The sequence below is a fragment of the Pantoea graminicola genome (genome assembly GCF_048452665.1).
Taxonomy (GTDB): domain Bacteria; phylum Pseudomonadota; class Gammaproteobacteria; order Enterobacterales; family Enterobacteriaceae; genus Pantoea.
Genome location: NZ_JBLWSJ010000003.1, coordinates 397991 through 623536, shown reverse-complemented (window position 1 = coordinate 623536; position 225546 = coordinate 397991). Strand labels below are relative to the sequence as shown.

General features: G+C 57.7%; 208 protein-coding genes, 3 tRNA genes, 1 other RNA gene, 1 pseudogene and 1 other annotated feature (1 of these 214 running past the window's edge). Of the genes and pseudogenes, 120 read left to right on the top strand and 93 right to left on the bottom strand.

Annotated features, from left to right (window positions below; all coding sequences use genetic code 11):
* Positions 1-163: 163 nt before the first annotated feature.
* Positions 164-976 carry a DeoR/GlpR family DNA-binding transcription regulator gene (locus ACNY69_RS10600; RefSeq protein WP_293769773.1) on the bottom strand — a complete coding sequence of 271 codons (813 nt, stop codon included), beginning with the start codon at positions 974-976 and terminating at the stop codon, positions 164-166.
* Positions 977-1328: 352 nt separating this feature from the next.
* Between ACNY69_RS10600 and ACNY69_RS10595 the strand changes: the two genes are divergently transcribed.
* The 7 genes from ACNY69_RS10595 (at position 1329) to ACNY69_RS10565 (ending at position 8965) form a co-directional block, all read left to right on the top strand.
* Positions 1329-2126, top strand: a complete 798-nt coding sequence (locus ACNY69_RS10595) for a GolD/DthD family dehydrogenase (RefSeq protein ID WP_418798241.1) — start codon at positions 1329-1331, stop codon at positions 2124-2126.
* A 55-nt stretch (positions 2127-2181) separates the two neighbouring features.
* Positions 2182-3117 carry a D-ribose ABC transporter substrate-binding protein gene (locus ACNY69_RS10590; RefSeq protein WP_111140234.1) on the top strand — a complete coding sequence of 312 codons (936 nt, stop codon included), beginning with the start codon at positions 2182-2184 and terminating at the stop codon, positions 3115-3117.
* A 45-nt stretch (positions 3118-3162) separates the two neighbouring features.
* Entirely contained in the window at positions 3163-3774 is a 612-nt protein-coding gene (locus ACNY69_RS10585) for a DUF2291 family protein (protein ID WP_111140233.1), read from the top strand.
* Between the two features lie 10 nt (positions 3775-3784).
* A complete protein-coding gene (locus ACNY69_RS10580) occupies positions 3785-5317 on the top strand; it encodes a sugar ABC transporter ATP-binding protein (RefSeq protein WP_111140232.1) in 1533 nt (510 codons plus the stop codon).
* Between the two features lie 163 nt (positions 5318-5480).
* Positions 5481-6548 (top strand): ABC transporter permease, encoded by a 1068-nt coding sequence (locus ACNY69_RS10575; protein ID WP_293769780.1) that lies wholly within the window; start codon positions 5481-5483, stop codon positions 6546-6548.
* 11 nt (positions 6549-6559) lie between these two features.
* Positions 6560-7357, top strand: coding sequence for an SDR family oxidoreductase (locus ACNY69_RS10570; protein ID WP_111140230.1), 798 nt, complete (start codon positions 6560-6562; stop codon positions 7355-7357).
* A gap of 174 nt (positions 7358-7531) precedes the next feature.
* A complete protein-coding gene (locus tag ACNY69_RS10565; RefSeq protein ID WP_418798258.1) occupies positions 7532-8965 on the top strand; it encodes a YchO/YchP family invasin in 1434 nt (477 codons plus the stop codon).
* Between the two features lie 136 nt (positions 8966-9101).
* On the opposite strand, the gene ACNY69_RS10560 is transcribed toward ACNY69_RS10565, so the two are convergent.
* Both ACNY69_RS10560 and ACNY69_RS10555 read right to left on the bottom strand, forming a co-directional pair.
* Positions 9102-9302: a hypothetical protein gene (locus tag ACNY69_RS10560; RefSeq protein WP_199560010.1), complete on the bottom strand. Its 201-nt coding sequence runs from the start codon at positions 9300-9302 to the stop codon at positions 9102-9104.
* An 87-nt stretch (positions 9303-9389) separates the two neighbouring features.
* Positions 9390-9872, bottom strand: coding sequence for a MarR family winged helix-turn-helix transcriptional regulator (locus tag ACNY69_RS10555; protein ID WP_111140228.1), 483 nt, complete (start codon positions 9870-9872; stop codon positions 9390-9392).
* Between the two features lie 658 nt (positions 9873-10530).
* Here ACNY69_RS10555 and ACNY69_RS10550 point away from each other — a divergent pair.
* On the top strand, positions 10531-12102 hold the full coding sequence (locus ACNY69_RS10550; protein ID WP_367395432.1) for a putative bifunctional diguanylate cyclase/phosphodiesterase: 1572 nt from the start codon (positions 10531-10533) through the stop codon (positions 12100-12102).
* 48 nt (positions 12103-12150) lie between these two features.
* On the opposite strand, the gene ACNY69_RS10545 is transcribed toward ACNY69_RS10550, so the two are convergent.
* Positions 12151-13224, bottom strand: a complete 1074-nt coding sequence (locus ACNY69_RS10545; RefSeq protein ID WP_111142053.1) for a porin — start codon at positions 13222-13224, stop codon at positions 12151-12153.
* 929 nt (positions 13225-14153) lie between these two features.
* On the opposite strand from ACNY69_RS10545, the gene ACNY69_RS10540 reads away from it, so the two are divergent.
* The 6 genes from ACNY69_RS10540 (at position 14154) to spy (ending at position 21040) form a co-directional block, all read left to right on the top strand.
* Entirely contained in the window at positions 14154-15374 is a 1221-nt protein-coding gene (locus ACNY69_RS10540) for an aspartate aminotransferase family protein (RefSeq protein ID WP_111142054.1), read from the top strand.
* Positions 15371-16402 carry an arginine N-succinyltransferase gene (astA, locus tag ACNY69_RS10535; protein WP_418798236.1) on the top strand — a complete coding sequence of 344 codons (1032 nt, stop codon included), beginning with the start codon at positions 15371-15373 and terminating at the stop codon, positions 16400-16402. The genes ACNY69_RS10540 and astA overlap by 4 nt, the downstream gene beginning before the upstream one ends.
* On the top strand, positions 16399-17877 hold the full coding sequence (gene astD / locus ACNY69_RS10530) for a succinylglutamate-semialdehyde dehydrogenase (protein WP_418798234.1): 1479 nt from the start codon (positions 16399-16401) through the stop codon (positions 17875-17877). Before astA ends, astD begins: the two co-directional genes overlap by 4 nt.
* Positions 17864-19192 carry an N-succinylarginine dihydrolase gene (gene astB, locus ACNY69_RS10525; protein WP_418798232.1) on the top strand — a complete coding sequence of 443 codons (1329 nt, stop codon included), beginning with the start codon at positions 17864-17866 and terminating at the stop codon, positions 19190-19192. Before astD ends, astB begins: the two co-directional genes overlap by 14 nt.
* Positions 19193-19242: 50 nt before the next feature.
* Positions 19243-20238, top strand: a complete 996-nt coding sequence (gene astE, locus ACNY69_RS10520; protein ID WP_293769799.1) for a succinylglutamate desuccinylase — start codon at positions 19243-19245, stop codon at positions 20236-20238.
* 307 nt (positions 20239-20545) lie between these two features.
* The gene (gene spy, locus ACNY69_RS10515; protein WP_293769801.1) at positions 20546-21040 is read left to right on the top strand and encodes an ATP-independent periplasmic protein-refolding chaperone Spy; all 495 of its coding nucleotides are present in this window, start codon (positions 20546-20548) and stop codon (positions 21038-21040) included.
* A 73-nt stretch (positions 21041-21113) separates the two neighbouring features.
* Here spy and cho read toward each other — a convergent pair whose 3' ends face one another.
* The 4 genes from cho to ACNY69_RS10495 all read right to left on the bottom strand — a co-directional run bounded on the left by cho (position 21114) and on the right by ACNY69_RS10495 (position 25135).
* Entirely contained in the window at positions 21114-21974 is an 861-nt protein-coding gene (cho, locus tag ACNY69_RS10510; RefSeq protein ID WP_111139106.1) for an excinuclease Cho, read from the bottom strand.
* Between the two features lie 67 nt (positions 21975-22041).
* Positions 22042-22929, bottom strand: coding sequence for an aromatic amino acid DMT transporter YddG (gene yddG / locus ACNY69_RS10505; RefSeq protein WP_418798230.1), 888 nt, complete (start codon positions 22927-22929; stop codon positions 22042-22044).
* Positions 22930-22989: 60 nt separating this feature from the next.
* On the bottom strand, positions 22990-23814 hold the full coding sequence (nadE, locus tag ACNY69_RS10500; protein ID WP_111139104.1) for an ammonia-dependent NAD(+) synthetase: 825 nt from the start codon (positions 23812-23814) through the stop codon (positions 22990-22992).
* A 118-nt stretch (positions 23815-23932) separates the two neighbouring features.
* Positions 23933-25135, bottom strand: a complete 1203-nt coding sequence (locus tag ACNY69_RS10495; protein ID WP_111139103.1) for a multidrug effflux MFS transporter — start codon at positions 25133-25135, stop codon at positions 23933-23935.
* Between the two features lie 282 nt (positions 25136-25417).
* Between ACNY69_RS10495 and osmE the strand changes: the two genes are divergently transcribed.
* Positions 25418-25753, top strand: a complete 336-nt coding sequence (gene osmE, locus ACNY69_RS10490; RefSeq protein ID WP_111139102.1) for an osmotically-inducible lipoprotein OsmE — start codon at positions 25418-25420, stop codon at positions 25751-25753.
* A 61-nt stretch (positions 25754-25814) separates the two neighbouring features.
* Here osmE and ACNY69_RS10485 read toward each other — a convergent pair whose 3' ends face one another.
* The 6 genes from ACNY69_RS10485 to hxpB all read right to left on the bottom strand — a co-directional run bounded on the left by ACNY69_RS10485 (position 25815) and on the right by hxpB (position 31136).
* The gene (locus ACNY69_RS10485) at positions 25815-26222 is read right to left on the bottom strand and encodes a DUF6515 family protein (protein WP_367395438.1); all 408 of its coding nucleotides are present in this window, start codon (positions 26220-26222) and stop codon (positions 25815-25817) included.
* Between the two features lie 182 nt (positions 26223-26404).
* Complete coding sequence (locus ACNY69_RS10480; protein ID WP_111139100.1) at positions 26405-27796, bottom strand: L-cystine transporter; 1392 nt, start codon at positions 27794-27796, stop codon at positions 26405-26407.
* Between the two features lie 151 nt (positions 27797-27947).
* Positions 27948-28538 (bottom strand): metal-dependent hydrolase, encoded by a 591-nt coding sequence (locus tag ACNY69_RS10475; protein WP_111139099.1) that lies wholly within the window; start codon positions 28536-28538, stop codon positions 27948-27950.
* 140 nt (positions 28539-28678) lie between these two features.
* Positions 28679-29440 carry a 2-dehydro-3-deoxy-D-gluconate 5-dehydrogenase KduD gene (kduD, locus tag ACNY69_RS10470; protein ID WP_111139098.1) on the bottom strand — a complete coding sequence of 254 codons (762 nt, stop codon included), beginning with the start codon at positions 29438-29440 and terminating at the stop codon, positions 28679-28681.
* 17 nt (positions 29441-29457) lie between these two features.
* Positions 29458-30294: a 5-dehydro-4-deoxy-D-glucuronate isomerase gene (gene kduI, locus ACNY69_RS10465; RefSeq protein WP_111139097.1), complete on the bottom strand. Its 837-nt coding sequence runs from the start codon at positions 30292-30294 to the stop codon at positions 29458-29460.
* 173 nt (positions 30295-30467) lie between these two features.
* Entirely contained in the window at positions 30468-31136 is a 669-nt protein-coding gene (hxpB, locus tag ACNY69_RS10460; RefSeq protein ID WP_111139096.1) for a hexitol phosphatase HxpB, read from the bottom strand.
* A 144-nt stretch (positions 31137-31280) separates the two neighbouring features.
* Here hxpB and ACNY69_RS10455 point away from each other — a divergent pair, with 144 nt between their 5' ends.
* Positions 31281-31817, top strand: coding sequence for a YniB family protein (locus ACNY69_RS10455; protein WP_418798224.1), 537 nt, complete (start codon positions 31281-31283; stop codon positions 31815-31817).
* 12 nt (positions 31818-31829) lie between these two features.
* Here ACNY69_RS10455 and ACNY69_RS10450 read toward each other — a convergent pair whose 3' ends face one another.
* Complete coding sequence (locus ACNY69_RS10450; protein ID WP_418798222.1) at positions 31830-32723, bottom strand: fructosamine kinase family protein; 894 nt, start codon at positions 32721-32723, stop codon at positions 31830-31832.
* Between the two features lie 103 nt (positions 32724-32826).
* Positions 32827-33120 (bottom strand): type V toxin-antitoxin system endoribonuclease antitoxin GhoS, encoded by a 294-nt coding sequence (gene ghoS / locus ACNY69_RS10445; RefSeq protein ID WP_367395440.1) that lies wholly within the window; start codon positions 33118-33120, stop codon positions 32827-32829.
* Positions 33121-33471: 351 nt separating this feature from the next.
* Between ghoS and ACNY69_RS10440 the strand changes: the two genes are divergently transcribed.
* The 15 genes from ACNY69_RS10440 (at position 33472) to ACNY69_RS10370 (ending at position 47248) form a co-directional block, all read left to right on the top strand.
* Entirely contained in the window at positions 33472-34233 is a 762-nt protein-coding gene (locus tag ACNY69_RS10440) for a DUF481 domain-containing protein (protein WP_111139093.1), read from the top strand.
* A 242-nt stretch (positions 34234-34475) separates the two neighbouring features.
* A complete protein-coding gene (gene thrS, locus ACNY69_RS10435; RefSeq protein WP_111139092.1) occupies positions 34476-36404 on the top strand; it encodes a threonine--tRNA ligase in 1929 nt (642 codons plus the stop codon).
* Positions 36405-36407: 3 nt separating this feature from the next.
* Positions 36408-36959, top strand: coding sequence for a translation initiation factor IF-3 (gene infC, locus ACNY69_RS10430; protein ID WP_111139091.1), 552 nt, complete (start codon positions 36408-36410; stop codon positions 36957-36959).
* 99 nt (positions 36960-37058) lie between these two features.
* The gene (gene rpmI, locus ACNY69_RS10425) at positions 37059-37256 is read left to right on the top strand and encodes a 50S ribosomal protein L35 (RefSeq protein ID WP_004157374.1); all 198 of its coding nucleotides are present in this window, start codon (positions 37059-37061) and stop codon (positions 37254-37256) included.
* 44 nt (positions 37257-37300) lie between these two features.
* Positions 37301-37657: a 50S ribosomal protein L20 gene (rplT, locus tag ACNY69_RS10420; protein ID WP_006118956.1), complete on the top strand. Its 357-nt coding sequence runs from the start codon at positions 37301-37303 to the stop codon at positions 37655-37657.
* A gap of 118 nt (positions 37658-37775) precedes the next feature.
* Positions 37776-37901, top strand: a sequence feature (Phe leader region).
* Positions 37781-37825 (top strand): pheST operon leader peptide PheM, encoded by a 45-nt coding sequence (gene pheM / locus ACNY69_RS10415; RefSeq protein WP_106120997.1) that lies wholly within the window; start codon positions 37781-37783, stop codon positions 37823-37825. It overlaps the preceding feature by 45 nt.
* A 71-nt stretch (positions 37902-37972) precedes the next feature.
* A complete protein-coding gene (gene pheS, locus ACNY69_RS10410) occupies positions 37973-38956 on the top strand; it encodes a phenylalanine--tRNA ligase subunit alpha (protein WP_111139090.1) in 984 nt (327 codons plus the stop codon).
* Positions 38957-38970: 14 nt separating this feature from the next.
* On the top strand, positions 38971-41358 hold the full coding sequence (pheT, locus tag ACNY69_RS10405) for a phenylalanine--tRNA ligase subunit beta (RefSeq protein ID WP_293769828.1): 2388 nt from the start codon (positions 38971-38973) through the stop codon (positions 41356-41358).
* A 4-nt stretch (positions 41359-41362) separates the two neighbouring features.
* Positions 41363-41665: an integration host factor subunit alpha gene (gene ihfA, locus ACNY69_RS10400; RefSeq protein ID WP_003853259.1), complete on the top strand. Its 303-nt coding sequence runs from the start codon at positions 41363-41365 to the stop codon at positions 41663-41665.
* Between the two features lie 158 nt (positions 41666-41823).
* Entirely contained in the window at positions 41824-42807 is a 984-nt protein-coding gene (btuC, locus tag ACNY69_RS10395) for a vitamin B12 ABC transporter permease BtuC (protein ID WP_111139112.1), read from the top strand.
* A gap of 46 nt (positions 42808-42853) precedes the next feature.
* Entirely contained in the window at positions 42854-43399 is a 546-nt protein-coding gene (locus ACNY69_RS10390) for a glutathione peroxidase (protein WP_111139088.1), read from the top strand.
* Positions 43400-44149, top strand: a complete 750-nt coding sequence (btuD, locus tag ACNY69_RS10385) for a vitamin B12 ABC transporter ATP-binding protein BtuD (RefSeq protein ID WP_111139087.1) — start codon at positions 43400-43402, stop codon at positions 44147-44149.
* Positions 44150-44217: 68 nt separating this feature from the next.
* A complete protein-coding gene (locus tag ACNY69_RS10380; RefSeq protein ID WP_111139086.1) occupies positions 44218-44676 on the top strand; it encodes an NlpC/P60 family protein in 459 nt (152 codons plus the stop codon).
* Between the two features lie 294 nt (positions 44677-44970).
* Positions 44971-45717, top strand: a complete 747-nt coding sequence (locus tag ACNY69_RS10375; RefSeq protein WP_111139085.1) for an EAL domain-containing protein — start codon at positions 44971-44973, stop codon at positions 45715-45717.
* Between the two features lie 79 nt (positions 45718-45796).
* Positions 45797-47248 carry a protein adenylyltransferase SelO gene (locus tag ACNY69_RS10370; RefSeq protein WP_418798255.1) on the top strand — a complete coding sequence of 484 codons (1452 nt, stop codon included), beginning with the start codon at positions 45797-45799 and terminating at the stop codon, positions 47246-47248.
* A 7-nt stretch (positions 47249-47255) separates the two neighbouring features.
* Here the strand turns inward: ACNY69_RS10370 and ACNY69_RS10365 are convergent, their stop codons facing one another.
* Together ACNY69_RS10365 and ppsR are read right to left on the bottom strand one after the other, a co-directional pair.
* Positions 47256-48302, bottom strand: coding sequence for a 3-deoxy-7-phosphoheptulonate synthase (locus tag ACNY69_RS10365; protein ID WP_111139083.1), 1047 nt, complete (start codon positions 48300-48302; stop codon positions 47256-47258).
* A 153-nt stretch (positions 48303-48455) separates the two neighbouring features.
* Positions 48456-49283 (bottom strand): posphoenolpyruvate synthetase regulatory kinase/phosphorylase PpsR, encoded by an 828-nt coding sequence (ppsR, locus tag ACNY69_RS10360; RefSeq protein WP_111139082.1) that lies wholly within the window; start codon positions 49281-49283, stop codon positions 48456-48458.
* A gap of 424 nt (positions 49284-49707) precedes the next feature.
* On the opposite strand from ppsR, the gene ppsA reads away from it, so the two are divergent.
* Complete coding sequence (gene ppsA / locus ACNY69_RS10355) at positions 49708-52089, top strand: phosphoenolpyruvate synthase (protein WP_293769838.1); 2382 nt, start codon at positions 49708-49710, stop codon at positions 52087-52089.
* Between the two features lie 68 nt (positions 52090-52157).
* On the opposite strand, the gene rprA is transcribed toward ppsA, so the two are convergent.
* An RNA gene (rprA, locus tag ACNY69_RS10350) (antisense sRNA RprA) lies at positions 52158-52266 on the bottom strand.
* Positions 52267-52557: 291 nt separating this feature from the next.
* On the bottom strand, positions 52558-53676 hold the full coding sequence (gene ydiK / locus ACNY69_RS10345; RefSeq protein ID WP_369974398.1) for an AI-2E family transporter YdiK: 1119 nt from the start codon (positions 53674-53676) through the stop codon (positions 52558-52560).
* Positions 53677-53880: 204 nt separating this feature from the next.
* Here ydiK and ydiJ point away from each other — a divergent pair, with 204 nt between their 5' ends.
* Entirely contained in the window at positions 53881-56934 is a 3054-nt protein-coding gene (ydiJ, locus tag ACNY69_RS10340) for a D-2-hydroxyglutarate dehydrogenase YdiJ (protein WP_418798212.1), read from the top strand.
* A 33-nt stretch (positions 56935-56967) separates the two neighbouring features.
* On the opposite strand, the gene ACNY69_RS10335 is transcribed toward ydiJ, so the two are convergent.
* Entirely contained in the window at positions 56968-57408 is a 441-nt protein-coding gene (locus ACNY69_RS10335; protein WP_293769842.1) for a hypothetical protein, read from the bottom strand.
* Positions 57409-57760: 352 nt separating this feature from the next.
* On the opposite strand from ACNY69_RS10335, the gene sufA reads away from it, so the two are divergent.
* Genes sufA through ACNY69_RS10300 form a run of 7 tightly spaced genes read left to right on the top strand, consistent with a single transcriptional unit; the run spans position 57761 to position 64423 of the window.
* Positions 57761-58135: a Fe-S cluster assembly scaffold SufA gene (gene sufA / locus ACNY69_RS10330; protein ID WP_111139079.1), complete on the top strand. Its 375-nt coding sequence runs from the start codon at positions 57761-57763 to the stop codon at positions 58133-58135.
* Positions 58136-58142: 7 nt separating this feature from the next.
* Positions 58143-59636 (top strand): Fe-S cluster assembly protein SufB, encoded by a 1494-nt coding sequence (gene sufB, locus ACNY69_RS10325; protein WP_111139078.1) that lies wholly within the window; start codon positions 58143-58145, stop codon positions 59634-59636.
* A 42-nt stretch (positions 59637-59678) separates the two neighbouring features.
* Positions 59679-60425, top strand: coding sequence for a Fe-S cluster assembly ATPase SufC (gene sufC / locus ACNY69_RS10320; RefSeq protein ID WP_111139077.1), 747 nt, complete (start codon positions 59679-59681; stop codon positions 60423-60425).
* Complete coding sequence (gene sufD, locus ACNY69_RS10315; RefSeq protein ID WP_111139076.1) at positions 60400-61680, top strand: Fe-S cluster assembly protein SufD; 1281 nt, start codon at positions 60400-60402, stop codon at positions 61678-61680. The genes sufC and sufD overlap by 26 nt, the downstream gene beginning before the upstream one ends.
* On the top strand, positions 61680-62903 hold the full coding sequence (gene sufS, locus ACNY69_RS10310; RefSeq protein WP_111139109.1) for a cysteine desulfurase SufS: 1224 nt from the start codon (positions 61680-61682) through the stop codon (positions 62901-62903). Before sufD ends, sufS begins: the two co-directional genes overlap by 1 nt.
* A gap of 21 nt (positions 62904-62924) precedes the next feature.
* Complete coding sequence (gene sufE / locus ACNY69_RS10305; protein ID WP_111139075.1) at positions 62925-63341, top strand: cysteine desulfuration protein SufE; 417 nt, start codon at positions 62925-62927, stop codon at positions 63339-63341.
* A 56-nt stretch (positions 63342-63397) separates the two neighbouring features.
* On the top strand, positions 63398-64423 hold the full coding sequence (locus ACNY69_RS10300) for a L,D-transpeptidase family protein (protein WP_367395445.1): 1026 nt from the start codon (positions 63398-63400) through the stop codon (positions 64421-64423).
* Between the two features lie 80 nt (positions 64424-64503).
* Here the strand turns inward: ACNY69_RS10300 and ACNY69_RS10295 are convergent, their stop codons facing one another.
* From ACNY69_RS10295 to ACNY69_RS10270, 6 genes are all read right to left on the bottom strand, one after another.
* Positions 64504-64740 (bottom strand): major outer membrane lipoprotein, encoded by a 237-nt coding sequence (locus ACNY69_RS10295; protein ID WP_003853216.1) that lies wholly within the window; start codon positions 64738-64740, stop codon positions 64504-64506.
* Between the two features lie 303 nt (positions 64741-65043).
* Positions 65044-66456 (bottom strand): pyruvate kinase PykF, encoded by a 1413-nt coding sequence (pykF, locus tag ACNY69_RS10290; RefSeq protein ID WP_111139073.1) that lies wholly within the window; start codon positions 66454-66456, stop codon positions 65044-65046.
* A gap of 344 nt (positions 66457-66800) precedes the next feature.
* Positions 66801-66877 (bottom strand) — tRNA-Val (locus ACNY69_RS10285).
* A gap of 11 nt (positions 66878-66888) precedes the next feature.
* A tRNA-Val gene (locus tag ACNY69_RS10280) sits at positions 66889-66965 on the bottom strand.
* Between the two features lie 3 nt (positions 66966-66968).
* Positions 66969-67045, bottom strand: a tRNA-Val gene (locus tag ACNY69_RS10275).
* Between the two features lie 154 nt (positions 67046-67199).
* On the bottom strand, positions 67200-68573 hold the full coding sequence (locus tag ACNY69_RS10270; RefSeq protein ID WP_367395446.1) for an MATE family efflux transporter: 1374 nt from the start codon (positions 68571-68573) through the stop codon (positions 67200-67202).
* A gap of 205 nt (positions 68574-68778) precedes the next feature.
* Between ACNY69_RS10270 and ACNY69_RS10265 the strand changes: the two genes are divergently transcribed.
* Positions 68779-69438 carry a riboflavin synthase subunit alpha gene (locus ACNY69_RS10265; protein ID WP_111139071.1) on the top strand — a complete coding sequence of 220 codons (660 nt, stop codon included), beginning with the start codon at positions 68779-68781 and terminating at the stop codon, positions 69436-69438.
* Positions 69439-69604: 166 nt separating this feature from the next.
* Here ACNY69_RS10265 and cfa read toward each other — a convergent pair whose 3' ends face one another.
* A complete protein-coding gene (cfa, locus tag ACNY69_RS10260; protein WP_111139070.1) occupies positions 69605-70753 on the bottom strand; it encodes a cyclopropane fatty acyl phospholipid synthase in 1149 nt (382 codons plus the stop codon).
* Positions 70754-71062: 309 nt separating this feature from the next.
* Entirely contained in the window at positions 71063-72265 is a 1203-nt protein-coding gene (gene punC / locus ACNY69_RS10255) for a purine nucleoside transporter PunC (RefSeq protein WP_111139069.1), read from the bottom strand.
* Positions 72266-72372: 107 nt separating this feature from the next.
* Here punC and punR point away from each other — a divergent pair, with 107 nt between their 5' ends.
* A complete protein-coding gene (punR, locus tag ACNY69_RS10250; protein WP_111139068.1) occupies positions 72373-73278 on the top strand; it encodes a DNA-binding transcriptional activator PunR in 906 nt (301 codons plus the stop codon).
* Here punR and purR read toward each other — a convergent pair.
* Entirely contained in the window at positions 73275-74300 is a 1026-nt protein-coding gene (gene purR, locus ACNY69_RS10245; RefSeq protein WP_128086201.1) for an HTH-type transcriptional repressor PurR, read from the bottom strand. The genes punR and purR overlap by 4 nt on opposite strands.
* Positions 74301-74582: 282 nt before the next feature.
* On the opposite strand from purR, the gene cydH reads away from it, so the two are divergent.
* Positions 74583-74672: a cytochrome bd-I oxidase subunit CydH gene (cydH, locus tag ACNY69_RS10240; RefSeq protein ID WP_095707274.1), complete on the top strand. Its 90-nt coding sequence runs from the start codon at positions 74583-74585 to the stop codon at positions 74670-74672.
* A 48-nt stretch (positions 74673-74720) separates the two neighbouring features.
* Here the strand turns inward: cydH and ACNY69_RS10235 are convergent, their stop codons facing one another.
* On the bottom strand, positions 74721-75518 hold the full coding sequence (locus tag ACNY69_RS10235; protein ID WP_111139108.1) for a C40 family peptidase: 798 nt from the start codon (positions 75516-75518) through the stop codon (positions 74721-74723).
* Between the two features lie 365 nt (positions 75519-75883).
* Between ACNY69_RS10235 and ACNY69_RS10230 the strand changes: the two genes are divergently transcribed.
* The gene (locus ACNY69_RS10230) at positions 75884-76219 is read left to right on the top strand and encodes a Grx4 family monothiol glutaredoxin (protein ID WP_179291196.1); all 336 of its coding nucleotides are present in this window, start codon (positions 75884-75886) and stop codon (positions 76217-76219) included.
* A gap of 42 nt (positions 76220-76261) precedes the next feature.
* Here ACNY69_RS10230 and rnt read toward each other — a convergent pair whose 3' ends face one another.
* The 4 genes from rnt to ACNY69_RS10210 form a co-directional block, all read right to left on the bottom strand.
* Positions 76262-76930 carry a ribonuclease T gene (gene rnt, locus ACNY69_RS10225; protein ID WP_111139066.1) on the bottom strand — a complete coding sequence of 223 codons (669 nt, stop codon included), beginning with the start codon at positions 76928-76930 and terminating at the stop codon, positions 76262-76264.
* A gap of 120 nt (positions 76931-77050) precedes the next feature.
* On the bottom strand, positions 77051-77458 hold the full coding sequence (gloA, locus tag ACNY69_RS10220) for a lactoylglutathione lyase (RefSeq protein WP_111139065.1): 408 nt from the start codon (positions 77456-77458) through the stop codon (positions 77051-77053).
* A 116-nt stretch (positions 77459-77574) separates the two neighbouring features.
* Positions 77575-78672 (bottom strand): alkene reductase, encoded by a 1098-nt coding sequence (gene nemA, locus ACNY69_RS10215; protein ID WP_111139064.1) that lies wholly within the window; start codon positions 78670-78672, stop codon positions 77575-77577.
* A 50-nt stretch (positions 78673-78722) separates the two neighbouring features.
* Positions 78723-79319 carry a TetR/AcrR family transcriptional regulator gene (locus ACNY69_RS10210; protein WP_111139063.1) on the bottom strand — a complete coding sequence of 199 codons (597 nt, stop codon included), beginning with the start codon at positions 79317-79319 and terminating at the stop codon, positions 78723-78725.
* A 172-nt stretch (positions 79320-79491) separates the two neighbouring features.
* Here ACNY69_RS10210 and ACNY69_RS10205 point away from each other — a divergent pair, with 172 nt between their 5' ends.
* The 4 genes from ACNY69_RS10205 to ACNY69_RS10190 all read left to right on the top strand — a co-directional run bounded on the left by ACNY69_RS10205 (position 79492) and on the right by ACNY69_RS10190 (position 81905).
* Positions 79492-79731: a DUF1289 domain-containing protein gene (locus ACNY69_RS10205; RefSeq protein WP_111139062.1), complete on the top strand. Its 240-nt coding sequence runs from the start codon at positions 79492-79494 to the stop codon at positions 79729-79731.
* Between the two features lie 75 nt (positions 79732-79806).
* The gene (locus ACNY69_RS10200) at positions 79807-80703 is read left to right on the top strand and encodes an aldo/keto reductase (protein WP_293769863.1); all 897 of its coding nucleotides are present in this window, start codon (positions 79807-79809) and stop codon (positions 80701-80703) included.
* A gap of 84 nt (positions 80704-80787) precedes the next feature.
* A complete protein-coding gene (gene sodC, locus ACNY69_RS10195; protein ID WP_111139060.1) occupies positions 80788-81306 on the top strand; it encodes a superoxide dismutase family protein in 519 nt (172 codons plus the stop codon).
* A 131-nt stretch (positions 81307-81437) separates the two neighbouring features.
* Complete coding sequence (locus ACNY69_RS10190) at positions 81438-81905, top strand: hypothetical protein (protein ID WP_111139059.1); 468 nt, start codon at positions 81438-81440, stop codon at positions 81903-81905.
* On the opposite strand, the gene ACNY69_RS10185 is transcribed toward ACNY69_RS10190, so the two are convergent.
* Genes ACNY69_RS10185 through ACNY69_RS10175 form a run of 3 tightly spaced genes read right to left on the bottom strand, consistent with a single transcriptional unit; the run spans position 81906 to position 85002 of the window.
* A complete protein-coding gene (locus ACNY69_RS10185) occupies positions 81906-83906 on the bottom strand; it encodes an FUSC family protein (protein WP_418798202.1) in 2001 nt (666 codons plus the stop codon).
* A complete protein-coding gene (locus ACNY69_RS10180) occupies positions 83903-84760 on the bottom strand; it encodes an efflux RND transporter periplasmic adaptor subunit (RefSeq protein WP_111139057.1) in 858 nt (285 codons plus the stop codon). The genes ACNY69_RS10185 and ACNY69_RS10180 overlap by 4 nt, the downstream gene beginning before the upstream one ends.
* A gap of 5 nt (positions 84761-84765) precedes the next feature.
* Positions 84766-85002 (bottom strand): DUF1656 domain-containing protein, encoded by a 237-nt coding sequence (locus ACNY69_RS10175; RefSeq protein ID WP_111139056.1) that lies wholly within the window; start codon positions 85000-85002, stop codon positions 84766-84768.
* A 150-nt stretch (positions 85003-85152) separates the two neighbouring features.
* Between ACNY69_RS10175 and slyA the strand changes: the two genes are divergently transcribed.
* Entirely contained in the window at positions 85153-85590 is a 438-nt protein-coding gene (gene slyA, locus ACNY69_RS10170) for a transcriptional regulator SlyA (RefSeq protein WP_111139055.1), read from the top strand.
* Between the two features lie 40 nt (positions 85591-85630).
* On the opposite strand, the gene slyB is transcribed toward slyA, so the two are convergent.
* Positions 85631-86098 carry an outer membrane lipoprotein SlyB gene (gene slyB, locus ACNY69_RS10165; RefSeq protein ID WP_111139054.1) on the bottom strand — a complete coding sequence of 156 codons (468 nt, stop codon included), beginning with the start codon at positions 86096-86098 and terminating at the stop codon, positions 85631-85633.
* A gap of 282 nt (positions 86099-86380) precedes the next feature.
* Between slyB and anmK the strand changes: the two genes are divergently transcribed.
* Positions 86381-87502: an anhydro-N-acetylmuramic acid kinase gene (gene anmK, locus ACNY69_RS10160; RefSeq protein ID WP_111139053.1), complete on the top strand. Its 1122-nt coding sequence runs from the start codon at positions 86381-86383 to the stop codon at positions 87500-87502.
* Between the two features lie 41 nt (positions 87503-87543).
* Here anmK and ACNY69_RS10155 read toward each other — a convergent pair whose 3' ends face one another.
* From ACNY69_RS10155 to ACNY69_RS10145, 3 genes are all read right to left on the bottom strand, one after another.
* Positions 87544-87777: a DUF4060 family protein gene (locus tag ACNY69_RS10155; RefSeq protein ID WP_111139052.1), complete on the bottom strand. Its 234-nt coding sequence runs from the start codon at positions 87775-87777 to the stop codon at positions 87544-87546.
* A gap of 227 nt (positions 87778-88004) precedes the next feature.
* Positions 88005-89216, bottom strand: coding sequence for a diguanylate phosphodiesterase (locus ACNY69_RS10150; RefSeq protein WP_111139051.1), 1212 nt, complete (start codon positions 89214-89216; stop codon positions 88005-88007).
* Between the two features lie 87 nt (positions 89217-89303).
* The gene (locus ACNY69_RS10145; protein ID WP_367395449.1) at positions 89304-89840 is read right to left on the bottom strand and encodes a GNAT family N-acetyltransferase; all 537 of its coding nucleotides are present in this window, start codon (positions 89838-89840) and stop codon (positions 89304-89306) included.
* Positions 89841-91472: 1632 nt separating this feature from the next.
* On the opposite strand from ACNY69_RS10145, the gene ACNY69_RS10140 reads away from it, so the two are divergent.
* A complete protein-coding gene (locus ACNY69_RS10140) occupies positions 91473-91748 on the top strand; it encodes a hypothetical protein (RefSeq protein ID WP_111139048.1) in 276 nt (91 codons plus the stop codon).
* 100 nt (positions 91749-91848) lie between these two features.
* Here the strand turns inward: ACNY69_RS10140 and budC are convergent, their stop codons facing one another.
* The 4 genes from budC to treZ form a co-directional block, all read right to left on the bottom strand.
* Positions 91849-92613, bottom strand: coding sequence for a meso-2,3-butanediol dehydrogenase (gene budC, locus ACNY69_RS10135; RefSeq protein ID WP_418798198.1), 765 nt, complete (start codon positions 92611-92613; stop codon positions 91849-91851).
* Positions 92614-92740: 127 nt separating this feature from the next.
* On the bottom strand, positions 92741-94816 hold the full coding sequence (glgX, locus tag ACNY69_RS10130) for a glycogen debranching protein GlgX (protein ID WP_293769878.1): 2076 nt from the start codon (positions 94814-94816) through the stop codon (positions 92741-92743).
* Positions 94817-94873: 57 nt separating this feature from the next.
* The gene (treY, locus tag ACNY69_RS10125) at positions 94874-97399 is read right to left on the bottom strand and encodes a malto-oligosyltrehalose synthase (RefSeq protein ID WP_418798195.1); all 2526 of its coding nucleotides are present in this window, start codon (positions 97397-97399) and stop codon (positions 94874-94876) included.
* On the bottom strand, positions 97396-99180 hold the full coding sequence (gene treZ, locus ACNY69_RS10120; RefSeq protein WP_418798193.1) for a malto-oligosyltrehalose trehalohydrolase: 1785 nt from the start codon (positions 99178-99180) through the stop codon (positions 97396-97398). Before treZ ends, treY begins: the two co-directional genes overlap by 4 nt.
* A 427-nt stretch (positions 99181-99607) precedes the next feature.
* Here treZ and ACNY69_RS10115 point away from each other — a divergent pair, with 427 nt between their 5' ends.
* Positions 99608-99901 (top strand): hypothetical protein, encoded by a 294-nt coding sequence (locus ACNY69_RS10115; RefSeq protein ID WP_111139043.1) that lies wholly within the window; start codon positions 99608-99610, stop codon positions 99899-99901.
* A gap of 53 nt (positions 99902-99954) precedes the next feature.
* Here the strand turns inward: ACNY69_RS10115 and ACNY69_RS10110 are convergent, their stop codons facing one another.
* Positions 99955-101211, bottom strand: a complete 1257-nt coding sequence (locus ACNY69_RS10110; protein WP_418798191.1) for a mechanosensitive ion channel family protein — start codon at positions 101209-101211, stop codon at positions 99955-99957.
* Positions 101212-101412: 201 nt separating this feature from the next.
* On the opposite strand from ACNY69_RS10110, the gene ACNY69_RS10105 reads away from it, so the two are divergent.
* The gene (locus tag ACNY69_RS10105; RefSeq protein WP_418798189.1) at positions 101413-103071 is read left to right on the top strand and encodes a methyl-accepting chemotaxis protein; all 1659 of its coding nucleotides are present in this window, start codon (positions 101413-101415) and stop codon (positions 103069-103071) included.
* 69 nt (positions 103072-103140) lie between these two features.
* Here the strand turns inward: ACNY69_RS10105 and katE are convergent, their stop codons facing one another.
* Entirely contained in the window at positions 103141-105405 is a 2265-nt protein-coding gene (gene katE, locus ACNY69_RS10100) for a catalase HPII (RefSeq protein WP_293769885.1), read from the bottom strand.
* A 389-nt stretch (positions 105406-105794) separates the two neighbouring features.
* On the opposite strand from katE, the gene zinT reads away from it, so the two are divergent.
* Together zinT and ACNY69_RS10090 are read left to right on the top strand one after the other, a co-directional pair.
* Positions 105795-106445 carry a metal-binding protein ZinT gene (gene zinT, locus ACNY69_RS10095; RefSeq protein ID WP_418798185.1) on the top strand — a complete coding sequence of 217 codons (651 nt, stop codon included), beginning with the start codon at positions 105795-105797 and terminating at the stop codon, positions 106443-106445.
* 320 nt (positions 106446-106765) lie between these two features.
* On the top strand, positions 106766-107773 hold the full coding sequence (locus ACNY69_RS10090) for an apurinic/apyrimidinic endonuclease family protein (RefSeq protein ID WP_293769888.1): 1008 nt from the start codon (positions 106766-106768) through the stop codon (positions 107771-107773).
* On the opposite strand, the gene ACNY69_RS10085 is transcribed toward ACNY69_RS10090, so the two are convergent.
* The 3 genes from ACNY69_RS10085 to ACNY69_RS10075 all read right to left on the bottom strand — a co-directional run bounded on the left by ACNY69_RS10085 (position 107766) and on the right by ACNY69_RS10075 (position 110087).
* Positions 107766-108629 (bottom strand): glucose 1-dehydrogenase, encoded by an 864-nt coding sequence (locus tag ACNY69_RS10085; RefSeq protein ID WP_111142011.1) that lies wholly within the window; start codon positions 108627-108629, stop codon positions 107766-107768. The two genes, ACNY69_RS10090 and ACNY69_RS10085, sit on opposite strands and share 8 nt — an antisense overlap.
* 63 nt (positions 108630-108692) lie before the next feature.
* On the bottom strand, positions 108693-109541 hold the full coding sequence (locus tag ACNY69_RS10080; protein ID WP_111142010.1) for a manganese catalase family protein: 849 nt from the start codon (positions 109539-109541) through the stop codon (positions 108693-108695).
* A 288-nt stretch (positions 109542-109829) separates the two neighbouring features.
* The gene (locus tag ACNY69_RS10075; RefSeq protein ID WP_111142009.1) at positions 109830-110087 is read right to left on the bottom strand and encodes a biofilm development regulator YmgB/AriR family protein; all 258 of its coding nucleotides are present in this window, start codon (positions 110085-110087) and stop codon (positions 109830-109832) included.
* A 540-nt stretch (positions 110088-110627) separates the two neighbouring features.
* Here ACNY69_RS10075 and ACNY69_RS10070 point away from each other — a divergent pair.
* Complete coding sequence (locus ACNY69_RS10070) at positions 110628-110852, top strand: hypothetical protein (protein ID WP_293769894.1); 225 nt, start codon at positions 110628-110630, stop codon at positions 110850-110852.
* A 94-nt stretch (positions 110853-110946) separates the two neighbouring features.
* Here ACNY69_RS10070 and ACNY69_RS10065 read toward each other — a convergent pair whose 3' ends face one another.
* On the bottom strand, positions 110947-111198 hold the full coding sequence (locus ACNY69_RS10065) for a hypothetical protein (protein WP_111142007.1): 252 nt from the start codon (positions 111196-111198) through the stop codon (positions 110947-110949).
* Positions 111199-111537: 339 nt separating this feature from the next.
* Here ACNY69_RS10065 and umuD point away from each other — a divergent pair, with 339 nt between their 5' ends.
* Positions 111538-111957 (top strand): translesion error-prone DNA polymerase V autoproteolytic subunit, encoded by a 420-nt coding sequence (gene umuD, locus ACNY69_RS10060; protein ID WP_293769898.1) that lies wholly within the window; start codon positions 111538-111540, stop codon positions 111955-111957.
* A gap of 2 nt (positions 111958-111959) precedes the next feature.
* Positions 111960-113228 (top strand): translesion error-prone DNA polymerase V subunit UmuC, encoded by a 1269-nt coding sequence (gene umuC, locus ACNY69_RS10055; protein WP_111141159.1) that lies wholly within the window; start codon positions 111960-111962, stop codon positions 113226-113228.
* A 39-nt stretch (positions 113229-113267) separates the two neighbouring features.
* Here the strand turns inward: umuC and ACNY69_RS10050 are convergent, their stop codons facing one another.
* Complete coding sequence (locus ACNY69_RS10050) at positions 113268-114152, bottom strand: LysR family transcriptional regulator (protein ID WP_111141158.1); 885 nt, start codon at positions 114150-114152, stop codon at positions 113268-113270.
* Between the two features lie 281 nt (positions 114153-114433).
* Here ACNY69_RS10050 and ACNY69_RS10045 point away from each other — a divergent pair, with 281 nt between their 5' ends.
* The 7 genes from ACNY69_RS10045 (at position 114434) to ACNY69_RS10015 (ending at position 121080) form a co-directional block, all read left to right on the top strand.
* The gene (locus ACNY69_RS10045) at positions 114434-116278 is read left to right on the top strand and encodes a thiamine pyrophosphate-binding protein (RefSeq protein WP_418798180.1); all 1845 of its coding nucleotides are present in this window, start codon (positions 114434-114436) and stop codon (positions 116276-116278) included.
* Positions 116279-116296: 18 nt separating this feature from the next.
* A complete protein-coding gene (locus ACNY69_RS10040) occupies positions 116297-116734 on the top strand; it encodes a cupin domain-containing protein (RefSeq protein ID WP_111141156.1) in 438 nt (145 codons plus the stop codon).
* A 19-nt stretch (positions 116735-116753) separates the two neighbouring features.
* On the top strand, positions 116754-117638 hold the full coding sequence (locus ACNY69_RS10035) for a DMT family transporter (RefSeq protein WP_111141155.1): 885 nt from the start codon (positions 116754-116756) through the stop codon (positions 117636-117638).
* Positions 117616-118137, top strand: a complete 522-nt coding sequence (locus ACNY69_RS10030; protein WP_111141154.1) for a DUF2938 family protein — start codon at positions 117616-117618, stop codon at positions 118135-118137. Before ACNY69_RS10035 ends, ACNY69_RS10030 begins: the two co-directional genes overlap by 23 nt.
* A 153-nt stretch (positions 118138-118290) precedes the next feature.
* Positions 118291-119541, top strand: a complete 1251-nt coding sequence (locus tag ACNY69_RS10025) for an MFS transporter (RefSeq protein ID WP_111141153.1) — start codon at positions 118291-118293, stop codon at positions 119539-119541.
* A gap of 451 nt (positions 119542-119992) precedes the next feature.
* A complete protein-coding gene (locus ACNY69_RS10020; RefSeq protein WP_111141151.1) occupies positions 119993-120268 on the top strand; it encodes a hypothetical protein in 276 nt (91 codons plus the stop codon).
* A 197-nt stretch (positions 120269-120465) separates the two neighbouring features.
* The gene (locus ACNY69_RS10015; RefSeq protein ID WP_111141150.1) at positions 120466-121080 is read left to right on the top strand and encodes a TetR/AcrR family transcriptional regulator; all 615 of its coding nucleotides are present in this window, start codon (positions 120466-120468) and stop codon (positions 121078-121080) included.
* A gap of 233 nt (positions 121081-121313) precedes the next feature.
* Here the strand turns inward: ACNY69_RS10015 and ycgZ are convergent, their stop codons facing one another.
* From ycgZ to ACNY69_RS09990, 5 genes are all read right to left on the bottom strand, one after another.
* On the bottom strand, positions 121314-121553 hold the full coding sequence (ycgZ, locus tag ACNY69_RS10010; RefSeq protein WP_418798174.1) for a regulatory protein YcgZ: 240 nt from the start codon (positions 121551-121553) through the stop codon (positions 121314-121316).
* A 221-nt stretch (positions 121554-121774) separates the two neighbouring features.
* Positions 121775-122047 carry a hypothetical protein gene (locus ACNY69_RS10005; RefSeq protein WP_111141148.1) on the bottom strand — a complete coding sequence of 91 codons (273 nt, stop codon included), beginning with the start codon at positions 122045-122047 and terminating at the stop codon, positions 121775-121777.
* A gap of 403 nt (positions 122048-122450) precedes the next feature.
* Positions 122451-122681 (bottom strand): YgdI/YgdR family lipoprotein, encoded by a 231-nt coding sequence (locus tag ACNY69_RS10000; RefSeq protein ID WP_003848985.1) that lies wholly within the window; start codon positions 122679-122681, stop codon positions 122451-122453.
* A gap of 15 nt (positions 122682-122696) precedes the next feature.
* Positions 122697-122930, bottom strand: a complete 234-nt coding sequence (locus tag ACNY69_RS09995; protein ID WP_111141161.1) for a YgdI/YgdR family lipoprotein — start codon at positions 122928-122930, stop codon at positions 122697-122699.
* Between the two features lie 353 nt (positions 122931-123283).
* Positions 123284-123487 carry a hypothetical protein gene (locus ACNY69_RS09990; RefSeq protein ID WP_111141147.1) on the bottom strand — a complete coding sequence of 68 codons (204 nt, stop codon included), beginning with the start codon at positions 123485-123487 and terminating at the stop codon, positions 123284-123286.
* 190 nt (positions 123488-123677) lie between these two features.
* Between ACNY69_RS09990 and ACNY69_RS09985 the strand changes: the two genes are divergently transcribed.
* The 4 genes from ACNY69_RS09985 to pdxY all read left to right on the top strand — a co-directional run bounded on the left by ACNY69_RS09985 (position 123678) and on the right by pdxY (position 127004).
* Positions 123678-123992, top strand: a complete 315-nt coding sequence (locus ACNY69_RS09985) for an MliC family protein (protein ID WP_111141146.1) — start codon at positions 123678-123680, stop codon at positions 123990-123992.
* Positions 123993-124017: 25 nt separating this feature from the next.
* The gene (gene pdxH, locus ACNY69_RS09980) at positions 124018-124674 is read left to right on the top strand and encodes a pyridoxamine 5'-phosphate oxidase (RefSeq protein WP_111141145.1); all 657 of its coding nucleotides are present in this window, start codon (positions 124018-124020) and stop codon (positions 124672-124674) included.
* A gap of 139 nt (positions 124675-124813) precedes the next feature.
* The gene (tyrS, locus tag ACNY69_RS09975; RefSeq protein ID WP_111141144.1) at positions 124814-126088 is read left to right on the top strand and encodes a tyrosine--tRNA ligase; all 1275 of its coding nucleotides are present in this window, start codon (positions 124814-124816) and stop codon (positions 126086-126088) included.
* A gap of 55 nt (positions 126089-126143) precedes the next feature.
* A complete protein-coding gene (gene pdxY / locus ACNY69_RS09970; RefSeq protein ID WP_111141143.1) occupies positions 126144-127004 on the top strand; it encodes a pyridoxal kinase PdxY in 861 nt (286 codons plus the stop codon).
* A gap of 32 nt (positions 127005-127036) precedes the next feature.
* Here pdxY and gstA read toward each other — a convergent pair whose 3' ends face one another.
* Complete coding sequence (gene gstA / locus ACNY69_RS09965) at positions 127037-127642, bottom strand: glutathione transferase GstA (RefSeq protein WP_111141141.1); 606 nt, start codon at positions 127640-127642, stop codon at positions 127037-127039.
* 158 nt (positions 127643-127800) lie between these two features.
* Positions 127801-129282: a dipeptide/tripeptide permease DtpA gene (dtpA, locus tag ACNY69_RS09960; RefSeq protein ID WP_111141139.1), complete on the bottom strand. Its 1482-nt coding sequence runs from the start codon at positions 129280-129282 to the stop codon at positions 127801-127803.
* A gap of 675 nt (positions 129283-129957) precedes the next feature.
* On the opposite strand from dtpA, the gene ACNY69_RS09955 reads away from it, so the two are divergent.
* On the top strand, positions 129958-130650 hold the full coding sequence (locus ACNY69_RS09955; RefSeq protein ID WP_111141137.1) for a CTP synthase C-terminal region-related (seleno)protein: 693 nt from the start codon (positions 129958-129960) through the stop codon (positions 130648-130650).
* Between the two features lie 80 nt (positions 130651-130730).
* On the opposite strand, the gene ACNY69_RS09950 is transcribed toward ACNY69_RS09955, so the two are convergent.
* The 10 genes from ACNY69_RS09950 to ydgT all read right to left on the bottom strand — a co-directional run bounded on the left by ACNY69_RS09950 (position 130731) and on the right by ydgT (position 139110).
* Entirely contained in the window at positions 130731-131447 is a 717-nt protein-coding gene (locus tag ACNY69_RS09950; protein WP_111141135.1) for an HPP family protein, read from the bottom strand.
* A 188-nt stretch (positions 131448-131635) separates the two neighbouring features.
* The gene (gene nth, locus ACNY69_RS09945) at positions 131636-132268 is read right to left on the bottom strand and encodes an endonuclease III (RefSeq protein ID WP_111141133.1); all 633 of its coding nucleotides are present in this window, start codon (positions 132266-132268) and stop codon (positions 131636-131638) included.
* A complete protein-coding gene (locus ACNY69_RS09940; RefSeq protein WP_111141131.1) occupies positions 132265-132969 on the bottom strand; it encodes an electron transport complex subunit E in 705 nt (234 codons plus the stop codon). Before ACNY69_RS09940 ends, nth begins: the two co-directional genes overlap by 4 nt.
* On the bottom strand, positions 132962-133594 hold the full coding sequence (gene rsxG / locus ACNY69_RS09935; protein WP_111141129.1) for an electron transport complex subunit RsxG: 633 nt from the start codon (positions 133592-133594) through the stop codon (positions 132962-132964). Before rsxG ends, ACNY69_RS09940 begins: the two co-directional genes overlap by 8 nt.
* A gap of 3 nt (positions 133595-133597) precedes the next feature.
* Positions 133598-134656: an electron transport complex subunit RsxD gene (gene rsxD / locus ACNY69_RS09930; protein ID WP_111141127.1), complete on the bottom strand. Its 1059-nt coding sequence runs from the start codon at positions 134654-134656 to the stop codon at positions 133598-133600.
* Positions 134657-137065 (bottom strand): electron transport complex subunit RsxC, encoded by a 2409-nt coding sequence (gene rsxC, locus ACNY69_RS09925; protein ID WP_418798168.1) that lies wholly within the window; start codon positions 137063-137065, stop codon positions 134657-134659.
* Positions 137058-137636 (bottom strand): electron transport complex subunit RsxB, encoded by a 579-nt coding sequence (gene rsxB, locus ACNY69_RS09920; protein WP_111140494.1) that lies wholly within the window; start codon positions 137634-137636, stop codon positions 137058-137060. Before rsxB ends, rsxC begins: the two co-directional genes overlap by 8 nt.
* Positions 137636-138217, bottom strand: coding sequence for an electron transport complex subunit RsxA (rsxA, locus tag ACNY69_RS09915; protein ID WP_111140493.1), 582 nt, complete (start codon positions 138215-138217; stop codon positions 137636-137638). Before rsxA ends, rsxB begins: the two co-directional genes overlap by 1 nt.
* Before the next feature lie 123 nt (positions 138218-138340).
* On the bottom strand, positions 138341-138784 hold the full coding sequence (locus ACNY69_RS09910; RefSeq protein WP_111140492.1) for a DUF2569 domain-containing protein: 444 nt from the start codon (positions 138782-138784) through the stop codon (positions 138341-138343).
* A 110-nt stretch (positions 138785-138894) separates the two neighbouring features.
* The gene (gene ydgT, locus ACNY69_RS09905; RefSeq protein ID WP_111140496.1) at positions 138895-139110 is read right to left on the bottom strand and encodes a transcription modulator YdgT; all 216 of its coding nucleotides are present in this window, start codon (positions 139108-139110) and stop codon (positions 138895-138897) included.
* A 686-nt stretch (positions 139111-139796) separates the two neighbouring features.
* Between ydgT and ytfQ the strand changes: the two genes are divergently transcribed.
* The 4 genes from ytfQ (at position 139797) to yjfF (ending at position 144341) form a co-directional block, all read left to right on the top strand.
* Entirely contained in the window at positions 139797-140753 is a 957-nt protein-coding gene (gene ytfQ / locus ACNY69_RS09900) for a galactofuranose ABC transporter, galactofuranose-binding protein YtfQ (RefSeq protein WP_111140491.1), read from the top strand.
* Between the two features lie 75 nt (positions 140754-140828).
* Positions 140829-142349, top strand: a complete 1521-nt coding sequence (locus ACNY69_RS09895; protein WP_111140490.1) for a sugar ABC transporter ATP-binding protein — start codon at positions 140829-140831, stop codon at positions 142347-142349.
* On the top strand, positions 142342-143358 hold the full coding sequence (ytfT, locus tag ACNY69_RS09890) for a galactofuranose ABC transporter, ATP-binding protein YtfT (RefSeq protein ID WP_111140489.1): 1017 nt from the start codon (positions 142342-142344) through the stop codon (positions 143356-143358). The genes ACNY69_RS09895 and ytfT overlap by 8 nt, the downstream gene beginning before the upstream one ends.
* On the top strand, positions 143355-144341 hold the full coding sequence (gene yjfF / locus ACNY69_RS09885; RefSeq protein WP_418798163.1) for a galactofuranose ABC transporter, permease protein YjfF: 987 nt from the start codon (positions 143355-143357) through the stop codon (positions 144339-144341). Before ytfT ends, yjfF begins: the two co-directional genes overlap by 4 nt.
* Before the next feature lie 661 nt (positions 144342-145002).
* Here yjfF and araA read toward each other — a convergent pair.
* Both araA and ACNY69_RS09875 read right to left on the bottom strand, forming a co-directional pair.
* Positions 145003-146502 carry an L-arabinose isomerase gene (gene araA, locus ACNY69_RS09880; protein WP_111140487.1) on the bottom strand — a complete coding sequence of 500 codons (1500 nt, stop codon included), beginning with the start codon at positions 146500-146502 and terminating at the stop codon, positions 145003-145005.
* 141 nt (positions 146503-146643) lie between these two features.
* Positions 146644-148347, bottom strand: coding sequence for a ribulokinase (locus tag ACNY69_RS09875; RefSeq protein WP_111140486.1), 1704 nt, complete (start codon positions 148345-148347; stop codon positions 146644-146646).
* A gap of 365 nt (positions 148348-148712) precedes the next feature.
* On the opposite strand from ACNY69_RS09875, the gene ACNY69_RS09870 reads away from it, so the two are divergent.
* The 5 genes from ACNY69_RS09870 (at position 148713) to ACNY69_RS09850 (ending at position 154569) form a co-directional block, all read left to right on the top strand.
* Complete coding sequence (locus tag ACNY69_RS09870; RefSeq protein ID WP_111140485.1) at positions 148713-149696, top strand: arabinose ABC transporter substrate-binding protein; 984 nt, start codon at positions 148713-148715, stop codon at positions 149694-149696.
* A gap of 99 nt (positions 149697-149795) precedes the next feature.
* Positions 149796-151316: an L-arabinose ABC transporter ATP-binding protein AraG gene (gene araG, locus ACNY69_RS09865; protein ID WP_293769940.1), complete on the top strand. Its 1521-nt coding sequence runs from the start codon at positions 149796-149798 to the stop codon at positions 151314-151316.
* A gap of 12 nt (positions 151317-151328) precedes the next feature.
* Entirely contained in the window at positions 151329-152312 is a 984-nt protein-coding gene (araH, locus tag ACNY69_RS09860) for an L-arabinose ABC transporter permease AraH (RefSeq protein ID WP_111140483.1), read from the top strand.
* Between the two features lie 76 nt (positions 152313-152388).
* Positions 152389-153306 (top strand): arabinose operon transcriptional regulator AraC, encoded by a 918-nt coding sequence (araC, locus tag ACNY69_RS09855; protein ID WP_111140482.1) that lies wholly within the window; start codon positions 152389-152391, stop codon positions 153304-153306.
* A gap of 216 nt (positions 153307-153522) precedes the next feature.
* On the top strand, positions 153523-154569 hold the full coding sequence (locus tag ACNY69_RS09850; RefSeq protein WP_111140481.1) for an oxidoreductase: 1047 nt from the start codon (positions 153523-153525) through the stop codon (positions 154567-154569).
* A 65-nt stretch (positions 154570-154634) separates the two neighbouring features.
* On the opposite strand, the gene add is transcribed toward ACNY69_RS09850, so the two are convergent.
* The 3 genes from add to manA form a co-directional block, all read right to left on the bottom strand.
* Entirely contained in the window at positions 154635-155630 is a 996-nt protein-coding gene (gene add, locus ACNY69_RS09845; RefSeq protein ID WP_111140480.1) for an adenosine deaminase, read from the bottom strand.
* Between the two features lie 190 nt (positions 155631-155820).
* Positions 155821-157320, bottom strand: coding sequence for a YdgA family protein (locus ACNY69_RS09840; RefSeq protein WP_367395470.1), 1500 nt, complete (start codon positions 157318-157320; stop codon positions 155821-155823).
* A gap of 132 nt (positions 157321-157452) precedes the next feature.
* Positions 157453-158628, bottom strand: coding sequence for a mannose-6-phosphate isomerase (gene manA / locus ACNY69_RS09835; RefSeq protein WP_418798158.1), 1176 nt, complete (start codon positions 158626-158628; stop codon positions 157453-157455).
* 191 nt (positions 158629-158819) lie between these two features.
* Between manA and fumC the strand changes: the two genes are divergently transcribed.
* Entirely contained in the window at positions 158820-160217 is a 1398-nt protein-coding gene (fumC, locus tag ACNY69_RS09830; protein WP_111140477.1) for a class II fumarate hydratase, read from the top strand.
* A 35-nt stretch (positions 160218-160252) separates the two neighbouring features.
* Here the strand turns inward: fumC and tus are convergent, their stop codons facing one another.
* Positions 160253-161182: a DNA replication terminus site-binding protein gene (gene tus / locus ACNY69_RS09825; RefSeq protein ID WP_418798156.1), complete on the bottom strand. Its 930-nt coding sequence runs from the start codon at positions 161180-161182 to the stop codon at positions 160253-160255.
* A gap of 198 nt (positions 161183-161380) precedes the next feature.
* On the opposite strand from tus, the gene ACNY69_RS09820 reads away from it, so the two are divergent.
* The 4 genes from ACNY69_RS09820 to ACNY69_RS09805 all read left to right on the top strand — a co-directional run bounded on the left by ACNY69_RS09820 (position 161381) and on the right by ACNY69_RS09805 (position 164048).
* Complete coding sequence (locus ACNY69_RS09820) at positions 161381-162565, top strand: MFS transporter (protein WP_293769950.1); 1185 nt, start codon at positions 161381-161383, stop codon at positions 162563-162565.
* A gap of 207 nt (positions 162566-162772) precedes the next feature.
* Complete coding sequence (locus ACNY69_RS09815) at positions 162773-163267, top strand: RrF2 family transcriptional regulator (RefSeq protein ID WP_418798154.1); 495 nt, start codon at positions 162773-162775, stop codon at positions 163265-163267.
* 150 nt (positions 163268-163417) lie between these two features.
* Complete coding sequence (locus ACNY69_RS09810) at positions 163418-163600, top strand: type II toxin-antitoxin system HicA family toxin (RefSeq protein WP_111140473.1); 183 nt, start codon at positions 163418-163420, stop codon at positions 163598-163600.
* 22 nt (positions 163601-163622) lie between these two features.
* Positions 163623-164048 (top strand): type II toxin-antitoxin system HicB family antitoxin, encoded by a 426-nt coding sequence (locus ACNY69_RS09805; RefSeq protein ID WP_111140472.1) that lies wholly within the window; start codon positions 163623-163625, stop codon positions 164046-164048.
* 88 nt (positions 164049-164136) lie between these two features.
* Here ACNY69_RS09805 and oqxB read toward each other — a convergent pair whose 3' ends face one another.
* Together oqxB and ACNY69_RS09795 are read right to left on the bottom strand one after the other, a co-directional pair.
* Positions 164137-167289, bottom strand: coding sequence for a multidrug efflux RND transporter permease subunit OqxB (oqxB, locus tag ACNY69_RS09800; RefSeq protein ID WP_418798151.1), 3153 nt, complete (start codon positions 167287-167289; stop codon positions 164137-164139).
* A gap of 12 nt (positions 167290-167301) precedes the next feature.
* Positions 167302-168456, bottom strand: coding sequence for an efflux RND transporter periplasmic adaptor subunit (locus ACNY69_RS09795; protein ID WP_293769957.1), 1155 nt, complete (start codon positions 168454-168456; stop codon positions 167302-167304).
* Between the two features lie 305 nt (positions 168457-168761).
* On the opposite strand from ACNY69_RS09795, the gene ACNY69_RS09790 reads away from it, so the two are divergent.
* The 3 genes from ACNY69_RS09790 (at position 168762) to ACNY69_RS09780 (ending at position 169890) form a co-directional block, all read left to right on the top strand.
* Positions 168762-169103 (top strand): helix-turn-helix domain-containing protein, encoded by a 342-nt coding sequence (locus ACNY69_RS09790; protein WP_009090299.1) that lies wholly within the window; start codon positions 168762-168764, stop codon positions 169101-169103.
* 86 nt (positions 169104-169189) lie between these two features.
* Positions 169190-169624 carry a ribonuclease domain-containing protein gene (locus ACNY69_RS09785; RefSeq protein WP_111142028.1) on the top strand — a complete coding sequence of 145 codons (435 nt, stop codon included), beginning with the start codon at positions 169190-169192 and terminating at the stop codon, positions 169622-169624.
* Positions 169625-169626: 2 nt separating this feature from the next.
* Positions 169627-169890: a barstar family protein gene (locus ACNY69_RS09780; protein WP_418798148.1), complete on the top strand. Its 264-nt coding sequence runs from the start codon at positions 169627-169629 to the stop codon at positions 169888-169890.
* Here the strand turns inward: ACNY69_RS09780 and ACNY69_RS09775 are convergent.
* The 4 genes from ACNY69_RS09775 to ACNY69_RS09760 form a co-directional block, all read right to left on the bottom strand.
* A complete protein-coding gene (locus ACNY69_RS09775) occupies positions 169887-172253 on the bottom strand; it encodes a virulence factor SrfC family protein (protein WP_418798145.1) in 2367 nt (788 codons plus the stop codon). The two genes, ACNY69_RS09780 and ACNY69_RS09775, sit on opposite strands and share 4 nt — an antisense overlap.
* Positions 172250-175213 carry a virulence factor SrfB gene (locus ACNY69_RS09770; protein ID WP_418798143.1) on the bottom strand — a complete coding sequence of 988 codons (2964 nt, stop codon included), beginning with the start codon at positions 175211-175213 and terminating at the stop codon, positions 172250-172252. The genes ACNY69_RS09775 and ACNY69_RS09770 overlap by 4 nt, the downstream gene beginning before the upstream one ends.
* Positions 175214-175215: 2 nt before the next feature.
* On the bottom strand, positions 175216-176583 hold the full coding sequence (locus tag ACNY69_RS09765) for an SrfA family protein (protein ID WP_111142024.1): 1368 nt from the start codon (positions 176581-176583) through the stop codon (positions 175216-175218).
* Positions 176584-176754: 171 nt separating this feature from the next.
* Entirely contained in the window at positions 176755-177924 is a 1170-nt protein-coding gene (locus ACNY69_RS09760; protein WP_418798140.1) for a benzoate/H(+) symporter BenE family transporter, read from the bottom strand.
* A 115-nt stretch (positions 177925-178039) separates the two neighbouring features.
* Between ACNY69_RS09760 and ACNY69_RS09755 the strand changes: the two genes are divergently transcribed.
* The 3 genes from ACNY69_RS09755 to ACNY69_RS09745 all read left to right on the top strand — a co-directional run bounded on the left by ACNY69_RS09755 (position 178040) and on the right by ACNY69_RS09745 (position 179662).
* Positions 178040-178597: a helix-turn-helix domain-containing protein gene (locus ACNY69_RS09755; protein ID WP_111142150.1), complete on the top strand. Its 558-nt coding sequence runs from the start codon at positions 178040-178042 to the stop codon at positions 178595-178597.
* A gap of 66 nt (positions 178598-178663) precedes the next feature.
* Positions 178664-179089, top strand: coding sequence for a MarR family winged helix-turn-helix transcriptional regulator (locus tag ACNY69_RS09750; RefSeq protein WP_293769970.1), 426 nt, complete (start codon positions 178664-178666; stop codon positions 179087-179089).
* A 15-nt stretch (positions 179090-179104) separates the two neighbouring features.
* The gene (locus tag ACNY69_RS09745) at positions 179105-179662 is read left to right on the top strand and encodes an isochorismatase family protein (protein WP_418798138.1); all 558 of its coding nucleotides are present in this window, start codon (positions 179105-179107) and stop codon (positions 179660-179662) included.
* A gap of 82 nt (positions 179663-179744) precedes the next feature.
* Here the strand turns inward: ACNY69_RS09745 and ACNY69_RS09740 are convergent, their stop codons facing one another.
* Positions 179745-182675 carry an autotransporter outer membrane beta-barrel domain-containing protein gene (locus ACNY69_RS09740; RefSeq protein ID WP_418798135.1) on the bottom strand — a complete coding sequence of 977 codons (2931 nt, stop codon included), beginning with the start codon at positions 182673-182675 and terminating at the stop codon, positions 179745-179747.
* A 390-nt stretch (positions 182676-183065) separates the two neighbouring features.
* Positions 183066-185186, bottom strand: a complete 2121-nt coding sequence (gene pqqU, locus ACNY69_RS09735; protein ID WP_418798133.1) for a TonB-dependent receptor PqqU — start codon at positions 185184-185186, stop codon at positions 183066-183068.
* Between the two features lie 69 nt (positions 185187-185255).
* Here pqqU and ACNY69_RS09730 point away from each other — a divergent pair, with 69 nt between their 5' ends.
* Positions 185256-186242 carry an NAD(P)-dependent oxidoreductase gene (locus tag ACNY69_RS09730; protein ID WP_418798131.1) on the top strand — a complete coding sequence of 329 codons (987 nt, stop codon included), beginning with the start codon at positions 185256-185258 and terminating at the stop codon, positions 186240-186242.
* Positions 186243-186892: 650 nt separating this feature from the next.
* Here the strand turns inward: ACNY69_RS09730 and ACNY69_RS09725 are convergent.
* Positions 186893-187903: pseudogene (locus ACNY69_RS09725) on the bottom strand (hypothetical protein).
* A 379-nt stretch (positions 187904-188282) separates the two neighbouring features.
* On the opposite strand from ACNY69_RS09725, the gene ACNY69_RS09720 reads away from it, so the two are divergent.
* The 17 genes from ACNY69_RS09720 to psrA all read left to right on the top strand — a co-directional run bounded on the left by ACNY69_RS09720 (position 188283) and on the right by psrA (position 202400).
* Positions 188283-189299 carry a dipeptidase gene (locus ACNY69_RS09720; protein ID WP_111140379.1) on the top strand — a complete coding sequence of 339 codons (1017 nt, stop codon included), beginning with the start codon at positions 188283-188285 and terminating at the stop codon, positions 189297-189299.
* Between the two features lie 143 nt (positions 189300-189442).
* A complete protein-coding gene (gene pqqA / locus ACNY69_RS09715) occupies positions 189443-189514 on the top strand; it encodes a pyrroloquinoline quinone precursor peptide PqqA (RefSeq protein ID WP_010245082.1) in 72 nt (23 codons plus the stop codon).
* Positions 189515-189568: 54 nt separating this feature from the next.
* Positions 189569-190486, top strand: coding sequence for a pyrroloquinoline quinone biosynthesis protein PqqB (gene pqqB, locus ACNY69_RS09710; protein WP_111140336.1), 918 nt, complete (start codon positions 189569-189571; stop codon positions 190484-190486).
* A gap of 3 nt (positions 190487-190489) precedes the next feature.
* Positions 190490-191245, top strand: coding sequence for a pyrroloquinoline-quinone synthase PqqC (gene pqqC, locus ACNY69_RS09705; protein WP_111140337.1), 756 nt, complete (start codon positions 190490-190492; stop codon positions 191243-191245).
* Positions 191246-191248: 3 nt separating this feature from the next.
* The gene (gene pqqD, locus ACNY69_RS09700) at positions 191249-191527 is read left to right on the top strand and encodes a pyrroloquinoline quinone biosynthesis peptide chaperone PqqD (protein WP_111140338.1); all 279 of its coding nucleotides are present in this window, start codon (positions 191249-191251) and stop codon (positions 191525-191527) included.
* Positions 191490-192656 carry a pyrroloquinoline quinone biosynthesis protein PqqE gene (gene pqqE, locus ACNY69_RS09695; protein ID WP_293769985.1) on the top strand — a complete coding sequence of 389 codons (1167 nt, stop codon included), beginning with the start codon at positions 191490-191492 and terminating at the stop codon, positions 192654-192656. Before pqqD ends, pqqE begins: the two co-directional genes overlap by 38 nt.
* A complete protein-coding gene (gene pqqF, locus ACNY69_RS09690; RefSeq protein WP_418798127.1) occupies positions 192656-194929 on the top strand; it encodes a pyrroloquinoline quinone biosynthesis protein PqqF in 2274 nt (757 codons plus the stop codon). The genes pqqE and pqqF overlap by 1 nt, the downstream gene beginning before the upstream one ends.
* 114 nt (positions 194930-195043) lie before the next feature.
* Entirely contained in the window at positions 195044-195628 is a 585-nt protein-coding gene (locus ACNY69_RS09685; protein WP_418798125.1) for a YceI family protein, read from the top strand.
* 420 nt (positions 195629-196048) lie between these two features.
* On the top strand, positions 196049-197029 hold the full coding sequence (locus tag ACNY69_RS09680) for a 6-phosphofructokinase (protein ID WP_418798123.1): 981 nt from the start codon (positions 196049-196051) through the stop codon (positions 197027-197029).
* An 11-nt stretch (positions 197030-197040) separates the two neighbouring features.
* On the top strand, positions 197041-197355 hold the full coding sequence (locus ACNY69_RS09675) for a PTS sugar transporter subunit IIB (protein ID WP_111140343.1): 315 nt from the start codon (positions 197041-197043) through the stop codon (positions 197353-197355).
* A complete protein-coding gene (locus tag ACNY69_RS09670; protein WP_140917227.1) occupies positions 197348-198715 on the top strand; it encodes a PTS sugar transporter subunit IIC in 1368 nt (455 codons plus the stop codon). Before ACNY69_RS09675 ends, ACNY69_RS09670 begins: the two co-directional genes overlap by 8 nt.
* Complete coding sequence (locus tag ACNY69_RS09665; RefSeq protein WP_111140345.1) at positions 198702-199544, top strand: class II fructose-bisphosphate aldolase; 843 nt, start codon at positions 198702-198704, stop codon at positions 199542-199544. Before ACNY69_RS09670 ends, ACNY69_RS09665 begins: the two co-directional genes overlap by 14 nt.
* 81 nt (positions 199545-199625) lie before the next feature.
* Positions 199626-199895, top strand: a complete 270-nt coding sequence (locus tag ACNY69_RS09660) for a hypothetical protein (RefSeq protein WP_111140346.1) — start codon at positions 199626-199628, stop codon at positions 199893-199895.
* Positions 199896-199904: 9 nt separating this feature from the next.
* Positions 199905-200342: a PTS sugar transporter subunit IIA gene (locus ACNY69_RS09655; protein WP_111140347.1), complete on the top strand. Its 438-nt coding sequence runs from the start codon at positions 199905-199907 to the stop codon at positions 200340-200342.
* Positions 200339-200962 (top strand): P-loop nucleotide/nucleoside kinase family protein, encoded by a 624-nt coding sequence (locus ACNY69_RS09650; protein WP_111140348.1) that lies wholly within the window; start codon positions 200339-200341, stop codon positions 200960-200962. The genes ACNY69_RS09655 and ACNY69_RS09650 overlap by 4 nt, the downstream gene beginning before the upstream one ends.
* The gene (locus ACNY69_RS09645; RefSeq protein WP_111140349.1) at positions 200931-201371 is read left to right on the top strand and encodes a thiol-disulfide oxidoreductase DCC family protein; all 441 of its coding nucleotides are present in this window, start codon (positions 200931-200933) and stop codon (positions 201369-201371) included. The genes ACNY69_RS09650 and ACNY69_RS09645 overlap by 32 nt, the downstream gene beginning before the upstream one ends.
* 129 nt (positions 201372-201500) lie before the next feature.
* The gene (gene psrA / locus ACNY69_RS09640; protein WP_418798118.1) at positions 201501-202400 is read left to right on the top strand and encodes an L-proline-binding transcription factor PsrA; all 900 of its coding nucleotides are present in this window, start codon (positions 201501-201503) and stop codon (positions 202398-202400) included.
* Here psrA and ACNY69_RS09635 read toward each other — a convergent pair.
* The 4 genes from ACNY69_RS09635 to ACNY69_RS09620 all read right to left on the bottom strand — a co-directional run bounded on the left by ACNY69_RS09635 (position 202375) and on the right by ACNY69_RS09620 (position 205785).
* On the bottom strand, positions 202375-203184 hold the full coding sequence (locus ACNY69_RS09635; RefSeq protein ID WP_111140351.1) for a substrate-binding domain-containing protein: 810 nt from the start codon (positions 203182-203184) through the stop codon (positions 202375-202377). The two genes, psrA and ACNY69_RS09635, sit on opposite strands and share 26 nt — an antisense overlap.
* Positions 203185-203193: 9 nt before the next feature.
* The gene (gene tcuC, locus ACNY69_RS09630; protein WP_111140352.1) at positions 203194-204501 is read right to left on the bottom strand and encodes an MFS transporter; all 1308 of its coding nucleotides are present in this window, start codon (positions 204499-204501) and stop codon (positions 203194-203196) included.
* A gap of 452 nt (positions 204502-204953) precedes the next feature.
* A complete protein-coding gene (locus ACNY69_RS09625) occupies positions 204954-205193 on the bottom strand; it encodes a hypothetical protein (protein WP_111140353.1) in 240 nt (79 codons plus the stop codon).
* 262 nt (positions 205194-205455) lie between these two features.
* Positions 205456-205785: a cupin domain-containing protein gene (locus ACNY69_RS09620; protein WP_293770001.1), complete on the bottom strand. Its 330-nt coding sequence runs from the start codon at positions 205783-205785 to the stop codon at positions 205456-205458.
* Between the two features lie 139 nt (positions 205786-205924).
* Here ACNY69_RS09620 and ACNY69_RS09615 point away from each other — a divergent pair, with 139 nt between their 5' ends.
* From ACNY69_RS09615 to ACNY69_RS09595, 5 genes are all read left to right on the top strand, one after another.
* The gene (locus ACNY69_RS09615) at positions 205925-206563 is read left to right on the top strand and encodes an RpiB/LacA/LacB family sugar-phosphate isomerase (protein ID WP_111140355.1); all 639 of its coding nucleotides are present in this window, start codon (positions 205925-205927) and stop codon (positions 206561-206563) included.
* A gap of 208 nt (positions 206564-206771) precedes the next feature.
* Positions 206772-207887 carry an ABC transporter substrate-binding protein gene (locus tag ACNY69_RS09610; RefSeq protein ID WP_111140356.1) on the top strand — a complete coding sequence of 372 codons (1116 nt, stop codon included), beginning with the start codon at positions 206772-206774 and terminating at the stop codon, positions 207885-207887.
* Between the two features lie 164 nt (positions 207888-208051).
* Positions 208052-208459, top strand: coding sequence for a DUF2231 domain-containing protein (locus ACNY69_RS09605; protein ID WP_111140357.1), 408 nt, complete (start codon positions 208052-208054; stop codon positions 208457-208459).
* A gap of 12 nt (positions 208460-208471) precedes the next feature.
* A complete protein-coding gene (locus ACNY69_RS09600; RefSeq protein ID WP_111140358.1) occupies positions 208472-209773 on the top strand; it encodes a PQQ-dependent sugar dehydrogenase in 1302 nt (433 codons plus the stop codon).
* Positions 209774-210397: 624 nt separating this feature from the next.
* A complete protein-coding gene (locus ACNY69_RS09595; protein ID WP_111140359.1) occupies positions 210398-211030 on the top strand; it encodes a DapH/DapD/GlmU-related protein in 633 nt (210 codons plus the stop codon).
* Positions 211031-211044: 14 nt separating this feature from the next.
* On the opposite strand, the gene ACNY69_RS09590 is transcribed toward ACNY69_RS09595, so the two are convergent.
* Entirely contained in the window at positions 211045-211926 is an 882-nt protein-coding gene (locus tag ACNY69_RS09590) for an EamA family transporter (RefSeq protein WP_111140360.1), read from the bottom strand.
* Positions 211923-213128: an MFS transporter gene (locus tag ACNY69_RS09585; protein ID WP_418798113.1), complete on the bottom strand. Its 1206-nt coding sequence runs from the start codon at positions 213126-213128 to the stop codon at positions 211923-211925. The genes ACNY69_RS09590 and ACNY69_RS09585 overlap by 4 nt, the downstream gene beginning before the upstream one ends.
* Before the next feature lie 125 nt (positions 213129-213253).
* Here ACNY69_RS09585 and ACNY69_RS09580 point away from each other — a divergent pair, with 125 nt between their 5' ends.
* Together ACNY69_RS09580 and ACNY69_RS09575 are read left to right on the top strand one after the other, a co-directional pair.
* Positions 213254-213709, top strand: coding sequence for a winged helix-turn-helix transcriptional regulator (locus ACNY69_RS09580; protein ID WP_111140362.1), 456 nt, complete (start codon positions 213254-213256; stop codon positions 213707-213709).
* A gap of 224 nt (positions 213710-213933) precedes the next feature.
* Positions 213934-215361, top strand: coding sequence for a purine-cytosine permease family protein (locus ACNY69_RS09575; protein WP_418798111.1), 1428 nt, complete (start codon positions 213934-213936; stop codon positions 215359-215361).
* Between the two features lie 59 nt (positions 215362-215420).
* Here ACNY69_RS09575 and ACNY69_RS09570 read toward each other — a convergent pair whose 3' ends face one another.
* Both ACNY69_RS09570 and ACNY69_RS09565 read right to left on the bottom strand, forming a co-directional pair.
* Positions 215421-216743 (bottom strand): MFS transporter, encoded by a 1323-nt coding sequence (locus ACNY69_RS09570; protein WP_418798109.1) that lies wholly within the window; start codon positions 216741-216743, stop codon positions 215421-215423.
* Positions 216744-216933: 190 nt separating this feature from the next.
* A complete protein-coding gene (locus tag ACNY69_RS09565; RefSeq protein WP_418798107.1) occupies positions 216934-217947 on the bottom strand; it encodes a GT-D fold domain-containing glycosyltransferase in 1014 nt (337 codons plus the stop codon).
* Between the two features lie 669 nt (positions 217948-218616).
* Between ACNY69_RS09565 and ACNY69_RS09560 the strand changes: the two genes are divergently transcribed.
* The 5 genes from ACNY69_RS09560 to ACNY69_RS09540 all read left to right on the top strand — a co-directional run.
* A complete protein-coding gene (locus tag ACNY69_RS09560; RefSeq protein ID WP_418798105.1) occupies positions 218617-220971 on the top strand; it encodes a membrane-bound PQQ-dependent dehydrogenase, glucose/quinate/shikimate family in 2355 nt (784 codons plus the stop codon).
* A gap of 296 nt (positions 220972-221267) precedes the next feature.
* Positions 221268-222248, top strand: a complete 981-nt coding sequence (locus tag ACNY69_RS09555) for a TIM barrel protein (protein ID WP_111140367.1) — start codon at positions 221268-221270, stop codon at positions 222246-222248.
* A gap of 56 nt (positions 222249-222304) precedes the next feature.
* Positions 222305-223345 (top strand): sugar ABC transporter substrate-binding protein, encoded by a 1041-nt coding sequence (locus tag ACNY69_RS09550; RefSeq protein ID WP_111140368.1) that lies wholly within the window; start codon positions 222305-222307, stop codon positions 223343-223345.
* A 16-nt stretch (positions 223346-223361) separates the two neighbouring features.
* Positions 223362-224864: a sugar ABC transporter ATP-binding protein gene (locus ACNY69_RS09545; RefSeq protein WP_111140369.1), complete on the top strand. Its 1503-nt coding sequence runs from the start codon at positions 223362-223364 to the stop codon at positions 224862-224864.
* Between the two features lie 32 nt (positions 224865-224896).
* Positions 224897-225546: the 5' portion of an ABC transporter permease gene (locus ACNY69_RS09540; protein ID WP_418798100.1), read on the top strand. The gene runs 322 nt beyond the window's last position; 650 of the gene's 972 nt are visible here — the first part of the coding sequence; it begins with the start codon at positions 224897-224899; the stop codon falls past the right edge of the window.

Below are 225546 nucleotides of genomic sequence, written 5' to 3'. Positions count from 1 at the left end.
TCGCAAAGGAGTCCCGCTTCCCTGCGGATCGGGCTCGCCATCCCTGGCTCGCACGCTGTGCTTTTCAGGCGGGCCTTTCCTGCCCGCGTGGCGGCGGTGCGGAGTTTTGCCGGTTGCGGCTTTGGGGGTGTACAGTTTTCGCTTCCGCCCCGATCGCCGGTTACTACATTGCCCGCTTCAGCGGCAGAGGTGCCACCAGCACCTTCACGCCCAGTGCTTCAAACGCTTTTACCTGTGCGGCACTGATGCCGCTGTCGGTGATCAGGTAGTGGATGTTGCTCCAGTCACACGGCATCGCAAACATGGAAACCTTGTCGATTTTGCTGGAGTCCGCGACCACATAAACCGTACTGGCGGAGTTGATCATCGCCAGTTTAACCTTGATGTCGGTTTCACTCGGAAAGCTCAGCCCCAGGCGCGGTGAGATGCAGGCCGTGGCCAGAAAGAGTTTTTCGGCCAGCACATTTTCGAAGAAGCTGGCGGCTTTTTCACCGGAGGTGGAAAGCGTCGGGAATTTAAAGGTGCCGCCGGTCAGCAGGATATTGATCCCCGGCTCGCCGCCCAGTTTCAGGGCGATATTGACCGCCGTCGTGACCACAGAGAGGCGGCGGATATGGCTGATGGCATCCGTGATCGCCGTGGTGGTGGTGCCGGAATCAAAAATCACCGTATCACCATTTTCGATATGCTGCGCCGCCAGCCGGCCAATCGCCTCTTTCTCTTCCAGATGCGTCTGCCGCTCCAGCAGCATCGCGCCGGTGTTCTGCTTACCCGTCATCAGCGTTGCACCACCGTGGTAGCGCTGCACAAAGCCCTGTTTTTGCAGCATACGCAGGTCGCTGCGTAACGTCGCTTCGGTCAGCCCGAAGGTTTCCGTCAGCGCTTTGACCGTCACCGTGCCATCTTCACGGATCATCTCCAGGATTTTCTCGCGGCGTTGCTGCATATCAGCGAACTGCTCACTTTTGCTTTTCAATCGAAATGCTCCCTTTTCCAATCATCTGTCGGGTCGGGCAAATAACCTCTACGGAGCTGAGTTTAACGCGCCGTTTTTGCGAATGCGAGATGGCCGGAGAGGGCTTTCATTTTCGAACGAAAATAAAAAACAGTCAGGCTATTGAATCTCTCACGCTTTTCTGATTGCAGGCGGCAGACTTTATTTGCTTACTGGAAGCCAGATCACGTCTTTTCAACCAGATAAGCCGGGCAGGAAAGCAGATGGTCGAAATTTGATCTGCCCCACACAACGTTTCTTTTCGATAGCATATATTTTTGTTCGAAAATGATTGAGTCACTGGCGGCAGCAAAAATCTGAGGGAGAGAGTGGGATGAGTGGTGAATATGACGTAAACCTGCGCTACGGCGTGGATACCGCAATGAATCTGGCCGACAAAGTCGCGGTCGTGACCGGCGGGCTGGGCGGCATCGCCATGGCGACGAATGGGATGCTGCTGGAGAAGGGCGCGCGTCTCGCACTGCTCTATCCGCCGTTTGAGGCGGAGAAGGTTGCCAGCCTGCAGGCGGATTTTGACGCCGGGCAGGTGCAGTTTATCTGCTGTGACGTTACGGACCCCGCTTCGGTGGACGAGGCGTTCGAGGCGGTGGTTTCTCACTATGGACGCATCGACATACTGGTGAACTGTGCGGGCTACGTGATGCTGCAGCCGGTTATTGAGACCGATTTTGCCGAGTGGCAGAAGCAGATTGCCGTCAATCTTACCGGCCCGTTTCTCTGTTCGCAGGCGGCGGCGCGGCTGATGATCCGGGCGGGCGCGGGCGGCAAAATCATTAATATCGCCTCGCAGGCGGCCTCTATCGCGATTGATAACCACGTCGCTTACACCTCTGCCAAGGCGGGCCTGCTGGGCATGACCAAAGTGATGGCCAAAGAGTTTGCGCCGCACCGGATCAACGTGAATACCCTGTCGCCTACCGTCGTGCTGACACCGATGGGCGAGAAAGCCTGGCGCGGCGAGAAGGGGGAGCAGATGAAAAAACTGATCCCGCTGGGTCGCTTTGCCTACACCGATGAGATCGCCGCCGCCGTACTGTTTTTCGCCAGCAACGGCAGCGACATGATCACCGGCGCGGATTTAATGATCGATGGTGGCTTTACCATCTGGTAAGGCCGACTCAACACCCGGGAACCCATACCCTGCCATAACGATAAGAGAGAACATCATGAAAAACCGTACCCTGCTGTGTAGTGCCGTGACTGCCTGTCTGCTGTCTCAGGCGGCGTTTGCCGCTGAAAAGGGCACCATTATGATTCTGGTTAACTCCCTCGATAACCCTTATTACGCCTCTGAAGCCAAAGGCGCCAACCTCAAAGCGCAGGAGCTGGGCTACAAAACTACGGTGCTGTCGCACGGCGAAGATGTAAAAAAACAGAGTGAACTGATCGACGCGGCCATCGGTAAGAAAGTGCAGGGTATCGTGCTGGACAACGCCGACTCCACCGCCAGCGTCGCGGCGATTAAAAAGGCGAAAGATGCCGGTATTCCGGTGGTGCTGATCAACCGTGAAATCCCGGTAGATGATGTGGCGCTGGCGCAGATCACCCACAACAACTTCCAGGCAGGCTCTGATGTGGCTAACGTCTTTGTGGAGAAGATGGGTGAAAAGGGTAAGTACGCCGAACTCGCCTGTAACCTGGCAGACAATAACTGTGTAACCCGCTCGAAGTCATTCCACCAGGTGCTGGATCAGTACCCGGACATGCAGAGCGTGGCGCGTCAGGATGCCAAAGGCACCCTGATCGACGGCAAGCGCATCATGGACAGCATCCTGCAGGCGCACCCGGACGTCAAAGGGGTGATCTGCGGCAATGGCCCGGTTGCGCTGGGCGCGATTGCGGCGCTGAAAGCCGCTGGCCGGAATGACGTTATCGTAGTGGGCATCGATGGCAGCAATGATGAGCGCGATGCGGTTAAAGCGGGCACGCTGAAAGCTACGGTTATGCTGCAGGCGCAGGCCATCGCCGCCGAAGGGGTGACCGATCTCGATAATTTCATCCAGAAGGGCGTGAAGCCGGAAAAACAGCGGGTGATGTTCCGCGGCATTCTGATTACCCCGGAAAACGCCAAAGGCGTACAGGACTTCAACTATAAGTCGTAATTAACCGCTGTCGCGCCTGCGCATGCGGGCGCCAGGGAGAAGAAGATGTCCCGAAGAGTCTGGCTGTCGCTGGTGGTCATGCTGTTAAGCGGCTGCAAAATTGTGTCGCAGCAGGAGCTGGCTGACCTGAAAAACCCCCCCAATCCGAAAATGGCTGACATCGACCAGCTCTGGCAACAGAAGCTGGTGCCGCAGATTCAGGCGGAGGCCCGGCCATTGGCGACGCTGATGACGTCGCTGAAGTCTGCCAAAGATTTTGACACCGCCTGTCAGCAGTATGGCTATCGCAGTCAGGCGGAGAATCCCTGTGTGTTCAGCGTCTCGGTGCAGGGTGACGTGACGGCCCTCAACACCACGTCACGCAGCGGAAAGATGACCGTGAAGGATGAATCAGGTGACAGTGTCACTATTCAGACCGGCCCGATCATTCGCGGTACGGCGTTGCGGGATGCTTATCGGGGCGCAAGCTATCAGGATTTCAACGATCAGGTGCTGTTTGGCGACTATGGCAAGGCCATTAATCAGCATGCCTCCGGCCTGATGCAGCAGTTCGCGCCCAAAGTGGGCGACAAGGTAAAGGTCACGGGTGTGTTCAGCAGCTGGGACATTCCGCAGCAGCTGCCGGATATCACGCCGGCCGCGATTACCCGGCAATAAGGAGCGGCAGATGCAGAGTTCTCAACCGCAGCACGCTGATGATGTGATTATCGAAACGCGCAATGTGTCGCGTCTCTATCCCGGCGTCACGGCGCTCGATCAGGTCAATTACCGGGTCTACCGCAACAAAGTGAATGTCCTGATCGGGGAGAACGGCGCGGGTAAATCCACCATGATGAAGATGCTGGCCGGGGTGGAGACGCCCTCGTCCGGCGAGATCCTACTGGATGGCAGGGTGGTGTCGCTGAACTCCACCCATCAGGCGGAAAAGCACGGGATCAGCATTATTTTTCAGGAGCTGAACCTGTTTCCCAACATGAACGTGATGGACAACATTTTTATCGCCAACGAATTCTTTCAGCGCGGCGTGATCAATGAAAAGTATCAGTACGCGCTGGCGAAGTCGCTGCTGGAGCGGCTGCAGCTGGATGTCGATCCCTATGCACAGCTGGGCGAGCTGGGTATTGGTCATCAGCAGCTGGTAGAGATCGCCCGGGCGCTGTCGAAGGATACCCGGGTGCTGATCATGGATGAGCCTACCAGCGCCCTGAGTCAGTCAGAAGTCAAAGTGCTGTTCAGCGTCATCGATCAGCTGAAACGGCGCGGCGTCACCATCATCTACATCTCTCACCGGCTGGAAGAGCTGATGGAGATTGGCGATCACATCACCATTTTTCGCGACGGCCGCTTTATCAGCGAGCGCGAAGTGCGCGACGCCAGCGTGCCGTGGATCATCGCCCGGATGGTGGGCGACAAGAAAAAGCAGTTCGACTATCAGCCTGCACCCCAGGGCGAAACGGTGCTGGAGGTCGAGGGCCTGACCGCGCTGCACCAGAACGGGGGCTACAAACTCAACGATGTCACCTTCACGCTGCGCAAGGGGGAGGTGATTGGCATCTATGGCCTGCTGGGGGCCGGACGCACCGAGCTGTTCAAGGGACTGATTGGGCTGATGCCCTGTCAGTCGGGGCAGGTCCGGCTGGCGGGCAGCGATCTGGCAAAGCGCAACTTTCAGCAGCGCCTGAAAAGCGGGCTTGCGCTGGTGCCCGAAGATCGCAAGGGCGAAGGGGTGATTGAGCTGATGTCGATCACCGCCAACATGACGCTTTCCGACTTCAGCCTGCGCGGGTTTCGCCGGGCGCTGGGGCGGCTGCATCCGGGCCGGGAGCAGCAGCGGGTCAGCGAAATGATTGGTCATCTGGCGATCAAGGTCAGCGATCCCGAACTGCCCGTGACGTCGCTGAGCGGCGGTAACCAGCAGAAGGTGGTGCTGGGTAAGGCGCTGATGACCGGGCCACAGGTGGTTCTGCTGGATGAACCGACGCGCGGGATCGACGTCGGCGCGAAAACCGATGTCTATCACCTGATCGGGAATCTGGCGCAGCAGGGGCTGGCAGTGATGTTCTCCTCCTCCGAGCTGGATGAGGTGATGGCGCTGGCGGACCGTATTCTGGTCATGGCGGATGGCCGGATTACGGCCGATCTGCCACGAGCAGCAGCGACGCGGGAACAGCTGATCGCCGCCTCTACCCCACAGGATTAAGAGCCTGTCTCATGAGGCTATTTTATTTGTCAGTCTGCGCCAGGGCCGTGTTCACCCTCCTCACGTACTGCCTGTACGTCGGGTTGCGGTGCGCGGTGCCTGCCCGGACTGTCTGCAACCACTATGCCTGGTGGGCCAGGCACTACGCTGGCCGGAGAATGTCATGAATCAACAATATCTGCTCTATATGTATCTGCTCAAGGCACGCACCTTTATTGCGTTGCTGATTGTGGTCGCCTTTTTCAGCGTGATGGTGCCGAACTTTCTGACCCCTTCGAACCTGCTGATTATGACGCAGCATGTGGCGATCACCGGCCTGCTGGCGATTGGGATGACGCTGGTGATCCTGACCGGCGGCATCGATCTTTCGGTCGGCGCGGTCGCCGGGATCTGCGGCATGGTCGCGGGTGCGCTGCTGACCAACGGCATTCCGCTGTGGGGCGGCAACACGCTGTTCCTCAACGTGCCCGAGGTGATTCTGGTGGTGGCGATCTTTGGCGTGCTGGTGGGGCTGGTTAACGGCACCGTGATCACCCGACTGGGCGTGGCCCCCTTTATCTGTACGCTGGGCATGATGTATGTGGCGCGTGGCGCGGCCCTGCTGTTCAACGATGGCGGCACCTACGCTAACCTGGTCGGACTGCCGGCGCTGGGCAACACCGGTTTTGCCGTACTGGGCTCCGGTACTCTCCTGGGCGTCTATCTGCCGATCTGGCTGATGCTCGGCTTTCTGCTGCTCGGTCTCTATCTGACGCGCAAAACCCCGCTGGGACGCTATATCTATGCCATCGGCGGCAACGAGTCCGCCGCGCGGCTGGCAGGCGTGCCGATTATCAAGGTGAAGATCTTTGTCTACGCCTTCTCCGGCCTCTGTGCAGGCCTGGTCGGGCTGGTGGTCGCCTCTCAGCTTCAGACCGCGCACCCGATGACCGGCAACATGTTTGAGATGGACGCCATTGGTGCCACCGTTCTGGGCGGCACGGCGCTGGCGGGCGGCCGCGGGCGGGTTTCAGGCTCGATCATTGGTGCGTTCGTTATCGTCTTCCTGGCGGATGGCATGGTGATGATGGGTGTCAGCGACTTCTGGCAGATGGTGATTAAAGGTCTGGTGATCGTGACAGCGGTGGTGATCGACCAGTTCCAGCAGCGTCTGCAAAGCAAAGTGGTGCTGTTGCGTCGCCATGAAAAAAAGCAGCAGGCGGTTTCCCTCACTGATGTCCGTCACAGTTAACAGGAGCGATTATGAGCCACGAACAACCTGAAAAAATCGTCGTGATCACCGGCGCCTGCCGGGGCATCGGAGCCGGCATTGCGGCGCGCTTCGCCCGCGACGGGGCGAAGCTGGTGATGGTCTCGAATGATGACCGGGTCTTCAGCACCGCCGACCAGCTTCAGCAGCACTATGGCAGTGAGATACTGGCCCTGCAGGTCGATGTCACCGATGAAACCGCCGTGCAGCAGCTCTATCAGCAGGCGTTTGCGCGCTTTGGCCGGATCGACGTGTCGATACAGAATGCCGGGGTGATCACTATCGATCGCTTTGACACGATGCCGAAAAGCGATTTCGAGCGCATCCTGGCAGTGAATACCACGGGGGTCTGGCTCTGCTGCCGTGAGGCGGCGAAGTATATGGTGCAGCAGCGCAGCGGCAGCCTGATCAACACCTCCTCCGGCCAGGGGCGGCAGGGCTTTATCTACACGCCGCACTACGCCGCCAGCAAGATGGGTGTGATCGGGATTACCCAGAGTCTGGCGCTGGAGCTGGCACCGTGGAACATCACGGTCAACGCCTTCTGTCCGGGCATCATTGAGAGTGAGATGTGGGACTATAACGATCGCGTCTGGGGCGAGATCCTCAGCAGCGGGGAGAAAACCTATGGCAAAGGGGAGCTGATGGCTGAGTGGGTTAATAACATCCCGCTGAAACGAGCCGGTCAGCCGGAGGATGTCGCCGGGCTGGTCGCATTTCTGGCCTCCGATGACGCACGCTACATCACCGGCCAGACAATCAACGTCGATGGCGGGTTAATCTTCTCCTGATCCGCTGTATCCCCAGCAGGCCTGCCCGTGGGCAGGCTTTTTTTTTGCCAGACTTTTCTGGTATATGCACAAAATGGCGCGGCTGTCCTGCATCACCATCACAATATGTTAAGGTAATAGTCAATGTTTTTGACTTTTTATCGCAGCTACAGACAGATCAATGTGCCGGGTGACATGATACGGAAAACAGGGGTTTACGCTTTTATTGCGCTGTCGCTGACTGCCACGCAGAGCGTCCGCGCGATACAGACTGAAACGCGGGTGTCAGAGACACCCTTCGATGATCCTGCGCGCTACAGTGCGTCGCTGCCGACGCTGGGCAGCGTGAGCGATCGGGATGAAGAGTGGAGTAAAAAGCTGGCCGCCGTTGCCAAAAGTATCGGCGAGGCGAGCAACAACAGCGACAGCGATGTCACGTTTGGCCAGCAGGCGGGTGTCTGGGCGTTCAATCATCTGCGCGATGAAGTGGCCGGGCGGATCGAGAGCGAAGGGCAGTCGCTGCTTTCCCCTTACGGAACGGCGCAGCTGGATCTTAACGTGGACATGGACGGCAACTTCACCGGCACCGGCGGCGATCTCTTCAGCGCCCTGGCCGATGAGAACAGCCTGCTGACCTTCAGCCAGCTGGGTCTGCACGATACCGAGAACGGGCTGGTGGGCAGTGCGGGTCTGGGGCAGCGCTGGGAAGCCGGCAATTGGCTGCTGGGCTACAACGGGTTTGTCGATCGGATCTTCAGCAGTGGTCTGCAGCGGGCCTCGGTGGGAACGGAGGCCTGGAGCGACGCGATGCGGCTTTCGGCTAACTACTATCAGCCGCTTTCCGGCTGGAAAAACCTCAGCAGTTCACAGCAGCAGCGCATGGCGCGCGGCTATGACATTACCAGCCAGAGTTACCTGCCTTTCTATCGCCAGCTGGGCATGTCGGTCAGCTATCAGCAATATCTGGGGGATAATGTCGATCTGTTTAACAGCGGCAACCGCTATCACAATCCTTCCGCCATGTCGTTCGGCCTCTCTTACACGCCGGTGCCGCTGGTGACGCTCTCCGCGACCCACAAAACCAGCAGCGCCGGTGAAAGCCAGGACCAGCTGGGGCTGAAACTTAACTACCGGTTCGGCGTGGCGCTGAGCCGTCAGCTCGACGCCGCGAACGTCGCCGAAGCGCACTCGCTGCGTGGCAGCCGCTACGATACCGTCACCCGCAACACGACGCCGGTGCTCGCCTTCCGCCAGCGTAAAACCCTGTCAGTCTTCCTGGCGACGCCGCCCTGGCAGTTAAGCAGCGGCGAGAGCCTGCCGCTGAAGTTACAGGTGCGCGCCAGCAACGCCATCAAAGCCGTCAGCTGGCAGGGCGACACCCAGGCGCTGAGCCTGACGCCACCGGCGAATAACGCCGATCCGCACGGCTGGAGTGTGATCCTGCCGCAGTGGGATCCGTCGCCGGACGCCAGCAACGAATATCGCCTGTCGGTGACGCTGGAGGACAGTAAGCAGCAGCGGGTCACCTCAAACTGGATCACGCTGAAGGTCGAGCCACCGATGCCGATGGATGCGTCGCCGCAGAGCGATCGCTTTGATTTGATGGCCCCCGCCGGAGCCGCTCTGTAGAGGGTGACGCAGTGCGGAGAGGCGCAAACGTGAGTGAACAGAGAAGGGGCAGCAATGGCGGAAGCGTGCGACCAGCCCGGAGGCACATCCCGCCGGGCAGCTCAGCGGGCGCGGAAAAGCTGCCCGTCTGCGGCGGTCAGTTCACCAGGCTTTTCACAATATGAATGGCTCTGGCGTAAAGCTCCCTCTGACCATTGACGGCGTGGGCTTCCTTATTTTTCAGAAAGGCGATGATATCCCGGATGCCTGCCGTCTGACCTGACTGCAGCAGGCTGGCGACCGCGTGCCCGACGACGGCATGAACATCATCCATATCTACCGGTTTATTGCTGCTCAAAAGAGACTCCAGGGCAACGGTTTTGCTGAACAGCCGCTGAACCGATCCGCCTCGGGCGATTCCGCCCGGTCAGCTCATCAGCCACACTCATGGCAGTGCCCTGAGCAGTTTTTCGCGCAGCATAGCGACCCGGGCCGTCAGTTCACTCAATTCGCTGCAGGCAGTATCCATCACAGAGACCATGTCTGCCGGGACGCCCGCTGCCGTGACTTTGAGCTGATGGCCCTGTTCCGTCAGCGAGACGATCACCCGGCGCTCATCCTTTGCGGTGTCACGCTGGCGGCAGAGAATACCGGCGCTTTCAAGCCGTCTCAGAAGCTGACTGAGTGTGCCGGAATCAAGCCGGACGCGGGCGCCAATTTCTGACACGGTCAGGCCATCTTTTTCCCATAGCACCAGCAGCACCAGATATTGCGGATAGGTCAGTCCCAGCGGCTTCAGCCGTGACTGATAGAGCTTCGTCATCGCGTGTGAGGCGGAATAGAGGGCAAAGCAGAGAAACTGGTCGATGGTTTCTGGTGCCGCACTGGCGGAAGACGTCTCAGCGATCCCCGCGGTTTCATTATTCATATTATTTCTCAGATGAGTCAGGGGCAGAACGGCCAGACTACGGACATTTTCGGTCGTGAAGTCGTGTGCATTTTCCGGATCGGGTCGAAGGTAACAGTCTCTCTTTGCAGAGATGAAACATCAGGCTTTCAGGCGCTGGCGCGGCGGAAAGGAAAGCCCTTAGCGGTAAGCCCGGCTGAAACTGCAGACAGTATTGAGTCAAACTAAATTGATGTCAATCTGACTGGCGGCGATCCCGCGAGGGCCATCTGCAGGGCCGCCTTGCCGCTTCGGTTTGCCTGCCAGATTTCAGCTTTTTACCCAGCCGCTGACGCGGCGCTGCCCTTGTCAAATTACGCGTGCCCGACGGCAGGCGTCGCCGTTCCCGGCGCCGAAAAGTCGTCGCAGTGCACAAATTTAATAAGATGGGCCTGTTAATCCGGCCGCCGCTGCCGATAGAACATTCATCGTTATGAATGCGGTGACCTGCAAGCGGCTGGCTGGCGCATGATGCTCGCCTGCGCATCGGGACGGGTAAGAACCATGATTTCTGACAGCAGAGTGCGTGGAGGGGTAATCATCGTCGGCCACTGAGCAGACAATCTATAAAAAAAACGCCCCGGTTTTTACTGATAACCAAAAGAGAATTCTGACACTTTTCAACACCGGGAATGAACGCATGCGCCTGAAACTTTTCTGGCTCGCAGTGCTGAATATTGCGACCATCATTTTACTCTCCACGCTGTGGGAGTTCGGGCTTGAGGGTTGGCTTTTCAGGCTGCTGGGTCTGAGCTATGACTCGAATTTTGAAACCAGCGAGCGACTGCGGTTTATCCTGACCTCTTCCTCGTTTGCCCTGCTGGCGATGATCATTCCGGCGTTGCTGATCGCCAGTCTGATCCGCAAAACGCTGAATGCGAAAAAAAACGCGCTCAGGCTGGCCGGCACCGATGCCCTGACGGGGGTAATGAACCGCCGATCGTTCAGTGCCCATCTCGCGGCGCTCGACGCCAGCGGCACGCCCTATACCCTGACGCTGCTCGATATCAATGAATTCAAGATTATCAACGATCTTAACGGTCATCTTCAGGGCGATACCACGCTGATCGCGCTGGCTAACCTGTTGACCGCCTTCGCCAGTACGGAGAGCGAGGTGTTTCGCATTGGCGGCGATGAGTTTGCCCTGGTCACGGCTCACTTTACGCCTGAACAGGCGTCGGCGGCTGCCGAAAAGCTGTGCCAGCGCGCGAACGCAATTCGGACCGGTCCGCACACCAGCCTCAGTCTCTCTGTGGGCATTGCCAGCTCAGCCTGCACAGCTCAGGCCGATGTGGTCCGGGCGGCCGATCTGGCGCTCCAGGAGGCCAAGTGCAATAAGCGGTCGCATCTGGCGCAATTCTCACCGGACATGGAGCGACGCTTTCGCCAGCGGGAGAAGATGGAGCAGGAGGTGGTGGCCGCCGTCAGCGGTCACGCCATCGTTCCCTTTCTGCAGCCGCTGGTGTCGCTGCGCACCGGCAACATCACCGGTTTTGAGATCCTGGCGCGCTGGATCACCGCATCGGGTCAGTCGGTTTCTCCCGCTGAGTTTCTGCCTGTGGTCGAGCGGCTGGGGCTGATGGACAGCCTGACCGTGGCGCTGCTGCAGGATGCAGTCAGTGCCACCCGTTCATGGCCCGCCGGACTCTGCCTGTCGCTGAATATTACGCCGGAACAGCTGCTGAGACCGGCGCTGACTGGCTGTCTCTCCCGCATCATGCAGCACGCCGGACCGGTAATGCTGGAACTGGAGATCACGGAACAGAATGTCATGGATATCTCCGACGATGCCCGCCAGGCGATTCGCCTGCTGAAAGAGGACGGCATCGGGGTGGTGCTGGATGATTTCGGCACGGGCTATTCGAATCTTTCCGCACTGCTGGGGCTGGGCATCACCAAGATCAAGATTGACCAGTCGTTCGTCGCGGGCATCGTGAATGGGGTAGAGCAGCGAAAAGTGGTTGAGATGCTGCTGATGCTCTGTCAGGGGCTGAATGTGGTGATCACGGCTGAGGGAATTGAGGATGTGGCCACGCTGCGGTGGCTGAGAAAGCGCGGCTGCGATTACGGTCAGGGCTATCTCTTCAGTCGTCCGGTTCCTGCCGGGCAGGCCACCACGCTGCTGGCCTCCGCGAATATGGAGGAGCTGATGCAGGAGTCGGTGGCCGTGAGCTTAGTCAGGTCGCCAGGCGAAAGGCCGCCTGCGGCCTGAACCTGCATCAGGCCGGCCCGGTAATCCGAACCGGCTCTCCGTTTCATATCAGAACTGGTAAATCAGGCCCAGCGCGGTGATGTCGTCGGTTGCCAGACCGAGCGGGTTTTTCTCTTTCAGCAGGTTGATACGGTATTCACCATACACCGACATGTTCTTGTTAAAGTAGTAGGTTGCGCCGACCGCAGTGTATTTAACGATGTCAGCATCGCCGATATTCTCGATCTCTTTGCCTTTCGACGAGACGTAGCCCACCGAAGGACGGAAACCGTTCAGGAACTGATACTGCGCTACCGCTTCAACGTTCTGCGCTTTATTCGCGAAGCCGCCGGTGATCGGCGTGGCGTTCAGGGTTTCCCCGTACATCGCCGCCAGATAAACCTGGTTCGCATCATATTTCACCGAGGTCGCCCAGTGCTGCGCTTTTTCGCCTTCACCGCGTGCGGCCGTGTTCTGCGTGGTGGTGCGATCCAGGCTGGCGAACGCGCCGGCAAAACTCAGGCCGAAATCGAAGTCGTAAGAGGCGGAGAGGGCGAAGCCATCGCCGTTGGAGCGACGGACACCGTCCGTATTGCTGCTGCGATCGTTTTTGCCCTGATACTGCGCGGCCAGATTTAAGCCCTGAACCAGACCAAAGAAGTCGCTGTTACGCCAGGTCAGTACACCGGTCGAGCGGCCAGAGAGGAAGGCATCGGTATAGCCGGAGTCGCCGCCGAAGAATGGCAGCATATCGGTGTAACTCAGCACGTCATAGACCAGGCCGTAGTTGCGACCGTAGTCCAGTGAACCCGCTTCGCCAAACTTCAGGCCCGCATAGCCCAGACGGGTACGGTTGCCGGTCTGCGCGTCACTGCCTTCGGAGTTGCGGAGGCTGTACTGATACTGCCAGAAGCCATAGCCGGTCAGCTGATCGTTGATTTTAGTTTCACCCTTGAAACCCAGGCGGGAATAGGAAGAGGTATCACCGTCATTTTTCACATCGTCAGAAAAGAGATGGGAGACGTTGATCTTGCCAACCAGATCCAGCTTATTGCCATCCTTGTTATAAATCTCTGCCGCCTGGGCGGAGGCGAGACCGAGCAGTAACGGCATCACAGCCGCCAGTAAAGTACGCTTCATCATTTTATTATTACCCTGTCCTGATTCATTATTATTATCCCCTGAAAGGGGCGCAACGAAAGTGCCATAAAACCGGAAAATTACAAAGCGCAATATACGTAACAAAATGTGATGTCTATATTCACTGTACAGATAATGGCGAGATAAAGCCGATAGCCTGCAAAGGTAATAATATTTTCTTCTGACTGGTTTTTTTAGTTTACTAATAAAAAGTGATTTAAATTCAATTGCTTGAATTATTTTACGGAATGGAGGTTAATCTGGGTTGTCTGTTTTTAAACCACTGAATTCACCAGCCTGATTAAATTTAATTTATGGCAGGGGAATGAAAATTTATGGCTTAAGCTCTAACCATTAGCCTGCGTATTAATTTCTTTTCATCAATTTTTAAATAACGCTTCCTGTCAGAATAATCACGCTGGAAATAGTCCGCATCCATCCGGGTGGAATAATCTGCCGTTGTTTAAAAAAACGCCGTAAAGTGTCTCTTAATTAAACAGCGCGTGCCGCAATAAGCGAAAATGCTTTGTTAAATCTCACCGGATCACGGAGATCGGTCTGCTCAGCGGGTGCGATCGCCGCTGCACCGTTACGAGGCAGAGCGCGCCAGAACAGGGCGCAAAATGGGTTTTTTTGGAGAGATAGTTTATCAGCGATCACAAAAGCGATATTTCATCCGGTATTTGCATAATTCCGCTATTTAAAAACCGGCCGTGGCGCTGCGATAAGACAATTATTCACTATATATGCAAATTAAGTGAATAATGGCGCTGCGTAAATCATTGATATTCCGTTATCGCTCCTGTTTTATGCACAAATTCTCTGGCTGGCACGGTAAGTGCAAATTACAGTAGGACAGCATTACAACATCCCTTAACAATTTTAAAACAAAAGCTTTACCAGACCGGTAAGGCCAGGCAGGAGAATGGGTTATGGCACTGCACGTTTCACGTCACGATTTCGACCAATGGATGATGCCGGTTTATGCGCCTGCGACTTTTATACCGGTTCGCGCAGAGGGCTCAACCGTCTGGGATCAGAGCGGCAAAGACTACATCGATTTTGCTGGCGGCATTGCGGTCAATGCGTTGGGACATGCGCATCCGGCGTTACAGCAGGCGTTGCAGGAGCAGGCGGCGCGTCTGTGGCATACCGGTAATGGTTACACCAACGAACCCATTCTCCGGCTGGCGAAACAGCTAATCGACGCCACTTTTGCGGACCGGGTCTTTTTCTGCAACTCCGGTGCAGAAGCGAACGAAGCGGCGCTGAAGCTGGCGCGTAAAGTGGCGCACGACCGGGTTGGTCCCCATAAGAGTGGCATCGTGGCGTTTAAGAACGCGTTTCATGGCCGCACCCTGTTCACCGTCTCAGCCGGCGGTCAGCCTGCCTATTCAAAAGATTTTGCCCCGCTGCCGCCCGAGATCCAGCATGCGCCGTTTAACGATCTGGCTGCGGCAGCCGATCTGATCAATGACCATACCTGCGCCGTGATCGTGGAGCCGATTCAGGGTGAGGGTGGCGTACTGCCTGCCGATCCGGCGTTTCTGCGCGGTCTGCGCGAACTCTGCGACAGACATCAGGCTGTACTGATTTTTGATGAGGTGCAGAGCGGGGTCGGCCGCACCGGGTCGCTCTATGCCTATATGCACTATGGTGTCACGCCGGATGTGCTTACCAGCGCCAAAGCGCTGGGCGGGGGCTTCCCGATTGGTGCGATGCTGACACGCGACGATCTGGCGAACGTCATGGGCGTCGGCACACACGGCACGACCTACGGCGGCAATCCGCTGGCCGGTGCGGTGGCCGGAAAAGTGATGGAGCTGATCAATCAGCCCGAGGTGATGGCGGGCGTCACGCAGCGTCACCAGTGGATTGTCTCGGCGCTGAACGAGATCAATCAGCGCCTGAACCTGTTTAAAGAGGTGCGCGGCCTTGGCCTGCTGATTGGCGCCGTTCTGAGCGATGAGTTCGCCGGTAAAGCGAAAGCGATCAACCTTGCCGCCGCAGAAATGGGCGTGATGGTCCTGATCGCGGGTGCCAACGTCGTACGCTTTGCCCCGGCGCTGAATATCAGCGAGCAGGAAGTGAAGCTGGGCATGGCACGCTTTGCGGAAACCTGTGAGCGTCTGGTGCGGGGATCGGCATCATGATGGTCATCCGTCCGGTTGAACGCGATGACCTGAGCCAGCTGATGGCGCTGGCCGGTAAAACGGGGGGCGGGCTGACCTCGCTGCCCGCCGACAGTGCAACGTTACAGGCGCGTATCGAGCGGTCGCTGCAGACCTGGGAGGGCACGCTGCCGCGTGCAGAGCAGGGCTACGTTTTTGTGCTGGCCGACAGCGAAGATAACCGCGCCATCGGCATCTGCGCCATTGAGGTGGCGGTCGGACTGCAGGATCCCTGGTATAACTTCCGGGTCGGCACTCAGGTTCACGCCTCGAAAGAGCTGAATGTTTACGCGGCGCTGCCCACGCTGTCGCTGAGTAACGATCACACCGGCAGCAGTGAGCTTTGCACACTGTTCCTTGATCCCGACTACCGTGACGGTAAAAACGGTCATCTGCTGTCGAAGTCCCGCTTCCTGTTTATGGCCAGTTTCCGCGAGCGTTTCACCGATCGGGTCGTGGCCGAAATGCGTGGCGTCAGCGATGAGCAGGGTCATTCGCCGTTCTGGGAGAGCGTCGGCAGCCGCTTCTTCTCGATGGAGTTCAGCAAGGCAGACTTCCTGAGCGGCACCGGTCAGAAAGCCTTTATTGCGGAGCTGATGCCTAAGCATCCGCTCTATATCGACTACCTGACACCGGACGCCCAGGCGGTTATCGGACAGGTGCATCCGCAGACCGCGCCTGCCCGGGCAGTACTGGAAGCGGAAGGTTTCCGCTACCTCAACTATGTCGATATCTTCGATGGTGGCCCGACGCTGGAGTGCGATATCGATCATATCCGCGCCGTGCGCAAGAGCCGCCTGCGCCGCGCCGAACGCGGTGAAAACCCGGTGGATGCGCCGCTCTGCCTGGTGGCTAATCAACATTATCATCAGTTCCGCGTGGCGCTGATCGCGGCAAAAGCCGCCAGCGACAGCGTATCACTGACGGATGAACAGATGCGGGCGCTGCACTGCCAGCCGGGCGACAGCCTGCGCGTGGTCACGCTCTGCAAAGAGGAGAAAACAGCATGACGCACCTGATTAAGGGAGAGTGGCTGAGCGGCGACGCTGAGCGGATGACGAAAACGGATCCGGTCAGCGGTGAAATGCTGTGGCAGGGCCATGCGGCGTCGGCCGCCCAGGTCAGCGCCGCCTGTGATGCGGCACGCGCCGCTTTTCCGGCCTGGGCCAGACGGCCCCTGGCAGAGCGGCAGGCCATCATCGAACAGTTTGCGGCCCGGCTGGAAGCGAATAAAACTGAAATGGCAGAAATCATCGCCCGCGAAACCGGCAAGCCGCGCTGGGAAGCCCTGACCGAAGTGGGTGCGATGATCAACAAAATCGGCTTTTCAGTAAAGGCGTACCATAGCCGCACCGGTGAGCAGCATGAGGGTGAAAGCTCGCTGCGGCATCGTCCCCACGGCGTGCTGGCAGTGTTCGGTCCCTATAACTTCCCCGGACATCTGCCCAACGGCCATATCGTACCGGCGCTGCTGGCGGGTAACTGCGCGGTGTTTAAACCCAGCGAACTTACGCCGCTGACGGCCGAAAAAACCGCTGAACTCTGGCTGGCCGCGGGCCTGCCTGCGGGCGTGCTGGCGCTGTTACAGGGGGGGCGTGAAACCGGTCAGGCGCTCGCGACCTGCGATCAAATCGACGGCCTGCTGTTTACCGGCAGCGCGCATACCGGCTATCAGCTGCATCGTCAGTTTGCCGGTCAGCCTGAGAAGATGCTGGCGCTGGAGATGGGCGGCAACAACGCCCTGATTGTGGAGGATCCGGCCGATCGGGATGCGGCGGTCAACATTACGCTGCAGTCCGCCTTTATTACCGCCGGGCAGCGCTGCACCTGCGCGCGCCGTCTGCTGGTGAAACGGGGTGCGGCAGGCGACGCCTTCCTGCAACGTCTGGTCGAGGTCGCAGGAAGGCTGCAACCGGCCGCCTGGAACGCCGAGCCGCAGCCGTTTATGGGCAGCGTCATCTCCACCGGCGCGGCAGAGAAGATTATGGCGGAGTGGCAGCGGCGGGTAGCGGCAGGCGGCAAGGTGCTGCTGGCGATGCGCTGGCCGGATCGCCAGCGCGCCATTCTGACGCCGGGCATCATCGACTTAACCGGTGTGCAGGAGATTCCGGATGAAGAGGTCTTTGGGCCACTGCTTGGCGTGATGCGCTATGACACCTTCGACGAGGCGATTGCGCTGGCAAACCAGACCCGTTACGGGCTGTCGTGCGGATTGATCTCCCCTGAGCGTGCGCAGTTTGAACGGCTGCTGCTGGAGGCGCGCGCCGGGATCGTTAACTGGAACAAACCGCTGACCGGAGCCGCCAGTACCGCGCCGTTTGGCGGGGTGGGTGCGTCGGGCAACCATCGTGCCAGCGCCTGGTACGCGGCGGACTACTGCGCCTGGCCGATGGCCTCGCTGGAGACCCCGGATCTGACGCTGCCCGCCACGCTGTCGCCGGGACTGGATTTCTCTTTGCAGGAGACGCCGCATGAAGGCCACTGAAGCCAATTTCGATGGACTGGTGGGCCTGACCCATCACTATGCCGGGCTGTCGTTTGGTAATGAAGCCTCGACCCGCAATCAGCTGCAGCCGTCGAATCCCCGTCTGGCCGCAAAGCAGGGGCTGCTGAAGATGAAGGCGCTGGCCGATATGGGCTTTGTGCAGGGGGTGATCCCGCCGCATGAGCGGCCCAATATCGCGGTGCTGCGTCAGCTTGGGTTTGGCGGCAGCGATGAGCAGGTGCTGGCCACCGCCGGAAAAAGCGCGCCGGGCCTGCTCTCTGTGGTCAGTTCCGCCTCCGCAATGTGGGTCGCCAATGCGGCGACTGTCTCCCCCTCAGCAGACAGTCTCGATGGCCGGGTTCACCTGACGGTAGCGAACCTCAACAACAAGTTTCACCGTGCGATAGAAGCGCCGGAAACGGCTGCTCTGCTGCGGTCCATTTTCCGCGACGACCGCCATTTCAGCGTGCATGATGCGTTGCCGCAGGTGGCGCTGTTTGGCGATGAAGGGGCGGCGAATCACAACCGGCTGGGCAGCGACTACGGTGAGCGCGGCGTTCAGCTGTTCATCTACGGACGCGACGGCAGCCATGAGGGCAAGGCACCGCAGCGTTATCCGGCCCGGCAGACCCGTGAAGCCAGCGAAGCGGTCGCCCGGCTGCATCAGCTTTCACCCGACAGCGTGCTGTTTGCGCAGCAGAATCCGGCGGTGATCGATCAGGGCGTCTTCCATAACGACGTGATTGCGGTCAGTAACCAGCAGATGCTCTTCTGTCACCAGCACGCCTTTGTGGATCAGCCCGCGCTGCTGGCCCGGCTTCGGGCGTGTGTTCCGGGTTTTGTGACGCTGGAGGTGCCGGAGAACCGGGTGTCGGTGAAAGAGGCGGTGGAAACCTATCTGTTTAACAGTCAGCTCCTGACCCATCCCGACGGCAGCATGATGCTGGTGCTGCCGGAAGAGTCACGCCAGCATGAGGGCGTCTGGCGCTACCTGTGTGAACAGGTCGAAGGAGATACGCCACTCAGCGCCCTGAAGGTCTTTGACCTGCGGGAAAGCATGTACAACGGCGGTGGCCCGGCCTGCCTGCGACTGCGCGTCGTGCTGACGCCCGAGGAGCGGCAGGCGGTGAATCCGGCGGTGCTGATGAACGATCGGCTTTTCACCACGCTGAATGAGTGGGTGGATCGCCACTATCGCGATCGTCTGACGCAGGCCGACCTGATTGACCCGCAGCTGCTGCGCGAGGGACGCGACGCGCTGGATGAGCTGACGAAGCTGCTAGACTTAGGAAATGTGTATGCATTTCAGCAGTGAAGGCGGTGGCGGCAGCGGCCGCCACCTGCTCATCGCGAACAGGAGGAACGATGCAGGACTTTTTACAGCAGACGCTCTCCGGCGAAGCGCCGCATCAGCGCAGGGGTGAAACGGCGCATCTTCGCTGGCAGTGGTTGTATCACGGCATCCTGATTCTGGAGCCGATCGAACCGGTGAATCAGGCACTGGTGCTCTCCGCCGGTATTCATGGTAACGAGACCGCACCGGTAGAAATCGTCAGCAGGCTGGTTAATGCGCTGCTGCGGGGCGAAAAGCCACTGCGGCAACGCCTGCTGGTGATTCTGGGAAATCCCTCTGCGCTGCGCACCGGTAAACGCTATGTGCGTTATGACATTAACCGGCTCTTTGGCGGGCGCTGGCAGCAGATCGATGACTGCGATGAGGCGCGGCGCGTGCTGCGGCTGGAGCAGACGCTGGAGACGTTCTGGCAGCAGGGCGCGTGTGATGAGACGCGCTGGCATCTTGATATGCACACGGCGATTCGCGGCTCCTGGCACACGCAGTTTGGCGTGATGCCGCACAGCGAACGGCCCTGGCCGCCCGAATTTCTTAGCTGGCTGGCGGCGGCCGGTCTGGAAGCCCTGGTGTTTCACCGCGCGCCAGGCGGCACCTTTACCCATTTCAGCTGCGAGCATTTTGGTGCCGCCAGCTGCACGCTGGAGCTGGGTAAAGCACTGCCGTTCGGTGAAAACGATCTCAGTCAGTTCCGCGCGGCAGAGCAGGCGCTGGCGGCACTGCTTTATGGCGAGCCGATGCCTGCCGTGTCGGCCAGCCCGCGCCACTACCGGGTGGTGCAGCAGATTACCCGCTTAAGCGAACATTTCAGGCTGCACATGTCGCCGGAAACGCTGAACTTCACCGCCTTCCCGCAGGGAACCCTGCTGGCAGAGGATGGCGATAAACGGTACTACGTGCAGCAGGCGCGGGAGTATGTGCTGTTCCCGAATCCCAGCGTGGCTGCCGGACTGCGCGCCGGGCTTATGCTGATAGAGGAGGGCGAACAGACTCAGGCACTGCCGCTCTGAGGCCGGATCGCCCCGGTCGGGTGGATCAGCCTGAAAAAACCGGCAGGAAAGCGGCAGAACCGCTTCCGCTTTCCTGTCAGAACCCTTACACTCCTCCACGATTTCTGCGAAATTCACTGGAAATTCATACTCTTTTTCAATTCCTCACGCCTTTCTTCTTATTCTCTTCATGATTGCCCGATTTTTGTCTTCTATGCTTTCACGGCTTTACTCAGGCTCTGAGTAGTTGACGTTCAGCGTCGTATGCTTGTTTCCGAAGACGCGACAGAGTGCTGTCGTCATTATCATGAAATATAAGGACACTATTATGCGCAAACTGACTTCCCTTTTACTGGCTTCTTCGCTGGCGTTTGGTGCAGCCAGCGCCGTCCATGCTGCTGCTGACAACCTGACTCCACCACCAGCAGGCAGCGAAAAAGCGATGCATAAACCGCCAATGCACCACGGCATGGATCGGATGTTCAGAGGGCTGAAACTGACCGAAGCGCAGCAGACTCAGATGCGCGACATCCTGAAAGAGAGCCGTAAAGAGATGAAACGTCCGTCACTGGACGAGCGTCGTGCGGCCCACAGCATTATCGCGTCTGACAGCTTCGATAAGAGCAAAGCAGAGGCGCAGGCAGAGAAGATGTCTGCTGATGCGAAAGAGCATGCGCTGAAGATGCTGGAAACCCAGAACAAGTTCTATAACGTGCTGACACCGGAGCAGAAGAAACAGTACAACGCTGACTTTGAAAAGCGTCTGACGGAGAAAGGCCCGCGTGAAGGCCAGATGGCACCGTCAGCCGAACCGGCTGAATAAGCCCTGCTAAGCTAACGGTCTGAGACCGCCGGCGCTGTCCACTGAAGGTGAGTGGGCAGCGTCGGCGGTTTTTTTATAGCGGCAGAATAGGGTAGGCACCTGAGAGAATCGGGCGGCAGAGGATTTTATAGCCGTCGTGATCAAAACCGCCTTTGGGCCGCTGCAGTTTTCGCGCTTCCTCCATGCTGTCAACGGAGCCGAGATAGAACCAGTGATCGATAACATGGATCTGGGTCATCTCTTTTCCCTCTTCGACCAGACCCACCGCGCCCTGCCACGGCCAGCAGAAGACCCGCACGTTTTCCAGCGCTTCAAGCAGCCGATCCTGATGATCGCTGACCGTCTCTTTGCCGCAGCAGGCTCCGGCGCAGCGGCGCAGTGCTGAACGGAAGCAGCCCCGGCCCGCACTCAGTGTTTCCAGCCCCAGCAGGCCATGACAGAGCTGATACTCATCCGCGAGCTGCTTGAGCCGTTCAATGGCAGCAAAGCGGCTGCGGTAAAGCCCGAACAGATTAGGCGACTGACTGAAATCGAGATCCTTTGCGTAAACCACCTGCGGCTTCGTGTCAGTGATCTGCAACGAGCAGAGCTGCCGGTTCTTGCGTAATCGCTTATTGAACAGCGGCTGCTGGGTCTTGATCATCTGCGCTTCCAGCAGCAGCGCGCCCAGATCGCCGGCGGTCGGGATCCAGCTGACACGCCGCGACTGGCGCAGCATCTTCGCCTCATCAGGGGTGCGGAAATGGGACATGACCCGTGAACGCAGATTCACGCTTTTGCCGATATAGAGCGGCAGCGACTCGCTTTCTCCGTGGAAGGTGTAGACGCCGGGACGATTCGGCAGACCTTCCAGCCATTCACGCAGGTGTTCGGGATATTGATAAATTGCATTCGCATCGGGTTCGGGGCGAAGCATAGCAGCACGTCTGACCAAAATGGACTCCATTTACTGGTTGTCCATACAGCATAACAGCCTGGTGAAATGATCGCCAGTGGTCTGATTACCGTCCGCGGGTCGCCAGCCAGCAGATCAGCGACCCCAGCGTGATCATCGCGACACCCTGCCAGAAGGCCAGCGGCGGACTCAGGCCAAGCCACAGCGATCCCAGCAGCGCCGACAGCACGGGCGTAAAGTAGGAGGCGGTAGCCAGCAGCGTCAGGTTGCCCTGCTGGATACCGTGATTCCAGGCGGAATAGGCGACGGCGGTAGAGAGCCCGACAAACCCCACCTCCAGCAGCGGGATTGGGGCAAAGGTCATCGGCTGTGGGGGGCTGAGGGCAAACTTCAGCCACAGCGCCAGTGCGGTCAGGACAAAAAAGAGGGTGACGCCGTTCGACCCGCGGGCAAAGCGCCGGGTCAGATTGTTGTAGACCGCCCATGTCAGGGCGGCGACAAAGGCAAGGCTATAGGCGGCGGGATTGCGAAACATATTCTGCCACAGCAGAGAGGGTGAACCGCTGCTGTTGCCCTTCATCACCCAGACGATCCCGAGCAGCGACAGCAGCAGCCCCGGCCAGAGCCAGGGGCGGAATCGCTGCTGATTAAAGGGGATCGCCAGCACGATAGTCAGGCAGGGCCAGAGATAGTTAATCATCCCCAGCTCCAGCGACTGGCTGCGATCGCTGGCCAGACCGATCGCCAGCGCCAGACAGATTTCATAGCCGACAAACAGGGCACCGCCCAGCCACAGATAGATCGGAGGCAGCGCGCCGGGTCGCGGCATGCCCCGGGTCAGACAGAGCAGCAGCGCCGTCGTGGTATAGATCAGTGCCGCGCCGCCGGTAGCACCAAAGGCTTCGCTGACGCTGCGCAGCAGGCCCACAGTGGTACTCCAGAGCAGTATGGCAACAAGACCGACAAGGGTCGCGCGCGAAACGGTGGCAGACATGGGGGCATCAACAGGATCAGTAGAGGGAACCTCCTTTGCCGGAGCAAAGGAGGCGGCGTATTACTTCCAGAAGTCGTCGAATACCGTGATCGGCGGGCGACGTTTGTGCTCGGTTTTCAGATACCAGCCTTCGATGATCCGGGCATTCTCCGGGTCGATGCTTTTACCTTCCAGGTAGTCATCGATCATCTCGTAGGTCACGCCCAGCGCCACCTCGTCCTGCAGGCCGGGACGATCATCTTCCAGGTCAGCAGTGGGTTTCTTCAGGTAGAGATGTTCCGGGCAGCCCAGATGTTTCAGCAGCAGCTTGCCCTGACGCTTGTTCAGGCGGAACAGGGGATTGATGTCGGTGCCGCCATCGCCATACTTGGTGAAGAAGCCGGTGACCGCCTCGGCGGCGTGGTCGGTGCCGACCACCACACCCCGGGTCATGCCCGCGATGCTGTATTGCGCTTTCATCCGCTCACGCGCTTTTTCATTGCCGCGAACGAAATCGGACAGGGTGATGCCCGCCTCTTTCAGGGCGCGCTCGCTGGCCAGCACGGACTCTTTAATGTTGACCACCAGCGAACGGTCGGGCTGGATAAAGGCCAGAGCATCCTGGCAATCCTGCTCATCGGCCTGGACGCCATAGGGCAGACGCACCGCAATAAAGGTGTAGTCGTTGTCGCCGCTCTCCTGGCGCAGTTCCGCGATCGCCGTCTGCGCCAGCTTGCCCGCCAGGGTGGAATCCTGACCGCCGCTGATCCCCAGCACCAGCGTCTTCAGCCCGCTGTGACGTTTCAGATAGGCTTTAAGGAAATCGACGCTGACACGCACTTCCTGGCTGGCGTCGATCGTGGGCTTCACACCCAGTGCTTCAATAATTTCCTGCTGCAGTGACATGAACTTCTCCTCAGGTCAGTGGCCTGTCGGCTCGATGCGAACGTGTTATTAAAGCTAACGTGCATTGGCGAAAACAACAAGCCAAAGCGGCAACGGATTTTGGCTAATCGTTGCTAAATCAGTGAGTTTTCAGTGGCTGTGACGGTTTTTTTGCCAGCACGCTGAACATCAGGATCGCCATCATAAAGCAGCCAAAAATGGTGGCGCACATGCTCATGACCGAGGTACCGCCGATGCCGGTGATCGGCACGGTGATCGCCCCCAGCGTGAACATCGTTACGCCGATCACGGCGGACGCGCTGCCCGCCCGATGCCCCTGACTCTGCATCGCCAGGGAGGAAGCGGTGGTGGCGATCACCCCGTTGCTGGCGATGGAAAAGAACAGCGCCACCAGCAGCAGGGGCAGCGGCGCCTGATACAGCGCGGCCAGCAGCAGCAGGCCGGAGGCCACAAAGGCCAGCGTGAGTCCGCCTTTCAGCACCCGATATTCGCCCCAGAGCGGGCAGAGGCGGGCACTGGTCTGGGAGGCAATGATCAGGCCCAGGCCGTTTGCCGCAAAGCAGAAGCTGAATGCCTGCGGCGAGAGACCATAGAGCTGTTGCAGCACAAAGGGCGAGGCGCCGATATAGGCGAACATGCCGGACATCATAAAGCCCTGGGTCAGGCAGAAGCCCATAAAGGGGCGGTGGGTCACCACCTGACCGAGTGCCGCGTAGGCGGACAGGATCGATCCCTGACTGCGTCGTGTCTCAGGCAGCGTTTCATGCAGTTTCCAGCGCGCCAGCAGGATCAACAGGATGGCAATGCCGCCCAGCACCATAAAGATGCCTCGCCAGTCCAGGATCGTCATCAGCGCGCCGCCGAGCACCGGCGCACCGATCGGGGCCAGGCCATTGACCAGCATCAGCAACGCGAAGAAGCGCGTCAGTTCGTGGCCGCTGTACATATCGCGGGCAATCGCCCTTGAGAGCACCGCGCCGCCTGCGCCCGCTAATCCCTGAAACAGGCGCGCCAGCAGCAGCTGGTGGATATCCTGCGCCAGCGCACAGCCCAGCGAGGCGATAAACAGCAGGCTCAGTGACAGTGTCAGCGGGCGCAGACGGCCCGCCTTATCGCTCATCGGGCCAAACAGTAACTGGCCGAATCCCAGCCCCAGCAGACCGGCGGTCAGGCTCAGCTGCGCGGTCGCGGTTTCGGTGTGGAGATCCTGCGCCAGCTGCGGCAGTGCTGGCAGATAGAGGTCGATACAGAGCGGGCCCAGTGCGGCCAGCAGACCAAGTGTGATGGCATAGGTCAGACGGTTTGCGTGTACAGGAGTCATTTATCCTCAGCGTTGTCAGCGATGGCGTAAACAGAAATCGGGCAGGCCAGCAAAGCGGAGGCAGGTTGCAGCCTGCTGAAAGAGAGGCGTGCAGCCGCGCATAAAGGGTCGCTGGCGGCTGCCCCGATGGCCGGGAAGTATACGTGCGCGCTGACAGTAACACAGCCTTCTTTACGGAATCCTGACAGTCAGTGTGCCACGAATTGTTCTTCATAAACTTGATATATCAGCATTTCTGTTCCAGGCTTGTTTCCACATGGACAATCAATGAGGAACAACAAGATGAATAAAGTGATGGGATGTATCGCTGCGGCGCTGACACTGGCTGCACTGTCTGGTTGTACGACTTACGATCGTGCGGAAAGCTACGTGACTAAGCCAGTGGTAAAGGATGTTAAAAAGGGCATGACCCGCGATCAGGTTCGTCAGATCGCCGGTGCGCCATCGACTGAAATCACCATGGTTCACGCGCGTGGCACCTGCCAGACCTACGTTCTGGGCCAGCGTGACGGTAAAGCGCAGACTTACTTCGTCAGCTACAACGACACCGGCCGTGTGATGAACTACGGTTTCCAGAGCTGTGCGGAGTATGACACTGACCCGCAGGCTCAGCAGTAAGCGTCTCACTGAATAGCAAACGGCCCGTCATGATGACGGGCCGTTTTTCGTTGGGGACGCGTTACAATCCGGCCGGACGCGGCACCTCAACATAGTCACCATCGATCTGCCGCTGATAGTAGTGGCCTGCCTGCACGTAAAAGCGTTTGCCATTAAAATCGAGCACCCGCATCTCATTGCTGACCCGCGACTCCTCCGGCGGCTCGACCACCACATATTCATCGCCGTGACGCTGATAATAGCTGCCATTCAGCAGGTAGTAGGTGAGCCCGCCGATCAGCACCGCCGTGGCGGCGTCGGGTAAGAAGCGCAGCGGTCCACCCCAGTGGGGGCCGGGACCGCCCCAGTGCGGGCCGGGTCCGCCATGCCGTCCCCAGCCGCCCGGCGGGCCCCAGTCACCGGGGTGAGCCAGCGCCAGCGCAGGCGTAAGCAGCGTCAGCGTCAGAAACGAGGCGATAACTTTTTTCATCGGGCGTTCTCCTCATAAAACTGGAGGCAGAATTCGCTTTTTCACGGGCAAAGACAAGCAATAAAGCGGCAAATTTTCGCCTCTTTACCACGCTTAACGCTTTCTTAACGGCGTCGCCATTAACGGGGAAGATTATGGAGAAGAGAAGAGAACCTGGCGCGGGCGCGCCAGGTGTAAAGCCATCAGCGGTGCGCCAGTTCCGCGTTGTCGTCGCTTTCCAGTACGCGCTTGTCGGTCAGACCCAGCCAGCGGCTGGTCAGGGAGCCGGCGGTCATGGAGCCATTGACGTTCAGCGCCGTGCGGCCCATATCGATCAGCGGCTCGATGGAGATCAGCAGTGCCACCAGCGTCACCGGCAGGCCCATTGCAGGCAGTACAATCAGGGCCGCAAAGGTGGCGCCGCCGCCGACACCCGCTACGCCCGCTGAACTCAGCGTGACCATGCCGACCAGGGTGGCAATCCACAGCGGGTCAAACGGGTTGATGCCCACCGTCGGCGCGACCATCACCGCCAGCATGGTCGGATAGAGACCGGCACAGCCGTTCTGACCGATAGTGGCACCGAATGAGGCCGAGAAGCTGGCAATCGATTCAGGCACGCCGAGACGACGGGTCTGGGTTTCAACACTCAGCGGAATCGTGGCCGCACTGGAGCGACTGGTAAAGGCGAAGGTGATCACCGGCCATACTTTGCGGAAGAAGCGCAGCGGGTTGATACCGTTGACCGACAGCAGCAGCGCATGGACACCAAACATGATGGCCAGGCCAAGGTAAGAGGCAAGCACAAAGCTGCCCAGCTTGATAATGTCCTGGAGGTTAGAACCGGCGACCACTTTGGTCATCAGCGCCAGCACGCCGTAAGGGGTCAGCTTCATCACTAAACGGACCAGCTTCATAACCCACGACTGCAGGGTGTCGATAGCCACCAGCACACGCTGGCCTTTAACCTCATCATCTTTGAGCAACTGCAGAGCAGCCACACCCAGGAAGGCAGCAAAAATAACGACGCTGATGATCGAGGTTGGATTCGCGCCGGTCAGATCCGCGAACGGATTTTTCGGGATAAAGGAGAGCACCAGCTGTGGCACCGTCAGATCGGCGACTTTACCCACGTAGTTACTCTGGATCGCACTGAGACGCGCCGTTTCCTGCGCACCCTGAACCAGACCTTCCGCGCTCAGCCCAAACAGGCCGGTGACGAAGACGCCCACCAGCGCCGAGATGGCAGTGGTAAACAGCAGAACGCCGATCGTCAGTACGCTGATTTTTCCCAGCGACGAAGCGTTATGCAGACGGGCGACCGCACTGAGGATAGAGACGAACACCAGTGGCATCACGACCATCTGCAGTAGCTGAACATAGCCATTTCCGACGATGTTGAACCAGCTGATTGACGCTTTTACCACTGCGCTGTTTTCGCCGTAGATCAGCTGTAACACCAGGCCGAACAGCACGCCGATCACCAGACCGGTCAGCACCTTTTTCGACAGGCTCCAGTTCTGACGGCTGAAGCGGGAGAGCAATACCAGCAGCACCACAAAGGCCACGATATTAAGCGTAAGAGGAAGGTCCATACTGAAACTCCAGAGTAATGCGGCCTTCCGGGTCAGGAAGGCCGCATAATGTTAATCACGAATTAAGACAGCAGGAATGGTAACAGCAGGCGAAGAGGGTGCCTTATATCCAAATGGTATGGTTTATAACTGAATGGTGTTTTACGCTGATTTATTGCGCATGATGCGCGGAGATTAACCGACCGACGCCATTCTGCAGCGTATCAAACAGCTGGGTCGGCCAGCCGTTTGCACCAAAAGATGGCATCCCCACCGGAAACCAGAGTGCATAGCCCACCAGGCCCAGGCACAGCGCCCGCTCCAGCTGATTTCCTTTCTGACTGCGCAGAATCGGCAGGCGGAAGCGCCAGCGGCAGGGCCACAGCAGCGGCACCCCGGCGGGCGTCAGCATGTCGGCCACGATATGGCTGAGATAGCCCAGCGTCAGCCCCTGCAGCACGTCCGGCGGTATTGGCGACGACTGGGGAAGGTTTATCTGAAAAAGCCACAATCCGGCGGCTACCGCCAGCAGACTATGGGTAAAGCCCCGGTGCCCGAACGCCCGCGCAATCGGATGCGAGAGCCAGCGCAGTCGCTGTCCCAGCAGAGATTTAGGGTGGTCGATGTCAGGCAGCAGACAGGTCAGCAGCGCTGAGGGAACAAGATGCCACCAGTCGGCCTGCGCCAGAACGGGTGTCAGCTCAGCACGCTTTGCGAAAATAGCGCTGGCAATGGCAAAAATGATGTGGCCTTCGCCCGTCATGATAGAACCTGGTTGCAAAGAAAACTGTCGATGCATCCAGTATAGGGATTTGTCCAGTAAATGAGAACATGTGACGCTGTAACGAAGCATGAATATTTTTAACATCGCGGACAGTGATGAAACACTGCCCGCGCAAATGATTAACGCGCCAGCCAGCCGCCATCGACCGCCAGGGTATAGCCGTTAACGTAATCCGAGGCGGAGGAGGCCAGAAACACCACCGGGCCCATCATATCTTCAGGCACGCCCCAGCGGCCCGCCGGAATGCGCCCCAGAATCTCTTCACTGCGCGCCGCATCGTTACGCAGCTGTTCAGTGTTGTCGGTCGCCATGTAACCCGGTGCGATGGCGTTGACATTGATGCCATGCTTCGCCCATTCGTTTGCCATCAGGCGGGTCAGCCCCATCACCGCGCTTTTCGAGGCGGTATAGGAGGGCACGCGGATGCCGCCCTGAAACGACAGCATTGATGCGATATTGATAATCTTGCCGCCACCCCCCTGCGCGATAAAGCGGCGTGCGGCCTGCTGTGCCAGAAAAAACACGGACTTGCTGTTGATGTTCATCACATCATCCCAGTCCTGTACGCTGAAATTAAGCGCATCTTCGCGGCGGATAATGCCAGCATTGTTCACCAGAATGTCGATCCGGCCTGCGGCGGCGACAGCCTGTTCCACGACCTGCGTGGCCACCTCGCTGCGCACCAGGTCGGCCGTCACCGGCCAGAAACGGCGGCCCAGCGCTTCAACCTGACGCTGCGTTTCATCCGCCGCCGCGCGGTTGACGCCCACAATGTCGCAGCCAGCCTGCGCCAGCCCCCGCGCCATGCCCTGGCCCAGGCCGGTGTTACAGCCGGTCACGATGGCCACTTTACCTGCTAAATCAAAGCTGTTTAGTACCATAGATGATTCTCCTCTGCTCAGCGCAGTGCGCTGATGTTGACGGGGTCCATGTCCTCAAAGACCTGATTCTCGCCCACCATGCCCCAGATGAAGGCGTAACACTGCGTGCCAACTCCGGCATGGATGGACCAGCTGGGTGAGATCACCGCCTGTTCGTTATGCACCAGCAGATGACGGGTCTGCTGCGGCTCCCCCATCATGTGGAAAACCGCGCTCTCCTCAGGCAGATCGAAATAGAAATAGACTTCCATACGGCGTTCATGGGTGTGACAGGGCATGGTGTTCCACAGGCTGCCCTCCTCCAGTCTGGTAAGACCCATAGTGAGCTGGCAGGTGGGCAGGACATCCGGCACGATAAACCTGTGGATGGTACGACGATTAGCGGTCGCGGCAGCGCCCAGTGTGGTGCTGGCCGCCTCAGACAACGTGATCTTTCTGTCCGGGTAAGTGCAGTGCGCGGGCGCGCTGTTGTAATAAAAGCGGGCGGGTCGGGCCGGATCCAGGCTGCGGAACTGCAGAGTGCGCGCGCCTTTGCCGATATAGAGTGCCTCTTCGTGCCCGATCTCCCATATTTTACCGTCAACCTCTGCCTGACCCGGCCCGCCGATATTAATCACGCCCAGCTCGCGGCGTTCGAGGAAATAGCTGACGCCCAGCTGTTTTCCCATCTCATCCCCTATCGTGACCGGCCTGTTCACCGGCATTACGCCACCAATGATGATGCGGTCGATATGGCTGTAGGTCAGGGTGTAATCATCCGCGCTAAATATTTTCTCAATCAGGAACGCACGCCGCAGCGCCCCGGTGTCGAGCTGTCTGGCGTGATCGCTGTGAATGCTTTGTCGAATCTCCATCTCAGGCCTCTCTGCAGGTCAGGGTGTCGATGCCCCGAAGGGGGAACAGGTGCATCTTAGGAAGAGTGAGAAGGTAATTCAATAAAAATGAAACGATGTTTTATTTTTTTTGAGGCGTGGATCATGAAGCGAGGAGAGCAGGCAAAAAAAAGCCCGCACAGGCGGGCAGATGATTATCCCTGCAGATGGTGCAGGGTCAGTTCGCTGAGGCTCGCCAGCCGCACATCGGCCAGCGCCCAGCGGGGATCGTCGCGATGTTCCGCGGCGGGCACCACGATTGACCGCATACGCGCGGCTTTAGTCGCGATCATGCCGTTAAACGAATCTTCCAGCGTCACGCAGTTGAGCGGATCGATTGCCAGCCGGTCAGCGGCGTTGAGATAGACCTGCGGATGCGGCTTGCTGTATGGCAGGGCTTCAGCTGAAGAGAGCACGTCAAAATAGTGCCGCAGATTAAACATCTCCAGCACCTGCTCCAGCATCCTGAGCGGTGAGGCGGAGGCCAGGCCGATCTTCAGCCCCTGGTCGCGACAGAGCTGCAGGGCCGTCTCCACGCCCGGCAGCAGCGGCCGGGTCTGCGCCACCAGCGTCATGGCGCGCGCAATAATTCGTTCCGTTACTTCCTGCTGCGAAGGCCCCTGCCACGGCAGCGTTTCGTACCACATCCGCACAGTCTGATCGATGCGCAGACCCAGCGTATCGGGCAGTTCACTGCGACGTGACAGGTCGACATCCAGCGTTGAAAAGATATCCAGTTCGGCCTGATCCCACAGCGGTTCAGAGTCGATCAGTAAGCCATCCATATCAAACAGGGCGGCGAGCACAGGGCGGTGATAGGGCATCGGCATCTCCTTATAAAGTCGGCGTTACCTTAGCATCTTTCGCCGGTGACGCACGCGCTACCCGGTCAGCCACGCTTTTTTTGGGAAATTTCGCCATTGGCAGGTAGACTTACGCCAAACCGGATTCCGGCTAAAGGAGAGAATATGACCTATCAACAGGCTGGCCGCATCGCCATCCTCAAGCGTGTGGCGGGCTGGGTGCTGTTTTTAGTGGCGCTGCTGTCGACCATTATTTCTGTTTTAAGCTTTATGTTTAAGCACAGTGAGAAGCAACCGGGCATCGATGCGGTGATGCTCGATTTTGTGCATGTCATCGTCGATATGCTGCGCTTCAATACGCCGTTCCTGAACGTCTTCTGGCAGAACTCGCCGGTGCCGGAATTTAACGGACAAATGAACCTGGGCTTCTGGCTGATCTACATCCTGATTTTTGTCGGGCTGGCGCTGGAGTCCTCCGGTGCGCGGATGGGGCGCCAGGCGCGTCATGTGAAAGAGGGCATTGAGGACCAGATGATTCTGGAGCAGGCCAAAGGCAGCGAAGGGCGCAGCCGCCAGCAGCTGGAAGAGAAGGTGCGCGTTCCCCGTCACACCATCTTCCTGCAGATTTTCCCGCTTTACGTTCTGCCTGTGGTGATTGCGATAGCCGGATATTTTGTGCTGTCGCTGCTGGGCTTTATCTGACTGCGGTTGCCGTCAGGCCGGTTTGGCCTGACGGAGGCTGTACGCCTCTTCTTCCAGCAACTGGTCAATGGCGAACTGCGCGTCGTCAGGCCAGTGCCCGCCAAACACGTTGGCCCGGTTCAGCAGATAGTAGAGCTGGTAGACCGGCAGACGCTGCGAAAAACCGTCCGGCAGCGGCCACGCCGCCTGATAGCCCTCGTAAATCTGGCGGGGCAGGTCGGGAAACCAGCTCAGCATGGCCAGGTCACACTCACGGTCGCCCCAGTAGCAGGCGGGATCAAACAGCCAGGGCCCGCTGGCGCTGTTCGCGCAGTTGGCCGGCCAGAGATCGCCATGCAGCAGCGACGGCTGCGGATGATGTGACGCCAGCACCCGCTGAACCGAGGCGATGATCCGTTCGGTGTCACCGTAGTGAAGCCCTTTTTCCGCCGCCAGCTGCAGCTGCCAGCCGATACGCTGCTCGGCAAAGAACACTGACCAGCGCCGCAGCCAGCTGTTGGGCTGCGGCGTCGTCGTAATGTTATTGTCGAAATCGAGGCCAAACTGGGTCTGTTCGCTCCACTGATGAAGATGCGCCAGCTGCTGACCCAGCTGCCAGGCACTCTGCTCATCCAGCGGCTGCGGCCGGATATACTCCATCAGCAGAAAGCTCCCTTCGCGGTGATGTCCCACGCCATAGACCTGCGGCACCCGGACCGTGCCGGTGCGCGCCAGCAACGCCAGCTGATCGGCCTCCCACGTAAAGAGTGAGAGCATCTCGCGGCTGTTACTTTTGACAAAGACGTCGTGATCACCGTAGCGGATATGCCAGGTGGGATGGATATCGCCGCCCGCAAGGGCGTGACGTTGCGTGATTTCGGCGTTGCCTAACTGCTCGCTTAACAGACGACTAATGGCTGACCACATAGGGTTGTCCTCTTTATTCGCTGCGTAAGTACGATGGTATGCCTGAATATTCACCAAAACCGGCGCGATTGCACCCCTTATTCTGCGCCCGGGTCACAAAACATTACTGCGGGGTGTCGTGCAGATAGGCCTCAAGGGTCATCAGGGTCACGTCAGGCTTCTGACCCAGCACACTTTCACCGGCTGCCGTAACCTGCTGTCGCAGATCCTCTTCCGCCAGGGTCGTGACAATGCCATAACTGTTGGTGCCCAGTTCATGAGGATGGCCCTCTTCATCCATCAGCGTGGTGCTGAACCCGGCGGCGGTCATTGCGCTGGTCAGCTCCAGGATGTCACTCAATCCCGACTCCTGATAATGAAAGGTTACGATATAGCGGGTCAGATCACTGTTGCTCATAAGGCACCTCCGGGAAAAGGAAACTGAACTGAGCGTAGACCATGGTGAAAAAACAGGCGAACGGCAGCGGCGAGGGCGCGCATCTGAGATGACGCTCAGCGTAAAGGTCTGTCAGCGGTGCGCCAGGCAGGCTGAAAAATCTTCTGCCGTAACGGCTATCTTTTCGGTCGGGCGGCACTATAATGCGCGACGTTAATCAGATGAGTCCCAATTAACACGGGTTGCCAGGGGCATTATCGGCGTTTTTTGTAAGTTAATAATTTTTTACAAAACTTACCGTAAATTGCATTGAATGGCTGGCAAAACGCTTCAGACTCTCCGTTTTTTAAACAGTCGCTCGGATCATATTTAATGAAAGCCTATAACAAGCTGTCTGCTGTTCTTTTGCTCTCCGCTGGAGCTTTTTGTCATCAGGCACTGGCCGATAACGCCGTATTCACCTCAATGGATGACCCTTCCACGGCGAAAAAGCCGTTTGAAGGTTCTGCTTCAGCGGGCTATCTGGCGCAAACCGGTAATACCACCAGCTCTTCCCTGACTGCCCAGACCAACATGACCTGGTATCAATCATCGATGGCGTACAGCTTGTGGGGTAACGCAGCCAACACCTCGTCCAACGATGAGCGCTCTTCTGAGACCTACAACATCGGCGGTCGTTCACGTTACAACGTCAGCGCCTATGACTACCTGTTTGGTCAGGCGAGCTGGCTGAGCGACCGTTTCAACGGTTATGACTCACGCGATGTCCTGACCGCCGGTTACGGTCGTCAGATCCTGAACGGCCCGGTGCACTCGCTGCGTGCGGAATTCGGTCCGGGTGTGCGTTATGACGATTACCATGCGGGTGGCCATCAGACCAAAGCGCTGGGCTACGGCGCAGTCAGCTACCAGTGGCAGCTGACCGACACCACCAAATTTATTCAGGGTGTCTCGGTGCTGAGCAGCTTCGGCGAAGATACGACGGTCAACTCCGAAACCGGTCTGCAGGTCGCTATCAACAGCCACTTCGCGCTGAAGCTGGCGTACAACGTGACCTGGAACAACAATCCGGCGGAGTCTGCGCCAGATCGTACCGATACCAAAACCTCAATCATGCTCTCTTACGCGATGTAAGCGCATTTTTGCGGCAGGATCCCCGGCGGCCTGACATTGTGTCAGGCCGCTTTTTTTTGTTCGCTCCACGGCTTAGCAAAAAGGGGATGGTTTTTCTCGCCGGGGAAAACTGCTATTATCTGCCTGCACTGTGAGCCTGGCGATATTCCGACAATGTGGGTCTGATATTACGCCAGGTCAAACCTCTCATGACATTGCATGTAGGCTTTCGTGTGGCTTACCACTGCAAATAAGGATATGAAATGCCTGTAATTACGCTTCCTGATGGCAGCCAGCGCGTGTTTGACCGCCCTGTCAGTGTGATGGATATTGCACTGGATATCGGTCCCGGTCTGGCAAAGGCCTGTATCGCGGGTCGGGTCAACGGAGAACTGGTTGATGCTGTCGATCCCATTACCGAAGACGCCGCCGTTGCGATCATTACCGCTAAAGACGAAGCGGGTCTGGAAATCATCCGCCACTCCTGTGCGCACCTGTTAGGGCATGCGATCAAGCAGCTGTGGCCCGATACCAAAATGGCGATTGGCCCGGTTATCGATAACGGCTTCTATTATGATGTCGACATCGACCGCACGCTGACTCAGGAAGATATCGACCTGCTGGAAAAACGCATGCATCAGCTGGCTGAGACCAACTACGATGTGGTGAAGAAAAAAGTCAGCTGGCAGGAAGCGCGTGATGTCTTTGCGGCGCGTGGCGAAATCTATAAAACCACCATTCTTGATGAAAACATCAGCCACGACGACAAGCCTGGCCTCTATCATCACGAAGAATATATCGACATGTGCCGCGGTCCGCATGTGCCGAACATGCGGTTCTGTCACCATTTTAAACTGCAGAAAATCTCCGGTGCCTACTGGCGCGGCGACAGCAGCAATAAAATGCTGCAGCGTATTTATGGCACCGCATGGGCAGACAAAAAGCAGCTGGCGGCCTATCTGCAGCGTCTGGAAGAGGCGGCGAAGCGTGACCATCGCAAGATTGGTAAGCAGCTGGATCTCTACCATATGCAGGAAGAAGCCCCGGGCATGGTCTTCTGGCACAACGACGGCTGGACCATCTTCCGCGAGCTGGAAGTGTTTGTCCGCAGTAAGCTGAAAGAGTACCAGTATCAGGAAGTAAAAGGTCCGTTCATGATGGACCGCGTCCTGTGGGAAAAAACCGGCCACTGGGAAAACTACAAAGAGGCGATGTTCACCACCTCTTCAGAGAACCGTGAATATTGCATTAAACCGATGAACTGTCCGGGTCACGTTCAGATCTTTAATCAGGGTCTGAAATCGTACCGCGATCTGCCGCTGCGTATGGCGGAGTTCGGTAGCTGTCACCGTAACGAGCCATCGGGTGCGCTGCACGGTCTGATGCGCGTTCGTGGCTTCACTCAGGATGATGCACACGTCTTCTGTACAGAAGAACAGGTGCGTGACGAAGTGAACAGCTGTATCCGCATGGTTTATGACATGTACAGCACCTTCGGCTTTGAAAAGATTGTGGTGAAACTCTCCACCCGTCCTGAGAAGCGTATCGGCACCGATGAGATGTGGGATCGCGCCGAGGAAGACCTGGCGGCGGCCCTGAACGAAAACAACATTGAGTTTGAGTATCAGCCGGGTGAGGGCGCGTTCTACGGCCCTAAAATTGAGTTCACGTTGTACGATTGTCTCGATCGCGCCTGGCAGTGCGGCACAGTTCAGCTAGACTTCTCCCTGCCAAAACGCCTTGAAGCAACCTATGTGGGTGAAAACAACGATCGTCAGACGCCAGTGATGATTCACCGTGCGATTCTGGGTTCGATGGAGCGCTTCATCGGGATTCTGACTGAAGAGTTCGCCGGTTTCTTCCCAACCTGGCTGGCACCGCTGCAGGTCGTGGTGATGAATATTACCGACGGGCAGGCAGAATATGTTGAGTCTTTGACACGTAAGTTGCAGAATGCTGGCATTCGTGTGAAGGCAGACTTGAGAAATGAGAAGATAGGCTTTAAAATCCGCGAGCACACATTACGTCGCGTCCCTTATATGCTGGTCTGCGGTGATAAAGAGGTGGAAGCTGGCAAAGTTGCCGTTCGCACCCGCCGTGGTAAAGACCTGGGGTCGCTGGATGTTGATCTGTTTGTTGAGAAGCTGCAACAAGAGATTCGCAGCCGCAATCTTCACCAATTGGAGGAATAAAGTATTAAAGGCGGAAAACGAGTACTACCGACGCGTCCGAACAAAATTAACAGTGAAATCCGCGCAACAGAAGTGCGCTTAACGGGCATGGATGGCGAGCCGATTGGCATTGTCACATTACGCGAAGCATTGGAAAAAGCCGAGGAATCGGGTGCCGATCTCGTCGAGATCAGTCCGAATGCCGAACCGCCGGTTTGCCGCATCATGGATTACGGCAAGTTCCTCTATGAAAAAAGCAAATCTTCTAAGGAACAGAAGAAGAAGCAAAAAGTTATTCAGGTTAAGGAAATTAAATTCCGTCCTGGAACCGATGATGGCGACTATCAGGTCAAACTACGCAACCTGATTCGCTTTCTGGAAGATGGCGATAAAGCCAAAATCACGCTCCGCTTCCGCGGTCGTGAGATGGCGCACCAGCAGATCGGTATGGAAGTGCTTAACCGCGTCCGTAAAGACCTGTGTGAAGATCTGGATTTGGCCATTGTCGAATCCTTCCCTTCGAAGATCGAAGGCCGCCAGATGATCATGGTGCTCGCTCCTAAGAAGAAACAGTAGGCTTTCAAGTAGCCATTGCCGTGCAGCGTCCGCGCTGTGCGGTGATGTGTTCGCCTGTCTGGGTCATGTTATCAACAATGCGAAGTGGATATTTTTAAAATGCCAAAGATTAAAACTGTACGTGGCGCGGCTAAGCGCTTCAAGAAGACCGCTTCTGGCGGCTTCAAGCGTAAACACGCAAACCTGCGTCATATTCTGACGAAGAAATCTACTAAGCGTAAACGTCACCTGCGCCCTAAAGGCATGGTGTCAAAAGGCGATCTGGGTCTGGTTATTGCCTGCCTGCCGTACGCATAAGTAAATTTTTTTCATTAATTCAGAATATTAAACAGGAGAGCTAAATGGCTCGTGTAAAACGTGGTGTAGTTGCTCGCGCACGTCACAAAAAAATCTTAAAACAAGCTAAAGGCTATTACGGTGCACGTTCACGTGTTTACCGTGTTGCTTTCCAGGCTGTTATCAAAGCTGGTCAGTATGCTTACCGTGACCGTCGTCAGCGTAAGCGTCAGTTCCGTCAGCTGTGGATCGCGCGTATCAACGCAGCGGCACGTCAGAACGGTATGTCTTACAGCCGTTTCATCAATGGTCTGAAAAAAGCAGCCATTGAGATCGACCGTAAGATCCTGGCCGACATCGCTGTATTCGACAAAGTGGCATTCACTGCACTGGTCGAAAAAGCGAAATCAGCTCTGGCGTAAGTCAGATAGAAAAGGGAGCTTGCTCCCTTTTTTATTGCCTGTAACCTACGCAAAAGATTGACATTTTCGCCGCTGCGCATTTCAATAGTGTCCCGGTATGAGCATGACAAGGTAACTGCAAGCATGAATGCTGCTATTTTCCGTTTCTTTTTTTACTTTAGCGCCTGATATCCGGGGGCTTTTGCGCATAAGAGAAGAAACGAAAAATCGCGCTGAAAGCCTCCCTCGTGGAGGCTTTTTTGTTTCTGGCGCTAGCATATTGGACCGGCAGGTCCCAACGAGAACTGACCAGCCTGACTGGAAAAAGAGGAAATTATGTCTCAACTCGCAGAACTGGTGGCCAGCGCCACGGCGGCCATCGACGGGGCGACAGATATCGCCGCCCTTGACGCGGTGCGCGTCGAATATCTGGGTAAGAAAGGCCATCTGACACTGCAGATGACCACATTACGCGAGCTGCCAGCAGAGGAGCGTCCTGCAGCGGGTGCGGTCATCAACGAAGCCAAACAGCAGGTGACCGATCGCCTGAATGCCCGCAAAGAGGCACTCGAAGCCGACGTACTGAATGCCCGTCTGGCGCAGGAGACCATTGATGTTTCCCTGCCAGGGCGTCGTATTGAGAACGGTGGCCTGCATCCGGTGACCCGCACCATGGACCGCATTGAGACCTTCTTTGGCGAGCTGGGTTTTGCTGTTATGACCGGGCCAGAGATCGAAGATGACTACCATAACTTTGATGCGCTGAACATTCCTGCTCACCATCCGGCGCGCGCCGATCATGACACCTTCTGGTTCGATGCTACCCGACTGCTGCGCACGCAGACCTCTGGCGTGCAGATCCGTACTATGCAGGCTCAGCAGCCACCCATTCGCATCATTGCGCCGGGCCGCGTCTACCGTAACGACTACGATCAGACCCACACGCCGATGTTCCATCAGATGGAAGGGCTGATTGTTGATAAAAATATCAGCTTCACCAACCTCAAAGGCACGCTGCACGATTTCCTGAATAACTTCTTTGAAGAAGATTTGCAGATTCGTTTCCGTCCTTCCTATTTCCCGTTTACCGAACCCTCCGCTGAGGTGGACGTGATGGGTAAAAACGGCAAGTGGCTGGAAGTGCTGGGTTGCGGCATGGTCCATCCTAATGTACTGCGCAATGTTGGTATCGACCCGGAAGTTTATTCCGGCTTCGCCTTCGGAATGGGCATGGAGCGTCTGACCATGTTGCGCTATGGCGTGACCGATCTGCGCGCCTTCTTCGAAAATGATTTACGTTTCCTCAAACAATTTAAGTAAGGGCAGGTTATCCAATGAAATTCAGTGAACTCTGGTTACGCGAATGGGTAAATCCAGCCCTGGACAGCGCCGCGCTGTCTGAACAAATCACCATGGCCGGTCTGGAAGTGGACGGTGTAGAGGGTGTTGCCGGTGCGTTCCACGGCGTCGTGGTCGGTGAAGTGGTGGAGTGCGGTCAGCACCCGAATGCCGACAAACTGCGTGTCACCAAAATCAACGTGGGCGGCGATCGCCTGCTGGACATCGTCTGTGGTGCGCCGAACTGCCGCCAGGGACTGAAAGTCGCCGTGGCGACCGTGGGTGCGGTGCTGCCGGGTGATTTTAAAATCAAAGCGGCCAAACTGCGTGGCGAACCCTCTGAGGGGATGCTCTGCTCCTTCTCCGAGCTGGGTATTTCCGACGACCATAATGGCATCATCGAACTGCCAGCTGATGCGCCGATTGGCACCGACATCCGTGAATACCTGCAGCTGGATGACAACACCATCGAGATCAGCGTCACGCCTAACCGCGCGGACTGCCTGGGTCTGATCGGGATTGCCCGTGACGTTGCGGTACTTAATGGCTTACCGCTGAACGTGCCTGAAATGCAGCCGGTTGCGGCCACCCTGAACGATACCTTCCCGATTCAGGTCGAGGCGACAGACGCCTGTCCGCGCTACCTGGGCCGTGTTGTCAAAGGAATTAACGTCGCGGCGGCCACGCCACTCTGGATGAAAGAGAAGCTGCGCCGCTGTGGCATTCGCTCGATCGATCCGGTCGTCGATATCACCAACTATGTTCTGCTGGAGCTGGGTCAGCCGATGCACGCTTTCGACCTCGACCGCATCAACGGCGGCATCGTGGTGCGGATGGCGAAAGAGGGTGAGAAGCTGACGCTGCTGGATGGCACCGAAGCCAGCCTGCAGGCAGATACGCTGGTGATCGCCGATCATCAGCAGGCGCTGGCGATGGCCGGTATCTTCGGCGGTGAACATTCCGGTGTGAACGGCGAAACCCGTAACATCCTGTTTGAGTGCGCTTACTTCGATCCGCTCTCCATTACCGGCCGCGCCCGCCGTCACGGTCTGCATACCGATGCGTCACACCGCTATGAGCGTGGCGTTGATCCGGCGCTGCAGCATAGGGCAATTGAGCGTGCCACCGCGCTGCTGCTGTCGATCTGCGGCGGTGAAGCGGGTCCGATCATCGATCAGACTCACCAGGCCGCACTCCCGGTTCCGGCGACTATTACGCTGCGCCGCGAAAAACTGGATCGTCTGATTGGTCATGTCATCGCCGATGAGCAGGTCACCGACATCCTGACGCGTCTCGGCTGCGACGTCACCGTGGGCCAGGGCGAGTGGCAGGCTGTGGCACCGAGCTGGCGTTTCGACATGGCGATCGAGGAAGATCTGGTTGAAGAGGTGGCCCGTGTCTACGGCTACAACAACATTCCGGATGTGCCGGTGCAGGCGGGCCTGGTAATGACCCGTCATCGCGAAGCGAACCTGTCACTGAAACGCGCTAAAAACCTGCTGGTGGATAAAGGCTATCAGGAAGCGATTACCTATAGCTTCGTGGATCCAAAAATTCAGCAGCTGCTGCATCCGGGCGAAGAGGCGCTGCTGCTGCCCAGCCCGATCTCCAGCGATATGTCGACCATGCGCCTCTCGCTCTGGACCGGCCTGCTCAGCGCGGTGGTCTATAACCAGAATCGCCAGCAGAGCCGCGTGCGTCTGTTTGAGAGCGGTCTGCGCTTTGTGCCGGATACACAGGCTGATTTAGGCATCCGTCAGGATCTTATGCTGGCTGGTGTCATCAGCGGTAACCGTGTGGAAGAGCACTGGGATCTGGCGCGTCAGACAGTTGACTTCTATGATTTAAAAGGCGATTTAGAGTCGCTGCTCGATTTAACCGGCAAACTGGATGAAATCAGCTTCCGCGCTGAAGTGAATCCGGCCCTGCATCCAGGCCAGAGCGCGGCGATTTATCTGCACGATGAAAAAATCGGATTTATCGGCGTGGTTCATCCTGAGCTGGAACGTAAGCTTGATCTCAACGGCCGCACCTTAGTCTTTGAACTGCTTTGGAATAAGGTCGCAGACCGCGTCCTGCCTGACGCGCGCGAGATTTCTCGCTTCCCGGCGAACCGTCGTGATATTGCGGTTGTAGTGGCCGAAAACGTGCCAGCAGCAGATATCATTGCGGAGTGTAAGAAAGTTGGCGTAAATCAGGTAGTTGGCGTAAACTTGTTTGACGTGTACCGCGGTAAGGGCGTTTCTGAGGGCTACAAGAGCCTCGCAATCAGCCTGATTTTGCAGGATACCAGCCGGACACTCGAAGAAGAGGAGATTGCCGCGACCGTTGGCAAATGCGTTGCGGCATTAAAAGAGCGATTCCAGGCAACCTTGAGGGATTGAACCTATGGCGCTTACAAAAGCTGAGATGTCAGAGTACCTGTTTGAGAAACTCGGGCTGAGCAAACGCGATGCCAAAGAGTTAGTAGAGCTGTTTTTCGAAGAGGTACGTCGCGCTTTGGAGAACGGAGAACAGGTTAAACTGTCTGGGTTTGGTAATTTCGACCTGCGTGACAAGAACCAGCGTCCTGGCAGAAACCCGAAAACGGGTGAAGATATTCCGATTACTGCGCGTCGCGTAGTAACGTTCCGCCCAGGGCAGAAGCTGAAAAGCCGCGTAGAGAACGCTACACCCAAAGAGACTGACTGAATTTCAGCGTTTCAAAAAGGCCGCGCAAGCGGCCTTTTTTCATGATTATCCGCCATCATGCCGCGCCCGCCATCCTGACAGCCTTCCGGCGCACCCACCTTTCTTTTTTCTGCAATCCCTCTACAATCAAATCTCTGTTTTCTCAGCGTATCCCGCTTATGTCTCTGCTCGACCAGCTCGCGCGTCAGGCCGACCGGCGCGGCCAGAAATGGCTGATGGCGCTAGCCCTGATGCTCTCTGCACTGCTCTGTCTCAGCCTCTGCGCAGGAGACAGCTGGATTGTGCCTTCACACTGGCTTACCGAAAGTAGCCGGCTCTTTGTCTGGGAGTTACGGTTGCCCCGCAGCCTGGCGGTGGTGCTGGTTGGCGCCTCGCTGGCGATGTGCGGCGTGGTGATGCAGGCGCTGTTTACCAACCCGCTGGCCGAGCCTGGCCTGCTGGGCGTCTCGAATGGGGCCGGTATTGGCCTGGTGCTCGGCGTGCTGCTGGGTAGCGGGTCATTGTGGAGCCTCGCGCTTGCCGCAATTGCCGGGGCGCTGGTCATTACGCTGATCCTGCTGCATTTTGCGCATCGCCAGCTTTCGACGACGCGGCTGTTACTCACCGGCGTGGCGCTGGGGATTATCTGCAGCGCTATCATGACCTGGGCGGTCTACTTCAGCACCAGTCTCGATCTGCGTCAGCTGATGTACTGGATGATGGGGGGATTCAGCGGGGTTGACTGGCGCTATGGCTGGATGATGCTGGCGCTGTTGCCGGTGATGCTGGCCCTGAGCGCAACCGGCCCGGCTCTCAATCTGCTGGCCCTGGGGGAAACCTCCGCCCGTCAGCTCGGGCTCTCGCTGTTCGGCTGGCGTAATCTGCTGGTGCTGGCGATGGGCTGGCTGACGGGGATCAGCGTGGCGATGGCAGGGGCCATTGGCTTTGTCGGGCTGGTTATTCCGCATCTGCTGCGTCTGAGTGGCCTCAGCGACCACCGCTATCTGCTGCCCGCCTCCGCGCTGGCGGGGGCGGGCGTGCTGCTGGCCGCCGATATTGTGGCGCGGCTGGCGCTGACCTCGGCGGAGCTGCCGATAGGGGTGGTTACCGCCACGCTGGGCGCTCCGCTGTTTATTCTTTTACTGGTGAAATCTTCTCGCTAGTTCCGGCTGGCGACTCTGCATCCACAACTGCATCCAAGGAACTTATATGAACATTTATCAGACTGAACTGGTTACGATCGATGGAGAAAAAACCACGCTGGCCCAATGGCAGGGCAAGGTGCTGCTGGTGGTTAATGTGGCATCGAAATGTGGCCTGACACCGCAATATGAAGAGCTGGAGAATCTGCAGAAAGCCTGGCAGGATCACGGCTTCAGCGTGCTCGGCTTTCCCTGCAATCAGTTTCTTGAGCAGGAGCCCGGCAGCAGCGAAGAGATCAAAACGTTCTGCAGCACCACCTATGGTGTGACCTTTCCGCTGTTTGCTAAGACCGAGGTCAACGGCCCGGAGCGTCATCCGCTCTTTGCTCAGCTGATTGCCGCGCGGCCAGAGGCGGTCCGTCCGGAAGGCAGCGGCTTTTACGAGCGGATGGAAAGCAAAGGGCGTGCGCCAAAAGCGCCAGGCGACATCCTGTGGAACTTCGAAAAGTTTCTGATTGGCCGGGACGGCAGCGTCATCCAGCGCTTTGCGCCGGACATGACGCCGGAAGATCCGATCATTCTGGAAACCATTAAGCAGGCTCTGGCGAAGTAGATGCTGCTGCGCCTGCACCAGGCGGCTGTTCCTGGAAGGCTGCTGTCACTGAGCGGTGAAATCGCCGCGGGCCAGCTGCTGCACGTCGCAGGCCCTAACGGTGCAGGCAAGAGCACGCTGCTGAGTGTGTTAGCGGGACTGCAACCTGCCGCCGGTTCGGTCGTGCTGGATGACCGGCCGCTGGCGGAGTGGCAGGGTGCGGCGCTGGCCAGCGTTCGTGGCTGGTTGCCCCAGCAGCAGGTTCCGCTGAGCCAGATGCCGGTCTGGCACTATTTACGTCTGCATCTTAAACAGGCAGGGCCGCAGGCCGATGCCCGGCTCGGCGCGCTGCTGCAACGGCTTCAGCTGCAGGATAAACTCTCCCGTTCCCTGACACGGCTCTCCGGTGGTGAATGGCAGCGCGTCAGGCTGGCGGCGGTCTGCCTGCAGATCGATCCCCGGATCAATCCGCAGGGACGGCTGTTGATACTTGACGAGCCGATGACCGCGCTGGACATCGGTCAGCAAAAAGCCGTGGACGATCTGATAGCAGAGTTATGCGCGGCGGGCATCAGCGTGGTGGCCAGCAGCCACGATCTTAACCACAGCCTGCAACGGGCCGATCGGGTCTGGCTGATGGATCGGGGACAGCTGATTGCGCAGGGCGAACCGGCAGCGGTTCTGACGCCACAGCGCCTGACACCGCTTTATCAGATCACTTTCCGGCAACTTGAGCTGGAAGGGCGAACCGTGCTGACCGTGTTGCCCTGACACTTGCTACACCGCGGGCTTTACCGCTACATTAAGCCGGTTGCGATTTCTGATAAGGATATTTGGCGATGCGCCTGGGTTTGCTGATTTTAGTGCTGCTGCTGACGGGGTGCACTCATCACGCCCCGCCAGTGAATGGCCGTCTTTCCGATTCGATAACCGTGATTGCAGAACTGAACGATCAGCTCGGGAACTGGCACGGCACGCCATACCGCTATGGCGGCATGAGCCGCCAGGGTGTCGACTGCTCCGGGTTTGTCTATCTGACGTTCCGCGACAGGTTTGCGCTGCAGCTGCCGCGCACTACCTCCGCCCAAAGTGACATCGGCACGCGCATCAGCAAAGATGAGCTGCTGCCCGGCGATCTGGTCTTTTTTAAAACCGGACGCGGTGAGAATGGCCTGCATGTGGGGATCTATGACAGTGACAATGCGTTTATTCACGCCTCAACCAGTCAGGGTGTGACCCGATCCTCACTGGACAATGTTTACTGGCGGAAAGTGTTCTGGCAGGCGCGTCGCATATAAACCAGTACTGCCGAATCAGACTTAAGTCCAATTTTAAATAGAGGTAAAACAGCGGTCATAAGTTTTATTTTAAATGACAGTTATTGAACCTGAGTTTTATTAAGCATAATAAGGGCGGCGTTAATTCCGTTAATAAGTACACTTTTAGCCTTACTATTTGGCTTAAGCGTTACAGCGAACCGGCAAACGGCAATGGAAGGCTAAAGAAGTTCATCTCTTCAATGATTTGGCACTATTGCCTGCAACTGACCATTCCTATACGATATCTCCATCGCCGCATATTCTGGCATTAAAATGAAAATTCATCTCTCGGCCGACTATCAGTCGGAAATCTGGTTCTATCCTGTCTGTGACGTTGACGGACGGTTGACCGCTGTCGAGCTGGTTACGCAGTTTGTGCATGAGAGTGCACCCATCACCCTGCCGCAGGAGCTGCTGTTGCCGCAGCTCGATGAGTCGCAGCAGCTGCGTCTGCTGCAAAGTCAGATCGGATTGCTGGAGCAGTATCGCGGCGTATTCGAAGCGCATTCGGTTTCCGCATTTATACGCATTGATGAAAACCTGGCCCGTACGCTGCTGGCCAGCGAGCTGGTGATGCGCAAATTAAAACAGCTGCCCTTCATTCTGCTGAATATCACTGAAGCGTTTCCGCAACTCCGGCTTGGCAAAAATAATGCGTTGCTGGCGAGCCTTGCGGCTGAGTTTAATTTGGCACTTTCTCATTTCGGTGCGGGCAAGAGTCCTTCCAATGCGGTCTACGATAATTTATTCAGCTGTATCTGCCTGGATAAGGAATTTATTCATTCGCTGGCCAAACGTGCCTCATTCGTGCCGTTTATTCAGAGCATTATCGATAATTTCCGCGCCCATTGCGATCAGCTGATTATTTGTGGCGTTGACGACGAGGTGCTGCTGGATAAAGTCAGCCAGCTGAGCGGCGCCGTTTTCCAGGGGGCGCTCTTCCCGGTCGTCAAATCGGATGCCCTGCATTCGCTGCTCTGCGCCGACGATCGGCAGCCTTCTTCACGCCACCCCGGCTGACAGAACCTGTTAATCCCCGCTATCGGCGTTACACTAAGGGACTAACCTGAGTAACGCTGAGCATCGCATGGGAGAAACAATGTCCTCACGCAAGGTCACCTTTGACAACACCTGGTTCCGTGAGCTTGCCGGGAATTACACCGCACTCAACCCCACGCCGCTGGCCGGTGGACGCCTGCTCTATCACAATGCGCCGCTCGCTGCTGAGATGGGCCTGGACAGCGCGCTGTTCGCGGGCCAGGGCCACAACGTCTGGCATGGCGCGGATCTGCTGCCGGGCATGCAGCCGCTGGCGCAGGTCTACAGCGGTCATCAGTTTGGCGTCTGGGCAGGGCAGCTTGGCGACGGGCGCGGCATTCTGCTGGGCGAGCAGCGTCTCGAAGATGGCAGTAAACTGGACTGGCATCTCAAGGGCGCGGGCCTGACGCCTTACTCCCGGATGGGCGACGGCCGGGCGGTCATCCGCTCCAGCGTGCGCGAGTTTCTGGCATCGGAAGCGCTGCACCACCTGGGCATTCCGACCACCCGCGCACTCACGCTCTCGATCGGCGACGAGCCGGTCTACCGCGAAACCACCGAACGCGGGGCGATGCTGATGCGCATCTCTCCGAGCCATCTGCGTTTCGGCCATTTCGAACACTTCTTTTACGGTCAGCAGCCGGAGAAAGTGCAGCAGCTGGCCGACTATGCCATTCGCCATCACTGGCCGCATCTGACAGAGGAAGCCGATCGCTATCAGCAGTGGTTTACCGACATCGTGCTGCGCACCGCGCGGCTCATCGCGTTGTGGCAGAGCGTCGGTTTCGCGCATGGAGTCATGAACACCGACAACATGTCTATCCTCGGCCTGACCCTCGACTATGGCCCCTTTGGTTTTCTGGATGATTATCAGCCCGACTTCATCTGCAATCACAGCGACTATCAGGGCCGCTACAGTTTTGAAAATCAGCCAATGATCGGCCTGTGGAATCTTAACCGTCTGGCGCATGCGTTATCGGGTCTGCTGACTACCGACCAGCTGCGAGCGGCACTGAGCGCCTATGAACCTGAACTGATGCGGGTCTGGGGCGAACGGATGCGGGCGAAGCTCGGTTTACTGACGCCGCAGAGCAGTGACAATCAGATTCTGACCGATCTGCTGGCGCTGATGACCCAGGAGCACAGCGACTACACGCTGACGTTCCGGCTGCTGAGCGAGACGCAGCAGGGGGAAAGCCGCTCACCGCTGCGTGATGAGTTTATCGATCGTGAGGCGTTTGACCGCTGGTATGAGGGGTATCGCCGCCGCCTGCTGGACGAGCAGGTCAGCGATGCGGAACGGCAGGCGGTCATGAAAGCCGCGAACCCGGCGGTGATCCTGCGCAACTATCTGGCCCAGCAGGCGATTGAAGAGGCCGAACGGGGTGAGCAGGGCGCGCTGGCACGGCTGCACCAGGCGCTGCAGCACCCCTTCAGCGATCGGACGGCCGCTGAATATCGTCAGCGGCCGCCGGAGTGGGGCAAAACCTTAGCGGTGAGCTGCTCCAGCTGATGCTGCTTCAGAGACGATGAGAAACGGCCCCGGCGAGCAGTTCGAGCACGCTTTCGCTCTCCTGCCAGCCGAGGCAGGGGTCGGTAATCGACTGGCCATAGACCAGCGGCTGACCGCTGACCACTTTCTGATTGCCCTCCTGCAGGAAGCTTTCAATCATTACGCCCGCCACGGCGCGCGAGCCTGATGTGATCTGCTCTGCGACATCGGCCGCGACATCCATCTGACGACGATGCTGCTTCAGGCAGTTGCCGTGACTGAAGTCGATCACCAGCTGTGGTGGCAGGTTAAAGGCCGCCAGGCTTTCTGCCGCCGCCGCCACATCGCTGGCGTGATAGTTGGGCTGTTTGCCGCCGCGCAGGATCACATGACCGTGGGGATTACCGCTGGTCTGATAGATGGTCATCTGGCCCCGCTTATCGGGCGAGAGGAACATATGACTGGCGCGCGCGGCGCGGATGGCATCCACGGCGATCTGGACGTTGCCATCGGTACCATTTTTAAAGCCGACCGGGCAGGAGAGGGCCGACGCCATTTCGCGGTGGATCTGGCTTTCCGTGGTACGTGCGCCAATGGCTCCCCAGCTAATCAGATCCGCAATAAACTGGCCGATCACCATATCCAGGAACTCGGTGGCGGTGGGCAGGCCCAGCGTGTTGATATCGATCAGCAGCTGGCGGGCGATGCCGATGCCACGGTTCACATCAAAGCTGCCATCCAGGTCCGGATCGGAAATCAGCCCTTTCCAGCCTACCACGGTGCGTGGCTTCTCAAAGTAAGCACGCATCACTATCTCCAGCCGATCCGCATAGCGGTCACGCAGGACGTTCAGGCGCTCCGCATATTCCAGCGCCGCTTTGGGATCGTGCAGCGAGCAGGGGCCGATGACCACCAGCAGGCGGGGATCTTCACCGGTCAGGATCCGCGCAATACGGGTGCGGGCCGCCGTGACATTATCAGCAATGGCGGCGGAAACAGGGTGTGCCTCTGCCAGGCTGGCAGGCGTAATCAGGTTATCAATGCGTGCAGTACGCAGTTCATCGGTTTTATTCATGAGTATCTCAAAAAACGGTTCTTCGCAGCGGTGAAATACCGGGAAGTGATGAGGGTCACAATAAACCATTAGCCTGCGAATTCAACCCGATAATGAATATTCAAATCAAAACAGACGGCCACGCCACGTTACAGCCTCTGCGCCATAAGAGCGCTAATACATGCGGCGGGTCAGACCCATGATGTCGAGAATTTTGGTGGCGATCTCCTCCACCGAGTAGTTGGTGCTGTTGAGATAGCGGATCTGGTGGGTGCGGAACAGCGCTTCGACTTCGCCCACCTCCAGCCGGCACTGGCGCATCGAGGCGTAGCGGGTATTTTCTGCCCGCTCCTGACGTATTGCCGCCAGCCGTTCCGGATCGATGGTCAGCCCGAAGAGTTTGTTCTGATGGGCGCGCAGGGCGGGCGGCAGCTTCAGGTTATCCATATCATCAGCAATAAAAGGGTAGTTGGCGGCGCGGATGCCGAACTGCATCGCCAGATAGAGGCTGGTGGGCGTTTTGCCGCAGCGTGAGACTCCCACCAGGATCACCTGGGCATCCTCCAGACCGCGCAGCGAGATGCCGTCGTCGTGGGCCAGGGCGTAGTCGATCGCTGCAATACGGGCATCATATTTCCCCAGATTACTGGCATCCAGCCCGTGGGTACGGTGCGCCACCGGCGCGGGCGACAAGCCCAGCTCCTGCTGCAGCGGGGCGACCAGCGCCTGCACAATGTCCTGACAGAAGCCTTCACTCTGAACGATGATGTCACGCACTTCCGGCGTCACGATCGAGAAAAACACCAGCGGCCGGACGCCGCTCTGCTGATAGAGCGCGTTTATCTGGGCTTTCACCGCCAGCGCCCGCTGAACATTCTCAACGAACGGCAGCGTCAGGCTGGTGATGTTGACCGGAAACTGCGACAGCACCGCATGACCCAATACTTCTGCCGTAATGGCGGTGCCATCAGAAATATAAAAAACGCTTCTGTCAGTTGTCATAACTATCTGCCCTGGACATGAGTGAACCGTCAGCATGAGCTATGCCGGAAAATAAATCATCCCGGATGTAAATTTCTGGAAGGTTTATCGGAATTTACGGACGGAGGTTTTCTCTGTTGCAAAGGAATAGTCACTCGTCCGCCGCGTGCTTTGTCCTTTATCAGCCGGAAAGGCCCGCGCCTTTGTTGCGCAACAAAACAGGGGGATAAGGAAGCCTGAAAAACACGTATTACAGATTTATCAGTTGCTTAGGAAAAAATGGCGGCTTTGCGCAACAGCAAAATAAAGCGCTTACAATTCCGAAACTGCGGCTGAAATTCTGCTTTAACGATTCAACAGATCGTTATCGGTGAGGCGATATGCCAGGCTGAAAACCGATTACTCCCTGTCTCACTTCATCGATAACTGATAAAGGATAAGATCAATGTCCACTACAGGCGAACAGCCACTTGTGCTCTGGTATAACCAGCTTGGCATGCATGATGTTGACCGGGTGGGAGGTAAAAATGCCTCTCTGGGTGAAATGATTACTAATCTGTCGTCGCTGGGTGTCTCCGTTCCCAATGGTTTTGCAACGACATCGTACGCGTTTAACCTGTTCCTCGATCAGAGTGGGCTGAACCAGCGCATCTATGCGCTGCTGGATGAGACCGATATTGATGATGTGGATGCGCTGGCAAAAGCGGGCCGGCAGATCCGGCAGTGGGTTGTTGAGACGCCTTTCCTGCCGGCGCTGGAGTCCGCCATTCTGGACGCGTATCAGCAGCTTTCGGCAGATGACGCGGACGCCTCTTTTGCTGTTCGCTCCTCGGCTACCGCCGAAGATATGCCCGACGCCTCCTTTGCCGGACAGCAGGAGACCTTTCTGAATGTGCAGGGCATCGACGCCGTGATGGTCGCGGTCAAGCATGTCTTTGCCTCGCTGTTCAACGACCGCGCTATCTCTTACCGCGTGCATCAGGGCTATGACCATCGCGGCGTGGCGCTCTCGGCCGGTATCCAGCGCATGGTGCGATCGGATCTCGCTGCGTCGGGCGTGATGTTCACCATCGATACCGAGTCCGGCTTCGATCAGGTGGTCTTTATTACCGCAGCGCTGGGACTGGGCGAAATGGTGGTGCAGGGCGCGGTGAACCCGGATGAATTCTACGTGCATAAGCCGACGCTGGCCGCCAGCCGTCCGTCGATTGTGCGCCGCAATATGGGCTCGAAAAAGGTCCGCATGGTCTATGCCGACTCGCAGGCGCACGGCGAGCAGGTGCGGATTGAGGATGTGCCGGAGGCTGAACGCGACCGCTTCTGCCTGAGTGATGAGGAAGTCCAGGCGCTGGCGAAACAGGCGGTGCTGATTGAGCAGCACTACCAGCGGCCGATGGACATCGAATGGGCCAAAGATGGCCACACGGGCAAGCTGTTTATTGTGCAGGCGCGGCCGGAAACCGTTCGCTCAAATGGTCAGGTGATGGAGCGTTACACGTTACAGGGGCAGGGCAGCGTCGTGGCGGAAGGGCGAGCCATCGGTCACCGTATCGGGGCTGGCACGGTGAAGGTGATCCACGATATCAGCGAAATGAACCGGATTGAGAAAGGGGATGTGCTGGTTACCGACATGACCGACCCGGACTGGGAGCCGATCATGAAAAAAGCCTCAGCGATCGTCACCAACCGTGGCGGACGCACCTGCCATGCGGCAATCATCGCGCGCGAGCTGGGCATTCCGGCAGTCGTCGGCTGCGGCGACGCCACCGATCGGCTGAAAGAGGGACATCAGGTGACCGTCTCCTGCGCCGAAGGGGACACCGGCTATGTCTACGATCAGCTGCTCGATTTCGACGTCACCAGTTCGCAGGTCGATTCGCTGCCTGAGCTGCCGCTGAAGATCATGATGAACGTCGGCAACCCCGATCGCGCTTTTGATTTTGCCTGTCTGCCTAATGAAGGCGTGGGGCTGGCGCGGCTGGAATTTATCATCAACCGCATGATTGGCGTCCATCCTAAAGCCCTGCTGGAGTTTGATCAGCAGACGCCGGAACTGCAGCAGCAGATCCGCAAAATGATGAAAGGATTTGATAATCCAGTGGAGTTCTACATCGCGCGTCTGACCGAGGGAATTGCCACACTTGGCGCAGCATTTGCACCGAAACGCGTAATTGTCCGACTTTCCGACTTCAAGACGAATGAATATGCCAACCTGGTGGGCGGCGAACGCTACGAGCCGGAAGAGGAGAACCCGATGCTGGGATTCCGTGGCGCAGGACGTTATGTCGCGGACAGCTTCCGCGACTGCTTCGCACTGGAGTGCGAGGCGGTAAAACGTGTTCGTAACGAGATGGGCCTGACCAACGTTGAGATCATGGTGCCGTTTGTGCGTACCGTCGAACAGGCGCAGGCCGTGGTGGAAGAGCTGGCGCGTCAGGGCCTGAAACGGGGCGAAAACGGGCTGAAGATCATCATGATGTGCGAAATTCCGTCGAATGCGCTGCTGGCGGATCAATTCCTGCAGCACTTTGATGGCTTCTCTATCGGTTCTAACGATATGACTCAGCTGACGCTGGGGCTGGATCGCGACTCCGGCGTCGTCTCCGCGCTGTTTGATGAGCGCAACGAGGCGGTGAAAGCGCTGCTGTCTATGGCAATCCGGGCGGCGAAACAGCAGGGCAAATATGTCGGCATCTGCGGGCAGGGACCGTCGGACCATCAGGACTTTGCGGCATGGCTGATGAAAGAGGGAATCGATAGCCTGTCGCTGAACCCGGATACCGTGGTAGAAACCTGGGTGAGCCTGGCGCAGATGACCCCCTCCTGACCCCGGCTGCACGATCGTAAAAGGCCCGCAATGCGGGCCTTTTTTTATTTATGGCGGGTCAGTTTCAGACAAAAAAAAGCCCATCACAGGGGATGGGCAAAGACTACACACAGCAATTCTTTACTCTACTCAGGGGGAATAGGGGGGTCTGGAAATCAATAGTTTGATTCAGAACATAGGAAGCATGTTATTCATACCGCTGGCTGGAGTCTTTAAGAATCCTCTTATTAGTTTAAAGCCAATAATCTTTTGTCACCTTTACTGCGCCATTTGGCTTAAGAAACAGTGCAGAAAATAATCTTTTTTGGCCTGAAATGGTCGATTTCAGCTCAGGAATGGCTTTTTTCTTAAAAATCGCTAATGAAAATCATCCTTTATCAGACAGGCGGGATGCAGTGCGGCTAATCATCATTAACCGCACTAATCATTACATCGGGCAGGGATGTTATGGCGGGTAAGCGCGACGGATCACACGACGGGCGGGGTTCCTTCATGATCGGCCAGGGCTTCCGCCACCGCCTGCGGGTCGTTATCCGGTGCCGGGGCCTCATGCACCCAGACCGAAACCAGACGGTAAGAAACCGCCAGCACCACCGGCCCGATAAACAGACCAATCATGCCAAAGGCAAAGAGTCCACCAATAACACCAGAGAGGATCAGGATCATCGGCAGGTCGGCACCCATCCGGATCAGCATCGGGCGCAGGACATTATCCAGCGTGCCGACGACGCAGCTCCAGACCAGCAGCACCGTTCCCCAGGTGGTATCACCGCTCCAGTAGAGGTAGATGATGGCCGGAACCAGCACCAGCAGCGGCCCGATCTGCACCAGACAGCACAGGATCATCAGCACCGTCAGCAGCGTAGCGTAGGGGATGCCGGAGAGCGCCAGACCGATCCCTCCCAGCACGCCCTGCACCAGTGCCGTTACCACCACGCCCAGCGCCACGGCGCGAATGGACTGTGCTGCCAGCAGTACGGCGGCATCACCGCGTCGTCCCGCCATGCGGAAAGCAAAGTGACGGATACCCTGAGCCGCCTGCTCGCCACGCCAGTAGAGCAGCACACTGAACAGCAGCATCACGCCCAGATGGATCATAAACCGCCCGAAATGGCCAGCCTGTGCGACAAAGAAGCCGGTCGTGCGGCCGATATAGGGCTGAATCTTGGCCATCACGCCCGCACCACCGCTCGCCACCAGCTTGTCATAACTGGCGTAGAGCTTCTCACCGACCATCGGCACATCGTTAAGCCACAGCAGCTGCGGCATCGTATGCCCCTGCGTCACCCAGGCAATCACCGGCGCGCTGTTGTCGATCAGACTGCTGACCAGCAGGGCGATAGGAATAATAAACAGCAGCAGTAACAGCAGCGTCATCACAATGACCGCCAGGGAGCGGCGGCCCCATAGCAGTCGCTGAAATTTTAACATCAGCGGCCAGGTGGCAATCACCACCATACTGGCCCACGCAAAGCCCAGAATAAAGGGCTGTACCACCCATAAACAGGCGACAATCAGCAGCAGAATAAACATCAGAGTGAAGAGTATTTGCGGTAAATCCATATCCCGGTACTGGCTTTTCATCATTGACTCATAACCTCGTCTTAATCCTTCATTTTCAGGCATTCGGATACCTGTTTTTATCATGATCTATTTACCGGGGATTAAACAGCATCGCGGAAAAGGTTTTTGGCTTTTCTGAAAAAACGGCAGAGGCAGAAAAAATATGATAAAACGGGAAATCGCTAACGCATAAACGCAAACGTTTACAACACCTTCGGTCAGACAATCATGATCCCACAGATTTCGCAGGCACCGGGCCTCGTTCAACTGGTGCTGACGTTCCTTGAGTCGCTGAAAGAGCAGGGTTTCACCGGCGACATGGCGACCAGCTATGCCGATCGTCTCTCACTCTCCACCGATAACAGTATCTACCAGTTGCTGCCCGATGCAGCCCTGTTCCCACGCTCAACGGCGGATGTGGCGCTGCTGGCCCGTGTGGCTGGCGAAGCCCGTTTTGCCAGCCTGGTGTTTACGCCGCGTGGCGGTGGCACCGGCACCAACGGCCAGTCGCTGAATCAGGGCATTGTGGTGGACATGTCGCGTTACATGAACCGCATCCTGGAGATCAACACCGATGAAGGCTGGGTGCGGGTCGAGGCCGGTGTAGTCAAAGATCAGCTGAATGCCTGGCTGAAGCCTTTCGGCTTCTTCTTTTCACCAGAGCTATCGACCAGTAACCGGGCGACACTGGGCGGCATGATCAACACTGATGCGTCGGGTCAGGGATCGCTGGTCTACGGCAAAACCTCGGATCATGTACTGGGTCTGCGCGCCGTGCTGCTGGGGGGGGACATTCTCGATACCCGGCCGATGGCGACCGCCCTGGCTGAAACCCTGGCGCAGACGGCCACGCCCGAAGGGCGGATTTACCAGCAGGTTCTGACGCGCTGCCGCGAACAGCGCGCGCTGATTCTGGAAAAGTTTCCCAGGCTGAATCGGTTCCTTACCGGCTATGACCTGCGTCACGTCTTCAGCGATGATATGCAGACCTTTGACCTGACCCGCCTGCTGTGTGGGGCAGAGGGAACCCTGGCGTTTGTGACGGAAGCGCGGCTTGATATCACCCCGTTGCCGAAGGTGCGGCGACTGGTCAACATCAAGTATGACTCGTTTGACTCTGCGCTGCGCAATGCCCCTTTCATGGTGGAGGCACAGGCGCTGTCGGTTGAAACCGTCGACTCGAAAGTGCTGAACCTGGCGCGTGAAGATATCGTCTGGCATTCGGTACGCGAACTGATCGCCGACGTGCCCGATAAAGAGATGCTGGGCCTGAACATCGTGGAGTTCGCCGGTGATAACGCTGCGCTGATCGATCAGCAGATCGACAGGCTCTGTACCCGTCTGGATACGTTGATGGCGCAGCAGCAGGGCGGCGTGATTGGCTATCAGCTCTGCAACGATCTGACGGGCATTGAACGCATCTATAACATGCGGAAAAAAGCGGTGGGTCTGCTGGGGAACGCCCGAGGCCGGGCGAAGCCGATTCCGTTTGTAGAGGATACGGCGGTGCCGCCGGAGAAGCTGGCGGACTACATCGTGGAGTTTCGCGCACTGCTCGACAGCCACGGCCTGAGCTATGGTATGTTCGGCCATGTCGATGCCGGGGTTCTGCATGTGCGTCCGGCGCTGGATATGTGCGACCCGCAGCAGGAGATGATGATGAAGCAGATCTCCGATGAGGTGGTGGCGCTGACCGCGCGTTACGGCGGTCTGCTCTGGGGCGAACATGGCAAAGGGTTCCGGGCCCAGTACAGTCCGGCCTTCTTTGGCGAGACGCTGTTTAACGAGCTGCGGCGCATTAAAGCCGCCTTCGATCCACTTAATCGCCTCAATCCGGGCAAAATCTGCACGCCGATTGAGAGCCATGACGAAATGATGCAGGTCGATGCGGTGACGCGCGGAAGCTATGATCGGCAGATCCCGTTAACGGTGCGGGATGAGTGGCGCGGCGCGATGGAGTGTAACGGCAACGGCTTGTGCTTTAACTTCGATGCTCGTAGTCCGATGTGCCCCTCCATGAAGATTACCCGCAATCGCATTCACTCGCCGAAAGGCCGGGCAACGCTGATGCGCGAGTGGCTGCGGCTGCTGGCCGGGCAGGGTATCGATCCGCTGCTGCTGGAGAAGCAGTTGCCGGAAAGTCGGCTCTCCCTGCGCGCACTCATCGCCCGGACCCGCAACAGCTGGCACGCCAGAAAAGGGGAATATGATTTCTCTCACGAGGTAAAAGAGGCGATGTCGGGCTGCCTGGCCTGCAAAGCCTGTTCAACCCAGTGCCCGATTAAGATTGACGTGCCTGCGTTCCGCTCGCGCTTCTTACAGCTCTATCACACCCGCTACCTGCGACCGGCCAGCGATCACCTGGTCGCCGCCGTAGAGAGCTATGCGCCCCTGATGGCGAAAGCGCCGGGGGTGTTTAACTTCTTCCTGCGCCAGCCGTGGCTCAAAGAGTTGAGTAAGACGCATATCGGCATGGTCGATCTGCCGCTGCTCTCTGCGCCGAACCTGAAGCAGCAGCTGAGTGGCCATCCCGCCATGAACATGACGCTGGAGCAGCTGGAGGCGATGCCAGCGGACGAACGGGCCGGTTATGTGCTGGTGGTGCAGGATCCCTTCACCAGCTTCTACGAGGCGCAGCTGGTGAACGATTTTGTCCGGCTGATTGAAAAGCTCGGCTACCGTCCGGTCCTGCTGCCGTTTTCACCCAACGGCAAGGCGCAACATGTGAAGGGCTTCCTGCAACGGTTTGCCCGCACCGCGACCCGCACCGCCGATTTTCTTAACCGGGTGGCTAAACTGGGGCTGCCGATGGTTGGCGTCGATCCGGCCACCGTGCTCTGCTATCGCGATGAGTATCGCCAGACGCTGGGTGAGGCGCGCGGCGATTTTACGGTGCTGCTGGTGCATGAATGGCTGCAGCGTGCGCTGGCCGACCGCGAGGTGCAGACGACCAGCGGCGAGCCCTGGTATCTGTTTGCCCACTGTACCGAGGTCACTGCATTGCCGTCGACGCCCGATCAGTGGCAGGCCATCTTCGCCCGCTTTGGCGCGAAGCTGGAAAATATCAACGTGGGTTGCTGCGGTATGGCCGGCACCTACGGTCACGAAACAGAAAACCTGGAAAACTCGCTGGGCATCTATGCGCTTTCGTGGCATCCGCAGCTTCAGCGCCTGCCCCGCCAGCGCTGTCTGGCCACCGGTTACTCCTGCCGCAGTCAGGTCAGCCGCGTGGAAGGCAACGGCATGCGCCATCCGCTTCAGGCCCTGTTGGCGCTGATGTAAAAAAATTGTGCGCGACGTCACGCAGTGGCTGGATTAGAATGTTCCGCCTGCGTGACGGACAAAGTCACTCTGTAGCTCGGTCGCTTTGTGCCACTCGCCGGTGAGCGCCAGCTGATGGCAGAGGCGGGTCAGGGAGAGTCGCGCCAGTTGCCAGGCCTGAAGGCGAAACAGGCGATCGCGCCCTGGGTTTCCTATCTCCTGAACCAGACGATGATGCAGTTTACCCAGCGTGTGCAGGTAGCTCTGATCGTCACCGTTCAACTGGCAGAGTTCTGCCATATCCTGACAGGCATCGTTAAACTGACGCAGCTGATGGATTGAGCAGTCGGCCCGATCAAGCTTTGCCTGCGCCATATAAAAGTCGACGGAGATATCCCGCAGCGAGAAGTGATATTCCTCGATCTGATGGTGCAGCCAGGCGGAGACAGAAAGCATAGTGATGTCGCCCTGAATGTTAATGATAATAATTATCATATTCATCCGGGCCACGATTGCAATTGGCACCGAGAAAAATTTATCGATTTATCCTGCCTGTCGGTATAATCGGGAATAACAATCTATTTACATCGCAGAAAGGCGTAACCTATCAATAAGGATTTTTTGCAAAAGTGTTTTTTTTAAAAAGAGTGATTTATTAACAGGTTAGCACTGGCTTATTGCGGCTGATTCTCCTGCCACAGGGTGGGCGGAAGCAGCTATGCTTAATATTCAGGCGAATAAAACAGCACAAGATGATTATCCCTGCAAAACAAGAGGTTGAAGTGATTGGTCAGATCACTACCATAGGGGGATAGCCTGAAAAGGTCCTGACTCAAGAGGTATCAACATGGCATCCGTTAATACAGACTCTTTCTCACCCGACGACTTTGTCTGGAAAGGGCTGACGCTGACTGAAACCGCAGCGCAACAAATTCTCAATCTGGCGGCTCAGGACCCTGATGTCAAGGGTCTGCGGCTGAGCGTAAAACAATCCGGCTGTGCCGGCTTTGGCTACGTGATGGATTTAGTGAAAGAACCCGTCGAAGACGATCTGCAGTTCTCATTCCACGGCGCAACGCTGTTTGTGCCGCTTCAGGCGATGCCATTCGTTGATGGCACCGAGCTGGACTACGTTCGCGAAGGCCTGAATCAGATTTTTAAATTCAATAACCCTAAAGCTCAGCACGCCTGCGGGTGCGGTGAGAGCTTTGGCGTCGAGTAAGTGAAATATGTCACGACACAGCGAAGCATCTGACGATGTACAAATCTGGGAAGGCAAGCTCAACTACAAAGAGGGCTTCTTCACCCAACTGCAGACCGAAGAATTTGCCAACGGCATCAATGAAGATGTGGTGCGGGCGATCTCGGCCAAGCGTAACGAGCCAGAGTGGATGCTGGAGTTTCGTCTTAAGGCGTTTCATGCCTGGCTGGAAATGGAAGAGCCACACTGGCTGAAAGCGCACTACGAAAAACTCGACTACCAGGATTACAGTTACTACTCCGCGCCTTCCTGCGGCAACTGTGATGACACCTGCGCCTCCGAGCCGGGTGTCACCCAGGCCTCCGGCAGTGCGCCCGCCAGCGACTATCTGACGCAGGAAGTGGAAAACGCCTTTAACCAGCTGGGTGTCCCGGTTCGTGAAGGGCGCGAAGTGGCTGTTGACGCCATCTTCGACTCCGTTTCGGTCGCCACCACCTATCGCGGCAAGCTGGCGGAGCAGGGGATCATCTTCTGTTCATTCGGCGAGGCGATTCAGGAGCATCCTGAGCTGGTGAAGCAGTATCTCGGCACGGTCGTCCCGGCCAACGATAACTTCTTCGCGGCGCTGAACTCGGCGGTGGCCTCTGACGGCACCTTCGTCTACATCCCGAAAGGGGTGCGTTGCCCGATGGAGCTGTCGACCTATTTCCGCATCAACGCGGCGAAAACCGGTCAGTTCGAGCGTACCATCCTGATCGCCGATGAAGACAGCTACGTCAGCTACATCGAAGGCTGTTCAGCCCCGGTGCGTGACTCCTATCAGCTGCACGCCGCCGTGGTGGAAGTGATCATCCACAAAAATGCCGAAGTGAAATATTCGACCGTTCAGAACTGGTTCCCGGGCGGCGAAGGCGAGGGCGGTATCCTTAACTTCGTGACCAAGCGCGCGCTGTGTGAAGGTGACCACAGCAAGATGTCCTGGACGCAGTCTGAAACCGGCTCCGCCATCACCTGGAAATACCCGAGCTGTATTCTGCGCGGCGATCATTCGGTTGGCGAATTCTACTCCGTGGCGCTGACCAGCGGTCGTCAGCAGGCCGATACCGGCACCAAGATGATCCACATCGGGAAAAACACCCGTTCGACCATCATCTCCAAAGGGATCTCGGCGGGTAAAAGCCAGAACACCTATCGTGGTCTGGTAAAAATCATGCCGAGCGCCACCAACGCCCGTAACTTTACGCAGTGTGACTCGATGCTGATCGGTCCCGATTGCGGCGCCCATACCTTCCCGTATGTGGAGACCCGCAATAATACCGCCCAGCTTGAGCACGAAGCCACGACATCCCGTATCGGCGAAGATCAGATGTTCTACTGTCTGCAACGCGGTATCAGTGAAGAAGATGCGATCTCGATGATCGTGAACGGCTTCTGTAAAGACGTCTTCTCGGAACTGCCACTGGAATTTGCCGTGGAAGCCCAGAAATTGTTAGCTATCAGCCTTGAGCACAGTGTGGGCTGATGCCGTCACACGCCTTGCCGGAAGCAATGTGAAGGAATAAGTATGTTAAGCATTAAAGATTTACAGGTCAGTGTTGAAGATAAAGCCATTCTGCGTGGCCTGAATCTCGAAATTAAACCGGGCGAAGTCCATGCCATCATGGGTCCGAACGGTTCAGGTAAGAGTACGCTCTCCGCGACGCTGGCCGGCCGTGAAGATTATGAAATCACCGGCGGCTCCGTGACGTTCAAGGGCAAAGATCTGCTGGAGCTGGCACCTGAAGAGCGTGCCGGTGAAGGGGTCTTTATGGCCTTCCAGTATCCGGTCGAAATTCCGGGCGTCAGCAATCAGTTCTTCCTGCAGACCTCCGTCAATGCGGTGCGTAAATATCGTCAGCAGGATGAGCTGGATCGCTTCGACTTCCAGGACTTCATCGAAGAGAAAATTCAGCTGCTGAAGATGCCGGAAGATCTGCTGACCCGCTCCGTCAACGTCGGCTTCTCCGGCGGTGAGAAGAAGCGTAACGACATTCTGCAGATGGCGGCGCTGGAGCCGGATCTCTGCATCCTGGATGAAACCGACTCCGGTCTGGATATCGATGCGCTGAAAATCGTTGCCAACGGCGTCAACAGCCTGCGTGACGAGAAGCGTGCCTTCATCATCGTGACCCACTACCAGCGTATTCTGGACTACATCAAGCCAGACTTCGTTCATGTTCTGTATCAGGGCAAAATCGTGAAATCTGGCGACTTCTCGCTGGTGAAACAGCTGGAGGAGCAAGGTTATGGCTGGCTTACCGACGAAGAGTGATTCTGCGCTGCAACAGTGGCATCACCTGTTTGAGTCGCGCGGCGACAAACGCTCTCTGCAGGCTCAGCAGCACTGGCAGCAACTGATGCGCGTGGGTCTGCCGACCCGCAAGCATGAAAACTGGAAATACACGCCGCTGGATACGCTGCTGTCTCAGCAGTTTGTACTGCCTGATGCGCCGCAGACCCTGAGCGCGGAACAGGTTGACGCGCTGGCGTTGCCGCTGGACGCGATCCGACTGGTCTTCGTGGATGGCCAGTTCCAGCCCGACTTCAGCAGCCGCGACAGCGAACTGTTTGAGATCCAGCACAGTGCTGCGGCGGCGCGCCATCCGCTGCCTGCTGCGGTTCAGCCTGAAGTGTTCCTGCATCTGACCGAGAGCCTGGCGGAAGAGGTCACGACCCTGCGCCTGGCGCGCGGCAAATCCGCGGCACGTCCGCTCTACCTGCTGCATATCACCAGCGGCAAGCCGGACAGCATGAACACGGTGCACTATCGCCATCATCTGCAGCTGGAAGAGAGCGCCGAAGCGGAAGTGATCGAGCACTATGTGTCGCTGGGTGAACATGCTCACTTCACCGGGGCACGCTTCACCTTTGCGGTGGGCGACAATGCGAAGCTGACGCACACCAAGCTGGCCTTCGAAGGCAGCAGCAGCTATCACTTCGCGCACAACGATCTGGTGATTGGCAACGACGGTCAGGTCAGCAGCACCAGCTTCCTGCTGGGTGCCGGTCTGTCACGTCACAACAGCAGCACACAACTGAACGGCGAAAACAGCACGCTGGCTATCAATAGCCTGGTGCTGCCGGTGAAACAGGAAGTGGCGGATACCCGTACCTACCTGGAGCACAACAAAGGCCACTGTGTCAGCCGTCAGATGCACAAAACCATCGTGCGCGACAAAGGGCGTGCGGTGTTCAACGGCCATATCAAAGTGGCACAGCATGCGCTGAAGACCGACGGACAGATGACCAACAACAACCTGTTGCTGGGCAAGCTTTCTGAAGTGGACACCAAACCGCAGCTGGAAATCTACGCGGATGACGTGAAGTGCAGTCACGGTGCCACCATCGGTCGTATTGACGACGAGCAGATGTTCTACCTGCGTTCACGCGGAATTGAGCAGGATGCGGCGCAGACCATGATTATCCACGCGTTTGCCGCGGAGCTGACCGAAACCCTGGAAGATGAGGTGATCCGTCAGGCCGTGCTGCAGCGTATCGCGCAACGTTTTCCCGGAGGCGACGTATGATGAACTTCGATCTCGAACGCATCAGGGCTGATTTTCCTATCCTGAAGCGTGAGGTCAACGGTCATCCGCTGGCCTATCTTGACAGTGCGGCCAGCGCACAGCGTCCACTCGCCGTGATAAACGCCGAGAGTCATTTCTATCAGCACGGCTACGCGGCCGTGCATCGTGGTATCCATACGCTGAGCCAGCAGGCGACCAGCGACATGGAGAACGTGCGCGACCAGGCTGCCCGTTTTATCAATGCCGCCTCGCAGGAAGAGATTGTTTTCGTCAAGGGCACCACCGAAGGTATCAATCTGGTGGCGAACACCTGGGGCAGCAGCAACCTCCAGGCGGGCGATAACCTGATCATCACTGAGATGGAGCATCACGCCAACATCGTGCCGTGGCAGATGCTGGCGGCGCGCAACGGTGCCGAGGTGCGTGTCCTGCCGCTGAACAACAACGGTGAACTGGCGCTGGAGCAGCTGGCGGGGCTGATCGACAGCCGCACCCGGTTACTGGCCGTGACGCATGTTTCTAACGTGCTGGGCACCGTTAACCCGGTCAAAGCGATCGTCGCGCAGGCAAAAGCCGCTGGCGTGGTCACGCTGGTGGATGGCGCACAGGCGGTGATGCACGACCGGGTGGATGTGCAGGATATCGGCTGCGACTTCTACGTCTTCTCCAGCCACAAGCTCTATGGCCCGAATGGGGTCGGCATTCTCTACGGCCGCAAGGCGCTGCTGGATGAGATGCCACCGTGGGAAGGGGGCGGCTCGATGATCGATCGCGTCATGCTGCCAACCGGCACCAGCTGGAACAGCGCACCGTGGCGTTTTGAAGCGGGCACGCCCAACACCGGCGGCATTATCGGCTTTGGCGCGGCGATGGCCTATGTGCAGGCACTGGGACTGGATACGATCCATCAGCGTGAAACCGCATTGATGAACTATGCGCTGGATAAGCTGGGCACGGTCCCGGATATTCAGATCTACGGTCCTCAGTCACGCGCAGGCGTCATCGCCTTTAACCTTGGCAAACATCACGCCTATGATGTCGGCAGTTTTCTGGACCAGTATGGCATCGCCATCCGCACCGGACACCACTGCGCGATGCCGCTGATGCAGCATTACAACGTGCCAGCCATGTGTCGTGCCTCCTTCACCTTCTACAACAGTGAAGAAGAAGTGGATCGTCTGGCTGCCGGTCTGACGCGCATTCATCGTCTGCTGGGCGGCTGAACAGTTTTAACGGAGTAACCGATGGCGAATTTGCCTGACAAAGAGAAACTGGTTCGTAACTTTAATCGTTGCGCCAACTGGGAAGAGAAGTATCTCTACATCATTGAGCTGGGCTCAAAGCTCCCGGAATCGTCTGAAACCTTACACCAGCCGGAGAATGTGATTTCAGGCTGTCAGAGTCAGGTGTGGATCCGCATGACGCCGCAGGCGGATGGTTCCATCGCGTTTGAAGGCGACAGCGATGCCGCTATCGTTAAGGGACTGATTGCTATCGTTTTCAGTCTCTATCAGAACCTGCCGCCCGCCGAGATTCTGGCGCTGGATGTCCGCCACTGGTTTGGCGAACTGGCGCTGATGCAGCACCTGACGCCCACCCGGTCGCAGGGGCTGGAGGCGATGATTCGGTCTATTCGCCATACCGCTCAGAACCTTAGCTAAGTTACACTCCACAGACGCCATCCGGCGTCTGTTTTTTTATCTGACGAGAACATTGCATGAAACCTGCTTTACGTTTAGCCGGTGCATTGCTGCTGACCTGTTTTGGGCTCTCTGCACCCGCCTTCGCCACGGAATATCCGCTGCCGCCGCCTGACAGTCGCCTGATTGGCGAAAACGTCCTGACCCAGGTTCCCGATGACAAACAACCCCTGGAAGCTATTGCCGCACGCTATCAGGTCGGCCTGCTGGGGATGCTGGAGGCCAATCCGGGCACCGATCCCTGGTTGCCCAGAGCGGGCACGCAGTTGACGGTGCCGCTCCAGATGATCCTGCCGGATACGCCGCGTGAAGGCATCGTGGTGAATCTGGCCGAGCTGCGTCTCTACTACTACCCCAAAGGCGAAGACAAGGTCATCGTCTATCCGATCGGGATTGGTCAGCTGGGTGCGGCTACACCCGTGATGGTGACACAGATCAGTCAGAAGATCCCCAACCCGACCTGGACGCCTACGGCTAATATCCGCAAGCGTTACGCGAAAGAGGGCATTACCCTGCCTGGCGTCGTCCCGGCCGGCCCGGATAACCCGATGGGGCAGTTTGCGATGCGTCTGGCGCGTGGCACCGGGCAGTATCTGATCCACGGCACCAATGCGAAGTTTGGTATCGGGATGCGCGTCAGCTCAGGCTGCATCCGCCTGCGTTCAGAGGATATTGAGGCGCTGTTTAATGCCGTGCCGAAAGGAACCCGGGTACAGATCATCAATCAGCCGGTGAAGTATGCGGTAGAGCCGGATGGCAAACGCTACGTGGAAGTGCATCAGCCACTCTCACGCAATGACAAAGACGATCCGCAGACCATGCCACTTGCGCTCAGTGCTGACATGAAGCGGTTTATGAAAAGCGATAAGAGTGACAGCGCGCTGATTAAAGCCAGTCTGGCAAGACGCTCAGGAATGCCGGTGCTGGTCAGCAGCGGTGAGCCGGTAGAGAGTGATACCGTGCCGCCTGCGAGCCTGCAGGATGCCGCACAAGAGGCGGAGAAGCCGGTTTCAGAGACAGACGCGAAAACAGCTCAGCCCTGACACGAGGCGTGCCCGCGAGGGCACGACATTCAGGGCAAAAAAAATGGCGCCATAAAGGCGCCATTTTTAAACCAGAACTCTTACTTACGGTAAGAGTGAGCCTGGTTGTCCAGACGCTGGTTAGCGCGAGCTGCGTCGTCTTTAGCAGCCTGAACGTCTGAACGCACTGCGTTCACGTCGTTGCTCAGCTGGTCAACTTTAGCGTTCAGAGTCTGAACGTCTGAAGACAGCTGGTCGATTTTAGCGTTGCTTGAGCAACCAGCCAGCATAGTTGAAGCCAGAACTACCGCGCCCAGTACCAGTTTAGTACGATTCATTATTTATACCCTCTAGATTGAGTTAATCTCCATGTAGCGTTACAAGTATTACACAAAGTTTTTTAGGTTGAGAATAAATTTTTGATGAGAACATGCTTAAATTTGATCGTTCGCTCAAAGAAGCAGCGAATCCCAGAACATGATAAAAAAATTTAGCGAAAACAGAGAGATTTAATCGGATTAACCTTAATATTAAGAGTATTTGAATAGTTATTTTCTATTGGAATTTTCCGGCATCTGGTTTAAGAAGAAATAAAAAAAGCGCCCGTTTAAGGCGCTTTAAAATAAAAACTAAGTCAGGATTTACAGGACGTGTACTGAGGCGGTGTTGGTAGTTCCGCTTGGTACTAATGCACCTGAAACCAGTACCACGACGTCACCTTTCTGACCGTAGCCGCTTTCCAGCGCCGCTTCTTTACCCAGACGATAGAAATCATCGGTAGAGGCGATTTCAGTCACCAGGCGGGTTTCGATCCCTTTGCTCAGGATCAGCTGACGCGCCGTAGTCTGGTTAGTGGTCAGCGCCAGGATGGTGGCGTTCGGGAAATATTTACGTACAGCCTTCGCAGACTTGCCACCTTCGGTTGCGACCACAATCAGCGGCGCTTCCAGTTTTTCAGCGGTTTCCACGGCACCACGGCAGACGGCTTCGGTAATACGCAGTTTGCGGGTGTCGTTCTCACTGTCGATGCGGGACTTCATCACGCGGTCAGTACGTTCACAGATGGTCGCCATGATGGTGACCGACTCCAGCGGATAACGGCCTTTGGCGCTCTCGCCTGACAGCATAACCGCATCGGTTCCGTCGAGGATGGCGTTGGCTACGTCACCGGCTTCTGCACGGGTAGGGCGCGGGTTTTTGATCATGGAGTCCAGCATCTGAGTGGCCGTGATGACCACTTTGCGGGCTTTATTACATTTTTTAATCATCATCTTCTGCGCGAAGATGACTTCTTCAACCGGGATCTCAACACCCAGGTCGCCACGCGCAACCATGATGCCGTCTGAGGCTTCGAGGATTTCGTCGAAGTTGTTCAGGCCTTCCTGGTTTTCGATTTTAGAGATGATCTGGATGTGCTCGCCACCGTGCTGTTTCAGGTGTTCGCGGATTTCCAGTACGTCTGAACGTTTACGGATAAAGGAGGCGGCGACGAAGTCCACGCCCTGCTCGCAACCGAAAATCAGGTCGCGCTTATCTTTTTCTGCCAGCGCAGGCAGCTGGATAGAGACGCCTGGCAGGTTGACGCCTTTGTTTTCGCCCAGATCGCCATTGTTCAGGACTTTACAGACCACGGTATTCTCGGTGACTTCGGTCACTTCCATGCCGATCAGGCCATCGTCGACCAGCACGGTGTTACCGATTTTCAGGTCAGCGGTGAAGCCCGGGTAGGTGACAGCAACGCGCTCGTTGTTACCAATCACGCTCTGGTCGGTGGTAAAGGTGAAGGTCTGACCCGCTTTCAGAGACGCATCGTTGCCGCCTTCCAGTTTCATGGTGCGGATTTCAGGACCTTTGGTATCCAGCAGAATCGCGGCCTGACGGCCGGTTTTCTGCATCACGGCACGCATATTTGAAATGCGCTGGCCATGCTCAGCATAGTCACCGTGAGAGAAGTTAAGACGCATAACGTTCATGCCAGCTTCAAGCAGCTGAGTCAGCATCTCTTCGGATTCGGTTTTCGGGCCGATTGTACAAACGATTTTAGTCTTTTTCATGACGGATTATCTGTAAGTTGTGATGGATGAATAAGGGCGGAATCCGATGGCAGCGCATCGAAGTGAAAATTCTGATTGAGACTGAAATGGGCAGTACTGAGTAAGAATAGGTGACGAAGGCCAGGCGTGCAGGGAAGTTGTGCGGTTACGGTTGGTAACCACCACGCTGTTGTTGCGCAAATCATTTGAGTTATCGCAGTAAGCACGTGATCGCTGAAACCTTTCAAGTAAGCAACGCGGGACAGTATAGACGCTAAGTATGCGAAAACCAATCAAAAAGCAGAGGAGGTAAACGATGCAGATCAATAAAAGGGACGTTGCGCAAGCTGAGGAATGTCTGAAAGTGGTGCGCTCTAATGGACTCGAACCATCGACCCCCACCATGTCAAGGTGGTGCTCTAACCAACTGAGCTAAGAGCGCATTCTGAATATTGGTGCGTCCGAGTGGACTCGAACCACCGACCCCCACCATGTCAAGGTGGTGCTCTAACCAACTGAGCTACGGACGCACTTGGTGCGCTCTAATGGACTCGAACCATCGACCCCCACCATGTCAAGGTGGTGCTCTAACCAACTGAGCTAAGAGCGCAACATGCTGTCAGGGCGACAGCGGGGACGAATATTAACGGCAGCGTGTAAGGCTGGCAAGGGGAAAATCGCATTTTCGCCACGACTGCGCAGCAACTGTGCTAACCGTCGGTTTTTTGGGCATTGCGGGCCAGTGCTGGCCCGCATTCTGACGATTATCGCGCCGCACGCGCAAGGATAACCTCGGCAGGCGACTGCTGTAACCGTCTGATGCGCCAGAGCATCATCACCGCAGCCGAGGTCAGACCGATAATAAAGCCGCACCAGAAGCCCGCAGGTCCCATGCGCGGCACCAGCCAGTCGGTCAGCGCCAGCAGGTAGCCCGCAGGCAGCCCCAGCAGCCAGTAAGCGATAAAGGTAATAAAGAAGATCGACCGCGTATCTTTATAACCGCGCAGGATGCCGCTGCCGATCACCTGTATCGAATCGGAGAACTGATAAATGGCTGCCAGCAGCATCAGCTGAGCGGCCAGCGTCACCACTTCCGGATTGTCGTTGTAGAGCAGGGCAATCTGATGGCGGAACGTCACGGTAAACAGGGCCGTCAGCGCCGCCATGCTGATCCCCACGCCCTGCGCGGTCCAGGCCGCCACCCGCGCCTGCTCGGTGGAGCCCTGGCCCAGACGATAGCCCACGCGAATGGTGGTCGCGACACCCAGCGACAGCGGCAGGACAAACATCAGCGAACTGAAGTTCAGTGCAATCTGGTGGCCCGCCACGTTCACGATACCCAGCGGTGAAACCAGCAGGGCGACGACCGCAAACAGCGTGACTTCGAAAAAGAGCGCCAGCGCCACCGGCAATCCCAGCGCGACCAGGCGGCTCAGGATCACCCGGGACGGCGGCGACCAGCGGCTCGCCATACGAATGTCGCGCATACTGCCCATCCGGCGCATCCAGAATCGCATACAGATAAACATCACCCAGTAGACCGTGGCGGTTGCGACACCGCAGCCGACGCCACCCAGCGCAGGCATCCCGAAATGGCCATAGATAAAGATATAGTTCAGCGGGATGTTGAACATCAGCCCCAGGAAACCCAGCACCATACCGGGCTTGGTTTTCGACAGCCCTTCGCACTGATTACGCAGCACCTGAAAGAAGAGGTAACCCGGCGCACCGAACAGCAGGGCATGCAGATAGCCTTCGGCCTTCAGCGCCAGCTGCGGATCGATATCATGCATCGCCCGGATCAGATATCCGGCGTGCCACAGCAGCAGCATCGTCAGCAGGGAGACGAAAAAGGCCAGCCAGTAACCCTGGCGGATCTGTTCAGCGATGCGTTCGCGGCGGCCTGAGCCGTTGAGTTGCGCAACGGTGGGCGTCAATGCAAGCAGAAGACCATGACCAAACAGGATGGCCGGGAGCCAGACAGAGGTGCCGACAGCAACGGCGGCCATATCCGTGGCGCTGACTGCGCCGGCCATAATGGTATCCACAAAGCCCATCGCGGTCTGAGCCACCTGAGCCAGGATGACAGGAATCGCAAGGGCCAGCAATTGACGCGCTTCTGTTAAATACTTCTGCACGTTTACACCTGACGAGTTAAATAAAGTAAAAAGGGCAGAGATGCCCGGAGAATTGCGCGAGTAAGTGTAACTGGCGCAACCGTATTCGCCAATCTTTGTCACAGGATGCGTTTTCTCCCCGGTGAGGGCGGGTGCACACGGGCTGAAATCTAACAGCGGAGCTGAGCTGTGATAAACTGGCCCAAACTTCGCAGAGGCAAAGACTATGTTTACCGGTATTGTACAGGGCACCGCTGAAATTGTGTCCATTGAAGAGAAAGAGCTGTTTCGTACCCATACTGTCCGCCTGCCGGAAGAACTCCTGCCGGGGCTGGCGCTGGGCGCCTCCGTGGCGCATAACGGCTGTTGCCTGACCGTGACGGCCATCGATGGCGACCTTGTCAGTTTCGATCTGATTAAAGAGACGCTGCGGGTCACTAACCTTGGCGATCTGCGTCAGGGCGACGTGGTCAACATTGAGCGTGCCGCGAAGTTCGGTGATGAAATCGGCGGCCATCTGATGTCGGGTCATATTATGACCACGGCTGAAATCTGCAAGATTATTCAGTCAGAACATAACCGCGAAGTCTGGTTTAAAATCCAGGATCCGCTGCAGATGAAATATATCCTGCACAAAGGGTTTGTCGGTATTGATGGCATCAGCCTGACGGTCGGCGACGTCACCAGAACCAGATTCTGTGTTTATCTGATCCCGGAAACGCTGGAACGCACCACGCTGGGCGCGAAAACCTTTGGTCAGCGGGTGAATATTGAGATCGATCCGCACACCCAGGCGATAGTGGAGACCGTTGAGCGCGTCTTAGCCCAGCGCGATGCCGAAGCGGCGATGAAAGTGCTGACCGGCCAGCCTGCCGACGAGAGCTGATCGAAGGCGCGTCAGCGCCTCAAGAGCGGGTGAGGCGATCAGACCCACAGCAGCAGATACTGGCCCGCGCGATGACGCCCCTCATCCCTGAGGTAAGGCCATCGCCGGGCCCGTTTCCTCTTGTGATCCTGCTGCCTGCGGCTGCGGTAAGCGTCAGCCGCGTTGACTACCGCGCGACCCGCAATCCCCCCTCCACGCCGCGACTGAAGACGATCTGCCACAGCTGAATATCACGCGCCCGGAAGGCACCGGCACAGGCGTTAAGATAGTAGGTGAACATCCGTTTAAACCGTTCACCGTAGCTGTCGGCCAGCTCCGGCCAGGCCTGCAAAAAACGCTCATGCCAGGCCATCAGGGTTCTATCATAATCGGCCCCGAAGTTGTGCCAGTCTTCCAGAATGAAATGGGGTTCGCTGGCCTCAGCAACGTGACGCACCGAAGGCAGGCAGCCGTTGGGGAAAATATATTTGTCGATCCAGGGATCGACGCGCATATCTGTTTTGATCGCGCCGATGGTGTGCAGCAGAAAAAGCCCGTCCGGTTTCAGATTGCGATCGACCACATCAAAGTAGGTGGCGTAGTTTTTCGGGCCGACATGCTCGAACATCCCCACCGACACGATGCGGTCAAACTGCGCGTTGAGATCGCGATAATCCTGCAACAGAATCGTGACGTCTAAGCCATTACAGCGCTGCTGCGCCAGCTTCTGCTGTTCGGCGGAGATGGTCACGCCCTGCACGCTGACGCCATAGTGCCGTGCGGCAAACGCCGCCAGCCCGCCCCAGCCACAGCCGATATCCAGCAGCGACATCCCCGGTTTCAGCGCCAGCTTACGGCAGATCATATCCAGCTTGGCCTCCTGAGCGGCCGCCAGCGTTGTGGCCTCTTTCCAGTAGCCGCAGGAGTATTGCATATAGGGGTCGAGCATCAGGGAGAAGAGATCGTTACCCAGGTCGTAATGCTCTTTACCGACAATCCAGGCCCGTTTTTTAGACTGCAGATTGGTTAAACGTGCGGCGGCAATGCGCAGCGTGTCTTTGAAGTGGTGCGGAAGCTGCTGATCCAGCCTGTGTTTAAGCACGCGATGGAAGAACATATCCAGCCGATCGCACCCCCACCAGCCATCCATATAGCTCTCACCGAGCCCGAGTGACCCCTCCTGCAGGACACGCTTAAAGAATCCGGGATGCGTGACCTGGATATCCCAGGGGCGTGAACCATTAATTTCGATATCCGCTTTTTCCAGCAGCTCATGAATGATGCGATACCAGGGATTCTCTTCCGGGCTTACTGCTTCTGCATAAGATGAACTCATAGCTTTTCCACCACCTGTCCAGTCTGAGCCTGCACAAAGAGTAGCCAATTTGTCAGGCATTGAGAAACGCAACGGATGACTCCGCACACCGATTATCTGTGTGGTACAGAGGACTGGAGTAGCCTGTGACAGGGCGGAAAAGGTAAGAATAACGCGTGCAGATACCGTCCCGGCAACAGGCTGCCAATCAAGTTACTACGTTATTATCTTTTTGATTTGTCGAAGATTATTTGACCCGGATGAGTATATTCTCACGCGGGTCAATGTTCAATGGCTTATTGTCAGCAGGCTAACTAAAAAGCCTGTGCGTTACTGATTATCCTGGCAGGCAGGCTGAGAGGAGGCAACAACCGTTTGTGCGCTTGCGGCACGCTGCATGATGTAACCGATTAGCGCGAGCAGAATCGTTACCGTCATGATCAGGGTGGTGGTAAACAGAGGCTGGGTTAATCCGGCCGACACGGCCAGGCTGGCGACGAAGCAGAGTCCCAGCTGCAGCGTATTCTGTAGCGCGGCCGCTTTCCCGGTCGCGTGCGGGAACGGCATCAGCGCGCTGGCGACCACAATCGGATAGATCGCGCCATTTGCCAGCGCCATGCCGCAGAATGGCACCATCAGACCGGCCAGGGTGCTGCTGCCTGAAAGCGCCACGGCGAACAGCGCCAGAATGCTCAGGCTGTAAATCCCCAGCAGCGCGGGCAGGATCTGTGCGCCATTAAAACGGTTAAGCAGGGCACGACAGCCAAATCCGCCAATCAGGAAGGCGAGCGTCTGCGGCACATAGCTCAGACCGATATCGGCGGGTGAAAGGCCCAGATCCGCCAGGATAAAGGGGGAACCGGTCAGCCACGCGAAAAAGCTGGCAGAGCAGGCAGAGTAGATCAGCACATTGCCGCTGTAGATGCGTGATTTCAGCAACGTAAAGAAGCCGGGCTGCGATCCTTTCTCCGCCGCCGCCTTGCGCACGGCGGGCAGACGCAGGGTCACGAGGATGAGCGCCACCGCAATCAGCGTCAGCACCAGGAAAATTGAACGCCAGTGGAAGTGACCGATCAGCCAGGCGCCCAGCAACGGAGCCAGCGCCGGTGAGAGGGCGACCAGCGGCATGATGGTGGCGAAAACTTTGCTGGCGCGTGCGGCAGGATAGCGGTCCACCACCAGCGCCTGCCAGCTTACGGCAGCGGCACAGACGCCAATTGCCTGAACAAATCGCAGTGTCAGCATCAGGGAAATGTCGCTGACCCACAGCATCCCGGCGCAGCCGACGGCAAATAGCGTCAGACCGGCCAGCAGTACCGGCTTGCGGCCAATCCGGTCCGACAGCGGCCCCCAGAAGAGCTGGCCACAGGCGAAGCCCGCCAGAAAGAGACTCATACTGGCGCTGATCAGGCCGGGCGAGGTGTTAAAGCTCTGCTGCATCGCACCGAAGGCGGGCAGGTACATATCCGTAGCCAGAAAGCCCAGCATACTCAGCAGGGCAAGATAGGGCATAAATCCTTTATTCGATAACATCTGATTCTCATTTTTGCAGGATGAACGCGGCAGAGTGTAAAAGGTGCGTTTGCCGCTGTGAAACGCTAATATTTGCCGATTGCTGTTAAAAATTTTGAAGGCAGATTATGTGGTCGGAATATGCATTAGAGGTGGTTGACGCGGTGGCCCGCGGCGGCAGCTTCAGCGCAGCAGCACAGGAGCTACATCGGGTGCCCTCTGCCATCAGCTACACCGTGCGTCAGCTTGAGACCTGGCTGGCGGTCCCGCTGTTCGAACGTCAGCATCGGGAAGTGGTGCTGACCCCGGCAGGCGAACATTTTGTGCGGGAAGGGCGCAGCGTTATCAAAAAAATGCTCGCTACCCGCCGACAGTGTCAGCAGCTGGCGAATGGCTGGCGTGGTCAGCTGAGCATCGCCGTCGATCGCATCGCTAAACCGCAGCGTACGCGACAGCTGGTCAAAGATTTCTATCGCCACTTCCCGGATATGGAGCTGAGCATCAGTTATGAAGTGTTCAATGGCGTCTGGGATGCGCTGGCCGATGGGCGGGTGGAGATCGCGATTGGCGCCACTCAGGCGATTCCGGTAGGCGGGCGTTTTGCCTTTCGCGATATGGGCACCCTGAACTGGCGCTGCGTGGTCGCGCCCGATCATCCCCTGACGCAGGCGAGCCAGATAGATGATGACACGCTGCGCAGCTGGCCGTCGCTGGTGCTGGAAGATACCTCGCGGGCGCTGCCGCGCCGGATGACGTGGACGCTGGACAATCAGCGCAGGCTGGTGGTGCCGGAGTGGCAGACCGGGCTGGAGTGTGTGCAGGCGGGATTGTGTGTGGCGATGGTGCCCGGCCATCTGGCCAGACCGCTGCTCGACAGTGGCGATCTGGCCGAGCTGACGCTGCCGGTTCCGTTTCCGGACAGTCCGTGCTGCGTCAGCTGGGCAGAAGATCGTGCATCACCGGCGACAGGCTGGTTGCTCAGCTATCTGGGAGATGCGCAGACGCTTAATCAGGAGTGGTTAAGCGAGGATTAACGCCGGTAGTCGCGGAACGGGCCATCGGCGACGGAACGACGTTCGATCAGCGTCGGGTGAACCTCGATGGTCTGCGACACTTCACGCTTGCTGGTAATGCGGTCCAGCAGCATATCCAGCGCCTTTTCGCCCAGCTGGGCTTTCGGCTGATGGACGGTAGTCAGGGCTGGCGCGAAATAGCGCGCGTTGCGCACATTGTCATACCCGATCACCGAAATATCCTGAGGAACGCGTAATCCCATCTCGTCGGCGGCGCAAATCGCCCCCATTGCCATGATGTCACCGCCACAGAATACCGCCGTAGGGCGCTGCTTCTGCGACAGGATCTGCTGCATGGCCTGATAGCCAGACTCCGGCTCGAAGTCGCCCTGAACGATCCACTCGGCGCGCGGCTGGATATTTGCCTCTTCCAGCGCCTTCAGGAAACCGGCATGACGGCCACCCCCGGTATTGCGCTCCATCTGGCCGGGAATGGCGCCAATATCACGGTGCCCGCGCTCAATCAGATAGCGGCCGGCCAGATAACCGCCCTGGAAGGCGTTGTCCAGCACTGTGTCAGTGAAGTCGGCGCGGGATTCGCCCCAGTCCATCACCACCATCGGGATGTTGCGATTCTCTTCAAGCATCTGCAGCAGGTCGTCCGGGTATTCGGAGCACATCACCAGCAGGCCATCCACGCGCTTCTGCGCCATCATGCTGAGATAGGCGCGCTGCTTTTGCAGATCGTTGTGGGCATTCCCCAGGATCAGCGTATAGCCCTTATCGAAGCAGTGATTCTCGACGGCTTCGATAATTTCAGCGAAGTAGGGCGCTTCGCTGGAGGTGGCCAGCAGCCCCAGCGTGCGGGTGTGGTTCACTTTCAGGCTGCGTGCCACGGCGCTCGGTGAGTAGTGCAGTTCCTTGATCGCCTGCCAGACCGCTTCGCGCGTCTCTTCAGCGACAAAGCGGGTTTTATTAATGACGTGCGAAACGGTGGTCGTGGAGACGCCAGCGCGTTTTGCCACATCTTTTATTGTTGCCATGTAAATCAGACTCCGGTGCTTATCTAACTCTCTGATAAGCGTAGTGTTAAACGTTTGCGTCTGCTCAGGGTTTTTTTCGCAAAAATGCAGCGTTGCTGGCCGGTAATCTGACCGCGGGCGACGGAAATCACGCCTGAAAAAAGGTGCAAACGGAATCAGCGTTGCGCGCGTTGCGCAACAAAGGCGGGATTCTAACAAGGCTGGACGAATAACACGAGATTTTTACCGGGTCGTGTGGGAAAATGGAATAACCCTGTGAACTGTGTGACTAAGGAGCAAACCGTGAGTACCGACCTCAAACTGGCATTAATGACCACCGTTGGCTGTCTGCTGATGATTGTGGCCTTTAGTTTTACCGCCATTCTGCACTGATAAAAAAAGCCGGGATTTTCCCGGCTTTTTTTCTGACTCTGCTGCTGTTCAGCGGATCGTTTTCGGCGTCATCACCCGGCGGGCGCCGATGTAGTGGCGCTGCCAGTAATCTTCCCCTAATGCGCTGATCTGGATATCTTTGCCGGTGCGGGGCGATTGAATAAACTTGCCGTCACCCAGGTAAACTCCGACATGATCGGCGGTGCCGCGGCCATTGATGCGGAAGAAGACCAGATCGCCTTTCTCCAGCGACTCACGCTTGATCGGCGCGGCGTCACGCAGGTGGTACATCTCATTGGCGGTACGCGGGATCTTAAACTTCACCAGATCCTTATAGGCGTACCAGACCAGACCGCTGCAGTCGAAACCGGTGTGCGGAGACGTTCCGCCCCACTGATAGGGTTTTCCCAGCTGACCCATCAGCTTGGTCATCGCCGTTTCACGCGCCTTCTGGTAACGCTGGCGGTGAGATTTGCTCATTTTAATGGTGCCGGTTTCGCGGGTATCCGCGTCGGCGGTTTTCAGCGCACGCTGATGACCATAGCGTTTCTTTTCGTGATTCTTGCTGATGCGGGCGGTTTTAAGCGAGGTCTTCTTAGCGGGTGTCTGTGTCGCGGTGAGTTCAGCTTTTTTCTGTTTTTTAGTTTTGAGTTTCTGAACAGGCGTGACACGCGGTTTTTTCGTGACCGTTTTGACCGGGCGGCGCTTACGACGCTCATCGTCGCGCGCACTCTTTTTCTCTGCTTTATGCGAACTGACGTTCACCGGCGTGTGAGGCGACGCGGCGGCGGTGTTGAAAAACAGTTGCGCAAAGGCCAGCATGAAAAGCGTAATGATTAAACGCATAGTCCGTAAGTAAGTTAAGTTGTCATGGCCACTACGCACCGTGACAAAGTTGAGATTAATCTGATCGAGGATCAGCGCCCAGGCCATTCTAGTCCAGTTCTTTTAAAAACTGTAAGGTCTTTTATTATTAATCTTTGTAACCGCTGAAATTGCGCTGAAAATGAACATTTTCAGCATCTTATATCAGCAAATTTATTACGAATTATTAATCTGTTACCCGCTGTTAATCATCAGGAAACGTAACGCATTGCGGCATAACTTAACCATGATGGCTATTCAGGCGGGCAGCAGGCAAAATCTCGTTTTCAGTCACGCTGTGAAGTCGCTACAATAAACAAACACGAAGTCGCGAATTAAGGAAGGCAATTATGAGTACTGTAGAAAAAATTCAGCGCCAGATCGCAGAAAATCCGATCCTGCTGTACATGAAAGGTTCCCCGAAACTGCCAAGCTGCGGTTTCTCTGCGCAGGCGGTGCAGGCGCTGTCAGCCTGTGGTGAGCGTTTTGCTTACGTGGATATTCTGCAGAACCCGGACATTCGTGCCGAGCTGCCGAAATACGCTAACTGGCCAACCTTCCCGCAGCTCTGGGTGGATGGCGAACTGGTCGGCGGATGCGACATCATTGTTGAGATGCTGCAGCGCGGTGAACTGCAGTCGCTGATCAAAGAGACCGCAGAAAAATTTAAAGAAGCAGAATAAAGAAAAGGCCGACATCACGTCGGCCTTTTTCATTGTGCAGGATTACGCAGATTCTCCGGCGTCAGCAGCCTCACCGGCAAAGGGCAGAGGCCAGCCACCCAGGCGTTTCCAGCGGTTAACCAGCTCGCAGAACAGAGTCGCCGTCTGTTGAGTGTCATAGAGCGCGGAGTGCGCCTGCGTACTGTCAAACTCCATCCCCGCCGCAATACAAGCTTTCGCCAGCACGGTCTGACCCAGCACCAGTCCACTCAGGGCTGCGGTGTCAAAGGTGGCGAACGGATGAAATGGATTGCGCTTCAGGCTGGCGCGTTCAGCTGCGGCGGACATAAAGTTCAGGTCAAACGTGGCGTTGTGCGCCACCATAATGGCGCGGTTACAGCCGCTGTCCTTAATGCCTTTGCGGACCATTTTGAAGATCGCGTGCAGCGCTTCATACTCGCTGACCGCGCCCCGCAGGGGATTGCTGGGGTCAATACCGGTAAAGGCCAGGGCCTCAGGATGCAGCAGCGATCCGGCAAAGGGTTCGACGTTGAAATGCAGCGTCTGATCAATCTCAATCCACCCCTCTTCATCCATTTTCAGCGTGATAGCGGCAATTTCCAGTAACGCATCGGTCTGCGCATTGAAACCCGCGGTTTCGACGTCGATCACCACCGGGTAGAAGCCACGGAAACGTTGATTGAGTGCATTAGGGGAATTCGATTCAGACATCAGGATCTCGCTGCAGAAAAAGGGCAGCGCGCATTATGGCAAAAAACGGGGCCGGGTGCAGCAGATGAAGCGCAGAGAAGGGGATTCAGCCCGCCCGGACGGGCAGGCTGACAGGCAGGTTTAGTTGCCGAGACCTTTACCGGCATCTTTGTTTTCGATCAGCTCGATTTTGTAACCATCGGGATCTTCGACAAAGGCGATAATGGTGGAGCCGCCTTTAACCGGACCGGCTTCACGCGTGACGTTACCGCCATCTTTGCGGATACGTTCGCAGGCTGCTGCCGCGTCATCCACGCCCAGTGCGATGTGACCATAGGCATTGCCCAGATCATATTTGTCCACGCCCCAGTTATAGGTCAGTTCGATCACGGCACCTTCGCTTTCGTCGGTGTAACCCACAAACGCCAGGGTGTATTTATATTCGGTATTTTCGCTCTGACGCAGCACGCGCATGCCCAGTACACGGGTGTAAAAATCGATTGAACGTTGCAGATCGCCAACGCGCAGCATGGTATGAAGTAAACGCATAACATCCTCTTTGAAATAGAAACGCCATCGCCGGATGACCCAGCGCTAAGTATAGCGATGAAAATCGCCTGTGAATAATGGCTGCCGTCATCGTCCCGGACAGCAGCCTGACCCGCTTACAGCGTCGGGTAATCGATATACCCTTCAGCGCCACCGCCGTAGAAGCTTTCCGGGCGCTGTGGGTTGAGTGGGGCATCCTGCTGCAGACGTTCCACCAGATCCGGGTTTGCGATGTAATCACGGCCAAAGGCGACCGCATCGATCAGACCGCGTGAAATCAGGTCGTCCGCTTTTTCTACGGTGTAGGCACCGGCACCGATGATGGCACCCGGGAAGAGATCGCGCACTTTCTGACGGAAAGCCTCGGTGTAAGGCTTTCCGCCCGCCCAGTCTGGCTCAGAGAGGTGCAGATAAGCGATGTTGCGTTTCGCCAGCTCACCGATGTACCACAGCGCCGCCTCTTCTTCGTCCGGGCCGTTGTCCAGATTCTGGAAACTGCCGACAGGCGAGACGCGGATGCCGATGCGGTCGGCAGACCAGTTGGCGATCACCGCATCAACGACTTCCAGCGCAAAGCGACCGCGTTTTTCGATGCTGCCGCCATACTCATCGGTGCGCTGGTTTGAATCGGGGGCCAGGAACTGGTGGATCAGGTAGCCGTGCGCCGAGTGCAGCTCAAGCAGGTCAAAGTCCGCTTCACGCGCGTTAGCCGCAGCCTGACCAAAATCGGCTACGATCTGCTGAATTTCCGGCACCGTCAGTTCGCGCGGCAGAGAGGTCTCTTCGCGATAGACGCTGCCATCTTCCGCACGCAGAGAGGTACGGGTGCCTGCAGGCAGGGCCGAAGGCGCAACAGGGGCTTTGCCTTCCGGCTGCACACTGTTATGCGAGATACGGCCGGTGTGCCATAACTGTACGGCCGTGTGACCGCCCGCCTGGTGCACGCCGTCGTTGATCTCTTTCCACGCCGCGATCTGCGGCTGGGTGTGCAGGCCAGGCGCACCGGCATAACCTTTCGCCTGGAAGGAGATCTGGGTCGCTTCGGTGATGATCAGACCGGCGCTGGCGCGCTGACGGTAATATTCCGCCATCATCGGTGTCGGGATGTCGCCGGGTTCGATGCTGCGCAGGCGGGTCAGCGGTGCCATAAATACGCGGTTCGGGACGGTAATTGCGCCGACTTTCAGCGGACGAAACAGCTGGGTACTCGCCATAATAGCTCCTGATTAGTAGACCAGTCGTCTACAAACACGTTTTTTAAAAATCAGCGGCGTTCGAGCCACTGTTCGAGGGTGCTCAATGCCAGACGCAGTGGCTGCGCCTCGCGGGAAATTTTGCTCTGCAGGCTGGCGCCGAGCCACAACAGAGACAGCAATTCCGCCATCTGCGCCGGAGGCTGCGGAAGGTGAAGAGACTCCTGCTCGGCTGCGGCAGTCAGCGTCCGGGCATACAGGGCCGTGATCTTCGCCGCCCCCTGTTGCAGGGCCGCGCGCATCGGTTCAGAGAGGTCGCACACTTCGGCTGAGACTTTGACGCCCAGACAGCCCACGATATGCCCCTGTTGCACAAACAGTTCAACGGCGGCACGGAAGTGATTAAGCAGACGCTCCGTCGGCGTGCCCTCGGTCTGATTGAGCTGAAGCGTCACATCCTGCAGGTAACGCGCAAAGTAGCGCTCCAGCAGTGCCACGCCAAACGCCTCTTTAGAACGGAAATAGTAGTAGAAGGAGCCTTTCGGCACCGCCGCCTGGGTCAGCAGTTCGCTCAGGCCCATTCCGGTAAAGCCGCGTTGCAGACAGAGCTGTTCACCTGTCTGAAGCAGGTGTTCGCGGGTTGCATTACGCTGTAGCATCTTATTCATGGCAGTGAGGTTAGTAGACCAGTCGGTCTAATGCAACGTCTCAGGGTGCATTCCGCACAGAGTGTTCACCTGACCGGCCAGGATCAGGGTAATTCTGGCCGCGCGGGGCGGACTTTCTGCCTGACCAGGCTACGCTTTTATTGACTGTTTATTCTGTGAAACCGGAGGCGTGGTGGCCGAGCAGCTTGAGTTTTTCCCGGTTCCCAGCCCTTGTCGCGGTATCTGCCAGACGGATGCACGCGGCTACTGTCTGGGATGTTTACGCAGCCGCGATGAGCGGTTCAACTGGCTGCGCTTCAGTGATGCGCAAAAGCGTGAGGTCATTCGCCTGTGCCAGCAGCGTCGTCTGCGCATGCAACGGCAGCAGAAAGGCGAAGAGCCACCCGATCCTCAGCAGCCAGAGTTGTTCTGACGACTATCCCCGCTCGGCTTTCCGTTATACTCTCTGGAACGCTAATTTCAGCCAATGCGCAACAGGGAGAATGTCATGTTACAACCGCAGGCCATCGCCTTACAGGGCCCCGAATTTTCACCGCTGGTTATGGGGTACTGGCGTCTGATGGAGTGGGGCATGTCGCCTCAGGAGCGGGTCGCGTTTATTGAGCACCATCTGAACCTGGGGATCACCACCGTCGACCATGCCGACATCTACGGCGATTACCAGTGTGAAGCCGCATTCGGTGAGGCGCTGAAGCTGGCGCCCGGCCTGCGCGATCGGCTGCAGATTGTGACCAAATGCGGTATCGCCACCCGCGCCCGACCCGAAAACCGGATCGGTCACTACATTACCGATAAAGCGCATATCCTGCAGAGCGCGGAAAACTCGCTGCGCCATTTCCATACCGATCGGCTTGACCTGTTGCTGATCCATCGGCCCGATCCACTGATGGAGGCGGACGAGGTTGCTGACGCCTTTATGGCCCTGCATCAAAGCGGCAAGGTGCTGCACTTTGGCGTCTCCAATTTCACGCCTGCCCAGTTCTCCCTGCTGCAATCCCGCCTGCCGTTTTCGCTGGTCACTAATCAGCTGGAGATCTCCCCGGTGCAGCAAAGCGTCCTGCTGGATGGATCGCTGGATCAGTGTCAGCAGCTGCGCATCCGGCCGATGGCCTGGTCCTGTCTGGGCGGCGGCCGCCTGTTTAACGATCCCCATTTCCAGCCGTTGCGTGATGAGCTGGAAGCGGTCCGGCAGGAAACCGGCGCAACCAGCCTGGAGCAGGTGGTCTACGCCTGGATAGTGATGCTGCCTTCGCGACCGCTGCCGATTATTGGCTCAGGTAAAGCGGCGCGGGTGAGTGAGGTCGCGCGTTCGCTTGATCTGACCCTGACGCGTCAGCAGTGGTTCCGCATTCGTAAGGCCGCCCTGGGCTATGATGTGCCCTGAAGCGTAAAGCTGCGTCAATTTCCGGCAAAACAGCGCAACAGCGGCCAGACTTATCGCACACCCTGGTCTGCAAACGGAGTTACCATGAAACTGAAAGCAGTTGCGCTATGTGCTTTGATCGCCTGCGGCTCGGCTCAGGCTGCCAGCGAAGAGGTCAGTATCCATCAGGTTACCGCCGAAGGGGTTGGTCAGTCGCTGGGCACTGTCAGGATCGACGAGACGCAGTATGGCCTGCAGTTCACGCCTGAACTGCAGGGGCTGAAACCGGGCATTCACGGCTTCCATGTGCATGCGAAAGGGAGCTGTGAACCGGGCGAATCGGAAGGCAAGGTTGTTGCTGCCGGTGCCGCAGGGGGGCACCTCGATCCGGCTAACACGGGCAAACATCTGGGGCCCTATGGTGAAGGACACCTGGGCGACTTGCCTGCGATCTATGTGGACGACGCTGGCAAGGCAACCTATCCGGTGCTGGCTCCACGCCTGAAGTCGCTGCAGGAAATCAAGGGCAAGGCGCTGATGGTGCATGCTGGCGGGGATAATCACGCCGATCAGCCCAAACCGCTGGGCGGTGGCGGGGCGCGCTATGCCTGCGGCGTCATCTGACTTTAGCGGGCGGCCGACGCCAGCCGCCCGCTTTTCACCCCCCTGTTTAGTAATTGTTGTACCATCCCCGCCATTTCCCCCCTATGATATTGATTCAGGTACGAAAGCGTGACGGGGAAGGAGCGGGAAAAATGAGAGTCAAGGGCGCATTACTGCTGTGTCTGCTGCTGGTGGGATGCGATAAACCCAATGATACGCAACTGGTGACTGAAACCGGTCGCGAGCTTCAGCGCACCATCGACACCAGCCCGATGCGTGTCAACTGCGAAAAAATCGCCAGAGGGCGTGAATGGCTGAGCCGCAACATGGTGCGTCAGCTGGAGAAACAGGGGTGCGACCAGGTCTTTCGCAGCGCCACCGAAACCAATTTCACCGAAACCACCATCTATCGTCACACCATGACGATGGTCTGTGGCGGGATCCGCGGTCAGAGTTTTACCGGCAGTGAACTGACGCGCCGGTTTATCTTCTCACCGGATGAGAAGGCGCTGGTGATCGAGCCGATGACCGAGATGGATAAAACCCGCTTCGAAGGCCACAAAACATTGCAACAGCTGCAGGAGGACTTTAACCGCCAGCAGCAGCAATATTGCCAGTGATCAGGCAGGCACCGCCTGTTTAAGCTGCGCCAGCGAACAGCGTAAACGCCAGATAATGCCCGCCAGTTCGCTGGCATCGTTGCTTTCCAGCGCCAGTAAAGTAGCGATGGTTGCCTCCAGTTCCGCCAGCGTCCGATCCAGCGAGCTATGCTGTACGCCCCGACTGCTCATAATCTGCTGCAGATGACGCAGACTCTCCTCACGAAACGCCATCAACGTCGCCGAACTGGCGCGCCACTCCCGCAGCTGCCAGACAATGTGCGAACAGTTCAGCAGCACCACGCCCCAGCGCAGAAGCCAGACACGCGCCTGTTCATCCCGGCTGTGGCTGAGCTGACTGATACGGTGATAGATCTGCGACTCAAAGCGGCTCTCGCTGAGACGGGGACGCTGTCGCAGCTGATCGAGAAACGCCAGCCGCAGTGCGCGGATATGGCGACGGCTGCGCCGTGCGTCGGAGCTGGGCCGCAGGATCTGAAACGCCAGCCAGGCCAGCAGCACGCCGCAGACCTTGGCGATGTTGTCGTTGAAGAATGCCTGATAATCCCAGTCTGGTGGATTGGTCACCGCGATAAACGAGCCCATAAAGACGATAAATTGTCCCCACATCCCGGCGCGCTGTTTCTGCTGCAGTTTAAAGAGCTGCAGCGTTACCAGCAGCGGAAAGAGCAGCAGCAGAAAGGGCCACAGCTGACTGATCTGCACCATCAGGCCAAACTTCATCACAAAACTAAAGGCAAACAGCCAGAGCAGGGTCTTCAGCAGCAGGGTGACGCTGCCGCCGGGTGAGGGTGATGAGGCGTAGAGCACGCAGGCGATGGCCGTTAAGGTCAGCGCAGCGGCGCCGGAAGACCATTGCGTGTTAATCCAGAACGCGCAGCCGAGCACGATGACGGAGAAGGTGCGCAGGGCGCTCCAGCCCGCTTCGGCGCTGTCACTGTCGCGGGCCAGCGCCGGCACCGGCGGCGGCTGAAAGCGGGTGTCCGCATCGGCGCGTTCCAGCAGGCGTATCCAGCGCAGCACGTTAAGGTACATCCAGCAGAAGTAGCGCAGCCGCTGGCAGAAGGCGCGCTGCCGGTAGTCGCCATCCGCTGCGGGCGTCACGCTGCGCAGGATCTGCGCCAGCCGGTACTTGTCGCACGCCGGTTTCGCCAGCTCCGCCAGCAGTTGCTGCAGCGCCGTGAACAGCGTCTCTGGCGCATCCGGCCAGTTCAGCAACATGCGGCGCAGGCTGGACAGCACGCTGGTCAGCCGCAGCTGCTGATGCAGCACATAGTTCAGCACGTTGTTCTGGCGGCGAAAGCGATAGTGACTCCAGAACGCCTGGATCCGCAGCAGATTCATGGTCAGGATCTGGCTGATTACGTTTTCATGCGCGATACGGATAGTGTCGCTGGCCGTGGGCTGCAGCAGCAGCACGGCGTGCTCCAGCAGGCGGTCGTGCATCTGCTTCAGTGACGTAATCAGCGTCTCTCCATCCGAGGTGCTTGGCAGCACCATCATCATCAGCCCGGCACACAGAATGCCGGAGATGACCTCGCAGACGCGGGCCTGAGCGATGGTCCAGAGCGTGGTGATATCCGTAATATTGACGCTGCTGAACGCAATAATGGCTGCGGTATAGCCCGCCAGCGAAAAGGCGTAGGCGACATTATTCTGATAGTGACTGGCGATCCCGGTGCAGAGCGCCAGCCAGCCGGCAATGGCAAAAGTAAACAGCCAGGGCTCATTCAGGGTGTGCCCGGCGATCAGCAGCGCGGCGCTGGCCCCCAGCAGGCTGCCGACGATGCGGCCGAGACTTTTGCTTATCGCACCGCCGACGGTGGGAAAACTGATGACGGCGGCAGAGGTCATCGCCCAGTAGGGTTCGTCAAGATCCAGTCCATAGGCGATGCTGAGCGCCAGACACATGGCGATAGCGTTGCGCAACGCATAGCGCCACTGTCCGCCGCTGGCCTTAATCCACGGCAGCTGATCCCAGGCCAGCCACTGAATATTCATGGCTGAATCGTGATCGTACAGCTGGTGCCTGCGACCAGGTCGGCGCTGGCGGGTAACGGGTTGAGGCGAATGCGCACCGGCACGCGCTGCGCCAGCCGGACCCAGGGCACGTTGGGCTTGATATCGGGCACCAGCCCGCTGTCGGTTCCGATACTCTGGTCATAGATGGCGCGGCCAATGCTGTCGACTTTGCCCTGCAGCTGCATCCCGTTGCTGTAGAGCACCACCTGTGCAGCCGCACCGGCCTGAATATGGCGCAGTTTGGTCTCTTCAAAATAGCCCATCACATACCAGGAGTGTCCATCCACCAGAGCGAACAGCGGCGTGCCCGCCGTGGCATAGTTGCCCGGTCGCAGCGTCAGGTTAGTAACCCAGCCATCCACCGGGGCGGTCAGCGTCGTCTGCTGCAGATTCCAGCGCGCCCGTTCCCATTCTGCCTGTGCCGCTTTGGCACTGGCGGCCGCGGCTCCGGCGCTCAGGCGTGCCGCATCAAGATCTTCGGCGGAAATGACATTGCGCGGCAGGCCGCTGCGGCGGTTAAATTCATGCTGCGCTTTGGCCAGGTCGGCCTGCGCTTTGCTGAGCTGGGCGGCGGCATTGTCGAGCGCAATCTGCCACGGCACCGGATCCAGCGTCAGCAGGGGATCGCCGCGATGCACAAACTGATTGTCCCTGACGCGAAGCTGGGTGATGCGGCCCGAAACCTCAGGCGTGATATCCACCAGCTCCGCCCGGACTTTGCCGTCGCGAGTCCAGGGCGACTGCATGTAGTAGTTCCACAGCCAGCCGCCAGCCAGCAGCGCCAGCGCAAAGACGATCAGCGTGGAGAAATACTTTACCGCATTAAATTTCATCTCAATTATCCATGACCGATGAGCCAGAGTGCGGCGGTGACGCACAGCACAAACAGGGAGAGATCAAACAGGGTGGGATGCCAGACATCGCCGGAGTAGATCCAGCCACGTACCAGCGGGTGGATCAGCAGCCAGAAAAAGAAGCCGAGGATCACCGCTTTGAACATCGGCGGGAAAAAGAGTGAGGCACCCACGACCAGATCGGTCAGCGGTTTCGCCCCTGAAAGCGCAGGAGTGAGCACGTAATAACATCCTTCGTTAACCCAGACGGCAGACTCCGGGCGCAACTGCGTTTTCGGGGTCAGGTCCGGGATTTGTAATTTGTCCTGTAAACTCGCAGAATAGTGTAAAATCTGGCTTGATAGCTAGCAAGCTAATTATTAGGAGATGAAATGGATACGCCACTCGGAACGGATTTATCTCGTTTGGTGCGCATCTGGCGCGCGTTGATTGATCAGCGGCTGAAACCGCTTGAGCTGACTCAGACTCACTGGGTGACGTTGCACAATATTCATCAACTGCCGCCTGAGCAGTCACAGATCCAGTTAGCCAAGGCGATCGGGATTGAACAGCCGTCTCTGGTGCGTACGCTGGATCAGCTGGAGGAGAAGGGGTTAATCACCCGTTCGACCTGCGCCAACGATCGTCGTGCCAAGCGTATTAAGCTGACGCAGCAGGCGGAACCGATTATTGAACAGGTTGAGAGCGTCATTGATGCGACGCGCGACGACATTCTTTCCGGGATCAGTCAGGAGGAGATCGGACAGATGGTGACGCTGATCGCCCGGCTGGAGAAAAACATTCTCGAACTTCAGCATAAAGAGAAATAAAAAAACCGACGCCCGGGCGTCGGTTTTTTGTCTGACGCTGTTAGCGAGGTGAAACGGTCACCTGGCTTCCGTTAGACGCCATCACAACACGCTGACCCACGGAGTAACGGGACGCATCCTGTTTCTGCACAACCATGATGGTGTTGCCATCATCCTTACGGATTTCCAGCTCGACGCCATCAGTTTTATTGATTGCGCCCTGAACGCCCTGACCGGCTACGCCACCCAGCACCGCACCACCGGCTGTCGCCAGGCTGCGACCGGCACCACCACCAATGGTGTTGCCCAGGAAGCCACCCAGCACGGCACCGCCGATAGCACCAATAACGTTGCTGTCACTGCCGCCCTGAATCTTCACCGGACGAACAGAGACTAACGTACCGTATGAAACGCTCTGCACCTGCTTGGCTTCGCTGGCACTGTAGGTATCACCCGACAGCGTACTGGTATTGCTACAACCTGCCAGCATCATACCGGTCAGAGCGACCACAATTACACGCTTAATCATTTGAAACTCCTTTAGTCGAGAGGGCGCCACGTTTATCGCTGTATCCTGCTCTCAGTATAAGACACAAACCTGGCAAATTAATCCCTGTCCGAACAAAACGCGGTTGGACGAAGCATAGACTATGCAGGAACAACAATAATTCAATCGGGAATGAAAAAAGATGACGTTGCGTTATCGGTTAGCACGTTTGGATTAAAATAAATTAATCATAGAATTAGCGATCATTATTTGTCAGGCTAGCCGCAGACGAATTGCACATCGCGCCGGGAGTAAGGAATGGCTATGAAATCAGGACGCTATATCGGGGTAATGTCAGGCACCAGCCTGGATGGAGTGGATGTGGTGCTGGCCGCCATCGACGAGAATATGGTGGCGCAACAGGCGAGCTACTGCCATCCGATGCCCCCCGCGCTGCGTCAGGCGATTCTGGCGATCTGCCAGGGGCAGTCTCTGACGCTGTCGCAGCTCGGCCAGCTCGATACCCGCCTCGGTCAGCTGTTTGCTGAGGCGGTGGTGACACTGATGAAGCGCGAGTCGCTGGAAGCCAGCGATATCACGGCGATTGGCTGCCACGGTCAGACCGTCTGGCATGAACCTCAGAGCGAGGCCCCCAACACGCTGCAGATTGGGGATGCGAATCAGATTGTCGCGGCGACCGGCGTTACGGTCGTAGGCGACTTCCGCCGTCGCGACATGGCGCTGGGCGGGCAGGGCGCGCCGCTGGTGCCCGCTTTCCATCAGGCGCTGCTGATGGATGCCACCGAACGCCGCATGGTGCTGAATATTGGCGGCATCGCTAATCTCTCGCTGCTGATCCCGGGGCAGCCGGTGCGCGGTTTTGATACCGGCCCCGGCAATATGCTGCTCGACGCCTGGATCTGGCGAAATCAGGCGCTGCCCTATGACCGGGATGCGCAGTGGGCCCGCAGCGGGACGGTGATCCCGGCCCTGCTTGAGGCGCTGTTGCGGGAGCCCTGGTTCGCGCTGCCACCGCCGAAGAGCACCGGCCGTGAACACTTTAATCTGGGCTGGCTGGAACAGCATCTGCGCTACTTCCCGGGGCTGGCGCCGCAGGATGTGCAGGCCACGCTGGTGGAACTGACAGCCATCACCATTACCCATCAGGTTTTACTCCATGATGGCTGCGATCGTCTGCTGGTATGTGGTGGCGGCAGCCGCAACCCGCTGCTGATGGCGCGACTGGCGGCGCATCTTCCGGGAACCGAGGTGACGACCACCGACAGCGCGGGCGTGAGTGGTGATGACATGGAGGCGCTGGCGTTTGCCTGGCTGGCCTTCCGCACGCTTTCCGGGTTGCCGGGCAATCTGCCCGCCGTGACCGGCGCACGGGAGAAAAGCGTGATTGGGGCCATCTATCCGGCTAATTCACTCTACCGGCGATAGGTGGAGAAAGGGGGCTGTCCGCCCCCGGCAGGTAAGATCCGTCAGGCGGCACCAGAGAGGTGCGAAAGTTTGCGCACGCCGGTAATAACCGTGGCAACCATGGTTTCCCGGCGGGTGATCACTTCAACCTGATAGAAGCGGCTGCGGTAGGCAATGGAGTAGATAATGGGATGGTACTTGTTTCCTTCCCCGTAGCGGGAGTAGTGCGCTTCAAGCGCACGGGTCGCTGCCAGGATATGGGCGGGTTCTTTATCACCACGGATAATCTGCTTCATTCAGTTCCTCAAATGCTGTCCCTGGAGTCACGTCGCACGCATGGCGCGTTGCGCTGGCCTAAACACTGAACATCTGACTGCTAAACATTTAATCACTGATGGGGTAATAACTGACTCTGCCGCGGGAAGATGACAGAAAAATGATCTTCCGGCGCTGTTAATTATTTAGCAGCGGCCGGATGATCCAGCAAGGCGGGTGAGGACAAATTCATCCAAATCGCAGGGGGTTAGTTCAGCTCCGGCCAGGCCACGGCGCCGATGCCGTTCAGTTCAGGTTTTGAGAACAGAAATCCCTGGAACTGCGTCACGCCGGCTGCCTCCAGCCACATCCACTCTTCCGGCTGCTCAATGCCTTCGGCGATAACGCCGATTTCCAGTGAGGCGCAGCATTTCAGAATGGCGTGAATGATCGCCTGCTTGGGACCGCTTTTATGCACATCCGAGATAATGGCGCGGTCGATCTTGATCTTGTCAGGCTGGATGCGGGTCAGCAGCGACAGCCCGGCAAAACCGGCACCAAAATCATCCAGCGCCAGGCTGATACCGGCGGCCTTCAGCTGCCTGATAGCGGCTTCAAAGGCTTCAGGCTGGGAGATAATTTCATTTTCGGTGAACTCCACCATGACCTGCTCCGGCACCAGGCCGTGCGCCGCAATCTCATTCAGTAAATAGGGGACGGCGTCGGGCACGGTGACCAGCGTCATCGGCAGCAGGTTGATCGACAGGGTCATTCCCTCAATCCCCAGCTGTTTCGCCTGGGCGAAGGCGTTCTTTTTCGACCTCAGATCGATCTGATAGAGCTCCTCGCGGGGCAGCCGGGCAAAATAGTCGAGCGGGGATTCCCCCCGGGGACCGCGCAGCAGCGCCTCCAGCGAAACAATTTCGCAGGCGAGGGGATCCACGATGGGCTGGAACGCGAAAGTGATCTCATCCGCGGCCACCAGCGACACGTCACCTGCACGCTGCTCTGACTCATCACGAATAAATTGCCAGTTGCTGGCGGCGGGGATCTCAAAATAGTTCTCTTTTTCCCGTGCCTCGACAAAGGTACGCAGGAACTGCAGCGCCCGGTCGGTATAGATCATCTGAAACTTACTGGTACATTTTTCCAGAACCGCTTCCAGCACCCGCGCTTTGTCATGCTGCCGCAGATCGAACAGCTCCATGCCGACGTGACCAAAGCGGCGCGACGGCGCGTAATCGCGCAGCAGCTCAACCAGATTATGGTGGCGCGGATCCCGGCAAATCCGGCTGTAAACCGCTTTGACTGCTGCTTCCGGGCCTTCCAGCAGCTGGAAGAAATGCGTGCCATTGAACAGTAAGATACCCGTGACGCTTGATGAGCGATTGATTTTGTTCGCTTTACGCGCCAGATCAGCCAGGGTATCAAGCGGCACATGGTCGGTAATGTGGCTGCGATAGATGATTGTCGACAACATAACGGTTTCCGGGATTTTTTATTTTTTGTTAACACACCTTACCAGAAGGTTCTCCTGCGGAGAACGAGGTCCGGTGCGCCTTTTCTGTTACAGCGATGTTTCGCTGCCTGTTGGCAGCGCGGAATCACCTAATCCCAGCGCCCGCTGCATAAAAACGGTATCCAGCCAGCGTCCCTGTTTGAACCCCACCGCGCGCAGGATGCCGGTGGTCTCAAAGCCGGCGGCACGGTGCAGGGCGATCGAACCGTGATTCGCGCTGTCACCGACATTGGCAATCAGCTGGCGATATCCGGCCTGCTCAGCCCACCGGATAGCGTGCTTCAGCAGGCCTGAACCGACGCCGCGCTGCTGAAAGCCGGGATCGATATAGATCGAGTCTTCCAGCGTATGCCGGTAGGCGTGGCGGGGACGGTAGGGCGCCAGATAGCAGAAGCCGCATACCAGGCCGTGGCTGACGGCGATAAACCAGGGCAGGCCCGCCTGCTGAATCTTTTGCATCCGCTCACCGATTTCGGTGACGTCGGGCGGGAGGGTCTCAAAAGAGCCGGTACCGTTCAGAACATGCCAGGCATAGATCTGCTGAATCGCTGCGATGTGACGAGGCTCTGCATCAAAAATTTCCACGTTTGTATGGGGTTCCGACACGCTGCACAGGGTTGAAAAGCAACGTTATAGCGGGCGGGCGGAGGACGCAATACAAATATGACAGGCCGGGGTCTTTTTATGACAGCCACGATCCCCGGCAGGCGGTCTGAACGGCGACGGGACACCGTCGGGCGGAATAAACAGCATGAATGAATCCGCGATAAGCCTATTCTGAAAACCGCGCCCGCCGGATGATTCCGGTCCGGGTTGCGGCTATTATCTCTGCGGTTCCGGTAAGGCGAATATATTATAAGGAGGCGCAGCGTGTTGCGATTCGTTGATTTTCTGAATAGTCAGCAGGGGCTGCGTGCGGCCAGAAATCATTGCTTTGAATTAAATGGCGTTGTGCTCGGTCATTTCACGGCGTTATTCCTGCATGATAATCAGATCATATTTACCAAAGATGGCCGGCAGTGTGCGGTGCCTTATTATCTGGGCCCCGATGAAGATCTCCTTCAGCAGAAAGTGAATCCGCGGGTTAAAAATATCCGTGCGATCTGATTCACGTCCTCTCTCTATTCAGCGGGACAGAGACCGCACCTGCATTACATCTCTTCCATCGTCGGACAGTTATATCTGATGCGGCCAGGCGAACTGAATCTGTCTTGATCCATCGCCCCGCTGCGCAGCACTAAGCTCTGTATTTCCACCGGGTTATTTCTCCGGCGCACCGCTCTCCGGGGCCGGAACAATAACCGCCACAACCGGGCGCTGATCGAACAGTCGCGACTCCGCTACCCGAGACTGCCAGCCTGAACAGAAACAGGCCAACACCCGTCGCCGGCTCTTCAGCCCTGACGCGTGCGCCCCTGTCAGCAGCAGGCACGATGATCAGCATCGTGATAATCGTACCCTCAAACAGCAGCCTGGTGCACAAGGGCAGCCTCTGTGATGCCAGCCCGCCGTTCTGCGCGGCATATTCGGCTCGGGGCTTCGAGAGCGTTGAAGTAAGGGTAAGCGTTCGCGTTGAGACGTTCGCTGCACGCCAGAGTGGAACGCTACGGGTGGCGTGCAGGCCGTGGGGACAGGCGAGCCGCCCGGCGGCCTGCAGGCTGTCTCCTCCTTTTTCATTGCCGGAAAGCGAACCGAACGGTTTGCTTTTCAAGCCAGCCGCGTCGAATTGCGCCCGCCTGATTTAATAAGCCGCTGACGTAACCCGCTTTCGTGCTGCGCTGAGCAGGGCCAGGCAGACCAGTTTTGCGATTTTCAGCTTCAGTTTATCAATCCTCATAAATACCCCTGCGGATGCGCTTTTTCCCGCCATGCTTGCTAATGAAATGTGAGCGTGATCGCAGAAGTGCATCGTCGATTATTTTTTTATCGTATTGTTTTTGATGGGAAAAATAAATTTCGGTCTGTTAATTGATCGATTAGCGGGGTAAATGAAATCGGGGTGGTGAAGTGAATCGCAGAAATGCAGGGCGTTGATTGTCTGAAGCGATAACGGGGGCGGAAAAGGGCATATTCTCAAAGTCGGTTTCGGGTATCTAATAAAGTGGTTTTAAGGATAATTCTCAGTTAGTTTAATAATGCTTCAGATTACAAAAAAAACTCTTACCAATTTTGGTCTGTTTTTTACGACACATACAGCAACTATCAGGATGAACTGCCATGCTCAAAGCCAGCTATTATTATCTGTGCCCGCGTCCCATGGGTGGATGGATTTTACACAAAGAAGGTTGCGTTAATCTGTCTAAGAACGACAGGCGTGTTTTTATTGGTTCGCTTTATACCCGGCAGCAGGCGCTGACGGTGGCGAAAATACACCACGCGAATGCCATATTATGTAATGCCTGCCTGAGCACTTTTATTTGTCCGACCAGCAGCAGCACGACAATTAAACCGGCGCGCGCGGCAACGCCTACCCGTCATACTCCCCGTCATTAGTTGGTCGGAATAATCTGTCGGCGGCAAGGCGGGAACAGAAGAAATAAGCAGGCGGGTGGTTCAGAATAAAAAAGGCAGCGTACAAACGCTGCCTGAAAAACTATGCCTGTTTAGGCTGGCCATTTGAGGCGGTCAGGCCGCCATCGACCGGAAGATTGACGCCGGTGATATAACTGGCTTCCTCGCTGGCAATAAACAGAATGGCACGGGCGATATCGTCCGCTTCACCCGCACGCCGCAGCGGGATGCGATCGTAGAAACGCTCCAGCAGCGCCTGATCGTTTTTGGCCTCTTCGGTCAGATCGGTGAAGGTAAAGCCGGGGCAGATCGCGTTGACGCGCACACCATCCGCGCCGTAGTCCATCGCCAGTGCGCGGGTGAAGTTGGTAATCGCCCCTTTCGCCGCATTGTAGATGCTCATGCCCCAGTCGCCGCCCAGGCCTGACACGGAGGAGATGTTAATCACGTTGCCTTTGCTCTTCAGCAGGGCAGGCATGAAGTAGTGCACGCCGTAGAACACGCCATCCAGGTCGGTTTTCATCAGGGTTTTCCACGCGTCGAGTCCGACTTCATGCACGCGGCCCTGCACGATCACCCCGGCGTTGTTGACCAGCACATCAACACGGCCATACTTCTCCAGCACCTTTTCTGACAGCTGTTTAACCTGCTCCGCGTCTGAGACATCGCAGGCCGCCACCAGATGATCGCCCGCCGTCATTCCCGCCAGCGTCTCTTCCAGTTTCTGCGCGGTGCGGCCCACCAGCACCACGGAGGCTCCCTCTTCAGCGAAACGCTTCGCGCTGGCCTCACCAATGCCGGATCCGGCACCTGTCACAACCACAACTTTCTGCGTAAATCTGGACATTATGCCTCCTTATCAGCATCAATTTTCACGATTAACAACCGGTTAAGCCTGGCAACGATCGCCAGAAATTCAAGCGCAGCGCAGAACAGGCTGCGCCTGATGCGCGGTTTTTAACCCGATTCAGCCTTTAAGGGCGTCTGAACAGGGCAAAACTGCGGCCTTCCAGTTCGAAATCCTTCTCTTTAGTGATCACCAGACCCCGTTTCGCCACGTCGCTGGTGGTCAGCTCCAGCACCCAGCCGCCTTCGCCAAACTGCGGGATGCGGAAGGGCACATTGCCTTCAAACGGATTGAGCAGCATCAGGACGTCATGCCAGATACCCTCTTCAGTCTGCAGGTCCGGCCGCCCGATATAGACGCCCAGCGTGGAGCCCTCATCCCACTGCTCGCTCTGCTGGAACCCGCCCCCGGCGTTGAACCATTTGATCTCCATGCCGTCGCGCCAGTTTTCACGCCGCAGTAGCGGCTGCTCCGCACGTAACCGCAGGATCTGGCGGGTAAACTCGCGCAGCGCCTCGGCGGACTCCGGCAGGTTCTCCCAGTGCACCCAGGAGATCTCGCTGTCCTGGCAGTAGCCGTTGTTGTTACCCATCTGGCTGCGGCCAAACTCATCGCCTGCCAGCAGCATCGGCGTGCCGTGAGAGAAGATCAGCGTGGCAAGGAAGTTGCGCTTCTGACGTTCGCGCACCGCGTTGATGGCTTCGTCGTCGGTCGGGCCTTCGGCACCGTAGTTATACGAGCGGTTGTCGTTGTGCCCGTCGTTGTTATCTTCACCATTCTCCGCGTTGTGCTTGTCGTTGTAGGAGACCAGGTCGTTGAGGGTGAAGCCGTCGTGCGCGGTGATGAAGTTGACGCTGGCCCAGGGGCGACGGCCGTGCTGGTCGTAGAGATCGCCGGAGCCGAGCAGGCGGGCCGCAAAGTCTGTTGAGACGTTGTTGCCTTTCCAGTAGTCACGCACGGTGTCGCGATACTGATCGTTCCACTCTGCCCAGCCGGGCGGGAAGCTGCCCACCTGATAACCGCCCGGTCCGATATCCCAGGGTTCGCCAATCAGCTTCTTCTGCGACAGAATCGGGTCCTGCATCACGGCATCGAAAAAGCCGCCGCGCGGGTCAAAACCATCCGGCTCGCGGCCAAGAATAGTGCCGAGGTCGAAACGGAAACCGTCGATATGCATCGACTCAGACCAGTAGCGCAGCGAATCGAGCACCATCTGCAGCACGCGCGGATGCGACGTGTTAACGGTGTTGCCGGTGCCGGTGTCGTTGATGTAGTAACGGTGCTGATCGGGCATCGTACGGTAATAGGAGAAGTTATCGATGCCCTTAAACGACAGCGTCGGGCCAAGCTCATTTCCCTCGGCGGTGTGGTTGTAGACCACGTCGAGGATCACCTCGATCCCGGCGTCGTGGAAGGCGCGCACCATGTCGCGGAAGCCCTGAATGCCGCGCGGTCCGAAATAGCGGGTGGCAGGCGCAAAGAAGCCCAGCGTGTTGTAGCCCCAGAAGTTCTTCAGCCCCTTATCCAGCAGGTGCTGATCGTCCGGGAACCAGTGCACCGGCAGCAGTTCGACCGAGGTGATCCCTAAGCTTTTGATGTAATCGACGCTCGCTCTGTGGCCCATGCCGTCAAAGGTGCCGCGCAGTTCGGGTGGCAGCGCAGGATTGAGCTGGGTAAAGCCCTTGACGTGGGTTTCATAAATCACCGTTTTCGGCCAGGGCACGCCTGGACGGTTATTGTCCTGCCAGTCGAACGCATTCGGGTCGATAACCCGGCACTTAGGTGTAAACGGCGCGCTGTCGCGGCTGTCGAACGTCAGATCTTTATCGTCATGGTAGAGATCGTAGGCGAAGTGCGCCTCGTTCCACGCAATGTCGCCCGCCAGTTCGCGGGCATAAGGGTCGAGCAGGAGTTTGTTAGGGTTAAAGCGATGACCATTTTCCGGATCGTAAGGGCCGTAAACCCGGTAGCCATAAAGCGCACCGGGCTTCAGACCCGGCACATAGCCGTGCCAGACTTCATGGGTATATTCCGGCAACGTCAGACGGGCAATTTCCGTCGTGCCGCTGGGATCGTACAGACAGAGTTCAACCCGCTCGGCGTGGGCGCTGAACAGGGCGAAGTTCACGCCCTGACCGTCAAAGTTGGCCCCCAGCAAATGGCTGTAACCCGCCGTAATTTCAAAACGCTGACTGTTTGACATTGATGCCTCGTTATTCAGTGAACAGAGTGACGCGTAATAAAGGAACAGAGGCCGGATTTACTCCGCCACCAGCACGGCGCACCACTGCGACGCCAGCGCCGAAAGCGGTAACTGCTCCGCGACGGCGAGGGTTTTGCCGGTCAGCCGGTCCCGATAGGTACGCTGGCTCAGGGCGGCAGGCAGGGCGATATGCGTCCCGGCCCAGCGTCCGGCCGGCGGCTGATCGAGATTGTCCGGCAGCAGGTCAAAGACCCGGCGCGAGACGATGACGATCACCGCCTGTTGCTGGCTGGTGCGGGCAAAGGCGAGCACCTTATCCTGCTGCGCGCCCTCTGCGGAGAGCGGCAGATAGTCGCCACGGCGGAACAGCTCCGGCTGCTCCTGACGCAGGGTCAGCAGTCTGACGATCGCCTGCTGATTGACCTGACCGCGCAGCCAGAGTGCTTCGCTGTCATCGTGCTGAGGTGACGCCAGCATCGCCGCCAGCGCCTCGAAATCGGGTTCGCGACGGTTGTCGGGATCGACCAGACTGAAGTCCAGCGCCTCGCTGCCCTGATAGATATCGGGCACGCCCGGCGCGGTGAGTTTCACCACCGTCTGCGTCAGGCTGTTGACCAGTCCGGCCCGCATAAAGGGCTGCAGCGATGCACAGAAGTCCTCCAGGAAGGCGCTGTTGGCTGGCGCGAGCAGGTGGCGTGCATACTCCAGCACCGCTTCTTCATAGGCGTCGTTGTTGTCAGCCCAGTCGGTGCGCAGTTTGGCTTCACGCAGCGCTTTCTCCACATAGACGACAAAGCGTGCTTCCAGTGCCGCCAGACCGTCCGCATCCTGCGGCTGCAGGTCAGTCGGCCAGACTCCGGCCAGCGCCTCATACAGCATCCACTGCACGGCGGGTTCGGGCGCCGGGCCATCTTTCAGGCGCACGACCTTGTCCTCGTTCATCGCGCGCCAGCGGCTCACACAGTCGGCCCAGCGCTGTGGGGCTTCGGTCAGGGTATAGAGTCGCGCACGGGCATCCTCACCACGCTTGGTGTCATGGGTTGAGGTGCCGGACAGCGCGTCGGGCTGATGGTCGCGTCGCTTCTGCATTTCGGCATGAAACTGATCCAGCGAGAAGTGACGCGCCAGCGGCTCAGCGCCGACCTCATTCAGCGCCAGCGCCATGTGCTGACGGAAGAAGAGGGTATCTTCCACCGACTTCGCCATCAGCGGTCCGGTCAGCTGCTGGAAGCGGGTACGAAACTCACTGGCATCATCGCGGGTTGAAGGGGAGGTTTCCGCCCGCAGAATCGCGGTGAGGAAGTCGAGCGCCTGGCTGTCGGGCGCATGCGCGCTGGCTTTGACCTGACTGACCACCTGCTCCAGCAGCGCAGTGTCGGCAGGCGTCAGCCCCTCCGGCGTGCCGTAGGTGCGGTAGACCGGGAACGCCACCAGCAGTTCGCGCAGGGCGTTTTTCAGGGGCGCTTCCGGCTGGGGCGTACCGCTGGCTTCGGCAATCTTCAGGGCCAGCTGCAGCAGGCGGTTAAACTCCCCGGCAAAATTGCGGTTCGCCATCAGCAGCTTGGCCGCGCGCAGCTCCGCTTTCATATCCACGGTTTTACCGATCACTGCCTGATACGCCTTGCGCAGTCCGCTCAGTCGTTCACTGTCGACCAGCAGGTTGGCGAGGGCGGCCATAAACTCATAGCCGGTGGTGCCGGACACCGGCCACGCATCAGGCAGCTGCTCATCGTCGCCCAGGATCTTCTCTACGGTGAGATAGCAGTCGGGGCCTGCCGCCTGGCGTAACTGCTCCAGATAATCGTGCGGATCGGCCAGACCATCCACATGGTCCACACGCAATCCCTGCACCGCGCCGCTGTGAACCAGTTCGAGGATCAACTGGTGGGCGGCATCAAAGACGGCGGGATCTTCCACGCGCACGCCGACCAGGCCGGTCACTTCAAAGAAGCGGCGGTAGGAGAGGTCGCTGGGGGCATCACGCCATGACATCAGCCGCCACGGCTGATGGTCATGCAGTTCCGCGATGCCGGCGGCGTCCAGGGCCAGCACCGCCTCCTCACGATCCTGCCAGGTGTGCGGTGCCAGCGGATAGAAATTGTCGAAGTAGGCCAGCGCCGGTTTTCCCGTCTGCGGATCGCGCTGCACGCGGATGTCACCCTTTTCCAGCTCCGCCTCAAAGGTGTCGCCGAGGAACGGCAGCGTCAGGCGGCGTGACCAGTCGATATCGAAATAGTGCGCGTAACGGCTCTGTTCGCCATGCTCGATCACATCGCGCCACCAGGGATTCTCCAGCGAAGCGGCCATATGGTTAGGCACAATATCCAGGATCAGCCCCAGCCCGGCGGCCTTCAGGGCGGCGGCCATGCGATCAAAACCTTCACGGCCGCCGATCGACGGCTCGATCTGATTAACGTCGGTCACGTCATAGCCGTGAGTTGACTCTGCGGTCGCACTGAAGATCGGCGAGGCATAGAGATGGCTGATCCCCAGCATTTTCAGGTAGGGTACCAGCGCCGCCGCGCGGTCAAACGTCATGCCGTTACGAAACTGAATGCGGTAGGTTGCGGTTGGGATATTCATTCTGCTTCTCTCTTAGCCAGACGCACTACGATAGCGTTGGGGGTCAGTTCGGTATCGGCCTGTGGCCAGGCAAACAGGGTTTCGCCCGGCAGATCCGGGATCGGCTGCGCGTGGCTGCCGACGTTCAGCGCCAGGGACAGCGTGCCCTGCGGGAAGTCCCAGCGCACCGCCAGGAAGCCCTCTGCCGTGCTCACCACCTGACCGGCATCGCCGCCCGCGTCGCGCAGCAGCGGCACGATGTGTTGCTGACGCAGAGCCAGCAGCTGACGCGTCAGCGTCAGCCACTGCTGACCTTCCGGCGTGTCGGTATGCGCCCAGTTCAGTTTTGAGTGCTCAAAGGTGGTGACATCGTTGGGATCCGGCACGCTCTCGCCGTGACCCGCATGGCCCTCAAACTCCCTGGCGCGACCTTCCCGCACCGCTTTCGCCAGATCGCCGTGGAAATCGGTAAAGAAGAGGAATGGCCGGGTTTCGCCATACTCTTCACCCATAAACAGCAGTGGAATATGGGGCGACACCAGCAGCGTCGCCAGCAGGACCTGGGTGCGCTCTGCACCGGCCAGCGTGATCAGACGATCGCCCTGCGCGCGGTTCCCGGTCTGGTCATGGTTCTGAATGAAGTCGACGAAGGCCACCGGCGGCTGGCTGCTGCTCTTCACGCCGCGCGGTTCGCCCGACTGCTGCGACACTTCGCCCTGATAGACAAACCCTTCGGCCAGCGCGCGCGCCACCCGCTGTTCGGGCCTGTCGGCGAAATCCTGGTAGTAGGCGTGATCTTCCCCGGTAGCCAGTACGTGCACAGCATTATGGAAGTCATCGTTCCATTCGCCCGTGAACAGCGGCGCATGGCCGTTTTCATCGCGCGGATGCAGGAAGGTCACGTTGCGGCAATCTTCGGTGGTGAGATGGACAGGACGGTCGGTAATGTCGGCACGGATGCGCTCGGCAATTTCCACCAGCACATGCTTTTCGCTGGGATCGTCGATCTGATCAATCGCATCGAAACGCAGGCCATCGAGGTGGTACTCCTGAAGCCAGTAGAGCGGGGCTTCCACGATGTAGCGGCGCACCGCATCGACGTCGTAGGCGATCCCGGCACCCCAGGGCGTCTGGCGCTCCTTGTGGAAGAAGTCGGGCGAGAGCAGCGGCAGATAGTTGCCCTCCGGCCCGAAGTGGTTCAGGACAATATCCAGCACCACCGACAGCCCATAACCATGCGCGGCATCGATAAAGGCTTTGAAATCGTCGGGCGTGCCATAGGCGGCATGTGGCGCATAGAGCAGTACGCCATCGTAGCCCCAGCCGCGGTTACCGCCAAACTGCGACACCGGCAGCACTTCGATCATGGTGATGCCGGTGTCGGCCAGCATCGGCAGTTTATCGATGGCCGCCCGGAACGTTCCCTCGGCGGTAAAGGTGCCGATGTGCAGTTCATACACCACCGACTCCTCCCACGGCCGTCCCTGCCACTGACTGTTCTGCCAGCGATAGGCTGCCGGGTCGATCACCAGCGACGGGCCGTTGACGCTGTCTTTCTGCGCACGGGCGGCGGGATCGGGCACGGCGGTGCCATCTGCCAGCACAAAATCATATTCGGTATTGGCGGCGACTCCGGCGACCCGGGTTTCAAACCAGCCATCACCCTCTGGTGTCATCTCAATATCCTGACCTGAAAGCCGCAGCGTGACGCGCGGCTGACCGGTTGCCCAGAGGCGGAAATGCACCTCGTCGCTGGCAACCCGTTCTGCGCCCCAGCTTTTAAAAAAAGATTTGGATTCCATTCAGTTGCCTCATTTAGCCTGGAAATGCGCGATGGCAGCCATCGCACGAAAAGGGTGTTGATGACACAAGCGTTAAAAAACCGTAAAGCTATCAGCGAGACCAGAATGCCAGATGGGCTGGCGCGTCTCTTCAGCCAGGAAGCTGGACTGGTATTCAGCGTGATACCGCAGGAAGCCAGCGATAAGACCGTTTTCACAGGGTATACAGACAGTAATCATAGACTAAGATGTTGCAGTCGCAGGGCGGCGGGGCGTGGCGCGGCATGAATTTGTGTTAATTGCAGTGAAATGACCGCCACCGGCCGCAGAGGCGCATCGGCAGGCGCAGAAAATCCTGCCGGATGGGGCGGATTCGCTCTACGCTTAAACCTGATGGCGCCAGTCACATCGCAGGATCGGCGCCGCTGAACATTGAAAAGGAAATGACGTGAGGAAATGCGTTCTGTTCGCTGCGCTGCTGCTGCTCTCCGCCTGTTCTAACCGGGTCGGACACCGGCTGGACAGCGGTAATCTGCAGCATATTCATGCCGGTCAGACCAGCCGGGCGCAGCTGATCGCGCTGTTTGGTCAGCCAGACAGTGAAACGCCTTACACCGACGGGCAGCGGCTGCTGAAGTGGACCTACAGCGAGGCGCGCACCCTGAATACCACCGAGGGGCAGACGCTGACCGTCCAGATGAAAAATGACAGGGTACTGAATTATGCGCTGAGCAAAAGTTAACCGGCCCGGCTGTGGCGCTGCCCGGTGGCGTCTGATGCCACCGGCATCACCGGCTAGCATCCGCCGTTTTGCTGCGTCTCCCGGCTGTCGGCGCGCGGCTGCGCCAGTCGGGCAAAATCGGAGCCTGCCGGATGCTGATAGATCTGCAGCGAAAAGAAACGGGTCATCGCCGTGATGTACTCAAAAATCGCAGCCTGGGTATTCTCATAGTCGGCCCAGTAAATTGACGAGGTAAAGCAGTAGACCTCCACCGGCAACCCCTCCGGCGACGGCTTCAGCGGCCGTACCACGATATACATCTCTTTCTGAATATCATCACGCTGCGCCAGCCAGGCGGTCAGGAATTTACGGAACACCATCAGGTTAGTGATGTTGTTTTCGATAAACCAGCGGTCGCCGACGGCGCTGATATCGCGTCCATCCAGCAGCTCCGTTATCGCTTCACCGGCCAGACGGATCTGGCTCATCGCCTGCAGCATCTCCTGATTCACAAAGGTAATCGACTTCTGATCGAGCCAGAAGCTGCGCATGATGCGGCGTGCGCCTGAAGAGAACATCGCCTGCCAGTTGGTGTAGGTCTCGGTCAGGAAATTTTTGGTCGGAATGCGCGACAGGGTGTTGTCCCAGTTGCGGATGGTGATGGTGTGCAGCGCAATATCGATCACCTCGCCGCTGATGTTTCTGTCCGGCATCTCGATCCAGTCGCCCAGCTGCAGCACGTCGTTGGAGGAGAGCTGAATATTGGCCACCAGCGACAGCAGCGTATGCTGAAAGATCAGCATCAGCACGGCGGCCACCGCACCCAGCGAGGAGATAATAATCGCCGGTGACTTGTTGGACATGATCGCCAGAATCATGATCGCGGCAATGATGTGCACCAGGATTTTACCAATCTGGATATAGCCTTTGATCGAGTGATTTTTGCGTTTGGACTTGCGCGAATAGGAGTTGTTAACGATCTCCAGCACTTCATTAAAGAAGATCGAGAGATAGATAAAGAACAGGATGCCGCAGATGGTCTGAATGGCCACTTTCAGATTTTCAGGCAGGCCCGGCATAAACTGCAAAAAATTGTAGACCACAATCACCGGCACAAAGTTTGACAGTTTCTGAGAGAGGCGGATGTCTTTATCCAGCGGCACGCCCTTTTTATGACTGCTGAAAAAGACCTTCCTGATCACTTTGACGATGAAGAATTTGCAGATCAGGTGCGTGATCATGCCCGCCATCACCAGCAGCAGCAGGCTGAAGCTGATCGACAGCACCCGGTTTCCCTCGATAAAACTCGTCAGACTCTGAATGTAATGCATGATAACCACGTACGAAAAAGAGGAGGGGCGAATTCAACCACAGCGGGGGGGCGGTTGTTAAGCGCCGAATGCGCTCAGGTTCTGCCGCCGCGCTTTTTTCTGTCGCTGGCGATGCGTGCGGCATCGTCTGCACGCCGATGCTCAGATAAATGGCGCACTGGCCGATAACGATCTTATCTCCTCTGACATGAGCCTCCCGACATGCTAAAAAATCTTAAAATTACACACGGCATTCTGGCCGTACTGGCCATTTTTATTACGTTACTCACCCTGACCGGTTTTCTGTTTTATAACGGCGTCGCGAAGGCCGATAAAAACTTTGTGGCGGCCGAACAGCTGACGCTGCAGCAGCAGCATCTGAGCGATGCGGTTAAAACCCTGATCAAAACCCGCGTCACCATCAACCGCGTGGCGATCCGTTTCCTGAAAAATCAGCAGGACCCTAAATCGCTGGCGGCGATGGCGGCGCTGCTGGAGCAGGCACAACAGTCAGCGGAAAGGGCCAATGCGGATTTCAGCGCGTGGCAGGCGATGCCGCGCAGAGCCGGGCAGGGTGAGGCGCAGTCGGCGCAGGTTGAAACCGCCTATAAGCAGATGCGTGACACCATGCTGGCCTCTGTTACTTTCCTGAAGCAGGGCAACTATCCGGCCTACGGCAATCTGGAGGCGCAGGCGGCACAGGATCAGCTCGACAGCGCCTATGAAGCCTGGCGGGCGGTGAACATCCAGCTGATGAAAGATACCTCTCTGCATAACCAGCGCAGCCTGACGGATGCGCTCTGGGCGCTGCTGACTATCGGCCTCATCACCGCGGTGATCGGCGTGGCGGTCTGGATCGGACTGCAGAAACTGCTGATTGGCCCGCTGGCCAGGCTGACCGGCCATATGCGCGCCATCTCTGCGGGCGATCTCACTGCGACGATCCAGCCGGAAGGCCGTAACGAAATGGGGCTGCTGACGCAGGAGCTGCAGCAGATGCGTGACGCGCTGGTGGTGACCATCACTTCAGTCGATGAGGCGACCCGCTCTATCTTTACCGGCGCGGCGGAAATTTCAGCCGGCAGCACCGATCTCTCCTCCCGTACCGAGCAGCAGGCGGCCGCGCTGGAACAGACCGCCGCAAGCATGGAGCAGCTCACGTCTACGGTGAAACTCAACGCGGACAATGCGCAGCAGGCCACCACGGTATCCAAAGAGGCGTCAGCCACGGCGCAGCAGGGGGGCGAAACCGTTGCCCGGGTTATCGCAAACATGGATCAGATTAGCGAAAGTTCCAGCCAGATCGCCGGGATTACCGCCATTATCGACAGCATTGCCTTCCAGACCAATATTCTGGCGCTGAACGCCGCCGTGGAAGCCGCGCGCGCCGGTGAGCAGGGCCGGGGATTTGCGGTAGTGGCGGGGGAAGTCCGCTCGCTGGCCGGACGCAGCGCCAGTGCGGCGCAGGAGATCCGTGGGCTGATCGAGCGCTCCGCCGAGCGCATCAAAACCGGCGCCGGTCATGCTTCTCAGGCGGGCGTGGCGATGGAGAGCATCGTGAAGTCGGTCAGCCGGGTAACGCAGCTGATCGAAGAGATCGCGGCGTCCTCCACAGAGCAGACCCGCGGCATTGAGCAGGTCTGCATTGCGGTCTCGGAAATGGATGGGGTAACGCAGCAGAATGCCGCGCTGGTGGAAGAGTCCGCCACGGCCGCCGCCTCGCTGGAGGATCAGGCCAGTACGCTGCGCAAAACGGTCTCAGTCTTTAAAACCAGCAGCCTGCGGGCAGCGTTCTCCGCCGCGCCGGTGGCGAAGGCGCTGGTCGTGCCAGCCCGTCAGCCTGTCGCCGTGACGGACAATGATAACTGGCAGAGCTTCTGACAACGGCGGAGATCCCGCGATGGCATAAAAAAACCGCCCCGGAGGGCGGTTTTTCTTTGACGCAATCTGTCAGGCCGGAACCGACTGCGCCTTCTGGCTGCGTGACCAGACGCGGTGCGCCTTCATCGCCTGCGTAAACGCAGACATCAGCGCGCGCTCTGCCGAATCACCTTCCACGATCCCCTCTTCCTGATCGCCATCGTTGAGGCCGAACTGCGCTTTAAAGCGGCGTGCGTCGCCCACCAGGCCGATCACCTTGAGATGCTTGTAGGCTTCCAGCAGGAAGTAACGGGCATCGCCGCTTAACAGCAGGGCGTCGATATTGCCATCCGGCACGATCGCGGCATCAAAGGTCAGTGACGGCAGACCGGCGAAGGTTGCATCCACCGGCAGCACTGACCCATCATCGGCCCGCACCTGACCCATGTGCGGCGCCAGCAGCTTAGCGTGGACGCCTTCCGCCTTCAGCGCCTGCAGGATGGCCAGCACATCTGCGGCTTTCACGCCGTCGCTGAGCAGCAGCGCCACCTGGCGGCCTTTGATCTCTCCGCCCGGCACGGCGTAGAGACTCAGGCTCTCATCCTGAGTCAGGCCGTTCACCGCCGCAGGCGGCTGAATGTTGCGCTGCTCGTCGGTCAGCGCGATACCCAGGTTATCCGCCACGCCCTGCGCCAGTTTCAGGTCGATGCGCGCCAGATGGTCCACGACACGCTCGCGAATATAGGCTCGGCCCACTTTACTTAACTCAAACGAGTAGGCCCCGATGATGTGCTGCTGCTCGAACGCCGTCTGGCTGTTCCAGAACAGGCGCGGCTGGGCGTAGTATTCACCGAACGACGGGCTGCGCTCACGCACCTTATGGCCTTCCACACGCTCCTGATAGCTCTCGAAGCCGCCGCCTTTCGCCGCCGGTGGGGTTTCACGCGGCCAGTTATCGTTGATGGAGTTCGGCTCGTAGTTCGCCGGATTGGTATCGATATCCTGACGATGCATCCCCTGACGCTGGAAGTTGTGGTAAGGGCAGGTTGGACGGTTGATCGGGATCTCATGGAAGTTCGGCCCGCCCAGGCGGCTGATCTGCGTGTCGGTGTAAGAGAAGAGACGGCCCTGCAGCAGCGGATCGTTGGAGAAGTCCAGACCGGGCACGATATGGCCCGGATGGAACGCCACCTGCTCGGTTTCCGCAAAGAAGTTGTCCGGGTTGCGGTTAAGCACCATCCTGCCAACGATCTCTACCGGCACCAGCGCTTCCGGGATCAGCTTGGTAGCATCGAGAATATCGAAGTCATATTTGAACTCATCCTCTTCCGGGATCAGCTGCAGGCCCAGCTCATATTCCGGGAAATCACCGGCTTCGATCGCTTCCCAGAGGTCGCGACGGTGGAAATCGGGATCGCGACCGGTGAGTTTCTGCGACTCATCCCACAGCAGCGAGGCTTTACCGGCCACCGGCTTCCAGTGGAAGCGGACAAAGGTGGCTTTGCCTTCGGCGTTGATCAGACGGAAGGTGTGGATACCAAAGCCTTCCATGGTGCGGTAGCTGCGCGGGATGCCACGGTCAGACATCGCCCAGATCACGTTGTGCATGGTTTCCGGCTGCAGAGAGACGTAGTCCCAGAAGGTGTCATGGGCGCTCTGGCCCTGTGGGATCTCGTTGTGCGGTTCCGGCTTAACGGCATGCACGAAGTCAGGGAATTTATGCGCATCCTGAATAAAGAAGACCGGCGTGTTGTTGCCGACCAGATCGAAAACGCCCTCTTCGGTGTAGAACTTGGCGGCAAAACCGCGAATATCACGCACGGTATCCGCGGAACCGGCACCGCCCTGAACCGTGGAGAAACGGACAAACACGGGGGTAATCTGCTCCGGGTCGCTGAGGAACTGCGCTTTGGTCAGATCTTTCAGTGAGCGGTAAGGCTGGAAATAGCCATGGGCGGCCGATCCGCGGGCGTGGACGATACGCTCGGGAATACGCTCGTGGTCAAAGTGCGTGATTTTCTCGCGCAGAATAAAGTCTTCCAGCAGCGTCGGACCGCGCGACCCGGCGGTCAGGGAGTTCTGATCGTTGGCGATGCGCGTGCCCTGATTGGTGGTCAGGGCCTGATGGGTGCCGTTTTTACGGCTGGCTTCAAGCTGGTCGAGTTTGGCGTTGTGTGTCTGCGGAGCTTTCAGGCTGCCTGGTGCGGTAGGCTGTTTGCCGGGCGGTGTCGGTTCAGCGGGTGGCTGATGTGAACCATCTTTGGGTGCCAGCGATCCCAGACCCGGCTCTGAGGATTCGGGACCGGTGGTGGGCGCACGTTCGCTCAGGGGTTTCTTCTCTGTATCTTTCGACATTAATCCATGCTCCAGCGGTTATTTAACTTTCAACGACACTAAATATAGAACAACCTGAACAATCGTGAGGGTTAACCGGCCATTTAACCGCCGCACACGTTCCTTTTTTATCCGGACAGAAACCGCCGCTTATCTCTGCACCTCTCCTGTCGCTACGCTTATCGATGCCCGAACCGTCTGGCTTAGCGGCGGGTCAGGCCGCGCCCGCCATACGAATAATCCGGTCTGCTGACGTTCCGGCGTTGTCCGCCAGCAGGTCAGCGCAGAGGCCGGAAAGGGCTGAAAATGGTTAAACAAAATTAACGTCACAGCCGGAAACTTTTCGTTGAGTTTGGAAATGTTATATCATAACATTTTGCGCAATTGTAACGATGAGTGAGGATGGGGTTGTGGCAAATCTGACAGGTCAGTGGATTGGGGTCATCGGGGCGCTGTTAATCAGCCAGCAGGCGCTGGCGCACGGCACGCATACGCATGGAAAACCGCTCTCTGCGATGGAGCAGAAGGCGGCAGAAGGCGTTTTTGCTGACAGCGATGTGAAAGATCGTCCGCTCTCTGACTGGGACGGACTGTGGCAGTCGGTCTATCCGCTGCTGCAGAGCGGAGAGCTGGACCCGGTCTGGCAGAAGAAAGCGCAGCAGACGCTCGGTAAAACGGCAGAGGAGATTAAAGCCTATTACCGCAAAGGCTACGCCACTAACGTTACGACGATCGGCATCGAAAACGGTGTCATGGAGTTTCACGTCGGGGAGCAGGTCAGCGCCTGTCACTACCGCTACGCGGGCCATAAAATTCTGACCTATACGTCAGGCAAAAAAGGGGTGCGTTACCTGTTTGAGTGCCAGGATGCGGACAGCAAAGCGCCCAGATATGTGCAGTTCAGCGACCACACCATCGGCCCGCGCAAGTCTGCGCATTTCCATATCTTTATGGGCAACGTGTCGCAGCAGGCTCTGCTGACGGAGATGGAGAACTGGCCGACCTGGTACCCTTATCAGATGACCAATGCGCAGGTCGTGGAGGAGATGCTGCATCACTGAGCAGGGCAGCGGCCCGACCAATCCGTGCAACACGGCGGGTTAAGCGTGGCCGGGCGCGGCTTTCTCACGATCCTGATCGGGTACGCTTTGCGGCCCGGTCAGCCGTCAGAAAGGTTTCCACACACTTTCCAGACCGGAGGGTCCGGCCCGACGCGATTGCCGCACACTGGGGCGGGCAGCCGCTTCGCCCGCGCCGCGCCGGCACGTCTCACCCTGTATAAGTACGCCTCCTGCGGCTATTCCGCTCAACGCCGTGGCTCACGACTGGCTGGTCGCCAGCGGCCTGTTACACTTCTGATAAGCATAAATCAGGAGCAGACATGAAATTAGGCTTTGCATGTAAGTATCTTAACCCCGAGGGGAAACAGTTTTTTCCGTTTCGCGCGACCACCCGTAAACGCTTTCTGAGTTTATCGCACGACGAACGCTACCAGCTGCTGTATGAGATCGCCGTAACCAATCTCAATCATCTCTTCCTGACGCTGGAGCAGCTGGCGACGTTGCCGCCGTCACTCAGGATGATGCGTATCGGCAGCGACCTGCTGCCCCTCTACACGGTGCCCGAAGCCGCACCGCTGTTTGCTGAATTTCTGCCGGCGCTCTATTCGCAGTTTGCCCGCTGTGGCGAGCTGGCGCGGGCGCACCAGATCCGGCTCTCATTCCATCCGGGGCAGTATACCGTGCTGGCCTCCGACAACCCTGATGTGGTGACGCGGGCGCTGGAGGATGTGGAGTATCACACTCTCTGCGCCTGCCTGATGGGCTACGGTAAAACCTTCCAGGATTTTAAAATTAACATCCATATGAATGGCAAGGCGGGCTTCGACGGCTTTAAGCAGTCGTTTAACCGGCTCAGCCCGGAAGCGCGGCTGATGCTGACGGTGGAAAACGATGAAATCTCCTGCTCGCTGGATGATGTGCTGCAGGCGGCCCCGCTCTGTCCGGTAGTGCTGGATATCCATCACCACTGGGTAAAAGAGAGCGAATTTATCCAGCCCGATGATGCGCGTGTGGCGAGCGTCATCGACTCCTGGCGCGGCGTCCGGCCGGTGCTGCACTATTCGATTTCGCAGGAGGGGATTATTCCGGCGCAGGGCTGGCCCGATCAGCAGCAGCTGGGGGTGAGCAAAAGCAAACTGCGAGCGCACTCCGACTATTTCTTTAATCCGACGCTGAATGCGTGGGCGCTGTCGTTCCGGGATTTCGACATCATGTGTGAAGTGAAAATGAAGAATCTGGCGCGGGAGCCGCTCTACCAGTGGGGAATAGCGCAGCAGCTGGTGGCCGATCCGCAGGCGGAATCGGCCGGGGAACAGCCGGTTAAATAATGGCAACGCCGCCCGTCACGGCGATGGTGGCCCCTGAAATGTAGCTGGCCTCATCGCTGGCCAGCATCACATAGGTGGGTGCCAGTTCCGCAGGCTGACCGGCACGCTGCAGCGGCACTTCGCTGCCGAAATTTTTCACCTGTTCAACCGGCATGGTTGACGGGATCAGCGGCGTCCAGATCGGGCCAGGCGCGACCGCATTGGCCCGGATACCTTTTTCAGCCAGCAGGGCCGCCAGGCCGCCGGAGAAGTTTACAATCGCGGCTTTGGTGGCGGAGTAGGCGAGCAGCTTTGGTTTCGGCTGGTCGGCATTGATTGAGGCGGTATTAATGATCGAGCCGCCTGCTGGCATATGCCGCGTGGCCGCTTTACTGAGGTAGAACATCGCATAGAGGTTGGTCTTCATCGTCCGATCGAACTCATCATCGCTGATTGCATCCAGCGATTCGCGCGTCATCTGATAGGCCGCGTTGTTCACCAGAATATGGATTTCGCCAAACGCCTCGACGGCCTGGTCAACCAGCGCGTTGCAGTGTGACGCCTCGGTAATGTCGCCAGGCACCAGCAGCGCCTTCCGGCCCGCCGCCTCCACCAGCCGGGCAGTATCCTGCGCATCCTCATGCTCATCAAGATAAGAGATCAGCACATCGGCACCCTCGCGGGCAAACGCAATGGCGACCGCCCGGCCGATGCCGGAGTCGCCGCCGGTAATAATCGCTTTTTTACCCGCCAGCCGGCCTGAACCCTGATAGCTCTCTTCACCGTGGTCGGGCTGAGGCTGCATCGCGGCCGTGCTGCCAGGCCAGCTCTGCTGCTGCTCTGCGAAAGGGGGCTGTGGACGCTGAGTAGATGACATGACGTTTCCTCCATAAAAGACAGGGTAATCCGGTCCGGGCATCAGGCCCGGACCGGAGAGCGATCAGGGTTTCGGCGGGGTGATGCCGTCAATCTGCTCGGACTGAGCGCCGGAGCCGGGACGGGCATTACCCAGCAGCGGCTCGTCGCCCAGAATATCGGGCTGCTGTTTCGCGCTGAAGTGACCCCGGCCATCGTAAGCCGGGCCGCTGCTCCAGCGGCCTTCCGGCAGCGGCTTATCCAGCGAGGTGTTCAGGCAATAATAGGCGTGCTCCTGCGCCTCATGCTCCTGCGGGAAGCTGTTCGGGATCGGCAGCGAGGCGTTCAGGCCACCCATCTCTTCGATGACGGCCAGCCACTGCTGCTGGTGCAGGGTGTCACGGGCGATCAGGAAGGAGAGGAAATCCTTCATGCCCTTATCTTCGGTCATATTGTAGAGCCGGGTCGCCAGCACGCGGCCCGTCGCTTCTGCGGTAACGTTCGCCAGCATGTCGGCGGCCACGTTGCCGGAGGCGTAGATATGGCTCATATCAAACGGCATGCCGTTGGCGTTCACCGGCATCGCCGCCAGTCCCGAGGAGAGGATATGGCGCGGATTCATGCCGCCCAGAATGGCGTTGACCACCGGATCTTTCGCCGACGCTTCCTGATAAGAGAGCGGGGCGCCTTCAAGGTTGAGTGCCACGGCGTAGCCCAGCATTTCGATATGGCTCAGCTCTTCCGTCGCGGTCGAGATCAGCAGATCGCGGATCCGGACATCGCCGCGAGCGCCCATCGCCTGGAAAAAATATTGCATCGCTACACGAATCTCACCCTCGACGCCACCGATGGCCTGCTGGAGCAGCATGGCAAACTCAGGGTCGGGCTTTTCCACACGAACCGGAAATTGAAGTTTTGATGAATGATGAAACATGATTATTTTCCTCGTCTGTGTTTGCAGTGAATGCAGAAAAAGCCTGGACACAGATAACGGATAAATAAAGCGGAACGAGAGCAATTAACCGGGATTAATGGTGAAATAATCGGCAAAATAGCCTTTAAGCGGAGCGATATAAGGTTATACGTGCGGTGTCAGATTGGTGCCGGGAAGGGGGCAGGCGCTGCAAAGGGCGGAAATAAAAAAGCCCCAAAAAATGGGGCCGATTCCGGTCGGGAAATGCATCCATGCTAATTCGCGTTCCCTCATAACAGACACAGGTTATCAGCTGTTGCTGGTCACCGACGCGCGCTGAAGAACGTGTTCAAGCGCCTGACGGTAAATATCCTGCTTCATCACATCACGTTCGCTCTCCAGGTGGTGAATCAGGCCCAGCACGATATCTTTATCGGAGACGTGGGCTTTTGCGCGAGCGAGTTCGGCATGGACGGCAGTAATCACCTGCTGTTCGGTGCTCAGCGCGGTACCAGAGTTCATGAAGTAATCTGAAATCTGAGACTCTGTATTCATCGTTGTTTGCATGGTCAGGCCTCATAAAAAATTGGGGGAGACAGGTTGATTGCGATCCGCTAAACGGCGTTGCAAAAAAAATTGCATCTGAAGGTGGAAATCCACAACACCTTCAGATGCGGTGCAATGCACCTTTCGTTACAAGTGATTTAACATCACGACGTAAAGTTATACAAGAAAGGCAAAGTTGTACAATAAAATTTGGAAAAATTTTTTCTGGTCGGTGGTGTATTCAGAATGCAACTTTAAAAGCGTACGTGAGAAACCCTGGTTTAGTTATTAAAATACAATTACTTAAAATTAATTTTCGTCAGAGTGACAATGTTGCGTTAACGATAGTGAAGTTTTTTAATCGTTATAACGGGATGCTGAACACTCTTGCTGACGGCGGATTGCAGCAAAACCTGTACAGGTTTCAGGGCGGAAAATGTGCAGGATCGCGTCCGGCTGTCGCATTCCTGTCCATCCGGTACGCGGCGCAGCATAATTCGCTTCACACCTCCGGTTCAGACCGCTAAGGTTGACCCCCTTATCCATTGCAAGGAAACGATCATGGTCCACGACTATTTTGCACTCCCTCCGGCAGGTATCACCCAGGAACAACATAAACGCGCGATCGCTGTTGCGGCTGCGCTCTCTGTAGCAAAAGAGTCCGTCAGCGCCTCAACGTCTGCAACCGGCTCGAAGACCTCCTGGGATCTGCAGGCTGTGGCGAATGAAATAGCGAATCTGGCTGATGCGATTCAGGATGCGCTGGAGAGTGACAGCGGAGTGTAAATCCGGGAGGTGCGCCTGACGTATTTACGCTGGGCCGGAGCAGCGTTCAGCCGCGCCGGTAACATCCGGCAGGCGGGCGCTGCCGGAAGGGCATTTATTCCATGCCGGGAGGCTCATACTTAATATACTGCCGCAGGGCATCATGGATGGCCTGATTATTCCCTTCCTCCAGCCCGCGCTCAGCATATTCCTTTGCCAGTGCCGCCAGCACATCGTCAAATTTCCCTTTGTAGTTGAGATTATTCAGCGCTATTTGCTGGCCCAGTATCGCTTTTAATACCGTGGTCTCCACCGTTAACTGCGCTACCGTCTCTTCCAGCTTTCTGATGCGATCGTCGTCTGCCATAACTCCTCCATGCCTGAAAAAAGGCAGAATAACCCTCTCACCCTCTATATTCAAACGTCTGTCTGAACCGGAAAGCAGATGTCAGATTTTCCTTAAGTCAGAATAATTCACGGCGTAATTTATAAGAGGCGTTACTGTGAGCAAGGCAGAGCAATATGTTGCCGCTGCGCTGAAAGTAACCCGATTTTGTTTACTATCCCGGCACTGAAAAAACAGCGATTAAAAAAAAGTGTCGGGTCATCAGGTGTTTTACTTAAAAAAGGGCCAGAGCACTTGATTAAAGGGGGAAATAGCTATTACTGTATTTATATACAGTAACATGGAAAAAGGAGTAACATTGTGGAATTCATTAAACCTGCGGACATGCTCGCTATCCTGCCGCTGCCGCTCTATATCGAACGTGTCCCGTGCGGCTTTCCCTCACCGGCGCAGGATTATGTTGAACAGCGCATCGACCTGAATGCGCTGATGGTCCAGCATCCCAGCGCCACCTATTTTGTCCGCGTCAGCGGCGAGTCGATGATTGAGGCGGGCATCAACGATGGCGATATGCTGGTGGTCGACAGTTCCCTTACCGCCGCCCATGGCGATATCGTGGTCGCCGCCGTCGACGGCGAATTTACCGTTAAGCGTCTTCAGCTTCATCCCTGCCTGCAACTGATGCCGATGAATACTAAATTCAAACCGATCGCTATTCAGACCGAAGATGTGCTGGAAGTGTTTGGTGTTGTTACCTTTGTGATTAAAGCGACGCACTGACCATGTTCGCGCTGGTCGATGTGAACTGCTTCTATGCATCATGCGAAACCGTTTTCCGGCCCGATCTGAAAGGCAAACCGGTGGTGGTGCTGTCGAACAATGACGGCTGTGTGATTGCGCGCAGCGCCGAGGCAAAGAAAGCTGGCATTAAAATGGGTGCACCCTATTTTAAAATGCGCGAAGAGCTGACGCGTCACGCGGTACAGGTCTTCAGCTCAAATTACGCGCTCTATGCCGACATGAGCCATCGGGTGATGACCATCCTCGAAGAGATGGCCCCCTCGGTAGAAATCTACTCGATCGACGAGGCGTTTATGGATCTCACCGGCGTGCAGAACTGCATAGCGCTGGAGACCTTTGGCCGACAGGTCAAAGAACGGATCCGCAAAGAGACCCATCTGACCGTCGGCGTCGGCATTGCACAGACCAAAACGCTGGCAAAACTGGCGAATTTTGCGGCCAAAAAGTGGAGTAAAACCGGCGGCATTGTCGATTTATCGGACCCCGAACGACAGAAAAAGCTGCTGGCACTGGTCGATGTGGCTGACGTCTGGGGCGTGGGGCACCGAATCGGCAAACGACTCAACGCCATGGGCGTCATGACGGCGAAAGATCTGGCCGATCAAAGCACCGAATCCATTCGCAAACAGTTCAGCGTGGTGATGGAGCGCACCGTCAGAGAACTGCGTGGCGAATCCTGCCTGGAACTGGAATCAGTGACACCGGATAAGCAGCAAATCATGTGTTCACGTTCGTTTGGCAGCCGCATCTCCGATTATGACCAGATGCGCGAAGCCGTCTGTGCCTATGCGGAGCGCGCGGCAGAGAAACTGCGTCGCGAGAACCAGTATTGTCGTCAGATAGGGGTATTTCTGCGCACCAGCCCGCACGCGACTGACGAACCCTTTTATGGCAATCAGTCTATAGAGAAGCTGCTGATCCCGACGCAGGACACCCGCGACATCATCAACGTTGCACTAGCGTGTCTGGATAACATCTGGATTAAGGGATATCGCTATATCAAGGCGGGCATTGTGCTGGGGGATTTTTTCAGTCAGGGCGTGGCCCAGCTTGATCTGTTTGATGAGCATCAGCCACGCCGCAACAGCCAGGAGCTGATGCAGCTGATGGATAAAATTAACAAAACTGGCAGCGGAAAACTCTGGTTTGCCGGGCAGGGGATCAATAAGGCCTGGGCAATGAAGCGTGAGATGCTGTCACCTGCTTACACTACACGGATAGCGGATTTGCCGGTAGTTGCGGTTAAGTAGGCCGGATCATTTTCCCGGCTACTGAAACCGCGAGGTCTGCTAAATGTCTCTTGCCCGGGTTTCTTCCGCAAAGCACTGCTCCAGCGCCGTAATCACGGCCCTGATGCGTGCAACTTTTTGTAGATCCGGATGGAGCACCAGCCAGATATCCACCGGGTCACGTTTTTCGGGAAATACCGGGATTAATTGCGGATCGCAGTCAGCTAAAAATGTCGAGAGCAGGCCGATGCCAATCCCGCGTTTAATTGCGGACTGCATCAGCAGTTGTGTATTACATTCCAGCACGACTTGCTGGCTGTTTACTGCAAAGCCACACAGGTTTTGTCGATGACGTGGCACCATGTCAGCCGGAAACATAACCAGTTGATGACCCGTTAATCCGCTTTCTTGCTGCGGTTCTCCGAGCCGCTCAAAATAGCGCTGGCTGGCATAAAGCCCCATAGCAATGGTCGCTAGTCGTTTAACGATTAACTCTTCAGAATCAGGTCGGGCACCACGAATAGCGATATCCGCACTGCGGTACGAGATATCGGAGAAACCTATTCCGGTCAGTAAGGTTACGGTGATGTCCGGGTATTGTTCACGCAGGCGCTGAATGGCAGGTATGACAAACATGGTGGCGAGTGTGTCTGTGCTGGCGATGCGCACGTTACCTGCAGGGATGCTATCGCTGCAGGCGGCTTTGCGGCTCATCGCCTGCATGGCACTTTCCATCGCACTGGCTTCTGCCATCACCTGCTCGCCAAACTCGCTCAGCGTGAAAGCGCGAGGCGTACGTATAAATAACCGGGAACTGAGCGCGCTTTCGAACGCTGCGATACGGCGTCCGACTGTTGCCTGATCGACGTTTAACGATTTTGAGGCACCCCGCAACGTTTTTTGTCTCGCTAATGCGAGGAAAAAACGAACATCATCCCAGTTCATCTACTGCTCCATGTTATTTATAACTAAACGCACATCTTCAGATTGATCAAAAAAGCATCAGAAATCATAAGTCATATCATAAAAAGCACTATGAAATTATAAGTATTTTTGCATTATTGTGAAGCATTAATGCAACTTTAAAAATTTCAAATTGTGACTATGATGGGCCGTTTTTTGGATATAGGTGCGATGCGTTTTGTTATGTGAAGCCTCCCATATAACGCACATTTTTTCCTCATTAATGCTGATTGTCTTTATTTTTATTCTAATGGATTTAGAAAATGAAATTATTTGAAGATGATTTTTTTAACACTACCTGCCCGACGTTTAATTCAGATAAAGTTGTTGAAAGAAAAAATAGCCGAACAGATGTTGCTTTGAATTGTGCTGAGGTCCTTATTGCTGAAATACAGAATAAGCAAATTAGTCACATTTTTTTAGTGCCTGGTAAGTTGATTTATCCAATTGTTAAGGCGCTGGAAAAAACATCGATTGTCGGGATTATGGGGGCACATGAAACTGCCTGCGGGTTTATGGCTGACGGTTATGCCCGAGGTAGCCGAAGATTTGGTGTTTGTTTAGGTATCTCAGGGCCTGGTACAATGAATTTCTTACCGGCGATGGCAGCGGCTCGGGCTGACAGAATACCTGTGCTCTATATTACTGGCGGCGTAGCGACTTATCACGAAGCACAGGGCGCCTTTCAGGATGGTAGTAATGGCGGACTTGATGAGTTATCTGTTGTGAAACCTTTAGTTAACAGTGCTATTGAAATAAAGACGCCTTGTGTTTTTAATCATGAAATGCGACGAACCTTCGACCAGCTTAATGTTCAGAGGAAAGGTTGCGCCTATTTAAATATACCCGTAAACATTCAAAAAGAACCTCAACAAGATCATTCAGTAAAGATAAAAAGTATTCGGCATGGATTTGCTATTGATACTTGCGCGTTGGATGTGCTTATTCACGATTATCTTTGCCGCGACTTTAATGTCGCCATACTGGCAGGTAGTGGTGTTAACAATTGCCATGATGCGACCTTCCTAAAAAACGTAGCCGAAAAATTTTCCATTCCGGTAGCGACTACACTTTCAGGTAAAGGGGCTTTTCCTGAAAAACATCCTTTAGCCCTTGGTCTGTATGGTTTCGCTGGACATACACGCGCGATAAAAACTATCAACGATCCTGCTGTAGATGTTTTAATTGTTTTAGGCAGTGATTTAACACAGCGAGATAGCCTTAACTGGTGCCCTGAACTGCACGGTAATAAAACGTTAATATTTATTGATGATGATTTCCAAAAAAACTGCTCACATTATCAACCTGATATTCATATATTCTCTAATCTTAGCAAAACCCTGGATTACCTTGTCAGTAGCAGGATAGGGAGAAACACGCTTTTGTTAGCGGCTAAACAGAAGCGTTCGCGCTGGATATCTGATGTTCGTAAATTATCATTAACGGTTTCTAAAACCTCGCTGTTTACCAAACAGGACGAAGAGGATAAACACTTATTTGCTGGTGATGTCGTCCACTATTTACGCAATCTTATGCCTGAAGATACTAATGTTGTTGTTGATTCAGGTGCACATAGAATCTTTATGGCCCACTACTGGTCCGCTACCGGCATTGGTGACTATCATACTTCCAGCGAGCTTGCCCCCATGGGTTGGGCTATCTGCGCGGGTATCGGTATTAAACTTGCCCAGCCAGAGCGGCCTTGTATGGTGGTGACTGGTGATGGCTGCATGCTGATGCACGGTATAGAAATTCAGACGGCTGCACGTTACGGCATTAAAACGCTGTTTGTGGTGATAAACAACCAGGCCCACGGCGCTATGCACATTGATACATTGCATCAACGCGGTATTTCTGCGGACTTTACCCGGCTTCCCACTCATGACTGGGTCGGCTTTGCGACAAGCCTGGGTGTTACAGCCACTTGCGTTAAACACCTGGCAGAATTAAGCACAGCCGTAAACGCAGCGAAGGAACATCCCGGACCTTTCCTGATCGAAATTGTTGTCGGTAATCATAGCACGCCGAATCGTTACTACTCACAAAGCGTAACGGCTTATGAAGCACGAATCGCGGCGCAGGCGGTTTCTGCGTTACCGCAGGAATAAAATAGTTGGGGAATCATTATGTTTAATTTCCGAAGTTCAATAATTACACTTGCCGCCATACTCAGTATCAATATAGCAATAGCGAAAGAGGGCGTTGAAAAAAACATACTATTGAAAACCGAGCGATCATGGAATGGTGATGTCTATCATGCTTACCCTGGCGGTACGCCTGAAATCACCGTTTTGAAAGTGGAAGTTGCTCCTGAACATGTTCTTCCATGGCACTACCATGCGTGTATAAGTACAGTCTATATGACGCATGGGAATGTAACACTCACTATGAAGAACTCAGGAAAAAAAATGACCTTCTCTGAAGGCGAGACTTTTAGTGACACGGTGAACTCAGTTCATGAGGGGGTTTCTGGCCGTGAGGGAGCAGGCATGTTGGTCTTTTTTGCATGTTCAAAAAATACACTGCTTACAACTCAAATTGCAAACGATAAAAATCCTGATTAACTGGAGATGCAGTACGCTTATGGCTATTTTATGGATGCTGCTAGCCTGTGTTTTCTTTTCATTAATGAACGCAGAAATCAAGGTGCTGTCAACAGAAGTGAGTTTTTTTGAGATAATTTTCTTTCGCTGTTTTATTAGTGTGCTTATCATGGCTGCAATAATGTCTTTTAAAGGCATCTCTTTTAAGCCTGGTGAGCCACTATTGCATTTTAAACGTGCATCATTGGGTAATGGAGCAATGTATTGTGGTTTCTATTCTCTTATGCACCTGCCTGTGGCAATGGCCACGACATTAAGTTATACCAACCCCATGTTTCAAGGGTTAATTATGATATTAATCCAAAAAGGAAATGCATCCCGCCGCATATTGATGTCAATTTTACTTGGTTTTTTAGGGGTAGTGATTTTATTGCACCCTGACATTCCTGTCAGTAGCCATATTTTTATCATGGCTGGGCTTTTTTCGGGACTGCTTACTGCTCTTGCCTATTATAATGTCAGTAAATTGACCCGATGTGGGGAACCAATCCTGAGAGTTGTATTCTGGTTTTCATTGCCAGGTGCGGTTATAGGGTTCGGTGTATGTCTGGTTTCTGGTATCACTTTTCCGACGGCAAATCAACTTATTGCTCTCATCGCAGTTGGTGGATTTGGTACTATTGGGCAATTAGCCATGACGCGAGCATATAGTATTGGAGAAACAACCACGGTGAGTGTTATTTCCTATAGTACAATTATTTTCACGGCATTTATTGGTTATTATTTTTTTGGCGAAAAAATATCAATAATCGCTGCAGGAGGCATGCTATGTATAGCACTGTCCGGTATCCTTGTATCAATAAAGAAACATCCATCGCCAGGGGGTAAAATTCCAATTGAAGATGCAAATATGCAACAATCTTAAAGCCATTATTTTTTTCACTCTTTTGAGTGGAGTAACGTCTACGCTAAGTATGGATGTCGTAAACAGGCTTACCTCCATCATCAATGTCACTCCCCCATTAAATATTAATTTTATTGGTAATTTGTTATCGCAATGGTTGCAAGGGAATTTTGTTTTTTCTCGTCCTGGTGAAGTTACAGTCAGCAAATATGGATTGCTGGCAGGCTATTTATTTCATTATTTTGCAGGCGTTGCATTGGCTTTTCCTTATTGCTGGCTATTCCTGAAGGTGAGGTTTTTTACTCACCTATCGATCCCGAAAAGTGCTCTTTATGGGCTGATATGTTCATCGATTACACTACTGGTTATCTATCCTTCGGTCGGGTTGGGGTTATGCGGGTTGAAAAACGGGAGTTATGAATTATTAACAGCAGCTCTGATTAATCATTTTGTTTATGGCCTGGCCTTATTGGCGAGTTGTAACGTTATAAACCGTATCCAGGGTAACACGACACATTGAGTACGGATTATCAAGCTGCATAAATGAATGCCTGTGATGCAATCTTGCCTCTGCTATGGGGAGCAAGCAGGCTTTATCATGAATGTGTTTGCTGCTCTGTGAAATCAGCATTAGCTGCACAGAGTTGATTTATCTACAGTTCGGGAAATAAAAATGTCAGAAGTGTTAACTATCGATAGTCGTCCGACAGACAAAAATAATTCTGCTTCCAAAAAGAGCGTTTTATTCTTTCTTGCACTGGCGCTGGTTGCTGCTTTATTGAATAGCAGTGCACCAACGCCGCTTTATCCCCTCTATCAACAGCAGCTAGGTTTAACCGCCGTCAGCCTGACAATGATTTATGGCGCGTATGCGGCCGGTGTCTTGATTGCGTTATTCAGCGTAGGAAATCTTGCAGGGAAAGTTGCCGACCTGCGCAGCCTGATGATGCCTGCGCTACTGGCCGTCTTCGCGGGAGCCTTGCTGTTTTCACTCGCCGATTCATTTGCCTGTCTGTTTATGGCACGCCTGCTGGCGGGCGTAGGAACCGGGGCATTAACCGGTGCAGCGAATATTGCCCTTTTGCGTTTTGGCCCTAAAGATGGCGGTAAAGCTGCGGCTCTGCTCGCCACGCTTTCTTTCACCACCGGTCTGGCTCTGGGGCCCGTTTTTAGCGGCGTGGCGATTCAGACCAATTTCCACAGCCAGACGTTGCCGTTTCTGCTGATTATGAGCACGGCTGCAATTGCCCTTATCGGATTACGTTTTAGCTGGCCAGCGCATCATCATGATCAAGCCAGGGTTGCGCCATCCTCATCTGTTCTTTCAGCGGATACGACACTTAAAGCCGGACTGAAAGCGACTGGCATACGTTTTTTCCTGTGTGCGGGCGCTCTGTTTATGAGTTGGGCGTTTGCCGCCAGTATTTTGTCCATTGGACCGTCGGTATCGGAGCATCTGCTCGGCATTCATAGTCAGGGCGTTTATGGCTACGTGATTGCGGTGTACTTAATGGTGGCCGGTATCAGTCAGATTTTGAGCCGCCGGATTAGCGCTCGCACGTCTCTCGCTGCCGGCTGTTTTACTCAGGCCATTTCGATTGTGTTTTTTACCTGGGCTATCAGCACCCACTCTTTAGTATGGGCATGCACAGGACTGCTTGTGGCTGGATATTCCTATGGCGCCATCTTTGTGGGAAGTGCGACCCTGCTAAATATGATCTCTCCTGCAGCCAGTCACGCAAAACTGATTTCATTGTTCTATGTCATTGCCTATATCGCTAACTGGGTGCCCGTGCTGTTAGGTGCGGTGGTGGATCATGCCAGCCTGAATCTGGCTATTGATTTGCTGTTCAGCGTCGGTGGGATTATCTGTCTGCTGCTGAGCATCGCGGTGTTTTGGACAAAGATGGAAAAACGCGCCTGATTTTCAGAATCAGATCGTGCCTGATTTTTGCCAGGCCGATCTGAGGACCGGCCAATGCGCGCTTAAAACCACGCCACCTGACTGCCTGTTTCGATCAGCAAAGCCATGCTGGCAGCGTTTTGATATTGAGGAATGCATCGCTCATCGTCTGATGCAGCTGATGGATAAAATTAACGAAACCGGCAGCGGAAAACGCTGGTTTGCCGGGCAGGGGGATCAATAAGGCCTGGCGAGGAAGCACGAGATGCTGTCACCTTGTGCCACACGGATAGCGGATTTGCCGGTGGCGGCAGTTAGGCCGGTGCGTGTCCGGCCTCCTCTGTTGCTGACGTAGCCATGTCCGCTAAAAGCTTTTTTTATCACGCGCGGAATAGCGCCAGAGGTTATGCTTCTCCTGGTCCGATGAGTGGTTTTTCATCGGGTTGTTAAGGTTCATGACCAGGCAGATATAATGAATTTCACGCAATTTGAAGCCAGAATAAAGCAATGGCCCGCTATCTCTTTTACTACGATTATCCTGTCCCGCCATCACAATGACCATGAGATCTACGCGATTGACGATAGCAGTACGGTAAAAACCCGGCTTTTTTTATGCCAGGCGGAGGATGAAAATCATGCCAGCCTGTTAATTAAGCAGTTCACCTTCTGGCTGATGAAATTCAATGCCGCTCAGCGCGCCCTGCAAGAGGACAAAGCGTGCGTAAAGATATCGTTATTATCTGAATAAGCAGTGTCTGGCCTTCGCCTCTGATGGTGCCGGGCGTCGCTCAGCACCGGCTGACAGGGGTCTTGCAGGCAGTGCGGCCTGTGGCGCGTCGGCGGCAGATGACGTGCTGTCGCGCTGACCATCTATACTTGTTGCCCATGCCTGAGATAGAATCGCTGTCGATTTTGACAGGAATGCACGATCTCAGACCGGTAACGATGATCACGACAGCCACAGCGCATAAAAACAGAGAGCGAGGACGTCCCAGAGAGTTCGATATTGAACAGGCTCTGGATCACGCCATGACCGTTTTCCGGCAAAAAGGGTATCACGCGGCCTCGATAACCGATCTGGGTGAGGCGATGAACCTCTCCGCAGGCAGCATCTACAAAGCCTTTAAAGATAAACGTTCGCTATTCCTGCTGGTGTTCGAGCGCTACCTGGCGCTGCGCAACGCCGATCTGCATCGTCGTCTGGCACCCTGCGTCAGCGGGCGGGAAAAAGTTACTGAACTCTTGCAGTTTTATCTGGACTCCGCTCGTGCGACAGAAGGACGGTGCGGCTGCCTCGTCGTTTCCAGCGCGATTGCGCTGCAGACCCTGGATGCGGAACTGGCACAGCGTATCAACGATGTAGTTCAGCGTAACCAGCGCTTCCTGGTCACGCTGCTGGCGCTGGGTCAGAAAGATGGTTCCATCGATAACACACTGGACAGGGAAGCGGCAGCCGGTCTGATCCTCTGCATCGCCTTTGGTATGCGGGTGGCAGGTAAGGTCAGTGATGTCACGAATGAGCAGGAGACACTGGCACTGGCACTGAAAGTACTGGGATAATCATGCTGCGCTCAGGCAGAATAGCGCGCCATGATCTGCGGCCCGTCACTTTCGCAACGGGCTTCTTCGCCAGCTTCCACACCGCATCCGTGCCTTACAACAGGTCGAAATGCTTCCGATCAGCCTGATCCGCCTGCAGGCTGATGACCCGTCAGGCCGCATGAGGTAGTCCACGCAAAATGATGTGAGGCTGGTGACGAAAAACGGAGCCGGCAGAGCAGAAAAGCGGTCGCTTAACGCCCGAACAGCAGGCTGATAAGCGTGCGATAATGGCGCTCTTCCTCTTCTGTCGACGCGGTTTCAAGCCGAAGCAGAAGTTTGGTGCAGATCGATTTGCGATTCACATTCAGTCCGGCATGCAGAATTTCAACCACCACCTGTCCCAGCGTCTCTTGCTGTGAAGGCAGGCTTGCCGCATTAAAATAACGGGCAATATCGTCTGCCGTCCGCGGCAGTCTCTGGTTCGAGTACATGGATTTTTTTCCTGAGAGGTGATGTAAAAACGTTCAGTCAGGCGCGAAGTTATACAAAAAACATTGGTCTGTACAGTTATTTCAGCGATGTCAGGATGATTTTTATTCATATCCGCCTGCCGGGTCAGCAAAACGGCAAAATCGGCAAGCGAAACGTGACGCAGGCGCGTCAGAAGCCGGGCGAGCACCCGGATATCAACGGCTGCCTGACCCGCGAAACGTTAACGATAATCTTTGAGGAAGGCGGGTGCCTGACCGGTTTCGACCAGCCAGTTAAGTTCAGCACGGTCACGCGAAGAGGCTTCAACAAAACTTTTTAACCAGTTTCGTGCGTCGGCAATCTGCGCAACGCGCTCATCGCTCTGTTCGTTCTCCGCCATGACACCCAGCTGCCGAATCAGCGACGCCAGAGTAATTTCCTGCTCTTCAAAAGCCAGATTAATGGTGGCTTCCCCAAGAATAATATGGCCGACCTGTTTTTCGTGATAAATCATCTGCTACCTCCTGATTAAATAGCGATACGGATAGTTTAGTTAACGAAGCGCAGGACTAAAAGCCCTGTAAAATTGCGCAGGGAGAGCTGGATAGCTGAAAAATAAAGGGAACCTTTAAGCGTAACGATAAACAGCTAATAGCACAGCATAAAATCAAACGCTGATTGGCTGGCTGACAAAAGCTGAACAATTATGCTGGTTAAAAAAAAGAAGGTAGCCTGAAATTCAGATAAGCAAAAAGTGGGGATTCTTTACTTTTGTCAAATTAAGCGCAGCAGGCGACAGAGACGCCGGATGAAAAGGGCAGCCTGATGAAATCTGCGCTGTGCGCGATTCGCCGCAATTGCAGGCAAAAATAAAGCCGCCCGAGGGCGGCTTTGTTCGTCAGACGACAGCAGCGTGTTTATTTGTGGGGAACTTCAGAAACGGCTTTAACATCTGCTTTATTAATCTGTTGCTTAACACCGTTGGCATCGGTGTAGGCCAGCAGGCCAGCATCAGACTCAGAAGGCTTGCCATCACTGATGATGGTCCGGCCATCATTGGTCTGAATCGCATAACTGGTACGGGTGCAGCCGGTTAATACGGTCATACCGATCAACGCGGCGAGAGGCAGAATCAGCGCTTTTTTCATCTTATTCACCTTATATTAGTTGTCGAGTTCACTCATATTACTAATCTCATTGCGATTAATTTGCTCGGTTTTTCCGGTCTGAGCATCGCGATAAGAAACCAGCCCCGTATCTGAATCAATCTGGGGTTTTCCATCAGTAACAATCGTGCGGCCGTCAGTGGTCTTAATCGATTGATTCGAGGCGCAACCCGCCAGCGTACCTAAAGAAAGAACCAGCAAAGCAATAGCTGACAGGGATTTCATTTTCATTTTTTTCAACTCCGTGAATTCTATCCAGACATTTACAGCATAGACGGCTTTATCGGGTTTGCTGATCCCGTCACGCTTCGGTGGCGGTTTTTTAAACAAAAATAGTGTCTGCAGTGGAAATTAGCAGGCGTAACAAAAGAAAACCGCATTTATTGCAAACCTGTATGCGATTAACAAGGGCGCTGCGGGCAGGGCAGCGTGCCGGAATAGACGAAAGCGCAAAGATGGAAAATAAACCGATCGCCCCAAAGGCCTGTTCCGGCGGCGGGCTGGCGTCGCCGCCGGATAAGAGGCCGTCTCCGCACGGTCCGCAGGCTGCCCGGAAACGACGGGCGTCGGCCCGGGCAATCGCATCAGAGCAGAGAGTCTTCGCCCGCTCTGGCGGCCGCTTTTTCCGCTTTCATCGCGCTGACCGGGTCGGATGCGCTCAGCCAGCGGTCAAATTTCTGGTAGGTGTCGATAAAGGTTTTAAAGTAGCTGCTGGCGACAGTGGCATTCTCTTTATGGTTCATAAACGCCACGGCCAGCTTAAAGGCATCTTCGTTATCAAATTTCATCTCTCTTTCCCCTTGCTTAAGATGTATAGAGCGTAGCCTGAGAATAGTGGCTGTGCATTCGGACAACCACCTGAAAATGCGGAATAATTCATGCTGGCCGATCCCATCAGCCCGATTGGCGTCAATTCTCACTTACTTCGCGCTGAATCCTTCTTATAATGCCAGCTTCACTCGTGAAGGAGACCCGCTTATGTTGAAAGGATTAACTGTCGCTGCGGTGCTGCTGCTGTCGGGCTGTAGCCTGATGCACAAACAGCCACCGGCAGCACAGACCCTGCACTATCGCTGCGGAACGCTGCCGCTGACCGTGACGCTGGACGAGGCGAAGGAGGAGGTCCGTTTCATCATGGATGGCCAGCCGCTGACGCTGAAGCAGACGGTATCGGCTTCCGGCGCCCGCTATAGCGACGGCACCTATGTTTTCTGGTCCAAAGGTAACGGCGCGTTTATCGAACGTAACGATAAAGTTGTCGTCAATGATTGTGAGCTGCAACCCGCCAGCTGACTTTTTATCTGAATAGGCGAGCATTATGAGTGACAGCGAAACGCTACACACCATTGCCCATCTGCGGCGTGAATATACCCGCGGCGGACTGCGTCGTAAGGATCTGCCGGATAATCCTCTCGCGCTGTTTGAACAGTGGCTGGGCCAGGCCTGTGAGGCAAAACTGCCCGATCCTACTGCCATGACCGTGGCTACCGTGGATGAAACGGGGCAGCCCTGGCAGCGTATTGTGCTGCTGAAACATTTCGATGCCCAGGGCATGGTGTTTTACACCAACCTCGGCAGCCGCAAAGCGCTGCAGCTGGCACAGAACCCGCGCATCTGCCTGCACTTCCCCTGGCACTTTCTGGAGCGTCAGGTCATGGTGCTGGGCGAAGTGGAAAAACTGTCACCGCTGGAGGTGCTGAAATATTTCCACAGCCGTCCGCGCGACAGTCAGATCGGTGCCTGGGTGTCGAAGCAGTCGAGCCGGATTTCGGCGCGCGGGATCCTGGAAGGAAAATTCCTTGAGCTTAAACAGAAGTTCCAGCAGGGTGATGTGCCGCTGCCGAGCTTCTGGGGCGGCTACCGGGTGAAATTTCATACGATGGAGTTCTGGCAGGGCGGCGAACATCGCCTTCACGATCGCTTCATCTATCAGCGTGACCACGACGGCTGGACAATCGACCGTCTGGCACCCTGAATCTGCACGGTTTTCCCCTATCAGCGCTGGCACAGAGAGCGTCGGCGCTTTATGCTATAGCCCTCATTTTTTTGGTTCCGCAACTCAGCGGAAAGCTGTGTACCAGCATAGGTGCAGTCTGATCAATTTGGAGTCAGTAATGACCAGCAGTAACCTGATACAACAATTGCAGGAGAGGGGCCTTATCGCCCAGGTGACGGACGAAGACGCGTTAACAGAGAAACTGGCGCAGGGGCCAATTTCGCTCTATTGCGGCTTTGACCCCACTGCTGACAGCTTGCATTTGGGCCATCTGGTACCGCTGCTCTGCCTGAAGCGTTTTCAGGATGCCGGTCATAAGCCGGTGGCACTGGTCGGGGGCGCAACCGGCCTGATTGGCGACCCGAGCTTCAAAGCCGCAGAGCGTAAACTTAATACCAGCGAAACCGTTGGTGAATGGGTTGAAAAGATCCGCCAGCAGGTGGCCCCGTTCCTCGACTTCGATTGTGGCAGCAACAGCGCCATCGCCGCGAACAACTACGACTGGTTTGGCAGCATGAACGTGCTGACCTTCCTGCGTGATATCGGCAAGCACTTCTCCGTTAACCAGATGATCAATAAAGAAGCGGTGAAGCAGCGTCTGAACCGTGACGATCAGGGTATCTCCTTTACCGAGTTCTCCTACAATCTGCTGCAGGGTTATGACTTTGCCTGCCTGAACGAGCGCCACGGCGTTTCCCTGCAGATCGGCGGCTCTGACCAGTGGGGCAACATCACCTCCGGTATCGATCTGACCCGTCGTCTGCATCAGAACCAGGTCTTCGGCCTGACCGTTCCGCTGATCACCAAGTCTGACGGTACCAAATTTGGTAAAACCGAAGGCGGCGCAGTCTGGCTGGATGCGAAGAAAACCAGTCCGTACAAGTTTTATCAGTTCTGGATCAACACTGCCGACGCGGATGTCTATCGCTTCCTGAAATTCTTCACCTTTATGAGCATTGAAGAGATCAATGCGCTGGAAGAAGAGGACAAAAACAGCGGCACCGCGCCACGGGCTCAATATGTGCTGGCAGAGCAGGTAACGCGTCTGGTGCATGGCGAAGCGGGCCTGTCGGCGGCAAAACGTATCACGGCCAGCCTCTTCTCCGGCTCCGTCAGCGACATGACCGAAGCGGACTTCGAGCAGCTGGCGCAGGATGGTATGCCAACCATCGTGCTGAGTGCAGAAGACGATCTGCAGCAGGCGCTGGTGAAAGCCGAGCTGGTGCCATCCCGTGGTCAGGCGCGTACCATGATCGGCTCAAATGCCGTCTCTCTGAACGGTGAAAAGCAGTCTGATGCGGAGTACCGCTTCAGCGACAGCGACAAACTGTTCAACCGCTATACGCTGCTGCGTCGCGGCAAGAAACACTACTGCCTGATTAACTGGCAGTAAGCTTTCAGGGCCGGTTTCCGGCCCTTTTTTATGGCAAGGCAGACAGGGCAAACAAGTGAAAAATATTTTAGCGATTCAGTCGCATGTTGTTTTTGGTCATGCCGGTAACGCGGCGGCTGAGTTTCCGATGCGCCGCATGGGTGCCAACGTCTGGCCGCTGAATACCGTGCAGTTTTCCAACCATACGCAATATGGCCACTGGACCGGCACGGTAATGCCGGCAACGCATCTGACCGACATTGTGAAAGGCATTGCTGACATCGACCGCCTGAAGACCTGTGACGCGGTGCTGAGCGGTTATCTGGGCTCGGCGGAGCAGGGCGAACAGATTCTGCAGATTGTCCGCCAGGTGAAGGCAGCGAATCCCAACGCCTGGTACTTCTGCGATCCGGTTATGGGCCATCCCGAGAAAGGCTGCATTGTGGCACCAGGCGTGGCAGAGTTTCACTGCAAAATGGCGATGCCTGCCAGCGACATCATTGCGCCGAACCTGCTGGAACTGGAGATGCTGAGCGAACGCACCGTCACGGATGTTGACGCGGCGGTGGAGGCGGCACGGGCACTGATTGCCCAGGGGCCACGCGTCGTGCTGGTGAAGCACCTTGCGCGCGCCGGTCGCCGCAGCGATCGCTTTGAGATGCTGCTGGTGACGGCGGATGACGCCTGGCATATCAGCCGTCCGCTGGTCGATTTCGGTGTGCGTCAGCCGGTCGGCGTCGGCGATCTCACCAGCGGCCTGCTGCTGGTAAATCTGCTGCACGGCAAATCACTGCAGGATGCGCTGGAGCACGTTACGGCGGCGGTTTATGAGGTGATGCTGAAAACCCATCAGATGGGCGAGTATGAGCTGCAGCTGGTCGCGGCGCAGGATGCCATTGCCTCGCCGGTGCACCACTTCGCGGCAGAAAAACTGTAATGCATCAGGGCCGGTTAACCGGCCCTGTTCTCTCAGGCTAAACCTTCCGCTTTCAGCGCCGCCTGTACCGCAGGCCGTTCCGCCACGCGTTCAAACCACGCCTCCAGCGCCGTCAGGCCAGACAAATCCAGACCCAGCGCCTTTGCCCAGCGCGTCACGACAAACAGATAGGCATCCGCCACGCTGAAATGCAGCCCCATCAGCCACTGTCTGTCACGCAATGACTCATCCACATAGCGAAACTTCGCTTCCAGCTGGCTGCGGGTCTGCGCCTTCACCTCATCGGTGTAGCCGGGACGGAACAGCGGGCCGAAGCTTTTGTGCAGCTCGCTGCCGATGTAGCTGAGCCACGCCACGGTGTGATAGCGGGTCAGGCTGCCGACCGGCGCCAGCAGATGGCGATCGGGCTTGAGATCCGCCAGATACTGCACAATCGCCACGCCTTCGGTCAGCACGCTGCCGTCGCTGAACTGCAGCGCAGGCACCTGGCCTTTGGGATTGATCTGGCGAAAGTCATCGCCCTGTTCGGTAAGTTTAGTGGCCAGGTCGACGCTCACCTGGGTGAAGTCGAGCCCGCATTCGCGCATAACAATGTGGGGAGAGAGAGAGCAGGCTCCTGCTTTGCAAAACAGTTTCATGACCATGTACTCCTTGTTGCAATGGGATCACAGCATAGTAAAGACTCAGGCTGGAATTACCAGTGATAAGGATCAGGGATCTGCGCGGGGAGGCGTTCGGCCACAAAAAAGCCGGGCAGAACCCGGCTGAGTCGTGACGTGGGGATCAGGGCTGTACGCTATTTTTTTGCGTCAGGGTCCTGAGTCATCCGGTTCAGCAGCGGTGCTGTAATCAGCATCAGCAGGGCAATAACCGCCGTAACGATACCAATCTGCTGGAACACACGGCTGTAGGTCGCCAGGGAGATCAGCGGATCGGTCACGTTCTCCGGCACCGCCATCAGGTTAGCCACTTTACCGGCAATCACCGCCGCGCCAGCGGTGGTCAGGAACCAGGAGCCCATGATAAAGCCCATCAGACGCTGGGGAACCAGCTGCGCCACCATCGCCAGGCCAAGACCCGAGATCATCAGCTCACCGATACTCTGCAGCGCATAGCTCAGGATCAGCCAGTTAACAGAAACGATACCGGCGTCGCTGGCAAATTTTGCCCCTACCGGCAGCACCAGGAAGGCACCGGAGCAGAGCACCATACCGAGGGCAAACTTATGTGGCATCGGCAGCTTATCGCCCAGCTTATTGTAGAGCGCCGCCAGCAGCGGACTGGCCAGCATGATCCAGAACGGGTTCAGCGCCTGGAACTGCTCGGGCGCAAACGTAATGCCGAAAATGGTGTGCTCAACGTTGCGGATAGCAAAGAAGTTGAGTGAGGTTGGCATCTGCATATAGAGCACGAAGAACAGGATCGCTTCGACCATCAGCAGGAAGGCCACGATCATCTTCCGGCGCGCCGCGCCCTGCAGCGCAAAGGCTTCTTTAGCGAAGATCAGCAGGATGCCCAGCGCAATCACCGCCAGCACCAGACGTGCGATAGCCTGATGATGCAGCATCCAGTTTGCCAGGGCGATCAGCACGACCACGCCGACCAGGGTCATCAGCAGTTTGCCGACCTGCAGCGGAGCGAAGTCTGGCTTAGAGCCATAATCCTTTACCATGCGCTTGCAGAACAGGAAGTTAAACAGGGTGATGACCAGGCCGATGACGCAGAGTGAGAAGGCGACGCTGTAGCCATATTTTGCCGCCAGCCACGGTGTCAGCATCATCGAGAAGAGCGAACCGATGTTGATCGACATATAGAACATGGTGAAGGCACCGTCGATACGCGGGTCATCTTTTTCGTAGCAGGTGGAGAGCAGCGAAGAGGGGTTCGCCTTGAACAGACCGCTGCCTACGGCGATCGTCGCCATACCTATGTAGACAATGCTGACGTTATGGCCGGAGAAGGCCACCAGCGCATACCCCAGCGCCAGAACCAGCACACCCAGCACGATCACGCGCTTGGTGCCCAGCACCTTATCGCCCAGCCAGCCGCCGATGGCGACCAGCCCATAGACCAGCGCACTGAATGAAGAGAAGAGGGTGATTGAGTCTGATTCAGACAATCCCAGCTGCTTCACCAGGTAAACCGCCATGATGGCCTGCAGGCCATAGAAGCCAAAACGTTCCCATAACTCAATCGAGAAGATTAAGTAAAACGCCTTTGGCTGTTTAAACGCATTGAGACTGACAGCCTCATCAGTGTGTTTGTTTGCAGTTGACACATGTACCTCAGTTTTTTCATACCCTGTTTCGGGACAGCAATTAAGTCCGCGTCATGTGAGTTTTCCACGCGCAGGATTGTTATTAGAAGGGAAAAGGGGCGACTAATTTGGCTGATTACGGGCGACAGGGCAAGAATTTTCTGACAACCACGCTGAGCTGATAATGTAGCGTTAAAAACCGTGGAATAAGCTGTTGATTAGATTTTAATTTTGATGAGCAGGGGCAGGTCAGTGCGATCTGACTGAATCCTGGCGCGGTGCTGGATGAAATTGATATTAACTGCTAACAGAATGATTTGTGGATGAATCGTTCACAGGAACGAGAATCGCCAGCACAGACGGTCAGTCGCAGCCCTTTTTTCCCGCGATTTGAATAAACAGTAACCGTTATGCGGCCCGGGTTGCGGAAAAAATGCACGATGCGCGATCGATCCCACACTCTGAGGATTTAATTCAGCACGCAAAACAAGAAACCGATTGCGTCACGCCGGTTGGGCAGAAAACCGCGTAATTGACGCGCAGACGGTAAATTGTCCAGGCAGCAACCGAATCTGCGGGCAGCCGACGCTGCAGAACCCTCCGCCGCTTTGCCAGCGCACAGGCGAGAAACAGGCAATTAATGACAAAAGATTAACATTCCTGTAACCTTCTGCTTTCCCTGAAAAGGATCTGCCCATGTCATTCCTGCGTCTCTTTCTGGTGGGAGACTACCGCGCCAGCGCGGTTGCTCATCAGGCCATCCCCCCTGCAATCGAACTTGCTGCCCGCAGCCTGAATATCAACGCTGAAACCATCTGGGTCGCCACCGAACGACTCGATGAGACCGACCTGACAGCGTGCGACGCGCTCTGGGTGGTGCCGGGCAGTCCCTGGCACAATGACAGCGGCGTCTATGATGCTATCCGCTGGGCGCGGGAGAGCGGTAAGCCTTTCCTGGGCTCCTGTGGCGGGTTTCAGTATGCGGTGATCGAATATGCCCGTAATGTTCTGGGCTGGCAGGATGCCAGCCATGCCGAAACCGACACCGGCGGACGCAGCGTCATCGCGCCGTTGAGCTGTTCGCTGATGGAGCAGCGCGGTGCGGTCAGATTCGAGCCGGGCTCACGTATCGCCACTGCCTACGGCGCGCTGGAGAGCAATGAGGGCTATCACTGCAACTTTGGCGTTAACCCGGCGTTCAGCGCGGCGCTGGGCGAGAAAACGCTGCGAACAACGGCCTGGGATGAAGCGGGTGACGTCCGCGGCGTGGAGTTGCTGGATCATCCCTATTTTGTGGCAACGCTGTTCCAGTCGGAACGGGCGGCGCTGCAGCAAAAACTTTCACCGCTGGTGGTGGCCTGGATGCAGGCCGCGCTGGCGCAGCACTAAGGGCGGGGTATCGTATTAAGTGACACCGTCACATGATGGCGATGCGTCACAGAACGGCTGACAGCCTGTCAGCCGCTTCTTCAGCCGAACTGACGGCGCTGGGCAATCTCTTCCGCACGCAGCAGCAGCGCCTGCAAATCATCTTCATCAATATCCAGCAGTTCACCGCCCTGCAGCGCCTGATGCAGATCGTCTCGCGTCAGCGGAACCGGCATCGCGACCGGCTCTGGCTTCACCTCTTCGGGCGCCAGCGGATGCGGATAGCGACGGCCTGCCAGATTGTTAAACAGCAGCGCCAGCAGCGCCAGGATCAGGGAGTTGAGCAGAACAGGCGTCAGCACAAAGTGATAGCCCAGTTGCTGCACCGAGGGGCCGCCCAGGATGGCGGTCAGTGCCACCGCGCCACCGGGCGGATGCAGACAGCGAAGCTGAAACATCAGAAGTATGGCGACGCAGGCCGCGACGCCGCAGGCGATGGCGGGATCGGGAATGAGCTGACAGACGACAACGCCTGTCAGCGCAGAGAGGCTGTTACCGCCGACGATTGCCCACGGCTGCGCCAGCGGGCTGGCCGGTACACCAAACAGCAGCACGGCCGAAGCGCCAACCGGCGCGACAAACCACAGGTTCAGTTCGCCCAGCATCCAGTGGCTCAGCAGGCTGGTGAGCATGAGTCCTGTACCGGCGCCCAGTCCGGCGATAACGATATGCTTTTTACTCACCGCCAGCGGATGCGGCCAGAGTCGCGCCAGAAACAGGCGCAGTGCGTGCTTCCCGGCAGAGGGGCGTGTATTCATGACATTACTCACTGTGGCATAACTTTTTCTTATGATCAGGGGCGGCGATTTTCCATCATCAACACGCATGTAACAACCCGATAAACTGTGTTGTCTTTCAGACTGGGGTGACACCGGGGCGAACCGGCAGGGGCAGAGGCGGGGCAGAAAAGCAAAAACCCGCCGAAGCGGGTCAGGAAGCGGTGCAGTTACTCGGTTTTCTCAGGATACTCGCAGAGATCTTCAATCAGGCATGAGCCACAGCGGGGCTTACGCGCCACACAGGTATAGCGACCGTGCAGGATCAGCCAGTGGTGACAGTCGACCTTGTAAGCCGCAGGCACCACCTTCAGCAGTTTCTGCTCCACCTCTTCGACATTTCTGCCCGGCGCAAACTTCGTCCGGTTACTGACCCGGAAGATATGGGTATCGACGGCAATCGTCGGCCAGCCAAAGGCGGTATTGAGCACCACGTTAGCGGTCTTGCGGCCCACGCCCGGCAGGGCCTCCAGCGCGGCGCGATCTTCCGGCACCTCACCGTTGTGCTGCTCAAGCAGGATGCGGCAGGTTTTGATGACATTCTCCGCTTTGCTGTTAAACAGGCCGATGGTTTTGATATAGGACTTAACGCCCTCCACGCCCAGCGCCAGCATCGCGGCGGGGGTATTCGCCACCGGATAGAGTTTCGCGGTGGCCTTGTTGACGCTGACATCGGTTGCCTGCGCCGAAAGCAGCACCGCGATCAGCAACTCAAAAGGTGAGCTGAAAGAGAGCTCGGTGGTCGGATGCGGGTTGTTCTGCTGCAGCCGGCGAAGGATCTCAGTGCGTTTGGTCTGATTCACACGGCTTTCCCGACGGCGTTCTGTGGCGCAGTGCTGTCAGTCGTCTGAGCACGCAGGGCGGCACGCTGTTTCATCTTCTGATCGATCAGGTATTTACCCGCCAGCATCATGCCGAGTCCGATAAAAGCCCCCGGCGGCAGCATGGCCAGCAGCATCGGCGAATCGAAATGCACCACTTCAATACGCAGCGATTTCGCCCACGGGCCAAGCAGCTGATCGGCCCCGTTAAACAGGGTGCCGCTGCCGATAATCTCACGCAGCGAGCCAAGCACCACCATGGCGCAGGTCGCGCCCATTCCGATGGCGAAGCCATCCAGCGCCGCCAGCGGAATCGAGCTTTTCGAGGCGACGGCTTCCGCGCGGCCCACCACGATACAGTTGGTGACGATCAGCGGGATAAAGATCCCCAGCGACTGATAGAGACCGTAGGCGTAAGCGTTGATCAGCATCTGTACGCAGCTCACCACCGAGGCGATGATCATCACGTAGATCGGGATACGGATTTCCGAGGGCACCCAGCGCCGGGAAGCGGAGATAAAACTGTTGGTCAGGGTCAGCACCAGCGTGGTCGCCAGGCCTAAACCCAATGCGTTGGTGGCAGTGGCGGTGACCGCCAGCAGCGGGCAGAGGCCCAGTAACTGCACCAGCGCAGAGTTATTTTTCCACAATCCGCCCACCAGCAGACTTTTTGCTTCACTCATTTGCATCTCCACAGGCCGGTAACGAAGAGAGTCTCTCCGGGAGGGTTTTCATCAACAGCGCGGTGCGTTTCGTCGCATTGACCACCGCGCGTGGGGTAATAGTAGCACCGGTAAACTGGTCAAATTCGCCACCATCTTTTTTAACGGCAAAAGCCTTGTCTGCCGGGCCCTGAACCACTTTTCCGTTGAAACTGTTGATCCAGTCGGAGATGCGCAATTCGATCTTGTCACCCAGGCCCGGTGTTTCATGGTGCTCGATGACCCGCACGCCCAGCACTTTACCCTGAAAATCGGCGCCGACCAGCATCTGTATCGCACCCGAATAGCCGTCGGGTGCGGTCGTCTCCAGCGCCGCTGCGACCGGCTGGTTGCCTTTACGCGCCACGAAAAGATGGTGCGGGGCGCCGTTACCCAGTGCACTATCCGTGACAACGTAACAATCCTGCTGAATGTTGTTATCATACATATCGGTGGGCACGACCTGATCCAGCAGGTTTTTTTGCTGCAGCAGAGTCTGATGTTCCACGGTCGGTTTCGTCACCGTGTTCACCACGGCGGTGGCGGCAGTGGTGATCGCCGCGAAAACCGCCAGCGTTACCCCATTTTTACGGATCGTCTCCAGCATCGCTTAATCCTTCTGATGGCCGTAAACGCGCGGCTGGGTGTAGTAGTCAATCAGCGGCACGCAGATGTTTGCCAGCAGCACGGCAAAGGCGACGCCATCGGGATAGCCGCCAAAGCTGCGGATCAGCCAGACCAGCAGGCCAATCAGCGCGCCATAGAGCAGACGCCCGCGATTCGTGGTCGAGGCGGTCACCGGATCGGTGGCGATGAAGAACGCCCCCAGCATGGTTGCGCCTGAGAAAAGGTGAATCAGCGGGCTGTTGAGCGAGCCGGGAGAGAAGAGCCAGCCCAGCACGGCACAGCAGGCCAGCGACAGCAGCATAGCCACAGGAATATGCCAGCGAATCGCCTTTTTCCACAGCAGGAACAGGCCGCCAGCCAGATAGCCCACGTTGACCCACTGCCAGCCCAGACCTGCCAGCACACCGCTGTAGATCGGCTGCGCCAGCAGATGCCCGGCGCTGTGTCCGGCGCGCAGGCCGGTTTTAAAGGTATCAAGCGGCGTGGCCTGGCTGACGCCATCGACGCCCAGCTGCAGCTGCTGCATGGTGTCACCCGCCAGCGTGTGGCCGTGGAACACCATGCTCAGCGTATCCATCAGGCTGGGCCGGATGGCCTGCAGTGAGTCAGGCGGGAGCCAGCTGGTCATCTGCACCGGGAAGGAGATCAACAGCACCACATAGCCGACCATCGCCGGATTAAACGGGTTCTGGCCGAGTCCGCCATAGAGCTGTTTCGCAATCACTACCGCAAACAGGGTACCGACGACGACCAGCCACCAGGGGGCCAGCGGCGGCAGGCTGATCCCGATCAGGACGGCCGTCAGCAGGGCCGAATTGTCCGCCAGCGCAGAGGCAACGGGTGCTTTGCGCAGTCGCAGAATGGCCGCTTCTGTCAGCCAGGCGGTCAGCGTTGCCAGGATGACCTGGATAAAGGTGCCGTAGCCAAAGAAATAACACTGTGCAGCGAAACCCGGCACCGCAGCCAATACCACCAGCAGCATGATATTGCCGGTGCTGCGGCGGTTATGGGTATAGGGAGAACTTGCGATACGAAAAGCCATTTAATCCTCAAGCGTCGTAGACGACTGCGCTTTACGCGCTTTGGCACGGGCGATGGCGGCAGCAATTGCAGCTTTACGCGCATCGTCGGGTTGATTCAGTTCAGGTGCCTGTTCCGGTTCAGCATTCGCGTTGTTGGCCTGCTCCTGAGCCTGTTCTGCGTTTTCCACCGCAAAATGCGCGGCGGTCGCCAGGGCTGCGGCATCGCGTGAGGCGGCATCCGCGTCACTTTCCGCCTGCGCAGCCTTTTTCGCTCTGGCGCGGGCGATAGCGGCTTCGACGGCGGCCTTACGCGGGTCGGGAGCGGCATCCGGTGCGGAAGTGCTGTCAACGGCTGGTGCGGCATCAGCGCCTTCCGCCTGCGCAGCCTTCTTCGCTCTGGCGCGGGCGATAGCGGCTTCGACGGCGGCCTTACGCGGATCGGCAGCGGCTTCCGGTGCAGCAGTGCTGTCAGCGGCTGGTGTAGCCTCAGCGCCCTCGGCCTGCGCAGCCTTCTTCGCTTTCGCGCGGGCGATGGCGGCTTCGACGGCGGCCTTACGCGGATCGGCAGCGGCTTCCGGTGCAGCAGTGCTGTCAGCGGCTGGTGTAGCCTCAGCGCCCTCGGCCTGCGCAGCCTTCTTCGCTTTCGCGCGGGCGATGGCGGCTTCGACGGCGGCTTTACGCGGATCGGCAGCGGTATCCGGTGCTGTCGCCGCATCCGGCACGGCTTCTGCCGGCTTCTCTGCCGTTTTTTTCGCTTTTGCGCGGGCAATAGCGGCTTCAACGGCGGCCTTACGCGGATCGACCGACTGACGGGTCACCGGCTGGGTTTCAGCCTGCGCCTCTGCCTGACGCAGACGCGCCTGGGCATGACGAGCCTCGCGCTGCGCTTCCAGCGTGGCTTCATCCGGCTCGGTCACCTGACGGGCTTTCACCCGCGCTTTTGCAGCAGCCAGTTCACCGTTGTCGGCACGGGCAACCCGCTGTTTCGCCTCTTCATGACGCGCTTCGCGCGCCTGTTTTTCGCGCTCCAGTCGTGCCTGACGGGCTTCAAAGCGTGCTTTCGCTTCCAGCGTACGTTTCGCTTCCAGGTCGATGGCGCGCAGTTCGGCCTTTTCCTGACGGTAATACTGTACCAGCGGAATGTTACTCGGGCAGACATAGGCGCAGGCACCACATTCGATGCAGTCATCGATATGGTGCGCACGGGCTTTATCGTGATCGCCGCCCTGGCTGTACCAGTAGAGCTGCTGTGGCAGCAGTTTGGCCGGGCAGGCGTCCGCACAGGCCGAACAGCGGATGCAGGACTGCTCTTCGTCGTTGTTCCCCATCTCCGTGGCGGATGGGGCAAGGATACAGTTGGTGATCTTCACCACCGGCACATCCAGCGACGGCAGGGTAAAGCCCATCAGCGGGCCGCCCATGATCACCATCTGACGGGGTGCCGGGGTAAAACCGACATGGTGCAGCAGATGACTGATCGGTGTGCCCAGTCGGCTCCAGACGTTCCGCGGCTGGGCGATCGCCTCGCCGGTCAGCGTCACCACGCGTTCGGTGATGGGTTCGCCGTTGACGATCGCGCGCTTGACGGCCCAGGCCGTGCCGACGTTCTGCATCAGCACGCCGATATCGGTCGAGCGCCCGCCGTGCGGCACTTCTTTGCCGGTCAGGATGCGGGTCAGCTGTTTGGCACCACCGGAGGGATATTTGGTCGGAATGACCCGAATCTGCAGGTCGCGATCGCTGCCCAGCGCCTGCTTCAGCGCGGCGATCGCTTCCGGTTTATTATCCTCAATGCCGATTAACACCCGCTCAGCCTGCAGGACCCAGGCAAGAATGCGGCTGCCCTCCAGCACCTCAGCCGCGTAATCCTGCATCAGGCGATCGTCAGCGGTGATATAGGGTTCGCACTCCGCTGCGTTGATAATCAGTGTGTTAACGCCGCGCAGGCCGCCTTTCAGCTTAGTGGCAGTCGGGAAGCCCGCACCGCCCAGGCCCGCCACGCCCGCATCGTGAATACGCTGCACGATGTCGGCGCGCGGATGCTGCCGGTAATCAGGCAGGGGATCGAGCGGCATCCAGCGATCCTCGCCATCGGGCGTCAGGAAAACGCAGAGTTCTGACAGACCGGAGGGATGAGCGGTCATATGCTGACCGATCGCCTCAATGACGCCGGACGTGGGCGCATGGACGGGCAGCATACGGCCCGTGCCAAAGGTCAGCGGCTGGCCGCGCAGCACCCTGTCGCCGGGAGCCACACAGATCTCGCCTTCGTGTCCGATATGCTGTTTAAGTGGAATAATAAAACGGTGCGGCAGAGGCAGTTCGCTGAGCGGCGTTCCGTTAGACTGGGTTTTCATTTCGGGCGGATGAATGCCGCCCTCAAAATCCCAGACCTTCTCTTTTTTCAGGAAGTTAAACAGATTAAGCATGAGTTTCTACCGGGATCACCCGTACAGGAATGGTATTCAAATCCCACTTCCAGTTGGCTGGCGTGGTGGCAACCGGACGCATTTCAATACAGTCGGTCGGGCAGGGGGCAACGCAGAGATCGCAGCCAGTGCAGACGTCGCTCAGCACGGTGTGCATGGCGCGGGTAGCGCCGACAATCGCATCCACCGGGCAGGCCTGAATACATTTGGTGCAGCCGATACAGTTGGCTTCGTCGATAAAGGCCACGGTGCGTACCGGCTCTTTCGCTGCCTCATCGCCGTCAATCGGCTGCGGCTCAACGTTGAGCAGCGCAGCCAGCTTGAGCATGGTCTGCTCTCCGCCTGGCGCGCATTTATTGATCGCCTCACCGTTGTTGCCTACGGCATCCGCATAGGGGCGGCAGCCCGGATAGCCGCACTGGCCGCACTGGCTTTGCGGCAGAATGGCATCAATCTGCTCGACGATAGGATCTTCTTCCACCTCGAAGCGGCGTGAGGCGTAACCCAGCAGGGCACCGAACACCAGGCTCAGCGCACTTAATACGGCAACAGCAATCCAGATCGCGGTCATCAGAATTTCACCAGCCCGCTGAAGCCCATAAACGCCAGCGCCATCAGACCAGCAGTAATCAGGGCGATGGAGTTGCCTTTAAACGGCGCGGGCACATTGGCCAGTACCAGACGCTCGCGCATACCGGCGAACAGCACCATCACCAGCGAAAAGCCAATGGAGGCACTAAAACCATAGAGGGCCGCCTGGAGGAACGTGTGGTTCAGGTTAACGCTCAGCAGGGGCACGCCCAGCACCGCACAGTTGGTGGTGATCAGCGGCAGAAAGATACCCAGCAGGCGATAGAGCGACGGGCTGGTTTTACGCACCACCATCTCAGTAAACTGCACGACGACGGCGATGACCAGGATATAGGCCATGGTGCGCAGATAGACCAGGTCCAGTGGCAGCAGGATCAGATGATTGACCAGCCAGGCACAGATGGAGGCCAGCGTAATCACAAATGTCGTGGCGAGGCCCATGCCAATCGCCGTTTCCAGTTTTTTGGAAACGCCCATAAAAGGACACAGGCCGAGAAACTTCACTAATACGAAGTTATTCACCAGCACGGTGCCTATAAAGAGAAGCAGATAATCGGTCATTTTTTCGCCTGGGAGCCAGAAAGCGGCTTATTATCGTGGATAGCGCGGCGTATCTCAACACCCGCGCCCTCCACAGAGCGGCAGACCGCACTCAGAATTAAATTCCTGACATAACTCACGGCGTTAGGGCGCAATAAAAGTCGCTTTTACCCGTACAGAACGCCTGAAATAGGGCGCAAACACCGCCGCGGCGAGCAGTGACAGCAGCAATGTCTGGAGGGCGCGGCCATCGGCCACCGGCGTAAAGGCAAAGGTTTTCAGCGCCAGCAGGACGGTAATCAGCAGCCAGAGCAGATAGTGGCGCGGCAGACGACGCGAGCGTTTGAAGAACAGCCAGCTGATCCAGAGGCTGTACGCCCAGACGGCGACGGCGGTGAGCAGAGAAATGGCCCAGTAAGAGAGCAGCGTGCTGCCGTGGGAAAAGAGCGCCACACGCCATTCCGGGTTAAACAGGGGGGTCAGATACATCGCCAGCACCAGAACGGTGGTTAACAGGGTCATTATCAGCCAGGCCAGCGGCAGCAGAAGCAAGCCACCAATACGCGGCGCAGCAACCTGTTCAGTCATCGTAGTTATTCCTGTCTCGGAGAGTCGAAGCGCAGCAGAATAACATGTTCAGAGAGGCGCGCCCATCCGGACAGGAACAGAGGGTAAAACAGCGAAAAATCAGCCAGTAATCACACCACGTAGCGCCACACCGTTTTTGGGACACAGCCCAGATCGTACAACCGTCCGCCTGAGGCAAGTTCAGCGCGTCGATGATCCGCAGCCCGGTACATATTAATGATGTCCATATCATTCGTCAGGGAGTAGTTCAGGTGATCAAAAAGTTTTTCCAGACTGTCTGAATTATTTACTTTGCGAAATTTAAGCAGGTAATCGTGCGCAGTCATCATTGCCATAACAGATAGAAGTAACAAAGGAGCGCTCAGTATAGGGGGCAGGCTTAAGCTGTCCAGATCGCAGGCGTGAAAAAAGGTGAAAATCAGATAAAAGCACTTTATTCGTCAGCAAACGGCGCTATCCGGCGGTTTTATCTGGCTGGAGGGCGTTGAGCCGTTGTCTGAACCTGAGGCTGTAAAAAATGATCGGGAAGCATATCAGATAAACGAAGCGATAAAATGTGATGTAAAATACTCTTTTTGATTATTTCACACTCTTCCGTAAATCAGCGACCGCTTTTTTACTTTTTAAGGCCGGAACAAAGGGTCTGACAATCGCTGTCGTCAGAGAAACGTTTCGCGCCAGAGGCGGGTCTGATGGGGAGTGTGCGGCCAGTCACAAAACCCATTTTTTGTTAACGACCCGCGGCGTAACTCATTTTGTACGCCTCTCTGTAATCGTTTCCAGAGGGTGGAAGCATAAGCGCCTCTGTTTATTACAATTATTTAACGGCCATGCTGGCGATATTCAGCCGTTTTATCCATAGCTATCTCCTCAGCGAAGCCGCCCATCTGCACGTAACTCCTTTAAATTGCTCTGTTTTGTGAAGTATGTCGCCATTATGCACCCTTTTTTAGTCCAGTCTAAGCAGGCTCTCTACCCTAAACAGCAATCGCCTTTCAGAGGATAAAAAACTATGTGGAAACGTTTACTTCTGACCACGCTGGTCAGCGCTGCGTTAACCGGCCCGGTGCTCGCTGCAGATATGACGGTGGGCTTCTCGCAGGTGGGTTCTGAATCTGGCTGGCGCTCGGCGGAAACCAACGTCGCGAAAAGCGAAGCCAAAAAACGGGGCATTACCCTGAAAATCGCCGATGGTCAGCAGAAACAGGAGAACCAGATCAAGGCTGTCCGCTCCTTTATCGCCCAGGGCGTGGATGCCATTTTTATCGCTCCGGTGGTGCAGACCGGCTGGGAACCAGTTCTGGAAGAAGCTAAAGATGCCAAAATCCCGGTCTACCTGCTGGACCGCGCGATTGTAGTGAAAGACAAATCGCTCTACCAGGCGGTGGTCACGGCGGACAACGTCCTGGAAGGCAAGCTGATCGGCGACTGGCTGGTCAAAACGGTGGGCGACAAGCAGTGTAACGTGGTGGAACTGCAGGGCACCGTGGGTGCCAGCGTAGCCATCGATCGTAAGAAGGGCTTTGCGGAAGCCATCAGCAACCACCCGAATATCAAAGTGATCCGTTCGCAGTCGGGTGACTTTACCCGCAGTAAGGGTAAAGAGGTGATGGAGAGCTTTATCAAGGCCGAGAACAACGGCAAAAACATCTGCATGGTTTACGCGCACAACGATGATATGGCGATCGGTGCCATTCAGGCGATTAAAGAAGCGGGCCTTAAACCAGGCAAGGATATTCTGACCGGCTCAATTGATGGGGTGCCGGATATCTATAAAGCGATGCTGGCCGGTGAGGCTAACGCCAACGTGGAGCTGACGCCGAATATGGCAGGTCCGGCATTTGATGCGCTGGAGAAGTTTAAGAAGGATGGCACGCTGCCGCCTAAAGTGATCAAGACCGAATCGAAGCTGTTCCTGCCTGCTGACGCGCAGAAGGAGCTGGAAACCAAAAAAGGCATGGGTTACTGATTCACCCGCAGCCTCAGACCAGCCGCAGACCGCCCTATGGGGCGGTTTTTCCTGACGTAAGGCGGAGTGAGCAGAATGACCACGCAAAGTGAAACACCGCTGTTATCCATCCACGGCATCAGCAAAGGTTTTCCCGGCGTTAAGGCCCTGAATAATGTCTCCTTTGATATTCGCAAAGGGGAGATTATGGCGCTGCTGGGTGAAAACGGTGCCGGCAAATCCACCCTGATTAAAGTGCTGACCGGCGTTTACAGCCGCGATGCCGGCACCATTACCCTGAACGGTAAGCCAATCACACCGCATAATACGGCGCAGGCGCAGGAGATGGGCATCGGCACCGTCTATCAGGAAGTGAATATGCTGCCGAACATGTCGGTGGCGGATAACCTTTACATTGGCCGTGAGCCGCGTCGCTTTGGCCTGATTGACCGGCGCAGAATGGTGCGGGATGCCGATGCCCTGATGCGGAATTATGGCTTTTCCCTCGATGTGACCCGTCCGCTGGGCCACTACTCGGTGGCAATGCAGCAGATTATTGCCATCTGCCGTGCGGTGGATCTGTCGGCGCAGGTGTTGATTCTTGATGAGCCGACCGCCAGCCTCGATGCCAGCGAAGTAGAGATGCTGTTTACCCTGATGGCGCAGTTAAAAGCCCGCGGGATGAGCCTGATTTTTGTGACCCACTTTCTTGACCAGGTGTACAGGATTACCGATCGGATTACCGTGCTTCGTAACGGGCAGTATATCGCCACCCACGACACCGCCACGCTGCCGCAGATCGAGCTGATTAAGCTGATGCTGGGGCGTGAACTGCTGGAGACGGCGCTGCAGCGGCAGGGCAGCACCCTGCGCAGCAATCAGCCGGTGGTGTCGTTTGAAGATTATGGCCGGAAAGGTACCATCGAGCCGTTTAATCTGGCGGTGCGTCCCGGCGAAGTTGTGGGTCTGGCGGGACTGCTGGGGTCGGGCCGTACCGAAACCGCTGAGGTGCTGTTTGGTATTCGTCGGGCCGATCGCGGAACCGCGAAGATCAAGGGCAAAGTGCAGCGCATCACCAACCCGGCGAAAGCCTCGCAGCTGGGAATGGGCTTTTGTCCGGAAGATCGCAAGACTGACGGGATTATTGGCGCGGCGTCGGTTCGGGAAAATATCATTCTCGCACTGCAGGCGCAGCGTGGCTGGTTACGGCCGATTAAGCGGCGCGAGCAGCAGGCGATTGCCGACCGTTTTATCAAGAGTCTGGGCATTCGTACACCGCACGCTGAGCAGCCGGTGGAGCTGTTATCGGGCGGCAATCAGCAGAAGGTGTTGCTGTCGCGCTGGCTGGTCACAAAACCGCAGTTTCTGATCCTCGACGAACCTACGCGCGGCATTGATGTGGGCGCGCACGCCGAGATTATTCGTCTGATTGAATCCCTGTGCGCCGATGGTCTGGCGCTGCTGGTGATCTCCTCTGAACTCGAAGAGCTGGTGGGTTATGCCGATCGGGTGTTGATCATGCGCGATCTGAAGCAGGTGGCAGAGATTCCACTGGAGCAGCTTTCGGTGGCGTCGATCGTCAATGCTATCGCGGACGGAGGGGTACAACATGCTTGAGTCGCCTATGTCATCTGAAAAAACGCCACGTCGTAAGCTGAAGTTCCCATCCGGGATGCCACAGATTGCTGCGCTGCTGCTGGTGCTGTTGATAGACAGTCTGGTCGCCAGTAACTTTTTTGCCGTGCATCTGCAGGATGGGCGTCTGTTCGGAAGCCCGATCGATATTCTTAACCGTGCGGCACCGGTGGCGCTGCTGGCGATTGGGATGACGCTGGTGATCGCCACGGGCGGTATCGATCTCTCCGTAGGTGCGGTGATGGCCATCGCAGGTGCCACCGCTGCCACGCTGACCGTGGCGGGTCACGGCGTGCCTTTTATTATCCTCGCCACGCTGGGCACCGGCCTGCTCTGTGGGTTGTGGAATGGGGTGCTGGTGGCGCTGCTGCGGATCCAGCCGTTTGTGGCCACGCTGATTCTGATGGTGGCCGGGCGGGGTATCGCGCAGCTGATCACGCAGGGACAGATTGTGACCTTCGACAGCGACAGTCTCGGCTGGTTTGGTAATGGCTCGCTGTGGATGTTGCCGGTGCCGGTCTGGATTACGCTGGTGGTGGCGCTGGCGGTCTGGCTGCTGACGCGCAAGACTGCGCTGGGGCTGTTTATCGAAGCGGTGGGGATTAACCTGCGTGCGGCCCGCAATGCGGGTGTGACCGGCTGGCTGGTGGTGATGTCTACCTATGCGATCAGCGGCGTCTGTGCTGCCGTTGCTGGTCTGATCGTTGCGGCGGATATTCGCGGTGCGGACGCCAATAACGCCGGTCTGTGGCTGGAGCTGGATGCGATTCTGGCCGTGGTGATTGGCGGTGCGTCGCTGATGGGCGGTCGTTTTAATCTGGTGCTGTCGCTGATTGGAGCACTGATTATCCAGTCGATGAATACCGGGATTTTGCTCTCCGGCTTCCCGCCGGAGCTGAATCAGGTGGTGAAAGCGGTGGTGGTGATGTGCGTGCTGTTACTGCAGTCACCGCGGTTTATTGCGATGCTGAAACGGAGACGTCCGACATGATTAAACGTCATCTTCCGCTGATGATTACGCTACTGGTGTTTGTGGCGGGTTATCTGTTCTGTCTGAGCCAGTTCCCGGGCTTCGCCTCTACGCGGGTGATCTGCAATATTCTGACTGACAATGCTTTCCTCGGCATTATCGCTGTTGGCATGACCTTTGTGATTTTGTCCGGCGGGATCGATTTGTCGGTTGGTGCAGTGATCGCGTTTACCGGCGTGTTCCTGGCGCGGGCGATTGGCGATTTCCATCTCGATCCGCTGCTGGCGTTTGCGCTGATTCTGTCGATGGGGGCGCTGTTCGGGGCCATGATGGGCTGGCTGATTGATGCACTGAAGATCCCGGCCTTTATTATTACGCTGGCGGGGATGTTTTTCCTGCGCGGCTGCAGCTATCTGGTGTCGGAGAACTCGATTCCCATCGATCATCCGTTCTATACAATGCTTTCCGGGCTGGCGTGGAAAGTGCCGGGCGGTGGTCGCCTCAGCCTGCTGGCGGTGATTATGCTGATGGTGGTCGTGGGCGGGATTATTCTGGCGCACCGTACCCGTTTTGGTAACCGGGTTTACGCCATCGGCGGCAATCTGACCTCGGCGCAGCTGATGGGGGTGTCGACCCGCGCCACCACCATTAAGATCTATATGCTCTCTACCACGCTGGCGACGCTGGCCGGAATTGTCTTTTCGATCTATACCTCGGCAGGTTATGCGCTGGCCGGGCTGGGTGTGGAGCTGGATGCGATTGCCTCGGTGGTGATCGGCGGTACGCTGCTGTCGGGCGGGGTCGGGACGGTGCTGGGGACGCTGTTTGGTGTGCTGATTCAGGGGCTGATTCAGACCTGGATTAATTTCGACGGCACGCTGAGCTCCTGGTGGACCAAGATCGCTATCGGGATTCTGCTGTTTGCGTTTATCGCCCTGCAGCGGTTACTGACGGTGATTTGGGATCGTCAGCAGAACGCGCCGGTTAAGCGACTCACTTCCTGATTATTCAATGTCAGGATAAGAGGCGGCTCTCAGGAGCCGCCTTTTTTTGCGCCAGATATAGCCCATTCCTTGTTTCGGCGCGCTGTTCATTCCGGGAGGAGCTTAGGGTGGCAAAGAAAATCATGGCTGATGGCTGATGGCTGATGGCTGAGGTGCCAGGTCAGGAAAGGCGAGCCTGAACGCAAAGGATCCCCGCATCTATGTGGATCGGCCACGCCATCCCTGGCGCGGACGCTTTGCTCTTCAGGCACGCGTTTCCTTCCCGTTCAGGCTCTGGTGCTGCTTTAAGGCTTAAAAGGCGTTACTGAGTCTGTACGTGGCGTGTCAGAAAACGATGCATCGCGGATGGCTGGGGCGCCAGGTCAGGAAAGGCGAGCCTGAACGCAAAGAATCCCCGCATCTATGCGGATCGGCCACGCCATCCCTGGCGCGGACGCTTTGCTCTTCAGGCACGCGTTTCCTTCCCGTTCGGGCTTTAGTGCTGCTTTAAGGGCTGAGATGGCGTTACTGAACGTGAGGGGGTGAGCCTGAGGAGGGGATCAACGGCGACATTACGGCACGCCGCCGTTCCGCACCGCATAACACGGAGATTTAATATAGGGCGCCTTTAAGCCCCTGCATTTCGCTTATCGCAGAGACGAAAGGCGCCAGAAAGCCCTGATTAACGTTTCAGACGGTAGTAGGCCTCATTCCAGCGCAGCGCATCTTTAAAGGCTGGCAACCGGGTGTGCTCATCAATTACCAGCACTTCGATGTCGTTCATCTCACCATACAGATACATATCCTCCAGCGTCAGCGCCTGGCTGAACACCGTATGGTGCGCGCCACCGCCCAGAATCCACGCTTCGGAGGCGGTCGCCAGTGACGGCTGGGCTTTCCACAGCGCACGCGCAACCGGCAGCTTCGGCAGCGGTTTCGGCTGTTCGATCGCATCGACCACGTTTACCAGCAGACGGAAACGATCGCCCATGTCGATCACGCTGGCGTTGATTGCCCGGCCAGCCGGGGTCGAGAAAATCATGCGCGCCGGATCGGCTTTATTGCCGATGCCGAGGAACTGAACATCAATTAAGGGCTTCTCTTCGATGGCAATCGACGGGCAGACTTCCAGCATGTGCGAACCGAGCACCAGATCGTTGCCAGGTGAGAAGTGATAGGTGTAATCCTCCATGAAGGAGGTACCGCCTTTACGATCGCCAGCCATAACTTTGAAAATGCGCAGCAGGGCAGCGGTTTTCCAGTCACCTTCGCCGGCAAACCCGTACCCCTTCGCCATCAGGCGCTGAACCGCCAGTCCAGGCAGCTGCGTCATGCCGTGCAGCGTCTGGAAGTTGGTGGTAAAGGCGTGGCAGCCTTCCGCTTCCAGAAAACGAGTCAGACCGAGTTCAATACGCGCCGCATCCAGCACGTTCTGACGCTTTTCACCGCCCGACGCAGCGACATCGGTAAAGCGATAGAGGCTCTCATATTCGTCGATCAGCGCATTGACGTCGCCATCGCTGACGCCGTTGATGACCTCAACCAGATCGCCGACGCCCCAGCCATTCACCGCATAACCAAACTGGATCTGTGCGGCTACTTTATCGCCTTCGGTGACGGCCACTTCACGCATGTTATCGCCAAAACGGGCCACTTTCAGCTGCTGGCTCTCCTGTTTCGCCAGAGCTGCACGCATCCAGTTCCCCAGACGCTGCTGACTGGCGCTGTCCTGCCAGTGACCTGTGATCACGCTGTGTTGCAGGCCCATACGCGCGCCAATGAAGCCGAACTCACGGCCGCCGTGCGCCGTCTGGTTCAGGTTCATAAAGTCCATGTCCATGCTGTCCCACGGGATCTCCGAATTGAACTGGGTATGGAACTGCAACAGCGGCTTATTGAGTACGCTCAGGCCACCGATCCACATTTTGGCCGGCGAGAAGGTGTGCAGCCAGGTAATAATACCGACGCACTGCTGGTCGAAACTGGCGTCGCGGCACAGGGCCAGCGCTTCATCCGGTGATTTCACCAGCGGTTTCAGCTCCAGGCGCAGTGGTAAGCCGGTCTGATTAAGACCTTCAACGACCTGACGGGCATTTTGTTCAACCTGGCGTAAGGTTTCCGCGCCGTAGAGGTGCTGTGTGCCGATGACGAACCACACGCTGTAGCTGTTTAACTGTTCCATAAATTACTCCTTTACTTTGCGCCTACCCCGGTAGGCTGTTTAATTTGTCTGTCTGAACCCGGGCAGTGCGCACACAGGCTGCTTCAGCAACCTGAACGCCTGCCTGTTACGCGCTGTCCGGGAGCAGATTGCCTGCAACAATTACGCCTGCCGGGATAGGCTCGTAGCGGAAGCGGGGCGGGCGGCGTATTGCGGTTCAGCCGTCACGCACCATTGTTGATAGCGTTGATAAAGTTGTTGATAGCGGGCGACGCGCGCCGGGTCGGGCTGCAGGGTGACGGCGATCGGGCTGGCCATAACCTGCTGCGCGTCCGGGACGCTGGCATATACACCTGCGGCAACGGCGGCAAAGATCGCCGCACCCAGCGCACAGCATTCGTCTGAGGCGACGATATCCAGCGGCCGGTTCATCACGTCGCAACAGGCCTGCATGATGGCAGGCGATTTGCGGGCGATGCCGCCCAGCGTCAGGATGCTCTCCACCGGGATCTGCTGCTGTTCAAAGCACTCCATGATGGCGCGCGCACCAAAGGCGGTGGCTGCGACCAGTCCGCCAAACAGCGCCGGTGCATCGGTGCCCAGATTGAGATCCGTGATGACCCCTTTCAGTCGCTGGTTGGCATTCGGCGTGCGGCGACCGTTGAACCAGTCGAGCACCACCGGCAGATGATCGAGCTGCGGATTTGCTGCCCAGGCCTCGGTCAGATCTTTGATCAGGCTCTTCTGCATCTCCGCCAGCTGCGGCTTAAGCGCGGGATGCTGCTGCGCCGCCAACTGCAGCGGCCAGCCCAGTAAACGGCTGAACCAGGCGTAGATATCGCCAAACGCAGACTGACCCGCCTCCAGCCCGATAGCACCGGGCATGACGCTGCCATCGACCTGGCCACAGATGCCTTTGATATCGCGATCGCCAACCTGCTCTGCGTCAGCAATCAGGATGTCGCAGGTTGAGGTGCCGATGACTTTCACCAGCGTATAGGGCTTCGCGCCGCCACCCACGGCTCCCATATGGCAGTCAAACGCGCCACCGGAGATCGTGACGGTCTGCGTCAGGCCCAGCCGCTGAGCCCATTCCGCGCTGAGCGTGCCGACCGGCAGATCGGCCGTCCAGGTGTCAGTAAAGAGCGGGGCGTCGAGCTGCTGCGTTAACAGCGGATCGAGCGCATTGAGGAAGTCGGCATCGGGCAGACCGTTCCAGTCGCCGTGCCACAGTGCTTTATGTCCGGCTGCACAGCGGCCGCGGCGCAGTTTATCCGGTGCGGTCGTGCCGCTCAGCAGGGCGGGCACCCAGTCGCACAGCTCGACCCAGGAGACCGCCGCCTCACGCACGGCGGCATCTTCACGCGAGACGTGCAGAATCTTGGCCCAGAACCATTCGGAGGAGTAGATACCGCCAATGTAGCGGCTGTAATCCTGGAAGCGGCCACTGTGACAGAGCTGATTGATCTCTTCGGCTTCTTCTATGGCGGTGTGATCTTTCCACAGGACGAACATCGCATTAGGGTTGTCGGCGAACTCCGGACGGAGCGCCAGCACATGCCCCTCGCGGTCAATCGGCGCAGGGGTAGAGCCGGTACTGTCCACGCCAATACCGACCACGGCGCGGCGCTGCTCGTCACTCAGCGCATTCAGCACGCCGAGCAGTGCCTGCTCCATAGCATCAATATAATCCTGCGGATGGTGACGAAAACGGTTGGTGTGTGGATCGCTGTATAAGCCCTGTTGCCAGCGCGGATAGTTGGACACCGCGCTTTGCAGCTCTTTGCCGCTGTGACAATCCACGGCCAGCGCACGCACCGAATCACTACCAAAATCCAGCCCAAGGGTGATGGCTCCAGCACGCATTGGAATCTCCTGTGATGAGTTAACTCCTGTATCCTGGGTTCGGCGCGCCGGAACAGTTAGTCCTGGCTGGCTGACAATATGCACTTTTCTGTCATCGGCAGTGATTTTGTGATCCATTGCAAAAGTTAAGGTCCGGTTAAATTTGCTGAATATATGGATCATTTTGTCGTGATTTTAAGATGTGATACCGCTCTACATTTTTCTTCGCTAATCCCGCTAAAACTAGCCCAGCGTCTGCACAGGCTGACTGCACATAGCAGCCTAACGCACTGATTTATGGCTGTACCCACAAAACAAAACTAACTGGTAGCGTTTACACCAATTCGTTATTAGCAGCGAAAAATAACCTGGTACCGGAGAGCATCATGCATAAATTCACTAAAGCATTCGCGGCCATCGGCCTGGCAGCGGTTATGTCACAATCCGCTATCGCCGAGACCATGAAGCTGGGTTTTTTAGTCAAGCAACCAGAAGAACCCTGGTTCCAGACGGAATGGAAATTCGCCGATAAGGCGGGCAAAGATCTTGGCTTTGACGTCATCAAAATTGCCGTGCCGGATGGGGAAAAGACCCTGAATGCCATCGACAGCCTTGCGGCCAACGGTGCAAAAGGTTTTGTGATCTGTACGCCCGATCCGAAACTCGGCTCGGCCATTATGGCGAAAGCGCGCGGCTACGGCCTGAAGGTCATCGCGGTTGACGATCAGTTCGTGACGGCCAAAGGCAAACCGATGGACACCGTGCCGCTGGTGATGATGGCGGCGACCAAAATTGGTGAGCGTCAGGGTCAGGAACTCTATAAAGAGATGCAGAAGCGCGGCTGGGATGTGAAAACCACCGGCGTGATGGCGATTACGGCCAACGAGCTCGATACCGCCCGTCGTCGTACCGGCGGCTCTATGGACGCGCTGAAGGCAGCCGGTTTCCCGGCCGGACAGATCTATCAGGTGCCGACCAAATCCAACGATATCCCTGGCGCGTTTGACGCCGGCAACTCCCTGCTGGTTCAGCATCCTGAAATCAAACACTGGCTGATTGTCGGCATGAACGACAACACCGTGCTGGGTGGCGTGCGCGCCACAGAAGGTCAGGGCTTTAAGGCGGCTGACGTCATCGGCATCGGCATCAACGGCGTGGATGCGGTCAGCGAACTGTCGAAAGACAAAGCGACCGGCTTCTACGGTTCGCTGCTGCCCAGCCCGGATATTCACGGCTATAAAAGCAGCCAGATGCTCTACAACTGGGTCAGCAAGGGTGAAGAACCGGCGAAATTCACCGAAGTTACCGATGTGGTGCTAATCACCCGTGACAACTTCAAAACTGAACTGGCGAAAAAAGGACTGATGTAACCCTGAGCCTGTCAGGCGCATTGTCGCCTGGCATCCTGCGTAGCCGATTTCGCGTCGCCAGCCCCAACCGGCTGGCGGCGCGGAAGAGTGAGGATCCACATGAACACTGATTCAGCATTTCTGTCGTTTCATGGCATCAGTAAAACCTTTCCTGGCGTGAAAGCGCTGCAGGATATCTCTTTCGACTGCCGCGGCGGTGAGGTCCATGCGCTGATGGGCGAAAACGGTGCGGGCAAATCGACGCTGTTAAAAATACTCAGCGGCAGTTATCAGCCGAGCGGCGGTGAGATTCGTATTAAAGGGCAGCCCATGAGCTTTCAGCGCACCACAGATGCGCTGGACGCGGGCGTGGCCATTATCTACCAGGAGCTGCATCTGGTGCCGGAGATGAGCGTGGCGGAGAATATCTACCTCGGTCAGATCCCCCATAAACACGGGCTGGTGAACCGTAAGCTGATGCGTTATGAGGCGGGACTGCAACTGAAAAACCTCGGTATGGATATCGACCCCGATATGCCGCTGAAATATCTGTCGCTGGGACAGTGGCAGATGGTGGAGATTGCCAAGGCGCTGGCGCGTAACGCGCGCATCATCGCTTTCGATGAGCCGACCAGCTCCCTGTCGGCGCGTGAGATCGACAACCTGTTTCGCGTCATCCGCCAGCTCCGTGAGGAGGGCCGGGTGGTGCTCTACGTTTCACATCGTATGGAAGAGATCTTTGCCCTCAGCGATGCCATCACCGTCTTCAAGGATGGCCGCTATGTGCGCACCTTCACCGATATGGCGAACACCCATCACGACGATCTGGTGCAGGCGATGGTCGGCCGTAATCTCGGTGATATTTATGGCTACACGCCGCGGGCGAAAGGCGCGGTGCGGCTGGAGCTGGATAAGGTCGAAGCGAAGGGCGTCCGTACGCCGATTTCGCTGAAGGTCCATGCCGGTGAAATCGTCGGGCTGTTTGGTCTGGTGGGTGCCGGACGCAGTGAACTGCTGAAAGGGCTGTTTGGCGGCACCCGTCTGCGTGGCGGTCAGGTGATCCTGGATGGCAAGCCGCTGCCGCTGCGCGAGCCGATCGATGCCATTCGTGCGGGCATTATGCTCTGCCCGGAAGATCGCAAAGCCGAGGGGATCATTCCGGTGCATTCGGTGCGCGATAACATCAATATCAGCGCCCGGCGTCACAACCTGACCGCAGGCTGCCTGATCAAAAACGGCTGGGAAAACAAAAACGCCGACAGCCACATCCGTTCGCTGAACATCAAGACGCCCAGCGCCGATCAGCTGATCATGAACCTCTCCGGCGGTAATCAGCAGAAAGCGATTCTGGGACGCTGGCTGTCGGAGGAGATGAAGGTGATCCTGCTGGATGAGCCGACGCGCGGCATCGATGTCGGTGCCAAACATGAGATCTACAACCTGATTTATCAGCTGGCGAACCGGGGCATCGCGGTGCTGTTCGCCTCCAGCGATTTACCGGAGGTGATGGGCCTGGCCGATCGCATTGTGGTGATGCGCGAAGGCGCCATCGCCGGTGAACTGCTGCACGACGACGCCACGGAGCAGCAGACGCTGAGCCTGGCGATGCCTAAAACCACTCAAGCGGCCGCCGTGGCCTGACAGGAGAGCATCATGGCTTCATCCACGACCTCAAATACGCCGCAGCCTGCATCACGCGGCGGTCTGCAGTTAGGTCGCATCTGGGACAACTTCGGCATGCTGGTCGTTTTTGCGCTGCTGTTTATTGTCTGTGCGATCTTTGTGCCGAACTTCGGCTCCTTTATCAATATGAAAGGCCTGGGGCTGGCGATGTCGATGTCCGGCATGGTCGCCTGCGGCATGCTCTTCTGCCTGGCGTCCGGGGATTTTGACCTGTCGGTTGCCTCGGTCATCGCCTGCGCGGGCGTGGTCACCGCCGTGGTGATCAACATGACCGAAAGCCTGTGGATCGGCGTCGCGGCCGGTCTGGTGCTGGGGATGATCACGGGCTTTATCAACGGCTTCGTGATTGCCCGGCTGAAGATCAACGCCCTGATCACCACGCTGGCGACCATGCAGATCGTACGCGGTCTGGCTTATATCTTCTCCGACGGTAAAGCGGTCGGCATCGAAGATGAGCGCTTTTTTGCGCTGGGCTTCGCTAACTGGCTGGGCGTACCGGCGCCGATCTGGCTGACCCTGGCGACGATGCTGATCTTCGGTTTCCTGCTCAACAAAACCACCTTTGGCCGCAATACGCTGGCGATCGGCGGCAATGAAGAGGCGGCGCGGCTGGCGGGCGTGCCGGTGGTGCGTACCCGCATCATCATCTTCATTCTCTCCGGTCTGGTGTCGGCGGCGGCGGGCATCATCCTGGCGTCACGCATGACCAGCGGCCAGCCGATGACCTCCATCGGCTATGAGCTGGTGGTGATCTCAGCCTGCGTGCTGGGCGGCGTGTCGCTGAAGGGGGGGATCGGCAAAATCTCCTATGTTGTGGCCGGGGTACTGATCCTGGGAACAGTTGAGAATGCGATGAATTTATTGAATATCTCGCCATTCTCACAGTATGTGGTGCGCGGTCTGATACTGTTAGCTGCGGTGATATTTGACCGTTACAAACAGAAAAAAGCCTGATTGCGCGAGTCGTTGGCCCGCAGAAACAGCCGCCTCTGCGGGCTATCCGGACAATAACAGACTGAGTGAGGACGCTATGTATCACCGTGAATTACCGGCCGAACAGCAAAACCCCTTGTTGCCGGGCTATTCATTTAATGCCTGGCTGGTGGCGGGGCTGACCCCGATTACCGCCGATGGTCCGCTCGATTTCTTTATCGATCGCCCGCACGGCATGAAAGGTTACATTCTGAATCTCACCATTAAAGGTAAGGGGCGGGTATTCGACGGTGAGCGGGCATTCGACTGTGAACCGGGTGAACTGCTGCTGTTCCAGCCAAAAACCGCCCATTACTATGGCCGCGCGCCGGACAGCCCGCAGTGGTTTCACCGCTGGGTCTATTTCCGTCCGCGTGCCTACTGGCAGGACTGGCTGCGCTGGCAGGATGAGCAGGAGGGCGTCGGACGCCTGCTGCTGCCGGAGTCGCTGCGCGGCGAATTTGATCGCCTGTTTGCCAGTATCGAACAGACCCATAACTCGGGCCGCCGCTTCGCGGAAGAGCTGGCGATGAACCTGCTGGAACGGCTGCTGCTGCGCGCCGTTGAGGAAGATCCGCGCAGTCATCAGCTGATCCGCGATCCCCGCGTTATCGAAGCCTGTCAGTATGTCACCAATCATCTCGCCAGCGAGGTCAGAATCGAGGAGGTGGCGCGCCACGTCTGTCTGTCACCGTCACGGCTGGCGCACCTCTTCCGCGAGCAGATGGGGGTTAACCTGCTGCGCTGGCGGGAAGATCAGCGGGTGATCCGTGCCAAACTGCTGCTGCAGACCACCCAGGAACCGATTGCTTCGGTCGGACGTGAAGTGGGCTACGACGACCAGCTCTACTTTTCACGGGTGTTCCGTAAGCGGGTCGGCGTCAGCCCCAGTGACTTCCGCCGCCGTAATCAGGATGCCCATGACAGCCTCGCGGCGCAGACCGCCTGGCCTTTAGCGCGGAGTGCTATCTCTTAGTTTTTTCGGGAAATTCCTCCTTGTCCGCACCGGGTTGATCGTCTTAAATCAATAGCGACTAAATACCTGATCCCTCTGGTAGGTCCCGACGCCAGTCCGAAACCGCGCAGTACGCTTCCTCGTCACGGACATCTGTCGGTGCAGGGCGTGCACTGCCTGTGCCCGGACTGGCTGTCATCATTTCACCAGATGGGCCTGGCTCTGAGAGGAAGCAAAATGAGCGATAAATTACGTGTTGGTCTGATCGGCTACGGTTTTGCCAGTAAAACGTTTCATGCCCCGCTGATTGCGGGAACGCCGGACGTGGAGCTGGCCGCGATTTCCAGTAGCGACGCCAGCAAAGTCCACGCCGACTGGCCTGGCGTTCAGGTGGTGGCCGATCCCCAGGCGCTGCTGGATGACCCGACGCTGCAGCTGATTGTGATTCCTACCCCCAATGATACGCACTTCCCGCTGGCTAAAGCGGCACTGAATGCCGGGAAGCATGTGGTTGTCGATAAGCCGTTCACCGTGACGTTGTCACAGGCTCGCGAGCTGGATGCGCTGGCAAAAGCGAATGGGCTGCTGCTTTCCGTGTTTCATAACCGCCGCTGGGACAGCGACTTCCTGACCCTGAAATCGCTGCTGGAGGCGGGTACGCTGGGCGAGGTGCGCTATTTTGAGTCGCACTTTGACCGCTTCCGTCCGGAGGTCCGCAATCGCTGGCGTGAGATGAAGGGCGCGGGCAGTGGCATCTGGTATGACCTGGGGCCGCATCTGCTGGACCAGGCGCTGCAGCTGTTTGGCCCGCCGGTTGCCATCAATGTCGATCTGGCCGAGATGCGGCCGGGCGCGCAGACTACGGACTATTTCCACGCCACGCTGACCTATCCACAGCGCCGCGTGGTGCTGCATGCCAGTATGCTGGTGGCGGCGGAGTCTGCCCGCTATACGGTGCACGGCACGCGCGGCAGCTACATCAAATATGGGCTGGACCCGCAGGAAGATCGCCTGAAGTCGGGTGACTTCCCGCCGCAGGCGGACTGGGGCTACGACATGCGCGATGGCACCCTGACGCTGGTTGAGGGCGATGACCTGAAAGAAACCACGCAGCTGACGCAGCCAGGTAACTATCCGGCTTACTATGCGGCGGTGCGGGAGGCGATCGCCGGACGGGGCAACAACCCGGTTACGGCGGAAGAGGCGATTCAGGTGATGGAGCTGATCGAACTGGGTCTGCAATCCGCCGGGAAGCGCCAGACGATGTCGCTGAAGCGCGTCTGATCGTCGGGAAAAGACAGAAAGCAGAACGGGCCGGCTATCCGGCCCGTTTTTTTTGCGCGCGGGGATTACCGGACGCGGGCGCGAATCGCCGCTTTCTCTGCTTCGCTGAGGAAGGCGATGGTCAGGCCATTTTCCTGCGCCTGCCGGATCTGCGCGGCGCTCAGGCCCGCCGCTGGCGCGGCGTGATGATACTCATGGGCCAGCTCAATGCCCTGAACCGCCGGATCGTCGGTGTTGATGGTCGCCAGAATGCCGTGCTCAAGGAAGCTCTTCAGCGGATGCTGCGCCAGCGACGGCACGGTGCTGGTCTGGATGTTGGAGGTCAGGCAGGATTCGATGCCAATGCGATGCTCCGCCAGGAAGTCCATCAGCGCCCGATCCTCAATCGCTTTGACGCCGTGACCGATACGTTCCGCACCCAGTTCACGAATCGCCTGCCAGATGCTCTCCGGGCCGGCGGCTTCGCCCGCATGCACGGTCACGCGGAAGCCCGCGTCGCGCGCCCGCGTGAAGTGGCTCAGGAATTCACTGCCGGGGAAGCCCAGCTCGTCACCCGCCAGATCGACTGCGGTAATGTGATCGCGATGCGCCAGTAATCCCTCCAGCTCGTTGAGGCAGGCCTCTTCACCGAAGGTACGGCTCATGATCCCGATCAGGCGCACGTCGATATCGTGCTGCTGACGACCGGCACGCACGCCGTCAATCACCGCTTCCACCACACCGGCGATCGGCAGATTGTGGGTCATCGCCATATAACCGGGGGAAAAACGGAGTTCAGCGTAGTGAATGCCAGCGCGGGCGGCATCTTCGACATTCTCACGCGCGATGCGGCGGCAGGCATCAAGATCGCCCAGCACTTTTACGCCCCAGTCGAGCTTCTGCAGAAAGCTCACGAGGTCAGGTTCGTTCTGGCCCACCTGAACGTGCGGACGCAGCGTTTCCAGCGTGGAAGCGGGCAGGTCAAGGTTAAACTGGCGGCCTAATTCAAGGATGGTCTGTGCACGGATGTTGCCATCAAGGTGGCGATGAATATCAGTCAGGGGAATTTCAGAATCGATCATGGTGCACTCGCTCAGTTGTCAGTGAAGTGCAGAGCATTATAAAAATATCATGCGCAACAGCGCCAGTTATTTGCGCAAACGGCGTCGCCGGATGCTGCATAATTACCCATAACCCGGATGAAATACCCGATCCGGCCGTTCCGGCGATAAAAAAGGCGGCCCGAAGGCCACCCTGATGCGATAAAACCTGTTACTGCGGCATTCCTTCGCTGGTCGGCATACCCAGCATGTAGCGGGACAAAAACTGCTCCAGCGTCATCTTGTCGCCATTCATATTGACCTGACCATTGGCGTACTGCAGGCTGGTGACGATGTTGTTATCCTGCTGCTGCGTCAGGCGGAACATCTGACCCATCGCCGCCAGACCTTTCACCTGCTGGTCGGCCAGTTTCTGTGCGTCGTCCGCCTGATAGCCCTCGGCCAGACCCACTTTATGCATGGTTTCGGTCGCCATCGGCATATTGATTGTCAGCTTGCTGTCCAGCGACTTCAGAACCCGATCCACCATGGCGCTCAGGCTCTGCGCTTCGCCGGTCACCAGTGAAGGATCGTTGAAGTTAGCGGTCAGGTTAAAGGTGCTTTCCCCTTTATCGTTCTTCCAGCTCAGCGGCGCAATGCTGAGTGAGGGCGAACCTTTCAGCAGCATCGGCAGGTTGTTCATCAGGATCTCATGCACGCCCGCCTGATAGCGGATCGGGTCGTCTGCCAGGCCTGGCTGATTCTGCAGCGCCTGCATCTGCGCGTTGTAGCGATCGGAGAAGGCTTTTACCGCCTGGGCGTCAAACTGTGACAGTTTCATCTTCAGCGCCGCCTGGCCAAAGTCCTGCTTCTGCAGCTGAACGCTTTCCACCTGATAGTCGATATTGCCGCCAATCTTACCCGCGCTGTTATCGAACGAGGAGGTGCCTTTCATGTTGTGCAGCGTCAGGGCGTCCTGACCATTGATGCTGGCATTGACCTTCTCAATATTCACCGATTGATCGCCAATCCGTACGCCTTCCGGGCTGAGATGGGTGTTACCGCTCAGCTTCAGACCGTTAAGAGTGAACAGCACCGGCTGGCCCATCTCATTTTTACTGGTCAGCGCCAGGCTATCGACATCGCTGTCGAGCGACACTTTGTCGCCTTTATTGTCCGCGCTGACGTTGAAGGTCCCGCCATTGGTCGCCAGGCGTTCGCCGCTTTGTGCGTTCTGATAATCGATGGGCAGGATGCGCAGCGCCGTATCGGTCGCACCGCTGTAACCAATGCGGGTATCCGCGTTGATCAGGGATTTATTTCCGGTCAGCTCAAACAGCTTCTTCACCGCATCGGTGTTGGCCAGTTCGGTATGGACCGAGGCCATGCTCGGGATAAGATTGAAATGCTTCAGCTGAGCAAACGGGAAGGGGCCGTGGTCGATGGTTTCATTCAGAATGAGGCTCTGGCCAGGCTTGAGCAGCGGATTATCTTCCGTCTGTGAGCTGGCCTGAATCACCAGATTCACTTTACTGCTGAACACGCCGCGCTGGTAATCCTGATAGCTGATCTTCAGTCGGCTGTTGGGGGCATAAGCATTGAGCTGCGCGTTGGCATTCTGGACCAGCTGATCCCTGTGGCTTTCAATCTGTTTGCCCGTGAACCATGCCGCGCCAGTCCAGATTACACCCAGTGCGATGATGACACCTACGGCAACATTGGTCTTTTTCATTGCTGATTCGTCCTTATCCTTGAGTCCGCTTACGCCGCAGGTTTGCCCTGACGACCGAAGAAAAACGCCCGCAGGCGCTGAAACGCTAATAGGTTGAAATAATAGCAGTTAACCGGCCCTTCGTCAGCCGGTTCACCCTAAGTCGTTAAAGACCCGTGCCAGACGGCCCGTTCCGGCCACCGACACCGGCGATTCACAGGCGGGAATAAAGCAGGACTCACCGGGCTTCAGCGACAGCTGCTCATGACCTCTGATAATCATCGCCTGCCCCTCAATGCAGAACAGCACGGCGGCGCTCTGCTGCGCCAGCGATTGGGGTGCGGCGCTGAGCGTGTGAATGGCAAAGGCAAAATCCTCTACCGGAACCGGATAGCGCAGAGCGTGGCTCTGTTGCGTCGGTGCAATCAGTAACTCGCTGGCGGGTTTCTCTGCGAACGTCAGGTTCGCCATCAGCTCATCGACATCAATATATTTCGGGGTTAACCCGGCCCGCAGCACGTTATCGGAGTTGGCCATCACCTCCAGCGCCACGCCTTTCAGATAGGCATGCGGCGTTTCCGCCCGGAGGAACATCGCCTCGCCCGGTTGCAGCGTCCTCACATTCAGTAATAGCGGTGAAAAAAGGCCACAGTCGTCCGGATAGTCTGCCGCGATGGCGCGGATAGTCCGCCACGGCTCACTCTGCTGCACACTCAGCACCGATTTCAGGACGCCCAGTGCCCGCGATTTCGCCTCACCCTCCAGCGAGAGCAGAGCAGGGAAGAGCACGGCCAGCGTCTTAAGATCGGGGTGTTGCAGAAAATGGGCAATCTGCGGATGCGCACCTGCGACCGGCTCCAGTAGCGACACCATCTCCGTCAGCGTCCGGAAACCGTTCATCGCCTGAAAAGGGGTCAGCGCGTAGAGCAGCTCCGGCTTATGGTTATCATCCTTATAGTTGCGCTCCGGGGCGCCGGGGGGGATCCCTGCCGCATTTTCACGGGCAAAGCCGGCCTCGGCTGCGGGTTTGCTGGGATGAACCTGAATGGAGAGAGGCCGATCGGCAGAGAGGATTTTGAAGAGAAAGGGCAGTTCACCAAAACGCCGGGCAACGCTTTCACCCAGCATGGCGACAGGATCGGCCGCGATGACCTCACGCAGCGACCGCTGACGACCCCGATCAAAGACGGTAGAAGGGCTTTTCGGGTGCGCCCCCATCCAGAGTTCCGCCATCGGCAGGCCCTGCGGGTTGGCAATGCCATAGAGCCGGGTTAACGCCGTCTGGCTGCCCCAGGCATAATTTTGCAGCGAGTTGTTCATTTTGTGCATCACGAACTCCCGGGTCACGAAAATTATGGTCGTTATTAAAGCAGAAACTGTCGTTAAAAATAGCGACCCGGTCCCAAACGGCGCTAAGCTCTGATAATGTTAAATTATTGTGTATTGCGATCCGGTGTACCCTGGACGATCGCCAGACCAGGTGCACATTCTTTTAAATACAAGGTGAAGGAGATGTATTCATGGCAGCCAACCGCATTGAGAAAGATTCAATGGGCCCCATCGACGTACCGGCAGACAAACTGTGGGGCGCGCAGACGCAGCGCTCACTGGAGCACTTCCGCATCTCAACCGAAAAAATGCCGACCGCGCTGGTGCATGCCCTGGCGCTGACCAAACGGGCGGCGGCCAGCGTCAACCGCGATCTGGGCCTGCTGCCCGCTGAGCGTGCCGATGCGATTGTCCGCGCGGCGGATGAGGTGCTGGCTGACCAGCATGCGGATGAATTTCCGCTGGCGGTCTGGCAGACCGGTTCCGGTACGCAGACCAACATGAATATGAATGAAGTGCTGGCTAACCGCGCCAGTGAACTGCTGGGCGGCGAGCGCGGCATGTCGCGGCTGGTTCATCCCAACGACGATGTGAACAAGAGCCAGAGCTCCAACGACGTCTTCCCGACTGCCATGCATGTGGCCGCCGTCATCGCCCTGCGCGAACAGCTGATCCCGCAGATTCAGGTGCTGAAACAGACCCTGAGCCAGAAGTCCGACGCCTTTAAAGATATCGTCAAGATTGGCCGTACCCATCTGCAGGATGCCACGCCGCTGACGCTGGGGCAGGAGATCTCCGGCTGGGTGGCGATGCTGGAGCATAACCTGAAGCATATTGAGCAGAGCATTCCGCACGTAGCGGAGCTGGCGCTGGGCGGCACCGCCGTTGGCACCGGCCTGAACACCCATCCGGAGTATGCGGTGCGGGTAGCGGCGGCGCTGGCCGATCTGACGAAGCAGCCGTTCGTCACGGCGCCGAACAAGTTCGAGGCGCTGGCGACCTGCGATGCGCTGGTCCACGCACATGGCGCGCTGAAAGGGCTGGCCGCCTCGCTGATGAAAATCGCTAACGACGTGCGCTGGCTCTCATCCGGCCCGCGCTGCGGCATCGGCGAAATTGCGATCCCGGAAAATGAACCGGGCAGCTCGATCATGCCAGGCAAGGTCAATCCGACCCAGTGTGAAGCGATGACCATGCTCTGCTGTCAGGTAATGGGAAATGATGTGGCGATCAACATGGGCGGCGCGTCCGGTAACTTCGAGCTTAACGTCTTCCGTCCTATGATCATCCATAACTTCCTGCAGTCGGTGCGCCTGCTGGCAGATGGCATGGACAGCTTCAACCATCACTGCGCGGTCGGCATTGAGCCGGTGCGCGAGCGCATCGATCAGCTGCTGAATGAGTCGCTGATGCTGGTGACGGCGCTGAATACCCATATTGGCTATGACAAAGCCGCAGAAATTGCCAAAAAGGCGCACAAAGAGGGGCTGACGCTGAAAGGCTCGGCGCTGAAGCTGGGCTACCTGACCGAAGAGGAGTTTGATGCCTGGGTCCGGCCGGAAGAGATGGTCGGCAGCATGAAGTCGTAAGCGAGGTCAGAGGCCAGCGGAGTCTGGCCTCTGCATTATATCGGGCAGTCCACCCACAGATGCAGTCTGGGGATCAGCAGATTCAGCGGTTCAGCGGCGGGCTTGTGACGATGGGTGATGTTATCCGCATCATAATTTAGTAACTCGCCGAGCACCGGCACCTGACTGCGGTCGCGGCAGATCACCAGAATGGGTGACGGGCACGCCAGCTGCGTCTGTTTTTGCTCATCGGCACTCCAGACGCGCGCTACCGGCTGGACTTTCACCGGACGTTTGATTTTGAGCCGTGCCGAGTCGGGCAGGGCGCGCACGCTGGCCAGCTCCTCCTGCACTTTTTCTGCCCACTGTTCGCGTGACCAGGGGGCCTGAGCGCGTCCCGCTTTCAGGCTTTTTTCCAGCTGGACGATCACCTCTTCGCGTTTAAGATTCTTGATAATGTGTTTATTCGCCCAGCCGAAGCGCAGGCTGTCCGGTGCGCTGAGCAGGGTGATGGTGCGGTAGGCGTTCAGCGTGATTAACCCGCGCAGATGCTGATGGACGAACTCAAAGCGCGCTTCACTCGGCAGGCCCGACTCCACCGTAATCAGCTGCTCCAGCCGCGCTTTCAGCTGATTAATGACCGTTACCAGCGCACCGATCTCCGCTTCCTGCGCCGCGTCGCACTCGATGCAGAGGGCGCCCGGCAAGCGCACGGCGGCCTTGGTGCTCAGCTGTTCAGACTGATGCTGCATAAACAGGCGGCAGTAGTGGTCCAGCGCCATCGTCAGCGCGCGCTCGCCGAGATGCTGTTCGACGGCAATCCGGGTAATTGCCTCATGTTCACGGCCTTTCACCACCGGCGGCAGGCTGAACACGCGGGCGATGAGCAGCGGCTGCGCTTCAATCTGCTGGCGCAGTTCGCCCAGCGCCAGTTCCAGGTCGTTGACACACTGATGCATATCAGCCACTAAGTCGTAGCGGGTCATGTGAACCTCCATAGTTACAACGTCCACAATGTGGCAGAAGGCTGCCGGCGATGCAAGCCCTTTATAGTTACAACATACTGTAGAGCTGGTCAGTAAAACGTGCGGCCTGCCTGGCGAGGCAGTTAAAGGCGATCGCGCATTCTGGCTTACCGCAGAACATGTTATAAAACGGTTCGCCTGCTAACCATGAGATTGCCTGTGAATCTGACGAACAAACCCGGCGTCGCCGCCATCATCACCCTGGGCTGGATACAGATCCTCTCCTGGGGCGGATCCTTCTATCTGATGGCGGTGATGGCGTCGCCAATCGCGGAGGAGACCGGCTGGTCACAGCAGTGGATTTATGGCGCGCTCTCCACCGGGATTCTGGTGTCGGGGCTGTTATCGCCGCTTGCAGGCAGGATTATCGCCTGCACCGGAGGCCGTATGATGCTGGCGCTGAGCGGGATAGTGATGGCGGTGGGGCTGGTCATCATGGCCTGCAGTCATGCGCTGCCGCAGTTTCTGTTTGCCTGGGTCGTGATTGGGGTCGGGATGGCGATGGGCCTCTATGACGCGCTGTTTGCCACACTCGGCACCTGCTACGGCGCGCAGGCGCGGTCCGCCATCACGGGGATCACGCTGATATCGGGTTTCTGCACCACGCTGGTCTGGCCGGGAACGGCCTTGCTCATTCACGGATTTGGCTGGCGGGGCGCATCGCTGATCATCGCAGGCATGATGGTCGTCTGCGTCCTGCCTGCAACTTTGTTTGCCTTACCGGCGAGCCACGCTCAGCGGCCGGTAAAACGGCGCAACACTGCGCCCGCCTCGGCTGAGCTTGCGCCGGTGCTCTTCTGGCTGCTGTGCGCCATTTTCACGCTGGCTTCGGTGATCATGACCGCGATCTCCGTGCAGCTCATCACCTTGCTGCAGGCGAGCGGCCATACGCTGACGTCGGCGCTGGCGATCAGCGCGGTGCTTGGTCCGTGCCAGGTCGCGTCCCGTCTCGTTGATATCGCCTTTAAACGCAGCCATCCCATCCGCACCACCTTCTTTTCTGTCGGACTGGTGGCGCTGGGGCTGCTGTTGCTGGCGGTGATGCCCCAGATGGCGCTGCTGAGCATGTTACTCTACGGCGCCGGGAATGGCCTGCGCGCCATCGTGCGCGGAACGTTACCGCTGGTGATGGTCAAACCAGAATCTTATGCCATCGTGATGGGTAAAATGGCCCGCCCGGCGCTGATGGGGCAGGCGCTGACGCCGCTGATCGGCGGATATGTCTTTGAAAAGATGGGCGCATCCGCCACGCTATGGTTGCTTTGCGCTTTAGCAATCATTAACGTGATGCTGGTGATGGCGCTGAAGAGGCGATTACCGGTGGCCCCGGTCCCGGCCGTTTAAGCGTTTTGCGCGCCCGCCAGGCATTAAAAGGGGGCGTGAGCAGGCTAAGCACCTTGTGCGGTCGGGCTTCTGCCTTTGGTGAATACGTGCCTTGTCAGCGTGGGTTTGCTTCAAAAAAGCAACTGTGTTTGTTATATTTATTGCTCATTGATTGTTCACTTATGCGGCAATAAAACAATAAGATGCACCGCAACTCAGGATAAAGAAATGCTTGATTACCGCTTCCCGACAGCTTTGCAAATGGTTCTGAGCGTAGCGATGGCGGAGCAGATGGGTAAACGCTCTACCAGCGCGATTCTGGCCTACGGGCTGGAAGCGAATCCCAGTTTCATACGAAAACTCATGGTCCCGCTGACCCGTGACGGCATCATCGTCTCGACGCTGGGCCGCACCGGTTCCATTCATCTGGGACGGCCTGCAGCGGAAATAACCCTGCGGGATATCTATGTCTCGGTGATTGAAGATAAAAAGATCTGGGCTGCGCGCCCCGATGTGGCGCCACGCTGTCTGGTCAGCGCCAACCTCTGCTGGTACTTCAAATCGATCGCCGACGAAGCCGAGCAGGCATCGCTGGACGTGCTGGCAAAACGCACCGTGGCCGACGCGCTGAACGAGCTGAAAAAGCGCGACACCAGCAACTGCACCGCCGTGCCGGAGCCTGAACTTGAAGAGAGTGAAGAGCTCTGCAAAAAAAGCCGCTGATGAGCGGCTTTTTTTATGGGCGTGGATTCATGCTGCACGCTGCCTTTGGACCCTTCCTGCTTGCTCTCCTGCTCTCAATAAAATGAAACATATATGTTGCCTTAAGCATCACTAGTGTTAATCTTGCTTTAGACAGAGCGAGGGAACGCGATGAAGTACAGTGAATTCAGGCGCTGGCTCATTCAGCAAGGCGCTATTCTGGTTAAGCACCGCAGTGGAAGCAGCCATTTCAAAGTCTTCTCAGGCGACAGGCAGTCTGTCTTTCCGGATCATGGCGCGAAAGAAATGCCGGAAGGGACGCGCAAGAAAATTCTAAAAGATCCGGGCCTGTAAGCCTGATCAGTGAGGTCACCCTATGTTTAACTATGCCGTCAGATTAACGCATGACCTGAAAACCGATAGCTGGGAGGTGTCATGTCGCGATTTACCCTTACTGCATTCAGTTGGCGACACCGTTGAGGAAGCGCTGGCCGAGGCAGCAGATGGACTGGTAGCCGCTATCTCTCTGGAAATGGATGCCCGTCGTCCCATCCCGTTAGCGAGTGATGCGCAGCAGGGGGAGTACATCGTTTCTGTGCCTGTCCTGGTAGCGATGAAAGCGGCACTGTATAACGCTATGATTGAAACCGGTACCCGCAAGGCAGATCTGGCACGCCAGCTGGGTGTAAATGGACCACAGGTTGATCGACTGCTTGACGTAGAGCACTCGTCAAAAGTTGAAAAAGTTGAACTGGCGCTGGCGCAGCTGGGCCGTAAAGCCCGGGTTGAGATTCTCATCTGATGAACCGCTTTCACGCGGGAGGGCGGTCAGGCGTGTCTCAGACAAAAAAAGGGCGATCCTGCGATCGCCTTTTTTAAACACTGACGGCTTACGCCGCAGCTGACTCCGCCTGTCGTGACCGGCGCGTCACCAGCTTGCGCAGCGCGACATAGAACACCGGCGTCAGGAACAGGCCGAAGAGCGTCACGCCGAGCATCCCGGAGAAGACCGTAATGCCGGTCACGCCACGTACTTCGGCACCCGCACCTTCACCCAGAATCAGCGGTACCGTGCCGGCGATAAAGGCGATGGAGGTCATCACGATGGGCCGCAGACGCAGGCGACACGCTTCCAGCGCCGCGTCCACAATCCCTTTGCCCTGCATCTCCAGCTCCCGCGCGAACTCGACGATCAGAATCGCGTTTTTACACGCCAGCCCCATCAGCACCACCAGTCCGACCTGCACGAAGACGTTGTTGTCCCCGCCGGTCAGCCAGACGCCAAACAGCGCAGAGAGCAGCGTCATCGGCACAATCAGGATCACCGCCAGCGGCAGCGTCCAGCTCTCATAGAGCGCAGCCAGCACCAGGAAGGCCAGCAGCACTGCCATCGGGAAGACGATCAGCGCCGTGTTGCCCTGGGTTGACTGCTGATAACTCAGGTCGGTCCACTCGATGTTCATGCCGTTGGGCAGGAGCTGACCGGACATCGCTTCCAGCTGGCTCATCGCCTGCGCGGAGGAGAGGATGCGCGGGTCGGCATCACCGATCAGGTCCGCCGCCGGGTAGCCGTTGTAGCGGATCACCGGATCGGGGCCGTAGGTGGTGGTGATGTTGACCATGCTGCCAATCGGCACCATCTCGCCGCGGTCATTGCGGGTTCGCAGGTTAGCGATATCCTCAACGCTGTCGCGGAACTCCCCATCCGCCTGCGCCATCACCCGCCAGGTGCGGCCAAAGCGGTTAAAGTCATTTACGTATGAGGAGCCGAGATAGGTCTGCAGCGTGCTGAACAGCGCGGTCAGCGACACGCCCTGCGCTTTGGCTTTATCCCGATCGACCTGAACATCCAGCTGCGGAACGTTGGCCTGATAAGAGGAGATAGGGAAGTGCATCCCCGGCGTCTGCATGATACTGCCCGACAGCGTATTGATCGCCGTCTGCAATGCGCCATAGCCCAGACCGGCCCGATCCTGCACATAGAGCGAATAGCCCGAGCCCTGACCCAGCCCCAGAATGGGCGGTGGCATAATGGAGAAGCCAAAGCCCTGCTGGATTTGCGCAATCTTTGCATTGATCTCCGCGTTAATCTCGGCCGCCGTATGTTTACGCTCGTTGAAGGGCTTCAGACCAAAGAAGACCGTGCCGCTGTTTGGCGTATTGGTAAACTGCAGCGCATTCAGACCGGGGAAGGCGACCGCATAGGCGACGCCGTCGGTCTGCATACCGATTTCGCTCATCTTGCGAATCACCTCATCGGTGCGCGCCAGCGAGGAGCCTTCCGGCATCTTCACGCCGCCAATCAGATAGAGCTTATCCTGCGTCGGAATAAAGCCGCCCGGCACGGTATGGAACATAAACCCGGCCCCGGCCAGCAGCAGCAGATAGACGGCGAACACCGCGCCGCGACGACGCAGCGTGCGGCCAACCAGCGATTCATACCCATGCGCACTGCGCTGGAAAAAGCGGTTAAACGGCCGGAACAGCCAGCCGAACAGCGCATCGATAATCCGCGTCAGGCGATCTTTCGGCGCGTCATGGCCTTTCAGCAGCATCGCCGCCAGCGCAGGCGAGAGCGTCAGCGAGTTAATCGCAGAAATCACGGTGGAGATCGCGATGGTGGTGGCGAACTGTTTATAGAACTGCCCGGTGACGCCCGACAGAAACGCCATCGGCACAAACACCGCGCAGAGCACCAGCGCAATGGCGATGATGGGGCCGGAAACTTCGCGCATTGCCTGATGCGCAGCGGCACGCGGTGACAGCCCCATCTCAATGTTACGTTCGACGTTCTCCACCACCACAATGGCGTCATCCACCACGATCCCGATGGCCAGCACCAGCCCAAACAGGCTCAGGGTATTAAGTGAGAAACCGAGCAGATAGAGCACGCTGAAGGTCCCGACCACCGACACCGGCACCGCCAGCAGCGGAATGATGGAGGCACGCCAGGTCTGCAGGAAAAGAATCACGACCAGCACCACCAGGATCACCGCTTCCAGCAGGGTCTGCACCACGGCCTTGATGGAGTCGCGCACAAACACCGTCGGATCGTAAGGTGCGGCCCATTTCACATCGCTGGGGAAGCGGGTCGCCAGCTCATCCATTTTGGCGCGCACCGCATTGGAGAGATCGATGGCATTCGCGCCGGGCGCCTGGAAGATACCAATGCCGACCGCATCTTTGTTGTTGAGCTGAGAGCGCAGGGCGTAACTGCCCGAACCCATCTCAATGCGCGCCACATCGCGCAGTCGCACCAGCGAACCATCGTCAGAGGTTTTCAGGATGATGTCGCCAAACTGCTGCTCGTTCTCCAGCCGTCCCTGAGTGTTGATCGACAGCAGAAAATCACTCTGTTTCTTCAGCGGTTCCGCACCCAGCTGACCGGCAGACACCTGCACGTTCTGTTCCTGCATCGCGGTAATCACGTCAGAGGCGGTCAGGCCGCGCGCCGCCACTTTATTGGGATCGAGCCAGACGCGCATTGCATACTCACCCGCGCCGAAAATCTGGATCTGGCCCACACCCGGCAGGCGCGCCAGCTCATCTTTGACCTTGAGCGTGGCGTAGTTACGCAGGTAGAGCGAATCGTAGGTATTGTCCGGTGAGAAGAGGTGAACGACCAGCGTCAGCGTCGGGGACATCTTCTGGGTCGTGATCCCCAGCCGGCGCACATCCTCCGGCAGGCGGGCTTCCGCCTGCGCAACACGGTTCTGCACCTGCACCTGGGCCTGATCGGGATCGGTGCCCGGACGGAAAGTCACCGTGGTGACCAGCACGCCATCCGAACCGGCGACAGACTTCATATACATCATGTTCCCGACGCCGTTGATTGCCTCTTCCAGTGGCGTCGCCACAGAATCTGCGATCACTTTCGGGTTCGCGCCGGGGTACTCGGCACGCACCTGCACGCTGGGCGGGACAACGTCAGGATACTCACTGATCGGCAGCAGCGGGATGGCGATCATCCCGGTGACGAAGATCAGAATCGACAGCACCGCGGCAAAAATGGGCCGATCGATAAAAAAGCGGGAAAAGTCCATAGCGGCCTCGGATTAGTGAGCGGCTGTCGCGCGCATGGCGACCTGCTGAGCGGTAACGGGCATGCCCGGCATGAAAACTTTCTGCAGACCGGCGACAATAACCCGGTCTCCGGCTTGCAGACCCGATTTCACGATGCGCAGACCCTCCACCATTGCGCCGGGCTGAATATCGCGCCGCTGCGCTTTGCCTTCGCCATCCACCACGTAGACATACCTGCGATCCTGATCGGTCAGGATCGCCTTGTCATCAACCAGCATCGCGTCGAACTGCGCGCTGCCGGGCAGTCGTACACGGGCAAACAGGCCAGGCGTAAACTGACGCTGCGGGTTGTCGAGCAGGGCGCGCATCCGGATAGTGCCGGTGCTGGCGGTCAGCTGGTTATCCAGGAAATCGACTTTCCCCTGATGCGGGAAGCCCTGATCGCTGGCCAGCGCGATCTCAACCGGCAGGGCCTGGCGCTGCTGGCCCTGACGCGCCATCGCCTGATAGTGCAGGAAGGTGTTCTCATCGACATCGAAATAGACATACATCTGCTGCTGCGACACCAGCGTGGTCAGGACACTGGCGCTGTCGCCTGCGGTTACCAGGTTACCGGGGGTGATCATCGCGCGGCTGGCGCGGCCATCGATAGGGGCGGTAACGCGGGTAAAGTCCAGGTTCAGCTGGGCCATATCGACCGCCGCCTCGGCGGCCAGCACATCCGCCTGCGCCTGACTGGCCGCCGCGCGCCGCTGTTCCCAGGCTTCGCGGGAGATCGCCTGGGTGCCGATCAGCTTCTCGCTGCGACCCGATTCGCTGCGGGCCAGATTTGCCTGGCTGCGCGCCCGGGCCAGTTCCGCTTTGGCCTGCTCCAGCGCCGCGCGGTAGCTCCGGTCGTCGATGGTAAACAGCACCTGACCTTTGCGAACCTCATCGCCTTCGCGATAGTTGACCGACTCAATGTAGCCGGAAACGCGCGGACGCAGCTGCACGCTCTGCACTGCCTCCACCCGGCCATTGAAGTTGTCCCACTGGCTGACCGGCTTAATCAGCACCGGTGCGGCGCTGACTTCAGGCGGGGGTGGCGGGGCGTTTTGCGCAACCCCCCTGTCGCAGCCGCTGAGCTGCGTGATGAGCAGTATCATCCCAAAGAGGGTCAAGCCCTGACGAACCCGGTTCGTAATCATTATTGTCATTCCGCGATAAATGGTAACAGGTGACCAGCTGGTCAATATTTGCAACTTTTAATATTGCAATTAATCGCGGTGAGTGTAGGCTGGCGTGACTGGCAACTGCAAGAATAAGAGATACACTTTATGTGCGGTTCGCGGCGGGGGCGATGAAAGCCTGAGCAGCGTGCGTTAAATCCCCATAAAAAGTGCGGCATTTAATGTACTAATAAAACTTGCATTAAATGGCATAGTCAGCCACCCTTAAGTGTAACTGCAACTGATACTAATACTTTTCGCCACGGCGAACAGGAGAGACTGGAATGATGAGTGACGCCTTTATTCACGATTTAATCGACTGGATTGATAACAACATCGAAGCACGTCTGGATCTGGATACCGTTTCAGAGCGCGCCGGTTACTCCAAGTGGCACCTGCAGCGCATGTTTAAAGAGCACACGGGCTATCCACTGGGTGAGTACATCCGCGTGAAAAAGCTGAAGAAATCAGCCGACCGCCTGACCAGCACCGACGAACCGATCCTGAACGTAGCGATCTCCCTGGGCTTCGACTCCCAGCAATCCTTTAATCGCAGCTTTAAACGTCAGTATGGTGTCGCACCCGGTGCATGGCGTCGACACAGCGGGGACTCGCACGCCGCATAACCTCGCCAGGGCCAGCCTGTCTGGCCCGCGCTTTTCTCTGCGTGTAAAACTGGTATCATCTGCATCCTGTCGTCACGGATGCCATTATGTCAAAAAAACTCTGGATTGGACTTTTCCTTGTCCTCGCGGTCTGTTTCTACGGCCTCAAACCCTGGCTGAATCGTGTTTCAGCACCCGCTCAGCCCGATATCGCTACCCTGACCGATGCCCGCACGGTCGCGCGCTGGGTACTGCAGCATCAGCATTTACCGGACTACTACCTGACGAAAAACGACGCGCGTAAGCGTGGCTGGAAGCCGGAGAAAGGCAACCTGTGTGACGTGTTGCCCGGCAAAGCCATCGGCGGCGATCGTTTTGCGAACCGTGAAAAACGGCTGCCCACGCGGGCCGGACGTCAGTGGTATGAGGCAGATGTGAACTATCGCTGTGGTCATCGCGATGCCGATCGGCTGGTCTACTCCTCCGATGGCCTGGTGTTTCTCTCGACCGACCACTACCGCAGTTTCAGACAGGTACCCTGATTATGCTCAGCCTGACCTTTGACCTGCGTCAGCTCACCACACGCGCCGCCTTTTATCAGCAGTTTGCTGAGCAGAGCGGCTGCCCGGAGACCTTTGGTCATAATCTGGATGCGCTGTGGGACTGGCTGACCGGCGGAATGGCGCTGCCTGCCACGCTGCGGCTTCACCACGCTGACGCGCAGCAGCCCGATTTAGCGCCGGTGCTGGCGCTGCTGGAGGAGGCGGCGCAGTCGCTGGAGGGCGAACTGCGCCTGATTATCGACTAGGCGCGCAGCGGCTTAAGCAGGGCAACCAGCGCGTCACGCGCCGTGCGCGGCAGGTCGCCGCCGCCGGTGTAGCCATTGTTCTCGATGATCACCTGATTCAGCCCGACCAGCCAGTCGTAAATGTAGTAGGCGGTGTGGTTGGCCGGGGCGGCTGAGAGGCGGGTCAGACGCTGACCGGCTCCGAAGCTGACGCTGGGCGCAGGCGGACGTGAGAAGATCACCTGACCACGATTCACCCGGCTGGCGGGCCGTTCGCTTTCCGGCCGCTGTAAAAAGCCGAGCCAGGCGACGAAATCACCCAGCACCGTCATCGCCCGCGTGACCTGACGGTCGGCACGGGATTCATGACTGACGCTCTGCGTGTCAGGCTCATGCAGCGCCTGCTGCAGTTTTTGCGCGATATCGGTGCGGAATCCGGCCGTGATCAGCTCCTCAACCAGCCACTCCATCGTCGCCTTATCCACGTTCAGCAACGCCAGCAGGCTGCGGTTCTCCGGCAGCTGACGCAGATGATCGAGCCACAGCAGCATCACCTGGCGCGGAAACTGCTGCGCGCCCGGCAGACTCTGACGCGGCTGAGCCGGCGCTTCGGCCGGGCTTTCGCTGAACAGGTCAAATTCAAACCCGATTCCGAACTGATTCTCTGGCGCCTGCAGATTGGCCGGTTTGCTGCCAGGCAGGGCCGACTGATTCAGCCATAGCTGACGCAGTGCCTCGCGGGGCGGCTGCAGGCGTTCCAGCAGCTCACCGTGCAGGCCGGTGCGGTGCTGTAAACATTTCAGCAGCGTGTCGGCAATGTTCTGTTTGCGGGCCGCCTGTTCCGGCGTGGCTTCCGCTTCGGTCCACGGCAGTAAGCGGCGCTCAACCACGGTATGCTGGATCTGTGCCAGCTGTGCCAGCAGCATCTCACGGCGGGCTTCCGGCTGCATCTCATCCAGTAACCAGCTCGCCATGCGGTCAACACCCGCGCGATCCAGCGCCAGCATCGATCCCCAGTGCTGACCGGGCTGTCCCATCTGACGCTGCACGGCTTCATCCACGTTAACCTGCTGATGACGGGCATCGAAAGGGGTGATGGCCCAGATCAGGCGCGGTTTCCCGGCGGACTCCTGCGCGGGCTGCTGACGCTGCCATTCACGCAGCGACTCGCTCACCATGCTGGCATCCTGACGCTGGCTGGCCGCGGTGCAGACCAGCAGCAGATCGATCGCCTGACGGGTGGCGTAGAAGCCGGGCAGCAGCGCGCGTTTCTGCTCCAGCAGCTGCGCCCGCAGCGGATCCTGCTGACGCAGGCGCTGCCGGTCGTCCAGCACGGTCGCGTCCGCGGGCTGGCCGGGCGCGGGCAGATCCAGCATGTCGGCATCATCGTAGAGCGCGGTGCGCGGCGTGGAGCAGAGCGGTGCCAGCACTTCCAGCGTCAGCAGAGCCAGCAGGCCCAGCGGCACATTCTGCGCCTTGCCGATGCGGTTGCCGTTCAGCGGGCAGACTTCCACCAGCTGCTGCGGATCCTGCTCACTGGCAGGCACGATCAGCTGCTCAGCCGGCAGCAGTGAGGCATCGGTGAGCAGGCTGAGAGGCGCGAGCAGACGGCTGCTGTTGCGCAGCTGATGACGCAGATGCAGCAGGCTGCGCAGCATCTCGCTCAGGGCCGGTTGTGCAGGCCAGAGCAGCGAAAAGAGCTGGACGCGATCGTCCACGCTCAGCCAGGGCGCCAGTTCAACCGCCTGCGGCCAGAAGTGGCGGTCAAGGCGGGCATCGTAGTGCGGACGGCGACGGCACCATGACCAGAGCGTCACCAGCGCATCGCCCTCCAGACCCGCCAGCGGCGTCGCCAGACGATGGCGCTGCAGGCGCTGCAGCGCGCTGTCAATCTGCGCAGTGTCGGGCGCGTTCTCACCGGCACAGGCGACCATCAGCCGAACGATCTCCGCCTCATTCAGCAGCGCCAGTTCAACCGGCCACTCGCCGGAGAGCGGCTCGCGCTGATGGCTGAAGCGGGTCGCGGTCGCAAAATCCAAATTGCCGGGATTGATATGCTGAAACCAGCTCAGCTGCTTGTCGCCCATACGGGTCATCAGCTGGCCCTGAGCATCAGCCACCATCTCATTCAGCAGCCAGGCTTTCCCGGCCTGCGACTGACCAAACAGCGCCAGCGTTACCGGACGGGCCACCTGCTGCGCCAGCGCCTGGGTCTGCACACGCGCCTGACGCAGTTGCAGCGTCAGGGTTTCCGCTTCCAGCGCCAGACGCGGCGACTGCTCACGGCTCTCTTCAATCCAGGTCAGGCTCTGATTCAGGGCATCCTGCAGCAGGTTAAGGCGTTTTGCCAGCGTCTGCGGCTGGCGGGGTTTCAGGGCTTTCATCGTTTACATACGCTCCCGCTGTCAATCCAGTATTGCGCATTGGCATTGCCGGTGGCCGACAGGGTATTCAGCTTCAGACTTAACTGCTCCAGCGGCACGCGGGTGCCATCATCCAGACGCGCATCGCTCAGCACCAGGTTTTCCGGGCCGGTCGCGCCAGGGCCAGCTTTCACCGCCAGACGGATACGCAGCACGCTCTCCCCGGCCACTTTACGCGCCAGGGCGGCGTCGTTCAGCGTCAGGCTGTAGAGCGGCGAAGCGGGCCAGCGGTCGTTATCGAGCTGGCGGAAGCCCAGGCAGACGTTGCCGCGGATACGGAAACTGCTTTTTTTATCCAGCGCATAGCCCGGATCGTCGAGGTCAATTTCGCTGTAGCAGAGATTCTCATCGCTCAGCGCCTGGTTTTCGTCGAGCATGCCCAGGTAGCGGATCGTCGAATAGGGCTCAAAGTCGCCCGCGCGGAACCAGAAGCTGCTGAGGCGCAGATCCAGCGCCAGCAGGCAGAGCATCGCGCCCACCGCTGCGGTCGATTTCGGGTTATCGATGCGGCCATGTTTGTTAAACGGATACCAGTCGCTGGTGTGATAGCCCTCCAGCGACAGAATACGGCTGCCAGGCAGCGGCTGCAGATGACGCACCAGCGCCTGAATGCCGGGGAAGCGCGACGGCCGCCCGGTCAGCAGCAGCACGTCACACTGATAGAGTGAAACCACTTCACACATTGAGCGCAGGGCCGGAATGATCGCCATGCGGTGCTGCATAAATTCGCCGTGCAGCTGCGACAGGCTGACTACCAGCGGCACCTGCAGCAGGTCGAAGCGGCTGTGACCGCCCAGCTCGCGCTGGATCTCGCCGTTGACAAAGGCGAGGACCGCGTCGCCCGGCGCCTGTCCGACCAGCTCGCCAAACAGCGCGTTGATTTCGGCGTGGCTCTCCAGCGGGTCCCAGTTCTCGTAGCGCTCCAGCACAGCCTGCGCCAGCGGAATAAAGAGCTGTAACGTCACCTGCTGGCGCAGCGTAGCCTGACCATCCATACGGCTGTCGTGACCAAAAAGTTTGTTCATCAGCGGATCGGTCAGGGTCAGGCCCGCTTTCTGCAGATGCTGCTGCAGCGCCGGGAGGATCCACAGCTGAATCACATCCAGCAGGATATCGTCGCCCGCTACCTTAAATCCTTCACGGAACAGCAGTCGCGGCGTGATTTTTACGTTGTTGCCCTGACCATCATCCAGACGATACTGGGTAATTGCCAGATCGGTGGTGCCGCCGCCGATATCGATCGAAGCGATGCGCAGGCTTTTGCCTGGCAGTTCGTCCGCCTCGCGCGGGCGATCCGGGCGTGCCATGCTGCTGAAAAAGTCTTCGGCGCGACCGGCAAAATTGACCTGGGTTTCGTTAAACAGCCAGACCATCTGGCCGCAGGTTGCCTCATCCCACTCCATCTGTACATCCGGCAGCGGTTTCGGGCTCTGACGCGGCAGTGCCGGGGCCAGCTCGTCCTCTTCGGTCAGCCAGCCTTCGGCTTTCCAGACCAGCGCCAGCGCCTCCTGCATTCTGCGGCGGAAGATTTCGCGCTCCGGTTTCGGCATCGCCGAAGGCAGCGTCAGGATGACATGGCGCAGCTGACGCGGCGCGTGGCTCTGCGGCATCCGCTGACGCTGAGCAGCACTGTTCATCTGCATCAGCGCCTGCGCCAGCAGTTCGCACAGCATAAAAGTCATCAGTGAGCTGCGGCTGTAGTGGGGTGAAAAGACCGGCAGGCGCTCGTCCGGCGACAGCGTCGAAAGCGGCTGGCCTTCGTCGTTGAGCAGAGTAGTAAAAGGTGCGGCATAGGCCAGCGGCTCACTGTGTTCGCCCGGCGTATTAAAGCGCCAGCCTGGCTGATAGCGCGCCTCATCCCAGAGATAGCGGCGCGGGCTGGAGAGGCCGGTGCTGCCTTCCAGGCCCACGCGATGCAGCGCCAGACGGCTTGCTTCACGTCCGACGCGGGTCAGAGAGGGCCACATAAATGCCTGCTCGCGCCCGCTCTCCAGCGAGAAGTTCGCCTTGCCAAAGCGGGCTTCAGCAAACTCCAGACGGCTGTCGAACAGCTCGTTGTAAACCTGATGCGGCTGGGAGAGATCGCGCAGTTGCAGTTCATAGGTCTGCTTCAGCCCGTTGCTCTCTTCGGGATGATCTTCTACCAGGATGCCGCAGGTATGGGAGTTACCGACATCGAGAATGATGTCGACGTTGACGGCCGGGGTCTGCAGCGTGGCGGCCTGAATGTAGATTTCGCTGAGGTCGAGCTGTTCGCCCAGCAACTCCAGCAGGTTCAGATAGTGTGCCTGATATTCAAACTCGCGAAGCGCCTGATTGATTGCCTGTTCACGGCGGTCGGAGACGCGATCGGTAAAGGTTTCCCGCAGCCAGCCGTCAACCCAGGTGAGATCGAGAAAGTCACCCAGTTCGTAGTTGTGCCAGGCGAGCGCAAAGGTCACGCCATTCTGCGCGTCGGCGGGAGTCAGACCGAGCTGTTCACCGCCATCCTGCTCCGCGACACAGCGGGTATCGAACGCCAGGCTGACGCGATGGGTGTTGCCTGCCGCATCAGGCGTGGGCAGGGCGACCAGACGCATCCGCGCCCAGTTTTCAGGGCCGCCGATGAAACGGCGTCCGCTGGCACAGCGCAGCATGGGCAGCGGCAGCCAGCAGGCGGACAGGAGAGTGAGCGAGTCGGCCAGCGCGATATCGGACTCCGGGCGCACCACTTCTGCTGCACCACCATCCTCCGGGTAAAGCATGAACTTACCGCTGTTGCCGTCAACATGCAGGCGCAGCAGCGGGCCATTGGCTGTCTGGCGCACAAACTGACGGCGCGCCGGGGTGGCGGAGAGTTGCAGGCCGAAATCCAGAAACTGTACGCCGCTGTTTTCAATCAGCGTAATTTTTTGTTTGTCATCGATCAGGGGAGCCAGCATCGTTATTTACTCTCACGCTTAATCGTCATCGGGAAGATCCGGTCTTCTGCATACTGCGCTTCACACACTGCGGCACCGATACTCGCGTGGCAGACCAGCAGCGGCATACGGTAGCGCGAACTGTTCTGGCACTTCGCCGTGTAGCGGCTTTCGATCACCAGATTGCCGGCGCTGGTCATGGCCGCGCTGACATCCGCTTTGCAGCTGGTATTGCCCTGGGTCACCTGCACGCTGCCTTTGCCATTTTTAAACTGGAAACGCATCACTGGCGGTTTACCGGTTGGCGTCGGCATCTGGTCGATCGTGACGCGCCAGCGTCCATCAATGACCTGCACCTGACCTTCGCGCACCGCATCCGGTGTGACGACCAGATCATCAGGCCGGGCCGGAACCGCAGGCGTGACCACACTGGCAAGGGTAGCAGATGAGGCGGCCGGTGCGGCTTCAGCCGCTGTGACGCTGGCCGGTTTCTGCGGCAGCGTTTCGGGAAGTTTCTCCGCAGCGGCCATCACGGCAGGCGGGGCGACAGCGGGCGTGGAGGCGACCGGTGCTGGCGCAGAAGCCGGTGCTGACGCAGAAGCCGGAGTCGCCGTGGGTTTCGCACTGACTGTCGCACTGTCAGCCGGCGTTTCGGACGCGGGACGATGCAGCAGCACCGCTACCGTGACGGCGGCCGCAATCGCCACCGGTGGCAGCAGATACCAGATACGGAAACGGCGGCGGGCCGGAGCGGGTACGTTCTGCACCGGTTCAGGGGTCAGCACCACCGGCTGCGGTTCCGCCACTTCTTCAGGTGCCGGTTCCGCTATCAGGACGGGTTCAGCGACCACGGGCGCGGCAGGCAGCTCAGGCAGCGGCTCAACCAGCGCGACCGGCAGATTCTCCTCCAGCGTGTCGCGCAGGCAGGCCAGCGCATCATCGCGGCTGCGTGCCTGGGCATCGACAAAGCCCCAGAAGGTGATAACCGGTTTGCCATCCACCAGATAGACATATTGCTGATCGGGAAACTGCAGGGTTTTGCTCAGCAGCGCACCAAACAGCCGCATGGAGGGGTTCTCTGCCGCGCGCGCGCGCGTGCTGAGATCCTGCATATCCTGCTGGCAGGCGGTGAGCTGTTGCAGGGCTGCCCGACGTTCATGATCGCTCGCGCCCAGCCAGGATTTCACCCGGCCGCTGAAAGGGGCGTACCAGTCGAGGCGGTCGCCCCGTTCATTGGCCTGCGGGATCGCCAGGCAATCTGCCAGTGCGCTCTGACGGCGCAGACGCAGCGTTTCACGAATTTGCAGTGCTGAGGCGTAGACCGGCTGGCCGTTTTCACCTAGCGCCAGAACAGCATCCAGTTTACCGCTGCGCAGAAAAGTTTTTGCCACCTGTTGGGCCCTTATCGGTCGTTGTCTGAGGCAGAAAATCGCGTGTTATCGACGATTAAATTGATTTTACGCCGGGCAATGACAAATCAAACGGCAGAAAAGGGGCTAAATCCACTGTTTTTTTCACGGGCTGGCGTAAAAATAATCGAAATTTCAGTCACAATGCGATCTTCAGCCCGTTTTGCGCACCAGCAGCAGGTGAGCGAGAGCGCCTCCCGTCAGCCCCCAGAAAGCGGGTCCGATGCCCAGCAGCGACACGCCCGACGCGGTGATCAGAAAGGTGATCAGCGCGCTGTCGCGCTCGGCTGGCTGTTCCAGCGCCCGCTGCAGGCTGCCGCCCAGGGTAGCCAGCAGAGCCAGACCGGCGAGTGCCTCGATCAGCACCGCAGGCAGGGCGCTGAACAGCACGGCGATCAGCGCGCCTGACGCCCCGGCCAGCAGATAAAACGCTCCGGCCAGTGCTGCCGCCCGCCAGCGTTTCTGTGGGTCGGGGTCCACTTCCTCGCTCATGCAGATGGCGGCGGTGATCGCAGCGACACAGACTGAAAACCCGCCAAACGGCGACAGCAGCAGCGCAGTGAGCCCGGTCCGGGTCATCAGGGCAGAGACAGGCGGACGATAGCCGTGCGCCTGCAGGGTCGCAATGCCGGGGGCATTCTGCGACGCCATCGTCACCAGAAAATAGGGCAGAGCCGTGCCCAGCAGCAGGGGGAGCGTAAAGTGCGGCATGATCGGCTCCGGCAGCGCCAGCCTGACCGCGTGCGGCGGAAAGTGGATGGCCTGTTGCGCCAGGGCGACCACAATGCCTGCCAGCAGCGTCACCAGGATGGCGTAGCGGGCCAGCCAGCGGCGGGCCAGCAGCCAGGCCAGGCACATGCTGCCGCATAAGAGGAAGTTGCTCTGTAGGTCGGCAAAGGTCTGCAGCCCGAAGCGCAGCAGGATACCTGCCAGCATCGCCGCCGCCAGCGAGGCGGGGATATGGTTCATCAGACGGGCGAAGAGGCCGGTTACGCCGCAGAAGACGATTAGCAGGTTGGCGAAGACAAAGACCCCGACCGCCTCATTCAGCGTAACGCCGTGAAAACTGGTCGCCAGCAGTGCGGCTCCTGGCGTTGACCAGGCGGCGATCACCGGCATGCGGTAGCGCAGCGACAGACCCAGAGAGACGATCCCCTGCGCGAGTCCGAGCACTGACAGCCAGCCGCCGATCTGCGCGGCTGTAGCCCCTGCCGCCTGAAACATCTGATAGATAATTGCGCCGCTACTGCTGTAGCCGACAAGCACCGCAACAAAGCCGGAAACCAGCATCGGCAGGGTAAAAGGGGCCTGATCCGTTCTCATACATGCCCTCTCAGCAGGTTGTACGCTATAACGCACATGATGGCATGGTGCGCTATAACGCACAAGTGTTACACTGCCAGCCTCTCTTTTACAACGCTGGCAAACAGGAGTCAGAATGGCGGATTTTCAGCAACACCTGAGCGAGGCGCTCAGGCAGTTGCGTCAGGCCAACGGCTGGAGTCTGACGCTCACGGCGGAGCGGACCGGCGTCAGTAAGGCGATGCTGGGGCAGATTGAGCGCGGTGAGTCGAGTCCTACCATTGCCACGCTCTGGAAGATCGCCACCGGATTTAACGTTCCTTTTTCGTTTTTTATCGACTCCCGGGTGACGGCCTCTGGCACCGCGCCAGGGTTCAGTCAGCCTGACGCCGGGATGGCTGTGCGGCCCTTGCTGCCCTACGATCCACAGCTCCGGTTTGAACTGCTGGCGGTGGAGTTGGCTGCGGGTGCGCAGAGCCACTCGTCGCCCCATGAAGCGGGCTGCGTGGAGCAGGTGGTGGTCATTGAGGGCGAACTGCTGCTGGCGGTTGGGGAGGTCTGGCGACGTCTGCTCGCAGGTGAAGCGTTCCGCTTCGGAGCCGATGTGCCGCACAGCTACCGCAATCCGCTCAGTACGCCGCTGCGCTTTCACAGCCTGATTCACTATCCCTACCGCCCCGACGTTACAAATTGATACGGGCGCAAACTACACAGTTTACCTTCGTATCTCTATACTTTTGCTGATTAACAGAGAGGGACAATGAGCGATCTGACGGATTCTGCTGCCACGCTGCGTATGCTGACAGGTAAGCTGGCGCGCCGCCTGCGCGAGTCGGCACCGCCCGGTGAGCTGACCTGGTCACAGGTGGCGGTGCTGGGCCATCTGGTGCGCGACGGAGCCATGACAGTGACGCAACTGGCGGCGGCTGAGGGCGTGCGGACCCAGTCAATGGGCGCGACCGTAGCCGGTTTACTGGCGGCGGGCCTGGTGACAGGCGAGCCCGATCCCCATGATGGCCGCAAGACCTGTTATTTTCCTACGCCTGCAAGCCTTGCGGTCATTACGTCGAGCCGGGCGATGCGTGAAGACTGGCTGGTGCGGAGGCTGGAGGCCCGGCTGAGTCCGCCAGAACAGCAGCAACTGATCGACATTCTCCCTCTGCTGCAACGACTCGCTGACGATTAACCCTGAGGATCCAAGATGGCTGTAACCACACTTGATGCAAAAACTGCACTGATTGTTATCGACCTGCAACATGGCATCGTGGCGCTGCCGCTGGTGCATGCACCCGAGCCGGTAATCGAACGTTGTGCCGCACTGGCAGAGGCCTTCCGCGCGCATCAGTTGCCGGTGGTGCTTGTGAACGTGGCCGGTGCGGCACCAGGTCGCACTGAGCAGGGAGGCCACAGCGGCGAACTGCCAGCCGACTGGGCTACACTGGTTCCGGCAATGACGCCTCAGCAGGCCGATCTGACCGTGACGAAGAGAACCTGGGGTGCGTTTCACGGCACGTCGTTGCATGATGAGCTGCAGGTGCGGGGCGTCACGCAGGTAGTGATTTGCGGAATTGCGACCAGCATAGGCGTAGAGTCTACTGCCCGTCAGGCCTATGAATTAGGTTACAACGTCACGCTTGCCACCGATGCGATGACCGATCTCAACGCCGATACCCACCACAACAGCATCAGCCTGATCTTCCCGCGCCTGGGTGAAACCGGCAGCAGTGAAGAGATTGTGGCGCGCCTGCAAACGGCTTAACGTCTGCGCGATCTGCGCTGCAAAAAAACTGTCCTGCCATTCATCATGGCAGGACAGACAGAGCTGACTTCAGTCACCGGTTTCAGAAGCTGAAACGATAACCGGCATTGATCTGACGCTGATTGAACCGCTGGCCGGTTGTCAGGTCGGCCTCCAGATAAAAGTTATGGGTATTGTGCAGGCTGGCACTGATGCCTAACCCGTTGTTCCATCCGTTGCCGCCAAAATCACTCTTCTCTTTGGAGCCATTCAGGGAGTAGTTCATGCTGCCGGAGAACTCGCGCACCATACCGGTTTTGGCATACAGATTGTAATTAACCCCCTGGTGCTGCTGGCTGAATCCAGCCAGTACACTGACGCGTCCCATCACGGAGTGAGTATCTTTGTAAGCGATAACCAGACCATTGTTTGCCCGTGTCTGGGCACCTTTCTGACGACCTGCCGTAACCTGTGCCTGAGGTTCCAGATAGAAACCCTGACGATCCGGGGAGAAGGTAAAGCGTTTCCCGGCTTCGACAGACGCGCTGATACCGGTGGATTTTGCCTGGGCGGAAACACGATTCTGCTGGCTGTCTTTGACATTAAACTGATTGCTCAGGCGATTGATTTTCACAACCTGATCGATGTAGAAACCCTCATCGGTTGCCCAGGTGAGATATCCCCCAACGCTTTCAGATCGGGTTGTACCCTCACCACCCCGATAGTGTGGTGAAGCATGGGTGACGCCCATAAACGCACCGACCCGCAGGTTTTCATCTTCGGTCAGGTTTTTATCGACCCCAAACTGAAACCCGTTATAACTCATGGCAAAACCGCTGAGTCTTCCGCCAGAGAAGGCGTCCAGCTTCCCGCCTGTGCCGCGCAACCAGACATTACCGTGGGCATTGTTCTGGCGAATATCCCCCAGACGCTGAAGCAGTGTCTGTGTTTCGACATAATTCAGCAGATAGCCGATATGCAGGAAGTTACCCCCCGCGTCGGCGGTAGTTGTCAGGGTTTTGTCCGGTTTATTTATTTCAGGCGCAGGCTGAGGCGCTGGTTCTGGCGCAGGCTCAGGGGCTGGCTCTGGCGCAGGCTCAGGGGCTGGCTCTGGCGCAGGCTGAGGGGCAGGTTCCGGCGCAGGCTCTGGGGCTGGTTCTGGCGCAGGCACAGGGGCTGGCTCTGGCGCAGGCTGAGGGGCAGGTTCCGGCGCAGGCTCTGGGGCTGGCTCTGGCGCAGGCTGAGGGGCAGGTTCCGGCGCAGGCTCTGGGGCTGGTTCTGGCGCAGGCACAGGCGCTGAGCCGGAAGATGCGAGAACCCAGTCTGTCCCCGATTTACGCACGGAATAAAGATAGCCGCCTAACTCGACATCAGAATCGGAAGAAAAATTCGCGACACCGTCGGCTGTCTCGACAACAGTTAATTGTTCATCACCGGTGGTGGCCAGCGAACCCTGATTCAGAAAGGAGAGTGTATAGTCACCGGCGCTACTTTTCGTCACGATCAGTTTGTCGCCGTTATTATTGACTCCCGCACCCTCACCAACCAGATTAACGCGCATGTTAAAATGACCACTACCCTGCAGATCGGCCACGCTCAACGTTGTATAGCCCGGGGAAGAGGCCGCCCGCGTAAAATCAACGTTGCTGTTGTTCAGTGTTAAAGCGTCCAGATTTGAATTGTCACTGACATACCAGACACTGTTATCCAGGGTTGCATTTAAATAACCCCCGTTAATATTGTCGCTAAACGCCGCGCCTTCCCAGAGAGAACCTGGCTGTAAATAGAGGTCAATCTGGCCGCCATTCGAATTAACAGAGCCAGTCATCTCTGTTCGGGCGTTAACATTTATATGGCCGGGTGCATAGCCCGGATTGTATTTCGTCGTCAGAGCAAACGAACTGGCTGAAGGCATTTTAATCGTCAGATTACCGGTCAGGTCGACGGTGCCATCGGCCTGTGCAAATACAGCCCCTATGGTTGATTGGCTGCTGATAGAAAGATTATTGCCCGTAATGTGGCCACCGAGCAGGGACCAGAGTCCCACATTTTTTGCGGAGATATCGGTCTCATCCAGATTCACAAAAGAAGAGACAGTCTGGGCTGAAGCGGCATATGAACCACCCGACGAAATAGTATTCCGTTTATCCGCTGTCCCCTTAAAGTTAATGACGGCATGAGTGCCACTGGCAACAACGCCTCCGGCAAGTGCAGAACTGACGTGGCTGTCAGCGCCAATATTGGTGACGCCATCCCCCCGGACTTCCAGAGCGATAGCGTCCTTTCCCGATGTGGTGAGCGTCAGATTATCTGCGGTGAGATTACCAAAACTCCAGATGCCGGTTGAGCTCTCGCCAGACGTAGTAATCTGCGTCCCTGAACCTAAGTCGACGTCTGTTTTCGCCTGAAGTTCGAGGCCGTACGAGAAATCGCCCCGGGTGGTAACCGTCAGTTTATTAGCCCTGAGCCAGGTGGGATTGTCAGAGGGTGTGCCGTTTAATGAATCGATATTAATACCACCGCTGCGATCGCCGTAGGTAGAGAGGATGCTGTTACTGCCCAAATCAGCATGGGTTCCGGGGTTGGAAATCGAGAGGGCTGCTCCGTTTCCTCCGTGGGTAGTCACCGAAAGCGCGTTTGCCTGAAGTGAAGAACCCTCTCGCAGGCTGATTCCGTAGGCTGCCGGATATTCAGACTCAATCCCGGTCACAGTGATTTGGCTCCCGCTGCCCAGATCAGCCGTCACGCTGCTGCCCGTGAGAGCCAGACCGCTCGCCTTATTACCCAGCACATTCAGGGTGAGACCATCTGCGTTCAGCACGCTTTTTCTTCCCCAGATCATGATGCCGCGCGCATAATTTTCTTCATCTGTGACATTTATTACTGAATTTTTTCCCAGTTCGATAACGCCAGTGTCCGGATAGGGGTTAATTATTCCATACAAACCGCCGGAATAGCGTTCATCGCCCGTCAGCGTATCACCGTCATTCATCCTGATATCAGTGCCATACTGGCTGCCAATATTTTCTCCCATTGTCGACCCGCTGACAATTAAACCTGTAACGAGAGCCAGTGGCGTTAAATGATATCTTTTTATTAAGGCTGGTTTTTTCATTTTTATTCTTCCCTGTTTATATTTTTCGTCAGTATTGATGCTGTTCAGGTTTGTTTTGTTAAGCCTGAGCCGGGGGTTTAAATTGACGATAATTTATCAGGAAAAAAGCCAGCGCCTGCGACTTTAAGCGCGGCCTTGCTCTCTTTTTATTCCAAAAAGAGAGTGAATTTGAAGGGGTAGTTAATTGAATGCGTTGCGACGTTAAAACAGGGGCTATTCCGGGAATGATGTTTAGAGTAAATAGTCTTCGGGCCTGAGCGGTACTATCAGAAATTAAATGAGGCGGGTTAAGATTAACCCGCTCATTTATTAACGGAACGCGTAACCTAATGTCGCACCCAGGCTGTAATTGCGGCCAGGCGCGGATTCGAAGTAGCGACCATTACTTTCATTCACAATCACAGAACCTGCATAGTGCCGGTCAAACAGGTTATCGACCCGTCCATACAGATCCAGCGTCCAGTTCTCAACCTGCCATTTGTAACCACTGTTCAGTGCGGCAACGGTATAGGAGGGGGTATTGACCCGGTTCTGATCTTCCGCGGCAATCTGGCTCAGATAACGCACCTCGCTGCCCGCGTAAAAACCCGTTTCCGGCAGATAACCCAGTCCGGCGTAAACCATGTTGCGGGCGATGCCGGGGATCCGGTTGCCGTCACAGCTCTCGCTGCCGCAGGCGTTGCTGCGATAACGCGCATCCAGCAGGGTGTAGGCCATCTTCAGTCGCCAGTCCCAGGCAAACTGCTGATCCAGGCTTAGCTCCAGGCCGCGACGGCGGGTCTGACCGGCATTCTTATAGGTTGTCCGTCCGCCGCTGCTGGCATCCAACACAATCTCATCGCGGGTGTCGGTCTGGAACAGCGCCGCACTGATCAGCCCGTTGCCGATACGTTTCTTGCTGCCCATTTCCAGCGTGTCGCTGGTGGCGGGTTTCAGACCCAGATTCAGGCCTGTGGCATTGTCTGAACGGTAAGAGAGCTCGTTGATGGTCGGGGTCTCAAAGCCGCGTCCGGCGGAGATCCACGCATTCCAGCTGGGATCAAAGGCGTACTTCAGCGCCGCAGCGGGCAGCCACTTGTGGTAGCGCGCCTCGCCGCTGTCGTCGCCGTTTCCGGGCCGAATATAGAAGTCATTGGAGTCAAAGTTTACGGTACTGAAACGCACGCCGGCATCCAGCGATAGTTTGTCCGTCAGCTGCCAGCCGGTCTGGAGATAGGGGTCCAGCGTCCACATCAGGTTGCGCTCGTTGCGGCGCAGGTTGCCCTGTTCGCCCAACTGCGTCACTCCGTTGCTGACGGTAAAGTTTTCATAGCCTTTACGCCGTTCGCTCATGGTTTCGTAATCGAGCCCTGCGGTCAGTGCCACCGGAATCGACAGCAGCGTATCGCGATGGGTCCAGCGGCTGTCGACACCCTGATAGTGACGGGTCAGGGCGATCACGCCTCCGGGATGCGCAGGATTGCGCTGAACCGCGGCGGGAATCGACTGGAACTGCGTGGTTTCCCGCATCCCCGCGTAGAGCATCACGCTGAGGTCGTCGTTCTCACTCATCTGGCGTTGATAACGCAGGCCGCCCTGGGTCTGATCCACCGTCTTGCGGGTGTTGTAGAGCGAAACGTTACTGACCACCTGGCGCGGGTTGTCCCGCCACTGCGCCTCGGTTAATCCGCCCGGATCCTGCGCGTCGATGTGAACGCTGTTAAACAGTAGCGTCAGGGTGCTGACATCATCGATCCGCACGCCGAGCCGGGCATTGCCGAGGTTCTTCTGCGCCGCGCTGTGGTCCCGATAGCCGTGCGTGGTAAAGCGTGAAGCCGACACAGTGTAGTTCACATCGCCGGCGTGGCTGCCATCGCCCGTCGCGCCGCTGGCTTTGATGCTGTTGCGCCAGCTGCCATAGCTGCCGTACCAGCTGCTGTATTCGAGTGTGGGGGGCTGCTGACCCTGCTGAGTCGTCACGTTGATGACGCCGCCTGAGGCGTTGCCATAGAGCGCAGAGAAGGGGCCGCGCAGGACTTCAACGTGATCGATTGAGCCGATGTCGATATTGGAGGTCTGCGCCTGACCATCCGGCATGGTGGCCGGGATGCCATCAACGTAGATGCGTAAACCGCGCACGCCATAGGTTGAACGCGAGCCAAAGCCGCGCATCGACAGTTGCAGATCCTGCGCATAGTTCTGCCGGTTCTGTATCTGCAGGCCCGGCACACCGCTGAGGTTTTCCGACAGGTTGACGCGTGGTGCAGCCTGACGCATATCCTCGCCGCTGACCACGCTCAGGGCCGCCGGGGTGTCGAGTTCGTTAAGCCCGTTTTCCGGCGGGGCAGCCGTGACGACCAGGGTATTGTTGTCATCCGCCGCCTGCAGCGACAGCGGTAAGAGTGCGGGCAGCATCAGCAGCGTTGCCCGTCGCAGAGAAATTATTTTCATTATGAATGGCCTGAAAAAGAGAGCGGTAATGAACCAGCCGGAACAATCGCCGCGTATGGTAAGGGTTTGATGCGCCGGGGTATACCGTTTCGGGCTGGATTTTTTTACCGTTTACCGCCAGGCTGGAATCCATCGTTTGCAGTAATCACGCGTCCGATTTGCCCGGATGCAGAGAGACAACTTACGGGAGTCAGCATGAAACAACCTGAAGTCGCGGTTCTGGGATTAGGCGCAATGGGGCACGCATTTGCTGCCAACCTGCTGAAAAAAGGCTTTCGCGTTAACGGCTGGAACCGCACCCGCGCACGCGGCGAGGATCTGCTGGAGGCTGGTTTAACGCTGGCTGATTCGCCGGAAGAGGCGGTGCGTGATGCGGATGTGGTGATCGCCATGCTTGCCGACGGCGACACCACAGAGCAGGTGCTGCATCAGGCGAAAGCGGCCTTTAAACAGGGGGCAACCCTGTGCCAGATGGGTACCATAGGGGTTGAAAAAACCGACGCGCTGATCGCCTTTTTCGCCGAACAGCGCCCGGACCTGCTGCTCATCGACGCCCCGGTTTCCGGCACCAAAGCGCCTGCGGAGAACGCGCAGATCCTGGTGCTGGCCAGCGGTGATCAGAGCCGGGCGCAGGCGGCAGAAACGGTGTTCGCCGCCATCAGTAAAGGCACGAAGTGGCTGGGCGAAGCGGGTAAAAGCACCCGGATGAAGCTGGTGATCAACAGCTGGCTGATTGGCCTGATGCAGAGTCTGGCAGAGAGTACCCGGCTGGCGGATCAGTTTGGCTTCTCCACCGACGATCTCTGGCAGGTGCTGGAGGGCGGACCGCTGGCGGCGCCTTATGCGAAAATGAAGCTCGGCATGATTGCCAGCGACGACTACACGCCGCAGATGCATCTGGTCTGGGCGCTGAAGGATGCGCGGCTGGCGCTGGATGCGGCAGAGACTCCGCTGCCGGCGCTGGACAACATTGCCCGACTCTGGGAGCAGGCGGTGGAGGCCGGACACGGTGAAGAGGATCTGGCGGTGATCTACCGTTACCTGAAGGCGCAATGAGCCAGCAGCCCATTGCGTTTCAGTCGCGTCCGCTGGTGCCGCTGGCGCACGATTATCCGCACGGTGCCAGCGAACCCTGGCATTATCGTAAAGTTTTCGCTCCTGTCACGCGTTTAACAGGTATTTTTACGAAAGCTCATATGGCCGGGGAGGTGCTCAGGCCAGCACCTGGATGTCAGATCGGGGGCTGGAGATTGTGAGTATCGTTCAAGTAATACGCCCACTTTGTGGGCTTATTATGGGATCGCGAGCCTTTCAGATTTCACCGTATAATGCTCAAAATTAAAACAGTTAATGCCGTTATAAGGTAGCAAAGGCCAGCGGACATCCACAAACGTGAGAAAATTATCATCCAGTTGCTTACTGTCAGGTTGTTATCACTGAAAAAAGAATAAGCAGGATTAGGATAGCTAAAAAAGCGAATTTGCTTTTTTTTGTTTAAATTAATAAAAAATCTGCATACCTGGTAGACACCAAAAAAACCAACCATGTGATAAAAAGAATAGGGCGGGGGGAATTGATATCGCTCCAGAAACAGTGAAATTAGTTTTTCATATTCTTTTTTGTGATAAGCATAAAAAAAGAAAGAAATAAAAATTATTGCACTACCTGAAAGGGCAAAGATTAAACCCATTCTTGAAATGTAAAATTCAGTCACCTGTAAACCCCAGTAAATAATCCACCGTTTTTTCGCCGGCTGTACTACCGATATAACCGCCGACCATGGAGCCTACAGCTGCACACGCTACCCCTCCTGCACCTGCGGTGGCTATGCCTATTGCTGCACAGCCCAATAGCCCGGCAGAACCGCCCCATGCTCCGATAAACATCGCACTACCCGTACCAACAGCAAACTTTGTGTAGTCTCTTACCGCAATTTTACCACACTCATTTTCACGTCCTTTTAAACAGGCATTATCGACATCGTTACTTGTTCCGGCAAAAGCAAATCCAATACCGATATATCCTCGAGCCTTCAGGAATCGAGCCGCCCTGGCCGCATTACCGACATAATAGGAATAACCCGGATTACCGCTTATCCCCGCAGTGGACCACTCATGAACAATCGAACGGCTCGAGAGGTTTAACGCCCGTTTCATGTTCTCATAATTCTGAAATTTGACGATATTCCGACTGAGGGATTTTAATAGCGGCTTATTAACTAATTCTTTTAACTGATGCAACAGCTCATTGCGCTCCACAAAGAACTGCTGGCCGATTAACGTACCCTGGGTACGAAATTGATTCTGATAGCTGATTTCAATTTTTTTAGTGTCTGCTCAATAGCATTAAAATACTTTTCACCGGCATCACCTGCAGTGCTGAAAATCTTGTCCCCTGCACCCGTTAACGCAGCAATAGTTCCATAATGTTTTTGCATTAAACCGGCGTCATCGCTGTTGATGCCTGTAAAAGCCGCATTGGTCTTGTTTTTTGCCTGTCGGAGTGTCGTCAGTATCTTTATTGTCAGAGGGGCTGGCGTCTCCGTGTCAGCAACAATCAGAATTTGCCCGGGTTTCAGAATACGGAGTGTCCGCATTGAGTTTCAGAAAGAGGCTGGCGGCTGGGGAACGGGCATCCCTGAAGAGTTCTCTTGCCTGATATTCCAGACTACCCGCTGTTTGCACTATACAATATCCTGGGGCTAGGTTACGCGACATGCTTCCGTGCTCCATCAGTTTTAGTGCCAAAAGGATTGATTCTGGTACGCCAGAACCTGAAACAAAGATAAATAATTTTACATCGTTACGCAAAGGCAAATATAAAGTTCTATGGTACGGACTGAGATCAGTTTCATGTCCGGAAATAAATCACCTTCAGACTTTAATTCCTTCATCTCAGTACCTGTTTTATGAATATGGCCGTGCAGGACAACTCTCACTTGTGCGGGTTTAAACATCATCAGACATATTCGCGGATCGAGTATCGGGCGACCTCAATGCGCACTGCAGCATACAGACAACACGCGGCGTGCGCCGGAATTTGATGAATCCGCCGGGCAGGGTTAGCATGGTCGGCTGTTTATCCGGGTGGACTTTTATGCTGATTTTTGACGGTCACAACGATCTGCTGCTCAACCTCTGGCTGCATCATCGTGACGCGCCCGCACAGGCGTTTTATCAGGGGATCGAACGGGGGCATCTCGACTTTCCCCGTATCCGGCAGGGCGGACTGGGCGGCGGGCTGTTTGCGATTTTTGTGCCGCCCCAGACCTATATTGCGCAGACCGTGCCGGACCGCGCCAGTGAACCCTACGAACCGCTGACGATCATGTGGCAGCAGTTGCAGATCCTGCAGCAGCTGGCCGATGAGTCGGGCGGCCGGGCGCGCCTCTGCCGCAGCGTGGATGAGATCGCCGCCTGCCGCGCCGCTGGCGTGCTGGCGATGGTGGCGCATATCGAAGGCGCGGATGCGCTGGATGAGGAGGGCGAACAGCTGTACGCCTTCTGGCAGGCGGGCGTGCGCAGTATCGGGCCCTTCTGGAATCTGCCTAACCGCTTTGGTCAGGGTGTCAGCGGACCCTTTCCCGGCTCACCTGATACCGGCCCGGGCCTGACCGCTGCCGGTGAAAAGCTGATTCAGCAGGCGGCTCGCCTGAAGATGATGATCGATGTGTCGCACATGAACCTGCAGGCGTTCCACGACACGGCCCGGCTCTTCAGCGGGCCGCTGGTCGCCAGCCACTCTAACGCGCACGCTTGCTGTCCGCAGCCACGCAACCTGACCGACGACCAGCTGCGGACGATCCGCGACAGCGGCGGTCTGGTCGGCATCAATTTTGGCAATGCGTTTCTGCGCGCCGACGGCCGACGTGACGCTGACACGCCATTAACAGAAATTGTTAAGCATTGTGATCACCTGTTGAGGATAATGGGCAGTGACCATGTCGCCTTTGGCTCCGATTTTGACGGCATTACCCCTCCGGCTGCGCTGGGCGATATCAGCGGAATGCCGCGATTGCTCGCCGCTTTCCAGGAAGCGGGCTATGATCAGACACTGACAGAGAAACTGGCATGGGGAAACTGGCAGCGGGTTTTACGACTGACCGGGCTGTGATAACAATTTCCTTACGTTCCGGGCTTGATCCTGACGCGCCATTGGCGCACCATCTGCCTGGAATTTGTGATGGCGGTCTCATTTAACGCCGGTAACGCTGATTTCAGGCAGCTAATATACTGTTAATAAAGAGGAAATAACTCATGTGGAAAAAACCAACTTTCGTTGATATGCGTCTCGGTCTGGAAGTGACTCTCTACATCTCCAACCGTTAATCGTTCTGCCCGCCCTCTGAGCGGGCATTTTTTTTCAACTTCTGGTTTTCCTCTATGTTTATCAAAATCCTCGGTTCAGCCGCGGGTGGCGGGTTTCCGCAGTGGAACTGCAACTGCGCTAACTGCCACGGTGTGCGAAACGGCACCATTCAGGCCCGCCCACGCACGCAGTCGTCGATTATCCTCAGCGATAACGGCACGGACTGGGTGCTCTGCAACGCCTCGCCCGATATCAGCCAGCAGATCCTGCACACGCCAGAGCTGACCCGCCAGGGCGTACTGCGCGGCACGGCGATCGGCGGGATTATCCTGACCGACAGTCAGATCGACCATACCACCGGGCTGCTGAGCCTGCGCGAAGGGTGCCCGCATCAGGTGTGGTGTACACCGGAAGTGCATGCCGATCTCAGCAGCGGCTTCCCGATCTTCCCGATGCTCTCGCACTGGAACGGCGGTCTGCAGCACCGGCCTGTCGCGCCACTGACGCCGTTCAGCGTGGATGTGTGTGGCGATCTGCGCTTCACCGCGATCCCCATTATCAGCAATGCACCGCCTTACTCGCCCTATCGCGACCGGCCGCTGCCAGGCCACAACGTGGCGCTGTTTATCGAAAACCAGGCGAATGGCCAGACGCTGCTTTATGCGCCGGGTCTGGGCGAGCCTGATGAAGTGATCCTGCCGTGGCTGCAGAAAGCGGACTGCCTGCTGATTGATGGCACCGTCTGGCAGGATGATGAGCTGCTGACCACCGGTGTGGGTCACAACACCGGAAAGGCGATGGGCCACCTGGCGCTGGCGGAAGAGCAGGGACTGATGGCGCTGCTGGCGTCGCTGCCGGCAAAACGTAAGATTCTGATCCACATTAACAACACCAATCCGATCCTCAACGAGCAGTCACCGCAGCGTCAGTTCCTGACGGCGCAGGGAATAGAGGTGAGCTGGGACGGAATGGCGATTCACCTTCAGGGCTAAATCATGCAGATCACGCAAACGCTCTCCCCGCAGGCTTTTGAACAGGCGCTGCGCGACAAAGGCGCTTACTACCATATTCATCATCCCTATCACATCGCGATGCATACCGGTCAGGCCACGCGCGAACAGATCCAGGGCTGGGTGGCGAACCGCTTTTACTACCAGACCACCATTCCGCTGAAAGATGCCGCGATCATGGCCAACTGCCCCGATCCGGCCACCCGGCGTAAATGGGTGCAGCGCATCCTCGACCACGACGGCAGCAACGGCGAAGAGGGCGGCATTGAGGCCTGGCTGCGGCTGGGCGAGGCGGTGGGTCTCACCCGCGAAGCGTTACTGTCAGAGCAGCATGTGCTGCCGGGCGTGCGCTTTGCGGTGGATGCTTACCTTAACTTTGCCCGCCGCGCCAGCTGGCATGAGGCGGCCTGCAGCTCGCTGACGGAACTCTTCGCGCCGCAGATCCACCAGTCGCGGCTCGACAGCTGGCCGCAGCACTATCCGTGGATCAAAGAAGAGGGCTATTTCTACTTCCGCAGCCGCTTAGGTCAGGCGAACCGCGACGTGGAACATGGACTGGCGCTGGCGCTGGAAACCTTTACAACGGCGGAGACGCAGAATCGTATGCTGGAAATTCTGCAGTTTAAGCTCGATATTCTATGGAGCATGCTGGACGCGATGACGATGGCCTACGAGCTGAAGCGTCCGCCTTATCACACCGTCACCGACAAGGCGGCGTGGCACACCACCCGACTGGTATAACAGATGAACGAAAACTCTATTGTCGCGTTCCGTCGCGGCTATCGCCTGCAGTGGGAAGCCGCGCAGGATACGCATGTGGTGCTCTATCCCGAAGGGATGGCAAAACTGAATGAAACCGCCGCCGCCATTCTTGAACTGGTGGATGGTAAGCAGGACGTTGCCGCGATTATCGCCACGCTGGACAGCCGCTTCCCGGAAGCGGGCGGCGTCGGGCCGGATGTCACCGAATTCCTGCAGTCAGCTTATGAACAGAAGTGGATACAGTTCCGTGACCCCGCATAAATCTGGCGTGAATCCGCCGCTCTGGCTGCTGGCCGAGCTGACCTATCGCTGTCCGCTGCAGTGCCCTTACTGCTCCAATCCGCTCGACTTCGCGCAGCAGGAGAAGGAGCTGACCACGGAGCAGTGGATTGAGGTCTTCCGTCAGGCGCGCGCGATGGGCAGCGTGCAGCTCGGTTTTTCCGGCGGCGAGCCGCTGACCCGCAAAGATCTGCCCGAACTGATTAAAGCGGCACGCGACCTTGGCTTCTACACTAACCTGATCACCTCCGGTATCGGCCTGACCGCGAACAAGCTGGAGGCGTTCAGTGAAGCGGGTCTGGATCATATTCAGATCAGTTTCCAGGCGAGCGATGAAACCCTGAATGCGGCGCTGGCTGGATCGAAAAAAGCGTTTCAGCAGAAGCTGGAGATGGCGAAAGCGGTCAAGGCGCACGGCTATCCGATGGTGCTTAACTTCGTGCTGCATCGCCACAACATCGATCAGATCGACAAAATCATTGATCTCTGCATCGAGCTGGAAGCGGATGATGTGGAGCTGGCGACCTGTCAGTTCTACGGCTGGGCGCAGCTCAACCGCGAAGGGCTGCTGCCAACGCGTGAGCAGATCGCCCGCGCAGAAGCGGTGGTCGGCCGCTATCGTGAGCAGATGAGCGGCAGCGGCAACCTGACGAATCTGCTGTTCGTGACGCCTGACTACTATGAAGAGCGGCCAAAACCCTGCATGGGCGGCTGGGGATCGATTTTTCTCAGCGTCACGCCGGAGGGCACTGCGCTGCCGTGCCACAGTGCGCGTCAGCTGCCCGTCGAGTTTCCTTCGGTGCTGACTCAGAGCCTGGAGGATATCTGGTACAACTCCTTTGGTTTTAATCGCTATCGTGGTTTTGACTGGATGCCGGAGCCGTGCCGCTCCTGTGACGAGAAAGAGAAGGATTTTGGCGGCTGCCGCTGTCAGGCGTTCCTGCTGACGGGGGATGCCGACAACACCGATCCGGTCTGCAGCAAATCGCCGCATCACGGTAAAATCCTGGAAGCCCGCCGCGAAGCGGATTGCAGCGACATTAAAATTGGTCAGCTGCAGTTCCGTAACCGCACCAACTCACAGCTGATTTATAAAACCCGGAATCTCTGATGAAGACGCGCGGTCTGGTGATCGAGGGGCTGAACGTTGAGCTGGTTCAGCAGGCCGATGCCCGCCAGGCCGCGGCGCTGATTCAGGTGGGCGCAGGCAGTCACGACGAGCCGACGCGCTGGCCGGGCCTGGCGCATCTGCTGGAGCATCTGCTGTTTACCGGCAGCACCGGCTGGCCTGATGAGGGGCGGCTGATGCCGTGGATCCAGGCGCAGGGCGGGCGGGTTAACGCCACTACCCTGGCGCGCCACAGCGCCTTCTTTTTTGAGGTCGCACCGTCGCAGCTGGCGGACGGGCTGGCTCGTCTGCAGGATATGATCGCCCATCCACTGCTTGATAACCGGGCGATCGGCCAGGAAGTGGCGGTGATCGAGGCGGAGTATCAGCTGCTGCAGCAGCATCAGCCATCCCGTATCGAGGCCGCGCTGCTTCATGCTGCCGACTCTCCCCCGGCGTTCCGGCAGTTCCATGTTGGCAGCCGCGTCCACTTTGGCGATGAGCTGCCCGCGCTCCAGCGGGCGCTGCGTCAGTTCCATCAGCGTTACTATGTCGCCGGGAATATGCGTCTCTGGCTGCAGGGCCCTCAGCCGCTGGATGCACTGGAGGCGCTGGCGCGTGAGTTTGTCGCGGCGCTGCCGCCTGGCTCATCCCGGCGCGACATCCCCGTGCCGCAACTGTCAGAAGGAACCCACTGGCAGCTTGGTGGCACACCGGCCGCGCTGTGGCGCAGCTGGCTTTTGGAAAACAGTGACGGTGTCACGTTGTGGCGCGCGTTTCTGCTGGATGAGGCGCCTGGTTCGCTGCTGGCTACCCTGCGTAAACAGGAGCTGGCGGAGACGCTGGAGCTGAAAATTCTCTATCAGGCAGACAGCGCGATCTGGCTGGCGCTGGGCATCGACACCGCTCACCCGGAAGCGGTCAATGGCCTGATCGACCGCTATCTGGCGGCGCTTAGCCAGACGAACCAACAGCAGCATCAGCACTATCATCAGCTGGCGCAGAGTCGGTTCGTGACACTGTCACCTGTGGAGCAGCTGCGCCAGCGCGCGCTCGGCTTTGCGCCGGACGAAAACCCGCCTGCACTGCTGTCGCTGGCGGAGAGACTCACCACCGCGCCGGGCACGCTGCTGCGCTGCACGCCAGAGGCAGTGGAAGGCAGTCAGCTCACCCAGGGCTTCAGCCTGGCACTGAGTCCCTGGCAGCCCTCAGCGCCTGAAACGCTGCCTTCGGCAGCGTTCTTTTTCTATCCGCTCGACGGCGCCGTTGCCACCGGACGGCTGCCTGAGCAGGCGGTGGCGCTGCCTCATCATCAGCCTGATGAGGCAGCGGCGACCCTGATCCTGCGGCCCGAGTTCTGGTCAACATTTTCCCCCGAGGCAGGTGACGATCTGGCGCGGCGGCTGCGTCCACTGTTTGCCATGCTGCGTCATCAGGGCGGGCACGGCAGCTGGCAGGAGGTGGAGGGCGTCTGGCAACTGACGCTTCAGCTGCCGCCGGATGAAGAGGCCGCTGACCGGGTACTGAGCCAGATCGTCACGGTAATGACACAGCCCGCCGCGCACGGTCAGCCTCCTGCACCCGAAACGATCGCCATCCGTGCGCTGCTGCGGCAGTTGCCCGGCCAGTTAGCGGCGAACATGAACCCGCCATACTGGCGGGCGGCGCTGAAAGGCGGCGGCGCGGCGCTGCACTCGCGGATTGCCCGGCGACTGAGCGCGCTGTCGCTGCCCGTCAATCCCGCCTCGCCCCCGACGCGCATGACCTCCCGCACCGGCATGACCCATCTGCCGCACAGCAGCACAGACAATGCGCTGCTGCTGTTTATCCCGCTGCACCGGGCGGAACAGCTGACGGCGCTGCGTGCGCTGGCGCTGATTTACGAGCCGCGTTTTTTCCAGCGTTATCGGGTTGAGCAGCCTGTGGGTTACGTGGTCAGCAGCCGTTATCTTCGCTGTGCCGATCAGGATGGCGTGATGTTTGCGCTGCAGTCGCCCGATTACAGCCCGCTGTCGCTGCTGCGCTACTGCCGCACGTTTCTGCGTTCCCTGACGGAAACCCTGGCGGATGCAGATCTGGATGCGATCAAAACGCGGCTGCTGAGCGAGCAGGCGGATCAGCCGCTGGCGCGGCTGCGGCATGAAAACGGTCTGGCGGAGCCGGACGCGGCGCAGATTGAGGCGCTGAGCCAGGCGGATCTGCAGCAGCTGCATCGCACGCTGATTCAGGACCGCCGTCGCTGGCGCGTTCTCTTCACCGGCGGCCCGGTCGCGTAGCGGCGGGGCAGAGTTGCTGAATTTATTTGAAAATTAACGACAAATCTCTTCACTGTCTATTCGTGCCAGAGTGAACCACACTCAGTTAACTTTTGTCCGCATAAGGAATTTATTGTGAAGAACGTTAAACGTATTGCACTGCCCCTGTCAGCCGTTGCCGCGCTCTATGCCCCGTTGTCCCAGGCTGAGGCGATGCACTATCAGCTGAACCCCGAGCATACGTCGGTAGTGGTGGCCTGGAACCATTTTGGCTTCTCAAATCCTACTGCGGATATCCCGGATGCAACCGGTACGCTGGTGTTTGACAAAGATCATCCGGAAGCCTCACGCGTTGATGTGACCCTGCCGGTCAGCAAAATCGACAGCCACGTTGCGGCGCTGACCAAAGAGTTTAAAGGCGCTGAGTATTTCGACACCGCGAAATACCCGACCGCGACCTTCCACAGCACCAAAGTGGTGGCGAAGGGTGACAACAAGTTTGACGTTGAAGGTAACCTGACCCTGAAAGGGATCACGAAGCCGGTTACCCTGCACGCTACGCTGAACAAGCAGGGCGAGCATCCGATGGTGAAGAAGCAGGCGATTGGTTTTGACGCCACCGGCACCATCAAGCGTTCAGACTTCAAGCTGGACAAATATGTGCCTGCGGTCAGCGACGACGTGACGCTGACGCTCTCTACCGAAGCCTACGCGAAGTAATCAGTCGGGGCGCTGCGGTTAACCGTGGTGCCCCGGTTTTAAATCCTCATCCTCAGACGACCCCGCAACCCCCAGTCACCTTACGTTCCGCTTTTTTTACACCCTGTCCGGCCGCCGAACCGGGAAAAATGAGGCGAAAATCACAATTTTGCAACATCACATCCTCTCCCGTTTATCGGCTCGCCACGGCCCGCATTACTGCGCAGGCGCTTTGCGTTAACTCCCTGATTTACATCATTTTGAAAACCTCTCTGTCCGATCGGGTTATGTGATTCCGCTCACAAATAACGGCCTGGTATTGCCGCTGTCAACCCGCCTGCCCGGAAAATACCGTACGTAACTGTGATCTCACCTGCAAATACCCGACCCGCTTCCCGGAAGAATGACCTTCAGCAGATGAGGCCAGTGAGGAGCGGGAAAATGCGAATTGGAATGGTGATCAGCGGCGGCGATGTAACCGGTATAAATAATTTTGTTTTCCGGTTAGCGCATCTGGCGCAGGCAGAGATGGTGATATTTGACGGCGGCATTCCCGGGCTGCTGGCAAATAACCACCGTGATATCAGCGAACGCGATCTGCTCGATTTTTCCATCGCCTCAATTCCTGTGATGCAGTCAGGCCGCACCCAGAAAAAACTGGTACGCAGCGAATATGACGCTATTGCGCGCCAGTTAAAAAGCGCCCGGATCGATGTATTAGTGATGGCGGGTGGCGACGGCTCGCTGCAATTTCTGCATACGCTGTCGGAGTGGGGCGTAAATTGTTTTGGCGTCGGCATGACCATCGACAACGATGTTTTTGGCAGTGATTACACCCTGGGTTTCTCCACCGCCTGCGAACAGGTTTTAAAAGAGGTCGCGAAACTCCGTAATACCGGACGCGCCTTACCGGGCCGGGTCTTTATGCTGGAATTACTCGGCGGTTATTGCGGGGAGTTAACGCTGCAGTCTGCCATTAAATCGAACGCCGATATTGCGCTGATCCCGGAGTGTCAGATCCCCGTGCCTCAGCTGGCGCAGCGTATCACACAGCGGCTGGCGCAGCAGAACAGCGTCATTATCCTCTGTTCGGAAGGTTACACCCGGGAATATTCGCCCGGTTTCCAGGGCGCAATTGACACCCTGATCAAACAGCTGGAGCCACTGACTGGCGTGCGCATCCGCAAAACGATCCTGGGCTACGGACTGCGTAATGGCGACCCCACCTGCGAAGAGATCTATCAGGGCACCATTATGGCCAGTGAAGTGGTGCGATGTATTCAGTCAGGAATGCGGAATAAAGCGGTCATTATTAATGGCAGCAATAAACCCATTCCGATTGATTTAAAAAGCATGCAGAAACGCCTGGTCGATATTGACGGGCACCAATACAAACTCGCTAAACAACTCAATATATTGTGAGGAAAAAGACCATGCTGAAAATATTATGTGTCTGTGGTTGTGGATTAGGTTCCAGTTTCGCGATTGAAATGAGCGCGAAGGCCGTATTAAAAAAGCTGGAAATCGAGGCGGATATCGATCACACCACTATTTCAGAAGCAAATGCGTTTAAATCAGACATGATTCTGACACAGAAAGCCTTTGCCGATGTATTAAATGCCGACGCCAGTCCGGAACAGATTAAACGGGTCATTATTCTTAACCGGCTCACCGATAAAGCGGAAATTGAGCAGAAGATACTGGCGTTTTTAAAAGAACATAATCTGAAGGTCGCGGCTCATGAATAGTGTAATCGACTTCCTGGTAAAAGATCTGCTGGGGCAGGCCTCCATTCTGATCGCCTTTATTGCGTTGATCGGGCTGCTGCTGCAAAAAAAATCGGCCGGCAAGGTGATGGAAGGCACCTTTAAAACCCTGCTCGGCTTCTTAATTATGATGGCGGGTATCAATATTATCGTTGGTACGCTGACCTTCCTGAATACGATATTTACTCACGGCTTTGGTATGCGCGGCTACATCACCGATGTTGCCGCCATCGCCGGGCTGGCCAACCGTGAGCTGGGATCGGAGGTGGCGCTGACGCTACTGGTGATTTTCATCGTGAATATCGTTATCGCGCGGCTGACACCCTTTAAGTACATCTTCCTCACCGGGCAGGCGCTGCTCTGGATGGCGACGATTGGAGCCGTCATCGGCTACAAAGCCGGACTTACAGGTCTGCCGCTGATCCTGACCGGCGGGCTCTTCGGTGGGATCATGGCCGTTGTCATGCCTGCGCTGGCGCAGCCGGTAGTGCGCCGTATCACCGACTCGGACGATGTGGCGCTGGGGCACTTCTGCACCATCGGCTATCTGGTCACGGCGGCGGTGGCAAAAGTTGTCGGCAAAGGATCGCGCTCCACTGAAGATCTGAAGCTGCCCGATAACTTTAAGTTCCTGCAGGATACCTATCTGTCGATGGCGCTGGTGATGGTGCCGATGTACCTGATCCCCGCCGTGGCGGCCGGTCCGGCGTTCATTGCACAGTACAGCAACGGCATGAACTACCTGATGTACGCCTTTATGCAGTCGATTCAGTTTGTGGCCGGGGTATTCGTGCTCTACAGCGGGGTGCGTCTGCTGCTGAACGAACTGGTTCCCGCTTTCCGCGGCATCGCAATGCGTGTGGTGCCGGACGCAAAACCGGCGCTGGATTGCCCGGTGATGTTTCCCTATGCGCCAAACGCGGTGATTGTGGGCTTTCTCGCCACCACGCTCGGCTCCATCGTCGGCATGCTGGTTTTCCCGATGTTCGGCCTGGCGATGATCCTGCCTGGACTGCTGACTAACTTCTTTGCCGGTGGCACCGCTGGCGTCTTCGGCAATGCCATGGGCGGCCGTCGCGGCGCGATGATCGGCGGCTTTGTACACGGCCTCTTTATCACCATTCTGCCCGCCATTCTGGTGCCAATGCTGGAGAGCTACGGCTTCACAGGTGTGACCTTCAGTGACTCCGACGTTATCAGTACCGGTCTGGTGCTCGGCCACGCCTTCCAGAATAACTGGCTGTTCGTGGCGCTGTTTATCGCCTTTGTCACCGCCATCGCCTGGTTCGTTAACGGTAAATCCACCCACCCTCAGGAGGAAAAAATCCATGAAACTTTATAATTTCGCCGAGCTGTTGAAGCTGGCTAAACAGCGTGACTTCAAAGCCGTCGGTTCGTTTAACCTTCACTGTCTTGAGATGCTGCCCGCCTATTTTAAAGCAGCAGAGAAAACCAACAGCCCGTTAATGATCCAGATCTCCACCGGCACCGCGAAATATCTCGGCCATAAGCTGCTGGTGGATGCCATTAAATCGCTGTCGGAAAGTATGAATGTGCCAGCCTGTCTGCATCTCGACCACTGTTCCGATTTAGCGGCGATTCAGACGGCAATCGATGCCGGATTCAGCTCCGTGATGTATGACGGGTCACATCTGCCGATTGAGGAGAATATTGCCAATACCCGCCGGGTGATCGATATGGCGCGCCCGCACAATGTCTCGGTGGAAGCCGAACTGGGGGCGATTGGTGGCTCGGAAGATGGTCTGTGCGTGGAAATGGACGCTATCGCTTTTACGCCGGTGGACGATGCGCGCCGCTTCGTCGAAGAGACCGGCGTCGATATGCTGGCGATCTCTATCGGCACCGTGCATGGGCTTTATACCGGTAAAGCCCACATTCAGCACCAGCGGCTGGCGGATATCACCGCAGCAACCCACACCCCGCTGGTGCTGCACGGCGGCACCGGGGTCAGTGACGAAGATATGCGGCTGGCCGTCAGCAGCGGGATCGAGAAGGTGAACGTCGGCACCGAGATGAACGTTCAGTGGGTGGCGCGCTGCAAATCGACCTTTGAGAAAGGCAAGGTCAATGACAGCGTGCGGAATTTCCTGGTTCCCGCCAACGATGCCGTCACCGATGTGCTGGTCGAGAAGATGCAGTTATTCCGGTAAGCGCAGAGCCGCCTGAGTCCGGTTATTTTTATCATCCCTTTACGCTGAGTGACCCCGACAGAGCCGGGGACAGGAGAGCCTATGTTCGGATTTTTAAAAAAGTCAGCGGCACCGGACACCGCTGACGAGCAGCAGCAGGATCATCTGGCAGAGATCAGTCGCGAGAAAATCACGCAACTGGAAGAGCAGCTGGCGAGGAATCCACGGCACGGCGAAACGCAGAAGGCGTTGATGCTGGAATATAACCGGGCATTGAGTTTATTTGCCAGAAGCCGCCGCTACCGCAATGAAATTGATGGGCTGTTTGTGAAAATCGATGAACTGCGCAACGTGGTTCGCCAGTCGGTTTAAGGAGTGGTGATGACGATTAAGCAGTTATTGCAAGAGGCCAATGCCATCCAGATCGGGATTGACGCCACGGACTGGCGTCAGGTTATCGCGCTGGCCGCGGCCCCGCTGGTGAGAGGGGGATATCTGTCGGCCTCCTATCCTGACGCCGTGATCGCCAATACGCTGACGCATGGCGCCTATTATGTTTTTGAAGAGGGGATCGCGATCCCCCATGCGCGACCGGAAGCCGGGGTCATCCGCGACTGTTTCAGCATGATCCTGCTGAATGAGCCGATCTCGTTTGAGGGCAGCGACAAGGCGGACATTGTGATCATGTTTGGCGCCCGCGACAGTAATGCCCATATCGAAGAGGGGATCCGGGCGATTGTGTCGCTGCTGGAGGATGAGCAGACGCTGGTCAGACTCCGTCAGGCCGCGAGCGTCGCGGAGGTCATCGACATCCTATGACGCTGAAAACTCCCCCTAAACGTGTGGTGCTGGTGAACGGCATTCCGGCGTCTGGCAAAAGCACCCTGACGCACGCGCTGTCGCACCACTTTGGCTGGCCGGTGCTGACGCTCGACAGCCTGAAGGAGCCCTTTATGGCCTGCTTTGCGCCGGTGGACCGCCAGCGTAACCGGCAGCTGGGCTGCGCTGCCTATCAGGCGATCTGGAACATTGTCGGGCAGTCACCGGCTACGCCTGTCTGGCTCATCGACGCCTGGTTTGGCTTCCAGCCGCGTGCGCTGCTGGAGCAGGGACTGAAACAGGCGGGTGTCGGCGAGGTGCTGGAGCTGTGGCTGAAGATCGATCCAGACGTGGCGGTGGCGCGCTATCAGGCGCGGCTCTCGCAGCGGCAGCCCGGTCATCCGGGGGCGGAGTATCTGCCGGAGCTGCACCAGCTGGCGCAACGGGCGCGGCCCATGGCGCTGGGGCCGCTCTGTGAGGTCAACGCCTGCGCGCAGGATCATGCGGCCGTTTTCCAGTGGTTACAGCAGCAACTCAGCAGAACCCGCTACACTTCAGCTCATCATCTGAAAAGTGAGGCGTTGCAGGATGTCGTCACCCCCCTGTCTGCAAACCGGTGAAAGCGTCGTGCTTTATGACGGCGTCTGTAAGCTCTGCAATGGCTGGGTTCAGTTCCTGCTGCGCCACCATCTGGCGCGGCAGGTTCGTTTTGCCTCGGTGCAGAGCGAGCAGGGCAAGGCGCTGCTGCGCTGGGCCGGACTGCCGGAAGAAAACGTCAGCACCATTGTCTATATTGCCGATAATCAGCACTGGCTGCGGGCGCAGGCGGTGTTTCGTGTTATGCAGCATCTGCCGGCACCCTGGCGTGCTCTGGCGGTGCTGCGGCACTTTCCGGATGCCATCAGCAATTTTGCCTATGACCGCATTGCCCTGAACCGCTATAAACTGTTCGGCCGCTACAGCAGCCAGCACGCCATCACACCCGATTATCCTGAGCGATTTCTGCATGAGGTTTCGTCGCCGCACTGATCTGTGACAGGCGGCCATGAGCTGAGCTGAAATCAATGATATCCTTAACGTTATTGCTTAATTCCGGCGCGTCATGGCATCGCAGTGACAGGGCAGAAACCGGGCTGACAGACTAAGGACAGAAGGGGTATGCCGGTTAATTTCGATCTCAACGACCTCTACGCGTTTCGCGCGCTGGTGGAGTTTGGCAATTTTCGCCTGGCGGCGGAGTCGATCTGCCTTTCCCAGTCGGCCCTGAGCCGCCGGATAGATAAGCTGGAAACCGCGCTGGGCATCAAACTGTTTGAACGAACGACCCGTCGCGTCACGCTGACGCTGAAAGGGCATGCGTTTGCGCAGCGGTCGGACAAGCTGCTGGCCGATTTTGAAGAGGTGATGGCCGATCTCAGTGAGGTGAGTTTAGCCCGTACGGGCCTGATCACCGTAGCCTGCGTGCCGTCCGCCGCCTACTACTTCATGCCCAGCATCATCCGGCTGTTTCAGACGCGCTATCCCAGAGTGCGGGTCAAACTGATCGACAGCAGCGCAGCCAATGTCTACGACGCGGTGATCGGCGGGCAGGCTGACTTCGGCATCAGTTTTTCCGGCCGCTCGCAGCCGGATGTTCACTTTCAGCCGCTGATGGATGACCCCTATGTGGCTGCCTGTCGCCGCGATCATCCGATCGCAAATAAAAAGAGTCTGAGCTGGCGGGAGTTCTATCAGTCTGAGTGGATCGGGCTGGATAAAACCTCCGGCAACCGCAACCTGCTGGATCAGGCGTTGCAGGCGATCATGCCAGAGAAGCCCTGTGTCTGTGAAACCCGGCACGTCACGACCATGCTGGGGATGGTTGAGGCGGGGCTGGGCATTGCTGCTGTCCCCGGCATGTCGATGCCGGAATACGATCACGCCCTGCTGATGGCCGTGCCGCTAACCGACCCCCAGGTGAAACGCACCGTGGGTCTGTTGCGTAAAAATGGCCGGACGCTGTCCCATATCGCCAGCGAGCTGGAAAACCTGATTATTGAACAGTATCAGCGGCTTTAACCGGGGCGGCCGCTTTCACGCTGTGCAGGCCGCTGTCATGAACCGCCTGCTGTGCGTCGGGTGAGGCGAGCCAGTGTAACAGCTTCGCTGCCTCGTCCGGCTGGGCGGACTGGCGCACCACGGCACCGGCGAAACGGGTGGTGTACTGCACCTTGTCCGGCAATTCACCAATAAAGGTGACGCCCTGGACCGGCAGCAGCTCGCTCACCTGCTGGAAGCCGATGGCATATTTCCCGGCGGCGACCTCCGAGGCTACCGGAATACGCTCCACCTTCACCGCCTTCGCCTTGACCTGATCCTCAATTCCCAGCCGCGTGAACAGCTGGCTGCTGACATACCTGCCGCTGGCGCTGTCGGAATAGGCGATAGACTGCGCGTTCAGCAGGGTCGTGCGCAGCTCGCTTTCCGTGCCGATCTTCACCGGCGTCGCGCCCTTTTTAATGACGGCACCGATGCGGGAGTCGGCGAGTTCAACCCGTGAGCCTGGCAGCGTCTTTCCCTGCTTTTGCAGCTCGCCCAGCGCATCGCCGACCATGATCACCACATCGGCCGGTTCACCGCGCGCCAGTCGCGCCGGGATCGCCTGTGGCGTCCTGCCCATCGACGGCCCGGCCACCGTATTGATGGTGATCCCTTCCTGCCTGGCAAAGCGGGGCGACAGGGTATCCCACGCCGCTTTAAACCCGCCGGAGATCATCACCGTCAGCTCTCTGGCCTGCGCCGTGGCACTGCCTGTCACGCTGGACAGCAGGGCGGCGTACAACGCGATTTTTTTCAGTTTCATCTTCATTCCTTAGCTAACCGTTTCATGGGCAGGTGATACGACACTGCGGGTACGACGATAGAGATAGAGTGTGGCCCCCAGCGCACAGACAGCCGCGAAGCTCATCCAGTAGCCCGGCGAGGCTTTGTCGCCGGTCAGCTCAATCAGTCCGGTCGACATTACCGGCGTAAAGCCGCCAAACAGTGCCGTTGCCAGACTGTAGGCCAGCGAGAATCCGGCAACACGCACTTCCGCCGGCATGATTTCGGTCAGCGCCGGGATCATCGCGCCGTTGTAGAGACCGTAGATCATCGACAGCCACAGCAGCACGCCCAGCATCATCGAGAAGCCCGGTGCTGCCGCCAGCAGGCTCAGCGCCGGATAGCTGGTCGCCATCGCCAGCAGGGTCATAGCGACCAGAACCGGTTTACGGCCAAAACGGTCGGAGAGTGCACCACCAATCGGCAGCCAGATAAAGTTCGAGATTGCCACCAGCAGCGTGACCAGCAGGCTGTCAGAGGCACTGAGCAGCAGCACCTTCTTACCAAAGGTAGGGGCGTACACCGTAATCAGATAGAACGCGGTGGTGGTCATCGCCACCATCAGCATCCCGGCAATTACCACCTGCCAGTTGTTCAGCAGGATGCGGAAGACCTGACGCACCTCAGGATGGCTGCGGCGATTGTTAAACTCCTGGGTCTCTTCCAGCTTGCGACGCAGTACAAAAATAAAGGGCACGATCAGGCAGCCAAACAGGAACGGAATACGCCAGCCCCATTCGCGGATGGCACTTTCTGCCAGCACGGCGTTGAGGATAAAGCCCATCGCCGCTGCCACCATGATCGCGACCTGCTGACTGCCCGACTGCCAGCTGGTGTAAAAGCCCTTCCGGCCAGGCGTGGCGATCTCGGCCAGATAGACGGATACGCCGCCCAGCTCTGCACCGGCAGAGAAGCCCTGCAGTAAACGGCCGATCAGCACCAGCAGCGGAGCCCACAGGCCGATGCTCTGGTAAGAGGGGATCAGCACGATCATAAAGGTGCCCGCCGCCATAATAGAGAGCGTGACAATCAGCCCCTTGCGACGGCCGACTTTATCGATATAGGCCCCCAGCACCACGGCGCCAATCGGCCGCATCAGGAAGCCCGCCCCGAACACGGCAAAGGTCATCATCAGTGACGCGAACTCACTGCTGGCCGGGAAGAAGGTATGTGCGATATAGGTGGCATAGAAACCGAACAGGAAGAAATCGAACTGTTCGAGAAAATTGCCCGAGGTTACACGGAAAATAGCGCCAATCCTGGCGCGGTGGGTCATGGGTGAGGTCGTCTGCATCAGTAACTCCAGTAAGGTATGACGCTTTTAGCCGCGCCTGTTGCAGAAGAGTGGATCAGCGTCCGCAGCTAAATAAGTGCAAAAAGCGCATAGATTGATGAGCCTGACGCATGATTGCCGGGCGGTACTACCGAAAAGGTTTAGGATTCAGCGGGTTGAAACAGAGGCCGTCTGCCTCCTGTTTGTGAACCGTGCTGATGTGAGTTTGCGGAAATGTGACAGAATTCATAAGCGTGTTACGCACAGAAGGGAAGCTGATCGGCGGATCGATCCGCTGCTACCGCTCTCCGGCGCACAAAGTCAGGATAACCGAAAACGCGTGGTTTCAGAGCCGGGGTTACTTCACAGGCAGGATAAGGAGAGTGACACGTCTGAACAGCAGAGGGTTCAGACGTGAAGAGCGAGAATCCATAAAGACATCGGGGCGGTACACTGCTGCCACAGAGAGAAAGCACTCATTTTTTTGCCATCAGCATCGTCAGCAGTTCCCGGCAGCAGGCTTCTTCTTCGGCGCTGTCCGCAGAGGCCAGATAGCGCAGCAGCTCCATGCAGCTTTTTTCCTTACCCGCTTCCAGTAACTCTTCGATCAGAAAATTCAGTTTCTCCTGCTCAGACGCCGCGAAGGAGGAGCCGAACTCATTTTTCACCGGGACGATGTGATTCGCCGGCAAGGTAAGGGTGTTCTGCATTGGCATATTTTTATCCTTTTCTGGGTTAAAAAACGTACTGGTGTTGCTATTAAACTTATACAACGATCCCGGATTTGTACAGAAATTTGCCGGACTGATTTTCGGGCTGACGCGAAGCGCAGCGCGGGCTGGAGGTAAATCCCTGCTTATCATTCAGTTAGCGTGGAGGCGCCATTCATAAAATTTTTTGCAGTCCGGTCAGACGAGGCGGCGGGAAAAAGCAGATGCTGGCGGGAGAGGAAAACGGCGGCCCGATGAGCCGCCCCTCCTATTTTGCGGACAGGAACGCTTCCCGCTGCGGTGTGAAGGTATCCAGCAGCACGCCCGCTTCCAGACAGACACAGCCATGCACCACATCCGGCGCCTTATAGAGCGTGTCTCCGGCGCCGACTTCACGCGTTTCGCCATCAATAGTGAAGGCGAAGCGACCGCGCAGTACGTAAGTCAGCTGCTCATGAGGATGATGATGCAGCGGTCCGATCGCCCCGGTTTCAAAGGTGACTTCGACCGCCATCAGGCTGCCGCCGTGCGCCAGTATCCGGCGCGTTACCCCCTGGCCGAGGTCCTCGACTGGCTGCGCGTTATGAAAGATAAACATGGTTAACCTCCGTTGATGACCCGACGTGCGGTCGCCAATTTGTGATGGCACTCACAGCCCGCAGCCCAATTAGTCCATGCACTTTACTCACTTTTCATTAAAATGAAACAGTGTTTCAATTAATTTATGAGGGCAGGTCATGAAAATCGCATTAATGATGGAAAACAGCCAGGCCGCTAAAAATGCCATTGTGCTGAAAGAGCTGGAAGGCGTCGCACAGCCGCTGGGCCATCAGGTCTTCAACGTCGGGATGAGCGACGAGCAGGATCACGCGCTCACCTATATTCATCTTGGCATTCAGGCCAGCGTGCTGCTGAACAGTCAGGCCGTGGATTTTGTGGTCGCAGGGTGCGGGACCGGACAGGGTGCGCTGATGTCGCTGAACCTTCATCCGGGCGTGGTGTGCGGCTACTGCATCGATCCGGCGGATGCGTACCTGTTTGCGCAAATCAACAACGGTAACGCGCTCTCTCTGCCTTTCGCCAAAGGCTTTGGCTGGGGCGCAGAACTTAACCTGCGCTTTATTTTTGAAAAAGCCTTCACTGGGGAAAAAGGACACGGCTATCCGCCAGAGCGCAAAGAGCCGCAGGTGCGTAATGCCGGTCTGCTGAACCAGGTCAAAGCCGCCATGCTGAAAGAGAACTATCTCGACACCCTGCGCGCCCTCGATCCTGAGCTGGTGCGAACCGCCGTCAGCGGCCCGCGTTTTCAGCAGTGCCTGTCTGAGCAGGGGAAAAATCAGGAGATCATCGCCTTTGTGCGTCAGCTGACGCACTGACGACGGCCCCGAGCGGAGGCCGGTGCGACCGGCCTTTTACTCTCTTTCCGCCTGTCATCACCTCTTTACCGGCCATAACCCGCCCGTCTGCTTCCCGCCGGAGCCGTGAAAAACATTTCACCGAATGACTTCCCCTGACTGCCATTTTAGGTAATAGTAACGCCGCTTTACATTAATAATTCTCATTATCATTTATGTGGGTTTGACGATGAAAAAATGGTTTTTAGCGTTGGGGATGCTCGCGCTGGCAGGGACGGCTTCGGCCAAAGTAATCACTGACGTCGCAGGCCGTCAGGTTGACGTGCCACAGGAAGCAAAACGCATCATTCTGGGTGAGGGCCGTCAAATCTATCTGCTGGCTGCATTTGATACAGACGCGCCGTTCAGCCGGGTGATCGGCTGGCGTGACGACCTGCCGAAAGCGGACTGGGATGGTTATCAGGCCTATGAAAAACGCTATCCGCAAATTAAAAAATTACCGACCTTTGGCGGCGCAAAAGATGGCACCTTCAACGTTGAGCAGGCGTTAACCCTGAAGCCCGATCTGGTGCTGATGAACCTGGAGTCAAAGGCCGCCACGGATGAGGGCAAGCTGATTGAAAAACTGCAGGCCGTAGGCGTGCCGGTGGTATTCATCGACTTCCGCGAAGCCCCGTTTGTGAACGCAGAGAAAAGCATCCGCATTATGGGCGAACTGGTGAATAAGCCAGCGCGTGCCCAGGAGATCATCACCTTCCGCCAGCAGCAGATCGAGCGGGTCACTTCACGACTGAAAAACTTCACCGGCTATCGCCCGAAAGTGATGATTGATCGTGCGGGCGGCTACAGCGATGAGTGCTGCATGTCCTTTGGCAGTGAGAACTTCGGGCAGATGGTGGAGATAGCAGGCGGGCGTAACATTGCGAAAGGCGTGATCCCAGGCACCTTCGGCACCCTGAACCCGGAGCAGATCATCGCCAGCCAGCCGGATGTGGTGGTCGTGACCGGTGCGAACTGGAAGAACTACAATACCGTGGGCAAATGGGTCGGCGTCGGCCCGGGGGCGAATGTCACCGAAGCCACGGCGCGTCTTAAAGCACTGATGACGCGCGATGCGTTCAAAACCCTGCCGGTGGCGCATAACGGCCATGTCCATGCCATCTGGCACCAGTTCTACGACAGCCCTTATCAGTTTGTCGCGATCCAGGCGCTGGCGAAGTGGCTCCATCCCGATCTGTTTGCCGATCTCGATCCGGATGCCACCTTCCGTGAGTTCCACGAGAAGTTCCTGCCGCTGCCTTATCAGCCAGGATACTGGGTCACGCTGCCCGCCGACAAGTCCTGACAGCGCGGGATGACAGGGACGTCATCCGCCTGTTTTGCAATTCCTCCTGAATAAACCCTCTGTTTCTCTTCAGATTTACTAATCTTTTAAAGGCGCGGGGTCGGTTGCTGTCAGCAGCGCGACGTCTGACCTGGTCCGCATTCACGTAAAAAATGGAGAGAAACATGCGCAATACCCTGGGAAGATCGGCGTTTGCCGTGACGCTTTACGCTCTGCTGGAGCCGGTGCCGCTGGGCTTTTTTGTCGCGGCCTGGCTGTTCGATATTCTCTACATGCAGACCTTTGTGCTGTTCTGGACCGATGCCGCAGGCTGGCTGATTGCGCTGGGGCTGATACTGGCTATCGTGCCGCGCATCATCGCCCTGGTCTATCTGTTTCGCGGCAGCGACAGCGCAGAAAAGGGCCATTTCTGGCTCTGGCTGGTCGCGATTGTCATCGCCATCGTCAATGCGTTTATTCATAGCCGTGATGCGGCCGCGGTCATTCCGCTGGGCGTTACGCTTTCGACGCTGGTGGTGGCGCTGCTGCTGCTGGCGAATGTGCAACTTGCGTTACGCCACCGTAGCGCTTAAGGAGGAGCCATCATGAAAAGAACGCATAAAACGCTGCTGGCGCTGTCTGTGACGGCCCTGCTGGCAGGCTGCGATCAGGGCGCGCAGGTCGATCCACAGAAACAGACGGGTGCCAATCCCGAACTGCCGCAGGCGCGCAATTTCTTTATGCCGCCGATGCAGGTGCCGGAAGGCACACCCTGGAAAGCGGGCGAAATGCCGAAAGTGGCGCAGGGGCTGAAAATCGAGAAGATCGCAGAGAATCTGCAGCATCCGCGTCAGGTTTACGTGCTGCCAAATAATGATGTGCTGGTGGCGGAATCGAATGGCCCGCCCAAGCCGACTACCCGGCCGAAACAGCTGATCATGGGGATCGTGCAGAAAGCCTCCGGCAAGGGCGGCGCGGGCGGTAACCGCATCACGCTGCTGCGCAACGTGGACGGCAAATGGGAACAGCATCGCTTTATTGAGAATCTCCACTCGCCGTTCGGGATGCAGCTGATTGGCAACACGCTCTATGTGGCGAATGCTGACAGCCTGGTGAAATTCCCCTATCGCGAAGGCGACACAGAGATCCGCACCGCGCCGGAAGAGGTGACGGAACTGCCGGGCGGGCCCATTAACCACCACTGGACCAAGGCGCTGCTAGCCAGCCCCGATGGCAGCAAGCTCTATGTCGGGGTCGGTTCCAACAGTAACGTGACCGAGAACGGCATCGGCGCAGAGTATCGCCGTGCTGCGGTGCTGGAAGTAGACGCGGCCAGCGGCGCCAGCCGGATCTACGCCAGCGGGTTGCGCAATCCTACCGGCTTACAGTGGGAACCGCAGAGCGGTAAGCTCTGGGCGGTGGTCAACGAGCGCGATGAGATCGGCTCCGACCTGGTGCCCGACTATATGACCTCGGTAGAGGAGAAAGGCTTCTACGGCTGGCCCTACAGCTACTTTGGTCAGCATGTCGATACCCGCGCGGAACCGCAGCGTCCCGATCTGGTGGAAAAAGCGATCAAGCCTGACTATGCGCTGAGTTCGCACGTTGCGCCGCTGGGTCTGCTGTTCTATGGGGCGGATAACATGCCGCAGTACAAAGGCGGCGCGTTTATCAGCGAGCATGGCAGCTGGAACCGTACGCCGCTGAATGGCTACAAGGTTATCTGGGTGAAATTTGAAAACGGTAAGCCGGTGGGTGAGCCGCAGACGGTGGTCTCTGGCTTCCTGACGGATGACGAAAAACAGGTGCGGGGCCTGCCGGTCGGCCTGGCCAGCGATAAACAGGGCGGGGTCCTGATCGCAGACGATGCGGGCAATACCGTGTGGCGTATCAGCGCCGCCAACTAGCCTCTGCCCGGAGAGCTGAAAAGCAGGCATAAAAAAAGGATTTGGCGCGTTGCCAAATCCTTTATTTTTTTGTCCGCCAGCCCGGCTGGTAACCGCGCTGCAGACGAGGTGCTCAGCACTCTCCACAAAAGAGATTGTAAAATGTGCGGCTAAGGATTTCAAGTTTCGCCATAATGCTGTATGTTTATACAGGTGTTGGGCGTTGGGTATCGCCTCGTGGTCGACTGGCCGCTCCCAGGGGCAGGTTTTTTAAAATCCCGGCAGGCATCAGGTGGTGCTGGCCTGTGGCTTTAACCATGAGTGCCGCTCAGCCCTCTCCACAAGATGTGCTCAGGCGCCCGGCGGGTAGAGTCAAAGCCCTGGTTGCCGAAAAGCGCGCTCCTGAAAAAGGAGAAGGAAAGTGATGGAACTGACTAAGCTGATTCTGGATCTGATCCGGGTCATCTTGCAGATCATCGTTGCCCTTATGCAACTGACCGGTCAGGCAGGTTAACCGGAACTTGAAACAAGGCGGAGCTAACCACTCCGCCTTTTTTCTTTGTCAATTCTCTGTCATCAGAAGCGGATAAGGTGGTGCGGCAAAAGCACGTCGCAGGGGATGTGCTTATCCGGATTGGGAATGCTATGTCCATTGTTGCCGTTATGCCTGCCCCCTTAGCCCACACCAGGATCGACGAGAGTGTGCGGATGCGGGAAACCACCGTGGGTCAGCAGTGTGAAATCCTGGCGCACAGCCTGCTGGAATACAGCGAGCTGGGCGACTTCTCCTATGTCGGCGAGCACTGCTGCCTGGCCGACACCCAGGTAGGGCGCTTCTGCGCTATCGCCAACCAGGTGCGCCTTGGCGCGCCGAACCATCCGATGGATCGCGCCTCTCAGCATCGCTTCACCTACTGCCCGGAGTATTACCATCCCGACGCCCGCCGCGATCGGCCCTTCTTTGCGGCCCGCCGGGCCGATCGGGTGATCATCGGTCATGACGTCTGGATCGGGCATGGCGTGATCGTGCTGCCTGGCGTCACCGTCGGTGATGGGGCGGTGCTGGCCGCGGGCGCGGTGGTGACCCGCGACGTCGCGCCCTACAGCGTGGTGGGCGGCGTCCCGGCCCGGCCGCTGCGGATGCGGTTTTCGCCCGCCATTGCCGCCCGTCTGCAGCGTATCGCCTGGTGGAACTGGCCGCTGGAGAAGCTGATGGCAAACCTGGCCGACTTTCAGCACGGCGACATTGAGGCGTTCTGCCAGCGGCACGCGGTATAGCCCCTGAGGCGTCATCAGACGCGCAGGCCGATGCGGCGCGCCAGTCGCGGCCCATAGAGCCCCACGGCCAGTCCGGTCACGATCAGCAACAGTGCAGCGATTTTCTGCGTGGAAAGCGTTTCGCCAAAGATCGCCACCGAACCCAGAATGCCAAAAACGGGCACCAGCAGCGACAGGGGCGCAACCGTGGAGACCGGGTAGCGCTTCAGCAAGCCGTTCCACACCCAGTAGCCCAGCAGGGTATTGGGATAGGCCTGGAACAGAATAGAGAGCAGGGCGAGGCTGTCGGCGTGGCTGTACAGCGCCCGATAGCCCGCCATGCCGTTGACCACTCCATCCAGCAGAAAGAGCGGCAGGGGCGCAAAGGCGGATGACCAGACCAGAAACGCAAACACCTGCCGGGTGCCGGCTCTCTTGCTGATGATGTTGGCCGCGCTCCAGGCTATCGCTCCCGCCAGCACCAGCAGCACGCCGGAGATCGTCACCGAGCCATCGGTGATGAAAAATATCGACAGCAGTCCGGCGCAGGCGATGAGCCCACCGGCGATCTGATAGCGGCTCAGTCGCTCGCGAAAAACCAGGCTGCCGAGCAGCAGGGTAAAGAAGGCACTGAACTGCAACAGCAGTGAAGCGATGCCCGCCGACAGCCCGGCCTGAATCCCCAGGTTCACCAGCCCCCAGAGGCCGATCCCGAACACCAGCCCATAGCCGATCAGGTAGCGCCACGGCACGTCCGGTTTTTTGATAAAGAGTATCGCGGGCAGAGCGCAGAGCGTGAAGCGGATCCCAGCCAGCAGAAAGGGATCGACCGCGTGCAGCCCCAGCTTAATCACCGAGAAGTTCACGCCCCAGATGGCCGTGATGAGCACGGCGAGCAGCAGATGAGAGAGTTTCATGCGTGACGGGTTCCTGACCAGTAGAGAAAGGCGGCAGCACTGACGGCGGCCCCGCCAGCGCAGACACCATACCATCCGCAGTGTGCATACAGCTGGGTGGCGGCAAAGGCACCCAGCGCACTGCCGAGGGAGTAAAAGCACATGTAGGCACCGACCAGCCGGCTCGCCGCATCCGGCCGGGCCGCCACGATCAGGCTCTGGTTGATGACATGAACCGTCTGGATCGCGAAGTCGAGCAGGATCACCCCGACCACCATCAGCAGCAGCGAATGCGGCAGCGCGGCAACGGGCAGCCAGGCGAAGGTCAGCAGCGCCAGTGCAAAGCCGGTGGCGCGCTGGCCCCGTCCCTGGTCAGCCCAGGCGCCCGCGCTGGCGGCCGCCATCGCACCGGCCAGCCCTGCCAGGCCAAACAGGCCGATCTGAGTCTGCGACAGCGCCATCGTTGTCAGCGGCAGCGCCATGGAAGACCAGAGCATGCTGAAGGCGGCAAAGATCAGCAGAGCGAGGATCCCCCGGCTGCGCAGGCGGGGTTCTGTGCGAAAAAGCAGGAGAACCGAAAGCAGGCGCTGCGGCCAGGCCGGTCGCTGCGCCTGACCGGCGGAGGCGGGCAGCACCTTCGCCAGGACCCCGGCGATCAGCAGTAACAGACAGGCGGCCGTAAAGTAGACCGCGCGCCAGCCTGCCAGATCCGCGATTGCCCCCGAAACAAACCGCGCCAGCAGGATCCCGATGACGATCCCGCTGGTGACGCTGCCGACCACCTGGCCACGCTGCGCCGGTGACGCCAGCATCGCGGCCCAGGCGACCATCAGTTGCGTGACCACCGCCATTAACCCCACCAGCAGCATCGCTGCGAGCAGCGTGAACAGGCCGGAGGCGCAGGCCGCTGCGGTCAGCGCCAGCGCGGAAAGCAGCAGCTGGGCAACCACCAGTTTTTTGCGGTTCACGCAGTCACCCAGCGGCACCAGAAGGAGCAACCCCAGGGCATAACCGATCTGCGTGGCCGTCACCACCGCGCCAGCGATGCCGGACGGGATCCGCAGGCTGACGGCGATGGACGCCAGCAACGGCTGCGCCGAGTACACGTTGGCGACCGCCAGCGCCGCAGTAAGCGAGAAGAGAAAAATCATCCGGGGTGAAAGCACCGGCGTTGCGGGGGCCGGTGGTCCGGCATCCCCGCGCCTGGAGGTCGTTGAGATCATCGTCTGGCCTTCGGGTTTTTATTTGAAACTGGATTGGCCATATCATTAACCGGGATGGTTTTTTTTTGCAACTTCTTTTCGGAGGGGCTAAGCTGGCACGGTTAACGGAGAAAGTGAGAGAAGAGATGGCGAAGCAGGAATCCCTGAGAACCAGCGAGTGTCCGGTTGCCCGCACCCTGGAGTCGATAGGTGAGCGCTGGTGCATGATGATCGTGCGTGAAGCCTTTGATGACGTCCGCCGGTTTGGTGATTTCCAGCGCAACCTGGGACTGGCGAAAAATATTCTGGCGTCGCGACTGAAGCAGCTGGTCGGGATCGGCGTGCTGGAAATTGCGCCCGCTTCCGATGGCAGCGCCTACCGCGAGTATCTCCTGACCGAAAGAGGCCGTGCGCTCTTTCCGGTGGTGGTGGCGATGCGGCAGTGGGGTGAGCGCTATCTGTTTGAGCAGGGCGAGACCCACTCGGTGCTGCTGGATAATGCGGAAGGCAGGCCGCTGCCGCGTCTGGAGGTTTACTCGGCGCAGGGTCAGAAGCTCGAACCCGCCGACTGCCATCGTCAGCGGGTGGTGGCGAAGGGATAACCCCTGGCGTTCTGACGCCGCCCTTTACCCTGCGGAAAAGACCCGGCCGCCCGCATTGCCGATCGTGCGTGCCGGTCTGTCGGTGTCATCACATTTTCCAATGACCGCCTGTCTTGTAACTTCCTGCCGCGCGTGACACTCTCCCTGATTGTATAGACATGTCATCTCAACCGGTCATCCGGCCCTGTTCGTTTTCTCTGACTCACTGCATCAGCGAGGGATCTATGTCGGTCAAATCATCTGCTACAGCGTATCCGGACGCGGCACAACCGCGCCTGTCAGAAACCCGCTCCATCGATTACATTCCGCTGCGCGAACGTCATGGGCATCCCTTCAGCCAGTTCACGCTCTGGTTTGGTGGCAACCTGCAAATCACCGCCATTGTTACCGGGGCGCTGGCTGTCGTACTGGGCGGCGATGTTGTCTGGTCGCTTGTCGGCTTACTGGTGGGGCAGATGATCGGCGCCGCGATCATGTCTTTGCATGCGCTGCAGGGCCCGCGCCTGGGCTTACCCCAGATGATAACCAGCCGCATGCAGTTCGGCGTTTACGGTGCGGTCATCCCCCTGGTGCTGGTCTGCATCATGTATGTGGGATTCTCCGCCAGCGGCACGGTACTGGCCGGACAGGCGCTGGCGAAACTGATCTCTGTCAGCAATGCCACCGGGATGATCGTGTTCAGCGCCCTGATCGTGGTGATTGCGGTGATGGGATATCGCGTGATCCATCAGCTGGGCAAGCTGGCGAGCGTGATTGGTGTGCTGGCCTTCGCGTATCTCTTTATCACGCTCTTTGCCACGCAAGACCTGGCGGCCGTCTGGCAGAATCGCCACTTTACCCCGGCAAATTTCCTGCTGGCGGTGTCGCTCTCGTCATCCTGGCAGATCGCATTTTGCCCCTATGTTTCCGACTACTCGCGCTATCTGCCTGCAGACGTCTCCGCGAAGAAACTGTTCGGTTCGGTGTTTGCCGGAACCGTACTCGGCACCCAGGCCTCGATGACGCTGGGGGTGATTGCCGCCGCGCTGGCCGGAAGTGCCTTCGCCGGTAATGAGGTGGGTTACATCGTTGGTCTGGGCAGTACCGCAGGCATGGCGATGGTGATCTACTTTGCCATCTGCTTCGGGAAGATTACCTTTACCACGCTCAACGCCTACGGAAGTTTTATGTCCCTGACCACCATCGTCTCCGGCTTTCGCCGGCAGACGACGCTGAGCCAGGGCGGGCGCATTCTGTTTGTCATCCTCATGGTCTCCGTGGCCTGCCTGATAGCCCTGCTCAGTGAACCGGCCTTCCTGAAATCCTTTACCCACTTCCTGCTGTTCCTGCTGGCCTTTTTTGTGCCGTGGAGCGCCATCAGCCTGACCGATTTCTATCTGATCACCCGCGGCCGGGTGGACGTTCCGGCGCTGGCCGATCCCGACGGCCGCTATGGCCGCTGGAACGTCGCGGGCATCGCCGTCTACGTTCTGGGGGTGATGGTGCAGTTACCCTTTATCGATAATCCGCTGCATCATGGCTCGCTGACCTGGATTTTTGCCGGAAACGATGTCTCATGGATCGTGGGCTGGCTGGTGACGGCGCTGTTATGGTTCGTTGCCAGCCGCTGGGATCGCCGGGGCAGACCCGAACAGAACAGCCGCGCCCTGTAGCGCAAAAAGCCGCCCGGTGGGCGGCTCAGGTTTCTCACGATAACGCTCAGCAGACGCGTTCAGGCGGTCGTCACCTCCGCCGTGGCGGGCTGCGTTTCGGCCACCAATGGCTTTTCCGGCTGCAGCAGCGTCATCGCCAGCATGCTGCCAAATGCGATGAGCGCCGTCACCGTAAACATGGCGTTATAGCCGTGATATTCCGCCAGCCAGCCGCAGAGCATTGGCGAGATGATCGCGGCCAGGTTGGCAATCGCCAGCGTCATGCCGCTGTAGGTGCCAACTGAGGCTTTAGGGGTCACATCGATCACCACCGACCAGTAGACATTGTTTACCAGCGCATTCAGCGCATTACCCAGCGTCATCAGGGCGATGATCCCGGCGGCAGATCCCATCCAGGGAATGGCCATAAAGCAGCAGGCGGTGCCACACAGCGTGACGGCAGCGAACAGATTGCGCGCCAGTCGCAGATTACGGAACCGGGCCAGCAGGGTATCGGTGATACGGCCGCCCAGCAGCACCGTGATGCAGGCGCCGCTCCAGGGGATCATCGCCACGTACCATAGCGAGTGCAGGTCGTAATGGAAATTATCCTGCAGGTACTTCGGCATCCAGGTCACCAGCGTGAAGGTGATGTAGAGGAAGGAGAAATAGCCCAGCGCGTTGCAGACCAGCGTCCGGCTGGTAAAGAAGCGCCACCAGGGCAGAGGCACGCTGTCGCCCGCGCTGCGACGCTGACCGTCCCGGATCAGCGCGCGCTCGGCGGCGTTGGTGAAGCGGCTCCGGTCCGGGCTGTCGCTGAAGGTGCGGGCAAACAGCAGCATCGCCAGCAGGGAGAAGATCCCCAGCAGGATAAACATCATGCGCCAGTCGTGGGTCAGCAGCAGCAGACCCACCGCGATCGGGGCGGTCAGCAGTGCGCCAACCTGAGTTGAGAGCAGGCCGATCCCCAGCGCGAACCCGCGCTCGTTGTCCGGTGCCCAGTGCGCAATGGTCTTGTTCATCAGCGCATAGGCGGGACCTTCGGCAAAACCAAACAGGATGCGCAGCGCCGCAAAGCCCATAATGGCCGATCCGCCAAACAGCGCCATGCCCAGCTCACCGGCCCAGGCGGTGGCGATCTCCAGCAGCGACCAGAGCACGCCCGCCAGCAGCCAGACCTTTTTGGTGCCGATGCGGTCGGCAAGAAAGCCGCCGCACAGCGAACCCAGCAGATAACCAAAGCCGAAATAGCCCAGCACGGCGCCGAGCTGGACTTTACTGAAGTGATACTCTGCCGCAATCGCATTAGCAGCAAAGGAGAGGGCGCCGCGATCGATGTAGTTGATCAGCGCGATCAGGAACAGCAGTGAAAACAGGGTGTAACGGTAACGGCTCGGCTTCATTTCACATCTCCTGATAAAAGGGGTCAGGAGAGTTAAAGCAAATTCAGTGCCGGAACGGTGCTGTTGCCAGAAGAAGCCCGGCTGGCGGGGTGGCGGGCCGCCTGGCTCGCGCGTCACGGCGGGCGCTGATCCCGCTAATTATTTGCCTGCGCATCAATGCGGTGCAGGCTATGCCTGCTGGTGGTGATCCTCAGGCGGCGTGATGCTGGGTGCGGCCAGGATGCGGCAGGGGAACGATCGCCACCTCCGCTGACACCTCAGGCGCTGGCACGGAGGACGCAGAGGCGTCGTCCACATGCTGCAGGATCTGCTGCTGATAGGTGACATCCGCCACGCAGCTCTGTTCGCCTAACAGAACGCCCGCTTCATTAACGTTTTTGCCTTCCACCTTTATTTTGTGGGTGGCACTGGCCAGCATCCACTCATATTCAATATCGACGTGGCCGCTATCAATACAGCGTATCCCGTGCTGACTTAAATCATGCGCCAGCACCGTGGCGGTCGGCCCTAATGAAATCAGGACCAGATCGAAATTAACGGCATGAGTAAGTACAGCATGAAACAGCGCGTCATAAACGGAAAAGGCATTACGGTTCAGCGTCGTAATTCTTTTCACCTCGCTGGCACCGTCCAGTAAATCGTTGCCTAATCCGAGTCGGGTTCCACTCCCTTCTACAATTAATACCCGCCGGTTGCGGTAAAGCAGTTTAAACTTGTCAAATATTCTGCCGGAAAGTTCTTTGCCTTTATAATCGTGATAAGGGCGCGTAACAGACGTATTTCCGTAGCGGTACTGTTTATTCAGCAGAGACTCATAATTTTTAAAGTAAAACGATTTATGAAAGAACCAGAACAGGGCCGATCCACTGCGCATATTTCGGGTAGTGCGGAAGGCATCCGGCAGACAGATCAGGCAGTTCGGACTGGCTGCCGCGCCGTGCTGCAGCACGCCCTTCAGCCGCGCTGACAGTTCCGGATTAAAGGACTGGAAACCGATATTTTTATAGCGTGTCATTTCCAGTTCGCCGTCGCCATATCGGGCCAGCGATAACGTGGGATCGCGTAATAACCGATCGATAGTTTCCTCAATCGACATCACGGAATAACGTTTAACACGGGACTGCGCCGCAGGATAGCGAATAGCGGCATGAATGAACTTAAACGGAAAGCGGAACTTGCGATATATCGCATGAAGTGCGGACATAGTTTACCTGCCTGGTGTATTGCTGCCAGAGAAAATCCCGCCTGACGGCCGGATAAATAATTAAAATATTAACGGACGATAACACAGATAAATGCCGCGTCCCGCTGCGGAATATCTTAAATCGTTTTCAGTGGATGAAGCTCACGCGTTATTAATCTATTCCCTGCGGGAAATAACGTTAAATAAATTCAGAAAGCGCAAAGTCAACTGCCATTTTTAATAAGGGAAAAAGGATTGACACCGCACCGGGTCTGAGAGTTTCGTCGTCAATACCAGCGTCTTTTTTCTTTTGCCGCTTTCAGCAATAAGAGTTTCAGCCCGACAGAATAAACAAACCATTACGATTATTTGACACTTATTCCCGCTCTGCGCGCGGACCTAAGCGCGGGTTACTGAAGCGCAGCTTGTCTGATATTTCATCGCCGATGAACAAAAGATGCGGTTATGCGCCGCCTATGGTTAATTTATTGTGATGAATATCGCGATTTAAGCCCTTCAGGCGTGAAAAAACCCCGCCGCAACCCGCCAGAGGGGCGGATTTATAATAAATATTTCTAACCATTTACACTTCGGCATGTTTTTACATATTTGATACATAAGTTAAGATCTCGTTGAAATTTTGTATGCAAATTAATTTTGTGCTTAGCGTGAATGACCCGAGGAAGGATCATGATAAATAAATTAACCAGTGTAATCATGGTGATATTTGCTATTGCCCTGATATACATGGGGGGAGAACTGCTGTCAGCCGGCGGCAGCGCGTTTTACGCCGCCATGGGCGTGGGGGTCCTGCTCAGCGCGATTCTGCTGCTGCTGAACAGACGCAGTGCGCTGACGCTCTATGCGCTGCTGATGTGGATAACCCTGTTCTGGATTATCCGGGAAGTGGGCTTCGATAAATGGCAGTGGATCCCGCGTGGCGATCTGTTTGGTCTGCTGGGTCTCTGGCTGGCTCTGCCGTGGGTGGTGCGTCCGCTCTATCAGGGGCAGCGACGCTTTCATCCTCTGCTTGGCGGAACGGTCGGGCTGATGGTGCTGCTGGTTATCGGCCTTTGCTTTTACGATCCGCTGCCGCAGCAGGGCACTATTACCACGCCGCGCCAGAGTGCCGCCACCGGCGGCGCTGCTGACGAGTGGCGCGCCTATGGCGGAACCACCGACGGGCAGCGCTTCTCGGCGCTGAAGCAGATCACCCGTGATAACGTAAAAGATCTTGAGGTGGCCTGGACCTACCACACCGGCGATCTGCGCCAGGATGACGATGCCACCGAATACACCTTCGAAGCGACGCCGCTGAAAGCCAACGGCATGCTCTACTTCTGTACGCCGCACAACGAAGTCCACGCGCTTGACCCGGAAACCGGGGCGGTGAAGTGGAAAACCGCGCCGGATAAAAACCGCTCCTATCTGCAGCAGCACCAGACCTGCCGTGGCGTGAGCTACTACGACGCCGGAGAGGCGCAGACACAGTCAGATGCCGCGCCGGCGCTCTGCCGCAGGCGTATCTTCAACGCCACCACCGATGCCCGCCTGCTGGCGCTGGATGCAGACACCGGTAAACCCTGTGCGGACTTCGGTGACAAGGGTGTGGTCAACCTGCGCGCTGGCATGGGCGAGTTGCGCCCGCACGCGCTGATGCAGACCGCCGCGCCGCTGGTGGCCGGTAATCTGGTGATCGTCGGCGGCTCGGTGATGGATAACGGCTTCCACAGCGGCAACCCGTCGGGCGTGATCCGCGCCTATGATGCCGTCAGCGGGCGTCTGGTCTGGAACTTTGATCCGGCGAATCCGGAAAATAGCGCCCCGATCGCCCAGGGCGCGACCTATCCACAGGATACCCCGGTGGCCTGGGCAACCCTGAGCGCCGACCTGAAGAATGGTCTGGTTTATGTGCCCTTTGGGAATGCGTCGCCGGATGAGGTGGGTTTTGATCGTGACCCTGCCAGCAATACCGAAAAATTCCGTGATGCGCTGGTGGCGCTGGATCTGAAAACCGGTGCATTCAGGTGGCGTTATCAGAGTTCGAACCACGACCTCTGGGACCGTGACAACCCGTCACAGCCGTCGCTGGTGGATATCAGCTACCAGGGCACGCCGCAACCGGTGGTGATCCTGCCGACTAAAACCGGCAACCTCTTTGTGCTGAACCGCCTGACCGGGCAGCCGGTCTACCCGGTAGAGCAGGTCAAGGTTTCCGTGGATGGCATCAAAGGCGAGCAGTATGCGCCGACCCAGCCGGTCTCCAGCCTGAACTTTATCCCGTCGCCGCTGACGGAGAAATCTATGTGGGGCATTACGCCGTTTGACCAGATGGCCTGCCGCACTACCTTCCGCAAACTGCGCTATGACGGTAACCCGTGGACGCCGCCAACGGAAGCCGGCTCGCTGATCTTCCCGGGCAATATCGGTGTCTTTAACTGGGGTTCGGTGGCGGTCGATCCGCAGCGTCAGATGCTGATTGCCGCGCCGGTGCGCCTGGCTTACAAGTACAACCTGATCAAACGCACCCCGGAAACCGAAACCCAGCGCACCTTCACCAAAGATGGCACGCCGTACTGGAACGAAAACTTCCACGGTGAGTATGCGATCCACATCCAGCAGATGGCGTCGGGCCTGGGGATCCCCTGCATCGCGCCACCGTGGGGCCGGATGGTCGGTGTGGATCTGACGACCGGCAAAACCAGATGGCTGCGCCGCGTGGGGACTACCCGCAACCTGAAGACCAGCTTCCTGCCTGGCCGTTTCCCGCTCGGCTTCCCGATGGGAATGGTCGCGCACGGCGGCCCGCTGCTGACGGCCGGTGATCTGGTGTTCCACGGGGCCACGGCAGACAACTATTTCCGTGCTTACGACAGCACCACCGGCGAACTGCTGTGGCAGACCGAGCTGAGCGCCGGTGCTCAGGCCACGCCCTCCACCTTTATGGGTAAAGATGGCAAACAGTATGTGGTGATTGCCGCAGGCGGTCACGGCTCACTGGGCACCACGGCAGGCGACAGCGTGGTCGCTTTCCGGCTGAAATAATCCTGATCCGCTGAGCGCCGCCCGGCGCTCAGCTTTTTTCGTCATCGCCGCCAGCCTCTCTTCCCTCCGCTTTTCTGCCGCAACCTGCTGTATTCACAACCGATCTCTCCAGTCTGCCGCGCGGCTGGCTTAATCACGCCCTGAAACTATTTCGTGACAGCTCTCGCAGTTTGGTGATTTGCTCCGCCCGGCAGGCTTGCGCATTCAGTCGCGAGGCGTAGATTAATACATAACTTCACAATTAACCGTGAATATGAAAAGTACTTCACAATACGCTCTCTGAAGGATTGACCCCTATGTCGGAACTGAAATTTGCAACCCGTCTCAACTCATTCGCCTCGGGCGCGCACCTCTACTGGCCCGATCAGCAGGGCAAGCCCTCTGTCCTGCAGATGGTGGCCCGTGCCGGTAAGGTAAAGGGTTTAACGCATCTCGATCTCAATTTTCCGCAGCACCTCACCAGCGATATTCCCACGCTGCGTCAGGCGATTGAGGATGCAGGCCTGGCCGTCAACGGCATGCAGATGCGCTGGGACGCCCCGCAGTTCAAAATCGGTGCCTTTACCCATCCGGATGCAAAAGTGCGTCGCGAGGCGATCGAGCTGACCAAACGCGGCATCGATGCGGGTCGGGAGTTCGGTTCACGGCTGATGACGCTGTGGATGGGGCAGGATGGTTTCGACTACTGCTTCCAGGCGGACTATAAGAAGATCTGGGAGGATGCGGTCAGCGCCGTGCGGGAAGTGGCGGAGTATGCGCCGGATGTCGATGTCAGCATCGAATACAAACCCAACGAGCCGCGCGCCTATAGCATCTTTCCTAACGCCACCACCTGCCTGCTGGCGGTGGAAGAGGCGGGCTGCCCCAACCTGGGGATCACGCTCGACTTTGCGCACGTACTGTTTGCCAACGAGGTGCCGGCCTATGCCGCCGCGATGGTGGCACGGCGTTCACGGCTGCTGGGGCTGGACCTGAACGATGGCTGGGGCAAGCGCGACGACGGCCTGATGGTCGGCTCCGTCAACCCGCGCGCCACGCTGGAGTTTCTCTGGCAGATGCAGCGTGACGGCTATCGTGGGGCCTACTACTTCGACACCTTCCCGGACGCCAGCGGGCTGGACCCCATCCGGGAAGCAGAAAGCAACATCGCGACCGTGACCCGGCTGCTGCGGCTGTGCGATCAGCTGCACGGCAACACGGCATTACTGGCGGCCATTGAGCGCCAGGATGCGGTCGCCTCCCAGCAGATCGTCAATGACATTCTGCTGGCGCGATAACGGCTGATCCAGCCGATAACATAAAAAACCCTACCCAACATGCTGAGAATATAAAAATGAAAAAACTCCTGCTCGCTGTTATCGCCTCCTCACTGCTCTGCAGCACCGTCTATGCGGCCGAGCTGGCACCGCTGCAGTCCGACACCGAACCGGATCGCACCGACTGGACCCAGCTCGACAGCAAATATGGCGCACTGCCGAAAGTCGATAAATCGCTGAAGATTGGCGGCGTCTCCAAGACCCTGACCAATGAATACTGGCGTTCGCTCGGCGAGGGCTACCAGAACGTCGCGAAGAAGTATGGCTTCACCGTGGCCTATCAGGCGGCGGCCAATGAAGATGACCAGCTTGGCCAGCTGTCGATTGCCGAAACGCTGATCTCGCAGGGCTTCAACGGCCTGCTGGTGTCGCCTCAGACCGACATCAACCTGGAGCCTGCGCTGGAGAGTGCCAGCAGCAAAAAGATCCCGGTGGTGAACGTGAATGATGCGGTGATGCCGAATGCGCGTTACTACGTGGGTAACGTTCAGAAAGATAACGGCGTGCGGGTGGCGAAGTGGTTTATCCAGCACCATCCGCAGGGTGGCAAGGTGGCGGTAATTGAGGGGCAGCCGGGCGTTTATGCCGCCGGACAGCGTACCCGTGGCTTCAAAGAGACGCTGGCGACGGCCGGTAAGTTCACGATTGTTGCCAGCGTGCCAGCCAACTGGAGCCGCGAGCAGGCCTTTAACGCCGCCTCGACCATTCTTCAGCAGCATCCCGACCTGATCGGCTTCTACGCCAACAACGACACCATGGCGCTGGGCGTGGTGGAAGCGGTGCGCGCACAGAACAAAGCGTCACAGGTTGCCATCTTCGGCACTGACGGCATCTCCGATGCCTACGCCTCCATCAAGCGCGGTGAACTCACCGGCACGGTGGACAGTTTCCCGGTGCTGACCGGCGAAGTGGCGATGGACGTGATGATCCGTCTGATCAACGGTCAGAAGCTGTCGCGCGTGGTATCCACACCGCAGGCGCTGATCACCAAAGAGAACGTCGATGCGTTCTCCACCAAAGACAACAACCGGCTGCGTCAGTTGCTGGCGCAGCAGTAAGTCAGCGGGAGCGGGTATGGAAGAGTTTCGCTTAACGATGCGCGGTATCAGCAAAAGTTACGGTAACGCCGCCGCGCTGCAGGATGTCGATTTCTCGGTGCGGCCCGGTGAGGTGCATGCGCTGATTGGGGAAAACGGCGCGGGGAAATCCACCCTGCTGAATATTCTCTCCGGCGTGCGCGGTGCGGACAGCGGTGAGATCAGCGTCAACGGCAGTCCGGTTCAGATCCGCTCGCCGCTCAGCGCCCGTCAGGCCGGGATCGCGATGATCCACCAGGAGCTGCAGCATGTGCCTGAGCTTTCTGTGGCGCAGAACATGTTTCTGGGCCGACCGCTGACCCGCGCCGGGGGGATGTGGGTCGATAAAAAAGCGCAGCTGGCGCGCGCCACCCTGATTCTGAAGACGCTGGATCCGACCATCGATCCCGACACGCCAATCAGAAACCTCAAGGTGTCGCAGCAGCAGATCGTGGAGATTGCCCGGGCGCTGCTGGATAACGCCCGCATCATCGCCATGGACGAACCGACCTCCAGCCTGACGCCGCGCGAGTTTGATCGCCTGGCGGAACTGATCGGCGATCTCAAAGCGACCGGGGTTTCGCTGATCTACGTGTCGCACAAGATGAATGAGATTTTCCGGGTCTGCGACCGCGCCACCATTATGCGTGACGGCAGGCAGGTCGGCGTGGTCAACATCAGCGATGAGGATGAGGAGAGCATCGTCGCCAGAATGGTCGGACGGAAGATCGACAAGCTCGACCATCAGGCGTTCGTCAGCGACCGCGAAGTGCTGCGGGTCGAGGATCTGACGCGCGGCAGCGAGGTGGTTTCCGCCAGCTTCAGCGTGCGGGCGGGCGAGGTGCTGGGCGTGGCCGGACTGGTCGGCGCGGGCCGCACCGAACTGCTGAAACTGATCGCCGGTATCGACAGACGAACCCGCGGCACCGTGAGCGTTAACGGCAGGGCGGTCAGGAATCACAGCGTGCGCGCCGCGATTCAGGCCGGCATCGGCCTGGTGCCCGAAGATCGTAAAAAAGAGGGCATCATCAAAGAGCGGGCGGTGAAGATGAACATGGCGCTGCCGTCGATGCATCGCTTCACGGCGGCGGGTCTCATCAGTCAGTCCCGGCTGGGCCGCGAGGCGCTGCGGGTGATGGGCGATCTGCGCCTGCGGCCGCTCGACATCGAAAAGCCCATCGGCACGCTGAGCGGCGGCAACCAGCAGAAGGTGATCATCGGCCGCTGGGTAGCCGCGGATGCGGAGGTGTTCCTGTTTGATGAGCCGACGCGTGGCATCGACATCGGGGCCAAGTCGGAGATCTATCATCTGATTGAAAAACTGGCCCAGGCGGGCAAAGCGATTGTGGTGGTGTCGTCGGAGATGACGGAGATCATCCGCATCTCGGATCGGGTGCTGGTGATGCGCGAGGGACGGATAACCAAAGAGTTAACCGGCAGCGCGATCACCGAAGAGAACATCGCCCGTTATGCCATTAAAGATATCGATCCAGGCGCCTGACCGCTGTCCTGACACTTATTAAGGTGATAATTATGACGACCCAGACCTCCACCGGGCCAGGCACCCGACCTGCACTGCGGCTTAAGTTTAATCTGCGCGATGCGGGCACCCTGATTGGCCTGTTTATTATCATGGTGACATTTTCGTTTCTGTCGCCGGTCTTTTTTACCGTGCCCAATCTGCTGAACATCCTGCAGCAGTCCTCCATTAACGCCCTGATTGCGCTGGGGATGACGATGGTCATCATCTCAGGCGGGATTGACCTCTCGGTCGGTCCGGCGGCGGCGCTCTCGGCGGTGCTGGGCGCAACGCTGATGGCGTCGGGCGTGCCGGTGCCGCTGGCGATCCTCGCGACGCTGGGGGTCGGCGCGCTGTGCGGACTCTTCAGCGGCACGCTGATTGCCTATGCCGGACTGCAGCCGTTTATCGTGACGCTGGGCGGCCTCTCGCTGTTCCGGGCCATTGCGCTGATTTACACCGGCGGCAATCCCATCTTCGGGATCCCGCTGACGTTTCGCAGCCTGATTAACAGCGACCTCCTGCGGATCCCGACACCGATTGTGATTGTGGCAGTGATTGCGCTGCTGCTCTGGACGGTGATGAATAAGACCCCGCTGGGGGAGTATATTCTGGCCATCGGCGGCAACGAAGAGGCGGCGCGGGTTGCCGGGGTGCCGGTGAA

What these genes read in the sequence shown, in the direction of transcription:
- astB (WP_418798232.1), top strand. Translation starts at nt 17,864, where the DNA reads ATGAAGGCCACTGAAGCCAATTTCGATGGACTGGTGGGCCTGACCCAT.
- ACNY69_RS10390 (WP_111139088.1), top strand. Translation starts at nt 42,854, where the DNA reads ATGAACATTTATCAGACTGAACTGGTTACGATCGATGGAGAAAAAACC.
- ppsA (WP_293769838.1), top strand. Translation starts at nt 49,708, where the DNA reads ATGTCCACTACAGGCGAACAGCCACTTGTGCTCTGGTATAACCAGCTT.
- rsxD (WP_111141127.1), bottom strand. Translation starts at nt 134,656, where the DNA reads ATGGCTTTTCGTATCGCAAGTTCTCCCTATACCCATAACCGCCGCAGC.
- punC (WP_111139069.1), bottom strand. Translation starts at nt 72,265, where the DNA reads ATGTTATCGAATAAAGGATTTATGCCCTATCTTGCCCTGCTGAGTATG.
- purR (WP_128086201.1), bottom strand. Translation starts at nt 74,300, where the DNA reads ATGGCAACAATAAAAGATGTGGCAAAACGCGCTGGCGTCTCCACGACC.
- ACNY69_RS09645 (WP_111140349.1), top strand. Translation starts at nt 200,931, where the DNA reads ATGTCGTCACCCCCCTGTCTGCAAACCGGTGAAAGCGTCGTGCTTTAT.
- ACNY69_RS10015 (WP_111141150.1), top strand. Translation starts at nt 120,466, where the DNA reads ATGATCACGACAGCCACAGCGCATAAAAACAGAGAGCGAGGACGTCCC.
- pheS (WP_111139090.1), top strand. Translation starts at nt 37,973, where the DNA reads ATGTCTCAACTCGCAGAACTGGTGGCCAGCGCCACGGCGGCCATCGAC.
- ACNY69_RS09675 (WP_111140343.1), top strand. Translation starts at nt 197,041, where the DNA reads ATGCTGAAAATATTATGTGTCTGTGGTTGTGGATTAGGTTCCAGTTTC.
- sufB (WP_111139078.1), top strand. Translation starts at nt 58,143, where the DNA reads ATGTCACGACACAGCGAAGCATCTGACGATGTACAAATCTGGGAAGGC.
- pqqB (WP_111140336.1), top strand. Translation starts at nt 189,569, where the DNA reads ATGTTTATCAAAATCCTCGGTTCAGCCGCGGGTGGCGGGTTTCCGCAG.
- ACNY69_RS09870 (WP_111140485.1), top strand. Translation starts at nt 148,713, where the DNA reads ATGCATAAATTCACTAAAGCATTCGCGGCCATCGGCCTGGCAGCGGTT.
- ACNY69_RS10380 (WP_111139086.1), top strand. Translation starts at nt 44,218, where the DNA reads ATGCGCCTGGGTTTGCTGATTTTAGTGCTGCTGCTGACGGGGTGCACT.
- tyrS (WP_111141144.1), top strand. Translation starts at nt 124,814, where the DNA reads ATGACCAGCAGTAACCTGATACAACAATTGCAGGAGAGGGGCCTTATC.
- ACNY69_RS10370 (WP_418798255.1), top strand. Translation starts at nt 45,797, where the DNA reads ATGTCCTCACGCAAGGTCACCTTTGACAACACCTGGTTCCGTGAGCTT.
- ACNY69_RS10040 (WP_111141156.1), top strand. Translation starts at nt 116,297, where the DNA reads ATGTTTAATTTCCGAAGTTCAATAATTACACTTGCCGCCATACTCAGT.
- thrS (WP_111139092.1), top strand. Translation starts at nt 34,476, where the DNA reads ATGCCTGTAATTACGCTTCCTGATGGCAGCCAGCGCGTGTTTGACCGC.
- ACNY69_RS10495 (WP_111139103.1), bottom strand. Translation starts at nt 25,135, where the DNA reads ATGACTCCTGTACACGCAAACCGTCTGACCTATGCCATCACACTTGGT.
- ACNY69_RS10485 (WP_367395438.1), bottom strand. Translation starts at nt 26,222, where the DNA reads ATGAAAAAAGTTATCGCCTCGTTTCTGACGCTGACGCTGCTTACGCCT.
- yjfF (WP_418798163.1), top strand. Translation starts at nt 143,355, where the DNA reads ATGATTAAACGTCATCTTCCGCTGATGATTACGCTACTGGTGTTTGTG.
- ACNY69_RS10045 (WP_418798180.1), top strand. Translation starts at nt 114,434, where the DNA reads ATGAAATTATTTGAAGATGATTTTTTTAACACTACCTGCCCGACGTTT.
- ACNY69_RS10450 (WP_418798222.1), bottom strand. Translation starts at nt 32,723, where the DNA reads ATGTGGTCAGCCATTAGTCGTCTGTTAAGCGAGCAGTTAGGCAACGCC.
- ACNY69_RS10555 (WP_111140228.1), bottom strand. Translation starts at nt 9,872, where the DNA reads ATGAATAATGAAACCGCGGGGATCGCTGAGACGTCTTCCGCCAGTGCG.
- treZ (WP_418798193.1), bottom strand. Translation starts at nt 99,180, where the DNA reads ATGGAATCCAAATCTTTTTTTAAAAGCTGGGGCGCAGAACGGGTTGCC.
- astA (WP_418798236.1), top strand. Translation starts at nt 15,371, where the DNA reads ATGATGGTCATCCGTCCGGTTGAACGCGATGACCTGAGCCAGCTGATG.
- slyA (WP_111139055.1), top strand. Translation starts at nt 85,153, where the DNA reads ATGGATACGCCACTCGGAACGGATTTATCTCGTTTGGTGCGCATCTGG.
- ACNY69_RS10440 (WP_111139093.1), top strand. Translation starts at nt 33,472, where the DNA reads ATGAAAGCCTATAACAAGCTGTCTGCTGTTCTTTTGCTCTCCGCTGGA.
- spy (WP_293769801.1), top strand. Translation starts at nt 20,546, where the DNA reads ATGCGCAAACTGACTTCCCTTTTACTGGCTTCTTCGCTGGCGTTTGGT.
- ACNY69_RS10480 (WP_111139100.1), bottom strand. Translation starts at nt 27,796, where the DNA reads ATGGACCTTCCTCTTACGCTTAATATCGTGGCCTTTGTGGTGCTGCTG.
- btuC (WP_111139112.1), top strand. Translation starts at nt 41,824, where the DNA reads ATGTCTCTGCTCGACCAGCTCGCGCGTCAGGCCGACCGGCGCGGCCAG.
- add (WP_111140480.1), bottom strand. Translation starts at nt 155,630, where the DNA reads ATGATCGATTCTGAAATTCCCCTGACTGATATTCATCGCCACCTTGAT.
- ACNY69_RS10375 (WP_111139085.1), top strand. Translation starts at nt 44,971, where the DNA reads ATGAAAATTCATCTCTCGGCCGACTATCAGTCGGAAATCTGGTTCTAT.
- ACNY69_RS10150 (WP_111139051.1), bottom strand. Translation starts at nt 89,216, where the DNA reads ATGTTGTCGACAATCATCTATCGCAGCCACATTACCGACCATGTGCCG.
- rsxB (WP_111140494.1), bottom strand. Translation starts at nt 137,636, where the DNA reads ATGACCGCGATCTGGATTGCTGTTGCCGTATTAAGTGCGCTGAGCCTG.
- sufE (WP_111139075.1), top strand. Translation starts at nt 62,925, where the DNA reads ATGGCGAATTTGCCTGACAAAGAGAAACTGGTTCGTAACTTTAATCGT.
- ACNY69_RS09815 (WP_418798154.1), top strand. Translation starts at nt 162,773, where the DNA reads ATGCTTGATTACCGCTTCCCGACAGCTTTGCAAATGGTTCTGAGCGTA.
- araC (WP_111140482.1), top strand. Translation starts at nt 152,389, where the DNA reads ATGTATCACCGTGAATTACCGGCCGAACAGCAAAACCCCTTGTTGCCG.
- ACNY69_RS10590 (WP_111140234.1), top strand. Translation starts at nt 2,182, where the DNA reads ATGAAAAACCGTACCCTGCTGTGTAGTGCCGTGACTGCCTGTCTGCTG.
- slyB (WP_111139054.1), bottom strand. Translation starts at nt 86,098, where the DNA reads ATGATTAAGCGTGTAATTGTGGTCGCTCTGACCGGTATGATGCTGGCA.
- nadE (WP_111139104.1), bottom strand. Translation starts at nt 23,814, where the DNA reads ATGTCACTGCAGCAGGAAATTATTGAAGCACTGGGTGTGAAGCCCACG.
- gloA (WP_111139065.1), bottom strand. Translation starts at nt 77,458, where the DNA reads ATGCGTTTACTTCATACCATGCTGCGCGTTGGCGATCTGCAACGTTCA.
- ACNY69_RS09625 (WP_111140353.1), bottom strand. Translation starts at nt 205,193, where the DNA reads ATGCCAATGCAGAACACCCTTACCTTGCCGGCGAATCACATCGTCCCG.
- ACNY69_RS10295 (WP_003853216.1), bottom strand. Translation starts at nt 64,740, where the DNA reads ATGAATCGTACTAAACTGGTACTGGGCGCGGTAGTTCTGGCTTCAACT.
- ACNY69_RS09555 (WP_111140367.1), top strand. Translation starts at nt 221,268, where the DNA reads ATGTCGGAACTGAAATTTGCAACCCGTCTCAACTCATTCGCCTCGGGC.
- ACNY69_RS09620 (WP_293770001.1), bottom strand. Translation starts at nt 205,785, where the DNA reads ATGTTTATCTTTCATAACGCGCAGCCAGTCGAGGACCTCGGCCAGGGG.
- glgX (WP_293769878.1), bottom strand. Translation starts at nt 94,816, where the DNA reads ATGTCAAACAGTCAGCGTTTTGAAATTACGGCGGGTTACAGCCATTTG.
- ytfT (WP_111140489.1), top strand. Translation starts at nt 142,342, where the DNA reads ATGCTTGAGTCGCCTATGTCATCTGAAAAAACGCCACGTCGTAAGCTG.
- ACNY69_RS09545 (WP_111140369.1), top strand. Translation starts at nt 223,362, where the DNA reads ATGGAAGAGTTTCGCTTAACGATGCGCGGTATCAGCAAAAGTTACGGT.
- gstA (WP_111141141.1), bottom strand. Translation starts at nt 127,642, where the DNA reads ATGAAACTGTTTTGCAAAGCAGGAGCCTGCTCTCTCTCTCCCCACATT.
- cfa (WP_111139070.1), bottom strand. Translation starts at nt 70,753, where the DNA reads ATGAGTTCATCTTATGCAGAAGCAGTAAGCCCGGAAGAGAATCCCTGG.
- ACNY69_RS09665 (WP_111140345.1), top strand. Translation starts at nt 198,702, where the DNA reads ATGAAACTTTATAATTTCGCCGAGCTGTTGAAGCTGGCTAAACAGCGT.
- fumC (WP_111140477.1), top strand. Translation starts at nt 158,820, where the DNA reads ATGGCAGCCAACCGCATTGAGAAAGATTCAATGGGCCCCATCGACGTA.
- araG (WP_293769940.1), top strand. Translation starts at nt 149,796, where the DNA reads ATGAACACTGATTCAGCATTTCTGTCGTTTCATGGCATCAGTAAAACC.
- ACNY69_RS09875 (WP_111140486.1), bottom strand. Translation starts at nt 148,347, where the DNA reads ATGCGTGCTGGAGCCATCACCCTTGGGCTGGATTTTGGTAGTGATTCG.
- ydiK (WP_369974398.1), bottom strand. Translation starts at nt 53,676, where the DNA reads ATGATGAAAAGCCAGTACCGGGATATGGATTTACCGCAAATACTCTTC.
- ACNY69_RS09600 (WP_111140358.1), top strand. Translation starts at nt 208,472, where the DNA reads ATGAAAAGAACGCATAAAACGCTGCTGGCGCTGTCTGTGACGGCCCTG.
- ACNY69_RS10105 (WP_418798189.1), top strand. Translation starts at nt 101,413, where the DNA reads ATGCTAAAAAATCTTAAAATTACACACGGCATTCTGGCCGTACTGGCC.
- ACNY69_RS09990 (WP_111141147.1), bottom strand. Translation starts at nt 123,487, where the DNA reads ATGAAATTTGATAACGAAGATGCCTTTAAGCTGGCCGTGGCGTTTATG.
- ACNY69_RS09840 (WP_367395470.1), bottom strand. Translation starts at nt 157,320, where the DNA reads ATGAAAAAGACCAATGTTGCCGTAGGTGTCATCATCGCACTGGGTGTA.
- ACNY69_RS09810 (WP_111140473.1), top strand. Translation starts at nt 163,418, where the DNA reads ATGAAGTACAGTGAATTCAGGCGCTGGCTCATTCAGCAAGGCGCTATT.
- oqxB (WP_418798151.1), bottom strand. Translation starts at nt 167,289, where the DNA reads ATGGACTTTTCCCGCTTTTTTATCGATCGGCCCATTTTTGCCGCGGTG.
- rnt (WP_111139066.1), bottom strand. Translation starts at nt 76,930, where the DNA reads ATGTCTGAATCGAATTCCCCTAATGCACTCAATCAACGTTTCCGTGGC.
- ACNY69_RS10335 (WP_293769842.1), bottom strand. Translation starts at nt 57,408, where the DNA reads ATGATAATTATTATCATTAACATTCAGGGCGACATCACTATGCTTTCT.
- ACNY69_RS09745 (WP_418798138.1), top strand. Translation starts at nt 179,105, where the DNA reads ATGGCTGTAACCACACTTGATGCAAAAACTGCACTGATTGTTATCGAC.
- ACNY69_RS10085 (WP_111142011.1), bottom strand. Translation starts at nt 108,629, where the DNA reads ATGTCATCTACTCAGCGTCCACAGCCCCCTTTCGCAGAGCAGCAGCAG.
- ytfQ (WP_111140491.1), top strand. Translation starts at nt 139,797, where the DNA reads ATGTGGAAACGTTTACTTCTGACCACGCTGGTCAGCGCTGCGTTAACC.
- ACNY69_RS10540 (WP_111142054.1), top strand. Translation starts at nt 14,154, where the DNA reads ATGGCACTGCACGTTTCACGTCACGATTTCGACCAATGGATGATGCCG.
- pqqC (WP_111140337.1), top strand. Translation starts at nt 190,490, where the DNA reads ATGCAGATCACGCAAACGCTCTCCCCGCAGGCTTTTGAACAGGCGCTG.
- ACNY69_RS10025 (WP_111141153.1), top strand. Translation starts at nt 118,291, where the DNA reads ATGTCAGAAGTGTTAACTATCGATAGTCGTCCGACAGACAAAAATAAT.
- ACNY69_RS09755 (WP_111142150.1), top strand. Translation starts at nt 178,040, where the DNA reads ATGGCGGATTTTCAGCAACACCTGAGCGAGGCGCTCAGGCAGTTGCGT.
- astD (WP_418798234.1), top strand. Translation starts at nt 16,399, where the DNA reads ATGACGCACCTGATTAAGGGAGAGTGGCTGAGCGGCGACGCTGAGCGG.
- budC (WP_418798198.1), bottom strand. Translation starts at nt 92,613, where the DNA reads ATGTCCAGATTTACGCAGAAAGTTGTGGTTGTGACAGGTGCCGGATCC.
- ACNY69_RS10020 (WP_111141151.1), top strand. Translation starts at nt 119,993, where the DNA reads ATGAATTTCACGCAATTTGAAGCCAGAATAAAGCAATGGCCCGCTATC.
- ihfA (WP_003853259.1), top strand. Translation starts at nt 41,363, where the DNA reads ATGGCGCTTACAAAAGCTGAGATGTCAGAGTACCTGTTTGAGAAACTC.
- pqqD (WP_111140338.1), top strand. Translation starts at nt 191,249, where the DNA reads ATGAACGAAAACTCTATTGTCGCGTTCCGTCGCGGCTATCGCCTGCAG.
- ACNY69_RS09805 (WP_111140472.1), top strand. Translation starts at nt 163,623, where the DNA reads ATGTTTAACTATGCCGTCAGATTAACGCATGACCTGAAAACCGATAGC.
- sodC (WP_111139060.1), top strand. Translation starts at nt 80,788, where the DNA reads ATGAAACTGAAAGCAGTTGCGCTATGTGCTTTGATCGCCTGCGGCTCG.
- ACNY69_RS09550 (WP_111140368.1), top strand. Translation starts at nt 222,305, where the DNA reads ATGAAAAAACTCCTGCTCGCTGTTATCGCCTCCTCACTGCTCTGCAGC.
- treY (WP_418798195.1), bottom strand. Translation starts at nt 97,399, where the DNA reads ATGAATATCCCAACCGCAACCTACCGCATTCAGTTTCGTAACGGCATG.
- ACNY69_RS09655 (WP_111140347.1), top strand. Translation starts at nt 199,905, where the DNA reads ATGACGATTAAGCAGTTATTGCAAGAGGCCAATGCCATCCAGATCGGG.
- manA (WP_418798158.1), bottom strand. Translation starts at nt 158,628, where the DNA reads ATGCACAAAATGAACAACTCGCTGCAAAATTATGCCTGGGGCAGCCAG.
- kduI (WP_111139097.1), bottom strand. Translation starts at nt 30,294, where the DNA reads ATGGAGATTCGACAAAGCATTCACAGCGATCACGCCAGACAGCTCGAC.
- ACNY69_RS10570 (WP_111140230.1), top strand. Translation starts at nt 6,560, where the DNA reads ATGAGCCACGAACAACCTGAAAAAATCGTCGTGATCACCGGCGCCTGC.
- osmE (WP_111139102.1), top strand. Translation starts at nt 25,418, where the DNA reads ATGAATAAAGTGATGGGATGTATCGCTGCGGCGCTGACACTGGCTGCA.
- ACNY69_RS09635 (WP_111140351.1), bottom strand. Translation starts at nt 203,184, where the DNA reads ATGAAACTGAAAAAAATCGCGTTGTACGCCGCCCTGCTGTCCAGCGTG.
- ACNY69_RS10070 (WP_293769894.1), top strand. Translation starts at nt 110,628, where the DNA reads ATGGTCCACGACTATTTTGCACTCCCTCCGGCAGGTATCACCCAGGAA.
- ppsR (WP_111139082.1), bottom strand. Translation starts at nt 49,283, where the DNA reads ATGACAACTGACAGAAGCGTTTTTTATATTTCTGATGGCACCGCCATT.
- ACNY69_RS10455 (WP_418798224.1), top strand. Translation starts at nt 31,281, where the DNA reads ATGACCTATCAACAGGCTGGCCGCATCGCCATCCTCAAGCGTGTGGCG.
- ACNY69_RS09785 (WP_111142028.1), top strand. Translation starts at nt 169,190, where the DNA reads ATGTCAAAAAAACTCTGGATTGGACTTTTCCTTGTCCTCGCGGTCTGT.
- ydiJ (WP_418798212.1), top strand. Translation starts at nt 53,881, where the DNA reads ATGATCCCACAGATTTCGCAGGCACCGGGCCTCGTTCAACTGGTGCTG.
- ACNY69_RS10200 (WP_293769863.1), top strand. Translation starts at nt 79,807, where the DNA reads ATGTTACAACCGCAGGCCATCGCCTTACAGGGCCCCGAATTTTCACCG.
- rsxG (WP_111141129.1), bottom strand. Translation starts at nt 133,594, where the DNA reads ATGCTGGAGACGATCCGTAAAAATGGGGTAACGCTGGCGGTTTTCGCG.
- tus (WP_418798156.1), bottom strand. Translation starts at nt 161,182, where the DNA reads ATGACCCGCTACGACTTAGTGGCTGATATGCATCAGTGTGTCAACGAC.
- ACNY69_RS09955 (WP_111141137.1), top strand. Translation starts at nt 129,958, where the DNA reads ATGTCATTCCTGCGTCTCTTTCTGGTGGGAGACTACCGCGCCAGCGCG.
- ACNY69_RS09775 (WP_418798145.1), bottom strand. Translation starts at nt 172,253, where the DNA reads ATGAAAGCCCTGAAACCCCGCCAGCCGCAGACGCTGGCAAAACGCCTT.
- ACNY69_RS10065 (WP_111142007.1), bottom strand. Translation starts at nt 111,198, where the DNA reads ATGGCAGACGACGATCGCATCAGAAAGCTGGAAGAGACGGTAGCGCAG.
- ACNY69_RS09790 (WP_009090299.1), top strand. Translation starts at nt 168,762, where the DNA reads ATGATGAGTGACGCCTTTATTCACGATTTAATCGACTGGATTGATAAC.
- btuD (WP_111139087.1), top strand. Translation starts at nt 43,400, where the DNA reads ATGCTGCTGCGCCTGCACCAGGCGGCTGTTCCTGGAAGGCTGCTGTCA.
- ACNY69_RS09605 (WP_111140357.1), top strand. Translation starts at nt 208,052, where the DNA reads ATGCGCAATACCCTGGGAAGATCGGCGTTTGCCGTGACGCTTTACGCT.
- ghoS (WP_367395440.1), bottom strand. Translation starts at nt 33,120, where the DNA reads ATGAGCAACAGTGATCTGACCCGCTATATCGTAACCTTTCATTATCAG.
- ACNY69_RS09950 (WP_111141135.1), bottom strand. Translation starts at nt 131,447, where the DNA reads ATGAATACACGCCCCTCTGCCGGGAAGCACGCACTGCGCCTGTTTCTG.
- ACNY69_RS10550 (WP_367395432.1), top strand. Translation starts at nt 10,531, where the DNA reads ATGCGCCTGAAACTTTTCTGGCTCGCAGTGCTGAATATTGCGACCATC.
- ACNY69_RS09740 (WP_418798135.1), bottom strand. Translation starts at nt 182,675, where the DNA reads ATGGGAGAAAATATTGGCAGCCAGTATGGCACTGATATCAGGATGAAT.
- hxpB (WP_111139096.1), bottom strand. Translation starts at nt 31,136, where the DNA reads ATGCCCTATCACCGCCCTGTGCTCGCCGCCCTGTTTGATATGGATGGC.
- ACNY69_RS10035 (WP_111141155.1), top strand. Translation starts at nt 116,754, where the DNA reads ATGGCTATTTTATGGATGCTGCTAGCCTGTGTTTTCTTTTCATTAATG.
- ACNY69_RS10300 (WP_367395445.1), top strand. Translation starts at nt 63,398, where the DNA reads ATGAAACCTGCTTTACGTTTAGCCGGTGCATTGCTGCTGACCTGTTTT.
- pykF (WP_111139073.1), bottom strand. Translation starts at nt 66,456, where the DNA reads ATGAAAAAGACTAAAATCGTTTGTACAATCGGCCCGAAAACCGAATCC.
- ACNY69_RS09610 (WP_111140356.1), top strand. Translation starts at nt 206,772, where the DNA reads ATGAAAAAATGGTTTTTAGCGTTGGGGATGCTCGCGCTGGCAGGGACG.
- sufC (WP_111139077.1), top strand. Translation starts at nt 59,679, where the DNA reads ATGTTAAGCATTAAAGATTTACAGGTCAGTGTTGAAGATAAAGCCATT.
- ACNY69_RS10000 (WP_003848985.1), bottom strand. Translation starts at nt 122,681, where the DNA reads ATGAAAAAAGCGCTGATTCTGCCTCTCGCCGCGTTGATCGGTATGACC.
- ACNY69_RS10545 (WP_111142053.1), bottom strand. Translation starts at nt 13,224, where the DNA reads ATGATGAAGCGTACTTTACTGGCGGCTGTGATGCCGTTACTGCTCGGT.
- psrA (WP_418798118.1), top strand. Translation starts at nt 201,501, where the DNA reads ATGCCGGTTAATTTCGATCTCAACGACCTCTACGCGTTTCGCGCGCTG.
- punR (WP_111139068.1), top strand. Translation starts at nt 72,373, where the DNA reads ATGTGGTCGGAATATGCATTAGAGGTGGTTGACGCGGTGGCCCGCGGC.
- sufA (WP_111139079.1), top strand. Translation starts at nt 57,761, where the DNA reads ATGGCATCCGTTAATACAGACTCTTTCTCACCCGACGACTTTGTCTGG.
- ACNY69_RS10575 (WP_293769780.1), top strand. Translation starts at nt 5,481, where the DNA reads ATGAATCAACAATATCTGCTCTATATGTATCTGCTCAAGGCACGCACC.
- ACNY69_RS09985 (WP_111141146.1), top strand. Translation starts at nt 123,678, where the DNA reads ATGTTGAAAGGATTAACTGTCGCTGCGGTGCTGCTGCTGTCGGGCTGT.
- ACNY69_RS10080 (WP_111142010.1), bottom strand. Translation starts at nt 109,541, where the DNA reads ATGTTTCATCATTCATCAAAACTTCAATTTCCGGTTCGTGTGGAAAAG.
- ACNY69_RS10180 (WP_111139057.1), bottom strand. Translation starts at nt 84,760, where the DNA reads ATGAAATTTAATGCGGTAAAGTATTTCTCCACGCTGATCGTCTTTGCG.
- ACNY69_RS09780 (WP_418798148.1), top strand. Translation starts at nt 169,627, where the DNA reads ATGCTCAGCCTGACCTTTGACCTGCGTCAGCTCACCACACGCGCCGCC.
- sufS (WP_111139109.1), top strand. Translation starts at nt 61,680, where the DNA reads ATGAACTTCGATCTCGAACGCATCAGGGCTGATTTTCCTATCCTGAAG.
- ACNY69_RS09580 (WP_111140362.1), top strand. Translation starts at nt 213,254, where the DNA reads ATGGCGAAGCAGGAATCCCTGAGAACCAGCGAGTGTCCGGTTGCCCGC.
- rpmI (WP_004157374.1), top strand. Translation starts at nt 37,059, where the DNA reads ATGCCAAAGATTAAAACTGTACGTGGCGCGGCTAAGCGCTTCAAGAAG.
- ACNY69_RS10475 (WP_111139099.1), bottom strand. Translation starts at nt 28,538, where the DNA reads ATGACGGGCGAAGGCCACATCATTTTTGCCATTGCCAGCGCTATTTTC.
- pqqF (WP_418798127.1), top strand. Translation starts at nt 192,656, where the DNA reads ATGAAGACGCGCGGTCTGGTGATCGAGGGGCTGAACGTTGAGCTGGTT.
- ACNY69_RS09565 (WP_418798107.1), bottom strand. Translation starts at nt 217,947, where the DNA reads ATGTCCGCACTTCATGCGATATATCGCAAGTTCCGCTTTCCGTTTAAG.
- ACNY69_RS10210 (WP_111139063.1), bottom strand. Translation starts at nt 79,319, where the DNA reads ATGAATAAGATGCTACAGCGTAATGCAACCCGCGAACACCTGCTTCAG.
- ACNY69_RS09770 (WP_418798143.1), bottom strand. Translation starts at nt 175,213, where the DNA reads ATGCTGGCTCCCCTGATCGATGACAAACAAAAAATTACGCTGATTGAA.
- astE (WP_293769799.1), top strand. Translation starts at nt 19,243, where the DNA reads ATGCAGGACTTTTTACAGCAGACGCTCTCCGGCGAAGCGCCGCATCAG.
- ACNY69_RS09650 (WP_111140348.1), top strand. Translation starts at nt 200,339, where the DNA reads ATGACGCTGAAAACTCCCCCTAAACGTGTGGTGCTGGTGAACGGCATT.
- ACNY69_RS10050 (WP_111141158.1), bottom strand. Translation starts at nt 114,152, where the DNA reads ATGAACTGGGATGATGTTCGTTTTTTCCTCGCATTAGCGAGACAAAAA.
- ACNY69_RS09750 (WP_293769970.1), top strand. Translation starts at nt 178,664, where the DNA reads ATGAGCGATCTGACGGATTCTGCTGCCACGCTGCGTATGCTGACAGGT.
- yddG (WP_418798230.1), bottom strand. Translation starts at nt 22,929, where the DNA reads ATGTCTGCCACCGTTTCGCGCGCGACCCTTGTCGGTCTTGTTGCCATA.
- ACNY69_RS10265 (WP_111139071.1), top strand. Translation starts at nt 68,779, where the DNA reads ATGTTTACCGGTATTGTACAGGGCACCGCTGAAATTGTGTCCATTGAA.
- ACNY69_RS10585 (WP_111140233.1), top strand. Translation starts at nt 3,163, where the DNA reads ATGTCCCGAAGAGTCTGGCTGTCGCTGGTGGTCATGCTGTTAAGCGGC.
- ACNY69_RS09720 (WP_111140379.1), top strand. Translation starts at nt 188,283, where the DNA reads ATGCTGATTTTTGACGGTCACAACGATCTGCTGCTCAACCTCTGGCTG.
- ACNY69_RS10235 (WP_111139108.1), bottom strand. Translation starts at nt 75,518, where the DNA reads ATGCGTTTAATCATTACGCTTTTCATGCTGGCCTTTGCGCAACTGTTT.
- ACNY69_RS09995 (WP_111141161.1), bottom strand. Translation starts at nt 122,930, where the DNA reads ATGAAAATGAAATCCCTGTCAGCTATTGCTTTGCTGGTTCTTTCTTTA.
- ydgT (WP_111140496.1), bottom strand. Translation starts at nt 139,110, where the DNA reads ATGACTGCGCACGATTACCTGCTTAAATTTCGCAAAGTAAATAATTCA.
- ACNY69_RS10185 (WP_418798202.1), bottom strand. Translation starts at nt 83,906, where the DNA reads ATGAATATTCAGTGGCTGGCCTGGGATCAGCTGCCGTGGATTAAGGCC.
- ACNY69_RS09795 (WP_293769957.1), bottom strand. Translation starts at nt 168,456, where the DNA reads ATGATTACGAACCGGGTTCGTCAGGGCTTGACCCTCTTTGGGATGATA.
- ACNY69_RS09615 (WP_111140355.1), top strand. Translation starts at nt 205,925, where the DNA reads ATGAAAATCGCATTAATGATGGAAAACAGCCAGGCCGCTAAAAATGCC.
- ACNY69_RS09575 (WP_418798111.1), top strand. Translation starts at nt 213,934, where the DNA reads ATGTCGGTCAAATCATCTGCTACAGCGTATCCGGACGCGGCACAACCG.
- ACNY69_RS09585 (WP_418798113.1), bottom strand. Translation starts at nt 213,128, where the DNA reads ATGATCTCAACGACCTCCAGGCGCGGGGATGCCGGACCACCGGCCCCC.
- ACNY69_RS10580 (WP_111140232.1), top strand. Translation starts at nt 3,785, where the DNA reads ATGCAGAGTTCTCAACCGCAGCACGCTGATGATGTGATTATCGAAACG.
- anmK (WP_111139053.1), top strand. Translation starts at nt 86,381, where the DNA reads ATGAAATCAGGACGCTATATCGGGGTAATGTCAGGCACCAGCCTGGAT.
- ACNY69_RS09660 (WP_111140346.1), top strand. Translation starts at nt 199,626, where the DNA reads ATGTTCGGATTTTTAAAAAAGTCAGCGGCACCGGACACCGCTGACGAG.
- araA (WP_111140487.1), bottom strand. Translation starts at nt 146,502, where the DNA reads ATGGAACAGTTAAACAGCTACAGCGTGTGGTTCGTCATCGGCACACAG.
- ACNY69_RS10110 (WP_418798191.1), bottom strand. Translation starts at nt 101,211, where the DNA reads ATGCATTACATTCAGAGTCTGACGAGTTTTATCGAGGGAAACCGGGTG.
- pqqU (WP_418798133.1), bottom strand. Translation starts at nt 185,186, where the DNA reads ATGAAAATAATTTCTCTGCGACGGGCAACGCTGCTGATGCTGCCCGCA.
- katE (WP_293769885.1), bottom strand. Translation starts at nt 105,405, where the DNA reads ATGTCGAAAGATACAGAGAAGAAACCCCTGAGCGAACGTGCGCCCACC.
- sufD (WP_111139076.1), top strand. Translation starts at nt 60,400, where the DNA reads ATGGCTGGCTTACCGACGAAGAGTGATTCTGCGCTGCAACAGTGGCAT.
- ACNY69_RS09670 (WP_140917227.1), top strand. Translation starts at nt 197,348, where the DNA reads ATGAATAGTGTAATCGACTTCCTGGTAAAAGATCTGCTGGGGCAGGCC.
- araH (WP_111140483.1), top strand. Translation starts at nt 151,329, where the DNA reads ATGGCTTCATCCACGACCTCAAATACGCCGCAGCCTGCATCACGCGGC.
- ACNY69_RS09730 (WP_418798131.1), top strand. Translation starts at nt 185,256, where the DNA reads ATGCGCCGGGGTATACCGTTTCGGGCTGGATTTTTTTACCGTTTACCG.
- ACNY69_RS10365 (WP_111139083.1), bottom strand. Translation starts at nt 48,302, where the DNA reads ATGAATAAAACCGATGAACTGCGTACTGCACGCATTGATAACCTGATT.
- ACNY69_RS09760 (WP_418798140.1), bottom strand. Translation starts at nt 177,924, where the DNA reads ATGAGAACGGATCAGGCCCCTTTTACCCTGCCGATGCTGGTTTCCGGC.
- ACNY69_RS09910 (WP_111140492.1), bottom strand. Translation starts at nt 138,784, where the DNA reads ATGACTGAACAGGTTGCTGCGCCGCGTATTGGTGGCTTGCTTCTGCTG.
- ACNY69_RS10030 (WP_111141154.1), top strand. Translation starts at nt 117,616, where the DNA reads ATGCAAATATGCAACAATCTTAAAGCCATTATTTTTTTCACTCTTTTG.
- pqqE (WP_293769985.1), top strand. Translation starts at nt 191,490, where the DNA reads ATGAACAGAAGTGGATACAGTTCCGTGACCCCGCATAAATCTGGCGTG.
- ACNY69_RS10140 (WP_111139048.1), top strand. Translation starts at nt 91,473, where the DNA reads ATGCTCAAAGCCAGCTATTATTATCTGTGCCCGCGTCCCATGGGTGGA.
- kduD (WP_111139098.1), bottom strand. Translation starts at nt 29,440, where the DNA reads ATGGTACTAAACAGCTTTGATTTAGCAGGTAAAGTGGCCATCGTGACC.
- ACNY69_RS09895 (WP_111140490.1), top strand. Translation starts at nt 140,829, where the DNA reads ATGACCACGCAAAGTGAAACACCGCTGTTATCCATCCACGGCATCAGC.
- umuC (WP_111141159.1), top strand. Translation starts at nt 111,960, where the DNA reads ATGTTCGCGCTGGTCGATGTGAACTGCTTCTATGCATCATGCGAAACC.
- ACNY69_RS10155 (WP_111139052.1), bottom strand. Translation starts at nt 87,777, where the DNA reads ATGAAGCAGATTATCCGTGGTGATAAAGAACCCGCCCATATCCTGGCA.
- ACNY69_RS10075 (WP_111142009.1), bottom strand. Translation starts at nt 110,087, where the DNA reads ATGCAAACAACGATGAATACAGAGTCTCAGATTTCAGATTACTTCATG.
- rsxC (WP_418798168.1), bottom strand. Translation starts at nt 137,065, where the DNA reads ATGCTTAATCTGTTTAACTTCCTGAAAAAAGAGAAGGTCTGGGATTTT.
- ACNY69_RS09680 (WP_418798123.1), top strand. Translation starts at nt 196,049, where the DNA reads ATGCGAATTGGAATGGTGATCAGCGGCGGCGATGTAACCGGTATAAAT.
- pdxH (WP_111141145.1), top strand. Translation starts at nt 124,018, where the DNA reads ATGAGTGACAGCGAAACGCTACACACCATTGCCCATCTGCGGCGTGAA.
- pheT (WP_293769828.1), top strand. Translation starts at nt 38,971, where the DNA reads ATGAAATTCAGTGAACTCTGGTTACGCGAATGGGTAAATCCAGCCCTG.
- ACNY69_RS09590 (WP_111140360.1), bottom strand. Translation starts at nt 211,926, where the DNA reads ATGAAACTCTCTCATCTGCTGCTCGCCGTGCTCATCACGGCCATCTGG.
- ACNY69_RS10090 (WP_293769888.1), top strand. Translation starts at nt 106,766, where the DNA reads ATGAAATTAGGCTTTGCATGTAAGTATCTTAACCCCGAGGGGAAACAG.
- rplT (WP_006118956.1), top strand. Translation starts at nt 37,301, where the DNA reads ATGGCTCGTGTAAAACGTGGTGTAGTTGCTCGCGCACGTCACAAAAAA.
- ACNY69_RS10190 (WP_111139059.1), top strand. Translation starts at nt 81,438, where the DNA reads ATGAGAGTCAAGGGCGCATTACTGCTGTGTCTGCTGCTGGTGGGATGC.
- ACNY69_RS09940 (WP_111141131.1), bottom strand. Translation starts at nt 132,969, where the DNA reads ATGAGTGAAGCAAAAAGTCTGCTGGTGGGCGGATTGTGGAAAAATAAC.
- ACNY69_RS10005 (WP_111141148.1), bottom strand. Translation starts at nt 122,047, where the DNA reads ATGATTTATCACGAAAAACAGGTCGGCCATATTATTCTTGGGGAAGCC.
- rsxA (WP_111140493.1), bottom strand. Translation starts at nt 138,217, where the DNA reads ATGACCGATTATCTGCTTCTCTTTATAGGCACCGTGCTGGTGAATAAC.
- ACNY69_RS09570 (WP_418798109.1), bottom strand. Translation starts at nt 216,743, where the DNA reads ATGAAGCCGAGCCGTTACCGTTACACCCTGTTTTCACTGCTGTTCCTG.
- ACNY69_RS09595 (WP_111140359.1), top strand. Translation starts at nt 210,398, where the DNA reads ATGTCCATTGTTGCCGTTATGCCTGCCCCCTTAGCCCACACCAGGATC.
- ACNY69_RS10595 (WP_418798241.1), top strand. Translation starts at nt 1,329, where the DNA reads ATGAGTGGTGAATATGACGTAAACCTGCGCTACGGCGTGGATACCGCA.
- ACNY69_RS09560 (WP_418798105.1), top strand. Translation starts at nt 218,617, where the DNA reads ATGATAAATAAATTAACCAGTGTAATCATGGTGATATTTGCTATTGCC.
- ACNY69_RS10565 (WP_418798258.1), top strand. Translation starts at nt 7,532, where the DNA reads ATGATACGGAAAACAGGGGTTTACGCTTTTATTGCGCTGTCGCTGACT.
- ycgZ (WP_418798174.1), bottom strand. Translation starts at nt 121,553, where the DNA reads ATGTACTCGAACCAGAGACTGCCGCGGACGGCAGACGATATTGCCCGT.
- nemA (WP_111139064.1), bottom strand. Translation starts at nt 78,672, where the DNA reads ATGGCGAGTACCCAGCTGTTTCGTCCGCTGAAAGTCGGCGCAATTACC.
- ACNY69_RS09850 (WP_111140481.1), top strand. Translation starts at nt 153,523, where the DNA reads ATGAGCGATAAATTACGTGTTGGTCTGATCGGCTACGGTTTTGCCAGT.